Here is a 230,686-nt window from a genome sequence, read left to right as displayed (position 1 = left end):
CAGATCTCTTTGATTTTTCCCTGTTGTCCTCTCATCCCGAAAACACCTTCTGTAATCACAAGAATACCTCCTCCTGTTTCTTCAGCCACCTTGGTTGCTCTTTGAAGGTTTTTCTCAAGACTTGCCATATCATTGTGTTTGTAGGTAAATCTTTTACCGGAATGAAGTCTTACTCCATCCACGATGCAGGCATGAGAATCCATATCATAAACAATAACATCATTTCTGCTTACCAAAGCATCAATGGTAGAAACCATTCCCTGGTAACCGAAATTCAATAGATATGCTGATTCTTTTTTTACGAAGTCTGCCAACTCTCTTTCCAACTGAAGGTGCTGATCTGTTTCTCCAGACATCGCTCTTGCTCCCATTGGGTAGAACATTCCATATTCTGCAGCCGCTTTTGCATCCGCTTCTATTACTTCAGGATGATTACACAATCCTAAATAATCATTGGCACTCCAGAAAATTACTTCTCTCCCCTGAAATTGCATTCTAGGACCGATAGGTCCCTCTAATCTTGGGAAAATAAAATAGCCTTCACCATAATCTGCAAATTGTCCAAGTGGTCCTGGATTTTCTTTTATTCTTTCAAAAATATCCAACATTGTATCGTAATTTTTAAGTAAAAAAGCCTTTTTTGTCTGAACACGCAAAAGGCTTTATTTGTATCGTGATTTTATTCGTTCTTATTTGATAAACTCCGTTTTGAAAACTTCATCGTAATTGTGAACACAGTTGTTGACAAATCCCTGTTCAGCCATCCATTTATCACTGTATACTTTAGTGATGTATCGGGAACCGTGGTCAGGATATATTAAAACAACTATATCATTTTCTGTAAGCTCATGAGACTGGGCATACTGCATCAATCCCTGCGTTACAGCTCCGGTAGTATAACCTCCCATGATAGCTTCTTTCAAAGCAATTTCACGGGTTCTGTACGCAGACATTTCATCATTTACCCTTACAAACTCATCCACCTTGTCGAAAAGCAGGGCAGAAGGGATCAGGTTTTTACCCATTCCTTCGATCTGATAAGGATGTACATCTTCTTTATGAATTTCTCCTGTCTCGTGATAGCTTTTAAGGATAGAACCATCAGCATCTACACCAATGATTTTGATATCAGGATTTTTTTCCTTCAAAAACTTGGCAGAACCAGACAGTGTACCACCAGTTCCTGTACAAGCGAAAAGGTGAGTGATCTTACCTTCTGTCTGTTCCCAGATCTCCGGACCTGTCGTCTGATAGTGTGCATCAATATTAAGTTCGTTAAAATATTGATTGATGTAAATAGAATTAGGGGTTTCCTGAGCGATTCTTTTAGCTACTTCATAATATGATCTGGGATCATCCGCCGGTACATTGGCCGGGCATATATACACCGTGGCACCCAATGCTTTCAGATAAGCAATTTTTTCAGGTTTTGTTTTATCACTTACTGCAAGAATACATTTATATCCCTTAATGATACATACCATCGCAATAGAAAACCCAGTATTACCGGAAGTAGTTTCTACAACTACAGAATCTTCTTTTAAAAGGCCTTTTTTCTCTGCGTTCTCTATAATATGAAGTGCGATTCGGTCTTTGGTGGAATGTCCAGGATTATATGATTCTAACTTGGCGTATACGGTTGCTGGAATATCTTTTGTAACAGTATTTAGCTTCACCATAGGAGTGTGTCCTATTAGGCCAAGAATATTATCGTAAACATTACTCATTATTTGTTATTTTCAATAAAAATCTGACTGCAAAAATACAAAAAAATAAATAATTACTAAACTTTTGTTTGATTTCTAGGGCATAGTTTGTAAAAAAATATTTTAGTATTTTCAGTTTTGACACGAGTATAATCGCAAATACTACGCCAAAATTTTTAAATTTTGTTAAAACCCGCATAAAATAAGATAAAAGCCTTATTTTCGCATAATTGATTTAATACTATGAAAAATTGGACTTTTAGGCAATGGAACACCGTTTCAGGATGGGTGATTTTCGTCATTGCTTTTTTCACGTACTTGTCCACCATAGAACCCAATTTCAGTTTCTGGGATTGTGGCGAGTACATTTCTTCTGCAGTAAAACTTGAAGTAACGCACGCTCCCGGAGCTGCTTTATTCCAGATAGTGGGTGCCGTGGCAGCCATTTTTGCATTAGGGAAAGGCGAAAACTATTCTATCGTGATCAACGCGATGTCTGCATTGTTCAGTGCGCTGACTATTTTATTTTTGTTTTGGACGATCACACATTTTGTGAGAAGACTTTTAAACAAAGATTTTGAAGAAATTACAAAACATCAGGAAATCTCTATTTTATTTGCAGGAGCAGTAGGAGCACTTTGCTTTACGTTCTCAGATACATTCTGGTTTTCTGCAGTAGAAGGAGAGGTTTACTCTATGGCTTCTATGTTTATTGCGCTTTTGGTCTGGTTAATCACCAAATGGGAGAATGAGTATCAAGCAGGAGACAGTGAAAGATGGATTATTCTTATTTTCTTTGTTTTAGGACTTTCTGTGGGAGTACACATGATGTGTATGCTTGCAATTCCTGCAGTATGTCTGGTATACTATGCTAGAAATTATAAGTTTACCTGGAAAAACTTTATCTGGGCAAACCTTATTACTTTAGGGATTTTGATTATCGTTTTCAAAATTATCTTCCCTTTAATTATGACAATGTTCGGAAGACTTGAGATTTTCTTTGTGAATGGTCTTGGACTTCCTTTCCACTCCGGAACAATTGCAGCGTTTATTTTAATGGTAGCGATCTGCTATTTCTTAATTAAGTATGCAAGAAAAGCAAAAAGAAAAATCTACCAGACGGCTGCATTATCTGTAGTTTTTATGATGATCGGGTTCTCTTGCTGGATGGTTATTCCTATCAGAGCAAATGCTAATCCACCGATGAACCTTAATGATCCGGATACAGCAATTGGTATGCTGGATTATTATAACAGAGAGCAGTATGGTGACTGGCCTACGATTTACGGACAAAACTATACAGCATTTCTTGATGCTAACGGAATTGAAAAGAACGAAGACGGAAGTTTCAAAACACAAAAAACCGGAGAAATCTACGAAAAAGACGAAAAAACCGGAACATACAGAAAAACCGGAGACCGTTTCAATTATGTATTCAACAAGTCTCAGGTGAGCTTAATGCCAAGAATGTTTAATGAGGATAAGGATGTAATGGCGAACTATATTTCTATGTATGGTGCTCCTGATTTTACATTCAACTATGCGAATGAAGATGTGGCAGATAATCCACAGGCTAAGCAGATCTTTGATGAGCTGAGAGCTAAATATGAAGACAAATCCATTACCGCTTCAGATTATCTGAAAGTAAAACCTTATAACCTGATCAATGTTCAGAAGCCTTCATTACTTCAGAATATGGATTACTTTATTACTTTCCAGAACGGATACTACTTTGTAAGATACCTGATGTGGAACTTCGTAGGAAGACAAAATGACCTTGAAGGAAACATGGAAAGCACAAAAGGAAACTGGATTTCCGGTATTCCTTTCATTGATAATGCTACTGTAGGAAATCAGGATAAAATGCCTGCTAAATTCAAGAATGAAAGTACAGTAAAATTCTTCTTCCTTCCGTTAATTTTAGGTTTGATCGGATTCTTTTTCCAATTGAACAGAGACTTCGGAAGATTCTATGCGTTGTTATCTTTATTTATTTTAACAAGTGTAGGGATTGTTTTCTATACAGGAGTAAAACCTTTTGAACCGAGAGAAAGAGATTATGCAATGGTAGGTTCATTCTATGCATTTGCCATCTGGATTGGATTAGGAGCCGGAGCTATCTTATGGTTCTTACAGTCTAAAATAAAATCAAACGGAGCTAACATTGCTTTAGGAGTGGTTTTATTAGGAGTTCCTTTCATGATGGGCTTCCAGAACTATAATGTTCATGACAGAAGCGACAGATATACAGCGTACGATTATGCGTATTCAGTATTAAAATCCTTACCGAAAAATGATATCCTTTTCGTTTACGGTGATAACGATACTTATCCGGTTTGGGCGATTCAGGAGACTGAACAGTTCAGAGATGATGTGAAGGTAGTGAACTTTACTCTTGCTTCAACTCCATGGAATCTGGATCAGGTAAAAAGAAGAACGTACAATGCTATGGGAATCCCTAGCCAATTGACACACGAAGATTACAGAGATGGGGTAAATGACCAGATCTATATGATGAAGAAGGAAGATTGGGAAGGTGTTTTCTCTATGCTGAAAGAACAGGGAGCTCCGGAAACAGAATTCCAATCATTCAGAAAATATCTTACTCAGGATTCTTTAACCTTGAAACAAGCGATTGAATTCATTAAATTCAAATCTCCTGAAAAAGACGAATTGTTGAAAATGTATTTTGGAGAAGAGAAATTTGAAAAATATAATATCCTTCCGGTAAACAAATTCATCCTTCCTGTTAATAAAGAAAATGCTTTAAAAGCAGGAATCATCAACAAAGAAGATCTTCCGAACGTAGCCAATCAGATTATGATTACTTACAAAGGAAATACGCTCTATAAGAACAACCTTATTTTGATGGATCTTTTAGCGAACTTCGACTGGAAGCGTCCGATCAACTTCTCATCAGGAGGGATTTATGACAGCGAAAATATTTTCTATCTGAACGATTATCTTCAGTTTGATGGATTCAGCTACAGATTAATTCCTATTCAAACACCTCCAACAGCTGATGGAGATATGGGAAGAGTAGATACTAATTCTCTTTATAATGTAGTGAAAAACTTCAGATGGGGGAACTTCAAGAATTTAAATGCTCACTTTGATGAAACGGCTACTTCCAATATCATCAGCTACAGAATGTCAGCAAGCAGAGCGGCAGCAGCCCTTGCATTAAGCGGACAGAAAGCTAAAGCATTAGAGATTCTTGATCTTGCAGCGAAAGAAATTCCAGCAGAGAAATATAATGATCCTCGTTCATTAAGTTCAATTGTTTCAGGATACATCATTGCAGGCCAGGAGCAGAAAGGTCTTCAGCTTGCTGAGGTACTTAAGAAAGGAATCTTTGAAGAATATGATTATTATTTAAGTTTATCCAAAGCAGATCAAAGTTACCTGAGAAGACAGATGAGAACAAAACCAATGGAATATTCTCTTGTGGTTTCTGCAGTAACGGATGCTTACACCAAGATCGGACAGAAGGAAAAAGCATATGCTTATCTGGTAAAATCCATAGAGCCGATTGATAAGAAGTTCAATGTATTTATCAAAGATCTTCAGGAAATGGGCAGAGATAAGGCGATGAAAGAGTCTGAAAATGTTCAGCAGATCACGCCATTCTATCAGTACTTATTTGATGTCATGGAACCTTATGATTCTACGTATTCAAAAGAAAAGGAAAGTCAGATTACCAACGCAATTATCAAAGCGACAAAATAAAAATACTTTAAAACGGAACTTCGGTTCCGTTTTTTTATTATTGGGAATCCTGAATATTAAGGTTATATTTGTGAAAGTAAAAATACATAATGTCCGAAACACAAAATAGCAAATTCCCCATCTATGCCGTCATTGCTACGGTCCTTTTTAAGCTTCTTTTTTTATTAACGCACTACATTCAGGAAGATGCATTTATCACCTGGAGGGTTGCCCAGAATCTGTTGGATTATGGAGTGATTGGCTTCAATGGAGATACTAAAATTTCTGCATCTACCACACATCTGTATGTATTTGTATCCTATATTTTCAATCTTGTTTTTGGAAAAGAAAACTTTATTGAACCTCTTTTGATCTTTAATTCTCTGCTGTTTACCATAGGAACTTTATTGCTGTCTCATTTAGTTTTAAAAAATCCATGGCATAAAGCAATTTTTATATTTCTGATCGGGATTTTGCCGCCATCCATTAAAATTTCAATCCTTGGAATGGAATACGGAATTCTGTTTTTTCTGGAGATGGCATTATTGTATTACGGTTTCCATAAAGGGAAAAAATGGGTAGTGACACTTCTTCCTGTTTTAATCATGTTTACAAGGATTGATACAGTAATCTTCCTGGGAATTGTATTTCTTGTAGATCTATTCTGGAACAAAAAAATCAGATGGAATTATATTTTTGGCGGAGCTTTGGGAGTTCTATCTACGGTTGCTTTCAACTGGTTCTACTTTGGCGAATTGGTGAATAATACCATTACTGCAAAAAAACTGTTGTACAGTGAAAACTTTACCATTCAGCAGCATATCGGATATTTCTTTAAAAGTTTTGGAAACTTCTGGGGAATGTTGAAAGTTCCGGGAGATTTCAATCCTATGACGATTGTAGTATTGATTTTTGAATTGCTTTGTTTTATTTATCTGATCAGACAAAGAGAAAAGAGAAACTATTTTTTATGGATGATTTTTCTTTTCGGATGGTCAAAACAAATCATTTTTATTTCTCAGAAAAGCTTGTTCGACTGGTATTACTGGGTGCCGCAACTTTTACTTTTCGTTCCTGTTCTTATTTTTGTACTGGAACAGAAAGAGAAGAGAAACTTATGGTTGTCATTGCTTGTGATATTCTATATCTTCCCAATGCTTGTCTTCCAGACGGTTCACTGTATTGCCACCGGAAACGGAGAATGGAACTACCGCAGAACGATTGGTACCTTTTTAAATCAATATGAAAAAGATAAAAACCAGTGGATTTTATTGGAACCAGCGGGTTATGTACCTTATTTCTCAGGGTTAAAAACGATTGATGAGGTTGGATTGGTTGATAAACAGATTCAGGAAGAAATTAAAAAAGATAAGGTGAATTACTGGATCAACACAGTAAAGACCAGAAAACCTAAATATCTTCTTTCTTACCAGAATTTATACGAAGGAAACAATACCAATTCAGAGTACTATAAAACTCATTATAAGCTTCTGAAAGAATTCCGTGTGAAAGATCATCTGAAAAGTGACAATAAGATTTTAGAAAAAATATACAATCTGAAACCTTCCGGTACAGACTATAATTTGTACATTAGGGTTGATTAAAAGATTGAAATATTAAAAGATTGAAAGAATTGAGTAAAAGAGTTTTACCATAGCTCTTTTACTCTAATACTCTCAAACCCTCATACCCAACAATCACTGCAACCTATCATCTTAATCCTAAAACCTAAGAAAAATGAAATACTGTGCTTTTCTCCGTGGCGTCAACGTAAAAGGAACCAATATGAAAATGGCTGATGTATGCCAGGTTTTTAAAGATGCAGGAATGAAAGAGGTAAGTTCAATACTGGCATCCGGAAATATTGTTTTTTCTTCGGATAAAAATACGACAGAATTAAAAACTATTCTCGAAAAAGCAATGTCGGAACATTTTTCTTATGAAGCCTTTTTATTTGTAAAATCCCAGGAAGAAACAGAAGTTTTCTGGAACAGTATTCCTTTTGAAAAAAAAGAAGAACTTCATATTTATGGTTTTGTCGGAATTCCCGGAGTGGAAAAGGTTTTAATGGAAGAGTTTCAAAAAGCGGGTCAGGTAGAAAATGAAAAAGCGGAGATCATCAATGATATATTTTACTGGCAGGTTCCGAAAGGAAATACCTTAGATTCTACCTTTGGAAAAGTGCTGGGCAAAAAAAGTCTTAAGGATCAATTTACCAGCAGGAATGTGAATACATTTGAGAAGATTCTGAAAAAGCTGAATTAAAATATACGAATTACCTTGTGATATAGCTTCTCCAATTATATCATAACATTTATTAGAAATTCAATAGAAACGGGCTTTAGCCCGTTTATTAATAAAAGTAAAAGCCATTGGCTTCAGCCAAAACTTATCTTTGTAGCTATGGTAGAGTTTCCCACGGATTCCTCAGATTTACACAGGTTTTACCTTTGGAAAAGTGCTGGGCAAAAAAAGTCTTAAGGATCAATTTACCAGCAGGAATGTGAATACATTTGAAAAGATTCTGAAGAAATTCTAAATATATTATTGCAGATGCTTCGACAGGCTCAGCATGACGCCGTTATACATTAACTTTTAATTTATTATGAACCCGATGTTTTTTTGATAAATCATCAGCCATTATATTTTTCACATTAATATAACACATAGTTAGAGCTGTCATGCTGAGCTTGTCGAAGCATCTCCCACTTTAATAATCATAGATTCAAGAGCCTTTTGATTACTACATTGGTTATCATAGTCATAGTTTTCACATTAATAAAACACATAGTATTAGAGCTGTCATGCTGAGCCTGTCGAAGCATCTCCCACTTTAATAATCATAGATTCAAGAGTCTTTTGATTACTACATTGGTTATCATAGTCATAGTTTTCACATTAATAAAACATATAGTATTAGAGCTGTCATGCTGAGCCTGTCGAAGCATTTCCCACTTTAAGAATCATAGATTCAAGAGTCTTTTGATTACTACATTGGTTATCATAGTCATAGTTTTCACATTAATAAAACACATAGTATTAGAGCTGTCATGCTGAGCCTGTCGAAGCATCTCCCACTTTAATAATCATAGATTCAAGAGTCTTTTGATTACTACATTGGTTATCATAGTCATAGTTTTCACATTAATAAAACATATAGTATTAGAGCTGTCATGCTGAGCTTGTCGAAGCATCTCCCACTTTAATAATCATAGATTCAAGAGTCTTTTGATTACTACATTGGTTATCATAGTCATAGTTTTCACATTAATAAAACACATAGTATTAGAGCTGTCATGCTGAGCCTGTCGAAGCATCTATCAATTTAATAACCGGAAATTCAAGAATACAAAATACTCAAAGACTATTGCAGCCATAGCCTGTTAAAGCAATCAAATAATTTCCATTTGTGAAACTTTCTCAGTATTTTTACTGAACTTTTTAATTACAACAAAATGATTCAGTATTTAGATAATATTTCGCACAAAGATTCAAAAAACTTTTTCCTTATTGCCGGACCTTGTATTATTGAAGGGGAAGACATGGCATTAAGAATTGCTGAAAAAGTAATCAGCATCACCGATAAATATAATATTCCTTATATTTTCAAAGGAAGTTTCAAAAAAGCGAACAGAAGCCGTGTAGATTCTTTCACAACAATAGGTGAAGAGAAATCTCTTGAAATCCTTAGAAAAGTAGGAGAGACTTTCAATATTCCTACCACAACAGATATTCATGAGAATGAACATGCGGCATTGGCAGCACAATATGTAGATGTTTTACAGATTCCTGCATTTCTTGTTCGTCAGACCGATCTATTGGTGGCAGCAGCACAAACAGGAAAATGTGTGACTTTGAAAAAAGGACAGTTCCTTTCTCCGGAAGCGATGAAGTTTGCCGTTCAGAAAATTACAGATTCCAATAACGAGAAAGTAGCGATTATTGAAAGAGGAAATTCTTTCGGATATACAGATCTGATCGTAGATTACAGAGGAATTCCTACCATGAGAGAATATGCTCCTGTTATTTTGGATGTTACTCACTCTCTACAACAACCTAACCAAAGTTCAGGAGTTACAGGAGGAAGACCGGATCTTATTGAAACCGTTGCCAAAGCAGGAATTGCGGTAGGAGCAGACGGAATTTTCATCGAAACGCATCCTACACCGGAAACCGCATTATCTGATGGTGCCAACATGTTAAGATTAGATTTATTAGAAGATTTGTTACAAAAATTGACAAGAATTAGAGAATCGATTTTGTAATTGTTAAAAAAACATTAATTTTAGAAATTCTAAAACATTTCTTTTGAAAAAACTAGTTTTACCGCTAAGCCTTATGGTCCCTGTACTGTTTTTCTCCCAACAAAGGAAAAAAGATACAGCGACTACTAAAGTAACCGATATAGAGGAAGTTGTCTTCCAGAAAAAAGCAACAGGAAGAACCAATGACCTTACCAACGTAAGAATTTCAGCGAAAGAAGCGAAATCAGTAGCTTCTATTAATGGAGGAATTGAAGGATTGCTTAAAACATTACCTTCCGTAAACTCCAACACCGAGCTGTCTTCACAATATATGGTTCGTGGTGGAAACTATGATGAAAACCTTATCTACATTAATGATATTGAAATCTACAGACCTTTCCTGATCAGAAACTCTCAGCAGGAAGGGATGAGTATCATTAACCCGGATATGGTTTCCGCAGTGAATTTTTCTGCAGGAGGATTTGAAGCCAAATATGGGGATAAAATGTCTTCCGCTTTAAATATCTATTACCGTGAGCCTGAAAAATTTGAAGTTTCAGGAGAGGCAAGTTTAATTGGAGGAAGGCTGACAACAGGTCTGGCTTCCAAAAATAAAAAATTTACAGCCTTATTTTCCGGTAGATACAGAAACACCAATCTTGTTCTTAATACCTTAAAAGAAGATACGGATTTTAACCCGACGTACTGGGATTTTCAGTCTTATCTGAATTATCATGTGAGTGATAAATTCACGATGTCATTTATCGGATATTATTCCAAGAATGATTATCAGATGATTCCTAAAGCGAAAAGTGTTACGTTTGGAAGTCTTCAGCAGCCTATCACTGTAAATATTGGCTATGGAGGACAGGAAAATGACCAGTATAAAAATATGATGGGTACATTTTCCATGAACTATAAGCCTGCAGACAAATGGAAGCTTACCTTGGATGCTTTTGCTTATCAGAACAGAGAAAGAGAGTATTATACCATACAATCAGCTTACGAACTACAGACTTTTGATCCTGTGACCCAGCAGCCTGTAACGTCTTTCGATGTTGGAGGGCAGATAGAACATGCAAGAAACGACTTGTTTGTAAGAACATACGGAACACAGTTCAGAGCAAAATTTTCACCCAATGTCAATACAGACTTTGAGGTTGGATTTAAATATGAAAAAGAAAATCTGAAAGATCTTACCAATGAATGGAAATTGGTAGATTCTGCAGGATACAGCATTCCAAGACCGGAAATCATTGATCCGAGAACCGGAACTACAGGAGATCTTAAGCTTGCTTACTATATTGCCGGACAAAATAATATTGAGCCTACCAGACTTTCTGCCTATGCACAGTATTCTCAGAAATTCTATTGGGGAGCCAGTAAAGTATTTGTGAATGCCGGAGTACGTGTAGCCAACTGGAGTTTCAATAAAGAAACTATTTTTTCTCCAAGAGCTCAGTTTGCGATTAAACCGGATTGGGAAAGCGATATGTTGTTTAAAATTTCCGGAGGTATTTACTATCAGTCTCCTTTCTATAAAGAGATTAAAGATCTTGATGGTAATTTTAACTCCAATATAAAATCTCAGCGCTCTATTCAGGTAATTCTTGCCAATGATTACGAGTTCCAGATGTACGACAGACCATTTAAGCTGACTACGGAACTTTATTATAAGAAAATGGATAACCTGATTCCTTATTACATGGATAATGTAAGAATTCGTTATTCCGGGCAGAATAATTCTAAAGGATATGCTTATGGTATTGATACGAGATTATTCGGAGAATTTGTTCCGGGTGTAGATTCTTGGCTATCTGCAAGTTATGCAAGAGTATATGAGAATATTGATGGAAGAGGAGATATTCCGAGACCTACAGATCAGAGGTTGAGGTTTGCGATGTTCTATCAGGATTATATGCCAAGCTTTCCGTCTATGCGTGTAAACCTTACCTTAGTGTATGCGATGGGATTGCCTACGGGAGCTCCTGTAATGTTTAACAGCAACGGACAACCAGATTTTGGTTCAGCTTATAATTATCAGCAGACGCTGCCTTCTTATAAAAGAGTAGACTTAGGATTGACAAAGGTATTTATTGATCCGAAAGAAAAAAATAAGAGATCCGGCTTCTGGGGTAATTTTGAGGAACTTACATTAGGGGTTCAGGTTTTCAATGCATTTAACATCAACAACACTGTTGCTAACCAATGGATCACAGACTATAACAGCAATTATATGTATCCTGTTCCGGTACGTCTTACAGGGCGTTTCTTTAATGTGAAACTGGAATTCAAACTATAGAATTGAGATCAAAAAATAAAATAAAAGCTTCCGAAAATCCGGAAGCTTTTTTGTTTACCCGAATTTTATAACAACATTACCAAATTCTATAACAACGGTTTCAGAGATATTTTTACCTTTGTCTTACTAATGAAAAAGATTCTTGCCATATTGTTTTCTATTTTCTACTTCGGATTTTCTTCCGGAGCAGCTTTTAGCATTCATTATTGTATGAAAGAATTTGTTTCTGTAAGTCAGAAAGCAGATGACATCTGTGCGAAATGTGGTGTTAAGGAAAAAAAAGGATGCTGTAAAACGGAGATCAAAATCGTAAAAGTAGACGATTCACAGAAATCTGATTACCTGAACGTTGATTTCTTAAGTGCAGTTTCAGAGATTCCGGTGAAACATCAGTTTGCCTTCATTGATAAATCTTTTTCTGCAACCAAATTTACTCAAATTCAGATCAATGCACCGCCTGAAGGCCGTCTGATACCTATCTACATCAATCATTGTAATTTTAGAATCTAGAATTTGTCAGTCGTTCCGGTATAAGCATATACTGCTATGAGCGACATGTTCTGACGCATTTACTGATGCGTAATCCATTATTCTTTATTAAAAATTAATTCTAAAATTTAAAACAATGAAAAAATATATCATCACAGCAGCTTTATCATTATTCTCAATCGTTTCATTATCTGCACAATCTAAAAAGGATGCTCAGGTTTCTAAACTATACCAGAATTATATTGCTATCAAATCAGCGTTAGCTTCAGATGATGTGGATAAAACTTCAAAAGCAGCAACAGAATTCATTAAAACAGCTTCTGTTATTGATTATAAAGTAGTTTCAGAAGGAAACCTTAATGTTCTAAGAAAAGACGCTTCTGCCATTTCCGATGCAAGAACTATTGCCACACAAAGAGAAACTTTTTTAAACCTTTCGGATAATATGATTGCTCTGACCAAGCAGTTCAAGCTTTCTGAAAAACCAGTCTACGTTCAATATTGCCCAATGGCAGACGGAAGCTGGCTAAGCGATGAAAAACAGATCGTTAATCCATATTACGGAAAGTCTATGCTTACATGTGGAAGTGTAAAGTCGGAAATTAAATAATTACCGTACTATTCTTTAAAATAATGAGTTGCATAGCTTGAATTATAATTAACTTTAAGCTATGCTGCTTCTAAAAAAGTTCGAAATATTATGAAAAAGCTGATAATGTTTCTGGTACTTTTGTTCTCTGTATTGACTTTCGCTCAAACTACAAAAAACGTTTATACTTGTCCGATGCACCCTGAAGTGGTGTCTTCTAAACCTGGAGACTGTCCGAAATGCGGAATGACTCTGGAGAAGAAAACTCTTGCCCTAAAGTCAAAAGCAGCGGCAAAACCGGAAACGAAATCTATAACAGAGGTAAAAGTAAAATCCTCAGAAACAAAAATAAATACAACCCATTCTCAAATCACCTATGCATGTCCAATGCATCCGGAAGTTGTTTCAGACAAACCTGGAAAATGTCCTAAATGCGGGATGGAACTTGAGGAAAAAGAAGATCATTCTTCTACAGATAAACCCAAAGAAGAAGGTTCTGTTTTAAAAAGAAACTCTGAAAACGGGAGAATTACTTTTGGAGGGAAAACGGTTCGTTACGACCTCTACGTAAAAGATACTATAGTTAATTTCACAGGAAAAAACAGAAGGGCAATTGCAATCAATGGTAAACTTCAGGCTCCAACACTGTATTTTACGGAAGGAGACACGGCCGAGATCTATCTGCATAATATGCTTAAGGAAAATACAGGACTGCACTGGCACGGTGTGATTCTTCCCAATGAACAGGACGGAGTTCCTTACCTTACCACCAAACCTGTAAAACCTGGAGAAACCCATTTATATAAATTCAGAATCTCTCAAAACGGAACGTACTGGTACCATTCTCATGAAGCACTGCAGGAACAGATAGGAATGAACGGTATTCTGGTTTTCAAAAAAAGAGAAGGAGAGCCCAAAACAGAATACAATGCTGATATTCCTGTATTATTGGGAGATTGGAGTGATGATGATCCTATGCAGATTGCAAGAAGACTTCATATGGCCAATACAGACTGGTATGCAGTAAAGAAAAATGCTGTACAGAGTTACTGGGAAGCCATTAAATCCGGAAACTTTGGAACAAAAGCTCTGAATGAATGGAAAAGAATGGAAGCCATGGATGTAAGTGACGTGTATTACGATAAATTCTTAATCAATGGTACACCGAGTTCAGATTATTCTAACTTAAAAGCGGGTGACAAAGTAAGATTGAGAGTCGCGAATGGAGGTTCATCTACCTATTTCTGGCTGAATTATGGTGGAGGAAAGATAAAAGTAGTGGGAAATGACGGAAATGATGTGGTACCAGTAGAAGTTGATCGACTGATTGTAGGAGTTTCAGAAACGTATGATATTGAAGTTACGATTCCTGAAAATAAAAGCTTTGAGTTCAGAGCGACTTCAGAAGACAGAATAGGACATGCTTCCCTTTGGCTGGGCTCCGGTGAAAAGATAGAAGCTCCCAATCTTCCGAGACTGATGCTTTTTGAAGGAATGAAAATGATGAATGGTATGATGGAAATGAGTGGAAATATGAAGCCGATGAATATGACAATGGGAAATCAAATGATGGATATGAATGAAGTGATGTATCCGGAATTGTCTGAAAACCAAAGAAAAACTACAGCGAAGCATATCAATGAGATGATGGGAGTGAAAACCAAAGAAGATAAGAAAGAAAATCATTCTCAACACTCAGAAATGGAGATGAAAGAAGAGAAAACAATCAAAAGACTTTCTTACAATATTTTAAAATCTCCCGAAAAAACCATACTTCCTACAGACAGTATACGTGAGATGAAGTTTACACTGGAAGGAAATATGAACCATTATCTGTGGACGCTGGATAATAAAACGGTAACAGAGACGGATAAAATTCTGATCAAAAAAGGAGAAGTTCTTAGAATTAAACTCTATAATAATTCCATGATGCGCCACCCGATGCACCTTCATGGTCATGATTTCAGATTAATCAATTCAAAAGGAGAGTATTCTCCATTGAAAAATGTAGTGGATATCATGCCGATGGAAACTGTAACGATAGAATTTGCAGCCAACCAGGACGGAGACTGGTTTTTCCACTGTCATATTCTATACCATATGATGGCAGGAATGGGAAGAATTTTCAGTTATGAAAACTCAAAACCCAATCCACAACTTCCGAATAGAAAACTGGCCTGGAAAAACTTTATCCAAGATAATAAAATGACCAGTTCTATGGCAATGCTGGATTTAGCAAGCAATAAGATCCACGCAGAAACAATGACGATGTTTGGACCAAGATGGGCTAACCTGAGTGAGTTTCATACCAACTGGAATTTTGATCATTTTGAAGGAAGTGCAAAAGTAGGACGTTTCTTAGGAAAATTCCAGTGGGCATTGCCTTATGCAGGAATCAGGGTTCAGAAAAATCATGAGATCATGGAGAGACAGATGGCCGAAGATCTCGGAATGGAATTTCATGGAAAAAAGACCTGGTTTGGACAGCAGAAGGCTTCGAAAAATAGATTTGCATTCATTATTGGTATGCAGTATGTGTTGCCAATGCTGATTACTGCTGACGCAAGTGTTGATCAAAACGGAAAAGTTTTATTGGAGCTTAGCCGTGAAGATATACCGCTTTCCAGAAGGCTGAGAGGAAACTTTAGCATCAATTCAGATGGAGAGTTTTCTACAGGACTTCGATACATTGTTCAGAAATGGTTATCCCTTTCCGGAAACTATGATAAAGAAATAGGCTGGGGTGCAGGTATTACTTTAACTTATTAAAATAAAAAACGTCTCATTTGTGAGGCGTTTTTTTATGGGATAAAAGTTATATCTTTAGCTTTACTTCAGAAATATTATGAAAGAAAAAGTATATAGTGTAGATAATTATTGGGATATGAATGTTCTTGAGGGAATAGCTGATTATAATGGCAAACCTTGTTATTATACAAATATCTTTTCTGAGGCAGAAGATGACTGGACTAATGAATACCTTTTAACACCATTGTCAGAAGATATTTTTACTCTTGGTCTTGAAATCTGGAATTATTGGTTGTACTGGCTGAGAACTTATAATCAGACAAAAGTGCCACATCAGGTAGAATACGCAAAGCAAAGAAAAAATCACTCTTTTGACTTTTTAATGAAAGCAGATGTTGATACTGAGGAATGGTTAAAAGCTGAGCAGAATTATCAAAATCACTTTGTTTTTGATCATTATTTGAAAGCTAATCAACCTACTGTGAAGGCAAAGGGAGTATTTAATGGTAAAATAGACGGGACCGATACATTTGTAGAATGGACCAATCATGAAAACCTTTAAACTATTAAAATAAAAATAAAATCGTCTCCTAACCTATTTTGAGACGATTTATTCTTTAGGGTTATTCCAATTCTATTGGATTATAAGGAATAGGGTTAGATTTAATTGACATTTGACTACCATCTCCATTATAGGCCTTGCCGTGGAAAAAACCAGGATTGTCATAATAGGATTGTTGAATTTTTCTAAATTTATCTCTGGTTACTTTAAATATGCTTTTATCATTACGTAGATAAATATCATTTGGTTTCTGATTCACAGCAATTGCTTCAAAATGGAAATATTTTTTATCATCTTCAATTTCAAGTATTAAACCAGGTAATCCACTAAAAACATAAGGGCCATTATTAACAGGAATTTTATCTGCATACCATGCTGTATAGCTCCTGCCCCTATATTGTGTTGTTGCCTTTCTGCACTCATAACCAAGAATATTTTTCTTCTCTCTATTCATAGCCCATTTAAAAATAGGAGCTTTTTCTTCGTATTGATACTTCTCTTTAGCTTTGTCTTGTATGATTAAACTATCTGTTAATTTGTTTTTAAAGATAATATTTGTCCATATTTCACGAACTTTAAGTAGTTGGTTAATCTCTTTCCCTCCAATTCTTTCCTGATGGCTAAATTTCTCTGCTATAGAATCCTGTTGAATACCTTTATGATCACTAAATTTAGAATAACTATTCCCTAATTGTAAGATACAAAGTGTTTCCTTTTTGCTTTCAGGAGTATTAATATTATCAGAAAATTTGACCTGATAATAAATATTTAAATTACTATTTCCATATATTTTTATCTGGTACTTAGGAGCTTGAAGGGTGAAATTATCAGGAAATTTAGTATCCTGTCCTTTAATAAAGCTAAAAAGAGTAATTGAAAGCAAAATTATAAATTTCATTCTATTCGTATTAAAATTAAAAATATAAGACGGATAAATTATCCGTCTTATTGATAATTCGTTTATGCTAAAGGATAAGATGTTCCACACTTTTGTGCATTAAAGTAAATAACATCATCAGTAAAAGCCTCTACATTATCATAATCACTAGTTTCTAAATAATAAACAGCTCCACAAGGAGATGTTACTCGAATCCAGTTATAGAGAGAAGCCTTAGTATTTTTTAACTTCTTGTTATTACTTATTTTTTTCTCAATAGTTACTGCTTTTTTGATTACTTTTTTTTCAGTAATACCTTTTGCACTCATAAGACTTGCTACACTGAAGGCAGCCATGAAGATAATTTTTTTCATCGTTAAATTTTTAATTTTTTTTATAAATAATTAAGTTTTCTGATTGCAATCTGAAAACAATTTTATAAACTATTTATTTTATTATCAAATAATAATAGACTTAAATGTTGAATTCTAGTTTTATTGCTTTTTTTATTGTTTGTTTTGAAAAAAAATCAATTAAACATAAAGAAAAAAGTAATGTTATTCTTTTAAGCTGTAAACTTATTGTTTTAAAAATAAAAAGCCACCTCATTTTCACGAGATGGCTTTATATAATTAATGCAAATGCTTTTATTTAGAAGCTCCTGCAGCTTTTTCAGTCTTTGCTGGTGTATAAGTAACTTTCGAAATATCAACTGTCATTTCTTTCAGACGTTTTGCCACATTTTCAGGCATTTCTTTCTGATATCTTCCTCCGATTACTTCTGCAAGGAATTTCTCGGTTTCAGCATACATCGCCATGCTGTTTACAGGTTTACGGAATCCATGGCCTTCATCATCAGCAAGGATATAATTAACCTTTTTACCTTTATCACGAAGAGCGATGACAATCTGATCTGCTTCAGCCTGCTTTACTCTTGGATCATTAGCTCCCTGAACAATCAGTAAAGGTTTGTTGATTTTATCTACACTGAATAATGGGCTTGCATCATGCATACGTTTTTTACCTTCCTCAGTTTTAGGATCACCGACCATACCATAAAGGAAAGCACGTGCAGCTTCCCAGTAAGCAGGAACAGAATCCAGTAACGTAAATAAGTTACTTGGCCCTACGATATCTACTCCCGCAGCATATACATCCGGAGTGAAAGCCAGACCTGCCAGCGTTGCATAGCCACCATAGCTTCCTCCCATAATAACCACTTTGCTTTTATCTGCAATTCCCTGATCGATCAGATATTTTACGCCCCAGGTAATATCATCCTGCATCAGTTTTCCCCATTGAAGATCTCCACCATTCTGGAACTTTTTACCATAACCGCCACTTGCTCTGAAGTTAGGCTGAAGCACAGCATATCCTCTGTTGGCTAAAAATTGTACGGTTGAGTTATATCCCCAATAATCTCTTGGGCCTTTCGGACCTCCATGAACCAAAACAACAACAGGAACATTCTTGCCGGAAGAACCTACAGGTAAAGTCAGGTAAGCAGGAATTTCAAGTCCGTCACTGCTTTTATAGCTGATAGGGGTCATTGCAGCCAGATATTTTTCTACTTTTTTCAACTCTGTTCTTGGGGTATACTGGAATATCAGCTGTTTGGTCTTTGCATCGAAGAAATAGGCTTCTGAAGCATATTTATCTCCTCCTACAGAAACCAGAAACTTAGAGTAATCATTGGTAGAACTTGCAAAACCAACTTCTCTTCCCGGGAATTTACTTTGCAGGAATTTATAATTCGCTTCCCACGCTTTATCTTTCCAGTAGTATTCTGTTTTATCTCCGGTGTAAGAAGTGTAGATCATTTTTCTTGTATTTCTGTCTAAAAACAGTCCTCCAAAATCTACTTTATCTTTAGGATCACTTTCTATTTTTGTAATCTGTTTTGTTTTCGGATCCATCAGGAATAGTGCAGATTTATCCAGATCTCCTTTATTGGTTACCAGATAAAACTTAGAATTGTCTTCGTTCCAGTTGGAGATATAAGCACTTTCCGTTACCACTGTTTCGTAAATAGGAGTCAGTTTATCACCTTCTTTATAAAAAAACTGTGTAGTTCCTTTATCATCCGTTTTGGAAAGAACCCTCAATTTTTCATCCCAGTCAAATTCATAGCTTGTAATACGGTCTGTATTTTCGTAAATCTTTTTCAGTTCTCCTGTAGAAATTTTCAGTGAATATAAATCATGCCATGCTTTATCACGGTTATTCAATCCAATCATCAGCAAGTCAGGATCTTTTCTGCTTGCCAGATAAATACTTGCAGTAACGTCTTTAAGCGGTGTGATATTCCTTGATTCCGGAACTCCTTTTGTTACTTTTGCCATGGGATCTACTGCAAAAATATTCATGTTTTCATCTCCGTTATTATCTTTTACATACAGAATGTATTTTCCGTCTTCTGTCCAGAAATATCCATTCAACGGGCGTTTGCTGTTTGTTAAAGGACGTGCTTTCTCAAAAGGCTCATCAATTTTTTTTACCCAGATATTCATAATCCCCTCATATTCTTTTGTAAAGGAAATCCATTTCCCATCCGGACTTAATTGTCCTCCGGCAATTTCCGGGTTACCAAAGAATAAACCTCTGTCCAGTACCGGGACTTCCTGTGCTCGTGCTGTATGTACTCCTATGAGCAGGAGCAATACATAAAAGATTTTTTTCATGTTTTTAAGTTTTAGTTGTTATTAATAAATTGTTTATGATTTTTAAATTTTTATCGATTCTAACAATAATGACCTACATTTCCAGTTCAATAATTTTTTTTGCCATTTTCTGATTCATACTTTCCGGAATTAAACCTATCAGAAAATTCCGGATTGAATTTCCTTTTTCCCATTGAGAAACCTTTCCGATGGTACGGCTTGTATTAACGATATAATCAACTTTTTTTCTTCTGGTACTTTGAAATTTTTTGAAAATAGCATTGAAATCCTGATGCTTATCCAGCAATTTTCCAATGATATAAGCATCTTCAATGGCCTGGCAGGCACCTTGTCCCATATTGGGAGTGGTAGCGTGGGCAGCATCTCCAATCAGACAAAGATTTTCAGAATACCATTGAGGAATAGGAGCGAGGTCAGAAATAGTATTACAGATAATATTCTCGTGTGCTGTAGCTTCGATAATCTGTAAAACTAAGGGCGCAAAATCTTTAAAAATCTCCGCAATTTCCAAATGCCTTCCAAAGCTTTTCTCATTGATACAGGCGTACCAGTACACCTTTTTGTCGGAAATTTTTACAAATCCGAAACGTTTTCCCTTTCCCCATATTTCAAAAGCTTCCTGATGATGTTTTTCCGGCAGATCAAAGTCTACCAGACCACGCCAGCATTTCTGTCCGGAGTTCCGTATCGTACCGGTTTTCAGGATTTGATTTCGGATGGGAGATTTAATACCATCTGCTCCAAAAACGATTTTACTTTCAATCCGGTTTTCATTTTCAAAGTCTAAAAAATAGTTTTCCTCTTTTTTTATTTTTTGTAATGAATGGTTCAGTTGTATAGAATTGGGACTTAAATTTTCGGACAGAATTTTCTGAAGCTCAGCCCGATGAATCGCTACATTGCAGGAATTATACTGAGTTTCCAGTTCCAGGATTTCTGTTTTTGAAATAGGCTGGAAGGATTCGTTAGCGATAACAATTCTGTGAATTTTATTGCCTGCATTTTCAATCTTTTCTTTTAAACCCAAGCGATCAAAAACCTGCATTGCATTTACCGCCATCATAATTCCCGCTCCTACAGGTTTTATTTCAGGAGCAGATTCATAGATCGTGAAATCATACTGATGTTGTTTCAGTACATTTCCGAGGGTAAGTCCTCCGATTCCGGCTCCGATGATTGAAATGGTGTTCATGTATATTAATTTTTTGGCGTTCGCTAGAGTGCGAAAAATGTTTTTGTTTAATCTATAAAGTTAGAATATAACTTTCCGATACCTTTTTGAAACCATATCTGCTAAAAAAGTTGTGCGCTCCATGATTATTGACTCCGCTTTCCAGCAAAATGAAACTGATATTCCAGTTTTTAGATTCATGAATGGCTTTCTCCAAAAGTGTGCTTCCAAGCGACTGACCCCGTACAGACTGATCCAGCAGCATGTCCTCAAGAATCGCATACTTTTTAAAAGGACTGTTGATTACATTGAAAACCATCATTCCGACAATTTCTCCGTTTTCATTTTCTGCAATTAAAATATTCAGTTTAGAACTGCCATCAGAGTTGAAATCAGTGATTAATTGCTCTGTAAGAATCACTTCGAGATCAGGATTCCAGTGGTGTGAGTCGATGGCTCTTCCGGACATCATTTCACCATGAGAAATATAAGAATCTGTTTTATGCGTAATAAAAAAATCTACGAGTTCTTTGATACGGCTTTTATCGGTAAGCCATTTTGTGCTGTATTTCATAAGGTGTAATGATGTTTATTTTAATTTTTTCAGCTCTTCAATTAGTGTATTCTGCTTATTGATAAACTGATTGAGGCTGTCTGTTTTCAGAGGATGAGCAGTTTGGTATTTTTCAATTTCAGGAAGCGTTTTTCTGATTTTGAATACAATATATTGATCATAAAGCGTTGCTTTGTTCGCTTTTATTTTTCCGATGAGGTTTCGGATAGTTTGTGTTTTTAGATCATATTTTTCAGCGCTTGCTTTTATCTCTTTTTCAATTTGTTTCTTTGTAACAGAATCGGTTACCGAATTTGACAGTGCCGTTGCATCATTATAATATGTTTCCGATTTACCGATAATATCATCATATTCCGAAATGGAGGTTTCAGCATCCTTTTGAATATTTTCTATTCTTGTGTCAAGATCCTGTAAAGCTTTATCATTTTTTATCAGCTCCTGATAGATTTCATGAACAAGGTTTCCTTCACGTGAGGAGTATCTGGTGTTTTTTTTAATAGCTCCTGAAACTGAAGATTCAGCATTGTCAACTGCGTTTTCTACCACAGGTGCCTGCTTCGATTTGTTTTCTCTGCAGGAAAGTATAGATAAGACCAGTGCAGAGACGAAAAGTATTTTTTTCATAGTATGTTTTGTTTTGGTTGAAAATCAGCATCAAATCCAAAGAATTTAAAATTAATCATTTCAATTCTAACACAAGTGATTAAAGGATATGATTTTAATTAGTTGAACAAACTTTGAAAAATGTTACAGGAATAAAAAAAACGGAGCCTGAAAACAGACTCCGCCTATAAAATTTTTTACGCTAAAATTATTTACCCAGATAAGATTTAAGAATCTTGCTTCTGGTATTGTGTTTTAGTCTCTTAATTGCTTTTTCTTTGATCTGACGAACTCTCTCTCTTGTAAGATCGAAAGTTTCACCAATTTCCTCTAAAGTCATTGGGTGCTTTCCGTTCAGTCCGAAGTATAATCTTACAAGATCAGCCTCTCTCGGAGTCAAAGTATTCAATGCTCTTTCAATCTCAATTTGTAGAGATTCAAGCATTAAATCTTTATCAGGACTTGGTGATTCTCCTGAACGTAATACATCATAAAGATTAGAATCTTCACCTTCTACTAAAGGTGCATCCATAGACAGGTGTCTTCCGGAGTTTTTCATAGATTCTTTGATATCTTCCTCGCTCATGTCAAGAACTTCGGCCAATTCTTCCGGAGAAGGTGGTCTTTCATTTTCCTGCTCAAGGTGAGCGTATGCTTTATTGATTTTGTTGATAGATCCAATCTTGTTCAACGGTAGTCTTACAATTCTTGACTGTTCAGCCAATGCCTGTAAGATTGATTGACGAATCCACCATACTGCATAAGAGATAAATTTGAAACCTCTAGTTTCATCGTACCTTTTTGCCGCTTTCATTAATCCTAAGTTACCTTCATTGATCAAATCGGGTAAAGAAAGACCTTGATTTTGGTATTGCTTGGATACAGAAACTACGAAACGAAGGTTGGCTTTGATTAATTTCTCTAGTGCGGCTCTGTCGCCTGCACGTATTCTTTGCGCCAATTCTACTTCCTCGTCCGCAGTGATCAGTTCCACTTTACCAATTTCCTGCAAATACTTGTCTAATGAAGCAGTTTCCCTGTTGGTAACCTGCTTAGTGATTTTTAATTGTCTCATTTATTTTTCCTCAAAAAAGAGTTACTATAATATATACGTATGGAAAGGTAAAAAGGTTACACAAGGTTCAATATTTTTTGTATTATGTATACAGTAAAATGCATTATGGTATAATGAAATGGATTTAACTATTTGGTATTAAGTGTTTTATATTTGTTTTTATTAAAAAAATAAAATTTAAATTAATAATTAAAAACCCTGTGTTCATTTGAAAACCCTGTAAATTCCTTAAACCTTAAACCTTAAACCTTAAACCTTAAACCTTAAACCTTAAACCTTAAACCCTGAACTTTGAGCAAAAAAAAAACGAAACCGAAGTCCCGTTTTCATCTCTAAGAGTTATACTTTAAATGGTATTGTTAAATAACCCGCAACTCGTAACCTGTATTTAGAAAAGCTCGTTTAATACTTTCGCCAGTCTTAATCCTCCATATAGAAGCTGTCTTTCCATCGTATCATTAAATTTATACTGATAGTCATAAGATAACTTAGAGTCGTTAGGAGTCTGTGCGTAGATTTTGTTAGCGATTTTATGAGAATCATATAACCAGTCTTCCAGCGTTCCGGATTGAATCTGTGCTACTTCTTCTTTAGATTTGATATCTAAAAGCTTAGAATATTCTGTATAGCTGTATTTTTGAGAATCTACTAATTTCCCATCCCAAACAGAGTGTAAATTGGTTTTTTCCCCGAAATAAGTAACATTGATTTTGTTTCCGCCCAAATCTTCAGCTCTTCCTACGTGTAACGGCTGTGCAAGGTCTCCCATAATGTGGATAAGGAAGATTAAAGCAATTTTTCTGTCTTTTTCAGAAGTGTTTTTGTCTTTGATCTGGCTGGATAATGTATTTACCTGAGTATAAAGGCTTGGTCCTGCCTGTGCTTTTAAGTTTTGCTCAAAAGCTTTAAAATCAGTCATTGGGTCAATGTTTACATAATGCCATGATGAAGCCTGCTTCCATGCCCCTGTGGTATCAGATTTGATAAAATCCGGCCAGTTTGCCCAATAAGCCAGACGTTCTTTCCCCATCATTTTTTTAATCTCTCTTCTTGCTTTGCGCGAAAGGTGGTTTTCAGCAATGTCTGCGATCACTCTGTGTCCCGTTAATCCCCACGCATAAGAATAAAGTGAAGAGGCCATGAATGCTAAAATCAGAATTTTAGAATAAATACTTTTCATTTTAAATAACAATTTTCAGTCTGCAAAGATACGGCCCGCTTTCGGAATGAGCATGCATTATTCTGAATTTATTCCATATGATGATATTAATAAAATTTAATTTAAATAAATACATAATACGATCGTGTTTGAAAAGAGTAGAAAGCAGCAAAGCAATGGCAGAAAACTCTTCATATACTATATAAGAACAATAGTAAAACCTTCATCACAACCTTAAACCCTGAACCTTAAACGTTAAACTTTAAACTTTAAACCTTGAATCTTCAACACTAAAGAACTGATTCTGAATAGTTAATTTTAAATTTTAAAAAGCAAATAAATAGTGTATTTACCGTATTTTCACGGAATTTGTAGAAAATTATTCCGATTAATGTCAATAAATTACTACTTTTAAAATAAAATTATTGTTAAAATATTTTTTCAAACTTATGAGATATATTATCTTTACCAGTCATAATCAGAGGAAACACTATGTATGAGAACAATATTGTAGATATGCATTACAATAAGCTGCAGACAGATTTTAAAGCTGAAGCTGTGGCCGTTAATCTCTTGAAATACCACCGTGCGGTAAGCAATATATTCATTGAACGTGTTGGTGTGAACGACCGTGCTTACCTGAAAGACATTAAAAGTATTTCAAGCAGTTATTTGGGATTTGATGAGGAAGTATTTACCATAGAGAGTTACAGAGAAGGTATTTATGATTACCTTCCGGAAGGTTTGTTCCATCCACCGTCTCTTGGGGCTTCCAGAAAGAATGTAGATACTGTGGTAAGGGAAATCCGGAAACAGAAAAGAATAGAAGATGATGCTCGTAAATTTTTCCGTCCTTTTGAACTGGAAGTATTTTTTACAGAGATCAGTGCTTTGCTTAAGGAATCAGAATTTGATATCACAAGCAATACAGATTCTTTACTGGAAACAGTAAGTGAGCTTTGGCCCATGATAAAAATGCTGGACAAGCAGAGTGCTTATATTTTCATGCATATTTTACCTTTTTTCCATCAGATCAGAGGAGATAAGAGATGGTTTGAAAGATGTATGACCGCTTTTCTGCAGGTACCGGTAAAAGTAACTTTTTCACCTAATATTATTGACGGAATTGAGAAAAACGATGATTCTATGTTATTAGGAAATTCCCGATTGGGAGTCACCTATATTCCAAGCGGACCTCATATGGATGGGCAGCGAAACTGGGTGGTAAACATTGGCCCTATTCCTTATTGGGAAATGAAGAAATATATACCAGGAAGTCCGTTCAGAAATGTGCTTCAGTCACTGTATGATTATTTTCTTCCGGTAACAGTGGATGTGGAAGAGAATTTTGTCACAGAAAAAGAGGAATATTCATTCAGCCTTGAGGATGATGAAAGAAATGCCAGCCGCCTTGGATACTCTACATTCCTCTAAATTATTTTATTATATTTACAGCTACCAACAAAATATAAATTCGAAAAGAAACAAATGGAAATTTCTTCAGTAAAAGGTATTTTTTTAAGGTATATCTTAATGCCTTTAATCGCAATTATTATGATGGTTATACTTGGTGTAATCAGGAGAAATAAGCCTGCGATAAAAATTAAAGTAATTATTATATACGTATTGCTGTGCAGTTTATGTCTGGCTATCCCTGGCTTTTTTGGATTTGCCGGAAACCTTTTTAATCCGTACTGGTATCTTATTGCACAGGTGATCTACCTTATTTTTGGGATTATTCATGTGAATCTGCTGCATAAATATTTCAAAAAGCACATTGAATCTCTTGCAATGAGTATTCTGTTTGAATCTATACTTTCGCTAACATGTATAGCTTTAGGAGGGTACCTTTTTACCCTGATTTTTAACTGGATGAGTAAAGGAACAGGATATGCTGTAATGGCGGCAACAAGTATGGTGATCTTTGTCGTTCCGATGGTATTTTATTACTGCTATATCCAGTTTATCAGTATTCCTTTTGATATTTATAAAACATGGAGATACTCACCGGAGCAGAAACTTCCAGATTTTGAAGGTGCCGATTTTGACAGATTAATGGTGCTGAATGTTGAATTGAGCAAAAAATTAGAAGATACCAACCGTTTCAGAATTAAAGCCAAAACACTTCCTACGGGAGTTACTTTCGGAGATTGGTTCTACAGAGTGGTAGATGATTACAATCATAAAAATCCGGGATCTATCATTCATCTTTCAGACGATGGAAATGAACCGTATTACTGGATTTTCTATACCAAAAAATCGTTTTTCAGCTTTAGAAAATATATAGATTTCGACCACGACATTACAGCAAACAACATTTCTGAAAATGAAGTGGTGATTTGTAAGAGAGTGATACAGCATGAAGAGGAGGGAATCACAAGAAAATCATAAACACAAAAACTAAAAAGTATTACACATGATACAGCCTATTAAACATTTTGCAATCAATTGGGTGGATGGGATGAAGGTTTCCCAGAGACACCTGAATGATCAGGATAATTTCTTAATTGATACCATCAGAGATTCTAATTCCCTTGGAATTACTACATATAACTACGGGCTTTTGCCTATTTCCAATGAATTTACAGACCGTACCATTTTTGATGTTCACAATACAGCAACCAATGATGTACAGTTGGTCATCAAGCGTTGCAGTGCCGTTACAATGGCAGGATACCGTATTGAGCTTACAGACAGAAGAATCAGTGTAAAGTCTTTGGCAAAGTCAATGAACGAAGAGCAGGCAGATGGAGAATATTACATTCTGATTTCTGTAAATCCTTTTGATAAAGTGCCTTTCGGAGATATTGATCCGGAGGAAATTCCACCACGTCATCCAAGTGCACAGCCGAACCATCATATTGAATTGCTTCCTGTAACGTCTTTAAACAGCAGTTATTCAGGAGGAAATTACCTTATTATCGGTAAGGTAGACTTAAAAGGGAATATTGCTCAGGTAGATTCCAATTTTATTCCACCTTGTACTTCCGTACAGAGTCATCCGGCGTTAGTAGAATATTACAACAGCTATGCCAAGTCTATCGGAAATCTTCAGCAGTACGCTTTTAAAATCATTCAGAAAGCATCCCATAAAAACCAGAATACAGCTTTAGCACAAAACGTTAAGTTTTTGTGTACTACAATGGTGAATACTTTTGGAGATATGTATTTCCAGTTCAGAAATATTACGCCTTGGCAGCCACCTGTATTTTTGATTGAGTCTTTTGCGAGACTGGCGCTTCATTTATACAATTCAACCCAGCTTCTTGTTCCTGCAGAATTGGAGGAAATGCTGAACTACAGTTTGGAATGGAGTGAGATTGCCCCTCATACTTTACTCAACCAGTTGTCTATTGTAGCAGAAACGAATTACGATCACCATAATTGTGGTGAACCCCTGCTTTATATTCAACAGATGCTGAGAAGCCTTGAAATTATCTTCTCTAAACTGAGCGAGCTTGATTATATCGGTCAGAGAAAAGAAAATATCATCGTTAATGAGCAGGAAGTTTCCACGAACACAAACCCAAAAAGAGGTTGGAGTGTTTTAGATTAAAATCACTTGTTAAAAATAGAGTCCCGGATGAAAATTCGGGATTTTTTATAGGTTTATATAGAAAAAATTAAAAATAAATTTGTTGTAAGGATTGATAAAATGAATTTAGAGGTTATAAGACAGGATACTCCGGGATGTTCGGATAAGATATTTTTAAACAGTGCAGGGGCTTCATTAATGCCTAAATCTGTTGTGGAGACTACCATTAAGTTTTTATATGAAGAACAGGAACTGGGAGGATATGCAGCGGCGGTTCAAAACCCAGGTATCATCAATCAGTTTTATGAAGAGACTGCAAAATTGATTAATACAAAACCTTCCCATATTGCATTTGTAAGCAGTTCTACAGATGGATATGCAAAAGCTTTATCCAGTATTGATTTTAAAGAAGGAGATTGTATCATTACCACCAATGATGATTATATATCCAATCAGATTGCTTTTATTTCTTTGCAGAAAAGATATCAGATCGAAATCATCCGGGTTGCCAACCTTCCTGACCATGAATTGGATCTTGAAGATTTTGAAAATCTGATCAAAAAGCATAATCCCAAATTAATTGCTGTTACTCACATTCCTACCAATTCCGGGTTAATTCAGAATGTAGAAGGAGTAGGGAAGTTATGCAAACAATATGATGTTTTGTATCTTGTGGATGCTTGTCAGTCTGTAGGACAGATCGTGGTGGATGTAGAAAAAATCCATTGTGATTTTCTGACGGCAACCGGAAGGAAATTTATGCGTGGACCTAGAGGAACTGGATTTTTATACGTTTCAGATAAAGTATTAAACCAGAAAATGTATCCTCTGTTTTTAGATAGTTTTGGTGCTCAATGGACATCATTTGATGATTTTCAGCTCAATGATACTGCTAAAAGATTTGAACTTTTTGAAAGACCTTATTCTGCTTTGGCTGGATTTGCAGAGGCTTTACGCTATGCCAATGCGATTGGAATGGATCAAATTGAGAATTACAACCGGAAATTGACCGATACTTTAAGAATTAATCTGCAGAATAATGGTTTCAGAGTTCTGGATAAAGGAAACAGGTTGAGCAGTATTGTGACTTTTTGCCAGGCAGATGGAAAGGTTGAAAAGATTCATAAAGCTTTGAGTGATCATAACGTGTTTTTTAAGGAAAATCGCAGACAGGATGCCTTAATAGATTTTACCTCTAAAAATGTAGATCATGCGATCCGTTTATCCCCTCATTACTTTAATACGATGGAAGAAATTGGAAAAGTATCACAACTTTTGGAAAATATACACCATTAAAATGATGGTTTAAAATTTGAAGAGCCCTGGCATTCGCCAGGGCTCTTCAAATTTTATTTTTTGTTCAGAAGATCAAGCGTATGTTCTACGTGTCCGCCTCCTTTCCATTCATCGTGTCCAGGAATAATCAGGGTTGCCTGTGAATATTTGTTTTTCAGTTTTGTCATGGTTTGCGGCCATTGGGCAACGTTGGCTTCTCCAGTATAGCCAAGATCAACGGCTGCTTTGCTTTTTACAAGACATCCTCCATCAAGTATTTTATATTTTGGAAACCAAACCACTACGTTATCAGCAGTATGTCCTTCCCCAAGAAAGTCTACTATGAATTCTTCTCCACCAATGCGGTAAGGTTTTCCTGTTTTAATAAGTTCTGTAGAAGTTGCTTTTCCATCTTTCTTCAAAAGTTCATTGGTTTTCGCTGTAGCGTAGGTTTTGATACCTTTCTTATTATAAAAGCTTAAATCTCCGGCTCTGTCTTCATGTGAATGCGTTGCAAATACAGCTATCACAGGAAGATTATGACGTTTTTGAATGGTATCCAAAAGACTTTGATACTGTGTTTTCTGCCAGGGAACATCAAACAAAACAACTCCTTTTTTGGTCACCAGATAAACGGCATTGGTGGAATATTCTTTACCTCCGAATACTCCGAAAGTTTTATAAATATAAAAATTGGGTTGAATCTGTGGTTCAATGACAAAGTCTCTTACCTGAGTGGTTTGAGCATTTGCCAATGGGCTTAGCAACATCGAAATAATAAAAAACGGAATGCTTTTTTTCATAATTTTTTACAGTAATAATTAAAGGTTGGTATTTGTCGGAAAGACAATGCCTGTAGAATGTTTTGCAAACCTAGTTAAAAATATACTTTCGGCTATTTTAAAAAGGGGAGTTTAACCGTTTTTTAACGATTAAGAGGAGTAACCTTTTTGAAATGGAGACAGTATACCCGCTGAAGTAATACTGGAAGACACTCCGATAAAAACTGCGGTCAATAAAAATGGTGCGTATACGACCAGAAATCTGGCTTCAGGATTAAGGTGTTTTTTGTAAGATGACAAACCTAACAGGTTTTTAAAACCTGTTAGGTTTATTTGAAGTAGACCATTAAGAAAAGTTTCGCTATAGTCTTACAATCAGAGTGCTTTATGTTAACTATACTTTTTCTTTTTTGAAAATGAAGACAGTATACCCGCTGAAGTAATACTGGAAGACACTCCGATAAAAACTGCGGTCAATAAAAATGGTGCGTATACGACCAGAAATCTGGCTTCAGGATTAAGGTGTTTTTTGTAAGATGACAAACCTAGCAGGTTTTAAAAACCTGCTAGGTTTATTTAGGATAGAGTATTAAGTAAAGTTTCGCTGTAAGCTTAAAATCAGAATGATTTATCTTAACTATACTTTATTTCTTAAATCTTCCTTAATGGTTTAAATTTTTTGATGAATTAAAGCAAACCTCACAGGTTTTTAAAACCTGTGAGGTTTATTTTCTCAGTTTAATGACTTATTTCTTTACGAGTATTTTCTCAGTCGCTTTTTTGCTTAAAATTTCTGTTTTGCCCTCAATTTCTATCGTCATGGATTTATCAAAACTTTCAATTTTTACAATTTTTACTTTTGTATTGAGCAGCAGTTTTCTGTCATTCAGATACGTCAGGAAAGCATCGTCGGAAAGAGTAACAGAAGCAAAAGTTACATTTTCTCCTGGTTCACAACTGCTTAATTTTTGTAGATCCTGAGCGATTATATTACCATCTTTATCAGGAATAGGTTCTCCATGAGGATCGAATTTAGGATGATCCAGGATTTCGTCCATTTTATCAAAGAAGATTTGAGAATGCACATGCTCCAGCTGTTCTGCTATCTCATGAACGTTTTCCCAGCCGAAATTCATTTTCTTCACCAGGAACATTTCGGTAAGTCGGTGTTTACGAACGACCAGGGCAGCTTCACGTCTTCCACTTTCTGTAACGATTAAGGGTTTGTAGGTTTCATAAATGACCCACTTTTTTTCCGCAAATTTCTTCATCATGTTATTGACACTCGGCATTTTTACATTTAAAAATTTGCTGAGCTCATTAATCGTAACCTTTCCTTCATTGTCAACTAAATGAAACAAAGCTTTCAGGTAATTCTCTTCTGTTAAGGTTGTTTTCAAAATGTTAGATGATTTTCAGTACAAATCTAACAAAATAAAATGAAAAGTTGACTCTTGTTATTTTAACTTTTTTTACTTTTACTCTATGAAATTTTCATTCAAAAACGATTATTCTGAAGGATGTCATCCTAATATTTTGCAGGCACTTTCACAGCATAATCTTGTACAGCAGGCTGGCTATGGAGAAGATGAGTATTCATTAAAAGCGAAAGCATTAATTAAAGAAAAAATCAACAATCCGGATTCGGAAGTTTTTTTAGTTTCTGGAGGAACACAGGCTAACTTAATTGTTATTTCTGCCATTCTAAAACCTTATCAGTGTGTTATCTCTGCTGCTCCCGGGCATATCCTGAATAATGAAACAGGAGCTATCGAAGCAACAGGTCATAAAGTATTAAGCATTGAATCTGCAGATGGTAAATTAAAACCGTCGGATATTATTCCCATTTTAGAAGGACACAGTAATGTACCGCATCAGGTGATGCCTAAACTGGTGTATATTTCCAATTCTACAGAGCTGGGAACAATCTACCAGGAAAAAGAGTTGGAAGAACTTTCAGCATTTTGTAAGCAGAATAAATTATATCTGTTTATGGATGGAGCAAGACTTGGACATGGTCTGACAGCGGAGATCAGTGATCTTACCCTGGAAAAAGTAGCTGCTCTTACCGATATTTTCTATCTTGGAGGAACTAAAAACGGAGCTTTGATAGGAGAGGCAATTGTGATTAATAATCCTGTGCTGCAGGAAGATTTTGCTTTTAATATCAAACAAAAAGGAGCATTACTGGCAAAAGGTAGATTATTGGGAATTCAGTTTTTGGAACTGATGAAGGACAACCTGTATTTTGATCTGGCACAACATGCCAATCAACAGGCCATGAAAATTAAAAAGGCTTTGCAGGAAAAAGGAACAGCTTTTCTTTCAGATACTTATACCAACCAGATTTTCCCTATTCTCAATAACCAACTTATAGAGGTGTTATCAGAGAATTTTGAATTCTATGTCTGGAAAAAAATAGATGAAAATTTTTCAGCCATTCGTCTTATTACTTCATGGAGTACAGGAGATGAAGCTGTAAACCGCTTTATTGAAATGATTGAACAGAATTAGCATAAAAAAACAGCCTTGAAAAAAGGCTGTTTTTGTTTTTATAACAGATTATTTTTTCAACGCTTCATTTACCACCTTACAATCTGCAGGGCTTAGCTTCTGTCCGTCTTTATAGCTTATCTTTTTCTCATCAGCATATTTAGATTGTCCGTCTTCTTCTTTATGATCACCAATACCTTCCGTCAAAACATTATCCTTTTGAAGGAAGTAGATATCTCTCTTGCTTTTTTTACCTTCAGAAGTAAATTCATAAGTTAGTTTCAAGGTATCTCCGGATTTGAAACCCGTTACATCTCCTTTTGAGCTGTCTTTTTCGCTGTTTTTATAAGATAATTTTCCGGTGATTGTTCCTAAATTGTCATCAATAGAAGCAAAAACACTGTCTTTTCCTGTAGCCCCGATATAACAGAACGATTTTGGTCCAAGAGTATCTATTACAGGTTCTTCCACAGCAATGGTATCTGCTTCCACTTTGGGAGCCGGTGCTTCAGTTTTCTTATTACAATTGATTAAAAAAGCTGATACAGCGCCCAATAAGATTAATTTTTTCATATCCTTAATTGTTAAAAATCAAATTTCTATTCTGCTAAAATAATAATAGTATTTGTATATTAAAAATAGGATATGAAGAGATAATGATTTTATGATGAAAATTAATATTTCAGAAAATGAATTTTAAGGAAAAATATTAATTAAAAAAATACATTGAAATTACCAATACTTACGGCATGAATTAACAGGTCGCTCCTCTGGAGCTATAATTTTAAAACAAATACGTCCTATTAACAGTTAGCTCCTATTGGAGCTGAATTTGATCCCATTGGGATCTACTGTTAATAGAAAAAATGAAGTCTCCGTAATAAATAAAGCTCCAGAGGAGCGATCTGTTAATTATCCTTTAATCTAATTGGACACAATGTTTAAAAATATTGTCCATAATGAAATACTATTTTAATGCTCTTAAAAATGTCTAATGTTTTTAGGCACGGAAAATGATTTACTTTTTAAAATTGATTTTAATGAAAAAGATTGCTAAAGTGTTGACCTTAGGATTATTTATTTTAGGTTTATATTTTGTGGAGGGACAGACTCCTCAGAATTATATTTATACTTCCTCGGGAGATCTGCATGGAATTGAAAAGATGATTACCCGTAAAGATATTGGCGGAGTACAGATTGTCTACAACTGGAAGGCTTTGGAAACATCAAAAGATGTATATGATTTTTCTGTTATTGAGAAAGATCTGAATTATCTGACGAGCCTCAACAAAAAACTATTTATCCAGCTTCAGGACAGATTTTTTGAGCCACAGGCAAAATATATCCCTGAGTATATGTTGAAAGATAAAGAGTATACAGGAGGATTGGTTCCTCAGTATGATAATCCGGGTGAAAATAAACCTGTTGGAAATGGTTGGGCTACCCAGCAATGGAATCCAGCAGTCCGAATGAGATTTCAGAAACTGATAAGAGAGCTGGCAAAGCAATTTGATGGAAAAATTCAAGGGATTAATCTTCCGGAAACAGCGATAGATATTGATATAAAAAAAGACAAAACAGGCTTTAGCTGCGACCGTTATTTTCAGGCCGAATTGGAAAATTTAAAATTTGCAAGAACTGCTTTCCACCAGTCTTACGTATTGCAATATGTCAATTTCTTTCCGTGTGAATGGGAAAATGATCACCAGTATATGTCCAGACTGTTCGAGTTTGCTTATAAAAATAATATCGGATTGGGTGGACCCGATATTGTTCCGGATAAAAAAGCACAAATGAAAAATTCTTATCCTTTTTTTAATCAATACAAAGGAAAGCTTTCTCTGGTTGCCATGGCCGTTCAGGAGCCGACGCTGACGTATAAAAACCCGAAAACGAAGAAACCTTTTACCAAAGAAGAATTTACAGAATATGCTGAAAAATATCTTGGCGTTAACATTATTTTCTGGAGTGTGGAATCTCCCTGGTTGGGAGATCCCAGCTAATAATTCTCCTTTATATTTTTAATAAACCTCGAAAGCCTCTTGCTGCATAATAAGAATCGGCACCGTTGTGGTAAGTAAATACAGTATTGTATCGTCTGTCACAGAAAATAGCGCCTCCAAGTTCACGGATATGCGATGGTGTTTTGATCCAGCTTGAAGTCTTCAGATCAAATTTCCCCAATTCCTGAAGATGACGATATTCTTCCTCTGTCAAAAGTTCAATGCCCATTTCAGAAGCGGTATCAATGACATTGCTTTCCGGTTTGTTGGCTTTTCTGGCATCCCAGGCAGGATAATCATAACATAAGCTTCGGCGTTTGGGACTTTCGGGAGAGCAATCAACAAAGGAGTATTCATCCGTTTTTTTATTATAATCTACCACGTCGGGTTCACCTTCTGTGGTTTCCATTTCGTATAAAGACCGTATCTTTTCGGGATTGGCTTCCAGTTTTTGCTGGATTTTTTCCCATTTCAGGTCTTTATGACGGTTCATATTTTTTTCGAAACGGGCTTTTAGTGTTTTCAAAAGTTCGTTGATTTGTTCCTGGGTCAGTTTATTTTTCATGTCAAATTTTATTTTGTTATGTTGATTGGTGTTGTTGGAAATCGCGAAGACGCAAATTTTATTAATAATGGCTTGTTTAAAGACGCAAGGATTTTATCTGCGATAAAATTTCTGACCGTTAATCTATAAAATTATTAATCAGTAATAGTAATTTTTCTTTCTACAGGTCTGAAATACCAGGAAATAAAAACCAGTACTAATAATAATACTGCAGGGAATGTTCTTCCGGGTGTGTCACCAACGATAAGATGGGAAATTACAGCGCCTGACATGACAAAGAAAAATCCTGCATAAGCCCATTCTTTTAAAAGCAGACGCTTAGGAATTAAGATGGCAATAACGCCCAGAATTTTCCAGACTCCGATGATAGTCATCAGATAAGAAGGGTAGCCGAGATTGGTAAAATTAGCCAGTTCATCTTTGTTTTTCATCAGTTGGACAATGGCTGTTGAAACCATTCCCAAAGCCATCCAAAGGGTGAATATCCAATAGATGATTTTTGTTCTTTTTTGTGATGGTTGTGGTGTGTTCATGATTGTTTTTTTTATATAATTAGTCGTTTAAACCTATTCCGTCCATGATTTGTGGAATGCATTTTTCAATGCGTGCTTCACGGGTTTTGGACTGTTTGGCAGAAGAAAAGTGGAGTAGATAGGCTCTTTGTCTTCCGGGAGTTAATGCTTTAAAAGCTTCCTGTAATGCAGGATTCTGATCCAGTTTCTCTTGAAATTCTTCAGCCATTTCAAACTCTTTTGTTTTCTTCATTTCCACTTTAGCACCTGATTCTTCTATTTCAACGGCTTGAAACATATAAGAGCGAAGAACTTCCTCCAAATCATTAATTTGCGCTACCTCAGTAAAACGAATCTGTCTTGCAGCCTGTACATTTTTAGACTGCTGAATCAGGATATTGTCAGGATCTTTCATCAAAGCTCCTTTAAAGAAGAGCAGCGCACAATATTCTTTAAAACCATGAATCAGGAAAATATTTTTCCCTTCATAGGTATAACAGGGACAGCCCCATTTTAGATCTTCTACAAGCTCAGTACTAAGGGCAATAGCTCTTAATTTTTCAAATTCTTCCTGCCATTGTCCGGCATTTTCGAAGAAAAAATTAACTTTTGGATTCATTGTGTGGTATGTTTGAGGGTTATTTAGGTCAGAGGGTTTGAGGGTATTAGAGTGGGAGGGTTTTGGGATGCGGGATTTGAGATGCGGATTATTTAGGTTAGAGGGTTTGAGGGTATTAGAGTGGGAGAGTTTTTGGTTTCGGGATGCGAGATTCGGGTTATGGGGTTTGTGATTCGGGTTATTTAGGTTAGAGGGTTTGAGAGTATTAGAGTGGGAGAGTTTCGGGATGCGAGATTCGGGTTATTCAGGGTAGTATATAAACCTCGAACCTCGTATCTCGTATTTTTGATTTAAATATTTCCTATAACCTATTATCTGCTACCTGCTACCTAATATCTCCTGCAAACGATTATGCGCCATATTAATACCTTGCGCGAATGGCATTTTCAGGTGCTGATCTCTGAAGTCTACAGATTTATAAATGGTTTGGATTGTGATTTTGCTGGTGGTATCCGTTAATTTTTCAAATTCTAAAAACTCGATCTGAGCCGGAAAAGGAGTGTTTTCCATCTGGAAAGTTCTTATGATTTTCTCATTCTGAACAATATCATGAATCGTTCCATTGGCACTGAAAACCACATCGCCCTGAGGATTTGAGGTTTCAAAGCGGTAACTTCCATGTTGTTTATTTTCGAATTGGGTTACTTTCGTTCCCATCCATTGCTCGAACAATTCAGCTTCTGTATACGCTTTGAAAAGAAGTTCTACGGGAAGATCAAATTCTCTGATGATGAAGATTTCCTGTTTTCCGTCTTCTGCGTGGATTTTTGTTTTAAGTTCCATATTTTTGTTTTTTTTAGTTTGAGGGTATTAGAGTTGGAGAGTTTGAGGGTTCGGGATGCGAGATCCGGGTTTTTGTGTTTACGAGGGTCGAGTTATTTTAAATTGCAATTCATTTATCCAATCTATCTCGGAACCTGCCCTGCGAAACCCCAATACCCCGAAATACGTATCTCGCACTTTGCATCACGCTTCTCTATTCTGATACGCTTTCATCACACTTTCCAGCTTGTTGAATTTCTCGTCCCACATTTTGCGGAAAGGTTCTATAAAATCGGCTATTTCTTTCATTTTATTGGGATTTAGGTGATAGATAATTTCTCTGCCGTTTTGTTCGGATCTCAGCAGTTCACATTCTGTAAGGATCTGGAGATGCTTTGAAACAGTGGGTCTTGCCGTATCAAAATTGGAGGCAATGGCTCCCGCTGTCATCGACTGTGTCGCTACCAATATCAATATAGATCGTCTTGTAGGATCTGCTATCGCCTGAAATACATCTCTTCTTAAATTCATTGTGTAGTTATTTGACTACAAATATATATGTAGTTATTCAGCTACGCAAATATTTTGTAATAAATTTTTGATTGTAATGAAAAAAGCTCAACAATATAATGAAATACATTGTTGAGCTTTGAATTTTTAAATGAAAATAGAGAAGTATGCTTAAGATCTTACTTCCAGATCTTCAACTATATTTATGGCTTCCTGCAGATAGAGGTCTTTTTGCAGATTTTTAATCCATACCTCTGATTTATTTTTGAATGCTGCGTCATTTTTTTCTCTTTCAATATCCTTTGGATACATGGTAAATGTAAGACCGCTTTCTAATGTTTTTAAAACTTTGAATTTATCATCCTGAGTTTTTCTCTGCTTCATCAGATCGCTATATTTCTGAATGCTCAAAGGCACTGTTTTTTCCTTACCCAGATTTTCTTTCCATTGGGCATATTCCAGTAATAGCTTATAATTATCGTTTTTAGCAATCCTATCTGCACTTACTTTCTGCAAAGCCTGAATATTGAAAAAGTTTTGTCTGTTAAAGCTTGTTCCCTGTATTTTATCCCAGGCTAAAGCATAGTCATCATATTTTTCACCAATGTCTGCATACGAAAAGACATCTTTCATCTGGATATCTGAACTTACTCCTTTTCTCTGTGTAGACTCTCCGGTGATTCTATAATATTTCTGAATGGTTAGTTTTATGGAACCAAAATCTTCCTCAGTATTTAAAAACCTGTTCAAATCTACAAATACCTGCACCGTTCCTTTTCCATACGAAACAGGAGAGCCCATGATAACTGCTCTTCCGTAATCCTGCATCACACCGGCTAAAATTTCTGCCGCAGAAGCAGACAATTCATTCTGTAGAATCACCAGTGGACCCTTCCAGATAGGAGCTTCATTTTTATTTTTTAAAGTGGTAATCTTTCCATTTCCGTCCTTCACCTGCACATAAGGGCCTGCATCCATGAAAAGCCCCATAATATCACCAACTTCAGATAAAGAACCGCCAGAGTTCCCTCTAAGATCCAAAACAATTCCCTGGATATTTTGTTCTTTAAGCTTGATGATTTCTTTTTTAATATCATCAGAAGCATTTCTGCCGTCTTTATCTTCAAAATCGGCATTGAACTTAGGTAAATTAATAAGTCCGTATTTTTTATCGGATGCATTGATGATAATACTCTTAGCAAAAGTATCTTCAATCGATATTTCTTCACGGATTATGGTCACATCCTGAATCGTTCCATCTTTTTTCTGTACCGTTAAAATAATTGGAGTTCCTTTTTCACCTCTGATTAATTTGATGGCTTCGCTGGAAAGCATATCCACAACATTTACAGGATCAGTATCCGGAGTTGATTTTATTTTTAAGATCTTATCACCTTCAGTCAGCTGCTTGGTCTTCCATGCCGGAGCTCCAATGGATAATGTACCGATATAGAGGTTTCCTTTCTTCTCCTGAATCACAGCGCCTATCCCGATGATCTTTCCTTTGAAATCCATATCAAAATCTTTCTTTCCCTGCGGCGAATAATAATTGGTATGCGGATCGAAAATATGGGTATAAGCATTGATGTATACGGTAAACCAATCCATTTTTTGCCTTTTTCTGAATCTGATAAACTTTTCTTCCAGAAGATCTTTAACATTTTCTGTCGCTTTTTTTATCTTTTCATCCTGGCTCAGGACTTCGGGCTTATTGTTGTTTTCTTTATTATCAGAATCTTTCTTCTTCTTTTCTTCGCTTTTCCTGTTCATGGATTCTATTTCCTGCAGAATATTGTATTTCACATATTTCCTCCATTCATTGTACTGCTGCTGCTTGTTGGCTGGTGCATTTTTCAGTTTAGGCTCCAAAGTCAGTATTTCATCCTCTTCCAGATTGATGGGTTTACTGAAAATGTCTTTGGTCATTTTATCAATTTCATCAATCCTTTGATACAATTTATCGACTGTCAGTTTATAAAAAGTCAAATCTCCGGTGTTCAGATAATCATCCAGTTTGGTTTCATATTTACGAAACTCATCCATATCAGATTGTAGGAAATAGGTTTTTGTAGGGTCTATTGATTCAAAATACTGCTTATACACTTCTTTTGAATACGCATCATTAATAGGTTTGGGGCTGTAATGCAGATAAGACAAAATATTCTTCGTATTGACCATGATGATCTGCATCTTTTCTTCTTCATTGAGTGGAGGACGGAAACCGAACACGAAAAATGTAAGCGGAAGAAGAAGTAATAAACGAACGGTTCTAAAATTTTTCAACATATCTCTGATTGTGCTTTTAATTGAAAACTTTACTTCTTTTGTTGCTATTAATTGATCTTTTTTTTAATTTAATGATTGAAAATAGCAGTAAACAAGAGTTTTCAATGTGCTTTTATAAAAATCATGTGAATGTATGAAAAATATTGATAATAAGTAATTGTGGAGTGGGATTTTAAGATAAGTTTAAGGTTTGGAGAGTTAGATTGTTACCAATGTTTAATCTAGAATGTCTGACATAGATATCTTCCTTAATTTATAATGTAGTTTTACTTAGCTATGCAAATTTTTTTGAGAAAAATTACTGATTTTGAGAGTGAAGTATAAAAAGAAAAGTTAGTGAAGTAATAGCACAATTAGTTATTGCTTTAATCTTTCTTCCCTATGATATTTTAAATATTTTTTATTGTTGTTTTTAATATCTATGATAATATTATTATCAATATTAAGTTTATCAAAATTATTTAACAATTTTGAAATAATTATTTTTCCATTATCATCAAATGAAATATAGCCTAGATCAAACAGTTTATCATAGGTTGGTAAAAGTAATAAGCCATTATACTTATCAATTTTTTCCTGATTTGTTGATTTTTTCCAGGGTTTAATATGTGAAGCAATTAAAAATTTTGAATCTTCAAATTTTGATATAGCACAACCTTTCCAAAGTTCAATTAATTCTTCTCTGAATTTTCCTTGTCCAATACGACTTAAAATAATGGATTCTTTTTCAAGATTACTTAAAGTTTTGTCATTGTGTATCTGATTAATAGTATCATCAATTTTTTCTTCATTAGTTAAAAAAAATTCAATGTAAAGATCCCAGGAACGACTATACATTCTGTTTCCTCTTTTATTTTTTTGAAAAAACTCATCATTACTGAAATATTCATCTTTTAATATAAGTAAATCTTCCAAATTTCTTATTTCATATAAATCAATAGCTTTATTGAAAGATTTTTTGACGTGATTTGAAATAGTAGTTATTGTATTTGAATATTTGTCAGGTCTTGTTACTTGTGGTTTATTTTCTACAAGCCATTTTTGAAATAATATTTTAAAGCTCATTTTTTTATTAAATAAAATATTTTCTAAAAATGTTTTGTAATAAAGAGATATGCAAGTTGATGCTATTCGTATCTTCAGTTATTTTTCGACATCTTTATTTTCCGAATTTACAGCCTTTATAATTGCTTCAAATTCTTGTTCATTGATATTCGTTATCCCTGTTCTTAAAAAATAGTACGCAAATTTTCCAATTATTTCATTAGTTAGATCATCACTTAATGTTATTATGTAATCAAAATTATCTGTAAATGATTTTAAATCAATTGTGTGATGATCTGCTAAATCTATCATACCTCCATCAGAAAAGAATATATTACTTGGTATATACCTTGTAGATTTTCCTTGAAGATTATCTGTTAAGTAATCACGTAGTCGTTTTTCAACTTCTTCAGGTTTCCCATTAAGTTTTATTGGTTTTGGTTTATGAATTTTTGCAACCATTACATTAGCAGCTTTTCTTGTAGCAAAATCACATCTTGGGGTCAATATTAAAAATGTTTCTTCACCATTTTTTTGTTTCCAGATATCACCGGTCCAAACGGGTAATTTACTTTGACGCTTATAAAAATGTTCAATAGGGTGTACTTTATCTTCACTATCTGCTACAGGAGCTAATAAGTCTGATGATAGTGTTTTAATAGCAATTCTTTTAAAAACTTTCTTAACCCTTTCTTTCTGATTTTCCGGTTTTTCAGAAACCATGATACTTTTCAAAACTTCTTCAATCTGGTTGTTTTGAGAAAACTGGTTGGTAAACGATTTATTAAGTTCGGCTTTTATTTCTGATTCTAAAACCCCGCCCGGACAAAAAACATCGATAAAACCAGAGTTAGAAAGAAATTTTATTTTGTCAAAAATATCCTGGATACTATCATCTTTTGAAACTTTAAATACAGTTCCATTCCGGGTGTATTTATCATCGATGCTTTCCAAATGTCCGCTATATATAAAGATAGGCAAATTATATTTTACAAACTTTTCATTTATTACCGTCAAAAATTCAGGATTACCAGCAAGTTCTTCTTTCGTGGCTTTACTACCTATTAGATCAAATATTATAGCTTTAATATTTCTTTCCTGATCATTAATTACAGAATTGAACTCCTCGGTTGTTGAGCATCCAATATACTCAAACTCCATATCAAGTTGTTGATAAAGATTATTATAACGTTCAATTAAAGTTTTGTCATTTTCTAAATGTAAAATAATACCATTACCCATTTTTTTCTTTTTTAATGATGAATGAGGGACCATCTTTTCTGTTTTCTGCTGAAATATTCCAACTATTCCTGCTGAGAATACTTTGTGTAAATGCAAGGCCAAGTCCTGTAGCATTTTTTTCAGATCTTGTAGTAACCCCATAATTAAAGATATGATCAATTAATTCTTCGTTAATAAATGGCCCTGAATTACTTATTATGAAAGAATCTCCTTCAATATAAAATCGTATTTCTCCTGGGTTTTCGGATTTTTTAATCCAATAAACTGCATTATTTATAATATTGAGAAATGCTATCCAGAAAGCATATTCAAGATCAATTATTTCATACTTTTCCAATCTTTGATCTGCAACAATAGAAATTTTATAATCATCGATATCTGATTTATAAAGATTGCACACTTTTAAAAATGTATTATAGGGTGCAAATTTTTTACTTCTTGACCGCCCAATTGCAGGTTGCAATGATTTTCGTAATTCAGACAATACATCTGTAGCATAATTTAGAGTATTAATATCTTCTACGAATTTATCCAAGGCATCTGAATTGATTTTTGACTTCTTTAAATCAAGAGATGATTTAGTAGCTCTTAATCCTGATATTGGTTGCGCCATTTCATGATACACCAGTTCAATTCCGCTTCCTAAAGAAGCCAGACGTTCAGAAAAAGAAAGAGATTCTTCAATATTGTCCATTGAAGTGGTTACTTCTTTCATGAATTTTTCTGAATAGCTTATAATTGCAGATGTAGCATTAAGATGATGTAACCTTGATATATATTCTTCAAAGTCTGGTCGCTCATGTTTACTTGTAGGAACTCTACCTAAACCATGTAATAGTCTGTAATTATATCGTTTTTTTCCGAGAAAGGAAAAAATCTCTTTCATTGTAGCCTTGACCTGTTGGAATGCTTTATTTTCGAGAAAACCTTCTCTGTTTGTTTTTTCTTCCAGATTATCATTTTCAGGAGAATAGAAAAATACATATCCCAGAATCTGGTTTGTATTTACATTTCTTCCAGGGTTTTGTACACGTGCTTTGGAAAGCTCTATCCAGTCTTCAACCTCGTCGCCATACGGTTTTACTCCAAAACCATTTTTAGAGATTCTCATTCCCTGAAAATTTTTAAAAACAGAACGGAACTCTGCAGCACTTTTTAATTTGGATTCTTTAGCAAGTTTTTCCAGATTATCCTTTTCTCCAATATCATATATTCGTACATCGAAGTAATATTCTCCTGTTTCATTTACTTCTGTATCAGCAAAGAGATTTGCTTGACTTTCATTTTTATCTCTAAAATCACTCTGTAATAGCTCAAAAGATTCTTCTTTTATATCATTTTCTAATCTTTTATAGGAAATATAACCTGATACATCTCCATCTTTCGAAACCTTACCATAAATTCTGTAGTCATAAGCAGATTGTATAGGAACAGGCTCAACAGGAAGCCATTCTATCTCATTTTCATCCTGATCAGGTAAAAGATTTGTGCCATAGTCAATCGAAAATTTACTTTTGGAAGTTGCTATCTCTTTCTTATCATTGATAAGCTTTTTTTCCTGTAATTCTTTCTGAATTTCATTATTGAGATTTAATGGAGTAATAAGAGTGGCCAGAGCCTTATAAAAACTTGTGTTTTCATACGGTTCTGATTGCCCCGGTAGTTCCAGTTGATTATGTTCTTCCTTGAGTATTTTCAATACTGAATCATCCAGGGACTCGATTATTATAAGAGTTCCTTTTTTAAATGAATCCAGCCCTGCAATTTTGAGAAAGTTCAATAACCTGCTATTTACATGTGTTTTCCTTTCTTTCAAAATATTTTCCTCTGAAAAAAGGGATGTATAATCGGATATTCTATCTCCCGGAAAATCAATTGCAGACAATAGGACTTCTTCTTTAAATGCTTCACGGTTTACGGTTATCCAGTTGTAATCTGTTGTATTAGTTTCTCTGGTTATGACCGTTACGTTTTCGCCTAACGCCATAGCTGCTAATCTCCCTATTCCTTTACTTCCAAGTTGGTTTCTTTCGTATATAGTACTTTTACTATCAGCTTTTCGTTTAGAGCTAACAGATGGTTTCAACCAATCGCCAAATAGTGTTTTATAACTCATTCCAGAGCCATTATCATAGACTATTACAAATGATTCGCATGAATTTACTGAAGAAGAAAAATACACCTTACAGGAAAGCGCATCTGCATCATATCCGTTTTTAACCAATTCGTTTATTGCAGTACTAGGATGACCAATAAGTTGTTCTCCCATCTGAATTATGGACATTGCACCAGGTTGAAATGAATGTCTTTTTATGGTATTATTTTCAGGCATTATTTAATATCTTATTTATTTGCTCTGCAATTTTTTCTGCCATTAGCGGAGGAACAGCATTTCCTATTTGTCTGAAAGCTGCCGTTCTTGGCTGGTCCTCTTTAATTCCTTCAAAATAATAATCATCAGGAAAAGATTGTATTCTGGCAGCTTCTCTTACAGAAATTGATCTTAATTGTTTTTTGTCAGGGTGGATAAAGTGATGTCCATCCTTGGCGATATGAGCAATCATTGTGTGTGGTTCTTTACCAACCACTTTAAATCTGTCCAGAAAATCAGAAACATTTTTTTGTGTTCTCATTTCAGCTGGTATCTTATCATTTTTTAATCTTTCACCTTGTTCAAGGTAGTTTATTGCAAGTTTATATATCATCAGATCTCTTTCATTGTGGGGTCTGCTAATATGCTGACTTACAAAATCAATCCCGTTTCGGATAGAATTGTTGCTCAAATAATCGTTTGTTTCTTTATAATATTTATGAGTTTTTTTATTTTCACCCGGCGTTATTGGAGGTAAATCCGAAAATATAGTATCTCTATAATATTTGTCATTGATTTTGGGAATATCCGGATATGAAAAGTTAAATTCTTTTTTCCAGCCAATAATAATCACTCTTTGTCTGTGTTGAACAACTCCATAGTGGTATGAGTTAAGCAATTTAGCTTCAACATTGTATCCTAATCTTTTGTAATAGCTTTGAAGATTTTTATAATACTGGCCATCTGCAGCAGATAATATTCCTGGAACATTTTCAAACACAAACATCTTTGGATTATATTTTTTCAGAAATCTACCATATTGAATATATAATCTTGTCCTTTCATCATCTTTCTTGTGTTTCAATGGTGCTCTTCCTACAATAGAATATGCCTGGCAGGGTGGGCCACCAATAATCAAATCTACAGACTCTTTACCTAATAGCCCATCGATAGAATGAAAAATTTTTTCATTGTCCTTTCCAATTTCAGCATGGATTACACTACTTAAAATATTTTCTGGAATAAAAGAATATAGTTTTTCTCTGTTTTTTTCTCCTTTCAAATATTTATAGTATATACTTAAATTTTTTGTTTCACGGAGGAAGTGAAAGGCTACTCTTGTTCTTAGTGTGTAGCAAGCAGCTTTATCATATTCAACATGTGCTACTGGCGTAAATCCGGCTCTTATAAACCCTTCAGACAGGCCTCCAGCGCCAGCAAAAAGATCGATATATGTAAATTTTTCAGACATTTTTAAAAAAATTAGCATTAAAAAAATCAGAAAATGAAATTTCAAGACCTGTGAGTACTTTCTTTAATGTTTCAATTGAAACGTTTCTTCTACCATTTTCAATATGAGTCATAAAAGATCTTTCTATACCTGCATTAAAAGCAACAGCTTCCTGTGAGAGTTTTTTTTCAACCCTTACTTCTTTAATTCTTTCTCCGATTTTTTGTTTAATATTTTCCACTGTGCTAAAATACTTAAATGTGACTTATAAGACAACGTGTTTTAAGTCACATTTATTTGTTGCCCTTTATTATTTTTATTAATTCTGAAAGAGTTTGTTCTTTTTTATTACTTTTTAAATCACATTCCCAGATTGTTAATACTTTCCAGCCTTCGTTTTGTAATGTAATATTTGACTTCTTATCATTTTCAATATTGTGATTAATTTTATTCAACCACCATTCCGTTCTGGTTTTTGGAACTACAAAGTATTTGCATCTTTCATGTCCATGCCAGAAACAACCATGTACAAATATTACTGTTTTATATTTTGGCAGAACAATGTCTGGTTTACCAGGTAATTTTTTATCGTGAAGACGATAGCGAAATCCGTTAGCAAAAAGAAATTTACGTACGAGCATTTCAGGCTTAGTATCTTTGCCTTTTATTTTGCTCATATTGTAGCTTCTGGTTTCTTTACTATGGACGTCAGCCATTTTTTATTTTTTTTCTATCAACCTCTCCAACTTTTCAATCATTTCCTTCTGCTGCTGAAGCATACGCTCATAAAGCTCAACCATCTTATCAAGAGGATTGAAAGTAGGCTGATTATTAAAAAAGGCGGGTTGTTGACAGTTATCAAAAGAAGCAGTATTGGAAATAATATTTATTGCATTCTCCTCATCAAAATTCTCAATCGCTTCTGCAGGAACTTTCAAAATTTGAGCTACCTGCGCCAGAATATCAGATTCTACGGTTTCTTTTTGTTCTAAAAGGGAGATTTTCTTTTGGTTCCAGTCGTCGCCCAGTTCAAAAGCCAATGCTTCCTGTTTGATGCCCAGCATTTCGCGGAAACGCTTTATATTTCTACCTTGGTGTATTTTTTTATTTTGCATATCTGTGTAACTCATAATAACAAATATAAAGCTTTAGATCAAAAAAATAAAGCGCTGTTTTAAAATAAATAATCTTCTAAAATATCCCTGTTTCAGAATAAAATATCCTTTCCTCAGATGGTTTATCCTTCTTATTATACCTTCATTTGTAGAAAAATAACACCTATGAAAAGAAAAAGAAGAATGAACAGCAGCAAATATAATGAACTGAACAATCGTTACCTTACGGTTTTCCTCAAATCGTTTTCAAGAGCGTATGGCAAAATAGTATACTTCCCCGAAATAAGAATAGCAGGGAAGTGGGTACAGCAATGTGGTTTTTAAGGCAGGAGATAAAATACTGGTTACGGTGAGCAGAAACCAGATTATCCTGGAAAGGGAGGTGGATTATGAAGGATCGGTATGATTTTTTTGATGGTCTCTCGCAGATTACACAGATCTTTTTTAGAGTCATAATCTGCGAAATCTGCTTTGATCTGTGGGAGGATATTTTTTAAACCATTAAGTATGACTTAAGGCTTTAAGTAAAGTTAAGATTCAAATCAATTTGAATGAAGGGTTGTGTTTTAAGAATGTCTTTAGATATTCCCTTAATATTCTTAATTACTTATCTATTCTTAATGTTTCAAATTCTTTATTTTAGTTTTGATTTTTTAACGTAAAGTTTTCAAATAAAGTATTTTATACTTTAAGGTGGTTAAGGATGGGCAAGTGAACTTGCCTGATGAAGCGGATGATAGTCTCTCGCAGATTTTGGAGATTATGCAGATCTTTTTTAGAGTTATAATTTGCGATATCAGCTTGATCTGTGGGAGATTATTTCTTTGAACCATTAAGGAGGATTTAAAGCTTTAAGTAAAGTTAAGATTCAAATCAATTTGAATGGAGTGTTGCGCTTTAGAATGTCTTTAGATATTCCCTTAATATTCTTAATTACTTATCTATTCTTAATGGTTTAAGAATTTATCAATGGTTAGTTTCTTATGATATTTATTTTATAAAAATACCGATGTATTTTCCATTGTATTCTACAACAGAAGTGTTAATGTTTTTTTTGATACAAAAATCCTGATACGCAGAATTGTCACCAATATCATCACTAATAAAGACGGCACCAGGCTTCAATCTTTTATAAATTTGGTGATAAGCCCACATTCTTCCGTGGTAACTTTTGTCAGAATCATAGTGGAATACATCAAAAGAGGAAACTTTTTTAAAAATTTTAGGTAATGATTCTCTGTCTGCAAAACGGAATAGCTGCCAATATTTTTTAAGGTTTTCCGGAACAACATATCCCACATACTGGTCACCATCCTGAGCAAGATAAGGCATATCTGAGCTATAGAGTGTACCATTTCTTTTTTGAAGCGAAAGCAATATGGCCAGAGAAGACCATCCATAAGCCACACCTGTTTCCAGAACGTTTTGTGCTTTGGTAAATTCGCAGGCGTAATAAATGAGTTCGAGAGCGCCAGGTCCACCCATTGTAATAGGACATTCTTTTTCTTTTAAGCTGGCTTTTTCCAGGATATCAGCATAGGTAGATCTGAAATGATCTGTATTCATAGAAAAAAGTCTGGAAACTGCTTCTTTTTGGGAAACTGCAATGGAGGCAGCCCAGGAATTTGTTTTTGCTTTTCCTTTGAACGGACTTCTTCTGCTTACCGTATTTTTAATGATTTTTCTGCCCAGTTCAGGATAAAGAGCAGGTCTTTTAAGATAAGCTACAAATGTTTTGAGAACTGTTGACATTTCATTGATTGTATTAAAGTTACAAGACAAATGTATCCTATTAAAAACCATATTGCATTGAGGCAATATTAATTTTAAGAGTAAATCTGTTTAAGATTTTTTAATAAATGGAGTCCGGTAATTAATCAGTGAAAGATCTTATTTTAATGTAAAAATAAAATTTTAAAGCATTGATTTGCTTTAATTTAGAAGATTAGATAAGTCTATGAGTGGGCGAGGTGAAGTGTCGGGAGAGTCGCTCGCAGATTTTGGTGATTAGGCAGATGTTTATGCGATAACTTGCAGGATCTGTTTTATTCGCAAAAGATAATGTTTTTGATTTTCAACTGTTTAAAGGAGAAATCATTTCTTTATATTGGAGGAAGAGTTTTTGCTTTTTTCTTTACAAAAATGTCTGTCCAAAAATATATGGAGTACGGTCATAAAAACGGCTATACTATTCTGCTTTTTCACTAGGGTAGGTATTTTGCTTTTTCGTTAACACACTAAAAAGTGTGTTGTTTGATGGTTGCAAATGTATAAAATAATTGTATAAACAGAAAGAAAAATAAGACGAAATTATCAGGATAATTTTCAATGGTCTATGGCTGTGGAAAGCTATACTCAGGAAATTGCCCTATCTTTGGTGCTTCTATGCCTTCCGGCATTAATCAATAGTATTCGAAAATGAAATTTTTATTAGACCTTTTATTCCGTGTTGTTCAGCTTTTTACAGAACCTTATTTTTTAGTATTTCTTGCAGTAGTTATCATTGCTTTGCTCAAAAGAAAAAACAAGCGTAAGAATCTGAGAATAGGAGTTGGCTTTTTTGCTGTTTTAATGATCATTTTTATAGGAAATGGCTTTCTGGGAAAACTGACTTCCGGATATCTGCAGAAAAATTATGTAAGCACTGTGGTGACTAAAAATAGAGCTCCTCAAAATCCCGTTATTGTTGTATTAGGTGGTGGAGTTGTAGATTTTGAACACACAGAAAAGCTGCATACCATGTCTTATTCCAGAATGGTAACGGCTTATCAGCTGTATCATGAATACAAGACCAATAATCTGCCTTGTAAAATACTGATTTCCGGAAAAGGTAGAGGCCACAAAAGTGAAGCAGAATTATTCAGTGAAAATTTTAAAAGAATGGGCGTATCAGATGCTGATATCATTAAAGAAGATAAAAGCATGAATACGTATCAAAATGCAAAATATTCCAGCAAGATCTTGCAGCAGATGGCTCCTTCTGATGTATACCTTGTTACTTCCGGATTTCATATGAAAAGGTCTATGGCTTTGTTTCAGACATTCGGATTAAACCCTGTTCCACAAGCCTCAGATTTTATAGATACTGAAATTACTGTATTTCCTAACAGCTATAATGCGGCATTTACTTTTGTGATGCTGAAGGAAGTATTGGGAATATGGCAGGTGCAGCTGTATAATAGCCTGGGATTGAATGGATAGTTATTTAAAACTATTATATAAAAACCGGACACTTAGTTAATTTAAGTGTCCGGTTCTGGTTTAAAAAGCTTTGATTTTTATTTTGTTTTCTTAATAGAAATTACCGTCTGCAAAACCACAGAAGCAATAATAAACACCAATCCTATATAAAACGAAAGATTGACTTCTTTGCTTTCTCCGAAAAATAAGAACGCCATAATAATAGCATACACGGGCTCCAGATTGTATGTTAAATTGACGGTAAACGCCGGAATTTTCTTCAAAACCTCTGCAAACATTACGTATAAGCCAACGGTACAAAAAAGCGATAAAACGCCCAAATAAGCCGTGTTTTTTAAGTCGGGAACTATGCTATCTGACTGAAAATAGAGGAGATATACGGGCAAAAACGCTCCCCAGCATAAAGTACCGGCAATCATCTGATAATAGTTGATGACCTTGGTATCAAAATGACTCACCAGACGTTTGTTATAAATCGTATACAAAGCCCCGAATGCCGATGAAAAGACGCCTAATATAATCCCAAGCTGATAGGAAGTATCAAAATGAAATATTAAACTGATTCCTACGATGGTCAGCGTACTGAGAAGTAATTCTGAAAGCTTGAATTTCTCCTTATCAAGAATAGGTTTGAATACGGCAGTGAAAAAACTTGTCAGGCAGTAGCATACCACACCAATGGAGATATTGGCATATTTTATACTGGCATAAAAAAGAAGCCAGTGTAACGTAAGCAGTAAGCCGGCTTTTGAAATCTGAATTTTTCCCCGCAAAGGAATATCCGTTGGGATTTTCAAGAGCTTTATAATAAAGAACAAAATAATAGAGGAGAAGAGGAGTCTGTACCAGACCAGCAAACCTTCGTTAAGAGTGATCAATTTCCCGAATACACCTGTAAATCCGGCCAGAATTACGGCCAGATGTAATAATAAATATGATTTTTTCATTAGAGAATGAACTGTAAAATTGGAATTAATATTTTTGTTAGAATGTGAAGCACAATAAACTGGGTCGTTAATAAGTTAACGACAAGAGTACGCTTCAAATTAAATTGAAAATATTAAGGTGCCGGAGGAGGCAGACAGTTCGAGCGGTTCATATTGATCTGTTGAATGTCAAATATAGGGAAAAATATTTTGAAAGTTTACATAAAAAATACATTGAACTTGTGTCCATCCGGATCTGCAAATACAAAACCGTAGTAATTTTCTCCAAAGCTCTCAGGCTCTGAAACAATGGTTCCTCCGGCATTTTTTACTTCTTCAGCCCATTCATCCACCTGATTTTTGCTTTCTGCAGAAAGGGTAAATATAATTTCGTTAGAACTTTGTGGATCACCAAATTTCATGCTTTTCAGGTTGTTTTCTATGACATTTTTTAAGAAAAAGTGGATAATTAATTCATTTCCAGCCATAAAAAAACTTACCAATTCGTTGGAACTGTGGGGGTTATTGGGTTTGAATCCCAGCTCAGTATAGAATTTCTGTGTGCGCTCAAGGTCGGTTACGGCCAGATTGGCCCAGATCATTTTAGGTTTCATACGATTTTATTTTTTGGTTAGGATAAAGGTAGGCTGTTCCAGGATCATAAAAACTGTCATGTGGCAAGAATTTGTATTTTCAGTGAATATGAATATTCTGGATAAGATGGCTTTTCTATGAGATTTCCCGTTGGATAATTTAACATAATATATGAAGGTAGGATTGTAATTTAAGATTGAATGACCGAAAGACCGAAAGACCCTTGTCAAGGTTCAAAACCTTGACAAGGGTTAAAGGATGGGAATTCATTTTGCTTCTATTTTTTTTATTATGCGGTATTTGTATTTAATCTGATAGTTTATTGTTAATTAAATGCATTTCGTTTTGTTTTATTGAAAATAATTTATATTTTTGGATTGTAATTTAAAAATACAATATTATGAACGCGAAAAAAATTATTAAATTAGAGCAAGAAAAAGAAAAAAATGAACTATTAGAGGAGTTTCAAGTTGAAGAACTTGAGCAGAGATTTGAAATGAGATTAAATTGGTTTGATGGTCAACCGACCAGTACACCTATTAAAATTGGGTAACATCAAAAGTTATTATCTAAACTGACCTTTTCTGAGGTCAGTTTTTGAAAACATAATTTTAAATGAAATTAAAAAATATTTTAACTTTTTTGAGTTTCTTATATTCAATATTCATATCTCCTCAAAAGAAGGTAAATATTATAGACTTCGAAACAAAAAAACCTATCCCTCAAGTAAGAGTTGTTTATAATAATCAAATTTCATACACAAACGATGATGGTTTTATTCTATTACCCAACGAAGAAAAATATATAGAAATATTTTCTCCAGAATATGGTCAAAGTATATTCGCCGTGAATAGTATTATAGAACTAAAAGCTATTTATAAAGAAATAGAAGAAATAAAGATAAGATCAGTAGATGCCAAGAAGATTATTTCCTCCGTATTAAAAGATTACAATAAGAACTACGAGACTAAAGCATCTATCTATAATGGAATTTTAAAATCCAAATCAAAAATAAATAATATGCTCAATCGAATTCTGGTGATAGATATGGATTTGTGGACACTAGCCAATCAGTATATATATCGTAAAAATATTGATGATTTTATTCAAATAAACCTTAGAAATAAAAAATTTGATAAAAATAGAATAGAAGATAAAACTTATATTTTTAATAGAAAAGACAACTTAAATTCTCAAGAATCTCAGGAAAATAATATAAAAATTTTTTTGCAAAAATTTTTCTTATATAATCAGCTTTACTTCATTGATTACTATACTAAAGGATTAAATATAAAAGGAAGTATTATCAACGAAACAGGAGATATACAAACCATAAAATTCAAAACAGATAAAATGCCTCTTAATATTATTTGTTGTGAAGGAATTATGCAGTATAATAAAAAAGAAAATACGATTATTTATATGCAATGTAATCAAATACAACAAAAAGCAATAGATAAATTTTTAAATATTTTTGATAAGGAATATACAGTTTCTACTGACTTATTTACAGTGACTTATGACATGTATAAAAAGGAAGGGAAATATATTCCAGCCAAAATAATAATGAGTTACAAAGCAAATATAATGTTAGAAAATAAAGAGTATCCAGCTACACGTACTGATGAATTTGTATTTAGCACTCATAGCCTTTCTAATCGGTATGGTTTATCTTCTAAAATAGACTTAAATAAAAATTTTCTTGACAGTATTTTTGACAATTCCATAAAAGATAATAAAACCCTTCTTTCTTCGGAGGAGCAAAAGTTTGTAGATGAGCAATAAGGAAAAATCTCCAGAGTTTTACAAATACTATCCTAAACTTTTTCATGACTACTACCCAAAAATTGAAAAAAGTACGGTAAATATCTTGTCAGAAGCGGGCTATAGTTACTATCAGTCTATATTAAAGCTTGACTCTATCATAGATAATATGGAAGTACATAAAATATTTAATGTATTAAACCTACAAGAAGAAACAATTAAAATCCTCTCTTCTGTATATCCAGAAAACCACATATTTTGGAAATATTGGAATATGAGAAAAATAGAATATTTTGAAGCAATATTTTTAGAAAAAAATCTCTGGGAAAATCCAAATTCAGATAATTATTATGAAGTTGCAGACAAAAAATCTGCATTTGGGAAAGTTGCAATTGATTGCTTATATGTACTTTCAGAAAATAAAGATGAAGAAGTTTATAAACTGTTGTTGGAATCTCATAAGTACTTTTCAATTGGCTTTCAGTTATATGATGACGTTATGGATTTCAGTGATGATTTTTATAAAAAACAATTTAACTATGCTGTGCATGAGCTATCAAAATCTGTGGATTTTTCAAAATACAATAATGATGTAATTCTTCTTCATAAACTCCTCTATATTGAAGGAGTGGGAATTGGTGTTTTAAATAAATCTATTTCATACTTAACTAAAGCTCAAGAGACTATTAAAGGGCTATCTGAAAAAAAAGTATGGTTTAATACTATTAACGATTTTAAGCAAACTATTATCGGTTATAGAGATGTTACAGATGGGTATATAAAAACGATACAAGAAAGGGCAAAAATTAAAAAGATACCTATAAAAGATAATTTTTTTGATTTTGAAAAAATAAAAAATGATGAATTTATAAAAGGATTACAATTCATAAAATCTGATTTCCTCAAAAACTATGCAGAGCTAAAGCATATCATGTATTTGGGAAGTAAAGAGGAATTTGAGAATGATATAGATATTCATTCTTCAGATACCTTTCAGAGGGCATTATTAAACGATTGCTTATTGGATATTACCAAATCATTTGATATTAATGCGAAAGATTTTTTTGAAAACGAAAACCAATATCTCCTTGAGCGGAAAAATGAAGATGAAATAGGAGCGTGGTCTTATTTTCCTACTGTGCAGGAAATAGCTGCGGATATTGATGATTTAGGACAGATTATCCAACAATTTATCAGAACTGATAATAAACATTTAATAAGTATTCATTGTCTCAAAGCAATAAATATTGTTATAAATGAAAGAATTCAACCAAGTGGAGGTATAGAAACTTGGATTATTCCTAAAGATAATCTTACTAAAAAACAAATGAAACAGGATTTATTTAATTCTACTAAATGGGGAAGAGGAGCAGATGTAGAAGTTGTGGCTAATTTTATATATGCGTTAACATTATTTGATGCTGAAAAATATAAATTGACAATTAGTAAAGCTATAAATTATATTATTTCAGAACAAAAAGACCATGGTTATTGGGAAGCGAGATGGTATTATGGTAAGTTCTATGGTACTTATGTTTGCTTGAGATTACTTAATGAATTTCCTTCTGAATATAAATCTTCAAAGCAAAAAATAAAGAATTTCTTAATCAACTCACAAAATGAAGATGGAAGTTTTGATGAAGAACAATACAAAAACTTATCAACCTCTTTTGCCATTTTTTGTATAAAATTATTAAAAGCACCAGAGTTAGCAGAAGCAAAAAGGAAAGCTCAAAAATATTTATTGGATAATCAATTAATTGATGGCTGTTGGAATTCTGAAAACTTTATTAAACCTAAATCACATGAGCCATACAAAAGTAAAACTCTCTCGACTGCTTATGTTTTAAAGGCTTTGTTATGAAGGATGAAGATTACCTGTACAAACTATCATCAGACCTTGAGCTATCAAAATTCAATGAAAATGAATATTTATTGTACAACTCAAAATTTAATAAATACACTAAAATTGGTAGAAAATATTATGATTTGTTGGTTTTAGCAGATGGAAGTAGAACAATTCCAGAAATAAATGCTGCTTTTCAGAAAAATCATAGAATATTTCTTTCCGATGTAGAAATCATATCACTTTTTGATAAGCTAAAACAATATGGAATTTTTGATTATCATGATTCTATTAAAGAGCATGAGAAAATACCTGATTATATAAAATTTGGTTTTATTTTTCTTACATCTAATGTTATTTCTAGAATAGTTCCTCTATTAAAGTTCGTATTTAATAAATATTTTTTCTATGCAATTGCTATTATGTATTTTATAATATTAGGTTTGAATCTTTATGAAAATTACCATGAATATGATAAATTAAATATTAAAAAGATATTCCCTTATTTCTTATTGTTGACTTTTATCGCAAGTATTTTACATGAGTTAGGCCATGCTACAGCATCATACTACTATAAAGCTAAACACGGAGGTATTGGTTTTGGATTTTATTTATATTTCATTCCTGCTTTCTTCGCTGATGTTACAGATGTATGGAGACTGATTAGATGGAAGCGTATAGTTGTTAATAGTGCAGGTGTTTATTTTGAGATTATTTTTTGTTTATTATTGACAATGACAGGTTTTTTTACAAAAAATCAATCTGTTGAAGTTTTAGCATTAGTAATTTCGGGTACGGCGTTGTACAATTTATTACCTTTTTTAAGGGCAGATGGATATTGGATATTATCTGATTTATTAGATAAGCCTAATCTTAATTTCCACTCAATGAATAATTTAAAATTAATTTTGATTTCTTTTCTTAATAGGAAAAAATTATCTTTTAGCAGAAAAGATTATCTTATTGCTTTATATGGAGTTTTCAATATTTTAATAATCTGTATTTTCTTTTATTATCAATTATTTTTAAATTGGGGATCAATTGTGAGTTTTCCTGGAACTATTTATTATGTAATTATTTCTATTTTCAAAAGAGACCTTTTAATGAGCTTTTATCAACTAGTTAAAATGATAACCGCATTTTTATTTTACCTTATTGCATTTAAAATTCTCATAAAAGTATTTAAGAATGCATTAAGATAAAAATAATTATTCCTATAATTTATATTATGTTAAATTGTATATTGTTTTGGTTTCAAAGATTCACAGAACATGTTAAATTTCATTATTTTACACTTTCGATTATTGCACCAGATTTTCAAGCATAATAAACTCTCTATCCCACGTTTTAATCTCTTGCATTTTACAGTCTACAAAATAAAATGTCGGATTAAGGAATCTTTATAAGGAATCTTTATATTAAGCCTTAATCCGACATTTTTGAAAGCTGTTGTAAGCAGCTTTTTATTTATTTAATTTTTCTAATTCAGGTAATTCTCTTTTATACTTTTCAACGTCCCAAACTAAATCCCAATTTTTAATATAGTTAGAAATTGGATCTAAGCCAACTTCTGTTCTTCTTTTATCTACATTGTCAGGATCTGTTAAAGGTAAAACATAGTAAGTATTATTGCTTTGATTGATTCCTATTTGACTTCCGTAGATTTGTTTTCTACCTTCCCGAATTTCTATTCTGTCAATTAACAAAGCTAAAGAACCTGGACTTGCATTTCCTTTTTTTACCGCTTCTTTCATCATGGGTAAATATTTTTTTTGCGTTTCCAGATCTGAATGCTGAATGACAAGAAATAATGCACTATTGGCTTGTGCGCCTACTTTGTCTTTACCCACCCAGCCTTTTTCATCTAATATTTTTTTTACTTTTATTAAGTTAATGGAGTCTTTCTGATTGGCTATTTTCCAAAGGTCATTCATTTCTTTAGAATTTTGGCCGAATTTTTTTTGAGTTTCACCCATTTGCATTCTATATTTCTGGTCTTCTTCAAGAATTGCCAATAATTCAGCCTGCAATGGTTTGTCATAATTTGCTTCTATTGACGCTATTTTTTTTTCTAACTTTTCAATGGTTTTCCCCCACTCTTTTTTTGAATGCAAATTTTCTAAATCAGTATCAGAATTTAAGTGCTTTAGATTGGTCCAGCCTTTTTCTATTGATAAGTTCAACCATTGAAATGCTTGTTTTGTATTTCCTGCTAAAGAAGATGAACACGCACCATTATATAAGTGACTTGGATTTTCGCTTTCGATTTTAAAAGCCTTATCATATAAATCTGCAGACATTTTATAATCTTTTGATTCATATAATTTATTAGCTTCATTTATTAATTTTGAATATTCCTGAGCATTCACGTTTACGAATAAAAATAATAATAACAAAGTATAAATAGTGTTTCTCATATTTTCTGTATTTAATTTAGATGGTTATTATTCTACTAATATAAAATTTATTTTGATAATTAGATTGTTAAGAGATCACAAAAAAGAAATTATACTAGGTTTTCATTGGATTGACGAATTTTTTGTTTTTAAATTAAATAATCATATTGAATAACTATTTGTAAGAATTTTCTTTATAAGTAAAACGGCATCTTCAAGTTCTTTCTCATTCTTTGAAGCAAAACCTAATCGAAAAGCATTCTCTTCTTCATCTATTTGCTTGATTTTCAATTGTGAATGGGTTTTCAATGTATTAACACTGTAGGAATCTTTGAGCTGTATCCACACCGACAGGCCTCCGTCTGGTAAAGTAAAAGAGATATAAGGACTCAGATGCTGTTGCAAAAGTATATTCAGGTAATCTCTGCGTTGATGGTAAGATTTTTTGGCTTTCTTCAGGTATCTTCCCAAATCACCACTTTTAATCAATTCTGCTAATGCATTTTGCATATATCCATCCCCTCCTACATCTATTGCTTTTCTCAGAAGAACCGCTTCCTGAATGAAATTTTTAGGAGCTACCATAAAACCAATACGAATGGAAGAACCCAATATTTTTGAAAATGAACCTATATAAATGACATTCCCTTTATGAGCTCCACTTGCCAAAGGTAAATATGGTGAGGAGGAATAATGATAATCATAATCGTAATCATCCTCAATAATAGCAAACGAATATTGATTGGAAAGCTCCAACAGTTTCATTCTTCTTTCAACGCTCAAAGTGACTGTTGTAGGATAATGGTGATGAGGAATGAGGTATACAGCAGTTATTTTTTTCTTTTTACATATTTTTTCTAGAGCATTGATGTCCAGTCCATTTTCGTCTACAGGAACTTCTATCACAGACGCCTTTGTTTTTTCAAAAGCACTGTTTGCCATAGGATATCCTGGTTTTCCGGAAATAATAATATCTTCTGCCTGTAAAAGCAACTGAGCGGCCAGATAAATGCTCATTTGTGCACCATGGGTAATCAATAGGTTATCAGCGGAAATATTCAGACCTCTTGTTGCTGATAGATATCTCGATAACTCTTCTCTTAGTTTTAGTGTACCTTGAGTTGTCCCGACAACTGCTTTTTTAATGCTAAAGCTTCTTGATGTATAGCTACGGTAAATTTTCAATAGCTCATCTATAGGAGAAAGCCGAATATCAGGATGTCCATCATCAATGAAAGTCTCAGGAAGAGCAGTCAGTTCCTGTTGTGACGGATCTTTCTTTGAGATATGAAGCGGAAGATTAAAACTGTTTTCATAGGATACAGATGAATTTTGAGCGTTCCACTTTTGAGGTTTTAAAGTTGGAATATGTTCAGATACTCTAACCTGTTTTCGGGGAATAATCAAGATCCAATCCTGGGCATTGAGTTCTTCATATGCCGCAATTACCGTCTTACGATGTATACCCAGTGTTTTTGCAAGTTCTCTGGTGCCGGGAAGAGCCATTCCAGCCTTTAAATTACCATTTCTTATCGCATTAATAATAGAGATGGCTATCTGTCTGTAAACAGGAAGCTTTTTCTCTTTATCAATATTGATGATATGTTCAAACGGAAACATTCTGGACTACTCTATATGTTTAATCTGGTATACAAATGTAGTCCAAATTACCTATAATTTTGTCCTGTGAATCAAATAAATTTTAATTAAAAGTATGATAGCTGTAATATTTGAAGTCGTACCTGAAGAAGGAAAGAAAGATGAATATCTGGATATAGCGAGATCACTAAAATCTGAGCTGGAAGTGATTCCTGGCTTTATTTCGATTGAAAGATTTCAAAGTCTTGTAGACCCAAAAAAAATCCTCTCCCTGTCCTTTTGGGAAGATGAAAATAGTATAAAAGAATGGCGTAACAGAACCACGCACAGGAAAGCACAACAGGCAGGGCGGAATTCTGTGTTTGAAGATTACAGACTGCGTGTAGCTTCCGTCATACGGGATTATGGAATGTCTGAAAGACAGGAAGCGCCTACAGATAATATCTTTTAAAATAATAGTAAAAAAAATAAAAAATGATTACGTACCAAATTGAAGAAAACATTGGAATAGAAGAATTTACCCAGGTTTTGGTAAACTCTACATTAGGAGAAAGACGTCCCGTCAACGAACCGGAAAGAATAACAGAAATGCTGCAGCATGCCAATCTTATTGCAACAGCCCGGGATAATGGTAAATTGATTGGAATATCAAGATCGTTAACCGATTTTGCCTTCTGCACTTATCTTTCAGACCTAGCTGTTGATGAGAATTATCAAAAGAAAGGCATTGGAAAAGAATTAATCCGATTGACAAAAGAGCACACTCCAAAAGCCACATTGATTTTATTGGCAGCACCAAAAGCTGTAGGCTATTATCCTAAGATCGGGATGAAACAGTGGGAGCAGTGCTATATACTGAATAATGTGGAGGATTTGAAATAATGAAATATCCCGGAAAATAAGAAGACATGTACTAAAATGACATGTCTTCTTTTAAGTATGATAACTTGTTGATATCGTTATTTTTACACTAGCTGAATATTAAGTGGACATAGAAATTTTAACTGAGAATTGTTTGAGTTCGTTATTTTATTCTAGCAGTTATTGTATCAAATTTTTCAAGCAATAGTAAATTATAAAGTTCTGTGACTTCGTTCCAATCTGTAGCCTGATACCTGGTTTGTTTTCCTTCAAAAATTACGAAAAGTGATAAATCTTTATTTACTTCAATTACATTTTCATTATCAGTTATAACTGAAACCCAAAATGCTCCATGCTCTTCATCCATTAATTGAATGTCTGATATAGCTTTTATTATATCCTTTTCATCAATATTGTCTTTTTGATAGCCGTCAGTATATTGAATATAATTTTCTGTCATATTATCGTTTTTTGAAATTTAGGTACTTTATTATTCTAAAAAATCGTATAAATAAATTAGTAGCCAAATTGTTATTCCTGTTTTCACTTTTAAGTTTCTTACTTGATTCTCTGATATCTTCAACAATTATAAAAAATGATTTCATATAATATCTCTTACCTGTTAAACGGATATTCATTGATCCAATGAAAATTCCTTTTGTTTAAAGGATAATCTTCCTTTTTCTTTCTTATTGTTTTTATTTTTACAGAATCACGACCCTTATTTCCAGTAAAAATGATACTATCTTTTTGAATATTGTAATGCAGGTAAGCATATAGTTCTTGTTGATCCACTTTACGCAGCATAAGTATCTTTCTTTCAGTATCTACAACACTCTGAAACGCTTTAGTACTGTCATTGTTCAGGATTACTTTTGTCCGGCTTGGAGAACTTATTAATATTTTTTTCCAGCCAATGGAATCGTTGCATGGTATTTCCTGGTTGTTTATGATAAATTTATCCACAATATAAGCGCCTTCCATCGGAGTAGTCGGAGTTGTATAAAACAGTGCTGATGAAGAACTTAATATGAAAAATGCTACTACAAGCCATTTGAATACAATAACTGTAATACTCTTCCACTTTTTGTCAAATGTTCTTTTTTGAAAACGTAATTGTGATGGCTGATGCAAGATAAAAAAACGATATAAAGCCATTGCATCACCGCTTACAATGAAGAGACAGAGCAAAACAATATGACTGGAAAATATTTTAACCGGCACATCATAGAAAAAGTTCAACAGAGCTACATTAATCATCACTGTCATGGAAAAAAGCGCACCAAAAGTTTTGGTTCTCCTGAAAAGAAGCAAAAGTCCACCCATAACTTCCAACAATCCGGAAACAAATGTATAACCACTGGAAGTTCCCATCATAGTCCATACCATCCCCATTGGTGACATATCTCCAACTTTTTCTTCCAGTCTGCCAATTGAATTTGCAGGAAACTGTCCGTCGTGTAGCTTTGCAAAACCGTACGAAAGCATTATCATGGCTACATAATAGCGTGCTACTACTACCGTAAACCAATGAAGATCTTTAAATGTCCGTTGTTTTTTATCTGCAAGAAGTATAATGAGTGTAGCCATTACCGCTAAGCCAATATTTACAATCACTACCCAATAATCTAATGTAGTATCGCCGCTGCCAGTCATTGTAATATATTCTACCTGTGTTTGCTGAAAAACATTTTTACACAACCACAAGACTCCACTCTTGTGTATTCCTGCTAAAGGTGAAAACTGAGAGGTAAAAATAAAAAGATACCCATAAGAAATAACAAACAAATGCAGGAAACGTAGTACAGCATTGTGCTTTCCTAGATTGGGAAAAGTGACCGGTTTTGTATCCATATTAATAATATTTATTTAAGATAAAAAAGCTCGCATTAATCATATAAATTTTCAGATCGTTTTTGATATATTTTGGGTGAAATTTAAAAGCTCTATCATTTATTTCTCTGTATCAAATCCAAGCTTCTTTCTAAATTCAAGAGTTAGCTTGTAACTTTCTTCAATTGGAACTTCCTTTTTCGATCCTTTACTAATATCCTTACCTTGTTCTGTCCATAAGTAAGGAAAAAAGCTGAATACCTGGTCGCCTTTAAGTTTTGCTACATCTTTTTTCCAATTTGCCCATCTGTATTCTTTGTAAAATTCATCAAGATTTTTATTAAAACAAAAATTCAGAAATTCCGTGTAAGTAATATCAAGAGGTTCATATTCCAAATTATCTGGTGCCAAATAATACACTTTTCCTAAATCGTTTCCAAGTCCTCCGCCATTCAGAATGAAAATACCTCCTATTGCATCGTCAGCAATTAAAAGATATGGAATTGGCTGTCCATAATCCTCAAATGTTTTTCCTCTATTCCATTCCGGCAATGACCTGCTTAGCTTCTCACTACCTGAGCCAAGAATTCTTATCCAGCCATTATCAACAAAAAGTCCCCCTGTCATGTATACAATTGAACCCATTGGAGATTTGGTTGTAACTTGGGTTTTATATAAAGCATCCTTTGCTTTGTTGCTATCTACTGGCAATATTTCCACTTTATTTTTTGCGGTGTCTATCCATTCTTTTACAAGAATCCAGCCTGGATCTTTATCGTTTATTAATTCATCAATAGAGCGCATTTTTGTTTGTCCATAAGTTGTTAATGAGAATAAGGATAATATAATAATTGTCAAACATTTTATCATGCTGTTTAGTTTTCTAAAATGATAGTTAGTTGTATACATTTTTCTGTCATTATTTTATCTCAATTTTATGATAAGCAATCCATCGTTTTAAGTTCCCTACCATTCTTTTTAAATGATCTTCATTCAGGAAAATATTGGTCCAATATTCAAATCTGTCGCACTGAACACTTATATAATAGTTCATAATGGCCAGACATGCGTAATGTAAAAACTTTTTTTCTTCATCATTAATTTTAGTGACAGTTTCATAGCCTCTTATGAAATGATCTGCTTTTGCCTCATATTCTTCTTGGCTCAAATGAGTTGTAAATAACTGAAATAGAAAATAAGAAATATCAAAGCATAAATAACCATTACCACAAAAATCAAAGTCAAAGAATGTGATTTCTTTTTCGTTATCAATGTGTAAATTATCAAACCACACATCAAGATGAACCGCTCCATATCTCATGTTCTGTTGGTCTGCATTTTCCAACTTTAGCGTTAAAAAATTGGAAAGATTTTCTAAAAATTCAATTTCGGTAGTGTTTTTACTATAGAATTTTTTTGTCCTTATAACTGGGTTTTTGAGAAGGTTTTGAGCATTGTAAGACATTCTCATCAGTTCTACATTTTCTGTTGATTGATGAACTTTAGCTAATGCTTGTCCAATCAGAAAGCTGGTTTCGGGTGAGAATTTTGCTGTTTTTATACCTTTAGCATATGAAAATAAAACGCCAAATCTTGTTCCTTCCGGAGCTTCTATTTTCTGGATAAACTTGTTTGATTGATCTGCTATGGGAAAAGCAACTTGTCGGTCTGCTTCTTTCAGGTGATTGAGAAGTCTTAGTTCTTCTTGAATTTCTAATTCAGTTCGCCAATCATGGGTGTACACTCTAAAAACGTATTTGTTTTCGCCATCATGAACGATGTATAAATGGTTCATCGCAAGCCGGAAAATGCTGCATCCCGTTTTGTCGGTTAGTCCATACTTTTCTTGAATAAGTTGACCAAGTCTATCAGGTGAAAGTGTACTGTTTATTGTAGGAAATTTCTCTGTCATGTAATTCTCGTTCGTAGCTGGTTATATAGTTTGTGCAATTTCGTTAACATTTTTCGATTTTACACGTATTACATCCGTTTATTTAGCTATTTCCTGCAATTCGATTTCTAAATCCTTCTTTTCCTTTTCTTTATAAAATTCAGAATTTGCTAATGAAATATTAAATTCTTTGACAGTTGCAGAATAATCCTGTTGCAGTAAGATTTTAGCCTTTATAATATTTAAATAAGCCTCTGAAAAATTTGGATAAGAATCTATAAGGATTTTCCATGCCTGAATAGCTTTGTCATATTGTTTTTCATTATAAAATGCCCATCCTTTTCCATTTAAAATACCCAATGAAAAATTTAGATTAACACCGTAATTGGATCGTATTTCTTTATCCAAAGATGATTTGATGCTCAAGTCTGTTTGCTTATTTGATATATACTTCGACTGAATGGCAGACCAATCTTCAAATATCTCGTAAAGAGCTGTATTAATAAGTAAACCTGGCGTTGCATTATGATCTGCTTTTTTAAACTCATATCCTTTCATATCCAGAAAGGGATTGTTAATTTTCTTAATGATGGAATCCATTTTCACGAAATCTTCGGGATAATCGTTTCCGATTCCATAGCGATAATATTTTTTTGTATGAAAAGAGCGCTTATTGAATTGACTTATAGAATCTGTTAAGTCAACATTTTTCTGAGTAAAAAACGGGCTCATAGAAATAATTCCATTCAAGTCATTTATTCTGGAATTCAATAATGAGGTTGTAAAATATCCATATCTGGAATGACCGATTAACACTCTAAAAGCAGAGGCTTTGTACTCTCTTTCAGCTAATGGGATGAGTTGGTCAAATATAAATTTTCCATTCTCCAGTGCAAGGCCGTTGGGATCAGAAATTTTATACTGTGTTTCAAGATAGCGGTATCTTTGTTCTGATTCAACGCTTATTATGATAGAGGAAGGAACTTGTTCATTACTCGTTAAATAGTCAATTGTATTGAGAATATAATGATTACTTCTTTTATTTTGCCGATCAAATACAATGATTAATGGGAATTTATTCCCGGACTTCTTTTGCCATTCTATGGGCACCATTACAGAAATCTTTTTCTCAAATCCAAGACTTGTTGATTTTAATGTTGTGTCTTTTAGTATTTTATATCTTTCATAATTCTGGGCAAGCAGTGAAGAAGTTGCTGAAGTGAAAATTAAAAGAAAGAGTAAATACTTTTTTATCATGGCAATTGGTGTAAATATCAGTTAAGACTCAAATTTACGGATTGTGTTTATATAAAATTTGCAATGATGGGAATGTTTTTTCGATTTTACCCATAAAAAGCTCCAAAGTACAATTACTTTGGAGCTAAATTTAAATAGCTAACCTTTCGGCTGTTCTACTATTGCTTAGTGATTTTATTGAAAAAAGTATCACCTTTAAAGATATAGTCTCCTGAAGGATATTCAGTAAGATCGATGGTGTTTTTCCCTTTTCTAAATAATATATTTTTAATGAGGTTACCGTTATTATCATATAAATAAACATTTTCGTCTACTGAGGATTCCACGTTGATCACTCCTGTCGTTGGATTAGGATACGCGGAAGTTTTCGTTTTTGGGGAAACTTTTCTTGTTGACAGAAAACAGCCGGAAATATAGGAATCTCCAATAATATTAAACCCTTTGTTGATGAGTTGGGCTCTGGCCAGCATAGCTTGTGGTGTAGAATAAACAAGCCCTGTTGCATCTATAGTTCCGGATGTTATGGTTGAGCTCGTCCATGTAGAATTATTATTCAGAGCGATGAGAAAATTGCTGTAATTCGTACATGATAAGCCGGCATTTTTAAATCCGAAATAAATTGAATTCCAGCTAAAGTTCTGAAGCTTGATATTCCATGAAGAAATATCCTGGTCAAAATGCGAAGCACCTGCAAACATATTAAATCCAGCAAAATAATCAGCCTTACTTACATCCCAGTTTCCGATGGGCTGATTGAATGATACTGCATTTTCAAACATATGCTCAAAATCTGTCACTTTACCTGTATTCCAGTTGTCAAGCGGCTGATTAAATGCTGCTGCATTATAGAATGTATAGCGGAAATTAGTAGCATTTTCTGTGTTCCATGAATTTAATGGCTGGTTGAAAGAAGTGGCATCTGAAAACATAGATGAGAAATCAGTTCCGGATGTGGTGTCCCAGGCAGAAATATCCTGATTGAAAGAAGAGGCAGAGGAAAACATACTGCTGAAATTGGTTACTTTTGAGGTATCCCAGTTTCCAATATTCTGATTAAACAGCGTCGCTCCGCTGAACATACCGCTCATGTCCGTAATGTGGAATGGATTCCAGTAAGAAAATGAAGTATGGCCTGTCAAAGATGAACAGTTAAGGAACATTTGTGATAAACTGGTTATCTGTGTCATATCAGGAGTGTCTGCAGCTGTTACGTTAAGATTGGGACAGTTGGCGAATGCTCTGTCGAATTGCTGAAGCCATGTCGTATTTCCCCACTGACTCAATTCTATAAGTTCCTGATTTCCTCCGGGAGGTATAGTGCCCGTATTGGCCCTGAACCCGTAAAATAATCCGTTACCGCTGAATGCTTTTAATTCGTAAGTGGCCTGCAGAGGATCTGGATGGAATGATGGCCCAAAATAGATGAGCATAGGTTCATTGCTGCTAGAGGTTACATAATCAAACATCCCGTTATGCTCAGGATATCCTACTTCTTCCCAGTGAATGGTGTAATCGGTTCCTGTGCCGCCGAACCTTATGGAATGATCGATAATGCCGTTTGCATTGGGTTTCCAGATGGTAGTAAATTCATTCTGCGCATAGGAAATGCAAAATAAAAGAAGAAAAATGATTATTAGTTGTTTTTTACACATAGATTAAAAGAGGTTTTGTTAGGTTAAAATTGGGTTTAGTAAGACAATTAATTTCCCGGGATTCTTTATCTTATCTCTAATACAAAGGTACTTACGCACAGCGACAGAACTCGTCGTATTAAAAGTTATGACCTCTTTTTTTTAGTTTTTTTTGATTAATTTTTGTATAAACAGACAGGGTGAAAACCATCAGAAATAGAGAAGGATTTTGAATAGATAACCTAAAAAAAATATGCAGCTATTAATGATTAATAACTGCAGAAATGAAAATGCTTCATGCTTTTCATCTATTAATTGAATGTCTGATATATTTTTTTTTATATCCTTCTAATACTTAGGGTAGTAGTCGAATAATAAAGTTTTTTCGGAAATGACATCTTTCATCTGTTTATCTGTTAAAAAGAACCCTTGGCTATAATCATTTGCTAATCTTTTAGAAATGCGAATTCTATTTATCAAATATTTATCTTCGGGATTGTCGCTACAAATTGATGATGGTGGCAGTATTGAACAGCACATATTTTGTTTCATAATTAGTGCTTTCTCGATTTCAATTGACATATCTCCTGTCTCGCTCATAGTTTGTCGACCTGTTGGGATTAAATTAACAGGGTCATTACATTGATTGAGAATTTTCTGAATGTGTTCAATAACTAGTGTGTAGCTCATTGTTTTTAAATTATTTTTATTTAAAAGATGCCAGATTTGACAATTTTAATTTTTATCGTTTTTTGAGATTGATTATATAAATTAAAATATTATTCAATCATCTCCAGGGATTTCGTAAACGTCATAGAATCCCACTTTTCTCTTACCCGATTTATTAGTAATGAAAATTTCTTTTGCTTTTTTATTTTTGATTTCTTCCATGTTTGATATAAAAGGATCAAAAACATATGATCTCATATAACCTAAATTAAATTCTTTATCATGCACATTTACTTTTACTTCAGTATTTCCTCCAAAAAACATTATATGCTCTTCTTGATTAATATTCAAAAATCCTTTATCAAAGCTTTCATCAAGAACAGCTCTTAGTGGTGGCAGTGGCAATTCAACAAAAGTATTTTCCGCCTTCGCTATTATAGATTCAAGTGTATGATAATTATTTTCGTTAATGTCGTCTCTACTTATGTCCTTAAATCTTATCATGTGCAAAGTTTCAACTTTGCATAGCTTTTCAAGATAGTTAATATAGAACTCTAAATCTTCTGGGATTTTATTTGCGATGAGTTTTTTTGTAAATACAGATTCTCCGTTTACCAAAAATGAAAAGCGAATTCCTTCAATAATTTTAGCAAAAGTTCTATAATATTCCAAAAGTACTCTTGGATTTTTAATAACTTTAACTATTTCAGATTCATAATTTATATTAGCTCCCTTAGCTCTTGGCATAAATGCAATTGACCCTTTTGCTACATCTGTTTCAAAGGACAATACAACTTTCTCTTCTATTATATCTTTATATACTTTTACATTAAAATCTATTACAGATATACCATCTTCAAAAATAATATCAATTTTACCTTCATACGAAGGAAGTTTCATAATGTATAGAAATTCCATGTCTGATAAATCTTGAAGTTTGAAATTATCTACATGCATGACAAAATCAGATAATTCAGTTTTAGGAATTTTGAAACTTTTTTCTGTGGTATTCCCTTCCATAAAGCTTTTTAATTTACTAATAAAGTCTTTGTTATTTTTAGTTGTGAAATGTACTTTCTGTTTTAAGACACCATCAACTTTTTCTATTTTTTCAATAAAAAAATTCGAGGCTGTATTGGTGCCTACTGTTACATTATATCCTAGATTTTTAGTAAATTTATATGTACTATCAGTTGAAACTTTATTACTTTTTAGATCTAAAAGTATATTCTCATTTATATGTTCGAGAATTAAAGGAAATAATTCTTCTCCAGTTCCCTCAATAAAATTTATACCATAGCTACTTAGCTTATTCTTTTTAGGTTGTGTTAACGAAGGAGCAATAAAGAATACCTCTTTTTTATTGTCACCAAGTTGTTTTAAAATATCAGTAAAAATAAAATCGATATTGGTATCTTCTAAAGAGTAACCTATAAATAGGATACAGTTTGATGCCATTTTATCCTTTACCGCATTCCAAAAAATGGAATTTTGACTGTTAGGGTTAAAGAAATTCGTATAATCTGTTTTTCTAATGATTATAGAATTACTGTCAGCTAAGTGTCCATGAATTTTATATATATGTGTTTTTTTAGGATCAGATAAACTAATATGACTATTATTATATAAAACTTCACCATTTTCCTTGTAAGCTCCTTCAAAAAGCCCGTCGTAATTTGTTGTTATAATTGTTTTAAAATGAGGAATTGATGAAATTATATCGTGGACAAAAGTAGACTCTGGAAACTTTGTATAATTATCTTTCAATATTTTTATAACCTGATTATTACTTTGATATAAGTGAAAAATATCATCAGTCAAATCTGCTAATGAACGTGTCGGCTCAATATATTCTTTTGCACTAGCTGATAAACTATTGTAAAAAATACTTTGAAGTTGAGTTCCCATAGGATATCCAGCATATTTTGATAAACCTGCTCCAGCAAAAAGAATCACATCTTCTCTGCTAATTAATTCCAATAATCTTTCTAAATGTGGTGTTTTCTGCATTAGTAATTATTTTGTAGTCTTCCATAATTGCATTTTTAGATTGGAGAATGTTTTCTTTTCATTTAAATATTTCTTCAGTTATGGTTGGATTAACCAAAGATAATTATTCTAATCTGCAACAAATTACGGGATACCGTAAGAATCATTTAAATCACCTTTGTTGAGTACTACTATTTCAATTTAGCTTATTATTAATCTCAATCTTGTTATAAGCAATCTACCGTTTGAAATTTCCCGCTTTTCTTTTTAGATGATCTTTATTCAGGAAAATATTGACTCAATATTCAAATCTGTTACACTGAACACTTATCCCAAAAAATCTGCAGCTATTAATGATTAATAACTGCAGAAATGAGATTGATTTATATTGTAATTTTCACGCCGGCTGAAATATTAATTCCGGGAAGCGGGCTGAGAAACTTTAACTGAGAGTTCTGAAGCCTTGCCTCGGTGTTCAACAGATTATTTCCTATAATATAATACTCCAGATCACCTATGCCTAAACTGTTATCCTTATAAGCTAAACGTACATTTAGCAATGAAAATGCCGGCATAGGAAGCTCAGGATTGATATTCTTTCCTAAATATTTTTGTTTTAAATAATGGTCTAAACTTACATTCATGCTGAAGTTCTGTACATTTCCTTCCAGAGAGAATCCGAAACGGCTTGTAGGCATATTAGGCATATAATCACCATCACTCCACTTTCTTATGGAGCTGTCGGCAACGCTTATGTTTCTTACCAGATCATAATATCCGCCTATCTCCCACTTTCCTATTTTTCCAAGATCTGCTTTATAAGCGGCTTCAGCTTCAATTCCATTGATTTCTGTATCATCAGAACGCCATTCTTTTACCAGAAAAATTTCTCTGGAAATTCCGGTATGGGCAAGGTAAATATAATTTTTATAAGAAGTATTGTACCAGTTGGCAGATACTCTTAGGTTTTTCAGATTAAGTCCAGCCCCGATTTCAATGGTGTTGGCTGTTTCCTTATCCAGCTTGTCATCTCCATTTTCTTCTGTCAGGATCGCAAAATGATTGTTCCCTGAGTAAAGCTCATTTACTTCCGGAGCTCTTTCTGAATGGTTATATTGTACTTTCAGATAGCCTTTTTTAAAGATATTCCATTGGGCGGAACTATGAAATTGATGAAGGGTGAAATCTCTGTCGCTGAGTTTTCCACCGGATAGTCCACGGCTTCTGACATATTTATTATCTGCTTCCGCTCTACGTTGTACATGATCATTTCTATACCCAAGATCAAACTGAATGATATTAAAATCAAGATGCTGTATCGTAAAAATTCCTATTTCTCTACTGATATTATTAGGTAAATATCTTTGGCCGCCAGTACCTTCCATATCTCTGTATTGTACTTCAAGACCCGTAGTTCCGGTAAGAAATTTAAATTTCTGCTGTGTGATTTCCAGGCGGCCATTGTGCTGGTTTACGGCAAACTGATTGGCACGGTAACGATCCAGAAGCTCTGCGTTTTTTGAAAATACACCCATATAATTCAGTTTGATACTTGAAATCGGAGAATGGGTAAACTTGTAACCGGATTCAAACATAGCTTTATGAGATAAGCTTCTGATGTTGATGGGACTATATTCTATTTTGGGTTGTGGTTTTCCATGGCTATGTTTGGGTATTTTAGAGATTGCATACCCGGGAACTCCAAAATAGGAATAAGAATTCTGATAAGCTCCTCCTGCATAAAATGATTTTCCGATATAGCTGGTGCCTACATAAAATGAATTGCTTTCCGAATGACTATTGGGTATCACTCCATCTTTTGTTTCCACATAATCCTTGATTCCGTTTACTTCACTTTTATAGCGGTCGTTCACGGCATCCTGACCGGGAATGTACAGGTCATTTTTTGGATTGGGATAATATTTACCATCAGCAGGATTATAATATGTTGAACTGAAGGTATAAAGATCATCTTCAGACAGTTCATATTCTATCATATGATCCTTGGCAAACTGGCTGATGTAGGGAAAAAGACTCTTGTTGAGTACACGTCTCGAATTTACATCGATCTGGCACAACGACTGTAAGATGCTGTTGAAACCAACAAGGTTCGGATCATAGCACCTGCTGTCTTTTGATTTTCCAGGAATTCTGACCATTTCCTGCTTCTGATTGGATGCTCCTACCGTCCAGACCCAATTTTTAGCAATGACTCCTTTCGCTGAAAAAGCCTGTTTTTGTCCACTGTTGCTTCCCCCTTCAAGAAGACCTTTGAAATTGACCTTTTTATCCGGCAATTGTCTGGCGATATAATCTGTTTCAATATCTATGGCTCCTCCAATAGCTTTTCCTCCATACAAAACTGATGCTGAGTTTTTGTAAACGGTGATACTCTGAACATTATTCATTTCTATATCCGTATTAAAATCAGGACTTATCCCGGAAAGATCATTCACTGCTGTTCCGTTTTCCAGAATTTTTACACGGTTTCCGCTTAGACTTCTGATCACGGGAGCTCCGGAATTAGGGCCATATCCTGAATTTTGAATTCCTGGAATTTTACTCAATGTTTCTCCCAGTGTATTGGATTGAATAAAATCCAGCTTTTTTCTTGAAATATTTACAGTGTTATAATTAGATTTTCCCTGTACCTGAACGGATTCTATATCCTTTACAATTTTTTTTTCTGGGGTAATTTTCTGAGCTTTCAAAATGGATGGTGAATACATAAGTGTGCCACCCACCAAAAAATAAACGGTCCTTTTCATGTGCATATACTTTAATGATCCGGCAAAGCTAGAAAATTAAATTCACTAATGCAACATTGTTGCTTTATTGGTTGTTTATTGAAAAGATTCCTGAATGAATATAAGCGACTGAAAATAAATGCTCTATATGAGGTTTCTATGGTCTACAGGATATAAAAAAACCGCTCTAAAAAGAGCGGTCTGATTTTTTACTGTGAATTTGCTTGCTGATTAGCAAGTAGAACCGCACTCAAGTAATTTGATGTGGATTACACCATTAACAACACATTGTGTCTGGCATAAAGCGTTAGTTACAACAGTGCCTACACCGCCTACTACTCCACCTACTGTAGATCCTACGCCAGAAACAACACCTCCAACGATAGTACCTACACCGCCTACTACTCCACCAACTACACCTCCTAGTCCACCTAGAAGACCGCCGATTGGATCTAGTAATCCGTTACCTGAAATAGCTTTTAATTCGTTTCTGTCCAATTTTTTTAAGTTTTTCATAACTATAATTTTATATGATTATTACATCACGAATATATGAATAATAACTTTACAATTGCAAATTATTTTCAATAAATTAATTATATGTTTTTATTGTTTAATATTTCATTAATATAAGTGTATTTTAATAAAAATATGATTTTCACTTATATGTGATTGATTTTCTAAAAGTTAAAAATGATAACTCAATTTGCATAATTTAGAGTTATTATTTTTGCATTAAATACTCTTTATTGGTATTTATTTTTCAACAACTATGAAACCTCTCTAATTTGCCTATAAACAGACTTCTGGCAAGGTGTAAATTGATCATTTGAAGTCTTCAGATGGATTAATTTTTGAAAAAAAGAGAAAAGGAAGATAAAATTTGTGTTCTTCTTGTAGTAAAAACCATTCTGTTCATTGATAACGGAATCAAATTTTGTATTTTTGCTGACATACTTATATCAATGTCAGTTTTTTCAAATAATATACGCTTTTTAAGAGCCAGGAGAAAGCTCTCCCAACAAAATGTAGCCGATGAATTATTGATTTCAAGAGTTCGGTATTCGAAATATGAAAACGGAATTTCTGAACCTCCTATTGAGTTGCTGGTAAAAATCTCAAAATATTTCCATGTAAGTATTGATCTTATGCTGTCTGTAGATATTGAGAAGCATCCGATAGATGAAATGCTGAAGCTTCCGGACAACAGAATTGTTCTTCCGGTTGCGGTAGATACTCATGGAAATGATACGATAGAAATTATTCCTCAGAAAGCTTCCATGGGTTATCTGGAAGGTTATAGCGATATAGATTATATAGAAAGTCTTCAGCGTATTGCTCTTCCTTTTCTTACCAACGGAAAATATAGAGCTTTTCCTGCAGATGGTGATTCTATGCCTCCGTTCAGAAACGGATCTTATATTGTAGGAAAATATGTAGAAGGAATCAATGAATTGAAACCAGGTAAAACTTATGTTTTCGTTACTTTAAATGATGGAATTACCTATAAACGTTTTAAAGAAAGAAAAGAAAATGCAATCTCTGTAAGTGCTGACAATTCTTTTTATGAGCCTTATGATATTCCTTTTGAAGAAGTAGTGGAAATCTGGCAGTACGCCTCAGGAATTTTCCCTGAAGATTTTGAACCGGGCGATTATGAAAGCTACAATTTTAAAGAAATGTTCCGTGAATTGAGACAGGACATCAGGGATCTTGACAAGAAGGTTTCCGGACGTCGCCGTAAGCAATCTTAAGATGTAAAATACTTATATTGTCTACTCCCGGTTATACAGCCGGGAGTATTTGTTGATATGACATCTTTTTCTAACAGCATATGATGTCATATTAAAAAAAACAATTCTTTTCAATTACGGTAATAATTATTTCATCATAAATATCTATTATTTGATGTTTTGTGGAATAATAATCTTAAAAAAATAAGATTTAATGAATAATCTCTGGTTTGAGAGATAAAAGTTCAATATATTTGTGATACCAGATGTAGCTCATTAATAATAAACCTCGATGAAAAGATATCCGACCTTTTTATTAGCATTACTTTTCCCAATTACCCTATATAGCCAGCAGAATCTTACTGCTGATGAATTGTTTGTTAAAGCCCGTACCACTGCTTTTGAGCAGAAAGACTATGCTACATCTATTGCCCTGGCAAAAGAGGCATTGGAAAAAGCACCTAATTATACTGATATTTCCGTTTTTTTGGGAAGATTATATACCTGGAATAAAGATGTAGCGGCAGCAAGAGCTGTGTTTGAAGATCTAGGAAAAAGAGAGGTTCAGGATGAAGATTATTTCCTGGCGTATGCTTCATTGGAATACTGGAATGATCAGAATACAAAAGCTATCGAAATTATAGATAAAGGACTTTCTTATCATTCTAAATCTGAGGCATTACTATTGTTGAAAGCAAAAGTATATTTTGGAATGGATAATTATGAAGAAGCTGACAAAGCGGTAACCACTCTATTATCTATCAATCCAAAAAATACAGAGGCAAGGGCTCTTGCAGTAAGAATCAAGGATCTGTCTTCTAAAAATGCTGTCGGAATTATTTACAACTATTCCCATTTTGACAAACAATTTGATGATGACTGGCATATCGTGGGAGTAAGTTACAAAAGAATTACACCTATCGGTTCTGTGATTCTTCGTGGAAACTATGCGAACAAATTTGCACAGGGCGGTACACAGATTGAGTTGGAAGCCTATCCAAGACTTTCCAAAATGTTCTACCTTTATGTAGGCGGAGGATATTCTGATGATGTAGGTCTGTTTCCGAAATACCGTACCGGAGTTTCCCTGAATGCCAATCTTCCCCACAGTTTTGAGGCAGAACTGGGGTACCGCCAGCTTTATTTCAGCAACAGCATCTGGATGTATACTGCTGCTGTAGGAAAATACTATAAAAATTTCTGGTTCAACCTGCGTACTTATATTACTCCTGACAGCAAAAACATTTCACATTCTTATACAGGAACGGTGCGTTATTATACTAAAGGAGCTCAGGATTATTTTGCTTTTCAGATCGGAACGGGAATAAGCCCGGAAGAATACCGAAATAACCTTCTGGAAAATGAGACCTTTAAGCTTAAAACCTTTAAAGTAGGTGCGGAGTATAATTTTTCTTATCGCTCCGTCAATCTTTTTTCTATAGGAACAATGTATTATAACCAGGAATTCCGTCCGGGTGAAAAAGGCAATCAGTTTGATATTACTTTAGGCTATACCCGAAAGTTTTAAAACTTTGACTTTGTTTTTTTCTTAAAGTTGACCATTACTGAATCCGGCATCAGTTTTTTCGTGGAATAAAACTTAGCATTCATGCTTTTATACTGGTTGAACCTGCCGTTGATTTTACCCATGGCTGCAGCGTCATTGGAAGCATCTTCTTCCATGTCTTTAAGCGTGAAAAGTTGCCCATCATGGATATAATATTTTTCAGAAACAAAATCTATAAGCTGGTTTTTACTTTGCATCATAGGAATTCCGGCCTTGCTGATTTCAGAATCTGCGGAGAATCCTCTTCCAACCCATGTTACTGTAGAAGGGGTATTGATTTTATAATTATTTCTGTAGTAGGCTAAAATGGAAGGTGCAATATCAAAATGACTTACTGTTTTATGAAAACGTTTTGACTCTTTTAATAAAGGTGAATAGATTAATAAAGGCACATGGAATCTGTCAATTTTAGATTCTAAGGTAATTTCAGGCATACTGTGATCTCCTGTAATGACAAAAATTGTGTTATTAAAGTCAGGACGTTTGCTGTAGTTTTCAAAGAAGCCTTTCATAGCATCATCAGCATTCAAAACAGAAATAAGCTGATTTTTGTGAGCGGCTGCCCATTTTTTCTGTTCTTTGGTTAAAATCCCTGAGTTAAGCCTTTGGTTGTACAGCTTTTCATAATAATCCTTATTGTTGATTAAAAAAGGATTATGGGTTGAAAGTGTAAGTATCATATTGAAATACGGCTGATTCTGTGGTTTCTGCTGCTGTTGCATTTTATTTAAAACAGCCTGATCTTCATATCCCCAGCTCTCCCCGTTATTGGCAGGAAGTTTACGGTAAGGACTGCTGAATGAGGCTTCATCCACAATATGATCTACCCCACTGTACTCCAGGAATTCGCGGTAGCGGTCAAATGATACATGACCTCCGTAATAAAATCCTGTTTCAAATCCGTTTGCTTTAAGGATATTATAAAGATTGAAATTCTCCGGTGTTTTTTCTATTTCAAGGAAGCCGTTTTTTCCAAAAGGAAGTGATCCTGTTAATGATGGTAATGCTCCGAATGTTCTTCCTGCTGAACTTAAACTATTCTCCCAATACAACCCTTTATTGGATAAGGAATCAAGATAAGGTGTGAAGTTACCGATATATCCTTTCGGGGATGTGTAAGCATGTCCGAAACCTTCCATAACAAGAAAAACAAGATTAGGGACTTTCTCAGACCTGTTGAAATAAGATCCCAGAAAGTCTGGGGTGTTTTCTTTTCTCCAGAATGGAAAGTTTTTATCAATCATTTCTGCATTGGCAGTAAAATCTTCATTATTGCTCAGCAATTCGGTGAGTTCCGGATGGTCGCTGATGAAATTGTCTTCGTTGGATTTAAAGAAGTAAGCCCATTTACTTTTTGCCGCATTTTGGTTAAACTCACTCTCAGAATTCAAAACCTTTGCTCCTACTAAATTGGAAGGAATAAAGAATGCTGATAATCCGAAAATCAATAATATCATTCCCGGATATATCGATTTTAAAGCTGTTTTACCTGCAATCCATAAAGGAACAAGAGAAGCTGTTATCAAAATTCCCAGTAATGCAAAGTTTTTGAAGTTGAGCATTCCGCTTGCCTGCAAAATCTGCTTCATCTCTTCTTTGCTGTAGTATAAAAGATCTGCACCCAGTACGTTACGGCTTTCAGAAAAATATAGGAATAAGATATACTGTGTAACGGCTACAACAACCAGGGTTAGCACTCCCAGAATTCTTGCCCAGCCTTCTTTGATAAAATTAATAATCAGATATATAACTCCAACACAGAATGTCAGTTGCAGAGCAAATAAGATATTTTCAAAGAAAAGACTGCCAATAATGGCTGAAGTATCAAATTTTGGAAAAGTATATTTGTACCATAGAGATTCTGCGGTTACTCCTATTAAAAACAAAGCAAAGAAAACCAACGCCAGCATTCCCCATTTTTTGAGTCCTACCTGAAGAATAGCATATATTCTTTCTTTCAGCGGTAAATGTTGTGTGCTTTGGTTGAAACCTTGTCTTGTCATTTCGCCCCAGCCATGAGATTTTTTGAAATAATCTATAAATCCGTTAACTCCTGCTTTTACCACAATGGGATGAAAATAAAAAGGTTCGGAAAAAGCGGTGAAAATTAATCTAAAAAAGTCTTTTCTTTTGGTGTAGACCTGATGGCTTACGAGATCCACCAGTATCGCATAGATGGAATAGAGGAATCCCATTGAGATCACTAGGGCAAACAGAACGATAAAGAACGGCCAGTTGATAATTCCCAGCAGTAAAAAGATGATAAAGATAATATATCCTGAAAATTCGATGAGCGGACCGAGAAATTCAAAGAAGAACCAATAAGGAAGACTTACCATTCCCAGTTTTTTATACTTCGGATTGAACATCATTTTTCTGTGTTTCCACAGGGTTTCCATGGTGCCGCGCATCCATCTGTTTCGCTGTTTTCTAAGAATATCTTTGGATTCGGGAACTTCTGTCCAGCATAGAGGATCCGGAATCGTAAGTACTTCGTAAGGTTCATTTTTTTCCTCCATGTACTTCCTCATTCTTACCACCAGCTCCATGTCCTCTCCCACTGTATTTTTATCATAACCACCGCATGCCAGTACAATTTTTCGGTCAAAGACTCCAAAAGCACCGGAGATCAGGATTAATCCTGAAGCTCTGGACCATGCCATACGTCCAAGTACAAAAGCTCGGATATATTCCAATGCCTGTGTTCTTCCCAGAAGAGATTTCGGCATATTGACACTTACTACTTTTCCGTTTTCAATAACACAATTGTTGGCCAGTCGAATCACGCCACCGCAGGCAATGAACTTTTTATCGGTCTGCTCCAGCATTGGCTTAGCAAGTTTTAAAATCGAATCCTGCTCAAGAATACAGTCGACATCAATGCAAACCAGATATTCACCGGAAGAAATATTGACGCCCACATTTAAAGCATCCGCCTTTCCTCCGTTTTCTTTATCAACAACAATCAGTTTTTTAAAGGCCGGATTTTTACTTTTATAAACTCCCCTTACCGCATTGGTTTCTATTTTTCCCTGAATAAAATAAGCTACAGATTCAAGTTCGTAAGCTTCGATCAGCTTTTGAATGGAATCATCCTTACTTCCGTCATTTACAATGATAATTTCCAGATTATGATAGTAAAGAGACAAGAGAGAACGTACATTCTCCACAATGGTCATTCCTTCATTATAGGCCGGAGCAATAACACTGAATACAGGAGCATTGGGATTGGCCGCAATAATGCTGTAGTCTGTAAATGTATTTTCTTTTTTATAACGCAATACAGCACCCAACGCATAAATTCCTATCCAGCCATAGATAAGGGTTACCGCTGTTCCGTAAACCAAAAACAGCCAAATAACAACTTCATAGATGATGTGTGAGAATTCTAACATACTTTTTCCTGTAATGCGTATTTAATAATTTGATTGAGTTCTTCTGAAGAGGTTTCTTTTTGAGATATTTCTGCCAGGTATTCCTGTTGCTCCAAAGCACATAAAGCTTCTGCGGCGTGCACCTTTATTCCAGAGTCTTGGTTATTTAATAATTGATCTTTAAGAAAATCCGTACTGCATTGGTCTTTTGACTTTTTCATGACTTTCAGAATTTCTTTCTGTACTTCAACCGGCTGATTTGGATACATTTCCATAAGATGAGCAATGGTGGAAGAATTTTCCAGTGATAATAAAGTCTGTACGGTCTGTATTCGTACGTCAACAGAAGGATGATCCAGGAGATTAATTACTGTAGAATAGAGTGATAATATCTGAAATTTCCTTAAGAGTTTAAGGGTAAAAATGACTACGGATTCATTAGAACTTTCCATCCAGTTTTTAATACTGTCCCCTGAATTTTCCGGAATGTGGGTGATTGAAATAAGCAAACGAAGCTGCTGCCATTCTGATATTTTGGAGGAAATGCTGTTCAGGAAATGAAGACCTTCAAATCCTTTAAAGTTAACCATCGCATATTGCGCCTCCTGATACACCTGAGCTGAAGGATGGGTTAAAAATGTAGAAATTTTTGGCAATGCTTCTTCCACGTGCATTGCTGTAAGTTCCTGTATTCCTCCTGCAATAATATGTTCTTTCTTTTGATTCAGTTTTTTCAATGCTTCTTCCTGAAGTCCATATTCCTGGAATAAGTCTTTGAGTTTATTTTGTGCTGCTCCGGAAAATTTTTTCTCGGATTCTGCCAGTTTCTGAAGGAATAAATTTCTGAATGAAGGACTGCCGGAAGCCACTGAAAAATTAGTGTCTGGAGACATCTCCTCTTCACCATATACAATCACTTCTGAGATTTTTTTATTGATCACTTCAGACCATCTGAAAGCCTGAACCGATTCTCTGTACTGATAAAAGCTGTAAATCAGTACAACAATAATCAGTAAGAGTACTAAAGATAGCATTCCCAGAAAAACAAGAAAAAGAAAATGCACAGAAGTGGTGAGAAACATGGCTTTAGTTTATTTTAAAGAAAATCTTTTTATTCTTAATATCAATTCATTGGGACTGAATGGTTTCACAATAAAATCGGCAGCTCCGAGGTCAAAAGCATTCAGTACTACTTCTTCCTGCCCCATACTGGAAAGCATGATCACCGGTACCTGCTTGCCCATGGTTTTAATGGCTGAAAGTATTTCAATTCCTGAGGCAAACGGCATCATAATATCTGTGATGGCCAGATCTACATCTCTGGTTTTAAGGGTTTCAATAGCGTCTTTCCCGTTTCGGGTCAGGATCACTTCATGCCCTTCTTTTAATAATTTGTGTTCAATCGTTTTTAGAATCAGTTCGTCGTCTTCGGCGATTAGAATCAGCATAATTTTAGTTTTTTATTGTATTAGATTTTTAATTAATTGTAATCCTGTTGTTATTTCGCGGATAATTTCTTCTTCCATGGACATAAAATCCATGTCCGGTTCTGCTTTTTTCTCCCAGCCGGCAGTACGTTCTGCAAGTTTTACCAATCCTGCTGTTCCTGCCGTTCCTTTGAGTTTGTGAAGGATCAGTTTCAGGTTGGCACTGTCTTTTTCAGCGGTGCTTTTTTTGATATTTTCTTCAGCCTGAGTAAGTTGCTCTATGACAAGATTTAAGAAGATTTTTCTGAAATCTTCATCATCGTCACCTATTTGTTCGTTCAGGAGATTTATATCAAGGTAATTTTCCTGATGGGAAGAATCTTTAGCAGGGCTATTGTCTACAGCAGGGTTATTATTTTCGTTAATGATATACTTTTTAAGCATTTCCAGCAGATCTGCCTGTCTTAAAGGTTTAGGTAGAAAATCATTCATGCCGGAATTCAGACACTTTTCTTTCTCTCCCAGCACATTACCTGCCGTTACCCCAATAATCGGAACATTAGAATATTCCGGGAGTAATCGGATTTGTTTGGTAGCTTCAATACCATCCATTACCGGCATCTGAACGTCCATTAAAATGATAGTGAAAGCCTTTTCTTTACACTGCAAAAGCGCCTGAAGCCCATCTGTGGCTTCTGTAAGTTGTGCATCAGGAATCAGTGATCTCATCATTTTGTGGTTAAGAACCATATTGACAGGGTTGTCATCTACCAATAAAACCTGTGGTGCCTGCATCAGTATGGAGGCTTCTGTTTCCGGTTGTGCAATGCTGATTACCTCCTTTTCAGTATTTTTTACAGCTCGTCTCAATGTTTTATAGAGTTCTTCAGACTTGATAGGCTTCAGCAGGAAGAATGAATTGTTTTCCTGACGGAAAGAATTGATCACATCATGTTCCTCGGAAGACGTGTGGAGAATAATCAGAGGAGAAGATTCATTTTGTTTGCTGAACAGTTCCTTGATTTTTTCTATGGTTTCCAGACCGGAAATGATAGGCATATGGTAATCCATCAGAATGACATCAAAACGCTCTCCTGCAAGCAGTATCTGAAGAGCCTCCATTCCATTGGCTGCAAGCTTTGAATCTATATTTTTATAAGCAAGCATGTGTTGAATGATAATTCTGTTCGCTTCATTATCATCTACAATAAGTACTTTGCTTATTTTCAGATCTTCGTCTTCATGACGATCAGATAGTTCATAAGGAACCTCTAAGTCAAAATAGAAAACAGATCCTTTTTGAACTTCGCTCACCAATGACAGGCTGCTTCCCATATATTTCAGAATATTATTGGAAATGGTCAATCCGAGACCCGTTCCTCCATACGTCTTACTGATAGAGCTGTTTTCCTGCGTAAAGGCATTGAAAATATGGTGTTGCTTTTCTTTAGGAATACCAATTCCGGTATCTCTTACAGAAAATCTAAGTTTGATATTCTTGTTATCAATATTGAGCTTTTCTACTTTAAGTTCTATTTCTCCCTGTTGTGTAAATTTCACGGCATTTCCAAGAAGGTTGACTAAAATTTGTTTCAACCTTGATTCATCCAGCCAGATGGTTTCAGGAAGTCCCTGTTCTATATTGAGGAGTAATTCTATATTTTTTTTCTGAGACTGGTAAAGAATTACATTGATCACCTGACTTACCATGTCATAAATATTGGATTTTTCAATGATAAGATCCATTTTTCCGGATTCTACCTTGGAAAAATCAAGAATATCGTTGATGATATTCAATAGATTCTCTCCTGATTCATTGATATAATTAAGGTATTGAGTCTGTATATCATTCAACGGAGTTTTTAACAGGAGATCCGAAAAGCCAATAACACCGTTCAGCGGAGTCCTGATTTCATGGCTCATGTTGGCTAAGAATTCAGACTTTGCTTTGCTGGCAATATCTGCCATTTTCTTGGCATTTTTCAGTTCTCTATTGATTCTTACGGAAGGGGTGATATTTTGTGCAGAGACAATAATTCCCCCGATAACATTATTGGAAAGGTACCATGGTGTCACTTCTACACTGTAATGCTGAATGATTCCTTTACCCGGAACTTCTATGGCCATATCTTCATTTTTATAGGCCTTTCCTGCCAGTGCATCCTGATATATTTTTAATCTCTCATCCGGTACGTTGGGTGAGATTTTAAACATATTTTCACCAATAAGTCTGATGTCATTCATCTGAAACTCATCTTTCCAGCTTCTGCTTACAGAAACATAATTGAGATCTTTGTCAAACATGGCTACTGTAGAAGGTACATATTTTACAAAAGACTGCAGCATAGCCTCTTTTTTGGCCAGTTCCAGGTAGATATTTTTGAAGGTATCAATATTCTGAATGATTCCGTAGACTCTGGTGCATATTCCATCTTCAAATTCCGGGATACCTTTTACCCTTACCCAGATCATCATGCCGTCATTTTGTACAAGCTGTAATTCTTCATCGTAGGGAATTCCTTCTTTTATAGCTTTTTCGAATAAGAATTCCAGTTTCTCACGGCTTTTTTCACTGTAGAAACCCAGTGCATTGTCAAAATCAGGCTGGAAATTTTTATCTATTTTATGGATTTCCCGGGTAGATTGTGACCAAACTACAGTATTGTTTTTCAGGTTCACTTCCCATCCTCCCACCTGGGCAACAGCACTGGTTTGTTCCAACATCTTTTTGGTATGAACAAGATCTTTTTCCAAAGTTATTCTTTCAGTAACATTCAGTGCGGTACTCACCACGTAAGGTTTCCCTTCCTTATTGATTTCCACAAGATTATGGTACATCCAGATCATGTCTTCACCTCCTTTAGTTCTCAGGATCATGGTTCCGAAATCTTCCTGATTTTTGTTGATTCTTTCGAGGTATTGTTCAAGAAGAGGCCAGTTTTTTTGGGGAACAAGGTCTTTTAAATTCAACCCTTCTACCTCTTCGACAGAATATTGAAGGGTTTCTCTTCCTTTTTCGTTGACAGCAATGATATTTCCTTCCATATCATGCATACTCATTAAGCCTATAGCGTTTTCAAAGAAGCTTCTGAAGCGGCGCTCAGAGCTTTCCAGTTTAAGCTTTTCTTCAATACGTTGGGTGATATTAATTCCAAAACAGAAAATCTCTGAATGATTTTGATTGAGCTTTAAATACCATTCAATAATGATCGTTTGGGTATCATCTATTTTTGTTGAAGTAGTAAATGTTACTTCTTCATCCGTATTGGGAAGATTTTTGGAAAGTAATTGGAGTTGAGAATTATGATTCCCTATCAGGTCCAGGAAATTCTGGCCGAGAATCTGACCTTTATTCATTTGAAAGGTGTTTTCAAAAGCCGGATTAATCTCTTTCAGTGAGAAGTCTTTATCCAGAACACAGATCAGGTTATTGGAAATGGTAAAAGTTTGTTGAAAATACTCAGCCTGGATATTTTTCCTTTTGCCCGTCAGAATTTTTGTGATTGCGTCTCCTATCTTTTTCAGAGCAGATATCTGGTCTTCTGTGATGGTTTTAGGTTTATAGTCGATAACGCAGATGGTTCCCAATACAAAACCTTCATCATCAATCAAAGGAACTCCTGCATAAAACCGGATTCCGCCTGCCAGAATAAGTGGATTTTCTGATGATCTTTCATCCAATAATGTATCATTGATGATCAGAATTTCTCCACTTGCAATGGAATATTGGCATACCGTATTTTTTCTGTCTACAAAATCAAGAGCCATTCCCACGCAACTCTGAATGGTCTGGGTTTCGCTTTCCATCATGGCAATAAGCGCTGCAGGGCAGTCTGTCACCAGACATGCGGTTTCTGCAAAAATGTCTAACTGGGGATCTTTTTCAAGGTTTAAAAGATCAAAATACTCCAGTTTCTTCATTCTCCCTTCTTCATTCGCAGGAATTGGATACTTCTTCATATACTATATCAACAATTAGAGACTTTTCTTTTTTCGATTATTAAAAAATGATAATCAAGGCATTAAAGTTTATATTTTAAATATTTTTAAGTACTTTAAATTATTATTTTAATAAGTAAACCAAATTACGAAATTATTTCGTATTCTGTTACAGGAAATTTGATAATAAAGCTATATGTATGTTTATTTAAAATTAACCAGGAAAAGTTTTAAATAAATAAAGAAGGAATGTCTATTATGGAGATAAAAAGACTTTATCTGATAATAAGCTACTTAGTGTATGAAATTTGTTGTATAATACATCTTAAATGCGAATGTTTTGAGGGCTGGGCATTTGTTAAATCAAAAAAGTCCATTCCCGGAAAATTCGGAAATGGACTCACCACTTATCATCATCCAAATCACAACTAAACTATGAACAATGAAGCAATAGCCTGTGCATCGCTGCCACTTAAAATTTCATCATAAGCTGCAGAACCTGCCGCAGCACCAAATAGAGTTGCTGTGTTGTAGCCTGCCTGATTGGTATTGTCTTCTCCTGCATACACAGGATTGGTGGCTGAAGGCATACTTCCTCCGTTAGCAAGCTCAATCCACCCTTTGTTGGCTCTCATTCTTCTTACCTGTGAGGCATGTCTTGCTTCAACGGAATGAATCTGTAATGCTGCCTGAAGCACCACTTTGTTGGACATCACATTTCCTGCCTGTCCTTTATAAGCCCTTACTCCGGTATCTTCAAAGGCCTGAGCAAGGATAAGAAATTGATTATAATCTGTAAAAGGCATAAAGTTTCCGCCGGCTGTAAAATCAAAGGTTGGTTTATTGCCTGGGGTTGTTCCTAAAGAAGTCAGAGTACTTTTCAGGAAGCTTACATGGGCGGATTCATGTTTTGAAATCTGCATGAAAACAGTTCTGTCTCCATTAGGAATTAATCCTGGTGTTGACAATCCTATACTGTAGTACTCATTTTCCAGATATTCCAGTACCAATGCCAGTTGTAAAGCATCTGTGAGTGTACTTTTTAAAGCCATACCTGTTAATCCCGTTTTTGGAGTTTCTGCTTTGGCAGATGTAGCCATCATCGCTCCTAATCCAAGAGGTACAGCTGCTGTAGCTGCTTTTTTTCCGAATAAAGAAATATTCGTAATGGTTTCCAGTCTTGAAGCTTCTGTAGTGAAAAATTTATCATTAGAAAGCTTGTCCAGTAATCTAAGAATATTCATAATGTGAGTTTTTAAGGTGAATGATTAGTTGATTCCTCTTTCTTTCCAGGTAAAAGGTGTTTTGATAAATGCTCCGGCAGCCATTACAATATCTTTTGGCTCTTTGGCGAGATCAAGCCCATTGGCATCTATTACATCGTCTCCCGAAAAATCTGCAGATCCGGGATTGATTAAATTTCTAATAGCAGAGGCATGTCTGGCTTCCACAGAAACTATTTTACCGGCAATCACAAGATAGGCAGGATTGGAAATGTATTTTCCTGCTCCATTGTAAGCTGCAACACCGGTATCTTCTAACGCTTTTGCTGTAGCCAATACTGAATTTCGATCATTAAAATTCACATTCGGATACTGGAATTCAAGTTTAGGAAGCACGTGATCGGTAGCACCACTAATTGCAACTTTGAAGAAATCACGGTGAATCACCTCGTGATGATAGAGATCTGTAAAAACCTCTTTTTCAATACTGGAAATTCCCGTATAAAAATTGTTGACCACTTTGGTGTAAAAATCGGCTTCAAGCTGTTCTAAAGCATAGGCATAATTGAGTACGCCTACATCTCCTGTTCCAAGATCATACTTGGATTCTTCTATAATCTGGAAGTCATCATCGTCATTACATCCGATGATGGTAAGGCCTGCGATGGCTAATCCTACTCCACCTAATTTTAAAAAGTTTCTTCTGCTGGTATCAAGGGTAGCACCTTGATTAGAAACCTGAATTGGTTTTTTCATACTATTAATTTTTTTAGTGTTAGATATAAAAGAAAGAAAAACAGCATACTGAATATGCTGTTTGAAATCTTAGAATTTATTATGGCATCAATACCGTATCTATTACATGAATCACCCCGTTAGATTGGTTCACATCAGCAATCGTTACTTTGGCGCTGTTTCCTTTTGCGTCTTTTATGTAAAGATCTTTACCTTTTGTCCAGAATGTAAGGTTTTCACCCTGTACAGTTTTCATCATACTTTTTCCGTTCCCTGCTTTTACGGCTGCCCATATTTCTTTAGCACTGTATTTTCCCGGAAGAACATGATAAGTTAAGATAGAAGTAAGCATTGCTTTATTTTCAGGCTTTACAAGATTTTCTACTGTTCCTTTCGGAAGTTTTGCAAAGGCAGCGTCTGTAGGAGCCAATACCGTAAAAGGTCCTGCTCCCTGTAATGTTTCTACCAGACCGGCAGCTTTTACGGCAGCTACAAGGGTTTTATGATCCTTGGAGTTGACTGCATTTTCAATAATATTCTTGGAAGGATACATAGGAGCTCCTCCTACCATTACTGTTTTTTCTTTCATCGTTTGTGCAGTTACCTTCCCGCTGAATGCAAATGATAAAACTACCATTGCTAAAACTGTGATTCTTGAATGTGTGTTCATTACGTTGATTTTTAGTTAATTATATTGAATGTGTTTTTAAAATCATTTACGAGGCTGGTTTTGTTTTAGATTGAAAAAAAACAAAATAAATTATAACCATCTGATTTATAATGAATTATTTTTTTATGAAAAATAAAATCAACTCATGAAATACAATTTTAAAATTGAATATTTTTCAATAATTTTCAGAAAAACATGTACGAAATAAAAGATGTATTGGATTTTGTTGACTATGTCTTTTATTTTATTACATTTGAACAGAAAAATAAACGCTATTAAAACAACCTATTCTGAAGAGGAACTTATCGTTTTATTAAAAGAAAAAAACGAAAACGGTTTTCATTATCTGTATGACCACTATTCCGGTGCGTTGTACGGAATTATTCTTCGAATCGTTCAGTCTAAAGAATATACCGAAGAAATTATTCAGGATGTTTTTGTTAAAATATGGAACTCTATCCACCAGTATGATGCTTCTAAAGGGAGATTTTATACCTGGATGATTAATATTGCCCGGAATACAGCTATTGATTATTTAAAATCTAAAGCTTTCCAGAATGAACTTAAAAACCAATCACTTCCGGATTTCGTATATAATACTGAAGAGCTTTCAACTACCAATAATTCCTCCGATTATATCGGATTTAATAATGTGCTTGAAGGTTTGGAAGCAGACAAGCAGGAACTTATAAATCTTGCTTATTATCAGGGATATACCCAACATGAAATATCCGAAAAACTGAAGATACCGCTGGGAACGGTTAAAACGAAAATGCGGAATGCACTGATGAAATTAAAAGATTTGCTAAAAGATTATCAATAAATTGAACACTAAAGAATACATATCATCCGGAATTATAGAATCTTATATTCTTGGCCATGCTTCTCCTGAGGAAGCGGGGATTTTGGAGTGTGTGATGAAAAATAATGCTGAAGTAAAAGCAGCTTTTGAAGAAGCACAGAAAACTTTGGAACATCTTGCTACAGCTCAGGCTGTAACACCTCCAAGTGATTTGAAATCTAAGATTTGGAATAAAATTCAGCAGGAACAGATTGTTGAAGAAATAGCTCCTGTTCCTTCTACTGATATTTCCGAAGTAAAGAGACAGACAGAACATCATACAGACAGGAAAGATATTCAGAGAAATACACCTTGGAAGACCTATGCAGTAGCAGCTTCGGTATTGTTTCTGATAAGTGTTGGCGGAAATGTATTCTGGATGAATACCCAATCTGTCAATCAGGAGAAAATGGCATTAATGATAGCAGATAAGAAGAATCAGGATCAGGCTATGGAGAAAATGAATCTTAAGATTGATATGTTTTCCAATCCTGATATGCAGATGGTGATGCTGAAGGGTGTAGAAAAGCATACAGAAGCCAAAGCAATGGTTTTCTGGGACAAAAAAACAAAAGAAGTCTATCTGAATGCAGAAAAACTTCCTAAAGCCCCTGAAGGTATGCAATATCAGCTTTGGGCTATAGAAGATGGAAAACCTGTAAATGCAGGAATGTACACCGAAGATAAAGACAGCAGGATTGCTCTGGCCAGTATACCAGAAGCTCAGGCTTTTGCTATTACGCTTGAAAAAGAAGGCGGAAGCAGCGTTCCTACTATGGAAAATATGTTTGTAATGGGTGAAATTTAAGTTTCACCCATTTCATTTTGTTTAATTGGTTTTTCTGTAATTATAGATGGCGAGACCATTAAGTACCACTGCAAAACCTATCAGATAGTAGAATTCGGTTTGTACTTCATAAAATCTACTTCCTTTCAATACAATGAGTCTTACTACTTTAATAAAATGAGTTACGGGAGTAAGGTTAGACATTTTCCGAGCCCAGTCCGGCATACTTTCGGTATTCGTAAAAAAACCACTCATCAGCATAAATACCATCATAAAGAAATAGGCAATAAACATGGCTTGCAGCTGGGTATCTGCAAAGGTGGATATGAGCAGTCCCAACCCTAGTAAAGCAATAAGATAAATTGCGGCAAAAACATACAGGGTGAAAAGACTACCTTCCGGAAAAATGCCGTAAATGACATACATTACGACGAGTCCTATGGTAAAAACGATCATTCCTACAATCCAGAAAGGAATCAGCTTACCTAAGATAAACTGCCATTTTTTTATAGGAGTTACGTTAATTTGTTCAATCGTTCCTATTTCCTTCTCTTTTACGATATTTAAGGCAGTGATAAAACCTCCGATCAAAGTAAGAAGCAGTACTAATATACCCGGAACCATATAGTATTTATATTCTGCTCTTGGGTTATACCAGTTGGTCTCTTTAATAACAATTTTCGCAGGAGAGTTATCTGATTTTCGGGCTGATAATTTAACATTCACATCCAGACTATTGTTGAAATCATTGATCACAGAGAGCAAATAACTTCCTCCCAATGCTGATTTTGTTCCATTAATTGCATCTACAGAGAGATTCACCTTCTGGCTTCCTTCCCGAACAAGATTACGCTCAAATCCGGGTGGAATTTCCAAAACAAGGTCGGCATTTCCCTCTTCAATCATTTTTAATCCATTTTTATAGGAATCAGGATTTCCTGCCAGTTTAAAGTAACCGGAAGACATGATTTTGTGAAGTAATTTTTGAGAATAGCTGCTGTGGTCATGATCTACATAGGCAATATTGACGTTTTTCACTTCAAAATTAGCGGCCAGAGGCATGATGATCAGCTGTACTATAGGCATTACAAACATCATCGCAAGGATTGTTTTATCCCTGAATATCTGCCGAAATTCTTTTCTCAAAATGAATAGCATTATTCTCATGACAGGCGGATTTTAAATTTCTTCAGGGCAAGTGCCAGCAATCCTACCGACATGATCAGTAAAACCAACGTTTCTTTCCACACATATCTGAAATCAAGACCTTTCAGCATCACTGCTTTTACAATATCATAATAATATCTTGAAGGAAGGATTCTGGATATCACCTGAAAAACGACAGGCATATTTTCTACGGGAAACATAAATCCCGTTAATAATAAGGTAGGAAGCATCATTCCCATCATGGAGATCAACATAGCCGTCTGCTGGGAGTTAGTAACATTAGATATCAATAAACCTAATGAAAGACATGTGATAATGAATAAGATACTTTCTGCAAAGAGTAAAACAAGACTTCCGCGGATCTCTACATCTAATAAATAAACAGACAGAAGGAGAATAATGATAAAGTTAACAAGAGACAGGACAAGATAAGGAATTGCTTTTGCTACTAATACCATAACGGGTTTGAAAGGAGATACGAGTAATATTTCCATAGTTCCCATTTCTTTTTCGCGAACAACGGCTACGGATGTCAAAGCAGTACTTACAATCATAAAGATAAGGGCAATAACGCCAGGGATAAAATTAAGGGATCCGTTCTGCTCTTCATTATAAAGCTGTCTCATTTCGGGGATAATTTTATAGGAAGGTTTTATATCGGGATTGAGCTGCTGCTGGTAGTCTGCAATCATTGCATTGAGATAATTGGTAAGAATAGTGGCTGTGTTCGGATCTGAAGCATCGGCAATAATCCGTATCTGCGCTCCGTCTGAGGTATAAAGATCTGATCCGAAATTCGCAGGAAATATTACAGCGCATTTTATCTTCCCTTCCCTGAATTTCTTCTCAATATCCGGATAATTTAGAGAAGATTCCTGCATCTGGAAATAGGAACTTGATTTTATCTTTGAAATCACCTGCCCAGACTGAACATCATGGGCATTATCCAAAACCGTAATCCCGATATTTTTAACCTCACTGCTCAAAGCATACCCAAAAAGGATGATCTGAACAACAGGCATACCGAAAAGAATCAGCAGCGTTCTCCGGTCTCTGAATACATGATAGAATTCTTTTCTGATAAATACGAATAACTGTTTCATTTTTACTCTTTTTTGAACAATTTCCTATCTGTTGAGATTTTTATTTTTAATCGCCTGATCTTTTGGCTCCTCTTGCCAGTTCATAAAATACATCATCCATAGAATGGGTATTGAACTTCTTTTTAAGATTGGAAGGTGTATCCATGGCTTCTACCCTTCCATCTACCATCACAGAGATCCGGTTGCAGTATTCTGCTTCATCCATATAGTGTGTGGTTACAAACACGGTAATTCCATCTGCAGCGGCCTGATAGATCATATCCCAGAACTGTCTTCGGGTAATAGGATCTACACCTCCGGTCGGCTCATCAAGAAATACAATTTTAGGTTTATGAAAAACAGCCACCGAGAATGCCAGTTTTTGTTTCCAGCCTAATGGCAGGGCTCCTACCAGTTTTTTTGCTTCGTTTTCTAAACCTAATGTAGTCATAAGTTCTGCACTTCTTGTCTTTATATCCTTGCGGGAAACACCATATACACCGCCATAAAACTCAATATTCTCCAGAATGGTAAGGTTATCATAGAGCGAGAATTTCTGGCTCATATAGCCAATATTTTTTTTGATCTGTTCCTGTTGTTTGTATACATTGAATCCTGCTACTGATGCTGTTCCTGAAGTAGGATAAGATAATCCGCACAGAATCCGCATGGCGGTAGTTTTTCCGGCTCCGTTAGCTCCCAGGAAACCGAATATCTCGCCTTGATCCACATCAAAAGAAATAGCATCCACAGCTTTAAAGTCTCCAAACTGTTTGGTGAGGTCTCTACAGATTATTGCTTTATTTTCCATGATTTACTTCTTTTTGTTCCCGTATCAGCCGGATAAAACTGTCTTCAATGGTTGGTGTTATTTTCATCACTTCCAGACTTTCCGGATGATATCTTTCGGCTATCTCTATTACAGATTGCATATCTCCATCTTCGTTTAATGTAAGGTGCAGATATTCTCCAAAAGCATAGCAGCTTTCAATATCTTTGTCAGTACGGAGAGCTTCCAGCAATGGATAAATATTTTTACTTTTAGCAGCAAAAAGTGGTTTGGGAAAATTGTTTACAATGTTTTCAGGTTGATCTACAGACATTATTTTTCCATTTTGTATCAGTGCAATCCGGTCACAAAGTTTTGCTTCATCCATATAAGGGGTGGATACCAGAATGGTGATATTCTGCTCTCTCAGTTTAGCCAGCATATCCCAGAATTCCTTTCTGGAAACAACATCTACTCCGGTGGTAGGCTCATCAAGAAATAAGACTTCCGGCTTATGGATCAGAGCACAGCACAATGCGAGTTTTTGTTTCATTCCCCCGGAGAGTTTGCCTGCCCGCCGGTTACCGAATGGTTTGATTTGTTCATAAATATCTTTAATCAGATCATAATTTTCTTCAATTGTAGTTTCAAAAATGGCGGCAAAGAAATTCAGATTTTCATTAACGGTAAGATCCTGATAAAGAGAAAATTTTCCGGGCATATACCCTACTTTATTTCTGATGGTCTGATATTCCTTTACCACATCATGGCCTTCCACTTCTGCCGTTCCGCTGTCTGCCAGTAAAAGAGTGGTCAGGATCCGGAATAGAGAGGTTTTTCCGGCTCCATCAGGACCGATAAGGCTAAAAAGCTCTCCTTTCTTTACATCAAAAGAAATGTCATCTACTGCTTTTACGCCATTGTAGGTTTTGATTATGTTTTTTACGGTAATGGAAAACATTTTCTGATGATCGTATTTAATTTTTAAAATAGTGTTTCTCCGTACATTCCTATCTTCAGGTAGCCATCATTTTTCACCCGTATTTTGATCGCATAGACAAGATTGGCTCTTTCGTCTTTGGTTTGGATGGTTTTTGGAGAAAATTCCGATTTGTCTGAAATCCATGTAATGATTCCAGGATATTCTTTAAATCCTTTTTCTCCCTGATCGATTCTTACTTTTACTTTCTGGCCAAGTTTTACCTGTGGCAATTGCGTTCCGGTAATATAGGCTCTGAGATCCAGAGTACTGATATCTGCTATTTTATACAGAGGTTTTCCAATTGTCTGCATTTCACCTTTCAGCGCATAGTTAACCAATACTATCCCATTGATGGGATTGATAATTGTTCCTTTATTAATCTGTTCCTGAAATTGTGCTGCTGTTTTTTCCAGGGGAGCTTTTTCACTTAAAATGCTTCTGTTTTGAGTGCTGTTGTTGGAATTATTGACGGAAAGCTGCTGTCGGGTAACGGAAATCTGCTTTTTGAGCTGTACAATGGCTGCATCAATATCGTCTAATTGCTTTCGGGTTGCAGCATCTGCTTTTACCAGATTGGCGGTACGGGTACGTTCATGAATCTGATGATCCAGCTGTGCTTCCTGTACTGCAAGTTGTTTTTTCACCAACAAATCCTGTTCATTGGTATTGCTTGTTTTTTGCTGTAAGGCTTGAATGCTGGCTTCTGCCTGTGCTTTTTGAAGTTGGACTATGGTAACGTCAATACGGCCCACCTGAGCTCCTGCTTTAAGCGTGGCTCCTTCCTGTATGGAATAGGAAATTAATTCTCCGTTTTGCTGGGCAGAAACAATAACTTCATCTGCTTCAAAGTTTCCTGAAGCATCAAAATCGTCTTTGGATTTACATGCACTTAACAGAGTAAAAGCACTGAGTATGATGATCATTTTTTTCATAGGATTCAAGGATTATTAATTTCCGGAAATAAATTTCTGATTGTATCTGGCCTGTAACAACTGAATCTGATGAAGAATCATTGTCTGATTAGCCAGGTGTTCTGTATTGAGCTTCTGAATATATTCATGGGTAGTAATCACACCATTTGCCAGCTGGGCTTCTGCTGATCTGGTGACGGATTGTCTAAGGCCGATTACGGTTTTATCCTGCTCCAACAGGTTATTGTATTTTTTAATGTTTTCTTCCTGCTGCGCCATGTCCATTTTGGTATTGAGTAAAAATGTTTCTTTGTCTGTATCGGTTGTTTTTCTGTTCAGCTCCAGAATTTGTTTTTTATTGGAAGAAGTATATAAACTTTCCAGAGACCAGCTGAATCTTACTCCTGTAATAAACCATGGTCCGAATTTATTTTCAATAATATTAAGAGTTGGTCTTCCATATGCTCCCTGAAAAAAAGCACTAACCTTAGGCATAAGATCAGATTTGAGCTGTTCTTCCTGTAATGTGTAAACTGATTTTTGAAGATCAAAACCTTTCAGTTCAGGTCTGTTGATTTCCGGAGACAGAAGTTCAGGTTCCGGGGATTCCAATACTGAAGAATCGATAAGTTCTTTTCCAATAAAGATTCCAAGCATTTTCAGATAAGCGTTGCGACTGGATATATATTCTGTACTGGCCATCTCTGTATTCACTACTTCTGCCTTCAGTTCATCTACATTACTGCGGTAGGCTGTTCCATATTGCAGCGCTGCTTCTGCTTTCTGTACCTGTGTCTGCAGGTTTGCTTTTTTGATTTCATTTTGTTTGAGCTGAGCATTGGTTAAAAGAATAGAGAAAAATAAGGCATTGATTCTCTGTTTTAATGTATATAAGGAAACTTCTATATTCTGGGTCTGCAGTTCAGTATTGGCTTTTGTAAGTTCCTTCTGGTTGTGTATTATACCACCGTCATATAATAACTGATCTACCTCACCCTGAATTTTATATTGATCTTTACTCAATGATGGAAGTGATGCATTGATAGGAAGAGCACCTAAAGCGTCAGAAAAGCTGATGGTTTGGGATTGATAAGTTGCCTGACCGGTAAATGAAATTTTGGGCAGGTAACCTTTATTCGCATTCTCTATCGTGTAATCTGCGGTTTTTGCTATAATTCCCAGCTTTTTGATTGCAGGATAATTTTCTTTTGCAAGGTGGTAACATTCTTCAAGCGTTAATGGTACAGACTGAGCATTCAGTGAGGTAACAGCTGTTACACTTAGAAAAAGGGTAAGAAGAGGTATATGAAATTTTCTACACATAAGAATTGATTATTTAAAGTTAAAATCAATTTTGCATTTATTATTCATTGGATTTAATCATTTGATTAAATTCAGGGCAAAAAAATTACCCTATAGACATAGTGGCTTTTATCCACATAGGAATGAGCTTCTTACGTTCCAGCATCAGCTTTTCAAATTCTTTGTCATTCAATTTACTGCTTCCCAGTAACATGGGTTTGGCAATAAAAGGAAATACCGTAAGCCCGAGGATATTGATCAGAAAATGTAGAGGATTGGGCTCTTTAATGCTTCCGTTCTTTACGGCTTCCTGATGTTGTTTTAAAAATTCGGAGGTTTCTATTACCTCTTTCAGAGGAATTTTTTGTAAAAGCAGATTAGGATTATTGCGAAGTTCACTGATGATGAATGTCGGAATTTCCGGTTCTTTAATGATGAGATCAATATACTTTCCAACAACTTCTACTACTTTTTCATCAATGCTTGTCTTTTTATTGTTCAGTACAATCATTAAATTCTGAAAAAATCCAGCCATTGTTTCTATCATAATCATCTCAAAAAGCTTTGCTTTGCTTCTGAAATAATAGTTGAGTAAGGCTAGATTGATTCCCGCTTCTTCTGCGATATCCCGCGTTCTTGTGGCAGCAAATCCTTTTTTATAAAACACAGTACGGGCTGCTTCTTTGATTTTTTCTTCCGTACTGCTATCTATTTTTTTCATTCCTACTATTTTCTTTTACAAAGATATAAACAAAATTTATTATTTAATCAAATATTTTAATCATTTGATTAAATTTTACATAACGATATTTAAATTATTAATAAATAACATGTTGCATGTTTGATTATAAAGCGTTTCATATGTTTTGAGAACAGAATTTTTGAAAAATTTACTGTTTCATAACCCTATAAAAAAATCATAGAAGCAGAAGATTATTCTCTGTTTCTATGATTGATAAATATGATTTTGACGTATGATTTAATTTGTAACTACTCCGATTCTTGCTTTCAAAGGAATGTTGTAGGTATTCAGGCAAGGTGTCTGTCCATGGAAGTCAAAATCGATATTGACTTCAGGTCTGAAAATCAAACAATGGGTAGATCCACCAAAATGAAAGGTCCCTATAGGATCTCCTTTTTTAACGTGATCCCCTTCTTTTACCGTAATTTCACAGCTGGATACTTCAGCCATTCCAACAGCAACAAAGCACATCAATCCTATTTTATCATTATCCGACTGAATGAAAATCAAGGCACGTGCAGCCAGTTCAGTGATATATCCCTGAGAATCATTTGGGCCGGAAGGGTCATATCCTTCAATAGGAGCTTCGGCGTAATAGGTTCCCGGAACATTCTCAATGGCTACAATAGTGCCATCTACAGGACTGTTCCATCGATGATAGGTTTTAGCACAAAGAAATGCTTGATAAACAGTACTGTTATCACCAAATTTCTGAGCCAGTTCATGATGGTTCATAATATCCAGCAAAGAATAAGGTTGTCCTTTCATCCAGAATTTATCTTTCATCTGAGCATTGGTAACGCAATTATAAGGAGCCGATTCGCAGGCATTAACAATTACTGACGGATCTTTGTCTTCTTCACTTACTTCTCTCACTCCCGGATTGAATTGACGGGTAAAAAAATCGTCCCAGCTTTTGAATCCAAAATAAGGTTCATGAGGTTGGCATTGATAATTGTAAATGAAATTCTGCAAAGGATCTTCAGGATTATTCCCTTTTCCTCTTAATGGATCCATGGCGGCAATTGCTTCCAGGGCTTGTGGAGAAAACCAGCCTAAAGGATTGGTATAATCAGGTTGTGGCTGGTTTACAGGACCATTCACCAAAACATATTGTGATGCCGGAGATTCCAGAAAAGTTTTCCATTCTCCTAAAATAACGCTTAGTTTTTGGTTCACTTCGGGATGGAGAAATGTTAAATATCCTGCCTGTGTTCCCATTGCCCAGTCTACAATCGCATTAATGGGAAATCCTACAAGTCCTATATTATCTTCTATAACACTGTAGCAGGGCGCTTCCTGTAAAACCTGATTGATAATAAGGAGCATGGTTTCGAAGTTTTTTACAGGCTCATTATATCCTTGAGGGATCTCATCATACATGCTGGTAAAGCTCATATATAAAACAGGATCATTGTAAATAGCGTCTCTGAGATCAGCAACAGCAGGATTCATTGGGAGTCTGCTGTTTTGGGCCTGCTTTACTTTTTTTTCCAGCCAGGTATTCAGGAACTTTCTGTCGGAGGGCAGCCATTTCCCCACTCTGTATTTTACATGGTTCATAATAAGGTTTTTAAGGTTACTTTTTTTTAATCGATGATACTATAAAGTTACTTCAATTGACAGAATGCTACAATAGTATTTCTACTTAATGTGAAATAAGTAAAAATACTTACCGGGTAATTTTGGTGGAAGTTTGCTTTTTATGCACAAAAAACAAGGCGGACACAATCAATCCGCCTCGTATCTCCCAAATAATTAAATATGAAAAAATATGAATGTCTATACTAAACAGGCCTTCAGCATCAGATCATGAAGGTCTGTATTTTTAATAAACGGCTGTAAAAGCTCGTTTCCAGGGCCATAAGCGGCTACTTCCACATAATCTCCGGAATGATCCATGCTGATCCATCCTACAGAATTCCTGCTTTTCTGAATTTCTGAATATAATTTAAAAGGCAGTTTCTTATAATTATAAAGTCCTTCTTCTTTTTCAAGTCCGTTGTAAAAGCTTAGCAGATGTTTGGCTTCATCATCGTTCAGTGTAATTTTATTGCCTTCATAAATCCAGTCTTTGATGTCTTTTACCGAATAATCTTTCTGTATCTTGTTCAGGATATATTCATTGGTATATCGATAATCTGAAATACTGTTAAATTGCTTGGTGGCTTCTGCTCCATAAATCGTTCCCGGATTCGCATTTCCATGATCTGTTGTGATGATAACTAAAGTATTTCCGTCTTTTTCAGCAAAATCTATTACAGCCTTTACAGCTTCATCAAATGCCAGCTGATCATGTATCAGAGCTGCTACGTCATTGGCATGGGCAGACCAGTCTACTTTTCCGGCTTCTACCTGAAGTACAAAACCTTCTGGATGGTCTTTCATCTGATGGATCGCAGTACTAACCATTTCAGCAAGAGTCGGAGTATTTTTGTGCTCAGTAAGATGTGTTCTGTCAATAGTATAGGGCAATGCTCCTGTACTGAAGATTCCTAATAGTTTTTCCCCTTTTTTGATTTCTTTCAGATCGCTTTGTGTTTTCAGAATCCGGTATCCTTTTTTACTGTAAACAGAATAGAGGTCTTTTTTGTCTTCTCTTTTGGCAGGGTTGAAAAATTCGTCTCCGCCTCCTAACAATACATCGAATTCCAGCTCTGCATACATTTCTGCAATTTGAGGTTCAGCATTTCTTTTGGAAGAATTTATACAGAATCCGGCAGGAGTTGCATGAGTAATGGTTACCGTCGTCACACAACCGGCTTTCTTTCCTGCTTTTTTATACTTTTGCCATATAGGAAGATGCTTTTCTCCATTAGCCCCCATGTTTAAAACTCCGTTTTTCACTCGGATTCCTCCTCCAAATGCTGAACTGGTAGCAGCAGAATCTGTAACAATAGAACTCGCTGAGGCGGTGTCCATCAAAGCACGGGTTACCTTTTTATCATGATACAGATTAAGCCAGTTACTTCCTTTTCCTAAAATATTCCGTGAATACAAGTCTGCCATTGAAAGTGTTCCCAGGCTCATCCCGTCACTTACCATGAAGATGATATTCTTCGCTTTCCCTTTTCCGTGTTGCTCAGTGTTCTTCCCGAAGCTCCAGAGATCGGATGGTGATAAGGTCAATAACCCTGAAAGCAATGCAGATCCTTTTAGAAATTTTCTTCTGTCCATATTTTTTTTGAAATAATGCTGTAAGTTATCGTATTTAATTTTTTATCGCAACATTGTTGCATTAATTAAAAGTTAATTTTAAATATTCTTCGGAAACGGATCTTCAAAACTGTGATTTTTATCAAACAACTCCTTTTCCCTGTCATTAATAAGACAATGCTGAAGGTCTGATAATATTTGTTCTTTATCCAGATTCTGACCGATAAACACTAATTCATTAATTCTGTCCCCCCAGTTTTTATCCCATCTGCTTTCTATGAACTTTTGGTTTTCTACAAATGAAGAATACTGAACCCTGTGATTCATAGGCATACTACTCCACCAAACGCCTGCTTTTTCAAGCCTGAAAGAACCTCCTGCCTGGGAAAAATTCAATGCATCATTAGGTCTTGAGGCTAACCAGAATAATCCTTTAGCTCTGATGGCCCCTTGCGGATAATGGTGATTCAGATATTCCCACAATCTTATAGGATGGAAGGGTTTTTTATCTCTGAAAACCATTGAACTTATTCCGTATTCTTCCGTTTCCGGAGTGTGATGTTCTGATTGTAATTCTTTTTGCCAGCCTGCGGATGACTGTGCTTTATCAAAATCAAAAAGCTGTGTATTTAAAATCTTTTGAGGATCAATTTTTCCAAACTCTGCATGTAAAAGTGTTGCATCGGGATTCAGTTTTCTGATTGCTGCTTTTAAAAAGCCTAATGTTTCTGCGTCTATAAGATCTGTTTTGTTTAAAATAATCACGTTGGCAAATTCAATCTGGTCGGTCAAAAGATTGACAATAGTTCTGTAATCGCCCTCCATATCGGTAAGATCACGATCCAACAACATTTCATTAGAGCCGAAATCATTCATGAAATTGAAACAATCGACCACCGTTACCATTGTATCAACATAGCTGAAACGGGAAAGGTCTATTCCACTTTCCTCATCAATATAAGTAAAGGTTTGGGCAACAGGAATAGGTTCACTGATTCCCGTACTTTCGATAAGGAGATAATCAAAACGGTTTTCATTTGCCAAACGTTCTACTTCTACCATAAGATCTTCACGAAGTGTACAGCAGATGCATCCGTTACTCATTTCTACCAGTTTTTCTTCAGTTCTTGAAAGGGTATTTTGATTTTCAACAAGGCGTGCATCAATATTAATTTCGCTCATATCATTCACTATGACTGCTACTTTTAATCCTTGTTTATTGTGAAGAATATGATTCAATAGTGTCGTTTTTCCAGCTCCCAGAAAGCCGCTGAGTACCGTTACAGGAAGTTTTTTAACCATGCTCTTAATGTTTATGATTTTTAAAATTGATAATATGACCGGTAATTAATCCGACAGCTCCTGCATAAATCAGAGGAATATGGACTTCAAACAGGAAATCTGCCAGTATAGAAATGAAGATAAGGGCAAGAGATATCCAGAAAAGGAATTTTAACCATCGGTTTTCCATTTTCTTTGTTATTCTGAATACGACAACAGCTCCAATGCAAAGAAAAGCCAGGTCAATATAGGGATTGTGTGATATTCCCAGGGGAACAATCAGTAATAACGGAAAGACAATACAATGAATCAGGCATAAAACAGCAGCGGAGATTCCTACAGCATCAAGAATTTTTGATTTCATAATAGTATGGATTAATTTTCTTATCGTAACTTTGTTGCAAAAGTAGAGATAAAAAATTAAATAACGCAACATTGTTGCATTAAAATATGAAACAGGTCAGAAATACGCACGCCAAAACGGAAATTTTAAACCTTATCAATGGTTCAGATATAGCCCTTACCCACTCTGATATTCAGAAGAAACTGGGAGATCTGTGCAATAGAGTAACCATTTACAGGGTGCTGGAAAGGCTTGAAAATGAGGGCGCTATACACAAGATCGTCAATATTGATGGTGTAGTGAATTTTGCAAAGTGTAGTGGAAAATGTACACATGAACAGCATTTTCACAATCATGTTCATTTCAATTGTAAAGAATGTCATTCTGTGACGTGTATTGAAAACGCTATTCCGGAAATCAGTTTACCGGAACATTTTATCGCACAGGAATATAATTTTATCATCAGCGGGATATGCCCGAAATGTGCTGATGCTTAAAAAATAAAAAGGCAGAAAAGCGAATATGCTGATCTGCCTTTTGTTGTATTGAAATATAAATTCTGTTATAAAGAAGAAATATAGACTTCTATTTTGGTACCATCATAATTGAAGGTTCCGTCAGAATTCTTTTTACCCAATACCCATTTCATATCCACAGGTACTGTCCATGCTGATCCTAATGAAAATCCGTTGACAGATCTGATTTCATTTCCGTTTCCTGTGGTAATCGCTGAATGAAAAAATGTTTTATCAATAAGCCTGTAAAAACCAATGGCTTTTCCTGCAGGAATAGGTGTATATCCATCCCATTTTTCTCCAGCCGGATAATTGAATAACGTTAACCATTTCTGTCCTGCTGATTCTGCAAGCTGAGTAGGACTTATCCTGGCACCACGCATATACAATGCATAGGCCACCACATCATGACATACTCCACTGTTGTATTTCGAAATATTCTCTTCCCCTGAGAGAATGGAATGAGCAACGGGTGCCCTTTCAGATAGGGATAGCTGAGCCTTCCTGGCTCCTTCAGGTGTTATAAATGACATATTGTAATATTTTGTTTGGTATGGTAAAGATACGGCTTTAAAATTTAATCACTGTTGAAGGAAAATATGATGAGGTTTTTTAAGGAAATGTTTTAAGTTTTGGCTAAAGCCTTTTGATATGATGATTAATAAATTAGGTGGGCTAAAGCCCACCTCTATTGATATAAAAACTATCTGAAAATTAATAATTGTAAATATTCAATAGGAACGGGCTTTAGCCCGTTTTAATAAGATCACTAAATCCTATGGCTTCAGCCCAAATTTAAAAAATATAAGGTTTCGGCTAAAGCCTTTTGGTATGATGATTAATAAATTAGGTGGGCTAAAGCCCACCTCTATTGATATAAAAACTATCTGAAAATTAATAATTGTAAATATTCAATAGGAACGGGCTTTAGCCCGTTTTAATAAGATCACTAAATCCTATGGCTTCAGCCCAAATTTAAAAAATATAAGGTTTCGGCTAAAGCCTTTTGGTATGATGATTAATAAATTAGGCGGGCTAAAGCCCACCTCTATTGATATAAAAACTATCTGAAAATTAATAATTGTAAATATTCAATAGGAACGGGCTATTATCCTGAGCGTAGTCGAAGGGAGCCCGTTTTAACAATAAGCAAAAAATCCGATGGCTTTAGTCAAAACTTAATACTTGTAAAGTTTTGGCTGAAGCCTTTAATAAGGAAACAAAAAACAAGCGGGCTGAAGCCCGCTTCTATTGATAATATAATTAAAACTTCTAACAATAAAACATACATTCATAGCTGAAAAGTTTTCCTTCTTTGAATGTAAAAATAAAGACCCCTGCATCTCCATTCTGAATATAATATTCGTGGGGAGAAGCAATCCAGTGTGTTGAGAGCAAATCTCCAAAACGGGTAACAAAATCCCTTTCATTATAATTGAAATCCATGCGTTCATTTCCGAGAATTACAGCTTCATCGTTGTTAAAAGACATTTTGTAAATACTTCCGGAAATTTTTCCTTTATATTCTTCAAAGGCTACAATAATGTTAGGGTTTTTATAAAAATATTGAGGTTCCCAGCCACATTCAGGGGTATTGGGAATGTCTTTTACCTTCTGCATTTCCAACTGTTTCACCTGTGCCTCTGTAATTTTTCCATCAAAAAGTTGGGTTTCTTTCCATAGGAAATGCATATTCAAATCTTTCAGCTTTTTCTCATAGATTTCAGTTTGGGGTTTTTTCGCCAATTGATCTGCCAGAAGAAGTTCAAAATCGATATCTGTTTTTGGATTTTCTATCCCTGAATAAGATTCTTTCCAATAAAGTAATGCTTGTTTAAGATTTTTATCTTCCAGCCATGCTATTTCGCGTAATCTTCCAACCTGAGTCAGTTCTTTTTCCTTGTTCTTTCCTTTTGCAGCCAGATAATCTTTCAGAATTTTGTCGTAGGAAAGTTCTGTTCCCAGGTATTTCATCTGGATATATTCAGGATTTTCGTGGAAATGGTCGCCAATATATACCCATCCATCCTGATATAAAGGAACATAATCAATACAAATCAGTTCATTTAAAGCCGCTTTTCGTGTTGCTGTACTTTCTGTTGTTGGTCCCTTTCGTACACGTAATTCTGATCCCTGCACATAAAAATGAGGACATTGGTATCCCTCTTTTCCCCTATAGAAATACTGTAGGGGTTCACCTGCTGATTTTTTTCCACGCATAGACTTTTGGAGTGGCTGGCGGTCTATAAAACCAATATCACCATTGCTTACCTGTACTTTGTATTGTGTTTGGGTAGAATCCAGAACGTAAACTGGTGCTTCAGTAGAAAAAATTCCCAAAACATCCTTATTGTTTCCATTTTCACGATAAAGGTGACCCCATTCAGAGGTATAAAGCGGATGTACTCCGGCACTCTGAGCCTTCATATTGTAGAAGCAGCACTGAATGATTCCGGCTGCCAATAGTATCTTATTCAACATATTGTAATTTGTATCTGCGAAAGTTTCATGCCTTTTACAGAGGTGTTCATAATGGTTTTTATGGTTATTCATTCAAAAATAATGAAAAATGAGAGTTTATCCTAAAGTTATTGTTATTCAGAATGGGTATAAATTCCATCCTATTCATCTGTTTCCATTGGGTAGCGTAAATAAAAATACTATTTTTATCGCCCAAAAAAGTAAAGACTAAATATGCCGACTGATGCTTCTCTTAAGCTGATTCCTATGACTACTTTCGTGCTGGAGTATTATTCCCACGAAGGATATGCTGATCTTCAGATTTTGAATCTGATGAATAATTATGCCAATTTCTTAAAGAAGCGTCTGACTCTTGGAATGTTTGTTCCCATAGACCGTAAAGGAAATATCCTGAAAGAGCCTAAAAATTATACTGAGTGGAAATCTCTTGACCATAATGATGGAAAAAGAACCGATAATGTCGGTTTTGAAGAATATGCTGAATATCAAAAGGCTGAACAGAACTGTATGTTTGAAGGGTTCAAAGTAGACTACAATGGATATTCAAAAGTAAGAATCATCGCTTCTTATGATCCTTCTATTGAATTGTCTTTTAATAAAAATGATCTGATTCCTTCGGGATTCAATGATGTAGAATCACTGACTGTGTTTGATGATATCTTTTTAACTTCCAGTGCATTAAAAGCAATTGGAATAAAGAGATAAATAGTATTTCCGGTATATATTAAGCTATTACCTTATTATAGTATCTTTTTGAACTCAGAAGGAGACATTTCTTTGTACGCCTTGAATATTTTATTGAAGTGGCTGGCATCATTAAAGCCCAGTTTATCAGCAATTTCACTGATATTATAATGACTCTGTAGTAAAAGCTTTTCAGCAGTTTTTATTTTATGCTGGATAATATGCTGTTGGATGGAGAAACCCGTCTGTTTTTTGATGAGAATGCTGATATAGTTCGGAGACAGCATAAATTCTTTGGCAAGGTTTTCAATTTTCATTTTATCGGCATCCAACGCATTGACATTGATATAATATAAGATCTTCTCAATTCTGCTTACATTTTGAGTGATCCAGTTTTTTGCAGTCGCATTTTGCATCGTATTTCGGATCAGAATCGTAATAATACTGGAAAAGAGATCAGTCGTTATCTCTTTGTTATAGGTGTTTTTATGGCTGAATTCATACAGAAGAATCCGGGCAAGCTGTAACAGATGTACCCTATCAGTTTTACTCTTAATCACTGATTCATAAACGAAAGAATGATCTTCCATCAGGAGCTGTACCACTTTCTGAAGTTCATTCTTTTTATTAGACAGCAAATTTTCCCAGATATACTGTTCCGTAAATTTGATATAAATGAATTTCGTTTTGTTTTTAATCGAAAATTCATGGCCATCGCTCGGCCTTAGAAGAAAAATATCTCCTTTTTTGTATGGGAAAGTAATACTGTTAAGATGATGAAATCCTTTTCCACTTTCTATGATAATCAGCTCATAAAAGTTATGATTATGATACTCAACATCCCAGTTTTCTTTTTCAATACTGAAAACATTGAAAGAATTAAAATTTACAATTCGCTTCATAGAAGAATGGATTTTTACAAATTTACCATTAATTTTTACAATATCTACTGATGGATTATTGATCAAATTTGTACTATCAATACATTCAAAATGAAATATATAAAACAATCCGTATTGCTGCTTGCTTCCACCATTGCTTTGATGTCCTTTTCTGATCGTCATGATGGTGATAAAACTGATAAAAAACAACAGCATAAAACACAGGTTTCAACTAAAAAATACTGGCCCAACGGAGCTCAATTGGTTATTTCTGTTTCCATGCAGTTTGAAACCGGAGGGCAGCCGGAAGGTGCAGAAAGTCCGTTCAGCGGAACACCTCTGCCTAAAGGTCAACCCGATCTTCCGGCAGAAAGCTGGTATCGTTACGGTGGAAATGAAGGAATTTATCGTATGCTTGATCTATGGAAAAAATATAATATTAAAGTAACCTCTCATGTAGTGGGAACCGCTGCTGAAAGATATCCTGAAGTCGCCAAAGCTATTGCCAACGGTGGTCATGAAATTGCAGCCCATGGTATTGCCTGGGACAACCAATGGAATAAAAGTTATACTGATGAACTGAGTTTTGTAAAGGAAGGTGTAGATGTCGTTGAAAAGATTACAGGGCAGAAAGCTGTTGGTTATAATGCGAATTGGCTTAGACGAAGTCCAAATACCCTTAAAGTATTGCAGGATCTTGGTTTTCTGTATCATATTGATGACTTAAGCCATGATGAACCCTTTATTACTAAAGTAAAAGGGAAAAATTTTGTGGTCATTCCTTATACATTACGTAACAATGATATTGTTAATATTGAAGGAAAACATTGGAGTCCTGATCAGTTTTTAGCACAGCTGAAATTTGAATTTGACCGTCTTTATGAAGAAGGTGCATCTAAAAGAAGAATGATGAGTATCAGTTTTCATGACAGAATTGGTGGAACACCCGCAATGGTTCATGCCATGGAAGAGTTTATTAAATACACCAAAGAAAAACAGGGCGTAGTGTTTATGAGAAAAGATGATATTGCCAAAATGGTGATGAATGATCCTGATACCCCTATTGATAACAGTGAAGAAAAGTTTAATAAGTGATAAGTAAGGAAGCTGGAAGCAGGAAGCTATCGAAGTCTGTAAAGTAGTTTTATAACTTGTATAACTTCCATCTTCGCTCTTCCATCCTAAAAATACCTCTATGAATACAAAAACAGCTTATTTCTTACTTCGTGTATCTATGGGAATCAACCTTTTAGGACACGGATTGGTTCGTCTCGTAAAATTACAGGAATTTGCATCAGGAATGATGAAAGGTTTTGAAACCAGCTGGCTTCCGCAGCCGTTGGTGCATCTTTTTGGAGTTATACTCCCCTTTTTAGAATTTATCATCGGATTATTGCTGATGATAGGTTTTAAAACCCGTATTGCCACCATAGCCGGAGCTTCTCTGATTATCCTGTTGCTTTTTGGAAGCAGCACTGTCGAAAACTGGGAGGCAATGGGCATTCAGATGATTTACGCAGGTTTGTTCTACATTCTGATCAGCAGAATTGAGGATAATTTTCTGGCATTGGACAGGAAGTGATAAAGAACAACGAAAGAGATTAAGGTTGGGAAAGAAAAGGAAACGAAGAGAATAAGAATATCATTCAAATTTTGTTAGCTTTTATTTCCCGGCTTTTTACATGATCTGAGATTATGTTACAACTTCCATGGATTCTGCTACTCTATTTTTATATTTATGCCCGAATTTTGCATTAGAAATAAAAGCAATTGAAAGTAATTCGTTTATTTTCAATGTAGTAAAACAACTTTAAAATAGAAAATGATGCAAACCATATTAGGAGCCAATGGACAGATTGGCGAAGAGCTGGCAAGAGAACTGAAACGAAATTATACCTCGGATATCCGTATAGTCAGCCGAAATGCTAAAAAAGTAAATGATACTGACATTGTTTTTTCCGCAGATTTATCAGACAGAGAAAAGGCGATTGAAGCTGTGAAAGGAAGTGAAATTGCTTACTTTACCCTTGGACTTCCTATGGATACAGAGCTGTGGGAAAAGCAATTCGTGGTCATCATGAAAAACGTTATTGAAGCTTGTAAAATCAATGGTACCAAGCTCGTGTTTTTTGATAACACCTATATGTATCCTCAAAATAATAAGGTTTTAACGGAAGAAACCCAATTTGCTCCTGTAGGACGAAAAGGAATGATAAGAAAACAGATGACAGAAATGCTTTTAAAAGAAATGCAGGCAGGAACAATAGAAGCTGTCATTTGCAGGGCTCCTGAATTTTATGGTCCTGGAAAAACGCAGAGTATTACCAATAGTCTTATTTTAAATGCTATTAAAGAAGATAAAAAGCTGAAAGTTCCTTTAAGAGATGACCAATTAAGAAGCCTGATCTGGACTCCGGATGCAAGCCGTGCAACTGCTTTAATAGGAAATACTCCGGACGCTTATGGACAGACGTGGCATTTACCTATAGATGATCATAAACTGACTTATAAAGAATTCATTGCGTTGGCTTCTCAGATCTATGGAAAAGAGTTCAGGTATTCTGTTATTCCGAAACTGGCTTTTACCATAGGATCTTTATTCAACAAAAATGCAAAAGAATTACAGGAATTACTTCCAAGATACCAATATGATAATCTCTTTGATGATTCAAAATTCAGAAAAAGATTCCCAAAATTTCCGGTAACGACCTACAAACAGGGAATTGAACAGATCAGAAAAGAACAGCAAACGACAAAATAATCCCTTTAAAATAAGTAACTTAGAAACACCAATACCACAACCGGAGGACAAAACATTCCCCTCCTGTGGAGGGGTGGCGAAAATTCAAAGAATTTTTGACGGGGTGGTTAAAGATAAATTTAAATAAAGAAGGAAATGAAAGCTCCCGAAAAAGTAACATCCATCACTGCATTACACAAATTCCTGAACTTGAAAAGACCTTCCAACCCGTTGATCAGTGTATTTGATTTTAATGAAGTGAATATAGATCCGGAAACCATTCTGAGTGCCATAACCACAGATTTTTATGTGATTTCCATTAAAAAAGACTGTGCAGGAAGATGTAAATACGGGCAGCATTATTATGATTTTGAGGATGGAATCATGTATTTCATTGCTCCTCATCAGGTACTTCAGTTTGAAGATATTCTGCTTTCTGAAGTGAGAGGAAATGTACTCGTTATTCATCCTGATTTTCTGCAGGGATATCCGTTAGCTTCAGCTATAAAAAATTATGGCTATTTCTCCTATACAGCCAATGAAGCCCTTTATCTTTCTGAGAAAGAAGAAAAATCGGTAACAGATATCATAGACAATATCAACAGAGAAATTGAGGCCAATATGGATGGCTTTACTCAGGATTTGTTGGTGTCTAACATTGATTTATTGTTAAAATACTGTGACAGGTTCTACAACCGTCAGTTTTTAACCCGGAAAAAAGTGAATCACGATCTTTTGACCCAGCTTGAAATGTTGCTCAATGATTATTTTAAAAATGAAAAACTATTGATTAACGGGATTCCTACGGTACAATTCGTGGCAGCACAGATGAATATAAGCCCTAATTATCTGAGTGATATGCTGAGAGTTCATACAGGGCAGACCACGCAGCAGCATATTCAGAACAGAATGATTGAAAAGGCAAAAGAATTGCTTTCTACCACCACAATGTCGGTTTCTGAGATTGCTTATAATTTAGGATTTGAACATCCTCAGTCTTTTCACCGCTTATTTAAAAACCAGACCGCTGTTTCTCCTTTAGAATTCAGAAAATCTTTTAATTAAAGGGCTCATGATGAAAAATATCTTATTAATTGTAACAAACGTAGATCAATATGCCAGTGGCAAATTTAAAACAGGCTTATGGCTGAGCGAGCTTACTCATATTTATCATATGGCAAAGGAAAAAGGATGGCAAATTAGCATATCTTCTCCTAAAGGTGGAAATACTCCTATTGATCCGGAAAGTTTAAAACCGCTGGTACTTGACAATCTTTCAAAAGGCTATTATGAAAATCCGGAATTTATGAATGAATTGGCCCATACGAAGAGCCTTGATGAGATAAAGAATAATTCTTTCGACTGTATTTATCTTGCAGGAGGACATGCAACCATGTATGATTTTCCTGACAATACTACTTTACAGGAAATTCTCAGAGATCAGTATGAAAGTAATAAAATGGTGGCTGCAATCTGTCATGGCGTCGGAGGATTACTGAATGTAAGACTTTCCAATGGAGAGTATATGATTAAAGGTAAAAACATCACCGGATTTGACTGGTTTGAAGAAACATTAGCCAGAAGAAAAAACGAAGTTCCTTTTAATCTTGAAGCGGCCCTTAAAGAACGAAATGTACATTATAAAAAAGCATTTATTCCTATGACATCCAATGTGGTGGTTGATGGCAATTTGATCACAGGACAAAATCCCTTCAGTTCTAAAGAAATGGCCAAAACAATCATTCATGAGCTTGAGGAATAACGATGCATGTAAAAATCAGCTATGAATATTTTACTATATTTGTCTTCATTCTATGCAGTTTATGGGGAAAAGAAACGGATTATGGCAGTATATACAGGTATTTAATATATGTGTAATCTTACTCCATTTGATAATCCTAAAAACTGAAAATTCCCGTTTTTCTTCTATCAATACTAAACAGCATTACAGTCAGGAAGCGACTTCTCATAAAAAATGCAATAAGATTTATCTGGAAGAAAATAACAGAACGCCAATACCATGCAACAGTAATTATTGTTTCAGCTTCTCACCATGTTTTACAGCTTCTTTTTATTCTTTTACATTTGAAAAATTTATGGATCAGGAAATAAACAACCGTTATTTCTTGTATGACGATCCACCCTATTCTTCATTTTTTAATTCTATCTGGATACCTCCGAAAATATAATTCAGAACGTTTTATTTTACTGATTTCTGAAAATTATATAAGAAATCCAATTATCTAATCAAAATCACATGAGCAGCTGTTGTTCATGGTTTTATCATGTGAATCTAATCAATCAATGAATTAAAAAAATAATGAAAACAATACTATCAAACTTCGAAAAAAATACAGTCAATATCTACGTAATATGCAGAATACTCATTGGATTATTCTTTTTTATAGCAGGTTTCAACAAACTTTTCCATCCTATCTTTCAAGGGTATATGTTTAATACAATCAGTACAATTGGATTTCCGTTTCCACAGTTTACAGCCAATTTTACTGCTTTCTGTGAATGTATATTCGGATTATTTTTAATGCTGGGTTTCTGGACGAGAATAAGCTCCGTATTTTTAATTATTATTATACTTGTTGCCTTATTCACACATGATCTGAGTACTATTCCAAAGGAACTTATTCCTATAAAATCTGAAACCGGAGTTTATGAAATGGATCCTTTTACCTGGCTGAGCTATTTTCTTTATCTGCCTCAGACCTTGTATCTTCTGCTTTTGCTCCTCTTCCTGTTTCAGGGATGTTCAGGCTTTGGACTTGATACTTTCTTAAAAACAAAATCTGGAAATAATTAATTTCTTAAAACAGTTCTCTTTTTTGGGAGCTGTTTTTTTGTTGAATAATCGCAAGGGCACAAAGATTTTTTTAATTTTATGTGAAATTTTTAAGTCGCAAGAACATTCCAACTTCGTTCAATATGAGATTTTCAGAAAATGAAGTATTATTAATTTTTCTCGCAGATGATACAGATTATGCAGATTTTTTATTAAGATCTGCATAATCTGTAAAATCAGCGTGAGATAAAAAACGAAGTATGCTGTATTCAATTTTATCGGAGATAAAATCCTTGCGCCTTATAGCAGATCATTTTATGTAATTTTGCGCCTTTGCGTACCTAAAACATACAAAACCATATTGTTTAAAAAATTATTTAAAATAGAAGAACGCAAAGTTTTAATGGTTTCAGATTTTTACTAAAAATGAGTAATAATAGACTGTATCATTGATTTTCCCCTTTGATATCTCAAAATAAAGTAAAACATTAAAAGCTTTGCGTTCAAAAAAACACACTTTTTTCCGAAGGTTTATTATTATCGGTTTCTTATGATACAATTGATTTTGTTATGGTAACAAGGCTCATCAGGATTACCACGATTCCTACCACAACAAACATTTTCTTTGTGGGAAGCTTTGACGTTAGCATGGCAGAGAAAGGAGCGGTAAAAACACCACCCAGCAAAAGTCCCAACACAATATTCCAATGATGAATACCAATCGTGAAAATGAATGTAATGGCACTTGTGATGGTCAGTAGAAACTTGGCAACGGTAGAACTTCCTACTACATAACGGGGAATCCTTCCTTCTTTAATCAATGTTCCGGTAACCAATGGTCCCCAGCCGCCTCCTGCAAAGGAATCGATAAAACCTCCTGCCAATCCTAATATCCTTAGATTGGTTCTTCGTTTGGTTTTGCCTTGTCCTTGCTTTTTATCTTTAAATGCATTTCTTAAGATATTAATCCCAAGATACAGTGTGTAGCAGGCAATAATTGGCTTTACAATGTGAGCATAATGTTCGCCATAATGAGACAAAGTTAAAGCACCGATAATAGAACCTACGATAGCCAATGGGAATAAAACCCATACCATTTTTTTATTGACATTTCCCAGTTTATAATGGCTGAAACTTCCTGCTGCAGTGGTAAATGACTCCGCAGAATGAATACTTGCGCTTACAACGGGAGGCGGAACATTCAACAGTAAAAGAATGGTGGTACATATTACGCCATATCCCATTCCCATGGATCCGGCAACAATCTCTGCCATAAATCCGGCAAACAGCATCCAGTAAAAAATATGACCATCTTTATTCAGAAAATACTGAATATCTTCGGAAAGATTGAACTGGTAGACCACAAGTCCAAACAGTCCGAAAAGAAGTAAAACTCCTATGATGGCCAGGTAAATATTGGCTTTTCTCTGAGCTGTTTTGGTTATATTGATCAGTTTTTCAATTTCCATGTCTGGTTTTGCAGCAACTTTTCCGTCTGACAGATATTCCGTAGTAATTTTATTGAGTTCTTTTACCTTATAATTGAAATCTCCTGTCAGTTGATTTCGGATATGCTGCATATTATCCAATACATGATCCATTTCATCAGGAATAACTTCAGTAAAGGTTTCTCTTAATCTTTTAGCAATGGTTGGAGATTTACCGTTGGTGGAAATAGCAATTTTGAGACTTCCTTTTTTGACAATGGAACCTAAATAAAAATCACATAGATCAGGCTTGTCAGCAATATTGACCAGTACATTTTTTTTCTGCGCTTTTTCCCTGATCTCTCCTGCCAGTTCAATATCATTTACCGCAATAATGGCCAGATCAGTATCATTAAAATCATGATCATCATAGGCTCTTTCGTGCAGTATTATATTGGAAAACTGGTTTTGTAATGTTCTTACCTCAGGAATGATTTCTTTGGCTACCAGTTTGATAGATGTTTCCGGTGAATTGCCCAGTACAGATTCCAGTTTTTCCAGAGCTACCTTGCCACCACCGATGATCAGTAGTGAAAGGTTTTCAAGTTTTAAAAATATGGGGTATAATGAATTGCTCATCCTGATTACAGTTTTAAATCATAAGTAAATGCCAGATAATACAGTCCTCCGATTTCAGGACCTGCCGCATATTGGAAATAACGGCGGTTCAGCAGATTGGTTGCTCCAATTTTAATATTCGCACGGATTTCAGGCAGCTTCCATGTTGCTTGCGCATCAATGGTGTAATAAGCAGGAATTTGGCCTGAGGCTAAAGGACTTTCCCACATAAAACCGCTCTGCCATCTTGCCACAAGGGTAAATCCTATATTTTTAACAATCTCTCTGTTTCCTACACTTACATTCACCATCCATTTCGGCGTATTGAAAGCTGTGATAAACAGATCTGAATTATTATTGGATGCAAGATCATTATAAGAAACATTGGTATTCACATTATAATTTCCTGTGATATTATAACGAATTCCTAAAGACGTCCCATAGCTTTTATACGTATTGTTGCTGTTGGTATAAACTCTATATCGGTCCTGTTTGCTTCGGTCCAGCATGGCAAGAACAGCAGCATTGCTTCCTACCTGACTGTTTTTTGGGACAGCTACTTCTACCTGTCCAAGAAACCCTTCGTAAATGTTATAATAAAAATCCCAGTCCAGCACAAGCTTATTATTGAAAAAAGTAGACTTATACCCTACTTCAAATGAATTGATTTTTTCCGGCTGTAATTTTTGCAGATTGGCTACGGTTAAAAGTTGTTTGTTATCCTGAGCCGCCTGACCCTGGGTTTTTCCGGCATCTACATCTGCATTTACTGCTGAGGTGAATTTATCAATGGAAGCCAATGTGTAAGAATTTTCCAGATAGCCCAATCCATCATTCACTTTTGAAAGTCCGCCTACTCTTCTTACATTTCCGTTGTTCACAAAAGAAAGGGCTTCAAATAATGATGGAAAACGATATCCGTTCTGGAAAGAAGCTCTGAAATTATGTTCTTTCACCGGAGAATAGACAACACTTATCCTTGGATTCAATTTGGCTTCAAATTCAGGGTTTCTGTCGATACGTAATGCGGCATTGATTTTTAATTTATCATCAAAGAAAAGCTTGGTAATCTGTGCAAATGCGCCATATTTCTGATAAATAACATCTTTTCCAAAAGTACCGTTGGCTAAAGGAATATTTCTTTCATTGACAGGACGGTTGAAATCAACAAAATTGTTTCCATCCGGAGTAATGCTGTACAAACGGTAATCTACACCCGCAAGAAGATTGAATATCTTCACAAACCTGCTGAAATCATAGGTAAGTTCACCCTGATAAAAGCGGGATTTCTGTTCAAGCTTGGCACCTCCCGTTGCCGGAGCTCCTGCTACTCCTCCATTGGCTGAATCCCAATTATTGATTCCGATGATGGTATTTTTTAACTGTTCAAAGGCTGCCGTTCCCGGTACAACTCTGTTTTTATCTGCTTGCTGCCGGGCCAGGATAAATGCTTCATTGAGATTAACCCCTGAATTAAGACTATTCTGAAGAGTCGTTTGAAATATGTTTTTCCAGTTGGTATTGGAAAGATTGGTCAGATCAAGATTGTCTGCCAAAGGTTTCAGATTATAAGAATCTCCTGTATTTTCTATAGAGACGTAAGCTCTGAAGGTCAGTTCTTTTCCTGTGAGTTCTATTTTATGGTTCTGAACGGTAGCATTCTGCAAACGGATTTTATTTCCTCTCTGGAAAGTTCCGTCCAGTAAGCCATAGCGATAAACATATGATGTTCTCCACTGATCTCCAAAACGGTAGTACAATCCTGCATCGAACTTGATATTTTTCACATCCGGACTCACAAGATCTTTTTCCAGATATCCTGTCCTTGAAACATTGAATGTGGTTGGTTTTCCATTATAATCTACTTTTACGGCTACACGGTTGTTTCTTTCATCGCCATATTTATTCCAAAGGTCTTCTGCCGGATTATTAGCCAGCGCAAAATTAGGATTGGCGGTGACCAATGATCCCGGATTCTGATCGGTCAGATTGTTCGAAATCCAGTCGGTTCCACTGAAATAAGAGGCATTGACTTTTACAGCAAAGTTTTTATTGATCACCTTTGCAAAACGGATGGCACTTTCTCCTAATGAACTTATTTTATGGTTAACATTGTCTACATGATTCACTCCACCACGGAAATAAACACTTATTCCTTCAGAGGTAAACGGATCTTTGGTCTGTAAACTTGCCAGTCCGTTGATGGCATTCATTCCATACAATGCAGAAGCTGCTCCCGGCGTAACTTCCATAGACTGAATATCCAGCTCTGTAGGTCCTATAGCATTTCCCAGTGGTACTCCCAACGTTGCCGACTGTACATCTACCCCGTCTACCAACTGCATGAAACGGAAATTATTAGGAGAATTGAAACCTCTTGAATTAGGAATTTTCAACGTAAGACTGGATGTTAAAAGCTGTAGCCCTTTTACATTTTCCAAAGTTTCATAGAACGAAGCTGCGGGACTTTCCCTGATGGTTTTGATATCAATTTTCTCAATGGCAATCGGAGATCTTAATATTTTTTCCGGAACTCTGGATGCGGAAATCACGACATCATCAATGATGGTATTTTGTGGATTAAGACCTATCGTTATTTTATTGGAGGGAGAAAGAATTTCAACAGTTTGTCCTGTAAATCCATCTTTCTGAATAACCACTCTGAATGGAATGGTGACTCTTGTTCTGATTTTGAAGTTACCCAACTGATCCGTGAATGCGTTATCCTGTGTATTTTCGATCTGTACTTTTACGGAGTCAAGACCTTTTCGTGTATCTGTATTTTTGATACTTCCGCTAAGCTCTATAAGCTGCTGCTGTGCTTCTGCGAAATTAAAGAATAGAAATGTGAATGCAATAATACCTGCTTTTGGTAGAAAATTTCCCTGTTTTTTGTTTTTCATTTTTGCTTCATTTTTTAGATTGAGAATGAAGCTGTCTGAAATTTTTATTTCTATGATGAAAGTCTTCTATATTGGTTAATATTACAATTGAAGGGCTTAGAATTCCCCTCTTTTGGAGGGGTGGCGAAAATTCAAAGAATTTTTGACGGGGTGGTTTAAGCCATTCATATTATTGCTGAGATTGCTTCACCTTCGGTTCGCAATGACAGTTTGTTAGACTTCCATGATTCAAAAACTTCAAACAGCTTTGTTTGTATTGTTATTTGAGAATCAACAACACATACACATTCGTCCGCCTAAATGAAGAGGTTTAGTTTTTTTGTTTTTTTTCAGATCATAATGAAAATTAGCCATATAATTAATTTAAGGTATGTAAGTAACGGTATGAAAAATCACCAAATGTTTCTTCTGCAAGTCTTTTCTGTACATAAATTCCGAAAAGTTCATCCAGAGTGGCCAGAATTTCTTCTTCACCAATATTTTCTTTAAATTTTGTATTCAGTCGCATTCCTAAGCGGTCTCCTCCGATGTGGAGATTATATTTCCCATAAGCTGTACCTACAAATCCGATTTCAGCATTGGGAGACCTTCCGCAGCCATTAGGACAGCCGGTCATACGGATGGTAATATCTTCTTCCAGCAGACCATATTTTTCAAGGATAGGTTCTATTTTCGTGACCAGAGAAGGCAGATAACGCTGTGCCTCCGCTAATGCCAGTGAACAGGTATTCAGGGCAACACACGCAACAGAGTTTTTACGTAAGGCACTTGCTCCATCGGTATATTTTGAAATTCCGTGTTCTTTTAAAATGTGTTCAATTTCAGGCTTATCTTTTTCATCAATATCGGCCAGAATAAGGTTCTGATTACAGGTAAAACGGAAATTAGCTTTACCAGTCTGTGCTATTTTTAATAACCCTGATTTTAAAGGATATTCCGCTGTGTTAAGAATTCTCCCATGCTCTACAAATACGGTATAAAACCATTTTCCTTCATGATTCTGAATCCAGCCGTAACGGTCTTTTCTTTGTTCAAATTTGAATTCTCTTGCCGGTTCAAAGCTGAATCCTGTTCTCTTTTCTACTTCAGTCCTGTACTGATCGATACCCAATTTATCAATCGTATATTTTAATCTTGATAATTTTCGGTCGCTTCTGTTTCCGAAATCCCTTTGTACTGTGATGATTTCGTAGACTGCTTTCAATACTTTTTCTTCGGTATCTACAAATCCAAGGATGGATGCAAGACGTGCATAGGTAGCTTCATTTCCGTGGGTCGCTCCTAATCCTCCTCCTGCAGCAATATTGTAGCCTACAATTTTATCATTTTCGATAATCGCAATTAAGGCGATATCATTGATGAATACATCCACATCATTATTAGGCGGAACAGCAATTCCTATTTTAAGTTTTCTCGGAAGATATCTGTCCTGATATAAAGGATCTTCCTCTGCTTTACGGTCTACCAGAAGTTCATCATCAATCCAGATATCATAATAAGATTGGGTTTTTGGAAGACACATTTCACTGATTTTTCCTGCCAGTTCATAAGCTTCCTTGTGCAAAGGTGATTCAGAAGGATTAGCAGTACAGGTTACATTTCTGTTGACATCTCCACAAGCCGCAATCGAATCCAGATGCTGCAGATTGAAGCTCTGAATGGTAGGTCTTAAATGAGATTTTAAGATCCCATGCAGTTGAATGGTTTGTCTTGTGGTTACTTTTATCGTTCCTGTAGAATGATCTTCAGCAGTTTCATTCAATCCTACCCATTGTTGAGGAGTTAAAAAACCTCCTGGAAGTCTTAAGCGGATCATATAAGAATACAGCCATTCCAGTTTTTTGGAGACACGTTCTTCTCTTCTGTCTCTGTCGTCCTGTTGGTACATTCCGTGGAATTTGATGACAGTCTGATCATCTTCTCTGATGGCTCCGGTGAAGTTGTCTGCAAGGCTTTCCTTTAAAGTTCCTCTGAGTCCGTTACTGCCGGTTTTAATTTTTTCTACCGGTGAAAGGTTCTCTTTATTGTTGTTCATAATTGTTTCCTTTAATTTTTTACGGATACTTCTTTTTTAATACACATCTTTCGCATATCTGCCGCTCAGTTCCATTTCTTCGAGGTAAACAACAGCGTCTTCTTTGCTGCGTTTTCCTTCATTCTGGATGATGCTGAGAAGCGTTTGTTCTACATCGTAGGCCATGGGTTCTTTCGCTCCGCATACATACACAGAAGCACCACCTTCCAGCCAGTAAAATACTTCCTGAGCATTTTGTTCTAATCTGTGCTGAACATATACTTTTTCATCTGTATCTCTTGAAAAGGCAAGGTCTAAATGCGTCAGGCTGCCTGTTTTAAGAAAATCCTGAAGTTCTGCCTGATAAAGGAAGTCTGATACAAAATTTCTGTCTCCGAAAAATAGCCAGTTTCTCCCTTCTGCTCCTGTAGCATCACGCTCCCAAAGGAATGATCTGAAAGGTGCAATACCCGTTCCCGGACCAATCATGATGATATCTTTATCGGCTTCCGGCAGTTTGAAATGTCCTGCATCCTGAATATAAAATTCAACGTCTTCACCTTCTTTGAATTCGCTCAGAAAACCACTGCATAATCCGTTATGTTTCTGGTGGTCAATAAAGAACTCCGATTTGGCAACGGTAATATGAATTTCCGTATCACCATGAGCTTCCACAGAGGAAGAGATGGAATACAAACGAGGTGACTGAGCGGTTAATATCTGAATGATTTCTTCAAACTCATCTGCATTTTTTACCGGATAAATTCTAAGCAGATCAAGAAGGCTTAATCTGACTTCAGGAATGGAGTGTCCCGTTATTTTTGCATATTGAGCAACCACAGATTTAAGCAGATAACTGATATTAAGATGCTTGGACAAAAGTTCTTCTACAGAATCCGTAATTTTTGTTGTTTCAACTTGTTTCTGAGGATCAATTCCCGTGAGAGTAATGATTTCGTATACTACTTCTTTCGAATTGAACGGAATCACTCCCAAAGCAGCACCTGGTTGATAGGCAAGGCTTTCTTCGGTTTCAATTTCGATATGATAAGTTTCTTTTTCAGACGTAATATCATTCAGATTGATGATGGCGGAAACTTTTCCCTGAAATTTCTTTCTTCCACTAGAAGCTTTTGGAGCTGAAACATTTTTTGTACTCTGACCAGCATTTTTATTAACGGTTTCAAATACATGTTCTATCCAGTGGGAAGCTTCCTGTTCGTAATCAATATCACATTTTTTTAATGGAATAATACGCTGAGCACCTAATATTTCAAAACGTGAATCTACATCTTCACCGGTTTGGCAGAACAGAGGATAACTGCTGTCTCCCAACGCCAGAACTCCATATTTTAGTCCGCTGAGATTGATTTCATTTTCATAAATATAATCGTAGAACTTTTTGGCCAAAGCTGGAGGCTCACCTTCTCCCTGAGTGCTGATGACTACAAAAAAGAATTCTTCTTTCGCCAAATCTTTAGGCTTGTATTGGGAAATGTCTGCCAGTTTTACCTGAAGTCCTTTTTTCTTAACAATAGTTGCCAGAGCAGTAGCCAGTTTTTTACTGTTTCCGGTTTCTGTGCCATAAGCCAGTGTTATTTTCTTTACAGCATTCTGTATAATACTATTCGTTTCCTGTGGTGGCAGAACAGCTGTCAGTGATGATCCTCCGGCGATACCTGCAAGATATCCGCTTGCCCAGATGGCTTCGTCTCTGGAGAGGTCTCCCGAGATTTGTTTTAATACGTTTAATTTAGTTTCAGACAGCATATTCAAAGAAATTTTGAGTGGTAGGGATGAGACTTCCGTTTTCCACTGATTTAAAATAAAGACCTTCCTGCTCGGCATTTTCAAGCCATGAAAACTCTTCGTGGAGATTCACAATTTTACCCACTACCACCAATGAAGGTGAAGCAAAGTTTTTGTCCCCGAATTTTTCATTAAAATCATCAAATGATGATGTGTACACTTTTTGGAAAGGAGTCGTAGCCTGTTCAATGACTGCAATTTTTTTATCACCAGAAATCTGAAGTGCTTTCAGTTTTTCCACAAGAGGAGTAAGATTTCCTTTAGACATGTAGAAAACAAGAGTATCATTGGTTGAAGCAAGCTCTTTCCAGTATTCTTCGCTCACGATTTCCGATTTATAGTATGTCAGAAAACGGACGGATGTAGAATATCCTCTGGCAGTTAAAGGCATTCCCGCAAATGCTGCAGCTCCTAAAGCGGCTGTAATTCCCGGAATGATTTCGTAAGAAATATGATGTTGTTTTAAAGCCTGCAGCTCATCCAGAATATTAGAGAAAATAGAAACATCTCCTCCTTTCAATCTTACAATAGTTTTATTCTGAAGGGCATATTCCACCATCAAAGTATTGATATGAGACTGAGGAGTAGATGCATTTTTACTGCATTCTTTGCCTACATAGATGATTTCTGTGTTTTCATTGACGTAGGTTTCCAGAATTTCCGGACTTACAAGGCGGTCACATAAAATGACGTCTGCTTCTGCGATAGCTTTTACTGCTTTTACAGTGATCAGTTCAGGGTTGCCGGGCCCTGCACCGATAAGGAAGACCTTTGGTGATTTTATATTTGTTTTCATTGAAGTAGGTGTTAATTAAGGATTTAGAAGAGTCCTTCTACAGAGAGATACCTTTCTCCGGTATCGTAGTTGATGGTAAGAATTTTAGCGTTAGGTTGTATTTCCGGTAAATGTTTGGCGATGGCTGCTAAAGCGGCTCCTGTGGAAACTCCTACAAAAAGGCCTTCTTTTTTAGCGGCATTAAGGGCATATTCATAAGCTTCTTCCTTGCCTACGGTGATTACTCCGTCTAAAAGGGTAATATCCAGAATGGAAGGTACAAAGCCTGCTCCTAATCCCTGTAACGGGTGTGGTGCCGGGCTTCCTCCGCTTAGTACGGGAGATAATTCCGGCTCTACGGCAATTACTTTTACGTTAGGATATTTTTCTTTTACTGTTTTTGCGATTCCGGTGATGTGTCCTCCGGTTCCTACTCCTGTAATGATATAATCAAGTCCATCCGGGAAGTCTTTTAAGATTTCCTGAGCGGTGGTTTCTACGTGTACTTTTACATTGGCAGGATTGTCAAACTGTCTTGGAATCCATGAATTTGGAGTTTCTTCAGCCAGTTCATTAGCTTTTTCAATAGCCCCTTTCATACCTTTTTCTCTTGGAGTAAGCACGAATTCTGCTCCGTAAGCTTCCATGATTTTACGGCGTTCTATACTCATGCTTTCCGGCATGACAAGAATAAGTTTATATCCTTTTACAGCAGCTACCAAAGCAAGTCCTATTCCTGTATTTCCACTGGTAGGTTCTATAATGATGCTGTCTTTATTTAATAATCCTTTGGCTTCTGCATCTTCAATCATTGCTAATCCAATTCTGTCTTTAATGCTTCCGCCAGGGTTGCTTTTTTCAAGTTTGATCCAGATTTCGTGATCTGAACTGAAGAGTTTATTAATTTTCACGACGGGTGTATTTCCAATCGTTTCTAATGCATTCTGAAACTTCATATCAATTACTTTTTATTTTTGTTTTTTTAAATTACAAAGGTTAATAATTCCGGTAATGAACTGTTATCCTTTATTTTTATTTCACTTTTGTGGTAGACCAGAGAATTGGCGGGAACATCCTGTGTTACCCAGACATTTCCTCCGATAATACTTTCTCTGCCGATGGTGGTTTTACCTCCCAGAATGGTTGCCCCCGAATAGATAATCACATCATCTTCAATATTGGGATGCCTTTTCTGATGGGCTTTCTCTTTGGAAACGTTCAATGCTCCGAGGGTTACTCCCTGATAGATTTTGACATTGTTTCCGATAATGGTAGTTTCTCCGATCACAATTCCTGTTCCGTGGTCAATGAAAAAAGACTTTCCAATGGCCGCTCCCGGATGGATATCAATTCCTGTTTTACTGTGGGCATATTCTGAAATGACACGAGGTAAAATTTTCACTTCCTGAATCCAGAGCTGGTGCGAAATACGGTAGACATACGTGGCAAAAAAGCCGGGATATGCCAGGTATACTTCTTCCAGGGAATCGGCGGCAGGATCAAATTCCAAAATGGATTTTGCATCCAACACCAACTGATTATATAATTCCGGTAATGCTTCAAAAAACTGACTGACCTGTTTTTCAGTAAGGGTTTTATCACCTGTTACTGTATTGATAAGTTCTGAAAGTGTTTCCTGCAGTGCTTCAAAATTCCTTTTCAGCTGATCTTCAGTATTGTCATTCTGAGGAAGGAAGAGTGTTTCATACAAATCCTTCACCCATCTTTTGGTCTTTATTTTATCAAAGAATCCATGAATACTGTTCTGTTTGGTCTGATGAATTCTTTTTATTAATTGATCGGAAATTGCCATTTTTTCTATTGAATTATACAGGCTGCTACCGTTGAGTTGGACGTTTCATCTACCAAAATGGCAGAGCCCGTTGTTTTATTATTGGTAAAGCTGTCATAGACCAAAGGCTGTGCCGTTCGTAGGGTAACTTTCACAATTTCATTGAGTTTAATGTCACCATCTGCCTGCTCCCGGATAAGAGTATTGACATTGATTTTGTAATCAATCTCTTTTACCACGGCTTTAATAAGTCTGCTGTTCTGCTGCAGAAGGTATTTATTCCCCGGCTGCAAAGGTTTCTGATCGAGCCAGCATAAAAGGATTTCAAGATCTTTTTCAACGGTAGGAACATGTTCTTCCGTAGCAAAAATATCTCCTCTGCTGATATCTACATCGTGAGCCAAATGAATAACGGCTGGCTGCCCTTCAAAAGCTTCTTCTTTTTCAATGCCATTGATCTCAATTTTCGTGATTTCAGTGGTTAAATCTGCAGGAAGAATGTTGATTTTGTCACCTTTTGTGAACTTTCCGCTTAATATTTGTCCGGCATATCCTCTGTAATCGTGTAATTCTTCTGTTTGAGGCCGAATCACATACTGAACCTGGAAACGGCTTCCATTATTTTTTTCTTCATTGATCGTTACTTCCTCAAGGTATTCCAGAAGAGCATTTCCTTCGTACCAGTCTGTTCTCGAAGATGTTGAAACAATATTATCTCCTTTCAATGCTGAGATAGGGAAATAACTGACATCATTTAAACCCAGATTTTCTGCAATTTTTGCATATTCTGATTTTATATTTTCAAAAACTTCTTCGGAATAATCTACCATATCCATTTTGTTGATGGCTACAGCTACTTTTTTCAACTGTAATAAAGAAGCGATGATGGAATGTCTTCTGGTCTGTTCAATCACGCCTTTTCGGGCATCAATCAGAATAACCATCAGATCAGAGTTGGAAGCTCCGGTGATCATATTACGGGTATACTGCACATGGCCCGGAGCATCGGCAATGATAAATTTTCTTTTTGCGGTTGAAAAATAGCGGTAGGCAACATCAATGGTGATTCCCTGCTCTCTTTCTGCACGCAGACCGTCCGTTAAAAGGGCAAGGTCTACTCCGTCTTCATTTTTGTTTTTAGAGTGTTTTTCAAGGACTTCCAACTGGTCCTGTAAAATACTTTTGCTATCGTAAAGCAGTCTGCCGATAAGGGTACTTTTACCGTCATCTACACTTCCTGCTGTTATAAATCTTAATATATCCATCCGATTTTTGTTATAAATAATGAGTAATGGGCAATGAGTAATATTTTGTTGTTTAAGAAGTAAAAGTTGTTTTCCTATTACTTATTACTCATCGCTGATTGCTTATCTAAAAATAGCCTCCTTTTTTTCGGTCTTCCATTGCGGCTTCTGTTACCCTGTCGTCTATTCTGGTCTCACCACGTTCTGAGATTCTGGTGGCTACTATTTCTTCTATGACAGCATCTATTGTTACAGCATTAGACTCTACAGCTGCTGTGCATGTCATATCTCCTACGGTTCGGTAACGGATTTTCTTAGTAGTGATAATATCTTCCGGTTCTAACACAACATGTGAAGAATTGGCCAGCCATTGACCGTTGAAATCGATCACTTCTCTTTCATGCGAAAAATAGATGGAAGGGAGTGCAATTTTTTCTCTTCGGATATAATTCCAGATGTCAAGCTCTGTCCAGTTGCTGATAGGGAAAACTCTTACATTTTCACCTTTGTGGATTTTTCCGTTGAATATATTCCAAAGCTCCGGACGTTGCAGTTTAGGATCCCACTGTCCGAATTCATCACGAACGGAGAAGATTCTTTCTTTGGCTCTTGCTTTTTCTTCATCTCTTCTTGCTCCTCCGATGCAGGCATCAAATTCAAATTCTTCAATGGTATCAAGAAGTGTATAGGTTTGCAGCCAGTTTCTGCTTGGGAACTTCCCTTTAGCCTCAGTCAGTTTTTTACTTTTTATCGTGTCTTCCACTTTTCTGACTACCAGATTCACGTCTAACTGTTTTACCAGCTGATCACGAAAATCCAACACTTCCTGAAAGTTGTGCCCGGTATCTACATGAACAAACGTAAACGGTATTTTCCCATGGAAGAATGCTTTTTTAGCCAGATGAGCCAGCACAATACTGTCTTTTCCTCCACTGAATAATAAAGCCGGACGTTCAAACTGACCTGCTACTTCTCTTAATATATAAATAGATTCGGCTTCTAACTGATCTAAATAGTTTAACTGATGTATTGACATTTTTTTCTTTTTTTATTGATGAATATGCAGACCACATTCTTTTTTGTTGGCATCTTCCCACCACCAACGGCCTGCTCTGAAATCTTCCCCTTCTTTGATTGCTCTGGTACAGGGTTCGCATCCTATGCTTACAAATCCTTTTTTATGAAGGTGATTGTAAGGTAAATGATGATCTTTTACATACGTTGTCACCTGTTCTGTCGTCCAGTGAAGGATGGGATGAAATTTTATGATTTTGTTATCCGGATCCCATTCCAGCTGAGGCATATTCTGTCTGTTGGCAGAATGTTCGGATCTCAAACCGGTGACCCACACTTTATACCCTTCCAGTGCTTTTTTTAAAGGATGAACTTTTCGGATGGTACAGCATGCTTTCCTCTTTTCTACAGATTGATAGAATGAATCAGGACCATTTTCTGTAACAAATTCTCTGAGCTCTTCCATATCCGGATAATAGGCTTTGATCTTCTTTTTAAAGAAAGCCTTTGTGGAAGTCCATGTTTCGTAGGTCTGCTCGAAAAGTCTTCCCGTATCCAGGGTGAATATTTCAATATTTAAATCTTTTATCAGATGAGTGATGACCTGATCTTCGTAACTGAAACTGGTTGAAAAGATCACTTTACCCGGAAATCTTTCAGTCAGTATTTGCAGCCCATCCGTTTGAAAAGAAGCTCCACTAGCCTCTTTTATAAGATTTTCGTATTCATTTTTCAGACTGTTATTCATTTTGAATTGAGATTTAAGTCTTGCAAATATATACAAAATTCTATAACTCCTATCAAAATAGTAGAATTTAAATAAAAAATTTTTTATCCCTTGGTAATAAACTTAGTAAGAGTGGCTTCCATCATACTTGTTCTGGTCTTTTCACGAACGATCATTAATTCTTTTCTCAGATAGCAGACTGCTTCGTCTACACAGTCGTCACATGCTTCGTAAAAGTTTAAAGAAACACATGGGGTAAGCGCAATGGGGCCATCGAAAATACGGTAAATATCTGCTAATGAGACATCATCAGGTGATTTCAGGAGATAATATCCACCTACTTTACCCTGCTTGCTGTTGACCAATTTGGCTCTTTTAAGTTCGAGAAGAATTTGTTCCAGAAATTTCTTGGGAATGTTTTCGTCCTGTGCAATAACGGAAGTTGGCAGAAAGCCCTGGTTATAATTCCTTGCTAATCTGACCATTGCTTTAAGCGCATATTTGCAACGTTTCGACATCATAATTCCTGCAAGTTATGATAAATTATCTGATAAATGAAATGTTTTATGGCGAAGAAGTTGGAAGTGGGTGTATGTAAAACCACCCCCTCAAAAATTCCTTGAATTTTCGCCACCCCTCCACAGGAGGGGAATTCCCTGTCCTTCGTTTGTAATATGAGACACAAGTTTATTCCTTCTCTAAAATAAAATAAGCCAGTTCTCTGTCTTCTCGTGCAAGATTTTCAATTCTGTTGAAGCCGCTTTTCAGAAGCACTTTTTGAGACCCGATATTATCAAGATCGGTTACTGCAACGATGTCCTTTTTAGGATGTAATGAATAGCAATAGTCAACAAGAGCTTTACATACTTCTGTTCCGAGCCCTTTTCCCCAGTAATTTTCTCCTAAGGTATAGCCTATTTCTACCTGTTCCGGATTGTCCAGAAAGACTCTGGCAAGGCACATTCCCACAAAATCATCAGTTTGGGTGTTGAATATCCCCCATCTGCTGAATGGTCCTGCTTCATAATCTGCCAGTGCTTTGTCAAACATTTCTTTATACTCTTCAGGAGTTTTGTAAGGCAGATACCGGGTAACATTCTCATTTTCAAAAAGAGTAGAGAATAAAGTAAATTCTTCGGGCGTAAATTCACGAATAATGATCATGTCATTTTTATATTTCATAGAAATAAATAGAATGTAAATGTTTAATAAACGAATAAAATTAAGTAAATAAATCTGAAATGATTACTGAATACCCATTTAATATAAAAAATGGGCTTAAAATTAAACCCATCATTGCTGAAAATAGGAAGGTGAAATAAAAGAAGATGAGCTCAATGAGCCCATCTTAATCCTTTACCACCTCAAAAATACAGGCAGTTAAAATCAAACCTTTTACTAATAATCATATTGTAGCAATATGCCGTTTGATCCTATTTTTTAATGAATTTCTGAGAGGATTTCCCTAAAGAAGTTTCAATATCAATTAAATAAGTTCCGTTCTGGCAGTTTTTAAGATCAACTTTATGGCCAGTAACCGGGGCATTAATCTTTCTTCCGGACAAATCATAAACAGTAACTGATTTAATTTCTCCTTTTGTTTTAATATTCAAAACATCAGAAGCCGGATTGGGATAAACAGAAGTTTCCGGGCCTGTTGCCGCCTGAATATCTTTATTGGACAGTATATTACAAGGTGTTGTGATGCTGCCAAATGGTTGTGTATTGTATGCATACTCAGTTACAGAATAATTTGAACCATTTGCCCCCACAATCACTTTTAAATAACCATTAATGCTGTAGCCATCGAATTGATTTCTAAAACCAACATAAGCTGTTTTTCCGGACCAGGTAGTATAGGTAGGAGTATACACATCCAGTTGTCCGGGAGTCCAGGTTGGATACCCTATATTATTTGCATTAGTGATGGTGGTACAGGCTGGAATTAAGCTGATATTTCTTGTTCCTGTTTCGCATACTAATCCTTTCCAGTAGGTTTCCAACTTTAACTGATTGGCAGCATAGTACCAGGCCCCATATCCTGCATCATCGCTAAGTTCCGGGTTAATGATAAAATATTTCCAAGTTGCTCCGGAGTTGGTGGTTACGGTTGTTGCTGTTGGGTTGGCATAGCTTTCTAATGGAGTTCCGGTCACTATTTTATACGGATCTTTATAAGAGAAAGTTAGTGCTAAAGCTGTTGTTGACCCTAGTGAAGCTGCTCCTCCTGTTATAGCTGGATTCAGGAACGTAATTGATGAATTCAGGACCTGGCTTTTTGGGTGACTGGTTGCCGCACCATTTATGGTAAGTGCAGCAGTTGTAGGGCTTGTAACTACTATACTTGCAGCTAGTCCTGCTGGTAATGAAGAGGTGAAATGTGTTCCCGAAACAAGAGTTGTTCCATTTGGTACGGCAAATGTTGCTGAATTTAACGTAACTGTTGATGTAGGAGCAGAGGCTACTGTCCCATCTAATGACACTGCTCCATTATTGTTTAAGTTTTCTGTAAATGTACTGTTGCTAAGTGTTAACCTGGGTGGAGTATTGGCAACTCCGGTTGCTGCTAAGTTGGCAGGCTGCCATAAATTTGTTCTTGAAGGATGATTCAATGCGGCTAGCATTCTGTTGACCTGCCCAGCGGTAAACATTTTATAACAACCGGAAGAACCGTTGTATCCCATATAGTTTTCAACGTTCACTTTCTGTCCAAGACAATTAGTGCCAGTTGCACATCCTAATCCGGAAGACATATTTTCTACAGGAGTGTCTGCAACTCCATCACCATCATTACCAGGGTTTGCAGTTGAACAAAGAACATTGAAAGTATGCTGAAGATTGAGCCAGTGCCCAAATTCGTGAGTGAATGTATCAGAAAACTCGTTTGAAGCCACTGTTCCAGCAGCATTGAATATATAACGTCCATTATAAACAACTCTGGCTGTATTTACTGAAGTCATGTATGAATCCGGATACCAGGCAACTCCTGATTGATAAAAATCCTTATTAGCATAAAGATCATTTTGGATATACACATTCATATACTTTGAATTATCCCAGGCATCTGCACCAATTTGTGCATCATATCCGCCACCATTGCCATATCCGCCTTTGAAAGGATGAAATACCACTCCGCTGGTTGCTTTTCCGGTGGGATCAATTTTAGCTAAACGGAATTCAATGCTTAATGAACTTCTAATGGATTGGAAGTCAGGGTCAACCGTGTTTGAGTCAGTATTGATTCCATTGAAATTTAAGTTGATCTGTTCCAGTAAGTCAACTACTTTTTGATAATTTACTTTTACATCACTTTGAGATTCTCCGTATACATGGAAAACCACAGGGATGATGTAGGTTGGATTTTTGATACTGTTACTCAATGATCTTTTGCCTGAACCCATTTTTTTTACGAAATCTTGAGTATATTTTTCAAAATTTTCATATTCAGCCTTAGATTCAGGATGCAGCTCAAAATGTTTTTTCATCATTTCATCTGCTTTACACTCATGAGGTCTTCTTTCTTGTGCAAAACCTATTATTGGAAATAGGGAAACAAGTGCTAGTAATTTAAATTTTTTCATAAAATTTTGGATTTGGTTGTTAATAAATTATTTAATTAATCAAATTGTTTTGTGCTTAACTTGGTGTGGTGTGTGGTGTTTTTTAACTAAATCTTTCAGGGTTGAATATCTTGATCTCAACCGTTGGCTTTTCGTCATTGGCAAGTTCTGAAACTGTTTTTCCAAAAATGGGTCCTAAACTTAGTCCCATCATTCCGCCGCCGCCTGCAATAATGAGATTCTTTAATCGGGAAGATCTGCCTAAATACGGAAGTCCGTCCGGAGCGCAGGGTCTGTATCCAAACCAAATTTCAGATTCTTTGGGTGTTTCAACCTGAAAGTCGGGTAAATATTTGGGGATGGATTGAATGATTCCTTCCACCCTTTTCATATTAATTTTATCCTGATGGGAAGCCAGTTCCATCGTTCCGCCAAAACGGATCTGCCCGTTCATAGGAGTGACTGCTACTCTAGCCTCAAGCAATAAGGCAGCATGTTCTAATGTATTGAGAGGATTTTCCGGTTGGTGCATCAAGGAATATCCTTTCCCGGGCATTAATTGAATTTTAATACCTGCTTTTTGGGCAAGCTCAGGTAAGAATGAACCTCCCGTCATGATAAATTGGTCTGCCGTAAATTCTTTACCATTGGCAATGACTGTTTTAATAGTATTTCCAGAAGTTTCAAACTGTGTTACTTGATGATGAGTATGAAAAATGACACCCTTATTTTTAAGATAAGAGATCATTTGTTTCATCAGTTTCATTGGATTCATGTGGCCGTCACATTTATAATTGACCCCACCGATTACATCCAGTTGAACATTGGGCTCGAGTTCCTGAATTTCTTTTTTATCCAGAATATCAACTGACAATCCCATATTGATGGCTTTGTAAGCCAGTTCTGTCTCCTCCTCTGCAACTTTCTCTGTTTTATAGAGCATTAGGATGCCATTCTGATTAAGCTCAAAATCAAATCCGTCTTTTTGGGCAATTTCATTATAAAGCCTGCTGCTTGCAAGATTAAGATCCCGGATTGCAGATGCAGAGTAATCAACATGTTTCTGGTTGGAATGTTTCAAAAACTTCAATCCCCAGGAAACCAGCCTGGAATTGAGGGAAGGCCTTACATAAAACGGACTTTTACTATCAAACATCCATCGTATTCCCTGGGCAACAACTCCTGGTGCTGCCAATGGGGTAAAATGGCTGGGTACAATCATTCCTGCATTTCCATAAGAACAATTGTTGGTAAGATCATTCTGTTCAAGAATTTCCACCTGCCAGCCTTTCTGTAAAAGATAATACGCTGAGCTTAATCCTGCTATTCCTGCACCGATGATCAGTGCTTTTCCTTTATTCTGTGTCATCTTGTTTGTTTACATCACCTGAAATCCCTGCCAATAAGGATCTTCGTCATCAATAATAATATGATTATAGCCGGTAATTCTGGCCCAGCCTTCTACTGAAGGGATAATGGCTGGCCTTCCATCAACAGTAGTGGTTCCTTCAATTCTCCCGATAAACTGAGAACCGATATAGCTTTCATGAATGAATTCTTCCCCTTCTTTTAATTTTCCTTTAGCATACCATTGAGCCATTCTTGCAGAAGTTCCTGTGCCGCATGGAGAACGATCCAGAGCATTTTCTCCTACTAACACTGCATTTCTTCCACTGGCTTTAGGATCTGTAGGATTGCCTGTCCACTGAATATGACTTAATCCGCTAATATGTTCAATTTCAGGATGGAAGAATTCATATTTTTCATTGAGTAATTTTCGGATAATCTTCCCATAATGGATGAGCTGGCTGGCCGTAAAATCAGAAATATCTCTGAAATTTTCCTGAGGATCGATAATGGCATAAAAGTTTCCGCCATAAGCTACGTCAGCCCTTATTAATCCAAGATCCGGACATTCAACTTCCAGATTTTCAGCATACAGAAAAGATTTTACATTTGTCAGCTTTACAGACTTTACTTTTTTTCCTTCCTGTACGTAATCAATAAGAATGAGTCCTGCAGGTGTTTCAAGACGTAATTTTCCAGGAATTTTAGGAACAACAAGTCCTTCTTCAATAGCTATGGTAACCGTTCCGATTGTTCCGTGTCCGCACATGGGAAGACATCCGCTGGTTTCAATATATAAAACTCCGATATCATTATTTTCATCTACAGGAGGATACAGCATACTTCCGCTCATCATATCATGACCACGGGGTTCAAACATCAGTCCTTTTCTTATCCAGTCGTATTCTTTCATGAAGTGAAGCCTACGCTCCATCATGGAATTTCCTTTTAAAATAGGAGCTCCTCCTGCAACAAGACGTACAGGACATCCACAGGTATGAGAATCTATACAAAAAAATGTTCTGTTCATGTTGTCTGTAGTTTTAATGATCCTGAACTGACTGCTCCATCTACTATTCTGCTGATTTGTAATGGATTGTCGTTCTTTAGCTCTTCAGGTAAAAATTCATCCGGCCAGTTCTGGAAAGAAATAGGACGGACAAAGCGTTTAACAGCATCCGGTCCCACAGAAGTAAAACGGGAGTCTGTAGTGGAAGGAAACGGCCCTCCATGCTGCATGGCATACACAACTTCTACTCCTGTAGGCATTCCGTTGAATAATAATCTTCCGCATTTATCTCTCAGAAGATTGATCAGCATCGTATTATCCCTTACCTCTTCATGGGTAGCGGCAATGGTGATGGTTAACTGCCCTTTTAGCTGCTGGGCGATTTTCGTTATCTCTTCTTCTGTTTCACACGCTACAAGAATACCAAACGGGCCAAAGACTTCTTCACTCAGTACAGGATTATTCAGGAAGGTCTGAGCATTGGTTTTTATCACCGAAGCACTTCCCTGATAATCATCTGCTTCTGATGAAGCAATTATTTCAACATCTGTCTGTTGTGTTGCTATATTTCTGTTTTTTTCAAAACTTTCAAATATCCCTTTGTGAAGCATTTTAGCCGGAGCCACGTTTTGAATTTCTTCTTTTAATGTCTTGATAAAACGGTCAAGCGGTTTCCCTTTCAAAGCAATAAACACTCCCGGATTGGTACAAAATTGTCCAACTCCTAAGGTTAAAGAAGCAATATATTCTTTAGCTAATGTTTCAGCTTTGTTTTCAAGCAAGTTTTGAAAGGCAAATACAGGATTGATACTTCCCATTTCTGCAAATACAGGAATAGGATTTTCACGGCTGTTGGCAATATCAAACAGAGCTTTTCCGCCCTGGAAAGAACCGGTAAACGCAACTGCTCTGATGTCTTTATGCTGAGTTAAATAAGCTCCGATTTCATAGGATGTTCCGGTAATATGGCTAAAAACTCCTTCAGGCCACCCAAATGCTTTAACAACAGCGATGATAGCATCAGCCATGATTTGTGAAGTCTTAGGATGTGCCGGATGTGCTTTTATAATGACAGAACAACCTGCACCAATAGCACTGGCAGTATCTCCTCCCGCAGTAGAAAATGCAAAAGGAAAATTACTGGCTCCGAAAATGACAACCGGTCCAATGCCTACATTGTATTTTCTGAGATCTCCTTTTTGTTTTTCAGGCTGGGCAAGATCTATTCTGGGTTCTGTATAGGTTCCGGCAGCAACAGCTTTGGCATAGCTTCTCCATTGTCCTACAGTTCTGGCTTTTTCACCAATAAGTCTGGCCAATGGCAATGACGTTTCCTGATGAGTAACTTCCAGAAGCTCTACTCCCAATACTTCAATCTGATCAGCGACAGCATTCATAAATTCTGCCCGTTCAGTAACTGTTGTGTTTTTTAAGAATTGGAAGGCTTCTGAAGCCTTCCGAATTCTTTCATCAATATATTGTCTTGACGCTTCTTCCATCATATTTGTTGTTCTGGAATTAATAATACAGGACGATTAGCTCTGCCTTCTTCAATGATTTTTTGAACTTGTTCAGCTTCCTTTCCATGAAGTTCAAGACGTGGAGCTCTGACATACGGATTGCTTATCCCTTCTGCTGTTGCAGCCAGTTTGATATACTGAATAAGTTTAGGGTGAATATCCAGTTCCAGCAATGGCATAAACCATCTGTAGATCTCTACAGCTTTATCATATTCATTGGCCTTCACATGGTTGTACATCGCCATGGTTTCATTAGGAAACGCATCTACAAGACCTGCCACAAGACCGTCTGCTCCAAGCATAAGGGTTTCCAGACAGATAGTATCTACTCCACCAAGAATTTTGATCCTTTTTCCGAAACGGTTGATCATTCTGGTTACATTCGCGAGATCTCTTGTTGATTCTTTTACAGCCTGAATGGTCGGATATTCAATAAGCTCCTCAAACATTTCAAGGGAAACATATATTCCATAATCTACGGGATTGTTATAAATAAGAATAGGAAGATCTGTAGCGGAAGCTACTGCTTTGAAATACTCAACAACTTCATGGTTGTCTGCTTTGTAACGCATCGGTGGAAGCAACATGAGACCGTCTGCCCCTAATTCTTTTGCTTTTTGGGCAAAGTTGACTGCATTTCGGGTAGTATTTTCAGAAAGATTGAGAATGACAGGAATTCTTCCCTGTGTTATTTTTTTTGCATATTTCAGCAGTTCAAATTTTTCCTCTGTTTCTAAAGCACTGGCCTCTCCTAATGTTCCTGCAAGGATAATCCCGTGAACTCCTGCTTTAATCTGGGCTTCTGTATTGATAGCAAACATTTCAAAGTCTATCTCACCTTCTTTTGTAAAAGGAGTTAATACAGCGGGATAAATACCTTCCCAGTTTAGTTTTGTACTCATATCAAATAATATTTATCCAAAACTAGCAGAATTTCAAAACGGTAAATGTTAATATTTTAATAGGTTCTAACCGTATTTTAACATGTTGTTTTTTTATTGCTCTATGGTAGCCTCTTTGTAGTGCTTCAGGTATTCTTTAGGAGAATATTTCATAATGGATTTGAACACCCTGTTAAAATTGGTAAGGCTATTGAACCCACTGTTAAAGGCAACAGAAGAAATACTGTACATATTACTGGCAGTTAATAGTCTGCAGGCCCTTTGTACACGAAGTTCATTGAGGTATTCAATATACGTAATGCGGGTACGTTTTTTAAAAGACCGGCAGAAAGCCTGAGGTGTCATACAGGCTTCTTTGGCAATAAGATCTAGAGTCAGTTTACTTTGTGCGAAATTTTTCTTGATAAAATTCTGGGCATCTATAATTCTTTGATCCGTATCAGAAATAGGATTAGGTAAATTCTTTTCTGAAGATAATGGAATATGCAGATGTCTGTTTTGCATAAGATGATTTAAAATCCTGATAAAATCGATAATCTGATCTACTCCCTTTGTTTTTTGCAGCGCAGCAATATCTTCTGCGATACTTTTTTTAAGCTTGGCTGCTACCTGGAAACCTACTTCCGAATGACCGATGAAATTTTTAAGTTCCTCAAATTCAGGTAAGTCGAAAAATGCAGCGATCTTTTTGTGAGGATCGAAAAAAATAGAGATGGCATGAACCTTCTGCTTTTCGTTTTTCTCAAAATTACCCCTGAAAACATGGGATTGATTAGCTCCGAGATAGAAAATGTCGCCGGCTTCAAAATTAAAGAGATTCTGTTCTATGGCCAGTGTGCCATGTCCTTTAAGAATCCACATGATTTGCGTTTCTGTATGGCGATGGAAATAAGGATAGAAATTAGGCATTATATCTTCCTGAATACGAATACTTTTGTTGGTGTCGGCAGGAACAGAAAACTGGAGACTCTTCATCATAATATGAATGCTTTACTGGGTTATTAGATTAGCAAGGTTAAAATATTGCTGAAGTTAAGCAAAATATGAACATTAAATATCATATTAAAATCCAAATTTTACATATTCTTATTTTTAATGAATAAAGTACTATAAATAGTACAAAATCGTAACTTTAAACTTTTAAAATAAAAAGTATTCATAATATATGTTTTCAGCACAAACTTATCAGGACAGAAGGTCAGTATTACAAAGAAGTGTGTCTAACGGAATCTTATTATTTCTGGGAAATATAGAGAATCCTGTAAACTTTGAACACAATCCTTATTATTTCCGCCAGGATAGTACTTATTTATACTATTTTGGAATTCAGGAACCCCGAATTGCAGCCATTATCGATATCGATGAAAATAAGACCATTGTTTTCGGAGATGAATTAAGTATTGATGATATTGTGTGGATGGGCAGGCAGGAAACTTTGAAAGAAAAAAGTCTGAAATCCGGCGTACAGGAAACTTTACCTTATGCAGAGCTTTCTCAATATATTTTAAAAGCAAAAGCTTCAGGAAGAAAAGTACATTACCTTCCTCCCTATCAGTCTTCCAATAAAATTGTACTCGGAGATCTTCTTGGGATTAAAATTGCTGAATTGCAACCATCTGTGGAAATGATTAAAGCTATTGTAAAACAGCGTTCCATCAAAGAATCTCAGGAAATTGTACAGATCGAACAGGCTGTGAATGTATCCAATGAAATGCATTTGCTGGCCATGCGTGCAACGAAGCCGGGAATGAAAGAATATGAAATTGCCAACGCGATCCAGTATCTTGCAGCCAACAAAGAGTGTCAGATGTCTTATCCTCCTATTGTGACTATCAACGGAGGAATTCTGCATAACCATTACCGTCTCAATACCATGAAAGAAGGCGATCTTTTCCTGAATGATTCCGGAGCAGAAACTGCGATGGGATATGCGGGTGATCTTACCAGAACCTTTCCTGTAGGGAAGACTTTTACAACAAAACAAAAGGAAATGTACGAAATCGTTCTGAATGCTTTTAATCAAGCTCAAAACCTTTTGAAACCTGGAATACGATTTAAAGATATTCACCTCAAAGCAGCACAACATCTGGTAGAAGGGCTTATTGATCTTGGATTGATGAAAGGAAACCCTGAAGATGCCGTAAAGAATCATGCTCATACCCTATTCTTTCAGTGTGGACTTGGGCATATGATGGGACTTGATGTACATGATATGGAAGACCTTGGAGAACAGTATATTGGCTATACTGAAGACGAACCAAAAGACACCAAAACTTTCGGATTGAAATCTTTACGTTTAGGAAAAGCTTTGGAATCCGGTTTTGTCGTAACGGTTGAACCCGGTATTTATATGATTCCGGAACTGATTGACATATGGCAGGCTGAAAATAAAAACGCAGACTTTATTAATTATGATAAAGTAAATGAATACCGAAATTTCGGAGGAATCCGTGTGGAAGATGATTTCCTGATCACAGATAACGGATACAGACTTTTAGGGAACGGATTGATCAAAACCGTTGAAGAAATTGAAAATTACAGAGCTGAACATTTAGCTTAATTCAAATACGATCTATGAAGAATATAAAAAAACTAACAGCTATTGCATTGTATTTCCTGTGCCTGTCACCATTGGCGGCACAGAAGACACAATGGACTCCGGATGGCAACGCTTATTATTCATTTACTAAAAAAGGGGTTGAAATTGTTGATATACTACATCCCGGGAAAGATCAGCTCCTTTTAAACAGCAGCGAACTGGTTCCTGCAGGAAGTTCTGAAGCCTTACAGGTACAGAGTTTTCAGGTATCTCCTGATGATAAAAGTTTATTACTTTTTGCCAATACAAAGAAAGTATGGAGAGATAATACCCGCGGAGATTACTGGATTTACGACAAAAATACTAAAAAGCTTACCCAACTGGGAAAAGGATTACCCGCTTCCTCACTGATGTTTGCAAAGTATTCCCCGGATGGCAAAAAAGTAGCTTATGTGTCTAAGCATAATATTTATGTTGAAGATCTTTCCAGTAGTCAGCAGACTAAAATCACTACCGATGGTACAGACGGAATGATCAACGGAACTTTTGACTGGGTATATGAAGAGGAGTTCGGAACTCAGGATGGTTTCAGATGGTCTCCGGACGGTAGCAAAATCGCTTACTGGAAGCTGGATGCACGTGGTACGAAAAATTTTCTGATGATTAATAATACGGATAGTCTGTATTCTTTTACTGTTCCCGTAGAATATCCAAAGGTGGGAGAAAATCCTTCCGGATGCAGTATCTGGTTTTATGATCTGGCTTCCAAATCTTCAAAGAAAGCTGATATTGCAGGAGATGAAATGCAAAACTATATCCCAAGAATGGAATGGGTGCTGGATTCTAAATCCGTTATTCTACAGCAACTGAACAGAAAACAGAATCAAAGTAAAATTATCGTAGCAGATGCCAATTCCGGAAGCAGTAAGACGATTCATACAGAAACTGATACGGCATGGATTGATATAAAATCCCGATGGAATGACAACGATCCAAAGGGTTGGGACTGGATTGATAATGGAAAAGAATTTTTATGGCTTTCTGAAAAAGACGGATGGAGACATATTTATAAAATAGATATGAACGGTAAGGAAACATTAATTACAAAAGATGCTTACGATGTTATAAAACCGGAATTCTTTGATGTTAAGAACAATCAGATTTACTTTTTAGCTTCCCCGAATAATGCCACTCAGAAATACCTGTATAAAGTAAGTATGAAAGGAGGAAAAGCCCAAAAAGTAACTCCTGAATCCTATACGGGTTCTAATACTTATACGATATCACCTAATGGAAAAATTGCCATGTTTACCAATAACAGTGTCAATGCATTTTCTGCAGATGCAGTGATATCACTTCCGGAACATAAAGAATTGGTTGCTGCCAACAGGTCTGCAAAAGCAGATCCTGCAAAATCTAAAGCTGAATTTTTCCAGATTACTACACAGGACGGTATTACATTAGATGGCTGGGTAGTAAAGCCTAAAAATTTTGATCCTAATAAAAAATATCCGATTGTCTTTACAGTTTATGGAGAACCTGCTATGCAAACAGTAACAGATGATTTTTATACCGGCTGGAACTGGTTATATGCCGGAAATATGGCTGAAGATGGTTATTTATATGTTTCTCTTGAAAATCGTGGAACGCCTTCTCCGAGAGGACGTGAATGGAGAAAATCAGTCTATCGTAAAATAGGTCAGATGAATATCCGTGATCAGGCAATGGGAGCAAAAGCTTTATTTGCAAAATGGCCTTATATCGATACTTCAAGAGTTGCCGTATGGGGCTGGAGCGGTGGAGGTTCTTCTACCCTGAACCTTTTAGGACAGTATCCTGATATTTATCAAACAGGAATTGCCATTGCACCGGTTGCCAATCAGTTATTCTATGACAATATCTATCAGGAACGTTATATGGGGCTTCCACAGGAAAACAGAGAAGATTTTGTGAAGGGTTCACCATTAGCTTATGCTAAAAACTTAAAAGGAAACCTTCTGTTGGTTCATGGAACAGGTGATGATAATGTACATTATCAGAATACAGAAGTATACATCAATGAACTCGTAAAATACAACAAACAGTTTCAGCTGATGTCTTATCCTAACCGTACTCATGCTATTAATGAAGGAGAAGGAACATCGCTGCATCTGACAACTATGTTTACGAAGTACTTAAAAGAACACTGCCCTCCGGGAGCAAGATAAATAATGAAAGTCTCACAGTGATGTGGGACTTTTTTATTTCTTAATAATTAAAAATTAGTTTCTGCGGTAAACAAAAATTCCCCGGATTGCTCCAGGGAAAAAATAAGTGTCAAAACCTATAATTTTTTTATAGTGGTGTGGAATGATGTTATAAAAGAAGCAACAATGGATGTGCCAAAATACTCACTATTTTATGAAATGTGACTTTTTGTGGTATCTTTTCTTACCTCCTTCTCTGCCGCTTCTATTTTTACAGGATTATCACTAAATTTGAATTGATAATTCTAACATCATTCATGAAACTACCACCCTCCTATTATTCCAATCACGATGTTCTTTTTCTGGCTCAGGACCTTTTGGGAAAAGTACTTTTTACAAAAATCAATGGTGAAACAACAGCCGGAATTATTGTAGAAACAGAAGCCTATTTTGGCGTTAAGGATAAAGCTTCCCATGCCTATGGAGGCAGACGTACAGACCGTACAGAAACATTATACAGTCATGGCGGTGTATCTTATGTGTATCTATGCTATGGAATTCATCATCTTTTCAATGTGGTGACTTCAGTGCAGGATGATCCTCATGCTGTTCTTGTGAGAGCTATAGAACCTTTAATTGGAACAGAAATTATGGAGCTCAGAAGGAATATGTCAGTTTCTAAACCTTCTATTTCTGCAGGTCCGGGATCGGCAGCGAAAGCATTAGGAATTGACCGGACATTCAATAAAAAAGATCTGGCCGGACATGAGATCTGGATTGAAGACCATGGAATTTCATATGCTCAGGATGAAATCATTACAGGTCCTCGTATAGGTGTTGCCTATGCACAGGAAGATGCGCTTTTGCCCTGGCGTTTTTTTGTGAAAGGAAATAAATATGTGAGCAAACCCAATAAAGTATAAATATCAGGATCCCTGGACGGAATGATAAAACTCTTTATAGTGCATCACCAGACTGTCAAGAGAGAAACCCCGGTTCAGACCACTCGTATTGGGTAGAACCCATACTTTTGCCCCACAAAAATCTTCTGGCTGCTCTCCCCAAAGAATTTCTTTTTTCTTAGAAAATGCTTTGTAAGCTGCTTTGCCTAGAAAAGCAACATATTTCGGTTGGTATTTTGTTATTTTCAGTTTAAAACTTTCAAGAGATTCATCAAATTCTTCCTTTGAAAGTTCATCTGCACGGGAGGTTGCTCTGGCCACAGCTGTCGTCAGCCCATATCCAAAATCCAGAAGAGAAGTATCATTCACCGCTTCTATTTCATAGGATGTAAATCCTGCCTGATGCAGTACTTTCCAAAAACGATTGCTCCTTCCTGAAAAATGGTGGCCGTCATTTGAGGATTTTAAACCTGGGTTGATTCCACAAAAAATAACGTTAAGATGTGTTGAAATAATGTCTGTCAGCATAATGATATTAAGTTACTTCGTGGTATAAAGGTATCACTATTTGTGTTATTCAAATTCCATTATATTATATGAAACGTTTCATCTTCGGTAAAATACATTCTATCTCTGCTTTTTGCCGGATCACATAGTTTATAGGGTTGAATATAAATTGATAATGATAATTTTGTATTGTAAAAGCAATGAATTTTCTTTAATAGATTTTCATTCTCAATATCATTAAAACAAGAATAGTATGAACTGGATTGCATTAATTATCGCAGGAATTTTTGAGATTGGATGGCCTTTGGGGCTTAAATTATCCCAACAACCGGAAAATAATAAATGGAGCTGGATCATGTTTTCGATCTTATGCATGACCATCAGTGGTGGATTTCTCTGGTTTGCTCAGAAAAGTATCCCTATAGGAACAGCATATGCAGTATGGACAGGAATTGGGGCGGTAGGAACTTTATTGGTGGGAATTCTCTTTTTTCAGGACTCTGCAAGTATTTTAAGATTGCTTTCTGCTTTATTGATTGTAGTGGGAATCATTGGTCTTAAGGTATTTTAAACAAAAATTGGCTCAGGATAATGATAAGTCTTAAGCCAAAATATTATTCAACATTCAAATAATAAACGATCTTCATATATTTCCCACCCTTTGCATTGAAGGACTTAAAAATTCCCTTCCTCTGAGGGGTGACGAAAATTCAAAGAATTTTTGACGGGGTGGTTTTAAACAAGGCTTCAATCTTACTCTTAAAGCTCTATCAATGGCTTATAAGTTCTCCCCACGGGAAGTTGTTTTCCATTGATCTGAATAATATTGGCAGATTTCACCTCTATTTTTGATCGTGATATGATATAGGATTTATGAATGCGGGTAAACATTTTGGGATTTAGAATTTGCTCTATTTTACTGATGGGCATTTTAAAAGTGAAAGTCTCTGTCTTTGTATGAATATGAATGTATTCTCTTAAACTTTCAATATAAAAAATATCCTGGAGAATAACTTTAACCTTCTTTTTACCACTGTTCATGAAAATAAAATCACGTTCAGAAACTTCGAGTAAAGCATCTTCTGCTTCCATCAAATGCTTGAATTTTTCAATAGCAACAAGAAAACGGTCGTACGGGATGGGTTTCATCAGATAATCTGCAATATCTAGCTCATAGCCTTCTACCGCATACTGATGATAAGCGGTTGTAACAATTACAAACGGCGGATTTTTTACATTTCTGAGAAAATCAAAGCCTTTTATTACCGGAAGATGAAGATCAAGAAACATTAAATCTACAGCATGAATACTTAAAAGACTGCTGGCATATACTGCATCGGCACATTTTCCCAAAAGATTCAGTTCCTGATCTCTGGAGATAAAGTTTTCCAGAATCTCAGCAGCAATAGGTTCATCTTCTACAATAATACAGTTGTATCTTTTAATGGCTGGTTGTATCATGGAAATCAATGGTTAGAGTTATAATATAGCGGTTATTCTTATCTTCTACAGAAAGCGTATGATTGGGATAAAGCAATTCGAGCTGCCTGCGGATATTTTTCAGCCCTATTTTCGTGGAATGTTCATGAGGCTTTTCCTGTTTGGAGTTTTCTATGGAATAAGTAAGTATTCCGTTTTGTAACCGGATATCAACAGTGATGAAAGCTTCTCCCAGACTTTCGGAAACACCATGTTTAAAGGCATTTTCTACGAACTGTATCAAAATCAGCGGTGAAATTTCCTGAGAAGGATTATCAATGCTTTCCAAAAAATTCACCGCCAGCTGACGGTGGCGGATTTTCTGAATCTGAATGAAATCTTTAATATTTTCAAGATCCTTGGCTATAGAAATACTTTTTTCTGCTGCTTCATAAATATTATACCGCATTACTTTGGAAAGCTGAAGGATCACATCCGGTGTTTCATCGGCTTTTTTCAGAGCCATTCCGTAGATATTATTGAGGGTATTGAAAAGAAAATGCGGGTTGATCTGAGCCTTCAGCATGCTTAGTTCCTGATCCAGTTTTTCAGCCTTTAACTGAGCGATCTGATTTTTCAGCAGATTCTTCTGTCTTGTAATTTCAACCCCGAAAATAAGACCTACCATAAAAATAAGATCCATAAAAGAATTGAAAACCACATAACCATTGATCAGTCCGGAAGGCTGTTGACCATCCACTGTTTCACTAACGCCGTAGATAGAAGGATAAATGATATAATGGGTTACAAAACGGTGGGCAAAAACAGCCGTAATTATAGTGGAAATATAAAGAATGTATTTAAAAATCTCTTTAAAATAAATTTTCTCATATACATACAGTAAAGAATAAGCCAATGGAATTTTAACCAAAAGATAGCCAAGCTCCAGCATAAGTGTATTCTGAAGTCTTATTGTCCATTTCAAATCCGGAAACTGATATCTGGACCAGTAAAAATCAAGGTAAACTTCCAGAATATAATACAATATCCAAAAAAGCAAATGAATACGCCATTTAGATTGACTGTCTGATTTCAAGTTGATTAGGATTTAAAAGTACAAAGTACCATTTGTTTACTCAAATATAAAAATATAAGTCTATCAAATGAACGTAAGAATCTACAAATGATCAGTTTTGATTACAATAGATAATAAACTTTAGTGGAAAACAGATCGTTTTTGAAAGTCTAGCTCTTCTTTTTACTCATAAAATGCAAAGAAACTTTAGGGTACATAAGATTCAAAAAGCAGAAGATCAGTAACACATTGAATTCAATACCATTCGTTCCTCCACCTACCACAAACCATCCATTTTGCCAGTGGACGTAATAGATTCCAAAAATGAAAATCAAAATATTACTAACAGCCACTGGCTTGATCCATCTGTCAATCCAGATTAATGGTACCGATAAAAGATGGGTTAGTTTTACCAGCCAGGCCATATAAATTCCTACTGGGTTGAAACCTAATCCATTCAGATAGATCTGTCCAAAGTCATTTACATCCCCACTGAAAATAGAAATCACACTATGCATCAGCAAGATCACTGAAAGCGCAAAACGGAGGTAGAAACTCTTTTTCATAGAAACAAAATTAGTATAGAAAAACAAAGGCTCAATATTCTGTATATCAACAACTCTGAAATCAATATAAAAGTTTTAGCTTCGTGGTAATTATAACTTTTATTGGTGAACAGTATTTTAATGAGATATTAATTTTATAACATATTTCAATACAAAGTGATTTAATTGGTAAAATTTATTATCTTTACGCTCGGATACAATGATGAGTTCCCTCATAATCATTAACCTGTCTTCAACAGATATTTCAAATGATTATGGCAAGATTCTAATACACAAATACTTCTATCTTTTTTAATTAAAAAAGAGTGGCAAAATAATTGACCACTCTTTTATATTATATCCAGAAAGAATCTTTCTTAATTCTGTGTCAGACTTTTTTTAATGAAATCTTCCAGTTCTTTGCCATGAAGGTTTTTAGCTAAAATAGTTCCCTGCCCGTCAATAATGACATTAAAAGGCAGTTCATCTACTTCATAAAGCTTTGCTACAGGGCTTTTCCAGAATTTTAAATCACTGATCTGTATCCAGTTGATCTGAAATCTGTCAATCGCTTTCTGCCAGCTTTCTTTATTCTTATCCAAAGATACACCCAGGATTTCAAACTGATTATTTTTTATCTGTTCTGAGTAGGTACTATACATCATTTTCAACTGAGGCTGTTCCTCTACACAAGGAGCACACCATGTTGCCCAGAAATCAATCAGAACCAATTTCCCTTTCAATTCGGAAAGAGAAAATGAAGTTCCATCCGCTTTGGTCATTGTAATTTCAGGGGCTTTCTTCCCTATTTCTATTTTGTTTTGAGCATTCATATAGCTTGAAAACAGTATTAAAAATAGTAGTTTAAAACCATTCTTCATATTAATCATTTGTAGGATAATCTTTATCAAGCCAGTCTGTTTTGATATTTTTCGGAAGATTTAAAAGCTTCGCATTTTTGAAGCCCATTTCCATCAGCAAAGCAAATGCAGGACGAATATTAGGACATTTTACAAAAGGACAACATCCGCAGTAAATCACAATTTCTCTGTTCTTTGGAATATCTTTAAGATAATTTCTCAGTTTTTCCAGATTTTCTGGTTCATGAGTTGGTCCAATGTCTACAGAGCCTTTCACAATAGCTTCTGGACCTACTGAAATAATTACCAGATCTTTTGTTTTATTCTTTTCAATTCTGGAAGCCAGTAACGCCGGATCCATCAGCTGGCTGTCTTTCCATGGATCCTGTTTTTGCTGTGCCTGACTGAAAACCGAACAGACCAAGCAAGCAATGATAAACAAATACTTCATTCTTCTATTTTTCACAAAGATAAGTTGAAAAGTTCAGAGTACAGGACTGTATGGTTTCCAATAGACTTATTAAAATTTTTAATTTTAAAACCTTTAGCAAATAATTTTATACATTTATGTGAAGTATTGTTGAATAAAAACACTCTTAACAATGGAAGAAAGATTCCAGCCTGATGCAATCATCATCGGAACAGGGCTTGCAGGGCTTACTGCAGCCATGGAAATTACCAATACCGGAAAGAAAGTTCTGCTTTTGGATCAGGAAACTGAACAGAATATTGGCGGACAGGCATTCTGGTCATTCGGAGGATTATTTCTTATCAATTCACCCCAACAAAGAAGAATGGGAATCAAAGATTCTTATGAATTGGCTTTACAGGACTGGAAAGGAACTGCTGGTTTTGACCGTCCGGAAGACTACTGGCCTCGTCAATGGGCTGAAGCTTACCTGAAATTTGCTGCTGGTGAAAAATACGAATACATTTCCAAACTGGGAATCAAGCTGATGTTTATGGTAGGTTGGGCAGAGCGTGGTGATGGTTCTGCAACAGGTCACGGAAATTCCGTTCCCCGCTTCCATGTGAGCTGGGGAACAGGCACAGGTGTGGTAAAACCTTTTGTTGAAAAAGCTTACAAAGCTCAGGAAAAAGGGTTGCTTCAGATGAAATTCAGACATCGGGTGACTGAAATTATTACTGAAAACGGGAAGATCAAAGGTGTTAAAGGTGATATTCTTGAAAATGACATTCAGGAAAGAGGTGCTGAGACCAATAGAAATGTAATCTCTTCCTTTGAATATACAGCCCCGAATATCATCATCGCTTCTGGAGGAATTGGTGCTAATCATGAGCTGGTAAGGAAAAACTGGCCTGATAGATTAGGAAAAGCACCTGAGAATATGGTGTGTGGTGTTCCTGCTTATGTGGACGGAAAAATGATTGGTATTGCAGAAAATGCAGGCGCTCATATCATTAATCCGGACAGAATGTGGCACTACACGGAAGGCTTACAAAACTGGAATCCTATCTGGCCAAAGCACGGAATCCGCATTTTGCCGGGACCATCATCGCTATGGTTTGATGCGAAAGGTGAACGTCTCCCCGCTCCTTTTCTTCCGGGATTTGATACACTGGGGACTTTACAGTATATCCAGGAAACAGGATTTTCCTATTCATGGTTTATCCTTACACAGAAAATTATCAAAAAGGAATTTGCCCTTTCTGGTTCAGAACAAAATCCGGATATTACGAATAAAGATTATGCTCTTTTTCTGAAAAGAATTTTTGGTAAAAAAGCGCCCGGACCTGTAGAAGCTTTTAAAGAACACGGAAAAGACTTTATTGTTTCAGATAATCTGGAAGACCTGGTTAAAAGAATGAATGAGCTGGCAGGAAATAGTCTCCTGAACTATGAAAATATAAAGTCACAGATTGAAGCCAGAGACAGAGAGTTAGACAATAAGTTTTCAAAAGACACTCAGGTTAATTATATCAGAAATACCCGAAATTATTTAGGCGATAAATTGGGAAGAGTTGCTGCTCTGCATAAGATCTTAGATCCGGAAAACGGACCTTTGATTGCTGTACGTCTTAATATTTTAACCCGAAAAACGTTGGGCGGAATAAAAACCAATCTGGATGGTCAGGTATTGAGAGAGGATGACAGTGTTATTGAAGGATTGTACGCTGCCGGAGAAGCAGCTGGCTTTGGCGGTGGCGGAATGCACGGTTACAGAGCTCTGGAAGGAACATTTCTAGGCGGATGTATCTTTTCAGGAATGAAAGCCGGACAATATATTGCCGGACTTTAAAATTAAAGACTTTTTGAATATGAGCAGTTATTTTGATCATAAAGTTATCTGGATCACAGGAGCATCATCAGGGATTGGAGAAGCTTTGGTAAAAAATCTGGCCCAGAACAGCAATGCCAGAATCATTCTTTCCTCCAGAAAAGAAGAACAGCTTCATAAGGTTGCTGAACAGGCAGGTTTGAATACAGACCGATTTGCAGTCATTCCTTTGGATCTTAAAAACTATAAGGAAATGCCTGGCCTGGCAGCAAAAGCATCAGAACAGTTTGGAAAGATTGATATTCTGATTAATAATGCCGGCCTGTCCCAACGCTCATTAGCCATGGAAACTGATATTGAAGTGGATAAACAGCTTATTGATATTGATTATATCGGAACAGTGGCTCTTACAAAAGCAGTTTTACCCTATATGATCAGAAATAAAGGAGGACAGATTGCTGTTGTGTCCAGTTTAATGGGAATTTTCGGTGCTCCTATGCGAAGTGGATATGCCGGTGCAAAACATGCATTACATGGTTTTTTTGATGCCTTGAGGGCAGAATTATTCACCAAGAATATTAAAATCACGATCATTTGTCCTGGTTTTATTCAGACTGATATTTCTATTAATGCAGTTACCGGAGACGGATCATTACAGGGTACAATGGATGATGCCACACAGAATGGAATGCCCGTAGATATTTTTGCGAAAAAAATGCTTTCTGCCATTGAAAAACAGAAAAATCAAAAAGCTATAGGTGGTAAAGAAGTAATGGCAGTTTATCTTAAGAGATTCTTTCCCGGTTTATTGGCAAAAATAGTCCGTAAGGCAAAAGTCGTATAATGAAAAGAGGCTGTTTCAAAAGTCAAACAATTGGCTTTTGTCATTCTGACGAAGGAAGAATCTTATTGATGAACAACTATATGAGATTCTTCACTGCATTGATGAACTACGTTCGCAGACTTTAGTCTGTGTTCAAAATGATACTTTTGAAACAACCTTTTTTATATCAGAAGGTTTTTACCAAACCAATTCCCACAATTTTATTCTGATAAAATGGCATTACCATGGTGGATGAAAGCGAAGTTTTAACTTTATTTTTTCCTCGTAATAAATTATCAATTTTTGGAAACAGCCAATAAGCCAGCTCTGTAGAAAGAATTCCGAATCCGGCTCCCGCTACAACATCTCCCAGCCAGTGCTTATCATTCAGCATTCTGTAAACTCCGGTGAAAATTGCAAACGGATATCCGGAGATACTGAGCCAGAAATTGGTGTCTTTATATTCCCGGAACATAAACTGTGCAGAAGAAAACGCTGTGGCAGCATGTCCTGAAGGAAAAGATAATGTATTCGATCTGTCCGGTCTTTCTTCTTTTACCAGATACTTTAATGGCATTGTAAAAGCAGCTGCAATCAATTGTGAAGATGCGTAAATGATGGTGCGGTCTCTCAGATTATGTTTTCCTTTTATCCCCATTGCATTAAGCCCGTATACCATTACTGCCGGAGCATATTGGGTATAATTATCCAGCTGTATCTGTTTAGGCTGATGTTCGTTGATTTCAACCTTAGTAGATACATTAAGCTGCTTTAGATTCTTAATGGAAAGACCTGCTACTCCGTAGGTAATAAATGCTGCAGGAATGATCAAACTCTTATAATTCAGAGTACTTTTTGTAACCTCCGTCGTCCTAATGCTATCCTGTACAGGCTTTTGAAACTTAATTGTATCATTGACACTCTGTGCATTGATTCTGCTTAAAAGTGAACTCAAAATCATTACATACATCCATGTTTTTTGAAACTGTTTTTTCATTTTAAACCATATTTAAAATTATCCGATTCTGTATTAAAATTTATAGCTGTATCCCAAACGAACCACCTGGGTTTCGTAGTAATCATTGCTGGTATAGGCAAATCCTTTACCCTGTACAGACTTCTTGATTACCATTGTATTAAGTAAATCTGAGGCGTTAAAAAAAAGTTCTCCCTTTCCTTTCTGAATGGCTTTTTTCACTCCTGCATCCATCGAAAATCTTGATTGTATTTTTCCCTGAGGAATAATATCCGGAGCCAGATACACCAATGTAAACTGCATATCTAACCCTTTGGAGAAACGAAAAACATTGTTCATCTTAACATTCCCTGAGATAGCCGTTTGCAGATCTGCAGAGAAAGTATTGGGTTGAGGATACAGATTTTGTACAGTAAATGCATCGATCTGATTACGATATATATTTCCATTGATATTCAGGGAATAAACATCCGATACTTTTTGGTTCAAAATTGTTTCAAGCCCTGTATTATAGCTCTTTCCTGCATTTTGGAAGATGGCATAAATTAAAGTGCTGCCGGGAACAATACTGGAAATTCTGGTGATTGTTCCATTGGCAAAACGGTGGTATAATGCAGAATATAAATATCCGCTATCCCAATTGTGTTTATATCCAAGTTCGATAGAATTAGTAAACTGAGGACGTAATGCAGGATTTCCAACCTTAATGATCTCTGCATCATCATATTTTGGAAATATTCTGATATCCACTTCATTGGGACGGTCTACCCTTCTGTTATAGAAAACAGAGAACTTATTACGATCATCAAGCTTATACGCCAGCCTGAAATTCGGGAATGGCTGGGTGTAATTGTATCCGTCACTTTTATAGGTAGGATGGTTTGGATTTACATCATACTGAATTCCCACATATTCCAGTCTAAGCCCCAATTCTGCCTCCCATTTTTCATTTTCAAAAACATAATTTCCATACACGGCAGGAATAAATTCTTTATAATCTGCCTTTCCACCGGCAGAAACATCCAACACAGAGTTCGCTCCCGGAATAAAATTCATATTGGTAGGAATGCTTCTGTTTCTCAGCTTAATTCCGGTTTCTATTCGTCCATATTTCAATGGTTTTACATAATCTACATTAAAATCGTATACCTGTTCATCCGATAATAGCTTAAAAGCATCAGTTCCGGTAGAAGACGGCAGATAATTGTCATAGAAATATTTTTCATCTTCTCTATGAAAAGTATAATTGAATCCCACATTCAATACATGTCCTGCTTCTTTGAATTTATGCTGATAGGAAGCTGTTCCCATCACAGTTGTTTTCAGCTCATCCTCCAGAAACTGCCAAAGACGCAGCCGTCGAGACATATCCCCATTGAAAAAAGGCTGGTCTCCCCTGTCGATAATCTTTTCACTTCCGTACATTCCTGAAATGGTTAAGGTATTCTGAGCATCAATATTCCAGTCTATTCCGGCTTTGGTCGTAAAGAAATTGGTATTTCTGTTTCTTTTCAGCTGGGAATTGATCACTGTTCCGTCATCATAAGTACGGGTTACAAATTCATTCTTATTAAGTGTCTCCGTGTACAGATTATCTGCCTGTAAAAATATATTGACTTTGTTTTTTCTATAATTGACAGACAATGATGGATTAATTTTAGGCGTAAGGGTGTACTGTGGTCTTATCGTAGGAAGATTTTCCTTTCTTACCCAAAGTGAACCTAATCCTGTGGTGAATCCTGCTTTTCCGTTCCATCCGTTCTGTTTATTTTTTTTCATGATGATATTGATGATTCCGGCATTTCCGTTCGCATCGTACTTTGAGGAAGGATTGTTGATGATCTCAATTTTATCAATCGCAGAAGCAGGAATATTATCCAATCCGGTCTGACTTCCAAAACCTGTAAGAGCAGTCTGTTTGCCATCAATTAATACAGTTACTTTATCATTTCCCCTAAGCTGTACTTTACCATCCTGTACAGTAATTCCGGGAAGATTCTGCATACTTTGTAATACTGAACCACCACTTTGACTGATATTATCTGCCACAGAGTATATTTTCTTATCCAAACGGCTGTCTATTTCATTTTTTTTAGAAGCTGTAATGGTAATCGCTTCTATTTTGGTTTCCGTTTCCTGCTGCGCAGTCAGTTCAATGGTAGGAATTTCCAGAAACTCAGAAAGACTTCCTATAAAAACAGGTTGTATCTGTGTACGATATCCTGTGAGTGAGGTTTCCAGAAGATAATGGTCTGGTTTTATTCCGGTAAGAGAAAATCTTCCTTCTTCATTGGTAATTGTTCCTGCTGTAAAAGTGCTGTCTTTTTCTTTCTTTAAAATAATATGAGCATATGGTAATGCTGTCTTGTCTTGACCGGTAATTCTTCCTGAAGCTGTCACAGAAGCTGTCTGTGCAGAAACAAGGGAAGAAGCCACTATGCAGGCTGGAAAAAATATCAGAGCTGTCTTATTCATTCTTCTAGTTTTATTTTCTTTAAAATATTTTTTATTATATGAGGTGTTGGATTATTCGTTTTGAAGGGGGAATTCCCGGCTGTGTTTTCTTTGTGAAATGACGATCATCAATACCATCAGAGCAAGGGATATCAGAGAAGCATTGAGAGTTCCCAGATCCAGTCCTCCTTTCGCTAAAGGCTTGGTTAAAAGATCTCCGAAAGTAGCGCCAAACGGTCTGGTAAAAACAAAAGCAATCCAGAACAGCAACACATGATTGATCTTTGTGGCATAATGAAGTACGACCACAATAAGGATAATGAGTCCGGTAATCAAAGCTCCTGTCATGTAGCCGAGTCCTAAATTATCACTCAGAAAATCCCCAAAAGCAGTTCCCAGGCTGTTGGAAAATAAGATAGCAGTCCAGTAATACAGTTCTTTATTCTTTTCAAAAATGGGATACACCTCAAGGTTGCCATACTTTTTGTACCATAAAAACAAAGAAATTAAAAGGCCGGAAAGCAAAATTAAACTGCCTGTAAGGTAGCCTGTTTTCAGGGTTCTGTCGATGAAGTCAGAGATTTCCGTCCCTAAAGTGGTTGTTCCTACAATTACCATCCAGTATACGGCTGGTATATATTTTTTTACACCTAGCTGCACGGATAAAATGATGACAAAGAACAACAGGGTAATCAGAATACCAACTACATAGCCCAGATGAAGCGTCATAGAAATAAAATCACCTAAAGTCTCTCCTAATGTAGTGGCTACAATTTTCATCAGCCAGAACAGAAGAGTAACGGCCGCAACTTTGTTTACTGTTTTCATTTCTAAATAAAATTTATACCTCAGTATGTTTTCAATACAAAGGTGCAACCCGATTTAGAAGAAATTTAGAATTGTGGGAAAAGGGAATATTTTTAACTATAATTTAACAGAGAAAATATGGTGTTGATTCTCAAACCTGTAGTTGATAGTCCACTGATGAAACCTACAGATTTCCTGAATAATAGACAACCCCAGCCCGCTTCCACTATTATCCGTTGAAAGCTTTGAAAATCTTTTGAATAAGAAATCCGTATTCAGCTTCTCAGTCCCTGAATTGGAAACCTCAAAAACAGAATGGGTAAGCTGTACGGAAATACTGCCTCCTACAGCTGTATGACGAATGGCGTTGATGATAAGATTGTTGATTAATATTTCTGCCAGAATATTGTTTCCACTTACCTGTACCTCATTTGAAATGTGTTCTGTAACTGAAATATTTTTTTGCTCAAAATGTTCTCTGAGAATATCAATGCTTTGATGAAGCAAAAGATCAAACGAAATAATTTCCGAGCTGTCGAACTGGTTATTATCAATTTTAGCAAGCAACAAAAGGTTTTTATTGATGCGGGAGCTTCTTGTAAGCGCCCTGTTCATATCTTCTGCAATGCTGTATTGTTTTTCGGTAAGATTCTGATCCTGAAGCAAAAGATCCAGTTTATTTTTAATGATGGCCAGCGGAGTCTGCAATTCGTGGGAGGCATTTTCAGTGAACTCTTTCTGGGTTTTGTAAGCCGTTACATTACGTTCAATAAGCTTGTAAAGAGACTGATTGAGTTCTTCAAATTCAGCAGTGTCAGAAGTCGGAAATTCTATAGCATTCTGACTGTTAAGGTTAAAAGTTTTCAGCTGATCCAATGTACTTCTGAACGGTTTCCAGACAGATGAAGAAAGCCTTCTGTTAAGATATAAAAGCCCAAGAACAATCACCACGAAAAAAAAGATGGTAATCATGGCAATGACAGCTATGGTTTCATGAGATTCCTCAATATTGGTCTGTATAGTAAAAAGATAAGGTTTATTGTGAAGATAAATTACTTTTTCAAGACATCTGTAACGCTCTTTTTTCTGTTCCGAAATGAATGGCAGATGTTTTTCATAAGTATAAACACTGTCCTGCTTTACCTGGCTGGGAGAAATTCTTTCAATATTGGTTTCAGGCTGAATATGATTCCATAATTCAAGGCTTTTGTCCAGTGCTTCTTCAGAAAGTTGCAGCTGATTGAATTCATAAGCCGTTTTCTCTACAATAATCTGATTATGCTCATCCAGCTCACTTTTCCAGATGGTATCCACCACAAAATAATACACAGGAATACTGATCATCAGTACAATAAGTACGTAGATAAGAAAGGGTTTGGTGGTTTTGGTGAGTAGAGGCTTCACAATAGTTATGAATTATAAATTATGAGTTATGAATTCTTGTTTCTGTTATTTATTCTTTGCTGTAATGATGATACTTCGGATTATTTTTAATATTTCAGTGGCTTCATTATTGATGCTTTCATATTCAGTGAATGTTAAATAATCAGTGTGAAATAAAAGCTCTATCCAATAAATAGATTCATCACATTTTTTTTGAGCAACAGCCAGTTTATGAACAAAATCTGCTTTACTTTCAGCGTTTTGTGATTCTCTTACTAAAGCTCCAACTGCTGTTCCGCTTCTTAACAACTGTTTACTCAGAACATATTCACTTTTAGCAGTAAGATATTTATAAAGATTAATAATCCTTATTGCAAAACTAAAACTTTTATCTTTCAGCACATTTTTCTTTTCACTCATAACAATTCATCATTTATAACTCATCATTCATAATTATTAAAGCTTTCCCACTTATACCCCGTTCCGTACACTGTTTTAAGGTAATGTCCGCATCCTGCATCATAGAGTTTTTTCTTAAGATTTTTTACATGAGCATATACAAAATCATGATTGTCAAGCATATCAGCGAAATCTCCGGAAAGATGTTCTGCCAGAGTACTTTTGGAAATAACTTTATTTTTGTTTCCAATAAAATAAATGAGGAGATCAAATTCTTTCTTGGTCAGAGAAATCACTTCATCATTTACGGCCACCGTTTTTGCCAATAAATCGATTTGAAGTTCATTTTGTTTTACCACATTAGAACTACTGAACTGTTTCCGCCGGATAATAGAATATACTCTGGCCATAAGCTCAGAAAGATGAAAAGGCTTAGTAAGATAATCGTCAGCGCCCAGCTTTAGTCCTTCAATTTTATCATCAAGAGCATTTTTGGCGGAAATAATGATTACTCCGTCCTGTTTCTGTTGTTTTTTTAATTCTTCCAAAATGGTAAGCCCATTTCCGTCCGGCAGCATAATGTCCAATAAAATACAATCATAGTCGAATGTTTCAATTTTACTCATCGCTTCACCGAAGGTACTGGCCGTTTCACAGAGGTAATTTTCTCCGGAAAGATATTCGGAAATACTTTGAGCTAGAGCTACTTCGTCTTCAATGATAAGAATTTTCATGCGATAAATCTATAACCAAATTTAGAAGAAATTTCGAATTTTAAATTAAATTATAAATTACAAAAATAGAATCTATAGAACAAGTGTAAAGGCTCAAAAGGAGGTTTTTTGTGATATATTTCATAAATTTACGGTGCTGTATCAATCTGATGATAGTATAAAATATTTCCAAGGTGAAAATTCACAACAAAAAAAAGTACCTGAGCTTCCTTAAATTTAAAAGAGATTTCCAAAAATACGGACTAGAAAAAGCACGCAGTTATGAACTTATTCTGCATTGGCTGAACAACAGACTGAGCAGAAACCAGTTCCTTGTTCTTTCCGGAATTCTGGTAGGCTGTACGGCTGGTCTTGCGGGAGTTATCCTGAAAACTCTGGTGCACAATATTCATTATTTCATTACCAATAAAGTTCATTTTGAATACCAGATATTATTTTATATCGTTTTTCCTTTTTTAGGAATTGTTCTCACTACGATGATCGTTCTTACTTTATTCAAAGGTCAGGATCGTAAAGGAATCGGTGCTATTTTATACGAAATTGCACAGAATTCCAGTATTGTAGCTTCCGTTAAAATGTATTCCCAGGTGATACAAAGTGCTGTTACCGTAGGATTGGGAGGTTCAGCAGGATTGGAAAGTCCTATTGCCGTTACCGGAGCTGCTATTGGTTCCAATTATGCCCAAACGTACAGACTTAGTTATAAAGAACGTACTTTATTACTTGCTGCAGGAGCTACTGCGGGGATTGCATCTGCTTTCAATGCTCCTATTGCCGGGATTATGTTTGCCTTTGAAATTCTTTTGACAGGAGTGGTTTTCACCGATTTTATTCCTTTGGTGGTTGCCGCGGTCTGTGGAAGTCTTTTGTCAAGAATTTTACTTCAGGAAGATGTTCTTTTCAGGTTTTATACCCGAGACCCGTTCAACTATAAAAATGTTCCGTATTACCTTATTTTAGGGATTGTTACAGGGTTGTATGCCCGTTATTTTGTCATTATTTCTCAAAAAGTAGAACACTTTATAAAAAAACTTCAGCTTTCGAGAATGCGTAAGGCAATGTTCGGAGGAGCTGTACTTTCCCTGTTATGCGTACTTTTTCCACCTTTGTTTGGGGAAGGATACGAAACGGTAAAAGCTTTTACCAATGGAAATACCTACTCTATTATTGAAAACAGTTTTTTCAGATATTTTGAAATCGGAGACTGGACCATTATTATATTTTTAGTTCTGGTATTGCTTCTAAAAGCATTTGCCACTTCATTTACCATATTCAGCGGTGGAAATGGTGGGAATTTTGCACCTTCTCTTTTTGCCGGAGGAACTTTAGGGTATTTATTTGCACTGGTTTGCCAGCATTTAGGCTTTACGGATGTTCCTGTCACCAATCTTGTACTGGTAGGAATGGCTGGTGCCATGAGTGGAGTTCTGTATGCTCCGCTTACCGCTATTTTTCTGATCGCAGAGTCAAGTTTCGGATATGATTTGTTTATTCCCTTGATGATAGCCTCTATCATATCTTATCTTATTGCCAAATGGTTCTCTCCTATTTCTCCGGAATTAAAATCATTAGCTGACGAAGGAAAAATTTTCACAAACAAGCATGACAAAAACCTGCTTTTCGCCCTGAGAACTGAAGACTTTATTGACAAATATTCACAAACAATCAGTCAGAATGCCTCAGTTACAGAACTGTTTGAAATGGTAAAGAATGGAGACAAAAATATTTTCGCTGTGGTAGATGAGAACAGAAAACTGAAAGGAGTTCTTACTTTGGATGATATAAGACCTTATTTATTCAACAAAGAAATGGAAAACTCTCAGACGGTTACTCAGATCATGAAAGCGCCCCCAGCTATTCTTCATAGGGAAAATAGACCATTGGATATTCTCCAGACTTTTGACGATACAGGAGTATGGAATTTACCTGTAGTGAGTGATAATAATGATTTCATAGGCTTTATTTCAAAATCTTCAATACTGATGAGCTACAGACAGCTTCTGAAGGAATATTCCGATTAATATTGATAGCAGAATATAACAACTGAAGAACTCCATTCCACTTCTCTGGAGGGTTGGCGAAAATTCAAAGAATTTTTGACGGGGGTGGTTAGCATCGTCACATCATAAAAAAATCCGTTCATTGCTGAACGGATTTAATTTTAGTCTATAATGAAATTTGAAAAAATTAGTTGCTTGCGTTATTCAGCAGATCTATATCTTCCTGATCCAAAACAAGTTTGGGTGCATTGAAGACTGTTTCAAGCTGTGATGCACTGGTCGCACTTACAATAGGTGCAGTGATCAAAGGATTGGATAATAACCATGCTAAAGAAACAGTTCCCTGAGTGGTATTATGCTTTGTACTTACCTGATCCAGCGCTTTTAAAACTTCCAGCCCTTTAGGATTTAAATACTTTCTCACCCCTTCACCTCTTGCGCTTTTTGCAAGATCTGCTTCATCACGGTATTTACCCGTTAAGAAACCTGCTGCCAGCGACCAGTACGGAAATATACTTAAATCAAACTGCTCTGCCAGAGGAGCATAATTTTGCTCAAAACCTTCTCTTTCCATGAGATTATAATGAGGCTGCAGAGCGACATATTTAGGAAGATTATTCTTTTCTGCTGCGTCAAATGATGCTTTCAAACGTTCCGGTGATAAGTTGGAAGCCGCAATATATCGTACTTTTCCGGCTTTAATGATCTCATCATATGCTGCAAGGGTTTCTTCTACCGGAGTGATATTATCGTCAAAATGAGTATAATAGAGATCAATATGATCGGTTTGAAGCCTTTGCAAAGACTCATCTACAGATTTAAGAATATGTTTTTTGCTGATATCATAACCGTGTTCTTTCGTTTCTGAACCTACTTTGGTTGCCAAAACAATATCATTACGGTTAGCTCTGCTTTTCATCCACTTTCCGATGATTTCTTCAGACTGTCCACCTTTCCCGTTCACCCACCATGAATAGGTATCTGCAGTGTCTATAAAATTGAATCCGGCTTCAGTAAAGCGGTCCAGTATATCAAAAGACTGTTTTTCGTCCAGTGTCCATCCAAAAACATTCCCTCCGAAATTGATTGGCGCAATCGCTAAATCGGTGTTTTTGATTTTTCTTTTTTCCATAAAAATAATTTTACTAAGTGAGATCTAAGGTAAGGAATATTAAGCCCTGAGAATATTTAAAATGACCATTCGCTTCATAGTTATTATAAATGGAAATGCTGATGTTTACTGAGTTTTTTTGATTAATATCTTTGTTGGAAAATCGCAAAGACGCAAATAAATTAAACGCTAAGTGCTTTAAGACACAAAGATTTTATCTCCGATAAAATTAGATACAACATAGTGTATTTTTATCTCACGCTGATTTTGCAGAATACGCAGATTTAAATATCAATATCTGTGTAATCTGTTTTATCTGCAAGAAAAACTTATATCATATTGTTTTTTACAATCTTATATTGATCGAAATTGAAGTGTTTTTACGCCTTTGCATTTCTCTAACAAAATACATGTGATTTCATTAGTAACTAAAAAAAATAAAAACAGCCCATGTAAAAGCTGTTTTTATTATCTATCAATTAAAAATACGGTTATTTTTCAACCTGTGGAATATCAATAGCAATAAGCTGAAGTTTGTATTCCTGTAATTGAAGATGGATGGTTGATAAACCGTTGCTGAAAAATGATGATGCTGTAAAAAGCTCATGATAATATGTGATCCCTTCAAGAACATTTTTCCTGAAAGCATTCCATTTTTTGGTCTGAGAATGAGTAATCTGTACAGTGGATCCGGTGATTTCTTTTCTCAGGTAATCCACATACATTTTCAATTCATTAATGAACATATTCGGACGCCGATTATCGGAAAGGATATTGGTATTTCCGTAGATATGCTTTACCATTTCCGAAAGAGAAACTTCTTTATCAAAAAAGGCAATATTGGGTCCGGGACATATCACAACGCCTTGTTTTTCACCTTTAATTTCTAGGTTCTGTTCCATGTATGCTGCATTCACGAGTCCTACACAAAGACAGGCTTTATCGGTAATTTCGGATTTTCGTTTATTGAATTCTTTTTCAGTGAATGCATCTTTATTTTCGTAAAGTTCTTTCAGTTTGATATCCTGATATTTTCTGGAGGCGGTACATGTTCCTTCCTGGGAAAATTCTTTGCTTAGTGCGAGAAGTTTTTTGGGACACGAACTTCCATATTTCCCTTTTGCTTCTTTCTCATACTTCAATACTTCGTTAGATGTCCCTTTTACGGTATTGAAAGGCACTCCCAATGGCGAAATATTACTCAGATAGAAATCCTGCTCTTTTGATTGTACAAGTAGATTTCTGGTTTCAGTGTCTACCGATGTTGCTTCAGGTACAAGTAAAAATGGTGAGCCCCATCCAACACTGTCTACACTATAATTAGCCAATAAAAATTCATGCTCTTCAGAAGTTCCTACTCCACCCTGAACGGTAATCTTCATTTCCAAAGGCTCGGAAACTACATGTTTTCCTTTTTGTTCCAAAGCAGCCGTCATTAAGGCGTGAGCTGATTGTATCAGATCGTTTTTTTTCTGCTTGAATTCTTCCATGATGGGCCCGAGAAGCATTCCTTCAGTGGCAAAAGCATGACCACCGCAATTCAGTCCGGATTCTATTCTGTATTCTGAAACCCATAATCCTTTTTTAGCCAGGAAATTTCCCTGAATCATGGCAGAACGGAAATCGCTTACTTTAAGGATAATTTTCTTTTTAATGTTGCCGTTTTCATCCGGGAAAAAATCGTCAAACTCTTCCATATAGCTGTACAAACGGGGATTCATCCCTGCAGAAAGAACCATTGATGATGATAGTTTACTTTGGGCAAATCCACGCAGAGAGGCATGTGCATCGTTGTACATCGCAGGAAGCTGCTCATTATTCTGATAATTGTCTTTATCTACTTTCGTCATGATATTGACATCAATACTTCCCGGTTTTAAATTGGATTCTATGAAATTTTTAATATTAGAACTCCAGTTCTCCTTTTGGTTGATTAAATTTTGAAGACTGTTTTTGAGATCTGATGTATTGGGAAGCATAGCCATGAAATCCTTCAAAGCTTCCTTGTTTTTGCTGATTTCCTGTTTGAAAGATTCAAATTTTTCATTCACAATATCATCCACCATATCCAGATAAGCCGTAACTCTTCTGGCTCTGTAATCTTCAGTTTTTGTTGAGATCCCGAAATAGTCAAGATTGAACTTTTTGTTGTAAAAGTTCTTCATTTTTTCCAGAATTTCATCATCAATAATGGAGATGACGGAAGAAATTCCATACTGGGCAACACGAATCGGGCTGTCTATGGTATAAGCCAGTCCCATTACCGGAATATGGAAATTGTGCAAAGGTTTTTGTGTCATAAAGTTTTTGATAAAAGTTTTTTGTTATTCCTCTAAAAATCCTTTACAACTATTCACTTCTTAAAAATATTATTTTAAAATGAATTATGCATCAAATAGTATTTTTATTATCGAAAACATGTCAAATGTCATTTTTTTTACATTGTTTGAAATAAAAAAGATCAGCTGAATAACTGATCTTTTCTTCTTGAAAGCTTTATAGTTTCACCTAATTATTCAGCTTTGTTTTTAAGCATCATCAGAAGACTGTAAGCTCCTTTCTGTACAATTTTCTTATCCTTTAAAAAATCGGCTTTTATAATCTCTGTAAACTGGTCATCAGCAATTCCGGTCACTACAGGAATCATTTTGTAACTGGAATTTCCAAGGTCTTCAAAAACATAATTCCTGTTTTCAAAAGAAACTACGGCTTCGTTAGGAAGTCCCATGGTATAACGGCTGCTGATATTTACTTCGGCATTCACGTACATTCCCTTTACAAAGTCAGTATTCACAGAAGATAACTTGGCTATAGCAGTGGCAGAACCTCCGTTTTCAATACTGGGAACTACGCTTACAATTTTTGCACTGGATTTCACATCTGGATTCTGATTGTTGTACACCAAAATTTCCTGCCCTGCTTTTATATCATTCACATCATTTTCAAAAATCTTCAGCTCTAAAAGCAATCCGGCTGGATTGATGAGTTCAAATAAAGTATCAGCCGGGTTGATATACTGCCCGTTATTCACAAGAATTTTACTTACAAAACCTGTAAACGGTGCATAAATATTGATTTTACTTCTGATATTTCCGGTACTCAGACCTTTGGCACTGATTCCTATGATTCTCAGTTTTTCTTCCAGCCCTTTTAAAGTGGCATTCAAGGTAGAATAATCTGCCTGAGCGTTCTGCATGGTTTTGTCACTGCTGGCTTTGCTTGTATTCAGATCTTTCTGACGGTTATAGTTCAGTCTGGCAGCCTCAAGCTGAGCTTTGGTCACCAGATAATCCTGCTGCAATTGTATAAACTGCGGATCTTCTACTACAGCAAGCACCTGTGCTTTGCTGAAGTGGCTTCCGCTAATGACGTTGATAGCTTTGATATGCCCGCCCATAATGCTGGACACCGAACTGATGTGAGATGGTGCGATTTCTGCTTTGCCGTTCAGTCTCACCAGCTTTTCCATATTCCTGTTCTGGATAGTGGTTGTTGTTAATCCTACAGACTGAATCTGTTTTTCCGTAAGATGAACGGAGTTTTTGTCGTTCTTAGAAAACCTGGTGTTTTCATACACTGTTTTTTCCTCTTGCTTTTTTCCGGAACATGAAGATAAAGCAAGGATGAGAGCAAGGCTGTATAGAGATATATTCTTGAAATGCATGATGGTATTATTTTGAAATTAAGAATTGAAGTTCAGCTCCGATCTGATTGAGCTTTTCCAGCTGATCTATATAATCTGCCTTGGCTTTTACGGCCTGGTTCACCAGTATTACCCAATCCAGGTAGTCTATTTCTCCTGCTTCCATCTGTTTCTGAGCGGTTTTTAGAATGGTTTCGGATTTTGGAAGCTGTTTTTGTTCATAATTTTCAATGATTTTCTGTTGGTTCATATAATTGTTCAATTGCTGACTCAATCTGTTTTTAAGCTCAATTTCTTTTCTCTGATACTGATTTTCGGAAATGGCAATTTTAGCCTGTGCTGCCTTTGCCAAAGCTCTCTGTCCTTTGGTAAACAAGGGAATTCCCACGCCAACCTGAACAGAATTGAAGCGGTTATTGTTGATGTTTTTCATACTTTGATTGGTGTACCCAACAATAAGATCCGGAAGCAGTCTGCTTCTTTCAAGCTGCACTTCTGCCTCTCCTACTTTGATCTGTTGCTGCAGGTACTGAAGCTCAGGATGTTGTTTTACCATTTCCTCAGAAATCTGAAGACCAATATTCATTGTCGGTTTATCCGCAACAGGCTGATAAGAAGTTTCGGACTGAAGTAAAACCTGAAGCTGAAGTTTTGCCATATTCAGGTCATTTTCAAGACTGTTCAACTGTACTTTTACCTGTTCTTTCTGAATTTCAGCGGTGGATTCTTCCAGAATATTGGCTTCTCCTTTTTTTAATCTTAATCCTGCTTTTTCTGCAAAATGATCATACAGCCGGCTGATGTATTCCAGGACTTTTTTCTTCTCCTGAAGCACCAGTATCCTGTAGAAAACATCTGTTACTTCTTTGGTAAGCTGTGTTTTGGTCAGATTCTGATTGATGACACTGGCAGACCATTCCGCATCCAGCATTTGTTTTCTTTTTGAATACACGGTCGGAAAACTGAACCTTTGAGAGATTCCGAATGAATTATCCGTTTCCTCGCCCTGAATCTGTCCGAATCCACCGGTAATTTCCGTCTGGGGAATATCCAGATAACCGGCTTTCAGCTTTTCCTGATAATCTGATACTAATTTTGAGTTTTTAAGGGTTCCGTTTTGCTGATAAGCCTTTTCCAAAGCCTGGTCATAAGTAATGTTTTCCTGAGCCTGAAAACTTCCGAAAGAGATCAGCAGTAAGAAAACAGACCGTTTTTTATAATTGGTTTTTTTAGAGAATTTCATTTTATCTTTATTAATATGTTCAAAAAGGACGTATAAGATGGGAAGGACAAACAAGGTTAAAAGGGTCGCAAGCATTAACCCTCCAATCACCACCGTTGCCAGAGGCCTCTGTACTTCAGCTCCGGCACCATTACTGATCGCCATGGGAAGAAACCCCAGAGAAGCTACAAATGCCGTCATTAAAACCGGACGAAGCCTGATTTTTGTGCCTATGAGTACAATTCTGCTGGTATTGGTTATCCCATTCTTTTTCAGCCGGTTGAATTCTGATATCAAAACAATTCCATTAAGTACGGCCACTCCAAATAATGCAATGAATCCTACCCCTGCACTGATGCTGAAAGGCATTCCTCTCAACGCCAGAAAATACACACCTCCTATCGCAGATAAAGGAATGGCGGTATAGATCAGAAGGCTGTGTTTTACAGAACCGAAAGCAAAGAATAAGAGCAGGAAAATCATCACTAACGAAATAGGAACTGCAATTCCCAGTCTGGCTTTGGCTTCATTTAAATTTTCAAAAGCACCGCCGTAAGAAACAGTGTATCCGGGAGATAATTTCAGGCTTTTATCTGCTTTTTGCTGAAGTTCTTCCACGATACTCTGGACATCTCTTCCTCTCACATTAAAGCCTACAATAATCCTTCTTTTGGTATCTTCCCTCTGAATCTGGTTCGGACTGTTTTTAAGCTCTACTTTAGCAAGCTGTGACAAGGGAATCTGTTCTCCTGAAGCGGTAGGAACCAAAAGATTTTGGATGCTCGTGATATCTTTTTTATGCTCATTATCCATTCTCACTACGATGTCAAACTTTTTTTCACCTTCATATAAAGCTCCCGCAGTCTGACCGGCAAAAGCCATATTAATTACCCTGTTGATATCTGCCACAGAAATATTGTATCGGGAAAGCTCTGAGCGGTTATAATCAATCACAACCTGCGGAGCGCCTACTACCGGCTCAATATAAAGGTCCTGCGCTCCTTTTACCGTATTAATAATAGTTCCGATCTTTTTTGCGTAGGTAGCAAGGCTGTCCAGATCCTCACCATAAATTTTACAGACCACATCCTGTCTTGCTCCGGTCATCAGTTCATTGAAACGCATCTGTACAGGAAACTGAAAGCTGGTGGTAAGGCCTGGGATAACGCTTAATGCTTTGCTCATTTTGTCAGAAAGTTCAGGAAATGTTGCTGCAGAGGTCCATTCCTTTTTAGGCTTCAGTACTACGATCATATCTCCGGAGTCCATCGGCATAGGTTCTGTAGGGATTTCTGCGCTACCGATCTTCATCACTGCTTTTTCTACTTCAGGAAACTGGGTTAAAAGGATATGCGCAGCCTGAGTGGTAGCTTTCTTGGTTTCATTGATATTACTTCCCTGAAGAATCCTCATTTCAACAGCAAAATCACCTTCCTCCAGAGACGGAATAAACTCTCCACCCATTCTGGAAAGGGTAAAAACAGCACCTGCAAACAGGACTAAAACCCCAACAATAATGGTTTTTCTGAATTTAAGAGCTTTCATCAATAATTTCTGATGCCCGGTTTCCACTTTACCCATCACACGGTCTGAGATATTCTCCTTTTCTTTTTTCTTTCTGCTTAATACCAGAGAACTCATCATCGGAATATACGTCAGGGAAAGAATAAATGCCCCTATCAGGGCAAAAGCCACCGTCTGTGCCATAGGCTTGAACATCTTTCCTTCAATGCCCTGAAGGGTAAAAATCGGAAGATAGACGATTAAGATAATGATCTGCCCGAAAACCGCACTGTTAACCATTTTGGCCGCAGAACCTGAAACCTGATCATCCATTTCTTTTTTGCTGAGCATATTGTCTTTTCCAAAATGCTTTTTATGAGCAAGCTGATGCAGCACGGCTTCCACAATAATGACGGCTCCATCTACGATAAGACCGAAATCCAGTGCCCCAAGGCTCATCAGATTTCCTCCCACACCGAAAATATTCATCATGATAATCGCGAATAGCATCGCCAAAGGAATGACGGACGCCACCAATAATCCTGCTCTGAAATTTCCAAGGAATAAAACCAGAATGAAAACCACAATCAATGCTCCTTCCATCAGGTTGGTTTTTACCGTACTGATGGTATTATTCACCATTTTAGCACGATCAAGAAAAGGCTCAATCACCACTCCTTCCGGTAAAGATTCCTGGATTTTTTCAAGTCTCTGCTTGATATTTCCAATCACGACATTGGCATTTTCACCTTTCAGCATCAGAACAATTGCTCCGGAAACCTCTCCGGTATCATTATAAGTCATAGCGCCATACCTTGTCGCATAACCGATCTTCACAGATGCTACATCTTTGATATGCACAGGAATGCCTTCTTTTGTTTCCGCTACCTGAATGCTTCCAATATCTTCCGTACTTCCCAGAAGCCCTTCGCTGCGGATAAACAGAACGGTTTCTTTCTTTTCAATATAAGCCCCTCCGGTATTCTGGTTATTCTTTTCCAGCGCTGCAAATACATCATTGATATTGATGTTAAAGGCCTGTAGTTTATTTGGATTAATGGCAATTTCATACTGCTTTAACTTTCCTCCGAAGCTGCTTACATCTGCCACTCCTTTCGTTCCAAGGAGCTGTCTTCTGACCACCCAGTCCTGGATGGTTCTGAGTTCTGTTTCATCATACACATTTTCATATCCTTTTTTGGCCCTTACCACATACTGGAAAATCTCTCCCAATCCGGTTGAAATAGGCCCTAGTTCCGGTTTACCGATTCCCGCCGGGATATTGTCCTGAACGAGCTGTAAACGCTCCTGAACCTGCTGGCGTGCCCAATACACATCCGTTTTGTCATCAAAAACAACAGTTACTAAAGACAGTCCGAAACGTGAGAAGCTCCTCAGCTCCGTAATTCCGCTGATATTGCTGGTCGCCTGTTCGATTGGAAATGTTACAAGGCGTTCTATATCTGCAGCCCCATAAGAAGGAGCTGTGGTAATGATCTGAACCTGGTTGTTGGTGATATCCGGCTGGGCATCAATAGGAAGTCTGGTGGTTTCATAAATTCCAAAAAGGATGAGCGCCACTGTAAACAGAGCAATGATGAGTTTATTCTTTACAGAAAACTCAATAATTTTATTTAACATGGAAAAAACTATTAATTATAACCCGGAATGCCTTATGAAAACTGATGTCATTAAAAAAGTATGATTAAAATGATCCTGCAAAACCACGGATCTTCATTCAAAAGAATAAGTCTTTTGGATCTGATCGGGGATTTCCTACAGCAGAAAGATTCAAAACAAAGCTTTTGTAACTCCTGTAATGAATGGTGAAGCATCATGATAATGCATTGCGGATTAATTGATATATAACAAGAATTGACTGCTTTAAGTAAAAAACATAAAGCATTAATTTTCAATATAAAGTCAATTAAGAAAGCCGTGGAGGCTGGAAAATCTGAGAAAGATACTGTTGGAAGAAATCTTTTTCCTTGTAGATACTGGTTTTTTTTGAAACAGTAATTTCTTTAGGTTTTTTTATTTCAAATGAAAGTTCCGGAAGCTGGGCATGCACTGTCAATACAATCGGTGGATTGATAAACGGCAGTTTCTGATCAGTATCCCAGTCTGAATCCTGCTTGTGATTATCATAATGCTCCATGACAAACTCTGAAAGGCTTCCGTGGTATTCCATGAAATGTTCCACAAACATAGGCACTTTCAGTACTTCCCCCGCATTGGTGGTAGCCAGCACATACATCATTGAACATAATATGGAGAACCATTTTAACATGGGTGCAAATATAGGGCTTAAATTTTTCCTGAATGGGCTTTAATATTAATTTTTTGAGAATTTTAGCCAGTTTAAAAGCAGTTTAAATAAATAATAACTCTTCGTAAAAATGTTAGGTTTGTCAAACAAAAATTAAAGCCTTGACTTCAGTCTGCTCAATGTCTCCTGTGAGATATTAAGATAAGAAGCCACCATTTTATTGGAAAGCCTTCTTACCACCACAGGGTTTTCATCCAGAAGCTGACGGTATTTTTCAAGTGCATCCTGAACAAGGAAAGACATCAGCCTTTTGGTATTATTTACATAAGCAGTTTCAAGATATATTCTGTAAAACTTTTCCCATTGAGGAATAATTTCCAGAAGATGATAAAAATCTTTATGAGTAATATAATATACTTCTGAATCCTCTACGGCTTCTATGAATTCCTCAGAGGGTTCAGAAGTAATAAAACTGGTGAGTGCAGTTGCAAACTGATTTTCAAAAGCAAAATACCGGGTAGAATCCTGCCCTTCTTCATTAATAAAAAATATACGGAGACAGCCATTTACAACAAAAAATGTTCTCTGGCTGTTTTGCCCGTTGGAAAGTAATAACTCATTTTTTTTCAGGGAAATAACTTTAAAATAAGAAAGTATAGTTTCCAATTCATGATCTGTTATTGATATTCTATTTTTGATATATGACGTTAAAAGTTCCTGCATGTAAGCAAAAATAGTGATAAATGGCTTTGCTTACACCTTTTATTCTTTACTGTTTAGAGGTTTTCTGCCTGTCCGGCTTTCCAGTATGAACAAATGTACATGCCATGCGGATCCCATTCCAGTGTTGTTTTGAAGTAAGTACGAAGCTCATGTACAGTGGAATATTCTGCAGCGATATAAACATATTCTTTTAAAATCCCAGGTGGAAAATGAACAGATTTTACAGCTTCTGCAAGCTTGCTTCCCTGCTCAGGATGAGGATTATGCAGCCATTCTACAGATAAATCTGCTGCAGAACACAAGATCAGTTCGTCCTCTTTATCTGCCACCTCCAATATTATTTTTGCTCTTACATAGGAAGGAAACTGTTCTGCGATAGCACAAATCACAGGCAGTGCCGTTGCGTCTCCTGCAAGCAGGTAAAAATCAGCATTCGGAACTAATGGTTTTGAACTTTCTTTCATTCCTATTTCCAATAGATCTCCTGGTTTGGCCTTTAATGCCCATGCAGAAGCTGGTCCGTTGTCACCATGAGCTACAAAATCAACACTCAGTTCTTTTTCTTCCATGTCAATTTTTCTATTGGTATAGGTTCTGATCAGAGTGATGTTTTCCTCAGTGGGGATAAAGATTTTATTATTAGATCCGGGCTTAACATTCGCCAATAGTTCAGCCTGTTTTTCATCAATATTAAATATAACACGGATTAAATGTGGTGTAATAAAGAGTTTCTTTTTAACGGTAAATACAGAACGTATTTTTTTCGTTTCTTTTACTTGAGATGTTAGTGAATGTTCCATTTTTATTTTTTGTTAAATAGTAAAATAATCATTGCAATGATACAGCTGATGCCTCCAAACAGGTATACAGTCTGATAATCAAACCAACCGGCAATTAATCCTGCAATGGGACCTGCCAATCCTAATGAAAGATCAACAAATGCGACATAGGCTCCTAGCGCTGTTCCTCTCATCTGCGGTTTTACTTTTTGAATGGCAAGAACTCCCAAAGCCGGAAATACCAATGAAAATCCAACCCCTGTTAATCCACATCCGATAATAGCCAATGTTTTGGAAGCAGAAGTCCAGATCAGCATTTGTCCCGCCACTTCGATAATCAGAGAGATCAAGGCTATTGTAAAACCTCCGTATTTATCTGGAAAAGAAGCAAAGAAAATTCTGGTCAGTACATAGCATGCTCCGAAGATCATAAAGGCAAGTGAAGCATCACCCCAATTTTTTTGTGAGAAAAATAATGCAATAAAAGAAGCAATACATCCAAAAGCCATTGATGAAAAAGCAAGACTTAAACCCTGACCTGATATGGCACCAATTACCTTATAGAAAGGCGTTCGCACATGATCTTTATCCACGGGAACAGAAGGAAGTTTTGCTGTGGAAAGCCAGCTCACCAGCGGAAGTAAGGCAATAAGAAGAAAAGCAGGCAGAATATTGTATTCTTTACTTAACCAGATACTGATGGGAGCTCCGATTGCAATTCCTGCATACATGGCAATACCATTCCAGGTCATTACTTTTCCTGAGCTGGAATGTCCTACAAGACCTATTCCCCACGTTAATGCTCCGGTAACCAGAAAACTTTCACCAACCCCGTGAATAATTCTTGCCAATAAGAGAAAAGCAAGAGCAAGGATAGGATTAGCTTGGAATACTACTGCCAGTACATAAATAATCCCAGCAATAACAGCCAGTATTACACCCGACATTTTACTTTTCTTTGCCCCTTTGGTATCTGTAATTTTTCCGGAATAGGCACGGGTTAAAAGTGTTGACAATGATTGCAGCCCAATCACAAGCCCTACAATAATGCTGTCAAAGCCTAATGTGTTCTGAACAAACCTGGGAAGTACTCCCAAAGCAATTCCTATGGTAAGGTAGACCGCAAATACCGAAATGATAATAGGAGCGGTTGCCTGATAGAAATTAATAGTCTGTCCTTTTTCTAATGTTGTACTCATAAATTTTGTTTAAAATATTCGGGTGCAAAGGTCCCGGTACAACAGATAAAAAACTTTGACTTAGATCAAAAAAGGAAGAACAGTCTTAATCAAGATTCAAAAAACCGTCTGTAAGACCTTTCCATTGTATTTTAGCAATCCCCATCATTCCACCTATAGCAGTAGCAAGATTTCTAAAAACATCCAGGAACTGAGCATTCAAGTTGGGTCTTTCATTTCGTCCGTATACAGCTGCTTTTAAATAAGCTATATTTCTGGATATCATAAAGGTTGAGCTTGCTGCAGAACTATAAAAATGGGCAATATGACGACTTTTTTTATTTTGTGGATTTATCGAAGGTTTGCATGTGATTGATATACTTTCGGAAAAACTGTCCTGATAGAAACAGATATCTGTTATTTCTACCCAATCGTATCCTTTAGCCTCAGGTTCTCCCGGACCCGGAATATCAATCCGGATAAAATCTCCTTTTTGAGGTTCTCGGTTTGCAGGATTCCCATCAAAATCATACAATTTAAATGTAGCAAATGCTTTTCCACTATAACTTCCCCAATTATTAACTGAAAAAAATCTTTCTTTTAATATGGTAAACTTTTCCGGAATCAAATCCTGTTCAAATACTTTTCTGCTTTCTGTATCATGGAAACCTCCGAATTTTTGTGCAGGAACTCCCTTAAATATCTTTGGACTCATATGACAGGTTTTTAAGCAAAATAGAATAAAAAACCTATAAAATTTTATGAGCAGGGTCACAAAAGAGTTAAACAATTGTTTGAATACAGTCTCATCAAGGTCTTATTTTGATAATAATTCACTTTTTACGACTTTCTTATTTTGGATAAAAAACAGGCATACAATTCTTCAGGTGGCGAATTATATTTAAATAGATATATTTTTACGCTAGTAATTTCGGAATCCCAAAGAAAACCAACAACATTTAAGGAATAATTATTTTCACTTAAAATAAATATTTTTTAAAAAAAATAAGCTTATGATGTTTTGCATACCATGATTTTTGTTTATATTTGTGAATCGAAATAATTTTTTTTCATCATTTGTGTTTTTTTAAGGTCTTCACTCGTGGAGACCTTTTTATTTTCAATAATCTCATAATTGAATATTGGCTATTGAAGTGAAAAAATGAACGAAATGTGAAATATTATCTTTTTCAATCTCCCCAATCGCTTTTACACAAAGGAATATATAAAGTTTTGAGATGTTAATAACTCTTCTTTTCAATAAATCCCGACCCGCTTTGTATGTATTTTAAAGCCTATTGAATGGTTTTAATAAAATCAGTTGGCCTGAACTGCATCACAGACTGAAAACTTCTGGTATAGGCCTGAACACTCTTGTACCCTACTTCATAAGCTGTTTCTGAAATAGTAAGATTTCCCGAGCTCAAATATTCCAGACTCTTGATGATACGGAGCATTTGCTGATATTTGCTTAAGGTAAGACCGGTTTCTTTTTTGAAAATACGTTCCAGGGTACGGAAAGATAAAAGTGCTGTATCACTGAGGTCTTCCATTTTGATCTCATCCCGGTAATGATTGTGGAGATGTTCTATAACTTTTGCAAGGCGTTTATCTTTAGGAAGACTGATATGAAGAGTAAGAGAATGTTCTACAAACTGTGGAAGTTCGTTGAACAATGCTTTCAGAAATAGACTCTCATCATGATCTAGGGTCATCAGCTTAGACCATTTCTCTGCATATTTTATCATTTCCTTCAAAACAGGAGGAACAGAAAATACGTTCACTTCATGATAAAAAGGTTCTTGGGTGCTGATCTCCGCAAACATGATCATCAGCTTGATCTTTTCAGAATGGGAATTGGTTTTATGGACAGCATTTGGAGGAATCCATACGGCATGATTTTGAGGAAGGAGATAGATTTTTTCTTCGATAGTAATATACTGAAAACCACTTTCCACATACACGAGCTGCCCTTTCTGATGGTGATGAAGCACATCATCATGTATCCAGTTTTCTTCAAACCATACAAAATAAGGCTTTTTCAGTTCATCTATTTTTATACTGTCGTTAGCGTTCATGTCGTTTCAGGTTAAAACTTTGGCAAAATTAAACAAAATTACTGTACTAATTTTGTACAAAAGTTTTTATTATGATGAAGAATGAAGTAAAAAAGAATGCTTCGTATGTTTTATTAATCATTAATGTTCTGGTTGTTATATTAATTTCCAGTAACCTCCGTTCACCTATTGTAGCGGTTGCCCCTGTACTGGGAGAAGTAAGAGATGCATTGAAACTGGATAATTTTCAGGTGAGTCTGCTTACGTCTATTCCACTGTTTATGTTTGCTGCCTGTTCTGTTCTGGTGAGTAGATTTTCCAATAAGTTCGGGATCAGTAAACTTCTGATGTACTCTCTGATTATTTTAAGCTTCGGGTTATTTTTACGAATCAGTGGATCTCTATGGCTTTTGTTTTTAGGTTCTCTATTCATTGGTTTAGGAATATGCATCGGAAATGTGGTCACTCCGGGATATGTTAAGAATAATTTTCCGAAGCAGATAGGTCTTATGACGGGAATTTTTGCTGTATCTATGAATCTCACTGCAGCTTTAGCTTCAGGCTTCAGTGTAAAAATAGGAGAACTGACAGGTTTTGGATGGAAAGGATCTCTGGGAATCTGGTTGGTAATTGCTGCATTAGGTTTCCTTGTTCTATCATTGGAATTTATATTTAACAAAAGAAATCCGGCTCCACCTAAAACAGCGCTCAGTACTTCAGACTTTAATATGTTCAAATCTGCCCAGGCATGGAATATCAGTATCTTCATGGGACTGCAGTCTTTATTTTATTATTGTCTGGTGGCATGGCTGCCTTCCTTTCTTGCCGATTTTAATATGCAGGGAGAAAGCTCGGGATGGGTATTTTTTGTGATTCAGATCACGATGATTCCTGTGACGTTTTGCTGCCCTATTATTGCCAGTAAAATGAAAGACCAAAGACTGATGATCCTTTTCATATGTACCCTAATGTTCGGAAGTACCATGATGTTTGTATTCCTGAAATCTCAGTGGATTTATGTAAATGCCGTGATTATTGGTATTTCTAATGGATTGTCTTTCAGTTTGTCAATTCTGTTCTTTTCTACGAGAACAAAAAGCAGTATCAATGCTGTTAAAATATCAGGAATGGCACAGTCTGTGGGATATCTGATCGCTGCATTTGGGCCTCCGTTGTTTGGAAAGCTGCATGATTGGGATATTTCCTGGAACAGTTCATTCTATTTATTAAGCTGTGCTGTATTGCTGATGCTGTATTTTGGATTGAAAGCGGCAAGAAATAAGTATGTGGAAGATTAAAGCTTAACCTTCAGCATAACTAAAAAAGGATAGAAATAAGTTCTATCCTTTTTTTATTTTGTTTCTATGTTAATTCTTTTTTAATGCCTTTAATTTCGAGGCCAGCAGACTGCTTAGTTCTACAGCTACACTTCTTTTGCCTGCTTCTACAGAAGCTGAAGAAATACTTGCATTAAGCTCGGGGATATAAATAGCATCCGTACCCAATCCGCCTCCGTGATTATAGGCTGTCATTCCTCCACTTTTAATTTTCCTGATTCCAAGGCAGTAATTGATTTCCAGATTTGGCGGAACATCTGTATACATGAGCTGTAAAATTTTTGGATCTTCAATTACTTTTCCATTAAATAATAACTGGAAAAACAAGGCCATATCTTTCACATTGGAAGCAATTCCACCACCACCATAGAGATCCCATGAAGGATTAAGTTCTTTTATTTCCCAATTAAACTCTTTCCAATATTGATTCACCAATGGAAGCGATTTTTTTGGCTGTTTTTCAAGCTGAATAAACCATGTATGATCAAGTCCCAGCTTTTTATAATCTAAAAGACTGCGCAAAGCCTGATAAAAAGGCTTTCCTGTTTTCTGTTCTATGATTTCAGAAATTAATACATAATTGATATCAGCATATTTGAAAACTGTACCCGGCTCTCCTATTTTATGTTCTTTTCCTGCCAATGCAATCTGCTCATCCCTTGTCCACTGATGGGTTTTATTACTGTTGATAAAACTCAAGTAATTTTCCGTCACATAATCATGAATTCCGGATGTGTGGGATAACAAATGACGAACATTGACTTTATTCAGATCATATCCGGCACTGGAAAGGACTTTTGCTGTTTTGGGAGTTAAAAGATTTCTCAAAGGATCATCAATGCTTATTTTACCATTTTCTACCAATCTTAGAATAGCGGCTGCCATAAAAGTCTTTGTAGTGCTGGCGATCAGAAGCGGTTGTGAAGGATTAATGGGTGTATTGCTTTTGTTTCCATTGTATCCTGCTGCATAGCTCCAGGAAATATGCTGATCCGGAGACTCTACATCTACAATCAATCCGATCATTTCAGGATGAGCATTGTACGTAGAGTCAACTATTTTTTTTAACAAAGCTTCAGTATTTTGAGCAAAAACAGAGGTACTTATTGCTAAAGAAGCTGTGATAGAGAGTAGTAAACGCATAACGCAAAAGTATTAAATCTCCTTGTAATTAAAGATCACGAAGAGATTTATTATTTCTATTGTATTGAATTTAAAAAGGAAGTTCAACTTCTTCTCCGTCGTCAAGGACAAAGCATCTCTCACTTAATCCATTTTCATTAATTTTTCCCTGAATAAATTTTCTGTCTTCTCTGCAATGGCTTACGGCCTCCAGATGAGTCACCCATACAGTAGCTTTTGGAGCGTATTCACAGATTTTTACAATATCTTCACTGGTCATAATAATAGGATCTCCCACAGAGAAAGTGGCAGCACCTCCTGCTACAATGATATTTTGTGGCTGATGTCTGTCAATTTCTTCTGCAATATCATCATACCAAATCGTGTCTCCTGCAATATAAACTGATTGATTTTCTTTTTTAAAAACAAAACCATTCACAATTCCCATCTTCTCTCCTATTTTTCCCGTTCCGTGCTGGCCTTTGGTGGCTGATATTGTAATGTTTTTCCATTGAAGCTGATCTTTTACGGTCATAATATTGGTAAAGCCCTGTTCCGCAATATGATCTGAAATAACATCTGAGCAGATGATCGGAATATTTTTACCAAGAAGTCTGACAGCCTCAGAATCCCAATGATCAGGGTGAAGATGGGTGACTGCAATTACATCTATCCCTTCCAATCTTTTATTTAATTCTTCTTTATTAAAAGGCAGATCTGTGAGAGGGTTCAGTAATTCACTGTCTGTCATCGGCATTTTTCCCATAGAGCCTTTTTCACCCAGCATAGGGTCTACGAGGATGGAAATTCCATCAATATTCAATAGCAATGTAGCATTGCGCCATAATTGTAATTTCATTTTGAGTATGTTTGCAGAACAAAGCTATTGCCCGAAGAGGGTAAAACAATCGAAGGTTACCAAAAGGTTAACCATATATATTCAATTGACTTATGAATTTTGAAGAATTTAAAAACTGTGGATTAAGACGAAGTCTGGATATTCTTTCAGGGAAATGGAAACCTTTGATTTTACACAATCTTTTTGAAGAAGATCAGGTGCGTTTTGTGGAACTTTGGCGAAATATGCCACGGGTTTCCAAAAAAGTACTTGCAGAACAGTTGAAACAGCTGGAAGATGATCTTATTATTGAACGGATTGAAGTTTATAATTTTCCCCCTGAAGTACACTATAAATTAACAGATAAAGGACAAAAGCTTGGGCCTATTCTTTCCGAACTTCATTCATGGGGAAATGGACTGAAATAAGGGTATTTTATTAAATATTTTTATATATTGGTAAAAATTACAGCGTAATTTTAAGGGTATAAAAACTAATAACAATTTTTACAAATGAAAAGAATCATTATTTTGATTTCCTGTGCATTAGGTGCATGGGTAACGGCACAGATAGCGCCACCACCAACGATTCAAAGATCTAGCACCACATCCCGTGGACTTACTGTCAACTCAAGAAAAGGAACATTAATTGAGAAGAAAATCACCAATCAGGGCAAGTTTAAAAACCTGAATATTCAAAAAATTGTAACGAAAGATATTTCTGACAATTCTTCGGATACTCTTTTAGGAATCATGTATGAATATGAAACCTTTGATGAAATCTCCAAAAAGACACTCACTATTGACAAAAATGAATTGGGAAAACTGCTTCAGGCTCTTCAGACTGTAGAACAGAAAGAAAACGAAAAAACAAATCAGGAAACCAAGTATAAGTTTGTAACAATGAGTAATATTGAATTCGGAAGTGTTTATCGGGAAAAACTTTCTTTGTGGGTTAATTATATAAAAATCCCATCCAATCATTTTAATCATAACTTACTGGAATTCAATAAAGATGAATTAAAAGAATTGATTGCTATTTTGAGGAAAGCAGAACAGGAGATTTAAAAAATACAGGTGTTTACATTCAACATAAAAACCTTATAGGTCATGGAAACCTATAAGGTATATTAAAAAAATTAAAAATAATTATTACCGGAACAGATCGTTTATCCTCTAAACTGATCCAGAACCTCCGTAATATTCTGATAGACAAAATCCAATTCTTCTGATGTAATACAATATGGAGGAACCAGGTAGATTACATTTCCCAAAGGCCTCATGATAATCCCTCTCTGTAAGAATTCATTGTAAAGCTTCTTCCCTATTTCATTGAAATAAGAAGTATCATTCCCGGTTTTAAAATCGAACGCTAAAATAGTTCCGATCTGACGAACCTTTTCTACATGAGGATGTAAAGCAAGAGCTTTCACAAACTCTGAATGTTGATGGGTGATGCGGTTGATATTCATTTGAGTTTCATTTGTAAGTAGCAATTCCATACTGGCAAGAGCCGCTGTACATGCTAAAGGATTAGCTGTAAACGAATGCCCGTGAAATAAGGTTTTATAACGGTCTTCCGAAAGGAAAGCATCATAAATTTCATTGGAGCAGGTGGTGATTCCCATAGGCATGGTTCCTCCTGTCAATCCTTTTGAAAAACACATAATATCCGGCTTTTCCGTAAGATAATCTGCTGCGAAAAGCTTACCCGTTCTTCCAAATCCTGTAAAAACTTCATCCTGGATCATAAGAACACCTTCTTCCCTACAGAATTTCATCAGCTGGCTAAGGTCTTCTGCTTTGTACATCAACATTCCGGCAGCTCCCTGAACTAATGGCTCATAGATAAAACAAGCCACTTCATCAGCTAATTCTTTAATCTGTTTCTGCAGGCTTTCCAGATTTTCTGCATTGGGTGTATCTATGAAAACAACTTCAAACAGCATGCTTTCAAAAGGCCTTGTCCAGAAGCTTTTTCCACTTACAGACATAGCCCCGAAAGTATCTCCGTGATAAGCATTTTTAAAAGCTAAAATCTTTGTCTTCTTTTTCTCTTGATTGTATGCATATTGAATACACATTTTTAAAGCCACTTCCACTGCGGTAGAACCATTATCCGAATAAAAGACCTTTTCCTGACCAGCCGGAAGAAGTTTCAGTAAATTTTCTGAAAGCTGTACCGCAGGTTCATGGGTAAATCCTGCGAAAATCACCTGTTCCAGTGTATTTAACTGTTCAAAAACACGTTGTGCAATATAAGGATGAGAATGTCCGTGCAAAGTTACCCACCATGACGAGACAACATCCAGATATTTTTTTCCTTCGTTATCATACAGATAAATTCCTTTTCCTTTAACAATAGGAATTGCGTCATCAGCTGTTTTCATCTGCGTGTACGGATGCCAGTTTACCGCTTTATCTCTCTCCTGCAGGCTGATTTCTTTTGTTATTGTATTCATATATTGATGTAAAGAATAGAAATGAGTGATGGAGTTGGATTAAACAATAATTTAGTTGAATATGTTGTCGTAAATGTTGGATTAATCGCAAAGGCGCAAAATTTATCCTCGATTACTATTATTTTAAGGGCGCAAGAACATTTCGACTTCGCTCAATATTAGATTTTCAGTAAGTGAGGCTTCATTTCCTTGTAGTTTTTTTTAAATTTCATCTGCTTAATTTGCATAATCTGCGAGAGAATGAAAATTTGCAATGTCAAATTTTATCGGAGATAAAATCTTTGTGCTTTAAAATATTACTTACTACAAAAACTTTTGCGCCTTCACGTTTTCCAACTTATAGAGCAGTTTATAAAAGATCAAAAACCAATTTTATAATAAGCGCTATAATACCAATAATCCAACTCATCACTCATAATTCATAATTCATAATTATCTAGCAGCATGTTTCTTTTTTCATCATAGGTTTCAGTCCTAATGTCTGGAGCATCTGCATATCTTCAGAAACTCCCGGATTTGGCGTTACCAGTAATGTCTCTCTTTCTCCCGTGAAAATGGAGTTAGCTCCTGCCATAAAGCACCATGCCTGTTCTGTTTCAGACATTTCTATACGGCCCGCACTTAGTCTTACCATAGAAGAAGGCATTACGATTCTTGCGGTGGCAATCATTCTTACCATTTCCCAGGTATCAACTTTTTCATTGTCTTCTAATGGAGTTCCTGCTACCCTTGCTAATGCATTAATTGGAACGGATTCCGGATGTTTTGGCATTGTTGCCAACGTTAAAAGCATTGAAATTCTATCTCTGTGCGTTTCACCAAGCCCGATGATTCCTCCGGAACACACTGTAATTCCCGCTTTTCTTACGTTATTTATCGTATTGATTCTGTTGTCAAAAGTTCTGGTAGAAATGATTTCTTCGTAATATTGCTCAGAAGTATCAAGGTTGTGATTGTAAGCATATAATCCGGCTTCCTGAAGTCTGATCGCCTGTTCTTCAGTAAGCATCCCCAGCGTACAACAAACTTCCAGGCCAAGATCATTTACTCCTTTTACCATATCAATTACCCTGTCAAAATCACGGTTATTACGAACTTCACGCCATGCTGCTGCCATGCAGAACCTTGAAGATCCGGAATCTTTTGCTTTCTGAGCATGAGCAATTACGGTTTCTGTAGGTAATAAAGCCTGTACTTTGATATCTGTGTGGTAACGGGCTGCCTGTCCACAGTATGAACAGTCTTCAGGGCATCCGCCTGTTTTGATGGATAATAATGTGGAGATCTGCACTTCAGAAGGATCATGCCATTCGCGGTGTACGGAGGCTGCTTTATAGATCAGCTCCATCAGAGGAAGATGATAAATTTCTTCGATTTCTTCTTTAGTCCAGTTGTTTCTCAATGTTGTTTTTGTATCCATTATCCTATTTTTGTTATTGTTAATTGCTTTGCAGCATGTTGTATAGATTCCTTATCCGTACTGTTGATTTCGGGAATCTTTATAATTTTTGTTTCTTTTTCGATAAAACTGCAGATCACTCTTTCTGTATCTTCCGGAAAATCTCCGTTAAGAATTAAATATTCCAGCTGAATTCCCCTCTGTTGTAAAGCCAGGATTGAGAGCAGGCTATGATTAATGCAGCCTAAATAATTTCTAACCACCAATGCTGTCGGAAGGTTTAATTCTTCAATAAGATCTATCATGAAAGTAGTGTCTGATATAGGAACCATAAGCCCTCCTGCTCCTTCTACAATCAGAGGATTTTCTGTCTCTGGTAATTGAAAATCACTCAGGTGTATGGTGATATTTTCTTCTCTTGCGGACTGGTGTGGTGATGCAGCCAGCTGTAAACGGTAAGTTTCCGGATGACATACATTAGTATCGGTCCATTTTTCAATTTTATGACTGTCTGTATGGTGCAGATCTCCAGACTGTATGGGTTTCCAGTATTCTGTTTTAAAATGCTGAACCAAAATGGCTGAGCAGACTGTTTTTCCTATTTCGGTTCCTATTCCTGTTATAAATAATTTCATGTTTTCGTAATTCGGGATTCGTGTTCAGGTTTTTGAATCTTTTGACTTTAAATAAATTCTTTAATAATTCCTGTCAGTTTTACAATTTCTTCTTCCTTATTAAAGCTGTGGAGGCAGATTCGTAGCCGCTCACTTCCTTCTTTTACTGTAGGGCTGTATATGGCATAGGTTAAAAATCCTTCTTCAGATAAAATATCCTGTAATTCTTTCAGTCTTTGGTTGTCCGGGATCACAATAGCCTGAACCGGGCTGGTTTCTGCTGATGGAGACTGTAAATTTCTGCTTCGGAAAACTTTGATGTTATCCTGAAGTTTTTTAGCCAAGTCATGATTTTGATCTAAAAATTCATATCCGGTTTTGATACTCATCCACTGAAAATCCTGTGCTGATGTGGTATAAATAAACGGACTTGCAAAATTAATCAGGTAAGATTTCACTGTTTCATTGCAAAGGATGGCCGCTCCATGAGCTCCCAGAGCTTTTCCGTAGGTCACCACTATTGCTGAAACCTGATTCTGTAATTGGAATTTTTCAATCAACCCATATCCAAAAACGCCAAATGCATGAGCTTCATCTACAATCAGAGAGGCCTTATATTTACTGGCTATTGCAGCGATGTCCTGAAGAGGAGCAAAATCTCCCTCCATGGAGTAAAGACTTTCTATCGCGATATAACAGTGCCCTTTCTGTCTTTTTAAAATATTTTCAAGATCTTCAGGGTCATTATGCTTGAATTTCAACTTCTTAGCATTTGAAAGTTTACAAGCATCATGTACTGACCGATGGATATGTTCGTCCACAATAACAGTATCATGACGGCTTGGAAGTGTAGAGAATAAAGCCAGATTCGCATTATATCCGGATGGAAAAAGCAATGCAGACTCAAACTGATGTTTTTGAGCGATATCCTTTTCCACAGAAACTGCCATATCACTGTTTCCGCTAATCAATCTTGAACCTGTACTTCCGGAAAGCAGCTGAGGGTTATCTGTAACCTTTTGCAGCAGTAATTGTTGAAGCTCTTTACTTTTTGCCAATCCCAAATAATCATTGGAGTAAAAATCAATTCCATCAGACTGAATTCGCAAACGCCTTAACGTCCCTTCCTCCTTTCTTTTGTCAAGAGATTCCTGAAAACGAGAGCTATTGTTAAGCATAATTTAACTGAACCACTTCCTGAGTAATTGCATTGATCCACTCTTCGTGCAGTTCTTTTTCTATCGTCAGAATATGATCCGCGTGATGTTTCCAATCTGGCGAAAATTCATTAAGCTGGTTAATCATTTCTTCCAAATGTCCTTCTTCTTCCAGAATAATAGATTTTACCATAATTTTAGAAGAAGCTTCAGTAAGCGCCTGCTGATATACGGGATAAAGCTCATCTGCACGAACTTCAATAGCGTAGGTTACAAAAAGATAAGCGGCATATTTAATATCTGTTTTGTCAAGATTGAAAGCCTTCTGTAGATAACGACAGGCTTTAATATCCAATGAGTGAAGATATTGGCTTGTGGCTATAGGCGCCAGAAGCTCTGTACTTTCATAGGTTTTGCAAAGTTCGGGGTTTATTTTGCCAATTTGTTTTTTTAAATAATAGGCGTGACGGTGTTCTTCAGCAGCATGTTTCAGCTGGATCTGAGAAACCAGGGTTGGATGTTCACATTTTGATATTTTTCTTGCACCGGCATTTTCCATAAAAGAAAGCGTATTCAGCCATTTGGCGTGGGTACTTCCTTCCTGTACAATTTTTTTTAACAGATGATGAAATTCCATAGATTTTTATTTTGATGTCAAAAGTAGTATATTGCCGGATGGTTACATTGTGCCAGTTTTGATATTATGGATAGTCCGGTTAGAATTCCCTACGAAAGTTTTATTAAAATAGATAGAAAATCAGAAACTTCTATCTATCTGCAGATTGCCAATCAGCTGATCAATGCCATTCAGAGAGGCTTTCTTCCTTTTGGCACAAAGCTTCCAGGTACAAGAACTTTCAGTGAAATGCTTGAAATCCATAGAAACACAGCAGTTGCGGTTTACGATGAACTGTCGGCCCAGGGCTGGACAGAGAGTTTTCCAAACAAAGGAACTTTTGTGATTGGAAAGGATCAGGAAAAACCTGTTAAATTGAACGATTTTAAGCAGAATAACCTTCAAAATTATCCTGTTTCCACTGGTTTTTCATTCAAAACATCCAATATTCTCGATAATCCTTTTGAACACTCGAATTGTGAATATGTCTTTAATGATGGAGTGCCGGATATCCGCTTAACCCAAATCGGGCAGCATTCCCGCTTTTACAGTTCTATTCTGAAGCGAAAATCCAATCAAAAAGCTTTGGGACATTATAATCATGACGGAAGTGAGTTTTTTAAAGAACATTTATCCCAATACCTGAATCTTTCCCGTGGACTTCCTATTTCCAAAAACAATCTGCTCATCACCCGAAGTACGGAAATGAGTATTTATATTGTTTCCGAGATTCTTCTCTCAGCTGGTGATACTGTATTGGTAGGAGCATTGAGCTACTTCTCCGTCAATATGATCTTTATGAAAGCTGGTGTAGACATTGTTTCAATTCCCATTGATGAGGAGGGAATTATCGTAGAAAGCGTACGAGAAGCCTGTAAAAAGCAAAAAATACGGATGCTTTACCTGACACCTCATCACCACTATCCTACTACTGTTGCATTGAGTGCTCAGAGAAGATTTGAGCTATTGGAATTAGCGAATGAATATGGATTTATTATCCTGGAAGACGATTATGATTATGAATTTCATTATGATAAAAGTCCAATCCTTCCTTTGGCCAGTGCTGATACAAACGGAATGGTAATTTACATTGGTTCTTTCGGAAAATCCTTGGCTCCGGGATTCAGGACAGGTTTTATTGTTGCTCCGGAGAATCTGATGACAGAAATGCGTAAATATCTGGGAATTATTGACCGTCAGGGAGATATTCTGATGGAAAGAGCGCTTGGAGAAATGATTGCAGAAGGGGAAATCAACCGTTATCTGAAAAAGTCATTAAAAGTTTATCAGGAAAGACGCGATTATTTTTCTTTGTTGTTGGAAGAGAATCTGGGTGATTATATTACTTTTCAGAAACCTTCCGGAGGGCTTGCCATATGGCTGGAATGGAATATTCCACTGAATCTGATGCAACTGAGCAGGAACTGTGCAAAGGAAAATCTTTTTATTCCTAAAACATTGTTGTATCAGAATAAAGGGCTTACGGCGATGCGCTTAGGATTCGGAGATCTTAATTTTGATGAGATGAATAAAGGGATTGAAGTGTTTTCAAAAAATGTGAAGGGATTGATTGGGTGATTAAATCTCTCGCAGATTTAGGAGATTCTGCAGATTTTTCATAGATACCAATAAAGTTTGTGAAAAATTATATCATATTTCCTGCTGAAAATCTAATATTGAGCGAAGTCGAAATGTTCTGGCGTCTTAAAAATGCATTAGGATTAAAAAACTTGCGCCTTTGCGATTTTCCAAAAAAGAGATTATTTAATTTTTTGAACGCAAAGACGCAAGTTAGATTATAACGTTTTGTTTTTAAGGCGCGAGGATTTTATCTGCGATAAAATTTGATACTGGATATTTTAAAATAAGCTTTTAACCTGAACCTGTTACATGGATTATTTTTTAACCATAAAAGACACAAAAGTTTTAAACACTCAAGTTTTTTTAAGCCAAACTTTATAAATAATAAAGTACACCTAAGTTTTTTAAAAATCTTTGATTTTCATCTTATGTGATCTTTTCTACATTATTATTTTAACCTTACTTAAGTGACTAAAGTGTTTAAATAAAATCGTTGATGCCTTTTTCGTTTTCTAAAAGGTAAAAGCCCCTTTCCAGAGGCTTTTATTAATGATGAGTAGGAAAAACTACTTTGTTTTTCTTATGTTTTGGTTTCTTCTTTTTCTTGTTTAAGTAGATAATAAAACCGGTAATGGGGAGTGACAGTGCGATGATGGCTGCCAGAAAATAAATAATTCTGGTGGCCAGTCCCAGGATACTTCCGGTGTGAAGATCATAGTTTCTTTCTCTTAATGCGGTTCCATATCCGATATTTTTGTTTTTGTAAGATTGAGATTTTAAAATATCTCCTGAATATTGATCAAAATTAAAATGTTCGTTTCTGTATTGCCTTCCGTCATAAGTCAGCTCAGCATAATAGGTTCCTTCTTCCGATCTTGGAAAATTAACAAGTGCTGATTTTTTGTCTTTCAATCCTTTTTCCATGGTATTTCCAATGAGATTGAGGATATTTTCACGGTTTGAAAATTCTTCGGAAGGGATTGTACTTTTGGCTTTCTTTTCTGTGGGCGTATTTCCGTTCAGCGTGCTCTTTACCCATTTATCTACATCTTCAAAGCTCCATATCAATGCAGAATAAGAGATTAAAAGTAAAGGAATGATGGCATAGAATCCCAGCACATTATGAGCATCATAGTTAATCCTTTTCCAATTGGCTGATATTTTAATGAAAAACATTCCTTTCAGCATGGCTTTACTCATTTTTCGGGGATACCATATCACAAGCCCCGATAAAAGAATGACAGCAAATATCAATGTGGAATAACCGGTAATCGCTTTTCCGATTTTCTCCCCCAGCAGAAGTCTTCTGTGAAGATCCAGTACAATTTCAAAAAAGTCTTTTTTGGCGTCTTCTACTTCCTGCACTTTTCCGGTGTAAGGATCTACATAAATTCGATAATAATAAAGATAAGTTCCCCAATACGTCCATGCTTCGTTATCCATTTTTAAGGTACGGAATATATACGTTCGTGAGGGATCAGAAGGCATAACAACTCTTTTGACTTTTAACCCTTCCGGAAGTGCTTTTTCTGCTTTTTCCGTAAGTTCAGCCAATGAAAGTTTGTTTCTTCCGATATTTTCAACGTAATATCTATTGGGGTGAACAATATGTTTTAATTCTTCTTCAAAAGCCAGGATACATCCCGTAGCAGCCATGATAACAACTATAAGCCCGGACGTTAGTCCGAGCCATAGATGTAACTGATATGCAATTTTTCTAAACTTTAACTTCATTCTTAAAATTTAAAGCTTACCTCAGCAACAAAATTACGAGGCATCTGAGCGACAACCACTCCCTGCCCTGCAAAATATTGTACATTACCCAGGTTATTCATTTTAAATCCTAATCTGTATCTTTCTTTTTCAAGGGAGATAGAAGCATTGATCAATCTGTAGGCAGGAAATATAAACTGTCCGGTTCTCACTTTATTTCCGGTAATCTGTTTTCCTACACGGTTTACCCCAAAACCTACTCCAAGTCCCTGAAGTCCTTTGATAGGAAGGATATAACTGATCCAGGAATTGAATACATTCGCAGGACCTGCAGATTCCGGACGACGTCCTTCTACATCTGCGTCTGCTTTTTCAAATCTGCTGTGGTTATAGGAATATCCGGCCATAATGTTTAATCCCTGAATAGGATTCATGATGGTTTCAATCTCAATTCCTTTACTTCTCTGTGTTCCATCCTGAACAACAATATTATATTCTTTTCCGTCACGGATTACGCCACTTCCTCTCTGGATGTTATCCACAAGAATATCGTAGTATCCAACGGTGAAATTAATTTTGTTTCTCCAAAGATTTCCTTTTAATCCTACTTCCCACTGATTGGCCATCTGAGGTTTCATTTCTCCGCTATAATCTGGCAACTGCTGTGTAACAGGTGCTATATAACTAAAGCCATTCATATAGTTTCCATAAGCAGATAACTGGTCTTTAAGAATCTGGTATACGATTCCCACTTTTGGAGACCATGCAGTCTGCTTGAAATCACCAACACGTTTGTTATCACTCATATTAAGCTGTCCTTTACTTTCGTAATGATCCATACGTAAGCTTAAAAGGGTAATCAAACGGTCTGTAATATAAGTTACATTAGATATATAGGCTCCATAAAGGTTTGATGAAGAAGTATTTCGTACCAAAGATGCTGGAGAAGCTTGAATCTTTTTTAATGCCAAATCTTTGGAAATGTTACCATATACCCCTGTTACCGGGAGTACCACTGGTCCTGTAGGATTTGTCCCATCAATGTAATCATACACTACAATCGGAGAATGATTATTGTTGATAGATTGATTTAAATAATCTAATCCGATCAATACTTTATTTTTAATTTTTCCGATATTAAACTCTCCGTTGAAGTTCTGTTGAACACTTGTAGAAGAAGCTTCCGAGTTCTGCCACTGTACGTTACGTTCCAGCAGAGCATCACTGGTTGTCCCTCTGATAAACTGATATTGATATAATCCTTCCGTTTTTCTGAAGTTTCTTGAAAGCAATGTCTGTGAAGTCCATTGATCTGAAATTTTGTAATTTGCTTCAGCTTTCACATTGATAGATGGCGCTTTTAAAGTCATATCATTGTTGGAATATGATCTTTTCCAGTCGAAGCCTAGTTCATCCGGATTGTGAGCAAAATAGGCTCTTGTTCTCGGAAGGAAAATAATGGGAGTATTTGTTCCTTCATAATTGTAAATCTGAGCTCCTAAGTTAAATTTCAATCTTTCATTAACCTGATAACTTACTGTAGGAGCTACAAAGAATGACTTCCTGAATTCAGAATCTCTGAATCCGTTCTGATACTGATAAGCAGCATTCAAACGGAATAACATATTTCTGGATTCTGTAATCGGTCCATAAACATCAGCGGTTACACGGTTCAGATTATAGCTTCCCATCAGATAAGAAGCCTCTCCTCCAAAATAATCTTTTGGTTTTTTAGTTACAGCATTAATCAAACCTCCAAAAGAAGTTACTGCACCTCCATACAATGTTCCTGAAGGACCTTTGATCACTTCAAGACGCTCTAGATCAGCAGGATCTATCTCTCCGTTGGTAGTTGCAGGAACTCCGTCTACCATGGATACTTTGGTAGGAAAACCTCTAAGGCTGTAATAGAAACTTCCGTCTCCTGAACCTCTTCCCGGACTTCCCTGCATTTTTACCATACCCGGAACGTTTTTCAATACTTCCGAAATATCGTAAGTAAGCTGTTCCTTCATGATCTGCTGGTTGATGCTGGTGTAAGCCTGTGGATTTTCAAGAACTTTCAAAGGCATTTTAGCCACTGAAGTACTGTCTTTATCCAAAAATTTATTTCTGCTCACTGCATATACTGTAATTCCTTCAATCACATTATTGTGTAAAGGAGCGTAGATCGCAGGAATTTCGTAGACATCTTTCTGAATGTGGATAGGTTCCCTCATCAGTTCGATATCATTTAAAACCACCTGAAGCGTATATTCTCCAGGTGGTACATTTTCAAAGTAATATTCTCCTAAATTATTGGTTTTTGCCTGATAAGACGTGTTGACAAGTCTTAAAATAGCGTTTTTTACCGGTGCTTTTTCAGACAGCATGATTTTGCCATGAATTCTGTCGCCCTGTTGTGCAGAAAGCGAGTTTGAAGATAAAGCAAGACCAAGAAGTAATATAAGGGTTTTAGATGTTTTCATGCTGTAAGTTTTGTAACAGGGGATAGTTTATTTTACCGTTTTGTGATAATGGGAATGATTCTATAAGTTCTGTGCGTACATATTGTGGGTTGATACGCAGTTTATTTTTAATGGTTTCGGTGATGATCTGAGGATCTATTTCCGGATTGTCATACAATACCACGATTTTTTTATCATTGGCATTCAGACATACGAAAGTATTGCCCTGCATTTCATTTTTAAGGATAAATTCTACCTCATCGAGATTAAGACGTATTCCGAAAAGCTTCATGATACGCTTTATTCTTCCGGTGATGTAATAAATTCCGTTTTCACCTTTTCTGGCAGTATCTCCGGTATGCAGTACGGAAGGCTGTTCATATGTGGCAAGATCCTCCAGTTTATTGGCATAACCTCCGAAAATACTGACATGAGAAAAAAGCAATTCATCCGTTTCAGGATCAATTTTGAAGCTTCCTCTTTCTACTACATTTCCGATTGATGTTTCTTCTTCCAGCAATCCTTCTGTGGTAAGATAAGCCATTCTTCCTCCTGCTTCCGTCTGACCATATTGCGCAAAGAAATCTTTTTTAAATTCATGACAATAAGAGAAAATCGTTTTTCTCAGCTCAGCGTTGATTACTCCTCCGGTATGGGTAAAATACCTCAGACTTGGAGAATCTTTTCTGAAAAATCCTATTCTGTTCAGATTTTCATAAAGGAAAGGAACTCCACCCAACGTACTGTAGCCGTACTCCTCCATTTCATCCCAGAATGCTTTCTGCATAATGTCTTTATCTGTACACACGATTCTTCCGGCACGCATACAGTTGGTGGTGAAAATAGAGAATCCATATACGAAGTTGATCGGAACATTTAAAGGAACTACATCCGTTCCCTGAATAGGCATGTACTGAAGAATGCTCAATGCGTTCTGATAAAGGCTTTCATCAGATAATTTAACAAGCTTTGGAACACCTGTTGTCCCTGAAGTACTCAAAAGGATTTTGATGTCAGGGTGAATTGTAACTTCACTCTTATAATCATCCTTTGCAAAGATGCTGATGTTGTGTGAGAATGCTTTCAGAGTATATCCTTCAATGGCTTCTCTTTGTGGATCAAAGATGTATTTCGGACGGTATTCTGCCTCAATACGTTCTTTGAATTCCTCATGCAGTTTCTGCCCTAATACAGCAATCGTGTGTGCTGTTCCGTAAAAATTGAGAAGCACCTCAATACTGGACAGCTGATTGTCATTGTACAAAAAGAGCAATCCTTTTTCTACCGGGTTTAAACCTAAAGACCGGTACAGTGTTCCCACCGGTATTGTTGTACCGGTGGAAGCATCTGTAAACCCCAAGTTCTTATTGGCAATTACATTTTCTAAAATTTTCATATGCTTAGTTTTCTACGAATACTTCGTATTTTTTCATTTTTTCGCGAATCTTCCCTACGGTTCCCATCTCCAGAATATCGTTAAAATCAAACTTGATCTGATAAAACTGTTCAAGCGCTTCTACGATAAGAAGGTGAGACATAGAATCCCATTCCGGGATTTCCTGATACGTTAGTTTTTCATCTACCAATTCTTTCTTTATTGCGATGGCAGAGGCGATAATTTCATAAAATTCTTCTGTAGTGTTCATTTTAAATTTTTATAGTTTTCCATTTTCCATTTTTAAAAATCATGAGGAATAGCACAGCCAAAACAATTTCCGAAGAAACGATAGCAGTAAATATTCCTCTCAGTTCCCACTGAAACCTTACTCCTAAGAGATAAGCCAGCGGAAGCTGAATCACATAAAACATGACGAGGTACAGCAGTGTAACCTGCAGAATGTTTCCCGCCGCATTCAAAGCGCGGCTGATCACCATGGTGAAACCTAACAGCAGATAAGCCATAGAAACCACATGGATGTATTGAACCGCATATCTGGCAACTTCCGGTTCTGTCGTGAAAAATTCCACTACATATTCCGCTGCAATCTGCCAGAATAAGGCTACAAGTACCAGGTACGTCATGTTGATGGTTCCGGCTCTCCAGACAGTTTTTTCAGCCCGTTCAGGTTCTCCGGCACCCAGATTCTGGCCTGTAAGAACTCCTGCAGCATTTCCTATTCCCCAGGCAGGCATCGTTGCTACGGAAGCTATACGCTGGGCAATGATATATCCTGCAAGCGCAGTGGTTCCGAAAGTGGAGATAATCTTCACCATAATCAGCCAGCTGGAGGTTGGGATGATATACTGGACCAATCCGCCAAAGGCTATTTTCAGAATCTTTTGCAGCAATGGAATATCAAGCTGTAAAGGAACTCGGATGATGATACTGGTTTTTCCGGACATCAACACGAAGGCTTGATATAAAACCCCTAATAGCCTTGATAAAACCGTAGCATAAGCCAATCCCATCAATCCAAAAGCAGGTATAAATCCTAATCCGAAAACAAGGATCACTGCGAAAATGATATTGGAAATATGGCAGATCCAAAGTGATTTCATGGCAATATCAGCATCACCAGCTCCTCTGAAAAGTCCATTCACAGAGAGACGGAGAATCACAAGTCCGATACTCAGGAAGACCAGTCTTGAGAAAGAAACACCTTCAGTCACTGTACTGGCATTGATTCCCAGAAAACCAACGATTTCTGATGCGAAAAAGCAAGAAACTCCACCAATAAGCACTGCAAAAAACAGAGCCAGCAAGATGATGTATTGGGCTGTTCTGCCCATTCCCTCTTTATCTTTCTCGCCTGCTCTTCTGGCAGTAAGGGTTGCTGCTGCAATTCCCAAACCTACTGCAATGGCATAAGCAAAATTGATATAGTTATCTGTAATTCCCACAAGACCAAGAACCTTGTCTCCTAATTTTGCGATAATCAATAGATTGACACTCACAAAAACAGATTCCATGACAAGTTCCATCACCATGGGAATGGCAAGACTAAAGATGGAACGGTTGATACTTCCGGAAGTCAGTTCAACTTTTTTTCCGGCTATGGCTCCATACGTAAAAACCGCTCCTTCTTTTAGTATATGCAGGAATTTCCTCATACTGCTGCTACTGAATTTTTATTGGCAATCTGATACAGCGGATTAGGCAGTGCTCCGTCTTTTCTTGGAATAGCAAATGCTTTGTTTTCACTGTAACCGTTATTTTTCAGACGCAGACTGTTGATATAGAATCTTTTGAATGCCGGCACGTACAGGTCATACTTTTCGTATCTTTCCTGAAGATGGGTATTCTCAGCTTTATAATTTTCTACACAGTTGTGAACCAGTTCCCAGAATGTCTCTTCATTAAAGTTGGAATAGGTATGCAGCGCATTCGACAGATATCTGAAGAAAGCATCAAAAACGCCAAGCAAAATAAACAACGGGATATTTTCTTTGTTGGAAGACTGAATCAAACCATCTGCAAGATGTGCAGGAAGCTTTTCTCTTGCCTCAGTGGTTAAAACAATATCATCCACAAAGTCTTTGATTACGATTCTCTTCGGAACTCCGTTTTTCAGAACCACCATAATGTTTTCTCCATGCGGTGTTACACATAGCGAATGCGTGTAATAGATATGCAGTAAAGGTGTAAGATAAGCATCAAGATAGCTTTCAATCCATTCTTTGATACTTACACCTGCTTTTTCCGCAAATGCCTGAACCAATGGAACTCCACTTTCGTCTACATAAAGTAAAGAAGCCATGGTTACCATTTGCTCATCTTCTTTCAGATAATTTTCAGCACTTTCTCTCCATAATGCTCCAAGGAATTCATTGTATTGATATGGTACGCTGGCAATAGCTCCATATTGTGGATGCAAATAAGTGATGGCAGCTTCTTCTCCTAAGAAAATAGTCTCTTTGTTCTCAAGGTAAGCATCATCTTTAATTAAGCCTTTTACCCAGTCTGTAATGGCTGGAGCAATTTTCATCTGTTTAGGTGATAATCCTCTGATATTTCCTGTGCTCAGAATAGAAACTGCCGTTTTCAGGTATCTCTTTTTAGGATGATCTACATTGAATAACGTTCGGATACTCTGCTGCGGGCTGTAGGTATCGCTACCTTCGCCCAATTGTATTAAAAGTCCTGAAGCAATATCTCCGGCAAAATGAATCTGAAGCTTATGCTCCCACTGCCATGGATGTACTGGGATAAAGTGATAATCTTCAACAACTTTTCTTTTGCTCAATAGCTGCTGTTGAAAATCATTATATAATTCCTCTCCTATTTCAGAACGGTAAAACTCATCTCTGTTGATATGTTCCAAAGACTGGAATGATGATCTGCTTTTATGAGAAGCCAGCCAGATTACTTTTAAATTTTCATCGGCTTCAGGAGCAAATGTTTTAAGATCTCTTGGAGAAAAACCTAATCGGCTTTTGTTCACAATTACCCATGGATGTCCGGTCATATTATGTTCTACTGTTTGATAATCCGCATCCGCAAGCTCTTTTGAAGACATCACTCCTCTTGATAAGATTAAAGCATCACAATACAGCGTATGCAGTAATTCTTCCGTGTATCTTGCAATGGTATAAGGATCTAAATCGAATACAGACTGCATTTCCAGGAAGAAAGCTGCTACATCCACAGAAGACAAATCTTCACCGTTTTCTGTTTTTGTAATGCTGTCTTTATCAATATGCCAGTAATCCATCATTCTTTCCTGTCCGCGGAAGCTGTAGACAATATTTTCAACTCCGGTTTCAAGGGTAAAAACAGTATATCCGTTTTTATTCTCAAAGGTTACCACAGGCTTTAGAAGCTCTTCGTGCATCAGTTCTGCGATGGTTTTGGCCATTAGGTTTCTGTTGGCCTGATTCCAGTTTTCCTGGCTTACTGTATTTTTTAAGTTGGTGTTCATTTTTTGATTAAATTTTGGCAGTTGGTAAATCAGCATATTTTTCCACATCGAAATCCTGGAAAGCAATTTTCTTTTCAATTTTATAATGCTCTCTTCCCAGAATATCATTGATGATGTAGGAATTACGGTACGCAGCCATTCCAAGATCAGTAGAAATATAGCTGTGAGTATGAACTTCGGCGTGAAGTACATAGATTTCTCCTCCGTTGTGGTCTATTGAATAATTTCTGTTGACATCAAACAATCCGCTGGAATCTCTTTTGATTCTATCCTGAATATTCTTTAAGAATGCAGGTTCATGATAACGGTATCCGGTTCCTAAAATCAGATAATCCGCTTCCTGATCATAAGGAACTTCCTGTTCCAGTTGGGTAAACTCAAGGTTGATGAAATCCGGATTGCTGTTGTCTACTCTATTCAGCTGACTGTTAGGGATAATTTTAAGATTAGGATCAGCATTATCGATATTCAGATCGTAAATAAAATCGTAGATATCATTGATCAGATCGTAGTTGATTCCTTTAAACTGTGCTTGCTGTTTGCTTAAAATGGTTTTCCTTGCAGATTCACTTCTGTTATAGAAATACTCTACATAATCAGGTGAAGTAAGCTCCAGTGTCAACTTAGAATATTCCATAGGGAAAAATCTGTCCGGACGGGAATACCATCCCAATTGTGTTTCTTCATTTCTGTTTTGAAGAAGATCATAAAAAACTTCTGCGGAACTCTGACCAGAACCGATAATCGCTATTTTTTTACCCTGAGACAAAAGCTCTTCTTTTCTGTACAGATAAGAACTTGTATGAATAACACGGGAATCATCCTTCGGAATGAAAGAAGGAATATGAGGCTGTGTTCCTGTTCCTAAAATCAGTCTTTCTGTTTTGAAAACCGTAGTTTCTTTGGTTTTGGTGTGAATAGTCGTTACATGATATAAACCATCTTCATAAGTAATATCCACTACCTGAGTAGAAAAACGGCATTGTGGAAGCTGTTCAATTACCCATTGGCAGTAACGGTTGTATTCTTTTCTCGGAATGAAAAAATCTTCTCTGATAAAAAACTTATAGAGTCTTCCTGTTTCTTTCAGATAATTCAAAAGACTTAAAGGATTCGTAGGATCAGCCATGGATACGCAATCGCATAAAAATGGAGTCTGCAGGGTTACATGGTCAATCATCAGTCCCGGATGCCAGTCGAAACCATCTCTCTGGTCCAGGAAAAGGGTTTTCAGTTCCGAAATCGGATTGGATAATGCGGCAAGTCCCAGATTGAAAGGGCCTATACCTATGCCTATTACATTGTATACGGCTTCGTTAGTCATTTTTTGTGATGTTTGTGGTGATTTGTACCTCTTTATTCTGTGGGAATTTTTCCCAGTACCATTCTCTGTAACAGAAGTTCAGATTGGCTTTTTTATGAGGCATTTCTATTACTTTATCTACTTTGAAGCCTACATGGGCTTTGTTCATCATAGAAGCAAGCGAGTCTACAGATCCTTCGCCTACCATTTTACCTACTTGTGGTTGTGCAAAAACATAGTCGACCATAGATTGAGTAGACGGAGATACAAATTTCTTTTTAGGATCAATAGGTGCAATAAACTGGTGCGTTCCGTAATCGGTAGGCAGTACTTCATAATAATCGCCTACAATATCTCTGCAAGCCCAATACACCTCGATATTACATGAAGGTTCATCGTTTCCTGCAATGATATAGCTGTGTGCTTCATCACTTGGAAGCATCAGTCTGTAATAGGTTTCCAGCTCGTCAATAGGCCAGTTCATTTGCCAGATTTTTACGGCATGTTCACGGTTGAACCATTCATGAAGCATTTCAAGGTCGTTTTCAAGATCTATAGGACGCATGCTCATCGTCACATCCTCTTTCTGGAAATACCTTTTAAAGAAAACTTCTGTTCCCTGCGGATTGATTAGCTGATCCGAGAAGAAATGTTTGTGAAGAAGATTCGGAACTTTAGCATAAGAAATTGAGGAAGCATTCACGCCTCCGTCTACATCAGCAACTGCCGACTGAAGGTTTGATTTTACTGCCCAATATCTTTGATTCAATGCATAATCTGTTAACGATGAAGGTTCAGTTTCATGAAGATTTTCAAACTCTCTGTACAGAATATGGATTAATCTTCTTTCTTTAACCAATCCTGTTTTACCTATTGAAGCAATCAGTGCGCTCAGATTACTTACCAGAAGATGGTGAGAAATAATGTCAAGAAGACGCTCATCTCTGATGAAAAGATCTTCCACTTCAGGATAATCTTTAATTAGTGATTCATATTTTTCTTTAAAGCTTTCTTTGATCAGATATCCTTGCCCGTCTCTTACATAAATAGACTCAGGAAGGAGCTGATTATCCAGCTGTACAAGAAGATTCTGCTGATGAACTTCAGGAGCCATCCCTAATTGATTGTACAATCTGTTTAAAGGAGAAAGCAGTAGGTTTACATACTTTTCAAACCAGATAATAGCTGCTTTTTCTGCATCTACACCCAATTGATTTGCAACATTTTTAAAGAAATGCGTTGTAAAATTGAAACCATCTGTAGATTCATCCTGACAAAGCCTTGCCAATAGAATCACTTTATCTTCATTGGAAAAAGGATTTTCGCGAAGCAGTATATTCAGACTGTCCATATTCTTCCCTTCATAATGAACGCTTAACGTGGATGGTTCCAGTAATAATTTAAAATTCGGGAAGTTTTGTTCAAATGAAGTTTTTTGATGCTGCCACCAGATTGCGGAAGCATATCCTCTGTTGAGATCTTTTAAGCTGTTTGTCCTTACAGAGCCTGTCATTAAAACATGCAGAGAGAATTTCAACATCCAGCTGAAATCCGGATTGTATACCGTTCTTATGGAAGATGTTGCATAAAAATCCTCACCCAATGGCCCGATGTGAATAATTTTCCCGGAACCCAACATTTCAGGGTATTCTGCTGTTGATAAAAGATATTGTGCCTCCCATGGATGGCATGGAACTATATAAAAATCATTGATGTTTTCAAAATCGTAGCTTTCCGGAAGTGAAGTCCATTTTTCGAAGATTTCCTTTGCTGAAATTCCTGGAAGGGATTTTTCTGTGATGCAGTCTTTATGAATCAGGAAATAATCCAGCTGAAATCCTTTTCCGAATTCAGGGCCGTATAAAAACTGTTCTTCCTCAGAGAATCCCATTCTTGATTTGGTGAAAGGATGCAGATTGTGCCCGGCAGGAAGCATTTGCTCAGATTCAAGAAAAGAATACGTTAAAAGCTGATCATCCTGAAGACAAGCTTCTGTTGTCAGTTCCAGATTTCTTAAGCTGCTTTGAATTCTTTCCACAAAGTTTCTGAAACCCGTTTCGTTTGTAGTCTCAGAAAGCTCTTTGTAAACCAGCTCAGTAAGCTTTTGATCATTCACTTCAAAAACTTCCTGATTTTGGTGATCTACTGCCCACAAAACAGGTCCGTATTCATGAAAAAGAGTTTCGGAACGATAAGAAACCGGAGCAAATAAAAACAGTCCGCTTTTCTTCATTTCAAATCTCATAAACAATGAATAATCACTGTTCTGAAGAGCTTTTGCTGTCAGAAGATCATATTTTGGAACGCCCTGATAGAATTTTCCGTTTCCCAGTTCTCTCAACATTCCGTTCAACAGAATTCTGAAAGTAATTTCCCGGGCTTTTTCTCCTGTTCTATTTTTCTGAATTAAAGTCTTTTCCATGATTTTTGATTGTGGTGAGAATTTGATGAATGTCTTCTGTAGTCGTAATCGGGTTCAGGAATGTAAACTTCAGATAGAAGTTTCCATCCACTTTTGTACTTGCTACAAGGATTTCTCCGCTGTAGAACAGTTTCATCTTGATGTATTGATTCAGGGCATTCAGATCACTGATTTCCGGATTGATATATCTGAAAACAAGAACACTTAAATCAGAATCTGAAAGAAGTTCAAAATCTGCATCTTCCGTAATCATTGCAGCTGCATCTTTGGTAAGATCAATCACAGTATCTGTATATTCTGCCAACTGTTCTTTCCCCATCATTCTTATCGTAAACCAAAGTTTTAAAGCATCAAATCTTCGGGTACTTTGCGTAATGGATTTATTGATCTGTGCCGGAATTTCCTCTTCGTCCATTTCTTTCGGATTCAGATAATCGGCGTGATGTTTAAGAATCAATAGTTCTTTTTTATTTTTAACAATGAAAGCACTACTGCTGATAGGTTGGAAGAATGATTTGTGGTAGTCAATCGTTACAGAATCTGCTCTTTCGATACCATTGATCAGATCACGGTATTTCTCGCTTAATAATAAAGCACAACCGTAAGCAGCGTCTACGTGCATCCAGATGTTATATTGTTCTGCAATATTCGCGATATCATCCAGTGGATCAATATTTCCAAAGTCTGTGGTTCCAGCTGTAGCCACAATACCAATAGGAATATTTCCCAGCTGTTCTTCTCTCTTGATATATTTTTTCAAAAGAGAAATATCCATACGGAAACGGTCATCTGTAGGAACTTTAACAATACTTTTCTCACCCAGTCCCATAATGGACGCGTTTTTCAGATTGCTGAAGTGAGATTTATCTGAAACAAATATTCTGAAACGGCTTGCCTCCGCTGGCAGACCATCCATTTTAATATTGTGGTTGTATCTTTTCTGAGAAAAACAGTCACGCATCATGACCAATCCCATTAAATTACTCTGTGAGCCTCCCGCAGTGAAAACACCGTCGCTTTCATTTGTATTATATCCGATCTGACCGGCAGTCCAGTCGATCAGTTTTCTTTCCATAAAAGTTCCTCCAGCACTCTGATCATAAGTATCCTGTGAAGAATTGATGGCACTTACAAGAATTTCTCCTGCCAATGCCGGAATTACTACAGGACAATTAAGGTGAGCTACATATTGTGGAAGGTGAAAAGCTGTGGCATGTTTTACATAAATATCATCTACTTCTGCCAGAAGCTCATTATAATTAGAAAGTTTTTGATTAAGGTCGATCTGTTGTACCATTCCTTTCATTGTTTTGGCTTCTATACCACTGAAAGGCTTGTTGTTTCTGTGAAGAAATTCCTGAACCAGGTCTAAAGTACTGTTGACAGCATTACGATAATGATCATAATTGTCAGGATGAAAAATATTCCCAAAATTCCCCGAAATGTGAGGTGAAGTTGTGCTTGCGAGCTCTTCTAGGGATATTAAATTGTTGTTCATAAAAGTTTTGTAATGTGATTTTTTAAATCTGTGAGTTGTTGTGGTTTTTTCGATATACGATTGTATATATCTGATAGTCAGGTTTTTAAATTTTACATTTTTTATTATAATTTATTTGGTGATTACGTAATTATTACTAAATTTGAACCGGCTATTGTTATTTAGAATAATTAAAAACAAAGATAAAAATTATTACTTAACACCAAATTTTTTTTAATGAATTCTACAGAAATTTTAGATAAAGACTGTTTAACAGCGGTAAAACTGCTTCCTACGGTCATAGAAGTCACCTCTCAGGAAAGAAGAATGATAAAAGATGCGGCGCTGCATCTTCAGAAAAAGTATGACAATTATGAAAACCGTGATTTTATAAAGCATGTACATCAGCTGGCGTCTTATTTCTTACCGGAGAGAATTTTAAACATAGCGGCTGATTTTGCGAGTGACTTTTCAAAAAATCAGTATGGTGCCCTGATCTTTACAGGATTAATGGATATCGATCAGGAGGATATAGGATCTACCCCTCCCAATTGGCAGGCGGCAGATTATTCGAAATTTAATTTATATGGTTTTGCATGTGCACTTATTCATGGGGCACTTCCTTCCAAACCTGTACAATATTATTCACAGCGTAAAGGAGGTGGATTGATCCATGCCATCATTCCTGATGAGAAAATGAAGGAGACACAAACCGGATCAGGATCTTCAACAGATTTATATGTACACACAGAAGATGCTTTTCTGAAACATCAGGCTGACTATTTAAGCTTTATGTATGTAAGAAATGAGGAACAGGTTCCTTCTACGCTTTACTCTATCCGTTCTCATGAATCTATCGGGGACAATTACAGACCTCTTTTTGATCGTATTTATAAAATCCCGAAAGATGCCAATCTGGAAACGGCAGAAAATGAAGAAGAAACATTAGATTCTGTATTATATGGTAATTATAGTCTTCCGTTTATGAGATTTGATGCTGCCGAGCAGCTTTTCAATTCCAGTATAAGGCAATCGGATGAAGCACAGAATACATTGCATGAGTTCTGGGAAGAAGCCAGACATTTGATCTACTCCGGATTTACACCTCAGGCAGGAGATGTTATTCTGGTAAATAATCATTTATGTGCTCACGGAAGATCTGCTTTCCGTGCGGGAGTACGAAATATTGACGGTATAGAACAGCCGTGTGAGAGAAGAATCATGCTTCGTATGATGAGTAAAGTGAGTCTTATTGATATGAGAGCACACACGCTTACGGAAGATCCGTTCTTTGTGATAGAAGAACATTTAGGTAAAAACTTTCAACACTTTTAATATGCTGACTTGTTAGCAATTTTTAACATCAATCAATCGAAATCCTTTTTGGGCATAGCTCAAAAGGGATTTTTTTATTTGATTTTAAGTTTTGGCTAAAGCCGTTGGAATTTATATTTAATTATTAAAACGGGCTAAAGCCCGTTCCTATTGAATATTTAAAACATTCAATGTTTTATGATCCTATTATTATTTCAAAAAATTTCATACAGGTTTTATATCAATAGAAGTGGGCTTTAGCCAATTAAAAGTCATTTTGCTTTCTTTTATCTTCTACTCATTCCCTGATCCATGTTAAGGTTTGAAACCTTGACTTGGATAATAATTTAAAGGAATTTTCATAAAATTGAATAAATTATTCTTTTTCATGAAACATATACTGTTACCATACGACAGATATTAATGGAAATTAACAAATAAATATTTTCTTTAAAAACTATTCATCATGATACAATCAACAAAATTATTTACAAAAAAAATAATCAGTCTTCCGCTGGTATTATTTGCCATGGGAACTTATGCCCAGAATGAAGCGAAAACACTGGATAGCCTCTTTACAGCTCTTCATAGCCAGAATAAATTCAACGGAAATGTCCTGGTTGCTGAAAAAGGTAAACCTATTTTTGAGAAAAGCTATGGACTTGCTGATGAAGGAAATAAACGTAAACTTGATGTACAGAGCACTTTTGAACTGGCCTCTGTATCCAAACAGTTTACAGCAATGGGAATTGTTCTTTTACAGAAGGCAGGAAAGCTAAACTATGACGACAAAATATCAAAATATCTTCCTGAACTGGCCTTTTATGATAAAATTACAGTGAGAAATCTTTTGAATCACACCGGTGGACTTCCCGATTATATGGATTTGTTCGAAAAAAACTGGGATAAAAGTAAATTTGCAGTAAATGATGATATCATCAAAGAATTTGCAAAATATAAACCTGCATTGGAATTTGAACCCAATCAACAGTTTGAATATAGTAATACGGGATATGCTTTTTTAGCAAGCATTATTGAAAGGATTTCTAAAAAATCTTTTGGAGAATTTTTAAGCCAGAATATTTTCAAGCCACTGGATATGAAACATACATTGGTATACAGGAGTCGTTATCAGCCACAGTCTGTTTCCAATTATGCTTTAGGGTATGAAACTGCTGAGTCAGGTAAAAAAGTCCTGCCGGACAGTCATGGAAAAGAATATTACACCTATTATCTTGACGGAATTGTAGGTGATGGGATGGTAAATTCTACCCTGGAAGATCTTCTTAAATGGGACAGAGCCCTTTATACAAACAAGTTGGTGAATGAAGATGATAAAAAACTGATATTTAATGATATTACTACAGCCAATGGGAAAGCAAGTAATTATGGATTCGGATGGTTTGTTAAGAAGACTTCCAAATATGGAAAAATAGCCAATCATTCCGGAGGCTGGGCAGGGTATGCAACCTTCATAGAAAGGCATCTGGATAATGACAAAACTTTTATTTTACTTCAAAATAACAGAACTCCACTCACTAAAATTCCATCAGATGATATTCGGAAAATACTTTATCATGAAAAACTTGGATCTGAAAATCTGAAAAAAGCCAGCCTTTCTGCAGATCAGCTTCAAGCTTATTCTGGAGTATATGCTGCTCCCAATTTCCCGATGAAAATAAAAATATTTGTTCAGAACGGAGCTCTTTACGGACAGGCAGAGGGTCAAAACGCATTTGAGCTCACTGCTTACGAAAATCATATTTTTAAATTTGACAGTGCAGATATAAGAATGGCCTTTGATCCTTCAAAAAAGACAATGGATTTCACGCAGGGAGGCGCTTCAAAATTCACGTTTTCCAAAGAAAAGTAATACGAATAACAGGTTTTGGCTAAAGCCAATATTATCATAAAAAATAGATAAAGCGGGCTAAAGCCCGCTTCTATTGATAGAAAAACTAATCAATATTCAATAGGAACGGGCTATTATCCTGAGCATAGTCGAAGGGAGCCCGTTTAATAATTAAATATAAATTCCAATGGCTTTAGCCAAAACTTAAAAGGTTATAATTTACTGTTTAAAGAACCTGTCAAACAAAGACAATTGCTCAGACAATGATCTGCTCCAGTATTCGGTAACATGTCCACCCAAAGATTCGGTGTAAAGATGCTGGATTTTCATTTCTGTCAGTTTTTTATGAAAATTCCGGTTCATCGTAATCATTTGGGTATCTTCGGTTCCACAATCGAAAATATATTGCTGTCCTGCTCCTGCCATTACCTTTATTTTACTGTCCGTAAGATAATTGGGATTAATAGACTCCAGTGGTCCAAGAACTTTATTCACCATATATTTTTGATAGCCTTCTCCGAAAGAATTGAAATCCAACGCTCCGCAAGAACTGCCTACGATACCAAATGTCTTATTATAAGTAACTCCGATATTGGTTGCCCCATAACCTCCCATACTCCATCCCAGAATTCCACGGAATTTTTTCTCTGCTTTCACCGGATAATTTTTATCAATAAACTCTACCAATTCTTTTCCTATAAAGGTTTGATATTGAGAGTCTTTAATTATCGGACTATCTACATACCAAGAGCTGTAATTTCCATCCGGAAGTACATAGATCGTTTTCAGTTCTTGTGCTTTTTTTACCAGATCCGGTAGGTCCTGCTTAATGATTCTGTCCGGATTTCCACTGAAACCATGAAGGATATAAACAGACGGATATGTTGTATTGGGTTGAAGATTGGGAGTAATAATTACTGTTTTGATTTTCTTATTCATTTTCGGACTGAAAATTTCCTGATGAATAATTTTTTGTGCTGATAACTGAATACAGGCGGTCAGTACAAATACAATGTTGATAAACTTCTTCATGTTGCAAAATGTTTAATTAATGATCATCACTGGTCTCTAAATGACAAAACACATAGCGTACCAATGACCTTTTGACACAACAAAATTGCAGTAGAAAAAAGAGAAAAGCCTCAACATATGTTGAAGCTTTTGTTAATTTATCTTCCACTAAAACTCAGGAATATCAGTTGATTCCTTTTTTTATCCGGCTTAGTTGTGTAGGCGTAATTCCCAGATAAGAAGCAATATGATGCTGTTTCAGTCTGTTATATAAAGATGAGTTTTCCAGTAACTGTAAATATCGTTTTTTTGCAGTTTCATATTTCAGGGAGACTTCCAATGGTTCTTTTTTTACCACCCAGTTTTTCTCCAGATAATAGAGATGAAAAAGAGCCAGGTCATGGTGCTTTTCCAACAATTCACGGTAGGCTTTTGCAGGATATTGTATCACTGAGCAGTCTTCCAGGGCTATGATATTGAAATCACTTGGCTCATTTTTAATAATGGCCGCTGTGGAAGCTACAAAACTGTTTTCTTCGAAGAAAATTTTATAAATATTATTTCCCAGCTCGTCTACTGTATAATACCCTATCAGTCCGGATTTGATGAAATAATAATATCTCGCCATGGATCCGGATTCCAAGAGAAGATCATTTTTGTGATAATATTCTTCCGTACAGATATCCAATACATCTTTAACCGTTTCTTCGGATAAAGGATAATATTGATTAATATGCTTTAGAAATTCTGAATTGCTCATTTTGGTAGACATCATTATCTGTGAAAATCTGTGGGCAAAAAGTTAGTCCAACATTTTTTTCATCATCAGATCTGTCTGTTCTTCTTCTCCCAATCTGAAAATATGTTTGTCAAACTCAACAAATCCATTCTTTCTGTAAAATTGTAAAGCTCTCTGATTTTCCTCCCAGACTCCCAGCCACAGATAGGATTTCTTGAGTTGCTGAGTCGTTTCCAAAGCCTGATCATACAGCAGCTGTCCTACTTTTTTACCATGATGGCTTTTCTTCACGTAGATTCTCTCAATTTCAAGACTGGTAGCATCCTGAAGTTCTGTCTGAGCATTTCCTGCATTTACCTTCAGATATCCTACCGGATTGTCTTCTTCCCAGGCAATATAGAAATGAGAATCAGGATTATTGAGCTCAGATTTTATTTTTTCAGTATTGAAGCTTTCCTCCAGATACTTTTTCATGGCCTCCTCTGTATTATCTTCTGCAAAAGTTTCAGAAAATGTCTGTATTCCTAAACTTTGTACAATTTCTACGTCTTCAGCCGAGGCTTTATTAATAATGATTGAGCTCATGATGGTAAGATTAAATGTTATGAAAAGAGTATTTTCTTAAAAGCTTCAGAAGCCAGATGAACCTGTACACTCCAGTCGTCTGCCGCATCACTTCCGGCATCATCGGAGATATATTTTAAACACAGGAACGGAATGTTTTCCTTTTGGGCAATTAATGCCAACGGATAGGCTTCCATGTCTACGATATTATAAACGGTTTCAGAGTGGTTCATTTCAAAACTGTCACCACTTCCGCAAACACCTTCTTTCAGGGTATCCATTTTAAGACCGTATTCCAATACAGGTGGTACTCCGGATAACGGGGTTTCATACAATTGAAATCCTAATCCTCTTACATCCATATCTCTCTGGATGAATTTTGTACAGCATACTACTTCTCCTTTGTGAAATCCTTTACTTCCCGCAGAACCTAAATTCACAATCAGTTTAGGTTTTCTTGTATGAATTTCTTTGGTTAATTCGATCGCTGCATTTACTTTTCCGATGCCGGTAATTAATTTGTTTTTATCGTCGAAAACGGTTCCTGCTTCGGAATCTAATGCAAAAACAAAAAGGGTATCATCAATTGAATAATGACTTTCGTTGTTAATTTTTATCATTGAAAAATCAGATTTATACAGATGTTGTCACTGTGTAACAAAGATACGAGACTCTATTCAATTAAAAACCCCAAAATAAAACTATTTTGGGGTTCTCATATCTTAGATGCTGCATCCATCTGCATCACAGGAAGCTCCGTTTTCACCGGAAATATCCTTAAACGGGCTCACTGTTTCTTTATACGTCTGCTGAAGGGCATTTTCAAATACTTCTGCAGGCTGCGCTCCGGAAACGGCATATTTTCCATTCAAAACGAAGAAAGGAACTCCGGAAATTCCGTTGTTTCTCGCCTCCTGAATATCCTGGTTGACTTCATAATCCAGTTGATCTGTTGTAACGGCCTGTCTTGCTTCTTCTTTATCAATTCCTAAACTTTCAGCAAGATCAATCAGAACTTCTGTATCTCCCACATTTTTACCATCAATAAAATGGGCAATAAATAATGCTTCTTCCATTTCATTGGATTTGTTATGCTTTTTAGCTAAATGAAGCAGTTTGTGGGCACTGAAGGTATTGGTGATCAAAGTTTTCCCAAAATTAAAATCAATTCCGGCTCCTTTTCCCATTTGAGTTACCTGTCCAAGCATTTGGGTAGCCTGAGCTTCAGGGAAACCTTTCTTTTCTCTGAAATATTGCAGGGTATCCTGAGTTTCTTTCGGATCTAAGCCTGGATCCAGTTGAAAACTCTTCCACTCTACTTCTACTTCATCTTTGAAAGGAAGTTTATTCAAAGCCTGTTCAAAATTGTTTTTTCCGATATAACAAAACGGACACATCACGTCCGACCAGATTTCTATTTTCATTGTATTTAATTTTACATCAAGAAACTGTTTAAACTTATCAAAAAATATTCAATATCTATTAAAATCATTAAGAGATAAAGTATAATTAAGATGAATCATTCTGATTTTTAAGCTTAAAGCAAAGCTCATCTTAATACTCTTAAACTCTCATTAAATCTTAATGGTTCAAAAATAAAAGCTTAAAACAATTTCAAATTAATAGTACAAAGATACTGTATTTTATTTAATGTAACAAAAATCGTTACAGTTTAATTCTGACAGGTGGAAAGTACCTGACTACGCTTCTCTACGATCCCTTTTAGAATCATCATTGCAAAGGCAAGAAGTCCAAAAACAAGACCTATCCAGGGAGTATACTCTACTCCTTTTGTAACGATAACCCATCCTCCGATTGTAGTACCCACCGTTACTCCAAGATTTCCGAAAGATGTAGCAAGACTATTAGCAAATTCCAGTGATTCCGGTGCTGAAGAGATCATGTAAGTGGATGCATTCAAAAAGCTTGGTGAATACAGAAATCCCCAGATTCCGATAACAGCAATCGTTGCCCATGCATTTCCGTCAGAAAAATAGAGAAGAACTGGTACTACAATAGTTCCGGAAAGGAAAATAGCGGTTGTACCTGCGACATTTCTATTCAGCATTTTTCCGGCTACTCCATTGGCGAATACTCCGATAATTCCAAATAATAAGAGCATATAGCTTACCATTGAAGTATCCATTCCTTTGGCTTTGTTCAGATAATCTGCAAAATAACTGTAAGTAGAAAACCAAGCCGTAATCATGAAAAAATTAGTCAGTGTACTGAGTATAAAAGGAGGTTGCTTCAATATTCTGATCTGATTTCCATAAGACTTTTTCTCTTTCACAGGCATTGAGGGAAGCATAAAATAAATGACTACCAGGGCAATCAGACTCACCACAGTTTGTATCATAAATGAATATTCCCAGGACCAAAGCCCCGCTATCCAAGTAGCGAAAGGAACTGTAGTTACCATGGCAATGGCTACTCCATTAAAAACGATTCCCATAAGCTCATTCTTTTTCCGTTCATCTGCCTGAGATATCGCCACAGATAATGCGGTCGCAATATAAACAGGCTGAAGAAATGCAGGTAAAATTCTCACCAGCATCAACAGCCAGAAAGGAGGTGAAAAAGAAGATACAAATCCTGTAATCAGAAACATGAAAATAGCAGTGAGCATTATTTTCTTACGGTCAAAACCTGAGGTAAGCAAGGTCATAAAAGGTCCTGTAAGAGCAATGATTAAAGCAAAAGCACTCAAGAGATATCCAGCTTTGTCTATACTGATTTTATAATGCTCAGCAATTTGCGGGAGAATTCCGATGACACCAAATTCTGTTGTAATAACGGCTATAAATCCAAGACATCCAATGTATGCATATTTCTTCATGATCCTCTTATTCATCAGATTTTAAGTTTTGATGGGCAAAATCAGTCATTTCATCCACCGCCGACTGTACTTCTTCCAACAGTTCTCCCATATGCATAAATCCGTGAACCATATCTTTGTAGAGGCTTGTTTTAAGCTTAACACCTGCATTTTTCATGTTTTCAGAAAGCTGTTTCCCATCATCCAGCAAAGGATCATGTTCTGCCAGAATGATTAAGGTAGGTGGTGTTTCTTTAAAATCTCTTATCAAGACAGGAATTGCCAGAGGATTTTCTTTCTCTTCTTCCGGAAGATATCCTGCCCAGGCTTCTATGCCTCCTTGTTTATTAAGAACCGGGCCGTTTTCATAAGTTTCCCAGGTCTTTGAGTTCAATTGATTGTCTACAGCAGGGTAAATCAAGGCCTGAAATTTCAATTGTTTTCCAAGCTGAGTAGAAACTGCCGTTGATAAAGCTGCTCCGGCACTGTCACCTATGATTCCAACCTTATCAGGATCGATTCCTAAAGATTCTGCATTTTCAAATACCCATTTTACACCATCAATACAATCATTTAAACCAGCCGGAAAAGGATGTTCGGGAGCAAGACGGTAATCTATAAAAATAACGACTGATCCGGTTTTATTGGCCAGTTTACGGACTACAGCATCATGAGTCTCATACCCACCAGCAATAAACCATCCTCCATGAATATAAATAATAGCTGACGAATGTTGAGCTTCTCTTCCTTTGGGACGGTAAATTCTGATAGGAATCTGATGATTTTCCTGTGGAATATGCAGTTCTTCAATCATCGCTACTGATTCTTTTTTCCCGCTAAGCTGAAGAGACATGGTTTCAAGAAATTTGCGTGCTCCGTCTAAAGAATCCTGAGGATTGAAGGGTTGTATGGTTTCTAAATGATTTAAAATCTGCGTTATCTTAGGTGTTAATTGCATTGTATTTTGATTTAAATTGTTATTGTTTCTGCTGAGAACATGAGCGCTATAGTTCTTCTATTACAGTATATTTTCTGTTTTGTTGAACAAAATTAAATCTCAAACCTTACATTTGCATTGTATACAGCTAAATGTATGGTACTAACAAATTTGTAAGTAATGGGCAAAATAAAAGAAAACTCAACGAATAATATCAACAAACAGTATATCCAGGGATGTGATCTGAGCTATGCAGTATGCAAAATCGGAGGGCGTTGGAAGCTTATCATTTTAAACAAGTTAAAAGACGGAAAATTACGTTTCAGTGAGCTTAGAAACTCCATTTCAGGAATAACGGAAAGAATGCTAACCCTTCAGCTGAGAGAACTTGAAAAAGAAAGCCTGGTAAAAAGAACTGTTCATGCTGAAGTTCCGCCAAGAGTAGACTATGAACTTACAGATATTGCCAGAGAGCTGATCCCTATTTGGAAGCAGCTTGATGAATGGGGTGGAAAACACAGAGAAATGATGCAGGCACAGGAAAATGTAGAAGAATTATCATAAAAAGTTTCGGGGGATTTTATCGCAGATAAAATCCCCCGAAACCATAAATAAGGTTAAGTATAAAACAAATATACTTCTTCCTCTATGCTTTATTCACTCTTTTACAAAACAAAATGTGCGCTATTAAAGCCAACACTCCAAAGACTGTTCCCACAAAACATACACCCGTCCATTGAGCCTTTTGCCAGGCAATAGATGCCAGCCAGGTTCCCAATGATCCACCAATGAAATAAGATACCATATACACGGTATTCAGCCTGTTGACAGCATTTGATTTGATAAGGAAATAATTGGTCTGGTTCATAATGTGACTTGACTGTACTCCCAGATCAACAAGAATTACTCCGACAATCAGTCCCCAATAGGTTTCTCCAGCAAAATAGGTAAAGCCCCAGCTTCCTATCACAATCAATAAAGAGTACAATATAATCCTGTTAATATCCAGATACTTTTGAAGTTTTCCCACCTTAGCCGCGGCTAAAGCTCCTACAGCACCTGCTAATCCAAAGCTCCCCACTACAGAAGATCCTGCATTAAAAGGTGGCTTTTCCATATGAAAAACCAATGTGGTAAACAAAGCACACATAGATCCAAATGCCATTGCTCCACGGAATGATGCCAGCTGAAGAATCGGTTGTGTTTTGGCAAGTTGGGCTACAGAACGCATCAGCTCTTTATAAGTTCCTTTAAAATTAGGAGACAGCTCCGGAAGCATTTTATAAACAGCTAACCAAACAAGGATCATCAGTCCTGCTGCAATTCCAAACATGGCTCTCCATCCCCAGACTTCCCCTACAATTCCACCCACAAAACGGGACAGAAGAATTCCCAATAACAATCCGGACATGACCAATCCAATGTTAGAGGATTTTTCTTTATCCGATGAAAGCTCAGCTGCAATAGGGACAAACAATTGAGGAATAACTGATGTAGCTCCAATCAGTAAACTGGCTGCATACAGCATCCACAACTGAGTAGCAAAAGTCATCCATAAAAGTGAACCGAAAACCAGACACAAATCAATTAAAATTAATTTCTTGCGGAAAAATTTATCTCCCAACGGAACTATCAGCAGCAATCCTAATGCATAGCCAATCTGTGTAAGGACAGATATTTTACTTGCAGCACTTTCAGAAACCTGAAGTTCTTCAGAGATGAGAGCCAATAAAGGCTGATTATAATAATTGTTGGCCACTACAAGCCCGGAAATAACAGCCATAAGCCAGATGACCGTCCGGGAAATACCATGGGAAGAACTCTCCTGCATTACGTATAAAGTTTTTATTTGAATTGAAAGTCATCTGACAGCAGATCGTCAGATTTTTAAGAGATCAAATATAATCATTAAAAAAAGAAAATTTCCGGTCTTATCTTTTACATCCTTATGAATAATCCGTAATGTTCCGATAAGTAGAATGATTTCAGCATTCTGCCTTTATGATTGTTTTTATTGATCATATATATCGATGAAAAACCTTTTGAATATTAGAAATATTAAGGAAATTTGCAGCATGAAAATTATTCCACTTAAAGAAGGCAATTTTTCGGCAAGCAAAACCAAAGATTTTACGCTTTTAACAGAAGAAAATTTTGATACCATCGGAGGAATCAAAATGTCTGTTCAACCGTTTCTTATCATTACGGAAAATGATTATATCCTTTTGGATGCAGGGATTGGCTGGAAAAATGAGTCCGGAACAACGGTGGTTTCAGAAATTCTTAAAAAGGAAAATATTCGCCCTGAACAGATCACAAAGTTATTGCTTTCCCATCTTCATAAAGATCATATTGAAGGCGCTGTAAAGCTTACAGAAAATGGTTTTGAAGCTGCTTTTCCAAATGCTCAGATCTATATCCAGAAACGCGAACTGGATTTTGCAATGGAAAAGAAAGGTAATCCTTCTTTTGACTTTGATATGCTGGATAAACTGATTCAGCTTCCGAATATCACATGGATGAATGAAGATCAGGGGCAGATCACAGACGAAATTTCATATGAAGTAGTTGGAGGACACACTCCTTTTATGCAGGTGTTCTGGATCAGGGAAAATGATGAAACGGCTTTCTACGGAGCTGATGATCTTCCTCAGGCTTCTTATTTAAAATACCATTTGGCTTATAAAAGTGATTTTGACGGCAGAAAAGCAATGGAGTTAAGGCTTCAGTGGGAAAAAGAAGCAAGAGAGAACAACTGGAAAATTCTTTTGTATCATGATTTGGATAATGCCATCGTAGAAGTGTAGATGCAGAAAAAATGGTTTAAAATTCATTAAACCATTTATAGATATCAAATTCAGAAGGAATATTCAGTTTTTTTCTGATTCTGTTTTTCCTGTTCTGTATTGCTTTTGGAGTGACAAAAATACAGGTTGCAATTTCCTTGGTGGTCATATTGAGCTTAAGGTAAATACAAAAGATCAGTTCAGAATTTTTAAGGGAAGGCTGTATATCAGATAACTTTTTAAAAAAATCGGGATAAACCAATCTGAATTTATTCAAGAGACGAGGAGAATTTGCTTTGGCCAATGCCATTATTTCGTCTTGTACAAGAATCTTTTGGGTTAAATCCTCTAAGTTAGTTTCAGGTGTTCTATTTTTCATAATACTTTTTCATCTCTTATTTCAGATACCACATCTCTTGTGTATCTGTACAAAGTCTTTTTTTCACTGTTCAATTTGTGTTTTACAGAATCAATACCGGGAACAAAATAATTTTTATGTATTCAAAATTCCATAAGTTTTAATAATATTACTAATATTACGTAACGATTTACGTTGTATAACTTGCATTTATTGAAGGATTTTGTTAAAAAAACAACACCTATGAATTTCTTTACATTTTACAAAGGCAAAGAAAGAAAAAATGATTAAAATTTTATTAAATACGTGTACCACATAGATACCACGTTATATTTTGAGCCAAAATATCATAAATGCTTTTATCAGCCCGTTCCCTACTATTTGCGTTCTTATTTTGATAGGAAGTAAATGTAGTGGGTTATTGCATTAACTTTTTATGATCTCGATCAATGTTTTCTGCGTATTTACTACAGAAATGAATAAGGATGATTCATAAAAAAAGCCGGATTTATTGTAAATCCGGCTTTCTGATAAATTATGTACTATTTTACTCTTGATCCAACTCTTTCTGAAACTCTTCCAGATATTTGGAAAGGTGAATTCCATCTGCCAATCCGTGATGGGCTTCAATAGACACCGGAAGATATTTTCTCCCTTCTCGGATGTTGAATCTTCCAAAAGCAATTTTAGGCACCGATTCTGTTGTGTTAAAATCTGTTGGATGCAATATCGCACTGAACGAATTCCATGGAATGGTAGTGTGTCTGATGTGGTCCTTCCCCAGCCTTTCATTGCTAAGTCTCAATCCTGTACTTTCATGTACTCCTTTTATCTCCTCCTGCAGAGCTGCATTGAACGTTTCGAAATCTTCTGAGAAAGGTGTGAAAGAAAAACCGAAAGTACCATCCGGTCTGCCAATCGTACTACCAGCATGAACGGTATCAAACTGTATCACCTGCCCATCAATAATTCTCAGCTTTAGTTCGTCTACTCTATTGATCGCCACCATAGATTTGTGAAAATAATAGGCAAAAAATGAATACCCTTTTTCTTTTGCTGTACTGTAGGCGTGTGTACAGTCTACTTCTGTTGTAAATCCAAAATAAGGGCTTGCCATGTTAGAAAAAAATTCAAAATGTTCTTTTCTGTTCCAGTTCTCTATATCTACGATCTTCATTGATTCTTATTTGCTGCAAATTTCTGAAAGTTTATCCGGTTTTAAAAGTTTATGTTTAAAAATATAATTAAAACTTAATTTTGTAAAATACCCATTTGGTCGATATTTTGCTGCAAAACAATCATATTTTATACTTTCATTGATTTACTTTTCAACTAACTCCTTTTCATCCAGGAGATTGAAAACATACAAACTTAATTAATAACAAAATAAAAGATAGGACAATGGAAAAAGTAGGATTCATCGGATTAGGAAATATGGGACATCCTATGGCAAAAAACATTGAAAAAGCAGGAGTTTCCCTTTCAGTGTATAACAGATCATCAGAAAAAGCCAAAGATTTTGAAGAAAAATCTACAGTATATACCGGAGTTAAAGACCTTGTACAAAACAGCGATATTATATTCACCATGCTGACCAACGATAGTGCTGTAAAAGCAGTATATAAAGAAATTCTTCCTTTAAACATTCAGGGAAAACTCTTTGTGGATATGAGTACTATTTCTCCGGAAACTTCCACAGAAACCGCTGCGGCTCTCAAAATAAAAGAAGCTTCGTTTATTGATGCTCCGGTAGCAGGAAGTACTTTACCGGCAAAAGAAGGAACACTGATCATTATGGCTGGAGGTGAAGAAAAAGACATCCAGCGCGCCATGTCTTATCTTTTGAAAATGGGAAAATCTGTAAAACATTTGGGTGAAAACGGAAAAGGAATCGCAGGAAAACTGTCTATCAATTATTTTCTGTCCACTATTTATCAGGGACTGGCGGAAACTGTTTTACTTTCAGAAAAATTAGGAATTGAACGATCAGATATGCTGGAAATCATCAATGAAAGTGCCAGCGGAAGCGGTGCTACCAAAGTAAAAACACCTCTGCTGATTACAGATCAGTATGCTCCGGCATTTGCCCTTGATCTGATGCTGAAAGACATTCTTCTTGCTAAAAATGCAGGTGCAGATTATCCTCTTTCTGAAGCTTTGATTCAAACCTATCAAAATGCCCATGATAAAGGCTTTGGTCAGGATGACGTTATTGGAATTATCAATTATTTGAAAACAATAGAATAAATATTGCAATCATGAATTACAAAGGAAACCATTGGTCTGCCAGAAAAACAGATCAGATTTACATCGTGAGCCTTGATAATCATTCCAATATTGTAGAAGGTTTAACAGACTTTATTCAAAACCAAAATATCCAGGCAGGAGAAGTAACCGGTATAGGAGCTGTGAGTGAAGCTACTCTCCGATTCTTTAATCCAACAACAAAAAAATATGTAGATAAGACTTTCAAAGAACAGATGGAAGTCACTAATATTTCCGGAAATGTTTCTGAAATAGAAGGAAAACTAGCTCTTCACCTTCATATTACACTCGGAAGAGAAGATTACACCGCTTTGGCAGGACATCTTCTGGAAGCGAAAATTCAGGGAGCCGCAGAATTTATTTTCTATCCATTGAATACAAGGACTTTCAAAATTAAAAATGAGGAAATAGGAATCAATCTCTATGATTTTGAAAAATAATGTTTTGATGCGTTTGAAAATAGTAATTTTGATGAAATATTTATTGGATGTTTGAAGTGCTGCTTTCCCATATCGAAAATAAGGTTGATATCACGGAAGAACAAAAGAATCAGATTAAGTCTTTTTTTACCCTTAAAAAACTTCGCAGAAAACAGTATCTTCTTCAGGAAGGAGATATCTGCAAATCGTTGTCTTTTGTAAGCAAAGGACTGCTGAAGTCTTATTTTCTGGATGAAAAAGGAAATGAGCACATCAATATGTTTGCCTTTGAAGGCTGGTGGATTTCAGATTTCAACAGCTTTATCAATCAGGAAAAATCGGTACTCAATATTGATGCGATTGAAGAAACCGAAATACTGACAATCACTTTGGAAGACTATGAAAAAATGATGCTGGAAATTCCTGTAATGGATCGCTATTTCAGAATTTTATACCAAAACAGCCTCGTAACGAAAGATTACAGACTCATTGTGTCCAATAGCTACACGGCTGAAGAAAAATATCTTCAACTGGCACAAAAGAATCCTGAAATGATCAAAAGAGTGCCACACAACCTTATTGCTTCCTATCTTGGCCTTGCTCCTGAAACGGTAAGCAGAATCCGTAAAAAGAATTCTCTGAATAATACTTGATCCAGATCAACTCAAACCCATGATCCAAATCAAGCATAAAAGCTTCTATCCAACCATAATTTTGTACAAGAAATTTTACAATACTTATGGAAAATATTGCATTGGTAGTAGGTGCTACCGGAATTACAGGAAGTAACCTTGCTGAAGAATTAATTGCACAAGGCTGGACAACATACGGATTATCAAGAAATCCCACCACCAATATTGATGGTCTTCTTCCCATTAAAGCAGACCTGCTAAATGAGCAAAACCTTGCAGAAGCGCTGGAAGGAATCTCTCCTACTCATATTTACTTTACCACATGGATGCGCAACGACACTGAAGAAGAAAATATCCGTGTCAACAGCCTATTGGTGAGAAATCTGCTAAACATTTTATCTCCTAAAAAGTCGGTTCAGCATGTGGCTTTGGTTACAGGGCTTAAACATTATCTGGGACCATTTGAGGCTTATGCTAAAGAAGGAGTTTTACCGGAAACACCTGTCAGAGAAGAACATCCAAGACTTCCTCTACCCAACTTTTATTATGCACAGGAAGACGAAGTATACAAAGCTTCTGAAAGAGACGGCTTTACATGGAGTATTCACAGGCCTCACACTGTAGTTGGATATGCCGTAGGAAATCTTATGAATATCGGAACTACATTGGCTGTATATGCCAGCATCTGCAAAGAAACCGGAAGAAAATTCATCTGGCCGGGTTCAGAGGCACAGTGGAATGGTGTTTCAGATGTAACTGATGCAAGAATACTGGCCAAACAATTGGTATGGGCTTCATCTACAGAATCTGCAAAAAACCAGGCTTTTAATATTGCTAACGGAGATGTTTTCCGATGGAAATGGCTTTGGAAAAGACTTGCCAATTGGTTCGGTGTACAAGCTGAAGGTTTCAACGGAACGATAAGACCTCTCGAAAAAGAACTGGAAAACGACAACGATGTATGGACAACCATTGCAGAAAAGTATAATCTCAAAGAGAAGAACCTTAACCGTTTGTCGTCTGCATGGCACACTGATCTGGATCTGGGAAGACCACTGGAAGTGATGTGTGATATGTCTAAAAGCAGAAAACTGGGCTTTACTGCATATACAAGTACAGAAGACTCTTTTATTAATGTCTTTGAAAGACTGAGATCAGAAAATATGATCCCTTAATAATATGTAGGATAACGCAAAGAGGCAGGAAAATTACAAATGATTGATAAATTCTCGCAGATCTTGGAGGTTATACAAATTTTGTGATTAATCAACAAGTATTTTGAAATATTCAGTATTAAATTTTATCAAAGATAAAATCCTTGCGACTTAAAATCAAAATATTGTAAAACCTTTCTTGCGTCTTTGCGTTTTTCCAACAAAAGCAGATAATGCTTATAATATAATTTGTGTTTTTTTATGGTTAAAGCTATATTTCTGTAGTTTTCACCCCAAATTTCTTTTTGAAAGAAGAATAAAAGTGAGATAAATTCTCAAAACCCAGATCAAGATAAATATCTGAAGGCTTTTTATCTCTGTTCTTAATTAAATAATACGCTTCTTTTAATCTTTTCTCTTTCAGCCACTGTTTGGGTGTCATCTCAAAGGTTTTACTGAAATCTCTTTTAAATCCCGAAAGACTACGCCCTGTGAGCCTTGCAAAAGCATCTACAGAAACATTGAACATAAAGTTTTTATTCATAAAATCCTTAAGATCAATCTTATGAGGTTCAGAAAAATCAAAAAGAAGATTTTTAAAATCCGGATTGCTCAGCAACAGTAATTCTATGGCTTCCTTCACCTTTAATGCGGCTAACTTTGGAGGAATTTCCTTTGTCTTATTAATGTAAGGAATAAGAGAAGCGAAATAGCTTTTAAAAAAATCATCAGGCTCGAAAAATAACCGTTCATTACCAGAAAATTTGGTACTTACATTGATTTTGTTTTCAGTAGCATACTGTCTCAGCGTTTCATCATCCAATGTCATAGAAACAAACTGATACTTTTCGTGAGCCGAAGGATATTTTATCGTTCTGATCAGTTGATTTTTCCTCACCAGAACCACTGTATTCTCTTTGATTACCGTTTTACCATGTTCATGAAAAGCATGAGTTTCTCCTGAGATCTGAAATCCCAGAAAATGATCCGGAATAAATTCCTCATGGCCTCTGTAAGATTCAAAGGCGCACGAGTAAACAAGTTGATCAAATATGATTTCAGAAGTGTTTTCCATGATACAAATATCTGAAATTTAAGCAATAGCATGAGCTCCCGCCTCCGCAATTTCTTTATCCTGTTCGGGAGTTCCTCCTGAAGAACCAATTGCCCCAATCATCTTTCCCTCCGTATTCCTCAGAACAACACCTCCTGCAATAGTCAGAAGCCCTTCATTTGAATTCAGCATTCCATACCCATGAACACCGGTTTCAGAAATAATGCTTCCCATCACCTCACTGTTTACTCCAAACATCACTGCTGTCTTTGCCTTTTTAACAGCAAAATCAATTACTCCATATACACTATCCAGTCTGGCCAATGCGATAAGGTGTCCGCCCATATCTACCACAGCAATAGTCACAGGAATATTCATTGATAATGCTTTTTCCTGGGCTGCCTGTAAAGCTTTTTCTGCCGTTTTATAATTCAACTCCATGATATTAGCTTTTTGCGGTCCATGCATCTGCCTGAAGCTGTTTTACAAACTCTTCGGTTTCCTTCGGATGCACATTTCTAAAATTACTGTTGTCATCTAAAGCAACATTTACAATAACATCTGCCATAGATTGCGGATCGAGCTGATGTGCTAAAGATTCTGCTGCTCCGTCAAACGCTGATTCCGGAGTAAAGTTGGTTTTAGGATCATACCAATGGAAAATAGAATCTACTCCTCTATCATTGAAACCTGTTCCAAATACACCAGGATTACAGGTTGCAATCTTAATATTAAAGGGAACCAATTCAGTCCTCAACCCTTCTGCAATAGATTCCAACGCATGTTTGGAAGCACAGTAAGCAGCTACGTAAGGAACGGTCCATAAACCACCCATTGAAGACGTGAAAACAATCTTACCATTCTTCTTTTCAACAAACTTTTTGATATAACCCTGTGCAAGATGTAAAGCACCAAATACATTCACTTCAAACATAGAGCGGATAATATCTACTGGCTGCTCTGCAATCGGACCGCCTTCCATAATTCCGGCATTGCTGATGAGAACATCAATATCATTATATTTCTTTAAAATATAATCTACATCTCTCTGGCTCGTTACATCCAGTTTGTCCACTGTAAGATTCACATCCTGTTCTTTAGCTTCACGGATTAAATCACTCATCTGAGGATAGACCTGCGTAGTGGCGATTACTTTGTGTCCTTTTTTAGCAAGATCAAAAGCAGCTATTTTTCCGAATCCGCTTGCTGCACCTGTAATTAAAATTGTTTTACTCATTGTATTCTTTTTTAATGATGGTACAAATTTCAAAGATTTTAAGAAGGTCAATATTGCCTGGAAGTTCATTTTTATATTGCTGAAAAGTTCAGAAAGTGTATCAGAAAAGAATGTTTTCTCAAATAACTCTCCTTTTTACATCATAAAAAAATAGAATTATCGTTAGATTTGTAACCTTTACAATACAACTAATAACGAACATATGCTTAAAATTAAAACACTCTTTTTAATTCTTCTCACCTCCTCTTCTTTTAGCTTAGCTCAAAACTGCAATTGTGAAAGTAACTATCTGTGGGTGAAAAAGACCTTCGAGGAAAATGATGCCGGATATCAGTATATTATTGATAAAAAGGGCGTTTTGGCTTATCAGGCTCATAACAATGACTTTCTGAACAGAATCAAAAATATAAAATCAGATACGGAATGTACCCAGACGATCTATGAATGGCTTAAGTTCTTCAGATCCGGGCATTTTTCAATTTCAAAAATTGGAAATAAAATCCAGGAAACTCCGCCTGTGGTAATGAATGAAAATACCAAAACAGAACTGATAAAAGTAGATATAGAAAAGTTCAAAAAAGAAGTGTTATCTAAAAAAGAATCAGACATTGAAGGAATTTGGGAAACTGAGCCTTACACTATAGGAATTAAAAAGTTTGGAGAAGTCTACAAAGGCTTTATCATCACATCCGGAGCTGAGAACTGGAAACCAAACGAGTTAAAACTAACTTTCAATGCTGACAAAACCAAAGGAACTTACTATTTAAGAAACAAATCGGGTCAGGAAATAAATAACATACGGTTAGTAGGAAAAAATTATCTTGAAATCAATGACTTTACCCTGAAAAGAGTTTCTCCAAAATTTGAAAAAGAAGAAGGTATTGAAACCCATTATCAAGCGATCACAGCTCAAAAACCTTTTCTGAAGGAACTCAACAAAACGACTCTACTTTTGAGAATTCCTTCCTTCAATGGTGCTTTGAGAAAAGATATCGACAGTGTCATTACAGCCAATCAATCTAAAATTGAAAACACAGAAAATCTTATCATTGATATCAGAAATAATGGAGGTGGCAGTGATAACAGCTTTGCTAAAATTATTCCTTATCTCTACACGAACCCTATCAGAAGTGTCAGAACACAATTTTATTCTACAAAACTGAATAATCAGAGAATGCTAGATCTTTATGAGAATTACCAGAAATATGGGATCCCTGCAGAGGAAAGAGAATATCTAAAGAAAGCCTATGATAAACTCACCCAAAACATGGGTAAATTTGTAAGCCTTCAGGACGATGGGAATTTAGTGGGAATTAATAAAATGGATAAAATTTCACCCTATCCAAAAAACGTTGGAATTATTATCAATAAAGGAAACGGAAGTACCGCAGAGGAGTTTTTACTGGCAGCAAAACAAAGTAAAAAAGTAAAGCTCTTCGGAACAACTACTGCCGGAGTTCTGGATATCTCCAATATGTATTTCGTAAATTCTCCCTGTAACGAGTTTAAGATGGGATATGCTCTTTCCAAAAGCTTCCGTATTCCCGACATGGCCATTGACGAAAAAGGCATCCAACCAGACTATTTCATTGATAAAACTATCCCCGATTATCAATGGATTGACTTCGTAAACGATGTGTTGAATGAAAAATAAACTATCCAAGCTGTTTCTATTCGAAACAGCTTTTTTTATGCTTTAAAATCCTATTGCAATCCTTCTTTTCATTATTTAACACTACAGAATATCAATAGAAATGGGCTTTAGCCAAAACCTATTATGAATAATCATTCCTACAGTATGGAATGATTCATAAGATCTCATACCACAATAATAAAAAAATAAACACTTTATTGTAAATTGGTTAACTTTTTGAAGCTTATTTTCTAAACCAGTCACACCATTGAAATTAATCACATTTACCAAAAAAGGCATTTACTGTCCTCAGGGAAAATTTTATATAGATCCCTGGAGACCTGTAGACATGGCAGTTATTACCCATGGCCACGCCGATCATGCCCGCTGGGGAATGAAAAAATACCTTTGCCACCATTTTACCAAACCTATTCTGCATCAGAGAATCGGAACCGATATCGAATGTCAGAGCGTAGAATATGGTGAAGTGATTACCATCAATGGAGTAAAACTTTCACTTCATCCGGCCGGACATATCATTGGCTCTGCTCAGATAAAGCTTGAATATAAAGGATATGTGACGGTCATCTCAGGAGATTATAAAGTTCAGGATGACGGATTGAGCACTCCTTTTGAGCTGGTAAGATGTAATGAATTTGTCACAGAAAGTACCTTTGGACTGCCTATTTACAACTGGCTGGAAGTTCCGGATTTAAATAAAAAACTTCAGAACTGGGTACTGAAAAATAAAGAAAACAACAAAACCTCTATTTTTATAGGGTATTCTTTAGGGAAAGCCCAACGTATTATGAAAGCAGTGGAAGAATTAGGAAAAATATACGTTCATTATTCTATCGGAAAGCTTAATGAAGCCTTTGAAACAGTAGGAATTGAACTTCCAGAATATACCATTGCAGATTTCAGAGAACGCCCGAAAGAGATGGAACACGAAATTGTGATTGTACCACCTGCTTTGCTCGATAGTAATATCATTAAGAAAATTCCAGATCCGGCCACCGCGATATGTTCCGGCTGGATGCAGGTGCGCGGTGCCAGAAGATGGAGAAGTGCAGACGCAGGATTTGCGATGAGTGACCATGCAGACTGGAAAGGATTGTTACAAACGGTAAAAGCAACTGAAGCAGAGTTGGTTCATGTTACTCACGGGCAGACGGAAGTCTTTTCCAAATATCTGAATGAAACAGGAATTAAAGCAGATGTTGTAGAAACACTTTACGGTGAGGATGAAGAAGAATCTGAAAAAGAAATCTCACAAAATCCGGAATCATGAGACATTTTGCAGACCTTATCAACGCATTGGAAACAACCAATAAAACCAATGCTAAAATTGATGCCATCATGGATTATCTCGAGCGTGCTCCTGATGAGGATAAAGTATGGTTTATCGCTTTATTTACCGGCAAAAGACCTAAGAGAAATGTCAATACCAATTACATGAAAGAATGGGCTCTGGAAATCACAAAACTTCCTTATTGGCTGTTTCAGGAATCCTATTCTGCAGTAGGTGATCTTGGAGAAACGTTATCATTAATTCTCCCGCCTCCACAGGAAAAAATAGAACGTTCATTATCAGAATGGATGAATGATATTGTTAGTCTGAAGGGCAAAACAGATACAGAAAAGAAAGAATTTGTACTGCAATCATGGAATGGTCTGGATTATACCGAACGTTTGATTTTCAATAAATTAATTGGCGGAAGCTTCCGGATTGGAGTATCAGATAAAACATTAATCAATGCATTAACCAAATTTTCAGGGCAGGAATCGAGTGCTTTGATGCACAGCTTAATGGGTAAATGGTTACCCGATGAAGTTACTTTCAAAGAACTTATTGATGCAGAAAATGTAAATCCTGACAACTCAAAACCATACCCTTTCTGCCTTGCCTATCCTTTGGAAAAAGAAACTAAAGAATTGGGAAATCCTGATGAATGGCTGGTAGAATACAAATGGGACGGAATACGTGGCCAGATCATCAGAAGAAACGATGAAGTCTTCATCTGGTCAAGAGGGGAAGAACTCGTGACCGAACAATTTCCGGAAATTACAGATGCCATAAAATCCATGAAAGGCAACTTTGTACTGGATGGAGAAATACTTGCGGTAAACGATGGTAAAGTTTTAAATTTTAACGAATTACAGAAAAGATTAAACAGGAAAACTTTAACTAAAAAAATGCTCTCAGAAATCCCCATAGAAGTCTTTGTCTACGACTTACTGGAACTGGAAAACAACGACCTGAGAGAAAAACCAATCTCCGCAAGAAGAGCTTTACTTGAAGAATTATTATTGAATGAAAATCCTGAACGCATCAGTATTTCCAAAAGTCTGGATTTTGAAAAATGGGAAGAACTGAATTCGCTTCGTGAAAATTCAAGAGCAGTAAACAGCGAAGGATTGATGTTAAAACAAAAAAATTCACCTTATCATTCCGGAAGAAAAAAAGGCGACTGGTGGAAGTGGAAAATCAATCCTTTTACCATTGATGTAGTTCTGATCTACGCCCAGAAAGGCAGCGGCCGACGAAGTGCTTATTACACAGATTATAGTTTTGCAGTGAAGAACGGAGATAGTTTGGTGACCATTGCCAAAGCCTACTCAGGATTGACAGATAAAGAAATCATGGAGGTGAGCAGATTTGTCACCAAAAATGCCATTGAAAAATTTGGTCCTGTAAGAACGGTAAAAGCAGAACTCGTTTTCGAAATTGCTTTTGAAGGCATAGGTTTCAGTAACCGTCATAAAAGCGGTGTAGCCCTACGATTTCCAAGAATTGTAAGATGGAGGAAAGACAAAACTGTAGACGAAATTGATGATTTGGAAGAAATTAAAAAATTAATACAATAATATTTTAATGCAATGAATGCAAAGGTTTTTAAAATTATTCCTAATATTCGTTCGCAAAGGCACTATGTTCATGAATAGTAAGATATTGTCTTCGCTGAGTGAAACGCCCTTGCGATCGAAAAATAAATAATATCCTATAAAATCTTAGCGCCTTAGCGTTAGAAATTAAAATCAAATATAAATTGGCAGCTTTCGAACATACCAACGGATTAAAGATCATTCAGCAATGGATGACCGATAAAGGTATTGCCCCTTTCAAATTTCAGCTGGAAACCTGGAAGAAATTTGGAACCGGATACAGCGGAATGGTCGTTGCTCCTACAGGTTTCGGAAAAACATTTTCTGTTTTTTTAGCCTTAATTTCAGATTTCCTGAATCATCCCGAACAATATAAAAAAGGATTAAAAATGCTCTGGATAACGCCGCTTCGGTCTCTATCCAAAGATATTGCAAAAGCGATGCAGGAGGCTATTGATGAAATCGGACTTGATTGGGTTGTGGGCGTGAGAAATGGAGATACTGATCCAAAAGTAAGACAACAGCAAGTCAAGAAAATGCCTGAAATTCTTGTTGTAACTCCTGAAAGCCTTCACCTGCTTCTGGCACAGAAAAATAATGAAACATTTTTCAAGGATATGAAATGTGTAGCAGTGGATGAATGGCATGAATTACTAGGTTCAAAGCGCGGAGTTATGGTAGAACTCGGGATTTCACAGCTTATAAAATATGTTCCGAAGATCAAAATCTGGGGGATCACAGCTACCATTGGAAATCTGGATGAAGCCATGGAAGTGCTTATTCCGTATGATATTAAAAAGACAAAAATTACAGCTAAAGAGCACAAAAAGATAGATATTCTCCCTGTTTTTCCGGATGAAATTGAGATATTGCCCTGGGCAGGACATCTTGGGAACAAACTTGCAGATAAAGTGGTTCCTATTATTCTGGAATCAAAATCTACCATTGTATTTACGAATACCAGAAGTCAGAGCGAAATGTGGTATCAGCTTTTACTCGATGCTTATCCTGATTTTGCAGGTCAGATTGCCATCCATCACAGCTCTATTGATGCTCATTTAAGAATCTGGATTGAGGAAAATTTGAGTTCCGGAAAATTAAAAGCTGTGGTTTCTACATCATCTCTCGATCTTGGAATTGATTTTAAACCTGTAGATACTGTCATTCAAATTGGTTCAGCCAAAGGAGTTGCCCGTTTTCTTCAAAGAGCCGGACGTAGTGGCCACTCTCCTTTTGAAACCTCCAAAATCTATTGTGTTCCCACCCATTCTTTGGAACTGATTGAAGTTTCAGCTCTAAAAGAAGCCGTAAAACAGAAAGTCGTTGAACCCAGAGAGCCACAGGTTTTATGTTTCGATGTGCTGGTTCAGTTTCTGATGACACTGGCGGTTGGAGACGGATTTTATCCTGATGAGCTATATCAGAGAATTAAAAAAGTATATGCCTTTCAGGAAATGCTGGATGAAGAGTGGAAAAGTATCCTCGAATTCCTCACCATTGGCGGCAGTGTGTTGAAAAGCTATGAAGAGTTTCATAAAATCGTCATCATGGAAGATGGTCTTTATAAGGTAACTTCAAGAAAAATAGCTATGCTCCACCGAATGAATATGGGCGTGATTGTGAGTGATGCCATGCTGAAGGTAAAATTTATTTCCGGCGGCTATATCGGAATGATTGAAGAATATTTTATTTCAAAATTAAAAAAAGAAGAAAAATTTATTCTGGCCGGGCGTACACTGGAAGTTGTCATCATTAAAGATATGACGGTATACGTGAGGGCAGCTAAAGGAAGAGCCCTGGTTCCGAGCTATCTTGGCGGAAGACTTCCTTTGAGTTCCAATCTGGGGCATTTTCTGAGAGAAAAACTTTCTCATGCCTTAAATCCTAAAGCTTCGGAAAAAGAGCTTAAATTTTTACACCCGCTTTTAATTAACCAGGAAAAAAACTCCCATATTCCCAAAGAAGATGAATTTTTGGTGGAATTGATTAAAAACCGTGAAGGATATCACTTGTTTATGTATCCTTTTGAAGGACGTCTGGTTCATGAAGTAATGGCTGCTCTGATTGCCTATCGGATCTCAAAACTTGCTCCAATCTCCTTTTCTATGGCGATGAATGATTATGGATTTGAACTCTTCAGTGATAAAGAAATTCCTTTAAATGAAGACAATCTTCAACAGATTTTAAGCAGAGAGAATCTGATGAATGATGTGATCACAAGTATCAATTCTGCGGAAATGGCAAGGAGAAAATTTCGTGATATTGCAGTGATTTCTGGAATGGTAATTCAAAATTATGCAGGGCAACAACGTTCTAACAAATCATTACAAAGTTCTGCCGGATTGATTTTTAAAGTATTGGAAGACCATGATCCTAATCACTTTTTAATAAAACAGGCGTATACAGAAGTTTTTAATATGCAGCTCCAGGAACAGCGGCTTGTAGAAGCTTTTAAAAGAATTGAAAAATCCGAAATTATTTTAAAACATTCCCGATCATTTACTCCGTTGAGTTTTCCAATTAAAGTGGACAGTTTACGACAAACGCTTTCAAGTGAAGGGCTGGATGCGAGAATTAAAAGAATGCTGAAACTGTCTGATATAAGTGATCTTTGATAATCAATTAATGTATTATTTGTAAGAACAGATATGGCAATGAATATTTTTTTATGGCAAAGGCGCAAAAAATTGATAATAATAACGTTTTAAGGCGCAAAGATTTTATCTCCTAAAAAATTTAGTTCTTTTAATCTTGCTGAAAATCTCACATTGAGCAAAGTCGAAATGTTCTTGCCCTTTAAATAAAATTTGATAATATAAAATTTGCGCCTTTGCGAGATTCTAAAATTTATAAAATCAAATAAAAAACCTATCGTTTTAATCTTATTCATAGCCTAATATTATGAGTTAATATTCTTGATAATTTTAAATAATCATCGTAACTTAGGGTATACCTTCTTAGAAGTTTAAATAAAATTTAAAAATGGAAAAATTGTTCTTAGTCCGCCACGGACAGTCACTCTGGAATCTGGAAAACAGATTTACAGGGTGGAAAGATATTGATATAACAGAGGTTGGTATTGAAGAAGCAAAAAAAGCAGGTCTTGCTTTAAAAGGAGAAAGAATAGATATCGCATTCACTTCTGCATTGATCAGAGCACAGCATACCTTATCTATTATCCTTAATGAAATTGGAAATCCCAACATCCCGGTCATCAAAGACAAAGCATTAAACGAACGTTCTTACGGAAATCTGGAAGGACTCAACAAAGCAGAAACGGCTCTTAAGTATGGTGACGAACAGGTTCATACCTGGCGCAGATCATTTGATGTTGTTCCACCAGGTGGAGAAAGCCTTAAAGATACTTACAACAGAGTGATTCCTTATTTTGAAAGCCAGATAAGACCATTATTAAAACAGGGTGAAAATGTATTAATTGTGGCTCACGGAAATAGTCTTCGTGCCTTAATTATGTATCTGGAGCATCTTTCTCCTGAAGAAATTTTAGAAAGAGAAATTGCTACCGGCTTTCCACTGACTTATGTTTTTGATGAAAAATTTCATGTAAGCCGTAAAGTTGGCTAAATATGAGCTAAATAGTTTAATTTTAAACATTCATTTTTCAATTCATCAAGTGTTGATAGCAACTAAAAATATTTCCATCCAAAACGAAACTTTCACTCTGACCAATCAGCGGGCAGTATTCTGGCAAAAAGAAAGGGCATTGATTCTTTCTGATCTGCACATCGGAAAAACAGCTCATTTTCGTAAAAATGGAATTGCACTGGCCAATCACATTATGAAAAGCGATCTGGAAAGATTATCAGCACTGATTGAATATTTTCAGCCTGAAAAATTTATTGTAGTTGGAGATTTGCTTCATGCCGGAGACAATTCTGATGTGGATGAATTCTGTACCTGGAAAAGCCAATATTCTGATCTACAGTTTTATCTTATTGAAGGAAACCACGATCGTATTTCAAAAGCTTTGGAGGAAAAATTATGCTTTAATCACAAAGCTGAATATTTTGAAGTGAATGGAATTACTTTTATTCATGATTTTGATGCCGCCAGATCCGGATTTCAGATTACGGGACATATTCACCCTGGAATTGTGCTGAATTCTGCAGTGAAAAATATCAGGCTGCCCTGCTTTGCGCTCAGCAGCAATCAGTTATTATTGCCAGCTTTCAGTAAATTTACAGGACTGGACACGAAAAACCTTCCTAAGAAAAGTACATTCTTTGTATTTACAGATGAGGAAATTTATGAAATCTGATCACTTAAGGTGTTAACTCCAGTGGATTTTCATATTTCTTATTTTCTTCTCTTTCTTTTTCTCTTTTTTTCAGCATTTCCTGTCCTTTTACAATAGTAGTTCCGTAACTTGCAAGTACACCAGCTACATTCGTTTCAGCATTCCTTTGTGCTTGTTTTAATTTTGCCTGTGTGGTTTCTGCAGCTCCGGTGTATCTGCTTTTCTTCATATTGATTAGTTTATTCTTTAATTGAGAGTTTGAGATAGACTTTACTAATTCAAAATCAAAATCTCCTTTTTCATCTGTAATTTTTATGATCACTTCCATCCGGATTATATGTACTTGTTCCAGAATTAGTCATTACTGAATCTCCTTTAAGTGAGACCGCATTTGCAAAAAATGCACGATTATCACCTATTTGTAACAAAAATTGGTCTTTATATTTGTTATCTGTTCGCGTATCAAATTTAGCAGTTAATATATTAATTACTTCAACCCTTTCACGCCATTCTGTTGCTTGTTGTGGTGTCCAATCCTGAGTAGTTATAGCGGTTATACCACAAGAAGTTTCTGCAAACCAGGTTTTTGATTGTAACCCTCCTTCTACCGTTTTAAATTCATTTCGGGATAATTTTTTTTAATTTTTCATTATTTTGTGTTTTTAAAATTAAAGTATAAATACACACCATAATTCACCTCACAAATGAATCATTATCCTGTGTTAAATTATTGATTTTCAATATATTTTATTCAAAATTATTTAAATGAAAAAGACATACTATAATCAAATAGTTGTAATTTAACACATACTAAAATAATTAGAATTAAATAGATTTCTTTAACCTGAAAATATTTTAAAAACAAAATAAAAGGCAGATAAAAACCTGCCTTTATAAAACCACCATCTGCATTATCAATATTTTGATTTCCTCTTCATTAAAATGCCTCTAACATCCTGGTTTGTAGTTTTCGCTATGAAACATAGCTTAGAAATTATTATAAAAACAGTAATGAAATCCTAATTTTTATTGCTTAAACGGATACTGTAGACTGTAATCAATACGGTTACCAACAGGAATAAAGCACCTATCCATGGCGTACTTGCCAAACCTAAGGATGAGGTAACAATCATTCCTCCGGCATAAGATCCGATCGCAATACCGATATTAAAAGCAGCAATATTGATCCCAGAAGCTACATCCTCAGTTCCCGGGAGCTCTTTTTCAGCAATCTGTACCACCAATAACTGAAGTCCGGGAACAGAAGCAAATGATAAAGCTCCTAAAAAGAAAAGTGTAATGATGCTTAAAACCGGACTGCTTACTGTAAAATAAAACGCAAGCAATACCAACCCCTGTGCTGCAAACATCCATAAAAGAGCTTTCAGCGGATTTTTATTCGCCACTTTCCCACCAATCAGGTTTCCTAAAGCAATGGCAATTCCATAAATCAAAAGGATAAAAGTGACCGTAGACTCCTGAAATCCTGTAATTTTCTGTAAAATAGGTGACAGGTAAGTAAATACTACAAACGTACCTCCATATCCCATCGCAGTCATTAAAAAAGCAAAAATCAGACGTCTGTTTCCTAATACTTTAAACTGACTCTTTAAAGATGCGGTTTTCCCATTTTTAAGGTTATTGGGAACTAATAGTAAACTGGCTACCAGCCCTATAATTCCAAGGATTGAAACTCCTATGAAAGTAGCTCTCCATCCGAAATGCTGTCCTATAAATGTTCCCAGAGGAACTCCTGTTACAATCGCAAGAGTAAGTCCGGCAAACATAATAGAAATGGCTGTGGCTCTCTTCTCTTCAGGGACCAGCGAAGCTGCAATGGTAGAACCTATGGAAAAATAAACTCCATGGGCCAATCCCGTAAGTATTCTTGCCAGAACTAATGTTATAAAGCTGGGAGCTATAGACGCCAGTCCGTTTCCAATAACAAATAGCATCATAATGGAAACCAAAAGCATTTTGCGTGGTACTTTTCCTGTTAATGCCGTTAATATCGGTGCTCCGATAGCTACTCCTATCGCATAAAGACTTACCAGCAGCCCTGCAGAAGGAATAGTAATTCCAAGGTCAGAAGCTACTGTGGGAAGAAGTCCTACAATAACAAATTCTGTAGTTCCAATTCCAAAGGCACTTATCGTTAATGCCCAGAGCGCTGCAGGAAGACCTTTTTTGACAGTCTTTGATGCAGTATTGATCTGTATTTCTTTTTGAAAGTTCATTGTCTTGTAATTTGTTGATATTGACAAGGCAAAGTTCCGACGAATATTTACATTATAAAAATTATTTAAATTGTATCAAAGTATCAGAATAATGATAGTTTTATTTTACATTTAAAATGTGTTCCTTTGTAAAATAATCATCAGTTTTAATGAAGAAATCAGAAGCAACCCGTCTTACTATTCTCCAGAAAGCGTTCGAATTGATCTATGTAAAAGGTTTTCAGACTACAAGCATTGATGAAATTATCGCAACGACTCAGGTGACGAAGGGTGCTTTTTATTATCATTTTAAAACCAAGGATGATATGGGACTCGCTATTATTACGGATCTGATGAAGCCCAATTTCAGGAAAATTTTTATAGACTCTCTTCAAAACAATCAGAATCCTTTAGACAGTATTTATGATATCATGCATTATCTCCTGATTGAAAACGATTTTTTAAAAGTTGAATATGGCTGCCCTACTTCTAATTTTGTACAGCAAATGGCACCATGGCATCACGCTTTTACTCAGGCTTTACATGAACTTTCAAAAGAATGGGAACAGGCTCTTGCAGAAAGTATTGAAAAAGGGAAAGAAGCAGGATTAATCAGGAAAGAAGTCAATGCAAAAGAAGTGAGCGTTTTTGTTATTTCAGGCTATTGGGGAGTAAGAAATCTGGGCAAATTAGAAAACTCAAAAGAAGTATATCTTATTTATTTAAAAGGACTTAAGTCTTATTTCAATACCCTTCAATAATTTTTTTATCAAAAAACATACTAATTAGTATGTTTTTGTTTTACCTTTGCTGTGTTCAAAAAAATAAACAATGTATCAAACCCTTACTTTTTTACATTCCCTCACCCGATGGCTGGTCTTAATAAGCCTGATTTATGCAATTTACCGTTCTTTCAAAGGATATTTTTCTGACAGAGAATTTACAGGAAGAGATAATGCGGTAAGACATTGGACCGCTACAATAGCCCATATTCAATTGGTCATAGGAATGGTATTTTATTTTAAAAGCCCGGTAATCCAATACTTCTGGAAAAATTTCAACCAAGCCAAAGAATCTTTTGAGCATCTGTTTTTCGGAATGATTCATATTTTGCTGATGATTACAGCCATTATTCTCATTACAATAGGCTCTGCTTTAGCCAAAAGAAGACCTTCGGATAAAGAAAAATTCAAGACTGTGGGGATCTGGTTTTCAATAGCACTGATTATTATTTTCATTGCTATTCCGTGGCCTTTTTCTCCTTTTGCAAACAGACCTTATTTCAGATAATTATGATAGATTTATTTAAAACAAAGATTGGCCGGCTGAGAATTCTGGCTATTTTGGAAGGAATTTCACTTTTGAGTTTGGTATTTATTGCCGTTCCTGTAAAATACTGGCTGGGAAACCCCTTGTTTGTAAGGCTTATCGGACCTGTTCACGGGACATTATTTCTGCTTTTCCTGTTCAATACACTGAGCGTAGGCATAGAACAGAACTGGAAGTTTAAAGAAATAACCTGGAAAGTAATTTTGGCCTGCTTTATTCCGTTTGGAACCTTTTATGTTGACAAAAAAATTCTGAGCAAGCTATGAAAAGTCTTTTTATATTCTGTGGAATAGCTCTTATTCTGTATGTAGTCTACAGAGTTTACCGATTCCAGACTTTAGATAACGGTTTACCGGAACTGCTCAAAAAAGGAGCTGTCATTTTGGATGTAAGAACTGAAAAGGAATATGAAACAGGGCATATAGAAGGTTCTGTGAACATTTCTTTAGGAACAATAAGAGAGCGTTATATAGAATTAGATCCGAAAAAAACATACATCACAGTGTGTTCTCACGGACTCAGAAGCGTAAAAGCCGAGAATCTCCTGAAAGAAAGAGGCTTTAAACATATCTATAACGGAGGTGCCTGGACCGACCTGCAGACCACTATCCATCCATAAAACAATGAATCTCTCCTGCTATTATTACAGAAGAGATTCAATTTTTTAAAGTGTTTTATCAGTAAGCCAAACTACTTTTTGCTCTGATGAATGATCTTGCCCAATGATATTCCTGTATAATTCAGGTCTTCTGGCTTTAATATAGCGAGATCCTCCTGCCTGAGTTAGTTTTTCAGGAGTAATGACAACTGACTCAAAACTGTTTTCCCACGAGTGGCATTCTGCAATCACATCTCCAAAGGGATCTATAATCATGGAACACCCGTTTTTAAGCTGGTCATCATCCATACCAATTGGGTTTGAAAAAACAATATATGCTCCGTTATCATAAGCTCTGGATGGAAGCCACTTCATCAGCCAGTCCCGGCCTTTCATTCCATTAAATTCCAGACGTAAAGATGTAGGATCCACTACCCTGTTTTCCCAAAGCTGAGGGTCTACAAAACCTGCTCCCGGCCTTGTAGAAGGCGTACACATTGTAACATGAGGCATGAAAATAATTTCTGCACCCAAAAGTCTTGTAGCTCTTACATTTTCAATAATATTGTTATCATAACAGATAAGAATTCCACATTTCCAGCCCATGATATCAAACACACAGTATTCATTACCAGGGGTAAGGTGTGGATTAATAAAAGGATGCAGTTTTCTGTACTTTGCTTTTAATCCAGTTTTATCTACACAAACATAAGCCTTGAAGAGGTTATCATGTTTATCTTTTTCAAACAATCCGGCCAGTATGGTGATATTATGTTTTGTAGAAATCTCTTGTAGTCTTTTAATGCTCTCACCTTCCGGAATAAGTTCTGCAATATCAAGAAGCTGTTCTCTGGAAAGTTTTCGGGCAAAAGTATAGCCTGTAATGGAACATTCATGGAAGGCAATTACATGAGAACCTTTGGATGCTGCCTCTCCAGCTAATTTTTCTATAACGGATAGGTTATAAACTTTATCACCACTTTTATTTTCAAATTGTGCTGTCGCAATTTTAACGTTCATACTTTTTTTAAGCAAAACTAGGCTGTGTCGCTTCTTAAAAATTGTATAAAACCGCCATACCGAGTTACAGCTCAATAAAATTAACCGCCATTTTATTTTCTGTATGTAAATATTGTTTAGGAGTAAGCCCGATATTATTTTTAAATTCCCTGATCAGATGAGACTGATCAGAATATCCCGCTTCGTAAGAAAGTGTGGTCATTTTTTTATCTTTAATTCCATTATTCATCAGGCTTAAAAAGTAATGAAGACGGATAATATTTCCATATTTTTTGGGAGACATTCCCATATGATATTCAAATTTTCGTTCTAAATGACGCTCAGAATATCCGGTGAAATGCTGCAAATCTTTGGAGGGTACAGAACCTTTACTTTGAAGAAGATATTGTTGTATAGCTGTTATTAAATGATAATCTGTACTCATTCTTTCGGATAAAAAATGGGTAAAAAAGATATTCAGATCATTGATTATGACTAAAGGATTCTCTTTATTAAACAATTTCTCCTGAAACACTTCCAGCGTATTTTTCAAAACATCTTCCACGGAAATAATCTGATTGCGAATTTCTTTGGCAGAAGTTTTCAAAAGAATATTCAAAAAATAAGGTTGGAATACAATGGCCATAAGAGAAAATCTGCCTTTTGAAAAGAAATCCCTGTAACCGTTTAATGTACCGTAGAAAAAGGAAAGGGGCATTCGATCCTCAGAAATACCGGAATACAGATTCATGTCTCCGGATAGTATCAATCCGGAACTTCCATCCGTAAAGAGCCTTAAACTTTTTATATCCTCTTTGGAATTTTCCAAAAATATATAATGTCTGATATAAGGAGCCAGATGTTTGGGAGGTGAAATCTGCATCCATCAAATTTACAGAAAACTTATTGACAGAAAAAGACAATATCCAAATTTAAGACATGCTAAATCACATATTAATTCTCTCGCAAATTCTGCCAATTACGCAAATCTTTCATCAATTATTTGTAGGAAGTAAGTGAATATTATCAAATTTTATCGGGGATAAAATCCTTGCGCCCTAAAAAACATCAATCTTATAAAATCTTTAGCGCCTTTGCATTTTTCCAAAAAAAAATATAATAAATCAAACCAGGTACCACACTTTATTCCCTTTTGGTCAGGTATTTGAATAATTTAATACATACCAATCACTTAAAATAGTATACTATGTCAACACAAAATCTTACCCACCTCGAAGCGATCAAAAAGATCAAAGAGCTGTCAGAAAAAGCAAGAATATGTATGTTTTGTACAGAACTGGAAACCACTCCCATCAATTCAAGGCCAATGACCCTTCAGGAAACAGACGACAGCGGAAATCTATGGTTTATCAGTAGCGGTACCAGCAACAAAAATTTTGAGATAAAAGAAGACCGAAGAGTACAACTGTTTTTCATGAACAACAGCGATTCCCAATATCTTTCAATTTACGGAAAAGCCTCTGTTTATAAAGATAAAGCAACGATAGAAGATAAATGGTCTCCTCTGGCTAAAGCATGGTTTGACGGAAAAGATGACCCTAATGTTACCATTATCCGTGTAGAACCTAAAGAAACCTATTATTGGGACACCAAAGCAGGAAAACTGGTTAGTCTTTTCAGTTTTGTAGCTTCTGCCATAACAGGGCATAAAACCAATAATGCTGACGGTATTGAAGGAAATGCAATCATTTAAAAAGTTCGGAATAAGCAATAAATTCTCTCGCAGATCTTGCAAATTAAGCAGATTTAAACCCAATTATCTGCGTAATCTGCGGGAGATAAAAAAACGGCTCAAGAATTTGAGCCGTTTATACAAGATTAATGATATTCTAACCTTTCACATCCTCCATAGACGCTCCAAAATTAATATGGAGTACATTCCCATTGGGTGTTACTAATGCTGGTACAGATTTTACACCTGCATTTTCCGCGTCTTCAATTTTGCTTTTATCATTACCCAAATGGATAATCTCAACATTTTCTAAACCTATAAGGTTAACGATATCATGTTCTGCACTGATACATACAGGACATCCTGCATGATAAAAAATGGACTTTTTCATACGATTTACTAATTAATAAGGGTTTTAATAATATTTTTTAATTCTTCGGTTTCTTTTTCGTGTAAAGGTTTTAAAGGGCTTCTTAAGTTCCCGCCATCTTCGCCCAGAATATTAAGACCGGATTTCACGGCTCTTGGCAATCCTTTGTTCACAATAAATTTTAAAAGATCAAACTGTTGATAGAAAATCGTTTTTGCTTTCTCAAGATCACCTTCCTCCACAGCATTATAAAGACTGATATTCAGTTCAGGAATAAGATTGGGGGCTGCCGTACACCATCCTCTTGCTCCCGCAGAAAATGCAGCCAGAGCCAAAGGATTGGAACCATTATAGAACGCTACCTCTTCCCCCAGTTCTCTCCTTAGATAATGCATTCTCTGGATGTCTCCCGTACTTTCTTTGATCATTGTTACATTGGGAATTTCAAGCAGCCTTTTCAGCAAAGCCGGAGACATATCTACTCCACTTGTTGCCGGATTATTGTACGCCATAATCGGAATGGAAATCTTACGGGCTACGGCGTCATAATGCGCTACAATTTCATCATCGGTTAGCTTCCAGTAACTCATCGGAATAATCATCACCGCATCTGCCCCGGCTTTTTCTGCGAACTGAGCATGATGAATGGTTTTCTCTGTCGTAAGGTTAGAAACCCCCACCAACGTAGGAATTCTGCCTTTTACCTGCTGTAAAGTAGCTTCAGTAACCTCTTCTTTTTCTTCGTCAGACAGATAAGGCATTACTCCTGTACTCCCCAATGGAGCAATACCATGGCTTCCGGAAGTGATCAGTCTTTCTACCAAATGTTTGAAAAGCGGAATATCTACTTTTTCATTTTTATCAAAAGGAGTTATGGGATAAGCTATAATCCCTTTGAATGGTACATTTTTCATGTTTTTTCTGTTTAAAAGTTTAAGATTATTTTTAAACCATTAAGAGAGAATAAGCTTTTAAGAATAGTAAGACTAGCTTCGCTTAAAAAATCATATCCGATATCAAATACAACAGAAAAACGGTTTCCCTTAATGGTTTAAAATATTCATATTAAAGGTCTCTTCCTTCTTCCTCTCTTAAAGCAACTCCCAGGTTCTGCAACTGA

204 protein-coding genes (2 of these 204 running past the window's edge) are annotated in these 230,686 nt (G+C 36.1%); 66 read left to right on the top strand and 138 right to left on the bottom strand.

Features of this window, described 5'->3' with window-relative positions:
- Together ACKTTZ_RS21280 and ACKTTZ_RS21275 are read right to left on the bottom strand one after the other, a co-directional pair.
- Positions 1-605, bottom strand: the 5' portion of a protein-coding gene (locus tag ACKTTZ_RS21280) for a pyridoxal phosphate-dependent aminotransferase family protein (protein WP_185103739.1). It extends 667 nt beyond the left edge of the window; only the first 605 of its 1,272 coding nucleotides appear in the window; the start codon lies at positions 603-605; its stop codon lies off the left edge, out of view.
- 84 nt (positions 606-689) lie between these two features.
- Positions 690-1,727 (bottom strand): PLP-dependent cysteine synthase family protein, encoded by a 1,038-nt coding sequence (locus ACKTTZ_RS21275; RefSeq protein WP_034697765.1) that lies wholly within the window; start codon positions 1,725-1,727, stop codon positions 690-692.
- Between the two features lie 222 nt (positions 1,728-1,949).
- Between ACKTTZ_RS21275 and ACKTTZ_RS21270 the strand changes: the two genes are divergently transcribed.
- The 9 genes from ACKTTZ_RS21270 (at position 1,950) to ACKTTZ_RS21230 (ending at position 16,348) form a co-directional block, all read left to right on the top strand.
- Positions 1,950-5,435 carry a DUF2723 domain-containing protein gene (locus tag ACKTTZ_RS21270; protein WP_407846567.1) on the top strand — a complete coding sequence of 1,162 codons (3,486 nt, stop codon included), beginning with the start codon at positions 1,950-1,952 and terminating at the stop codon, positions 5,433-5,435.
- 89 nt (positions 5,436-5,524) lie between these two features.
- Positions 5,525-7,018 (top strand): hypothetical protein, encoded by a 1,494-nt coding sequence (locus tag ACKTTZ_RS21265; protein ID WP_034697774.1) that lies wholly within the window; start codon positions 5,525-5,527, stop codon positions 7,016-7,018.
- 133 nt (positions 7,019-7,151) lie between these two features.
- Positions 7,152-7,679 (top strand): DUF1697 domain-containing protein, encoded by a 528-nt coding sequence (locus ACKTTZ_RS21260; RefSeq protein ID WP_407846566.1) that lies wholly within the window; start codon positions 7,152-7,154, stop codon positions 7,677-7,679.
- 1,190 nt (positions 7,680-8,869) lie between these two features.
- Positions 8,870-9,679: a 3-deoxy-8-phosphooctulonate synthase gene (gene kdsA / locus ACKTTZ_RS21255; RefSeq protein WP_034697782.1), complete on the top strand. Its 810-nt coding sequence runs from the start codon at positions 8,870-8,872 to the stop codon at positions 9,677-9,679.
- A gap of 43 nt (positions 9,680-9,722) precedes the next feature.
- The gene (locus ACKTTZ_RS21250) at positions 9,723-11,960 is read left to right on the top strand and encodes a TonB-dependent receptor plug domain-containing protein (RefSeq protein ID WP_407846565.1); all 2,238 of its coding nucleotides are present in this window, start codon (positions 9,723-9,725) and stop codon (positions 11,958-11,960) included.
- Positions 11,961-12,089: 129 nt separating this feature from the next.
- Positions 12,090-12,470, top strand: coding sequence for an HYC_CC_PP family protein (locus ACKTTZ_RS21245; protein WP_253317674.1), 381 nt, complete (start codon positions 12,090-12,092; stop codon positions 12,468-12,470).
- Positions 12,471-12,585: 115 nt separating this feature from the next.
- Positions 12,586-13,059 carry a DUF3347 domain-containing protein gene (locus ACKTTZ_RS21240; RefSeq protein WP_407846564.1) on the top strand — a complete coding sequence of 158 codons (474 nt, stop codon included), beginning with the start codon at positions 12,586-12,588 and terminating at the stop codon, positions 13,057-13,059.
- Positions 13,060-13,149: 90 nt separating this feature from the next.
- Positions 13,150-15,807, top strand: coding sequence for a multicopper oxidase domain-containing protein (locus ACKTTZ_RS21235; RefSeq protein WP_407846563.1), 2,658 nt, complete (start codon positions 13,150-13,152; stop codon positions 15,805-15,807).
- Between the two features lie 76 nt (positions 15,808-15,883).
- On the top strand, positions 15,884-16,348 hold the full coding sequence (locus ACKTTZ_RS21230) for a hypothetical protein (protein ID WP_407846562.1): 465 nt from the start codon (positions 15,884-15,886) through the stop codon (positions 16,346-16,348).
- A gap of 61 nt (positions 16,349-16,409) precedes the next feature.
- Here the strand turns inward: ACKTTZ_RS21230 and ACKTTZ_RS21225 are convergent, their stop codons facing one another.
- The 8 genes from ACKTTZ_RS21225 to ACKTTZ_RS21190 form a co-directional block, all read right to left on the bottom strand.
- Positions 16,410-17,246 carry a GLPGLI family protein gene (locus tag ACKTTZ_RS21225; RefSeq protein WP_407846561.1) on the bottom strand — a complete coding sequence of 279 codons (837 nt, stop codon included), beginning with the start codon at positions 17,244-17,246 and terminating at the stop codon, positions 16,410-16,412.
- A gap of 62 nt (positions 17,247-17,308) precedes the next feature.
- The gene (locus ACKTTZ_RS21220) at positions 17,309-17,599 is read right to left on the bottom strand and encodes a hypothetical protein (protein ID WP_034697798.1); all 291 of its coding nucleotides are present in this window, start codon (positions 17,597-17,599) and stop codon (positions 17,309-17,311) included.
- A 273-nt stretch (positions 17,600-17,872) separates the two neighbouring features.
- Positions 17,873-19,906, bottom strand: a complete 2,034-nt coding sequence (locus tag ACKTTZ_RS21215; protein ID WP_407846560.1) for a S9 family peptidase — start codon at positions 19,904-19,906, stop codon at positions 17,873-17,875.
- A 73-nt stretch (positions 19,907-19,979) separates the two neighbouring features.
- Positions 19,980-21,098 carry an FAD-dependent monooxygenase gene (locus tag ACKTTZ_RS21210; protein WP_407846559.1) on the bottom strand — a complete coding sequence of 373 codons (1,119 nt, stop codon included), beginning with the start codon at positions 21,096-21,098 and terminating at the stop codon, positions 19,980-19,982.
- 52 nt (positions 21,099-21,150) lie between these two features.
- Complete coding sequence (locus tag ACKTTZ_RS21205; protein WP_407846558.1) at positions 21,151-21,651, bottom strand: GNAT family N-acetyltransferase; 501 nt, start codon at positions 21,649-21,651, stop codon at positions 21,151-21,153.
- A 15-nt stretch (positions 21,652-21,666) separates the two neighbouring features.
- Entirely contained in the window at positions 21,667-22,275 is a 609-nt protein-coding gene (locus ACKTTZ_RS21200; RefSeq protein ID WP_407846557.1) for a hypothetical protein, read from the bottom strand.
- A gap of 187 nt (positions 22,276-22,462) precedes the next feature.
- Positions 22,463-23,329: an RNA polymerase sigma factor RpoD/SigA gene (locus ACKTTZ_RS21195; protein ID WP_002979276.1), complete on the bottom strand. Its 867-nt coding sequence runs from the start codon at positions 23,327-23,329 to the stop codon at positions 22,463-22,465.
- Between the two features lie 388 nt (positions 23,330-23,717).
- Complete coding sequence (locus tag ACKTTZ_RS21190; protein ID WP_407846556.1) at positions 23,718-24,509, bottom strand: S1/P1 nuclease; 792 nt, start codon at positions 24,507-24,509, stop codon at positions 23,718-23,720.
- Positions 24,510-24,980: 471 nt separating this feature from the next.
- On the opposite strand from ACKTTZ_RS21190, the gene ACKTTZ_RS21185 reads away from it, so the two are divergent.
- The 4 genes from ACKTTZ_RS21185 to ACKTTZ_RS21170 all read left to right on the top strand — a co-directional run bounded on the left by ACKTTZ_RS21185 (position 24,981) and on the right by ACKTTZ_RS21170 (position 29,319).
- Positions 24,981-25,922 carry a type VI secretion system baseplate subunit TssG gene (locus tag ACKTTZ_RS21185; protein ID WP_407846555.1) on the top strand — a complete coding sequence of 314 codons (942 nt, stop codon included), beginning with the start codon at positions 24,981-24,983 and terminating at the stop codon, positions 25,920-25,922.
- Positions 25,923-26,042: 120 nt separating this feature from the next.
- Complete coding sequence (locus ACKTTZ_RS21180) at positions 26,043-26,879, top strand: TssN family type VI secretion system protein (RefSeq protein ID WP_407846554.1); 837 nt, start codon at positions 26,043-26,045, stop codon at positions 26,877-26,879.
- Between the two features lie 25 nt (positions 26,880-26,904).
- Complete coding sequence (locus tag ACKTTZ_RS21175; protein WP_407846553.1) at positions 26,905-28,044, top strand: hypothetical protein; 1,140 nt, start codon at positions 26,905-26,907, stop codon at positions 28,042-28,044.
- Between the two features lie 99 nt (positions 28,045-28,143).
- Positions 28,144-29,319, top strand: coding sequence for an aminotransferase class V-fold PLP-dependent enzyme (locus ACKTTZ_RS21170; RefSeq protein WP_407846552.1), 1,176 nt, complete (start codon positions 28,144-28,146; stop codon positions 29,317-29,319).
- Between the two features lie 53 nt (positions 29,320-29,372).
- On the opposite strand, the gene blaIND is transcribed toward ACKTTZ_RS21170, so the two are convergent.
- Positions 29,373-30,101 (bottom strand): IND family subclass B1 metallo-beta-lactamase, encoded by a 729-nt coding sequence (blaIND, locus tag ACKTTZ_RS21165; RefSeq protein WP_034697826.1) that lies wholly within the window; start codon positions 30,099-30,101, stop codon positions 29,373-29,375.
- Between the two features lie 725 nt (positions 30,102-30,826).
- Entirely contained in the window at positions 30,827-31,480 is a 654-nt protein-coding gene (locus ACKTTZ_RS21160) for a metal-dependent transcriptional regulator (protein WP_034697829.1), read from the bottom strand.
- An 85-nt stretch (positions 31,481-31,565) separates the two neighbouring features.
- Here ACKTTZ_RS21160 and ACKTTZ_RS21155 point away from each other — a divergent pair, with 85 nt between their 5' ends.
- Positions 31,566-32,594, top strand: coding sequence for a threonine aldolase family protein (locus ACKTTZ_RS21155; RefSeq protein ID WP_407846551.1), 1,029 nt, complete (start codon positions 31,566-31,568; stop codon positions 32,592-32,594).
- A 48-nt stretch (positions 32,595-32,642) separates the two neighbouring features.
- On the opposite strand, the gene ACKTTZ_RS21150 is transcribed toward ACKTTZ_RS21155, so the two are convergent.
- Entirely contained in the window at positions 32,643-33,146 is a 504-nt protein-coding gene (locus tag ACKTTZ_RS21150; RefSeq protein WP_253316063.1) for a hypothetical protein, read from the bottom strand.
- A gap of 467 nt (positions 33,147-33,613) precedes the next feature.
- On the opposite strand from ACKTTZ_RS21150, the gene ACKTTZ_RS21145 reads away from it, so the two are divergent.
- Positions 33,614-34,576, top strand: coding sequence for a hypothetical protein (locus tag ACKTTZ_RS21145; RefSeq protein WP_407846550.1), 963 nt, complete (start codon positions 33,614-33,616; stop codon positions 34,574-34,576).
- Between the two features lie 10 nt (positions 34,577-34,586).
- Here ACKTTZ_RS21145 and ACKTTZ_RS21140 read toward each other — a convergent pair whose 3' ends face one another.
- From ACKTTZ_RS21140 to ACKTTZ_RS21080, 13 genes are all read right to left on the bottom strand, one after another.
- Positions 34,587-35,141: a DUF4256 domain-containing protein gene (locus ACKTTZ_RS21140; protein ID WP_407846549.1), complete on the bottom strand. Its 555-nt coding sequence runs from the start codon at positions 35,139-35,141 to the stop codon at positions 34,587-34,589.
- A 134-nt stretch (positions 35,142-35,275) separates the two neighbouring features.
- Positions 35,276-35,674 carry a DoxX family protein gene (locus ACKTTZ_RS21135; protein WP_034697841.1) on the bottom strand — a complete coding sequence of 133 codons (399 nt, stop codon included), beginning with the start codon at positions 35,672-35,674 and terminating at the stop codon, positions 35,276-35,278.
- 19 nt (positions 35,675-35,693) lie between these two features.
- Positions 35,694-36,272, bottom strand: a complete 579-nt coding sequence (locus tag ACKTTZ_RS21130) for a YdeI family protein (RefSeq protein ID WP_034697843.1) — start codon at positions 36,270-36,272, stop codon at positions 35,694-35,696.
- 318 nt (positions 36,273-36,590) lie between these two features.
- Complete coding sequence (locus tag ACKTTZ_RS21125) at positions 36,591-37,055, bottom strand: SRPBCC domain-containing protein (protein ID WP_034697850.1); 465 nt, start codon at positions 37,053-37,055, stop codon at positions 36,591-36,593.
- 183 nt (positions 37,056-37,238) lie between these two features.
- On the bottom strand, positions 37,239-37,565 hold the full coding sequence (locus ACKTTZ_RS21120; RefSeq protein ID WP_034697852.1) for a helix-turn-helix transcriptional regulator: 327 nt from the start codon (positions 37,563-37,565) through the stop codon (positions 37,239-37,241).
- 150 nt (positions 37,566-37,715) lie between these two features.
- On the bottom strand, positions 37,716-39,830 hold the full coding sequence (locus tag ACKTTZ_RS21115; protein ID WP_407846548.1) for a carboxy terminal-processing peptidase: 2,115 nt from the start codon (positions 39,828-39,830) through the stop codon (positions 37,716-37,718).
- A 357-nt stretch (positions 39,831-40,187) separates the two neighbouring features.
- The gene (locus ACKTTZ_RS21110; protein WP_407846547.1) at positions 40,188-40,895 is read right to left on the bottom strand and encodes an HNH endonuclease; all 708 of its coding nucleotides are present in this window, start codon (positions 40,893-40,895) and stop codon (positions 40,188-40,190) included.
- Between the two features lie 78 nt (positions 40,896-40,973).
- Positions 40,974-42,149: a hypothetical protein gene (locus tag ACKTTZ_RS21105; protein WP_407846546.1), complete on the bottom strand. Its 1,176-nt coding sequence runs from the start codon at positions 42,147-42,149 to the stop codon at positions 40,974-40,976.
- The gene (locus tag ACKTTZ_RS21100) at positions 42,109-44,448 is read right to left on the bottom strand and encodes an ATP-binding protein (protein ID WP_407846545.1); all 2,340 of its coding nucleotides are present in this window, start codon (positions 44,446-44,448) and stop codon (positions 42,109-42,111) included. The genes ACKTTZ_RS21105 and ACKTTZ_RS21100 overlap by 41 nt, the downstream gene beginning before the upstream one ends.
- Positions 44,441-45,679 carry a DNA cytosine methyltransferase gene (locus ACKTTZ_RS21095; RefSeq protein ID WP_407846544.1) on the bottom strand — a complete coding sequence of 413 codons (1,239 nt, stop codon included), beginning with the start codon at positions 45,677-45,679 and terminating at the stop codon, positions 44,441-44,443. Before ACKTTZ_RS21095 ends, ACKTTZ_RS21100 begins: the two co-directional genes overlap by 8 nt.
- The gene (locus tag ACKTTZ_RS21090) at positions 45,672-45,899 is read right to left on the bottom strand and encodes a helix-turn-helix domain-containing protein (RefSeq protein WP_407846543.1); all 228 of its coding nucleotides are present in this window, start codon (positions 45,897-45,899) and stop codon (positions 45,672-45,674) included. The genes ACKTTZ_RS21095 and ACKTTZ_RS21090 overlap by 8 nt, the downstream gene beginning before the upstream one ends.
- Positions 45,900-45,951: 52 nt before the next feature.
- A complete protein-coding gene (locus tag ACKTTZ_RS21085; RefSeq protein WP_407846542.1) occupies positions 45,952-46,374 on the bottom strand; it encodes a very short patch repair endonuclease in 423 nt (140 codons plus the stop codon).
- 3 nt (positions 46,375-46,377) lie between these two features.
- A complete protein-coding gene (locus tag ACKTTZ_RS21080; protein WP_407846541.1) occupies positions 46,378-46,788 on the bottom strand; it encodes a helix-turn-helix transcriptional regulator in 411 nt (136 codons plus the stop codon).
- A gap of 150 nt (positions 46,789-46,938) precedes the next feature.
- Here ACKTTZ_RS21080 and ACKTTZ_RS21075 point away from each other — a divergent pair, with 150 nt between their 5' ends.
- On the top strand, positions 46,939-47,097 hold the full coding sequence (locus ACKTTZ_RS21075; protein WP_407846540.1) for a hypothetical protein: 159 nt from the start codon (positions 46,939-46,941) through the stop codon (positions 47,095-47,097).
- A gap of 666 nt (positions 47,098-47,763) precedes the next feature.
- On the opposite strand, the gene ACKTTZ_RS21070 is transcribed toward ACKTTZ_RS21075, so the two are convergent.
- Entirely contained in the window at positions 47,764-48,525 is a 762-nt protein-coding gene (locus ACKTTZ_RS21070; protein ID WP_407846539.1) for an O-methyltransferase, read from the bottom strand.
- Between the two features lie 666 nt (positions 48,526-49,191).
- Between ACKTTZ_RS21070 and ACKTTZ_RS21065 the strand changes: the two genes are divergently transcribed.
- Positions 49,192-49,974, top strand: coding sequence for a YdcF family protein (locus tag ACKTTZ_RS21065; RefSeq protein ID WP_407846538.1), 783 nt, complete (start codon positions 49,192-49,194; stop codon positions 49,972-49,974).
- A gap of 77 nt (positions 49,975-50,051) precedes the next feature.
- On the opposite strand, the gene ACKTTZ_RS21060 is transcribed toward ACKTTZ_RS21065, so the two are convergent.
- Both ACKTTZ_RS21060 and ACKTTZ_RS21055 read right to left on the bottom strand, forming a co-directional pair.
- On the bottom strand, positions 50,052-50,921 hold the full coding sequence (locus ACKTTZ_RS21060) for a DMT family transporter (protein WP_034697871.1): 870 nt from the start codon (positions 50,919-50,921) through the stop codon (positions 50,052-50,054).
- A gap of 197 nt (positions 50,922-51,118) precedes the next feature.
- Positions 51,119-51,514, bottom strand: a complete 396-nt coding sequence (locus tag ACKTTZ_RS21055) for a VOC family protein (protein ID WP_264517856.1) — start codon at positions 51,512-51,514, stop codon at positions 51,119-51,121.
- Between the two features lie 380 nt (positions 51,515-51,894).
- On the opposite strand from ACKTTZ_RS21055, the gene ACKTTZ_RS21050 reads away from it, so the two are divergent.
- The 4 genes from ACKTTZ_RS21050 to ACKTTZ_RS21035 all read left to right on the top strand — a co-directional run bounded on the left by ACKTTZ_RS21050 (position 51,895) and on the right by ACKTTZ_RS21035 (position 56,306).
- On the top strand, positions 51,895-52,047 hold the full coding sequence (locus ACKTTZ_RS21050) for a hypothetical protein (protein ID WP_407846537.1): 153 nt from the start codon (positions 51,895-51,897) through the stop codon (positions 52,045-52,047).
- 62 nt (positions 52,048-52,109) lie between these two features.
- Positions 52,110-53,279 (top strand): hypothetical protein, encoded by a 1,170-nt coding sequence (locus ACKTTZ_RS21045; protein WP_407846536.1) that lies wholly within the window; start codon positions 52,110-52,112, stop codon positions 53,277-53,279.
- Positions 53,269-55,122 (top strand): prenyltransferase/squalene oxidase repeat-containing protein, encoded by a 1,854-nt coding sequence (locus ACKTTZ_RS21040; RefSeq protein WP_407846535.1) that lies wholly within the window; start codon positions 53,269-53,271, stop codon positions 55,120-55,122. The genes ACKTTZ_RS21045 and ACKTTZ_RS21040 overlap by 11 nt, the downstream gene beginning before the upstream one ends.
- Entirely contained in the window at positions 55,119-56,306 is a 1,188-nt protein-coding gene (locus ACKTTZ_RS21035; RefSeq protein ID WP_407846534.1) for a hypothetical protein, read from the top strand. Before ACKTTZ_RS21040 ends, ACKTTZ_RS21035 begins: the two co-directional genes overlap by 4 nt.
- 261 nt (positions 56,307-56,567) lie before the next feature.
- Here ACKTTZ_RS21035 and ACKTTZ_RS21030 read toward each other — a convergent pair whose 3' ends face one another.
- Both ACKTTZ_RS21030 and ACKTTZ_RS21025 read right to left on the bottom strand, forming a co-directional pair.
- Positions 56,568-57,521: a DUF6624 domain-containing protein gene (locus ACKTTZ_RS21030; RefSeq protein ID WP_034697883.1), complete on the bottom strand. Its 954-nt coding sequence runs from the start codon at positions 57,519-57,521 to the stop codon at positions 56,568-56,570.
- 141 nt (positions 57,522-57,662) lie between these two features.
- Positions 57,663-59,120, bottom strand: coding sequence for a PLP-dependent aminotransferase family protein (locus tag ACKTTZ_RS21025; protein ID WP_407846533.1), 1,458 nt, complete (start codon positions 59,118-59,120; stop codon positions 57,663-57,665).
- A 94-nt stretch (positions 59,121-59,214) separates the two neighbouring features.
- Here ACKTTZ_RS21025 and ACKTTZ_RS21020 point away from each other — a divergent pair, with 94 nt between their 5' ends.
- Together ACKTTZ_RS21020 and ACKTTZ_RS21015 are read left to right on the top strand one after the other, a co-directional pair.
- A complete protein-coding gene (locus ACKTTZ_RS21020) occupies positions 59,215-59,550 on the top strand; it encodes an antibiotic biosynthesis monooxygenase family protein (RefSeq protein WP_407846532.1) in 336 nt (111 codons plus the stop codon).
- Positions 59,551-59,573: 23 nt separating this feature from the next.
- Positions 59,574-59,981, top strand: coding sequence for a GNAT family N-acetyltransferase (locus ACKTTZ_RS21015; protein WP_034697894.1), 408 nt, complete (start codon positions 59,574-59,576; stop codon positions 59,979-59,981).
- 142 nt (positions 59,982-60,123) lie between these two features.
- Here the strand turns inward: ACKTTZ_RS21015 and ACKTTZ_RS21010 are convergent, their stop codons facing one another.
- The 10 genes from ACKTTZ_RS21010 to ACKTTZ_RS20965 all read right to left on the bottom strand — a co-directional run bounded on the left by ACKTTZ_RS21010 (position 60,124) and on the right by ACKTTZ_RS20965 (position 72,475).
- Positions 60,124-60,420 (bottom strand): hypothetical protein, encoded by a 297-nt coding sequence (locus ACKTTZ_RS21010; protein WP_253316163.1) that lies wholly within the window; start codon positions 60,418-60,420, stop codon positions 60,124-60,126.
- A 155-nt stretch (positions 60,421-60,575) separates the two neighbouring features.
- A complete protein-coding gene (locus tag ACKTTZ_RS21005) occupies positions 60,576-61,814 on the bottom strand; it encodes a hypothetical protein (RefSeq protein ID WP_407846531.1) in 1,239 nt (412 codons plus the stop codon).
- A 99-nt stretch (positions 61,815-61,913) separates the two neighbouring features.
- Entirely contained in the window at positions 61,914-62,702 is a 789-nt protein-coding gene (locus ACKTTZ_RS21000; protein WP_253316165.1) for a DUF2625 domain-containing protein, read from the bottom strand.
- Positions 62,703-62,712: 10 nt separating this feature from the next.
- Positions 62,713-63,705, bottom strand: coding sequence for a phosphotransferase (locus ACKTTZ_RS20995; protein ID WP_407846530.1), 993 nt, complete (start codon positions 63,703-63,705; stop codon positions 62,713-62,715).
- A 78-nt stretch (positions 63,706-63,783) separates the two neighbouring features.
- Complete coding sequence (locus tag ACKTTZ_RS20990; RefSeq protein WP_407846529.1) at positions 63,784-64,941, bottom strand: alpha/beta hydrolase-fold protein; 1,158 nt, start codon at positions 64,939-64,941, stop codon at positions 63,784-63,786.
- A 158-nt stretch (positions 64,942-65,099) separates the two neighbouring features.
- Positions 65,100-66,593: a BspA family leucine-rich repeat surface protein gene (locus ACKTTZ_RS20985; protein WP_407846528.1), complete on the bottom strand. Its 1,494-nt coding sequence runs from the start codon at positions 66,591-66,593 to the stop codon at positions 65,100-65,102.
- 327 nt (positions 66,594-66,920) lie between these two features.
- On the bottom strand, positions 66,921-67,262 hold the full coding sequence (locus ACKTTZ_RS20980) for a hypothetical protein (RefSeq protein ID WP_407846527.1): 342 nt from the start codon (positions 67,260-67,262) through the stop codon (positions 66,921-66,923).
- A gap of 93 nt (positions 67,263-67,355) precedes the next feature.
- Positions 67,356-69,251, bottom strand: a complete 1,896-nt coding sequence (locus ACKTTZ_RS20975) for an SIR2 family NAD-dependent protein deacylase (protein WP_407846526.1) — start codon at positions 69,249-69,251, stop codon at positions 67,356-67,358.
- Positions 69,252-69,613: 362 nt separating this feature from the next.
- On the bottom strand, positions 69,614-71,998 hold the full coding sequence (locus tag ACKTTZ_RS20970; protein ID WP_407846525.1) for a TonB-dependent receptor: 2,385 nt from the start codon (positions 71,996-71,998) through the stop codon (positions 69,614-69,616).
- A gap of 210 nt (positions 71,999-72,208) precedes the next feature.
- Positions 72,209-72,475 (bottom strand): hypothetical protein, encoded by a 267-nt coding sequence (locus tag ACKTTZ_RS20965; protein WP_156106519.1) that lies wholly within the window; start codon positions 72,473-72,475, stop codon positions 72,209-72,211.
- Between the two features lie 467 nt (positions 72,476-72,942).
- On the opposite strand from ACKTTZ_RS20965, the gene ACKTTZ_RS20960 reads away from it, so the two are divergent.
- Positions 72,943-73,731 carry a LexA family transcriptional regulator gene (locus ACKTTZ_RS20960; protein WP_034698337.1) on the top strand — a complete coding sequence of 263 codons (789 nt, stop codon included), beginning with the start codon at positions 72,943-72,945 and terminating at the stop codon, positions 73,729-73,731.
- Positions 73,732-74,002: 271 nt separating this feature from the next.
- Positions 74,003-75,238, top strand: coding sequence for a YaiO family outer membrane beta-barrel protein (locus tag ACKTTZ_RS20955; RefSeq protein ID WP_407846524.1), 1,236 nt, complete (start codon positions 74,003-74,005; stop codon positions 75,236-75,238).
- Here the strand turns inward: ACKTTZ_RS20955 and ACKTTZ_RS20950 are convergent.
- From ACKTTZ_RS20950 to ACKTTZ_RS20920, 7 genes are all read right to left on the bottom strand, one after another.
- Positions 75,235-78,672 carry a sulfatase-like hydrolase/transferase gene (locus tag ACKTTZ_RS20950; protein WP_407846523.1) on the bottom strand — a complete coding sequence of 1,146 codons (3,438 nt, stop codon included), beginning with the start codon at positions 78,670-78,672 and terminating at the stop codon, positions 75,235-75,237. The two genes, ACKTTZ_RS20955 and ACKTTZ_RS20950, sit on opposite strands and share 4 nt — an antisense overlap.
- Entirely contained in the window at positions 78,666-79,733 is a 1,068-nt protein-coding gene (locus tag ACKTTZ_RS20945; RefSeq protein ID WP_407846522.1) for a HEAT repeat domain-containing protein, read from the bottom strand. The genes ACKTTZ_RS20950 and ACKTTZ_RS20945 overlap by 7 nt, the downstream gene beginning before the upstream one ends.
- A 9-nt stretch (positions 79,734-79,742) precedes the next feature.
- A complete protein-coding gene (locus ACKTTZ_RS20940) occupies positions 79,743-80,099 on the bottom strand; it encodes a response regulator transcription factor (protein ID WP_034697917.1) in 357 nt (118 codons plus the stop codon).
- Between the two features lie 12 nt (positions 80,100-80,111).
- Positions 80,112-84,038 carry a response regulator gene (locus tag ACKTTZ_RS20935; RefSeq protein ID WP_034697919.1) on the bottom strand — a complete coding sequence of 1,309 codons (3,927 nt, stop codon included), beginning with the start codon at positions 84,036-84,038 and terminating at the stop codon, positions 80,112-80,114.
- A gap of 407 nt (positions 84,039-84,445) precedes the next feature.
- Entirely contained in the window at positions 84,446-85,261 is an 816-nt protein-coding gene (locus tag ACKTTZ_RS20930; RefSeq protein ID WP_034697921.1) for a ferritin-like domain-containing protein, read from the bottom strand.
- A 24-nt stretch (positions 85,262-85,285) separates the two neighbouring features.
- Positions 85,286-85,996 (bottom strand): ferritin-like domain-containing protein, encoded by a 711-nt coding sequence (locus ACKTTZ_RS20925; protein ID WP_034697923.1) that lies wholly within the window; start codon positions 85,994-85,996, stop codon positions 85,286-85,288.
- Between the two features lie 79 nt (positions 85,997-86,075).
- Positions 86,076-86,645 (bottom strand): fasciclin domain-containing protein, encoded by a 570-nt coding sequence (locus tag ACKTTZ_RS20920; protein ID WP_407846521.1) that lies wholly within the window; start codon positions 86,643-86,645, stop codon positions 86,076-86,078.
- Between the two features lie 253 nt (positions 86,646-86,898).
- Between ACKTTZ_RS20920 and ACKTTZ_RS20915 the strand changes: the two genes are divergently transcribed.
- Both ACKTTZ_RS20915 and ACKTTZ_RS20910 read left to right on the top strand, forming a co-directional pair.
- Positions 86,899-87,468, top strand: a complete 570-nt coding sequence (locus ACKTTZ_RS20915; protein ID WP_253316175.1) for an RNA polymerase sigma factor — start codon at positions 86,899-86,901, stop codon at positions 87,466-87,468.
- Between the two features lies 1 nt (position 87,469).
- Complete coding sequence (locus tag ACKTTZ_RS20910; protein WP_034697927.1) at positions 87,470-88,294, top strand: anti-sigma factor; 825 nt, start codon at positions 87,470-87,472, stop codon at positions 88,292-88,294.
- 21 nt (positions 88,295-88,315) lie between these two features.
- On the opposite strand, the gene ACKTTZ_RS20905 is transcribed toward ACKTTZ_RS20910, so the two are convergent.
- The 11 genes from ACKTTZ_RS20905 to ACKTTZ_RS20855 all read right to left on the bottom strand — a co-directional run bounded on the left by ACKTTZ_RS20905 (position 88,316) and on the right by ACKTTZ_RS20855 (position 100,029).
- Positions 88,316-89,440 carry an ABC transporter permease gene (locus ACKTTZ_RS20905; RefSeq protein WP_034697929.1) on the bottom strand — a complete coding sequence of 375 codons (1,125 nt, stop codon included), beginning with the start codon at positions 89,438-89,440 and terminating at the stop codon, positions 88,316-88,318.
- On the bottom strand, positions 89,437-90,543 hold the full coding sequence (locus ACKTTZ_RS20900) for an ABC transporter permease (protein ID WP_407846520.1): 1,107 nt from the start codon (positions 90,541-90,543) through the stop codon (positions 89,437-89,439). The genes ACKTTZ_RS20905 and ACKTTZ_RS20900 overlap by 4 nt, the downstream gene beginning before the upstream one ends.
- 46 nt (positions 90,544-90,589) lie before the next feature.
- Positions 90,590-91,333 (bottom strand): ABC transporter ATP-binding protein, encoded by a 744-nt coding sequence (locus ACKTTZ_RS20895; protein WP_253316178.1) that lies wholly within the window; start codon positions 91,331-91,333, stop codon positions 90,590-90,592.
- Positions 91,323-92,252: an ABC transporter ATP-binding protein gene (locus ACKTTZ_RS20890; protein ID WP_407846519.1), complete on the bottom strand. Its 930-nt coding sequence runs from the start codon at positions 92,250-92,252 to the stop codon at positions 91,323-91,325. The genes ACKTTZ_RS20895 and ACKTTZ_RS20890 overlap by 11 nt, the downstream gene beginning before the upstream one ends.
- 23 nt (positions 92,253-92,275) lie before the next feature.
- Positions 92,276-93,205 carry an efflux RND transporter periplasmic adaptor subunit gene (locus ACKTTZ_RS20885; RefSeq protein WP_034697935.1) on the bottom strand — a complete coding sequence of 310 codons (930 nt, stop codon included), beginning with the start codon at positions 93,203-93,205 and terminating at the stop codon, positions 92,276-92,278.
- 15 nt (positions 93,206-93,220) lie between these two features.
- The gene (locus ACKTTZ_RS20880; RefSeq protein WP_407846518.1) at positions 93,221-94,507 is read right to left on the bottom strand and encodes a TolC family protein; all 1,287 of its coding nucleotides are present in this window, start codon (positions 94,505-94,507) and stop codon (positions 93,221-93,223) included.
- Positions 94,508-94,592: 85 nt separating this feature from the next.
- Positions 94,593-95,207, bottom strand: a complete 615-nt coding sequence (locus tag ACKTTZ_RS20875) for a TetR/AcrR family transcriptional regulator (RefSeq protein WP_034697940.1) — start codon at positions 95,205-95,207, stop codon at positions 94,593-94,595.
- 258 nt (positions 95,208-95,465) lie between these two features.
- Positions 95,466-96,791 (bottom strand): phosphatidylserine decarboxylase family protein, encoded by a 1,326-nt coding sequence (locus ACKTTZ_RS20870; protein WP_407846517.1) that lies wholly within the window; start codon positions 96,789-96,791, stop codon positions 95,466-95,468.
- A 219-nt stretch (positions 96,792-97,010) separates the two neighbouring features.
- The gene (locus ACKTTZ_RS20865) at positions 97,011-98,405 is read right to left on the bottom strand and encodes an alkaline phosphatase (RefSeq protein WP_407846516.1); all 1,395 of its coding nucleotides are present in this window, start codon (positions 98,403-98,405) and stop codon (positions 97,011-97,013) included.
- A 78-nt stretch (positions 98,406-98,483) separates the two neighbouring features.
- The gene (locus ACKTTZ_RS20860) at positions 98,484-99,686 is read right to left on the bottom strand and encodes a GTP-binding protein (RefSeq protein WP_034697945.1); all 1,203 of its coding nucleotides are present in this window, start codon (positions 99,684-99,686) and stop codon (positions 98,484-98,486) included.
- Positions 99,687-99,690: 4 nt separating this feature from the next.
- Positions 99,691-100,029, bottom strand: a complete 339-nt coding sequence (locus ACKTTZ_RS20855; RefSeq protein ID WP_034697948.1) for a MerC domain-containing protein — start codon at positions 100,027-100,029, stop codon at positions 99,691-99,693.
- A gap of 86 nt (positions 100,030-100,115) precedes the next feature.
- Here ACKTTZ_RS20855 and ACKTTZ_RS20850 point away from each other — a divergent pair, with 86 nt between their 5' ends.
- On the top strand, positions 100,116-100,505 hold the full coding sequence (locus ACKTTZ_RS20850; protein ID WP_034697950.1) for a Fur family transcriptional regulator: 390 nt from the start codon (positions 100,116-100,118) through the stop codon (positions 100,503-100,505).
- Between the two features lie 65 nt (positions 100,506-100,570).
- On the opposite strand, the gene ACKTTZ_RS20845 is transcribed toward ACKTTZ_RS20850, so the two are convergent.
- Positions 100,571-101,056, bottom strand: a complete 486-nt coding sequence (locus ACKTTZ_RS20845) for a hypothetical protein (protein WP_034697952.1) — start codon at positions 101,054-101,056, stop codon at positions 100,571-100,573.
- Between the two features lie 739 nt (positions 101,057-101,795).
- Entirely contained in the window at positions 101,796-103,004 is a 1,209-nt protein-coding gene (locus ACKTTZ_RS20840) for a hypothetical protein (RefSeq protein WP_407846515.1), read from the bottom strand.
- A gap of 88 nt (positions 103,005-103,092) precedes the next feature.
- Here ACKTTZ_RS20840 and ACKTTZ_RS20835 point away from each other — a divergent pair, with 88 nt between their 5' ends.
- Entirely contained in the window at positions 103,093-103,215 is a 123-nt protein-coding gene (locus ACKTTZ_RS20835; RefSeq protein WP_301287903.1) for a hypothetical protein, read from the top strand.
- Positions 103,216-103,217: 2 nt separating this feature from the next.
- Complete coding sequence (locus ACKTTZ_RS20830; protein ID WP_034697956.1) at positions 103,218-103,709, top strand: hypothetical protein; 492 nt, start codon at positions 103,218-103,220, stop codon at positions 103,707-103,709.
- Positions 103,710-103,744: 35 nt separating this feature from the next.
- Here ACKTTZ_RS20830 and ACKTTZ_RS20825 read toward each other — a convergent pair whose 3' ends face one another.
- Positions 103,745-104,590 (bottom strand): AraC family transcriptional regulator, encoded by an 846-nt coding sequence (locus ACKTTZ_RS20825; RefSeq protein ID WP_407846514.1) that lies wholly within the window; start codon positions 104,588-104,590, stop codon positions 103,745-103,747.
- A gap of 90 nt (positions 104,591-104,680) precedes the next feature.
- Here ACKTTZ_RS20825 and ACKTTZ_RS20820 point away from each other — a divergent pair, with 90 nt between their 5' ends.
- From ACKTTZ_RS20820 to ACKTTZ_RS20795, 6 genes are all read left to right on the top strand, one after another.
- Positions 104,681-105,664: a polysaccharide deacetylase family protein gene (locus ACKTTZ_RS20820; protein ID WP_407846513.1), complete on the top strand. Its 984-nt coding sequence runs from the start codon at positions 104,681-104,683 to the stop codon at positions 105,662-105,664.
- 100 nt (positions 105,665-105,764) lie between these two features.
- Positions 105,765-106,151, top strand: a complete 387-nt coding sequence (locus tag ACKTTZ_RS20815; RefSeq protein WP_407846512.1) for a MauE/DoxX family redox-associated membrane protein — start codon at positions 105,765-105,767, stop codon at positions 106,149-106,151.
- A gap of 243 nt (positions 106,152-106,394) precedes the next feature.
- Entirely contained in the window at positions 106,395-107,330 is a 936-nt protein-coding gene (locus ACKTTZ_RS20810; protein ID WP_407849196.1) for an NAD-dependent epimerase/dehydratase family protein, read from the top strand.
- A gap of 135 nt (positions 107,331-107,465) precedes the next feature.
- Entirely contained in the window at positions 107,466-108,374 is a 909-nt protein-coding gene (locus tag ACKTTZ_RS20805; protein ID WP_407846511.1) for a helix-turn-helix domain-containing protein, read from the top strand.
- A gap of 7 nt (positions 108,375-108,381) precedes the next feature.
- Positions 108,382-109,071 carry a type 1 glutamine amidotransferase domain-containing protein gene (locus ACKTTZ_RS20800; protein WP_407846510.1) on the top strand — a complete coding sequence of 230 codons (690 nt, stop codon included), beginning with the start codon at positions 108,382-108,384 and terminating at the stop codon, positions 109,069-109,071.
- A 558-nt stretch (positions 109,072-109,629) separates the two neighbouring features.
- A complete protein-coding gene (locus ACKTTZ_RS20795; RefSeq protein WP_051934514.1) occupies positions 109,630-110,124 on the top strand; it encodes a DoxX family protein in 495 nt (164 codons plus the stop codon).
- A gap of 527 nt (positions 110,125-110,651) precedes the next feature.
- Here ACKTTZ_RS20795 and ACKTTZ_RS20790 read toward each other — a convergent pair.
- The 18 genes from ACKTTZ_RS20790 to ACKTTZ_RS20705 all read right to left on the bottom strand — a co-directional run bounded on the left by ACKTTZ_RS20790 (position 110,652) and on the right by ACKTTZ_RS20705 (position 133,742).
- Positions 110,652-112,169 (bottom strand): TSUP family transporter, encoded by a 1,518-nt coding sequence (locus ACKTTZ_RS20790; protein ID WP_407846509.1) that lies wholly within the window; start codon positions 112,167-112,169, stop codon positions 110,652-110,654.
- Between the two features lie 5 nt (positions 112,170-112,174).
- Positions 112,175-115,051, bottom strand: coding sequence for a TonB-dependent receptor (locus ACKTTZ_RS20785; RefSeq protein ID WP_407846508.1), 2,877 nt, complete (start codon positions 115,049-115,051; stop codon positions 112,175-112,177).
- A 358-nt stretch (positions 115,052-115,409) separates the two neighbouring features.
- A complete protein-coding gene (locus ACKTTZ_RS20780; RefSeq protein ID WP_407846507.1) occupies positions 115,410-117,086 on the bottom strand; it encodes an NADPH-dependent assimilatory sulfite reductase hemoprotein subunit in 1,677 nt (558 codons plus the stop codon).
- Positions 117,087-117,122: 36 nt separating this feature from the next.
- Positions 117,123-118,835, bottom strand: coding sequence for a sulfite reductase flavoprotein subunit alpha (locus ACKTTZ_RS20775; RefSeq protein ID WP_407846506.1), 1,713 nt, complete (start codon positions 118,833-118,835; stop codon positions 117,123-117,125).
- The gene (gene cobA, locus ACKTTZ_RS20770) at positions 118,825-119,670 is read right to left on the bottom strand and encodes a uroporphyrinogen-III C-methyltransferase (protein WP_407846505.1); all 846 of its coding nucleotides are present in this window, start codon (positions 119,668-119,670) and stop codon (positions 118,825-118,827) included. Before cobA ends, ACKTTZ_RS20775 begins: the two co-directional genes overlap by 11 nt.
- A gap of 23 nt (positions 119,671-119,693) precedes the next feature.
- Entirely contained in the window at positions 119,694-120,605 is a 912-nt protein-coding gene (gene cysK / locus ACKTTZ_RS20765; RefSeq protein ID WP_407846504.1) for a cysteine synthase A, read from the bottom strand.
- 26 nt (positions 120,606-120,631) lie between these two features.
- On the bottom strand, positions 120,632-121,462 hold the full coding sequence (gene epsC / locus ACKTTZ_RS20760) for a serine O-acetyltransferase EpsC (RefSeq protein WP_407846503.1): 831 nt from the start codon (positions 121,460-121,462) through the stop codon (positions 120,632-120,634).
- 5 nt (positions 121,463-121,467) lie between these two features.
- Complete coding sequence (locus ACKTTZ_RS20755) at positions 121,468-122,706, bottom strand: sulfate adenylyltransferase subunit 1 (RefSeq protein WP_407846502.1); 1,239 nt, start codon at positions 122,704-122,706, stop codon at positions 121,468-121,470.
- 106 nt (positions 122,707-122,812) lie between these two features.
- Positions 122,813-123,721: a sulfate adenylyltransferase subunit CysD gene (cysD, locus tag ACKTTZ_RS20750; RefSeq protein WP_407846501.1), complete on the bottom strand. Its 909-nt coding sequence runs from the start codon at positions 123,719-123,721 to the stop codon at positions 122,813-122,815.
- A gap of 12 nt (positions 123,722-123,733) precedes the next feature.
- Entirely contained in the window at positions 123,734-124,447 is a 714-nt protein-coding gene (locus ACKTTZ_RS20745; RefSeq protein WP_034697999.1) for a phosphoadenylyl-sulfate reductase, read from the bottom strand.
- Positions 124,448-124,530: 83 nt separating this feature from the next.
- Positions 124,531-124,947, bottom strand: a complete 417-nt coding sequence (locus tag ACKTTZ_RS20740) for an Rrf2 family transcriptional regulator (protein WP_079241731.1) — start codon at positions 124,945-124,947, stop codon at positions 124,531-124,533.
- Positions 124,948-125,113: 166 nt separating this feature from the next.
- On the bottom strand, positions 125,114-125,608 hold the full coding sequence (locus ACKTTZ_RS20735) for a GNAT family N-acetyltransferase (RefSeq protein WP_034698005.1): 495 nt from the start codon (positions 125,606-125,608) through the stop codon (positions 125,114-125,116).
- Positions 125,609-125,859: 251 nt separating this feature from the next.
- Positions 125,860-128,007: a M43 family zinc metalloprotease gene (locus ACKTTZ_RS20730; protein ID WP_407846500.1), complete on the bottom strand. Its 2,148-nt coding sequence runs from the start codon at positions 128,005-128,007 to the stop codon at positions 125,860-125,862.
- A gap of 82 nt (positions 128,008-128,089) precedes the next feature.
- Positions 128,090-129,355: an FAD-dependent oxidoreductase gene (locus tag ACKTTZ_RS20725; RefSeq protein WP_034698008.1), complete on the bottom strand. Its 1,266-nt coding sequence runs from the start codon at positions 129,353-129,355 to the stop codon at positions 128,090-128,092.
- A gap of 9 nt (positions 129,356-129,364) precedes the next feature.
- Entirely contained in the window at positions 129,365-130,363 is a 999-nt protein-coding gene (locus ACKTTZ_RS20720) for a 4-hydroxyproline epimerase (RefSeq protein WP_407846499.1), read from the bottom strand.
- On the bottom strand, positions 130,360-131,844 hold the full coding sequence (locus tag ACKTTZ_RS20715; protein ID WP_407846498.1) for an aldehyde dehydrogenase (NADP(+)): 1,485 nt from the start codon (positions 131,842-131,844) through the stop codon (positions 130,360-130,362). The genes ACKTTZ_RS20720 and ACKTTZ_RS20715 overlap by 4 nt, the downstream gene beginning before the upstream one ends.
- A complete protein-coding gene (locus ACKTTZ_RS20710; RefSeq protein WP_034698018.1) occupies positions 131,841-132,764 on the bottom strand; it encodes a dihydrodipicolinate synthase family protein in 924 nt (307 codons plus the stop codon). The genes ACKTTZ_RS20715 and ACKTTZ_RS20710 overlap by 4 nt, the downstream gene beginning before the upstream one ends.
- A 93-nt stretch (positions 132,765-132,857) precedes the next feature.
- The gene (locus tag ACKTTZ_RS20705; protein WP_407846497.1) at positions 132,858-133,742 is read right to left on the bottom strand and encodes an AraC family transcriptional regulator; all 885 of its coding nucleotides are present in this window, start codon (positions 133,740-133,742) and stop codon (positions 132,858-132,860) included.
- A 187-nt stretch (positions 133,743-133,929) separates the two neighbouring features.
- Between ACKTTZ_RS20705 and ACKTTZ_RS20700 the strand changes: the two genes are divergently transcribed.
- The 3 genes from ACKTTZ_RS20700 to ACKTTZ_RS20690 all read left to right on the top strand — a co-directional run bounded on the left by ACKTTZ_RS20700 (position 133,930) and on the right by ACKTTZ_RS20690 (position 138,412).
- Positions 133,930-135,324 carry an aminopeptidase P family protein gene (locus ACKTTZ_RS20700; RefSeq protein WP_407846496.1) on the top strand — a complete coding sequence of 465 codons (1,395 nt, stop codon included), beginning with the start codon at positions 133,930-133,932 and terminating at the stop codon, positions 135,322-135,324.
- A 14-nt stretch (positions 135,325-135,338) separates the two neighbouring features.
- Positions 135,339-137,510 carry a S9 family peptidase gene (locus tag ACKTTZ_RS20695; RefSeq protein WP_407846495.1) on the top strand — a complete coding sequence of 724 codons (2,172 nt, stop codon included), beginning with the start codon at positions 135,339-135,341 and terminating at the stop codon, positions 137,508-137,510.
- 296 nt (positions 137,511-137,806) lie between these two features.
- Positions 137,807-138,412 (top strand): DNA-3-methyladenine glycosylase, encoded by a 606-nt coding sequence (locus tag ACKTTZ_RS20690; RefSeq protein WP_034698023.1) that lies wholly within the window; start codon positions 137,807-137,809, stop codon positions 138,410-138,412.
- 3 nt (positions 138,413-138,415) lie between these two features.
- Here the strand turns inward: ACKTTZ_RS20690 and mug are convergent, their stop codons facing one another.
- Positions 138,416-138,919: a G/U mismatch-specific DNA glycosylase gene (mug, locus tag ACKTTZ_RS20685; RefSeq protein WP_034698026.1), complete on the bottom strand. Its 504-nt coding sequence runs from the start codon at positions 138,917-138,919 to the stop codon at positions 138,416-138,418.
- Positions 138,920-139,151: 232 nt separating this feature from the next.
- Here mug and ACKTTZ_RS20680 point away from each other — a divergent pair, with 232 nt between their 5' ends.
- Positions 139,152-139,469 (top strand): multidrug efflux SMR transporter, encoded by a 318-nt coding sequence (locus tag ACKTTZ_RS20680; RefSeq protein WP_034698029.1) that lies wholly within the window; start codon positions 139,152-139,154, stop codon positions 139,467-139,469.
- 188 nt (positions 139,470-139,657) lie between these two features.
- Here ACKTTZ_RS20680 and ACKTTZ_RS20675 read toward each other — a convergent pair whose 3' ends face one another.
- The 5 genes from ACKTTZ_RS20675 to ACKTTZ_RS20655 all read right to left on the bottom strand — a co-directional run bounded on the left by ACKTTZ_RS20675 (position 139,658) and on the right by ACKTTZ_RS20655 (position 143,248).
- Positions 139,658-140,359, bottom strand: coding sequence for a LytR/AlgR family response regulator transcription factor (locus ACKTTZ_RS20675; RefSeq protein WP_407846494.1), 702 nt, complete (start codon positions 140,357-140,359; stop codon positions 139,658-139,660).
- On the bottom strand, positions 140,340-141,413 hold the full coding sequence (locus ACKTTZ_RS20670; protein ID WP_407846493.1) for a sensor histidine kinase: 1,074 nt from the start codon (positions 141,411-141,413) through the stop codon (positions 140,340-140,342). The genes ACKTTZ_RS20675 and ACKTTZ_RS20670 overlap by 20 nt, the downstream gene beginning before the upstream one ends.
- A 149-nt stretch (positions 141,414-141,562) precedes the next feature.
- Positions 141,563-141,958, bottom strand: coding sequence for a DoxX family protein (locus ACKTTZ_RS20665; protein WP_407846492.1), 396 nt, complete (start codon positions 141,956-141,958; stop codon positions 141,563-141,565).
- A gap of 356 nt (positions 141,959-142,314) precedes the next feature.
- Complete coding sequence (locus tag ACKTTZ_RS20660; protein WP_407846491.1) at positions 142,315-142,818, bottom strand: TlpA family protein disulfide reductase; 504 nt, start codon at positions 142,816-142,818, stop codon at positions 142,315-142,317.
- Between the two features lies 1 nt (position 142,819).
- Positions 142,820-143,248, bottom strand: coding sequence for a hypothetical protein (locus tag ACKTTZ_RS20655; protein ID WP_034698043.1), 429 nt, complete (start codon positions 143,246-143,248; stop codon positions 142,820-142,822).
- A gap of 151 nt (positions 143,249-143,399) precedes the next feature.
- Between ACKTTZ_RS20655 and ACKTTZ_RS20650 the strand changes: the two genes are divergently transcribed.
- Both ACKTTZ_RS20650 and ACKTTZ_RS20645 read left to right on the top strand, forming a co-directional pair.
- A complete protein-coding gene (locus tag ACKTTZ_RS20650; RefSeq protein WP_407846490.1) occupies positions 143,400-145,058 on the top strand; it encodes an FAD-binding dehydrogenase in 1,659 nt (552 codons plus the stop codon).
- Positions 145,059-145,077: 19 nt separating this feature from the next.
- Positions 145,078-145,881, top strand: coding sequence for an SDR family oxidoreductase (locus ACKTTZ_RS20645; RefSeq protein WP_407846489.1), 804 nt, complete (start codon positions 145,078-145,080; stop codon positions 145,879-145,881).
- Positions 145,882-146,047: 166 nt separating this feature from the next.
- On the opposite strand, the gene ACKTTZ_RS20640 is transcribed toward ACKTTZ_RS20645, so the two are convergent.
- From ACKTTZ_RS20640 to ACKTTZ_RS20615, 6 genes are all read right to left on the bottom strand, one after another.
- Positions 146,048-146,857, bottom strand: coding sequence for a phosphatase PAP2 family protein (locus ACKTTZ_RS20640; protein WP_253315989.1), 810 nt, complete (start codon positions 146,855-146,857; stop codon positions 146,048-146,050).
- A gap of 33 nt (positions 146,858-146,890) precedes the next feature.
- Positions 146,891-149,311: a TonB-dependent receptor domain-containing protein gene (locus ACKTTZ_RS20635; protein WP_407846488.1), complete on the bottom strand. Its 2,421-nt coding sequence runs from the start codon at positions 149,309-149,311 to the stop codon at positions 146,891-146,893.
- A gap of 51 nt (positions 149,312-149,362) precedes the next feature.
- On the bottom strand, positions 149,363-150,118 hold the full coding sequence (locus tag ACKTTZ_RS20630) for a hypothetical protein (RefSeq protein ID WP_407846487.1): 756 nt from the start codon (positions 150,116-150,118) through the stop codon (positions 149,363-149,365).
- A 96-nt stretch (positions 150,119-150,214) separates the two neighbouring features.
- Entirely contained in the window at positions 150,215-151,501 is a 1,287-nt protein-coding gene (locus ACKTTZ_RS20625; protein WP_407846486.1) for a sensor histidine kinase, read from the bottom strand.
- A 45-nt stretch (positions 151,502-151,546) separates the two neighbouring features.
- Positions 151,547-151,900: a four helix bundle protein gene (locus ACKTTZ_RS20620; RefSeq protein WP_407846485.1), complete on the bottom strand. Its 354-nt coding sequence runs from the start codon at positions 151,898-151,900 to the stop codon at positions 151,547-151,549.
- A 23-nt stretch (positions 151,901-151,923) separates the two neighbouring features.
- Positions 151,924-152,613, bottom strand: a complete 690-nt coding sequence (locus ACKTTZ_RS20615; protein ID WP_034698061.1) for a response regulator transcription factor — start codon at positions 152,611-152,613, stop codon at positions 151,924-151,926.
- Positions 152,614-152,786: 173 nt separating this feature from the next.
- Between ACKTTZ_RS20615 and ACKTTZ_RS20610 the strand changes: the two genes are divergently transcribed.
- Entirely contained in the window at positions 152,787-154,634 is a 1,848-nt protein-coding gene (locus ACKTTZ_RS20610) for a chloride channel protein (RefSeq protein ID WP_407846484.1), read from the top strand.
- A 166-nt stretch (positions 154,635-154,800) separates the two neighbouring features.
- On the opposite strand, the gene ACKTTZ_RS20605 is transcribed toward ACKTTZ_RS20610, so the two are convergent.
- The 10 genes from ACKTTZ_RS20605 to ACKTTZ_RS20560 form a co-directional block, all read right to left on the bottom strand.
- A complete protein-coding gene (locus ACKTTZ_RS20605) occupies positions 154,801-155,745 on the bottom strand; it encodes an aldo/keto reductase (RefSeq protein ID WP_034698075.1) in 945 nt (314 codons plus the stop codon).
- Between the two features lie 470 nt (positions 155,746-156,215).
- Positions 156,216-158,024, bottom strand: coding sequence for a hypothetical protein (locus ACKTTZ_RS20600; protein ID WP_407846483.1), 1,809 nt, complete (start codon positions 158,022-158,024; stop codon positions 156,216-156,218).
- 212 nt (positions 158,025-158,236) lie between these two features.
- Positions 158,237-159,388: an efflux RND transporter periplasmic adaptor subunit gene (locus ACKTTZ_RS20595; protein ID WP_034698081.1), complete on the bottom strand. Its 1,152-nt coding sequence runs from the start codon at positions 159,386-159,388 to the stop codon at positions 158,237-158,239.
- A gap of 7 nt (positions 159,389-159,395) precedes the next feature.
- Positions 159,396-163,733, bottom strand: coding sequence for a CusA/CzcA family heavy metal efflux RND transporter (locus tag ACKTTZ_RS20590; protein ID WP_407846482.1), 4,338 nt, complete (start codon positions 163,731-163,733; stop codon positions 159,396-159,398).
- A gap of 286 nt (positions 163,734-164,019) precedes the next feature.
- Complete coding sequence (locus ACKTTZ_RS20585) at positions 164,020-164,382, bottom strand: hypothetical protein (RefSeq protein WP_156106525.1); 363 nt, start codon at positions 164,380-164,382, stop codon at positions 164,020-164,022.
- A gap of 132 nt (positions 164,383-164,514) precedes the next feature.
- Positions 164,515-165,084, bottom strand: coding sequence for a Crp/Fnr family transcriptional regulator (locus tag ACKTTZ_RS20580; RefSeq protein WP_034698089.1), 570 nt, complete (start codon positions 165,082-165,084; stop codon positions 164,515-164,517).
- A gap of 53 nt (positions 165,085-165,137) precedes the next feature.
- On the bottom strand, positions 165,138-165,884 hold the full coding sequence (locus ACKTTZ_RS20575) for a siderophore-interacting protein (RefSeq protein ID WP_407846481.1): 747 nt from the start codon (positions 165,882-165,884) through the stop codon (positions 165,138-165,140).
- 2 nt (positions 165,885-165,886) lie between these two features.
- Positions 165,887-167,062: an MFS transporter gene (locus ACKTTZ_RS20570; protein WP_253316000.1), complete on the bottom strand. Its 1,176-nt coding sequence runs from the start codon at positions 167,060-167,062 to the stop codon at positions 165,887-165,889.
- An 85-nt stretch (positions 167,063-167,147) separates the two neighbouring features.
- A complete protein-coding gene (locus ACKTTZ_RS20565) occupies positions 167,148-167,756 on the bottom strand; it encodes a hypothetical protein (protein WP_051934521.1) in 609 nt (202 codons plus the stop codon).
- A gap of 580 nt (positions 167,757-168,336) precedes the next feature.
- On the bottom strand, positions 168,337-169,119 hold the full coding sequence (locus ACKTTZ_RS20560; protein ID WP_407846480.1) for a helix-turn-helix domain-containing protein: 783 nt from the start codon (positions 169,117-169,119) through the stop codon (positions 168,337-168,339).
- Between the two features lie 71 nt (positions 169,120-169,190).
- Here ACKTTZ_RS20560 and ACKTTZ_RS20555 point away from each other — a divergent pair, with 71 nt between their 5' ends.
- Positions 169,191-170,396 (top strand): CynX/NimT family MFS transporter, encoded by a 1,206-nt coding sequence (locus ACKTTZ_RS20555; protein WP_407846479.1) that lies wholly within the window; start codon positions 169,191-169,193, stop codon positions 170,394-170,396.
- 69 nt (positions 170,397-170,465) lie between these two features.
- Here ACKTTZ_RS20555 and ACKTTZ_RS20550 read toward each other — a convergent pair whose 3' ends face one another.
- Positions 170,466-171,578, bottom strand: a complete 1,113-nt coding sequence (locus ACKTTZ_RS20550) for a serine hydrolase domain-containing protein (RefSeq protein WP_407846478.1) — start codon at positions 171,576-171,578, stop codon at positions 170,466-170,468.
- 70 nt (positions 171,579-171,648) lie between these two features.
- The gene (locus ACKTTZ_RS20545) at positions 171,649-172,416 is read right to left on the bottom strand and encodes an MBL fold metallo-hydrolase (protein ID WP_407846477.1); all 768 of its coding nucleotides are present in this window, start codon (positions 172,414-172,416) and stop codon (positions 171,649-171,651) included.
- 92 nt (positions 172,417-172,508) lie between these two features.
- Here ACKTTZ_RS20545 and ACKTTZ_RS20540 point away from each other — a divergent pair, with 92 nt between their 5' ends.
- Both ACKTTZ_RS20540 and ACKTTZ_RS20535 read left to right on the top strand, forming a co-directional pair.
- Positions 172,509-172,823, top strand: coding sequence for a winged helix-turn-helix transcriptional regulator (locus ACKTTZ_RS20540; RefSeq protein WP_407846476.1), 315 nt, complete (start codon positions 172,509-172,511; stop codon positions 172,821-172,823).
- An 84-nt stretch (positions 172,824-172,907) separates the two neighbouring features.
- Complete coding sequence (locus ACKTTZ_RS20535) at positions 172,908-173,462, top strand: hypothetical protein (RefSeq protein ID WP_407846475.1); 555 nt, start codon at positions 172,908-172,910, stop codon at positions 173,460-173,462.
- Between the two features lie 101 nt (positions 173,463-173,563).
- Here ACKTTZ_RS20535 and bioA read toward each other — a convergent pair whose 3' ends face one another.
- The 5 genes from bioA to ACKTTZ_RS20510 form a co-directional block, all read right to left on the bottom strand.
- The gene (bioA, locus tag ACKTTZ_RS20530) at positions 173,564-174,856 is read right to left on the bottom strand and encodes an adenosylmethionine--8-amino-7-oxononanoate transaminase (protein WP_407846474.1); all 1,293 of its coding nucleotides are present in this window, start codon (positions 174,854-174,856) and stop codon (positions 173,564-173,566) included.
- Positions 174,857-175,292: 436 nt separating this feature from the next.
- Positions 175,293-176,276: a biotin synthase BioB gene (gene bioB, locus ACKTTZ_RS20525; RefSeq protein ID WP_034698110.1), complete on the bottom strand. Its 984-nt coding sequence runs from the start codon at positions 176,274-176,276 to the stop codon at positions 175,293-175,295.
- A complete protein-coding gene (gene bioD, locus ACKTTZ_RS20520; protein WP_407846473.1) occupies positions 176,276-176,890 on the bottom strand; it encodes a dethiobiotin synthase in 615 nt (204 codons plus the stop codon). The genes bioB and bioD overlap by 1 nt, the downstream gene beginning before the upstream one ends.
- A 47-nt stretch (positions 176,891-176,937) precedes the next feature.
- Positions 176,938-178,047 (bottom strand): aminotransferase class I/II-fold pyridoxal phosphate-dependent enzyme, encoded by a 1,110-nt coding sequence (locus ACKTTZ_RS20515; protein ID WP_407846472.1) that lies wholly within the window; start codon positions 178,045-178,047, stop codon positions 176,938-176,940.
- The gene (locus ACKTTZ_RS20510) at positions 178,040-178,663 is read right to left on the bottom strand and encodes a hypothetical protein (RefSeq protein ID WP_407846471.1); all 624 of its coding nucleotides are present in this window, start codon (positions 178,661-178,663) and stop codon (positions 178,040-178,042) included. Before ACKTTZ_RS20510 ends, ACKTTZ_RS20515 begins: the two co-directional genes overlap by 8 nt.
- Before the next feature lie 66 nt (positions 178,664-178,729).
- Here ACKTTZ_RS20510 and ACKTTZ_RS20505 point away from each other — a divergent pair, with 66 nt between their 5' ends.
- A complete protein-coding gene (locus tag ACKTTZ_RS20505; protein WP_253316009.1) occupies positions 178,730-180,220 on the top strand; it encodes a PLP-dependent aminotransferase family protein in 1,491 nt (496 codons plus the stop codon).
- A 549-nt stretch (positions 180,221-180,769) separates the two neighbouring features.
- Here the strand turns inward: ACKTTZ_RS20505 and ACKTTZ_RS20500 are convergent.
- Genes ACKTTZ_RS20500 through ACKTTZ_RS20460 form a run of 9 tightly spaced genes read right to left on the bottom strand, consistent with a single transcriptional unit; the run spans position 180,770 to position 194,465 of the window.
- A complete protein-coding gene (locus ACKTTZ_RS20500) occupies positions 180,770-181,957 on the bottom strand; it encodes a PepSY-associated TM helix domain-containing protein (RefSeq protein ID WP_407846470.1) in 1,188 nt (395 codons plus the stop codon).
- A gap of 2 nt (positions 181,958-181,959) precedes the next feature.
- Positions 181,960-184,404: a TonB-dependent siderophore receptor gene (locus ACKTTZ_RS20495; protein WP_407846469.1), complete on the bottom strand. Its 2,445-nt coding sequence runs from the start codon at positions 184,402-184,404 to the stop codon at positions 181,960-181,962.
- Complete coding sequence (locus tag ACKTTZ_RS20490) at positions 184,391-185,779, bottom strand: AMP-binding protein (RefSeq protein ID WP_407846468.1); 1,389 nt, start codon at positions 185,777-185,779, stop codon at positions 184,391-184,393. Before ACKTTZ_RS20490 ends, ACKTTZ_RS20495 begins: the two co-directional genes overlap by 14 nt.
- 4 nt (positions 185,780-185,783) lie before the next feature.
- The gene (locus tag ACKTTZ_RS20485) at positions 185,784-186,029 is read right to left on the bottom strand and encodes an acyl carrier protein (protein WP_047374822.1); all 246 of its coding nucleotides are present in this window, start codon (positions 186,027-186,029) and stop codon (positions 185,784-185,786) included.
- Between the two features lies 1 nt (position 186,030).
- Positions 186,031-187,434 (bottom strand): MATE family efflux transporter, encoded by a 1,404-nt coding sequence (locus ACKTTZ_RS20480; protein WP_253316012.1) that lies wholly within the window; start codon positions 187,432-187,434, stop codon positions 186,031-186,033.
- Positions 187,431-189,242: an IucA/IucC family protein gene (locus ACKTTZ_RS20475; RefSeq protein ID WP_407846467.1), complete on the bottom strand. Its 1,812-nt coding sequence runs from the start codon at positions 189,240-189,242 to the stop codon at positions 187,431-187,433. The genes ACKTTZ_RS20480 and ACKTTZ_RS20475 overlap by 4 nt, the downstream gene beginning before the upstream one ends.
- A 7-nt stretch (positions 189,243-189,249) precedes the next feature.
- A complete protein-coding gene (locus ACKTTZ_RS20470; RefSeq protein ID WP_264517945.1) occupies positions 189,250-190,566 on the bottom strand; it encodes a lysine N(6)-hydroxylase/L-ornithine N(5)-oxygenase family protein in 1,317 nt (438 codons plus the stop codon).
- Positions 190,559-192,967: a GNAT family N-acetyltransferase gene (locus tag ACKTTZ_RS20465; protein ID WP_407846466.1), complete on the bottom strand. Its 2,409-nt coding sequence runs from the start codon at positions 192,965-192,967 to the stop codon at positions 190,559-190,561. The genes ACKTTZ_RS20470 and ACKTTZ_RS20465 overlap by 8 nt, the downstream gene beginning before the upstream one ends.
- Positions 192,939-194,465: an aspartate aminotransferase family protein gene (locus ACKTTZ_RS20460; protein ID WP_047374830.1), complete on the bottom strand. Its 1,527-nt coding sequence runs from the start codon at positions 194,463-194,465 to the stop codon at positions 192,939-192,941. Before ACKTTZ_RS20460 ends, ACKTTZ_RS20465 begins: the two co-directional genes overlap by 29 nt.
- A 216-nt stretch (positions 194,466-194,681) precedes the next feature.
- Between ACKTTZ_RS20460 and ACKTTZ_RS20455 the strand changes: the two genes are divergently transcribed.
- Together ACKTTZ_RS20455 and ACKTTZ_RS20450 are read left to right on the top strand one after the other, a co-directional pair.
- Positions 194,682-195,779: a TauD/TfdA family dioxygenase gene (locus ACKTTZ_RS20455; protein ID WP_034698140.1), complete on the top strand. Its 1,098-nt coding sequence runs from the start codon at positions 194,682-194,684 to the stop codon at positions 195,777-195,779.
- A 445-nt stretch (positions 195,780-196,224) separates the two neighbouring features.
- Complete coding sequence (locus ACKTTZ_RS20450) at positions 196,225-197,631, top strand: serine hydrolase domain-containing protein (RefSeq protein ID WP_407846465.1); 1,407 nt, start codon at positions 196,225-196,227, stop codon at positions 197,629-197,631.
- 198 nt (positions 197,632-197,829) lie between these two features.
- Here the strand turns inward: ACKTTZ_RS20450 and ACKTTZ_RS20445 are convergent, their stop codons facing one another.
- The 7 genes from ACKTTZ_RS20445 to ACKTTZ_RS20415 all read right to left on the bottom strand — a co-directional run bounded on the left by ACKTTZ_RS20445 (position 197,830) and on the right by ACKTTZ_RS20415 (position 203,700).
- On the bottom strand, positions 197,830-198,642 hold the full coding sequence (locus tag ACKTTZ_RS20445; RefSeq protein ID WP_407846464.1) for an alpha/beta hydrolase: 813 nt from the start codon (positions 198,640-198,642) through the stop codon (positions 197,830-197,832).
- Positions 198,643-198,805: 163 nt separating this feature from the next.
- Positions 198,806-199,381: a Crp/Fnr family transcriptional regulator gene (locus ACKTTZ_RS20440; protein WP_407846463.1), complete on the bottom strand. Its 576-nt coding sequence runs from the start codon at positions 199,379-199,381 to the stop codon at positions 198,806-198,808.
- A gap of 42 nt (positions 199,382-199,423) precedes the next feature.
- Positions 199,424-199,945, bottom strand: coding sequence for an N-acetyltransferase family protein (locus ACKTTZ_RS20435; protein WP_407846462.1), 522 nt, complete (start codon positions 199,943-199,945; stop codon positions 199,424-199,426).
- A gap of 17 nt (positions 199,946-199,962) precedes the next feature.
- A complete protein-coding gene (locus tag ACKTTZ_RS20430; RefSeq protein WP_034698153.1) occupies positions 199,963-200,544 on the bottom strand; it encodes a nucleosidase in 582 nt (193 codons plus the stop codon).
- Positions 200,545-200,646: 102 nt separating this feature from the next.
- Positions 200,647-201,348, bottom strand: coding sequence for a DsbA family oxidoreductase (locus tag ACKTTZ_RS20425; protein WP_034698156.1), 702 nt, complete (start codon positions 201,346-201,348; stop codon positions 200,647-200,649).
- Positions 201,349-201,596: 248 nt separating this feature from the next.
- Positions 201,597-202,763, bottom strand: coding sequence for an MFS transporter (locus tag ACKTTZ_RS20420; RefSeq protein ID WP_407846461.1), 1,167 nt, complete (start codon positions 202,761-202,763; stop codon positions 201,597-201,599).
- Positions 202,764-202,770: 7 nt separating this feature from the next.
- On the bottom strand, positions 202,771-203,700 hold the full coding sequence (locus tag ACKTTZ_RS20415; protein ID WP_407846460.1) for an alpha/beta hydrolase: 930 nt from the start codon (positions 203,698-203,700) through the stop codon (positions 202,771-202,773).
- Between the two features lie 159 nt (positions 203,701-203,859).
- On the opposite strand from ACKTTZ_RS20415, the gene ACKTTZ_RS20410 reads away from it, so the two are divergent.
- The gene (locus tag ACKTTZ_RS20410; protein WP_034698162.1) at positions 203,860-204,243 is read left to right on the top strand and encodes a helix-turn-helix domain-containing protein; all 384 of its coding nucleotides are present in this window, start codon (positions 203,860-203,862) and stop codon (positions 204,241-204,243) included.
- 82 nt (positions 204,244-204,325) lie between these two features.
- On the opposite strand, the gene ACKTTZ_RS20405 is transcribed toward ACKTTZ_RS20410, so the two are convergent.
- Positions 204,326-205,510, bottom strand: coding sequence for an MFS transporter (locus tag ACKTTZ_RS20405; protein ID WP_253316022.1), 1,185 nt, complete (start codon positions 205,508-205,510; stop codon positions 204,326-204,328).
- Positions 205,511-205,754: 244 nt separating this feature from the next.
- On the opposite strand from ACKTTZ_RS20405, the gene ACKTTZ_RS20400 reads away from it, so the two are divergent.
- Positions 205,755-206,486: an MBL fold metallo-hydrolase gene (locus ACKTTZ_RS20400; protein ID WP_034698381.1), complete on the top strand. Its 732-nt coding sequence runs from the start codon at positions 205,755-205,757 to the stop codon at positions 206,484-206,486.
- Between the two features lie 16 nt (positions 206,487-206,502).
- Here the strand turns inward: ACKTTZ_RS20400 and ACKTTZ_RS20395 are convergent, their stop codons facing one another.
- Together ACKTTZ_RS20395 and ACKTTZ_RS20390 are read right to left on the bottom strand one after the other, a co-directional pair.
- Positions 206,503-206,844 carry a hypothetical protein gene (locus ACKTTZ_RS20395; RefSeq protein WP_051934527.1) on the bottom strand — a complete coding sequence of 114 codons (342 nt, stop codon included), beginning with the start codon at positions 206,842-206,844 and terminating at the stop codon, positions 206,503-206,505.
- 526 nt (positions 206,845-207,370) lie between these two features.
- Entirely contained in the window at positions 207,371-208,000 is a 630-nt protein-coding gene (locus ACKTTZ_RS20390; RefSeq protein WP_407846459.1) for a CatA-like O-acetyltransferase, read from the bottom strand.
- Positions 208,001-208,224: 224 nt separating this feature from the next.
- Here ACKTTZ_RS20390 and ACKTTZ_RS20385 point away from each other — a divergent pair, with 224 nt between their 5' ends.
- The 4 genes from ACKTTZ_RS20385 to ACKTTZ_RS20370 all read left to right on the top strand — a co-directional run bounded on the left by ACKTTZ_RS20385 (position 208,225) and on the right by ACKTTZ_RS20370 (position 211,314).
- Positions 208,225-209,070: an NAD(P)-dependent oxidoreductase gene (locus tag ACKTTZ_RS20385; RefSeq protein WP_407846458.1), complete on the top strand. Its 846-nt coding sequence runs from the start codon at positions 208,225-208,227 to the stop codon at positions 209,068-209,070.
- Positions 209,071-209,081: 11 nt separating this feature from the next.
- Complete coding sequence (locus ACKTTZ_RS20380) at positions 209,082-209,528, top strand: PPC domain-containing DNA-binding protein (RefSeq protein WP_034698173.1); 447 nt, start codon at positions 209,082-209,084, stop codon at positions 209,526-209,528.
- Positions 209,529-209,575: 47 nt separating this feature from the next.
- The gene (locus tag ACKTTZ_RS20375) at positions 209,576-210,160 is read left to right on the top strand and encodes a Crp/Fnr family transcriptional regulator (RefSeq protein WP_253316025.1); all 585 of its coding nucleotides are present in this window, start codon (positions 209,576-209,578) and stop codon (positions 210,158-210,160) included.
- A gap of 86 nt (positions 210,161-210,246) precedes the next feature.
- Positions 210,247-211,314, top strand: coding sequence for an SDR family oxidoreductase (locus tag ACKTTZ_RS20370; RefSeq protein WP_407846457.1), 1,068 nt, complete (start codon positions 210,247-210,249; stop codon positions 211,312-211,314).
- 250 nt (positions 211,315-211,564) lie between these two features.
- Here ACKTTZ_RS20370 and ACKTTZ_RS20365 read toward each other — a convergent pair whose 3' ends face one another.
- The 3 genes from ACKTTZ_RS20365 to ACKTTZ_RS20355 are packed head-to-tail and all read right to left on the bottom strand — an operon-like array spanning position 211,565 to position 213,584.
- Complete coding sequence (locus ACKTTZ_RS20365) at positions 211,565-212,368, bottom strand: AraC family transcriptional regulator (protein ID WP_034698180.1); 804 nt, start codon at positions 212,366-212,368, stop codon at positions 211,565-211,567.
- A gap of 18 nt (positions 212,369-212,386) precedes the next feature.
- Positions 212,387-212,788 carry a heme-binding protein gene (locus tag ACKTTZ_RS20360; protein WP_034698386.1) on the bottom strand — a complete coding sequence of 134 codons (402 nt, stop codon included), beginning with the start codon at positions 212,786-212,788 and terminating at the stop codon, positions 212,387-212,389.
- Between the two features lie 4 nt (positions 212,789-212,792).
- On the bottom strand, positions 212,793-213,584 hold the full coding sequence (locus ACKTTZ_RS20355) for an SDR family oxidoreductase (RefSeq protein ID WP_034698182.1): 792 nt from the start codon (positions 213,582-213,584) through the stop codon (positions 212,793-212,795).
- Positions 213,585-213,879: 295 nt separating this feature from the next.
- Between ACKTTZ_RS20355 and ACKTTZ_RS20350 the strand changes: the two genes are divergently transcribed.
- The 6 genes from ACKTTZ_RS20350 to pdeM all read left to right on the top strand — a co-directional run bounded on the left by ACKTTZ_RS20350 (position 213,880) and on the right by pdeM (position 222,382).
- A complete protein-coding gene (locus ACKTTZ_RS20350; RefSeq protein WP_407846456.1) occupies positions 213,880-215,238 on the top strand; it encodes a S41 family peptidase in 1,359 nt (452 codons plus the stop codon).
- 247 nt (positions 215,239-215,485) lie between these two features.
- On the top strand, positions 215,486-216,508 hold the full coding sequence (locus ACKTTZ_RS20345; RefSeq protein ID WP_034698186.1) for a ligase-associated DNA damage response exonuclease: 1,023 nt from the start codon (positions 215,486-215,488) through the stop codon (positions 216,506-216,508).
- Positions 216,505-218,085 (top strand): ATP-dependent DNA ligase, encoded by a 1,581-nt coding sequence (locus tag ACKTTZ_RS20340; protein ID WP_407846455.1) that lies wholly within the window; start codon positions 216,505-216,507, stop codon positions 218,083-218,085. The genes ACKTTZ_RS20345 and ACKTTZ_RS20340 overlap by 4 nt, the downstream gene beginning before the upstream one ends.
- Before the next feature lie 230 nt (positions 218,086-218,315).
- A complete protein-coding gene (locus ACKTTZ_RS20335) occupies positions 218,316-220,718 on the top strand; it encodes a ligase-associated DNA damage response DEXH box helicase (protein ID WP_407849194.1) in 2,403 nt (800 codons plus the stop codon).
- Positions 220,719-221,085: 367 nt separating this feature from the next.
- The gene (locus tag ACKTTZ_RS20330) at positions 221,086-221,688 is read left to right on the top strand and encodes a 2,3-diphosphoglycerate-dependent phosphoglycerate mutase (RefSeq protein ID WP_253316029.1); all 603 of its coding nucleotides are present in this window, start codon (positions 221,086-221,088) and stop codon (positions 221,686-221,688) included.
- Positions 221,689-221,740: 52 nt separating this feature from the next.
- The gene (gene pdeM / locus ACKTTZ_RS20325) at positions 221,741-222,382 is read left to right on the top strand and encodes a ligase-associated DNA damage response endonuclease PdeM (RefSeq protein ID WP_253316030.1); all 642 of its coding nucleotides are present in this window, start codon (positions 221,741-221,743) and stop codon (positions 222,380-222,382) included.
- Between the two features lie 4 nt (positions 222,383-222,386).
- Here the strand turns inward: pdeM and ACKTTZ_RS20320 are convergent, their stop codons facing one another.
- A complete protein-coding gene (locus ACKTTZ_RS20320) occupies positions 222,387-222,689 on the bottom strand; it encodes a hypothetical protein (protein WP_407846454.1) in 303 nt (100 codons plus the stop codon).
- A 691-nt stretch (positions 222,690-223,380) separates the two neighbouring features.
- On the bottom strand, positions 223,381-224,598 hold the full coding sequence (locus ACKTTZ_RS20315) for an MFS transporter (RefSeq protein WP_051934531.1): 1,218 nt from the start codon (positions 224,596-224,598) through the stop codon (positions 223,381-223,383).
- A gap of 149 nt (positions 224,599-224,747) precedes the next feature.
- On the opposite strand from ACKTTZ_RS20315, the gene ACKTTZ_RS20310 reads away from it, so the two are divergent.
- From ACKTTZ_RS20310 to ACKTTZ_RS20295, 4 genes are all read left to right on the top strand, one after another.
- Positions 224,748-225,338, top strand: a complete 591-nt coding sequence (locus ACKTTZ_RS20310) for a TetR/AcrR family transcriptional regulator (protein ID WP_034698201.1) — start codon at positions 224,748-224,750, stop codon at positions 225,336-225,338.
- A 70-nt stretch (positions 225,339-225,408) separates the two neighbouring features.
- Complete coding sequence (locus ACKTTZ_RS20305; RefSeq protein WP_407846453.1) at positions 225,409-225,867, top strand: hypothetical protein; 459 nt, start codon at positions 225,409-225,411, stop codon at positions 225,865-225,867.
- A 2-nt stretch (positions 225,868-225,869) separates the two neighbouring features.
- Positions 225,870-226,172, top strand: a complete 303-nt coding sequence (locus ACKTTZ_RS20300; protein WP_034698207.1) for a DUF3817 domain-containing protein — start codon at positions 225,870-225,872, stop codon at positions 226,170-226,172.
- Positions 226,169-226,525 (top strand): rhodanese-like domain-containing protein, encoded by a 357-nt coding sequence (locus tag ACKTTZ_RS20295; protein WP_253316036.1) that lies wholly within the window; start codon positions 226,169-226,171, stop codon positions 226,523-226,525. The genes ACKTTZ_RS20300 and ACKTTZ_RS20295 overlap by 4 nt, the downstream gene beginning before the upstream one ends.
- A 45-nt stretch (positions 226,526-226,570) precedes the next feature.
- On the opposite strand, the gene ACKTTZ_RS20290 is transcribed toward ACKTTZ_RS20295, so the two are convergent.
- Both ACKTTZ_RS20290 and ACKTTZ_RS20285 read right to left on the bottom strand, forming a co-directional pair.
- Entirely contained in the window at positions 226,571-227,524 is a 954-nt protein-coding gene (locus tag ACKTTZ_RS20290) for a nitrilase family protein (protein WP_407846452.1), read from the bottom strand.
- Positions 227,525-227,588: 64 nt separating this feature from the next.
- Complete coding sequence (locus tag ACKTTZ_RS20285; protein ID WP_034698212.1) at positions 227,589-228,386, bottom strand: AraC family transcriptional regulator; 798 nt, start codon at positions 228,384-228,386, stop codon at positions 227,589-227,591.
- A 324-nt stretch (positions 228,387-228,710) separates the two neighbouring features.
- On the opposite strand from ACKTTZ_RS20285, the gene ACKTTZ_RS20280 reads away from it, so the two are divergent.
- A complete protein-coding gene (locus ACKTTZ_RS20280) occupies positions 228,711-229,217 on the top strand; it encodes a pyridoxamine 5'-phosphate oxidase family protein (protein ID WP_034698213.1) in 507 nt (168 codons plus the stop codon).
- Positions 229,218-229,353: 136 nt separating this feature from the next.
- Here ACKTTZ_RS20280 and ACKTTZ_RS20275 read toward each other — a convergent pair whose 3' ends face one another.
- The 3 genes from ACKTTZ_RS20275 to ACKTTZ_RS20265 all read right to left on the bottom strand — a co-directional run.
- Positions 229,354-229,587: a hypothetical protein gene (locus ACKTTZ_RS20275; RefSeq protein WP_034698216.1), complete on the bottom strand. Its 234-nt coding sequence runs from the start codon at positions 229,585-229,587 to the stop codon at positions 229,354-229,356.
- 8 nt (positions 229,588-229,595) lie between these two features.
- Positions 229,596-230,480, bottom strand: a complete 885-nt coding sequence (locus ACKTTZ_RS20270; protein WP_034698219.1) for a dihydrodipicolinate synthase family protein — start codon at positions 230,478-230,480, stop codon at positions 229,596-229,598.
- A 151-nt stretch (positions 230,481-230,631) separates the two neighbouring features.
- Positions 230,632-230,686, bottom strand: partial view of a cupin domain-containing protein gene (locus ACKTTZ_RS20265; RefSeq protein ID WP_034698222.1) — the final stretch only. It continues 401 nt past the right edge of the window; 55 of the gene's 456 nt are visible here — the last part of the coding sequence; the start codon falls outside the window, past its right edge; its stop codon occupies positions 230,632-230,634.

The sequence above is a fragment of the Chryseobacterium sp. KCF3-3 genome, assembly GCF_045865955.1.
Lineage (GTDB): Bacteria > Bacteroidota > Bacteroidia > Flavobacteriales > Weeksellaceae > Chryseobacterium.
The sequence above is the reverse complement of the archived record's forward strand: the minus strand, read 5'-3'. Positions and strand labels throughout refer to the sequence as shown.

Excerpts from the sequence above, each read along its gene's own strand:
- ACKTTZ_RS20940 (WP_034697917.1), bottom strand. The coding sequence starts at position 80,099 with ATGCTGATTCTAATCGCCGAAGACGACGAACTGATTCTAAAAACGATT.
- ACKTTZ_RS20890 (WP_407846519.1), bottom strand. The coding sequence starts at position 92,252 with ATGTTTTCCATTACCGTAAAAAACATAATCAAAACCTACAATGGCGTA.
- ACKTTZ_RS20995 (WP_407846530.1), bottom strand. The coding sequence starts at position 63,705 with ATGACAGAGAAATTTCCTACAATAAACAGTACACTTTCACCTGATAGA.
- ACKTTZ_RS20960 (WP_034698337.1), top strand. The coding sequence starts at position 72,943 with ATGTCAGTTTTTTCAAATAATATACGCTTTTTAAGAGCCAGGAGAAAG.
- ACKTTZ_RS21080 (WP_407846541.1), bottom strand. The coding sequence starts at position 46,788 with ATGAGTTACACAGATATGCAAAATAAAAAAATACACCAAGGTAGAAAT.
- ACKTTZ_RS21240 (WP_407846564.1), top strand. The coding sequence starts at position 12,586 with ATGAAAAAATATATCATCACAGCAGCTTTATCATTATTCTCAATCGTT.
- ACKTTZ_RS21050 (WP_407846537.1), top strand. The coding sequence starts at position 51,895 with ATGAACGCGAAAAAAATTATTAAATTAGAGCAAGAAAAAGAAAAAAAT.
- ACKTTZ_RS20840 (WP_407846515.1), bottom strand. The coding sequence starts at position 103,004 with ATGTTGAATAAGATACTATTGGCAGCCGGAATCATTCAGTGCTGCTTC.
- ACKTTZ_RS20935 (WP_034697919.1), bottom strand. The coding sequence starts at position 84,038 with ATGAAGAAGTATCCAATTCCTGCGAATGAAGAAGGGAGAATGAAGAAA.
- ACKTTZ_RS20815 (WP_407846512.1), top strand. The coding sequence starts at position 105,765 with ATGAATACAAAAACAGCTTATTTCTTACTTCGTGTATCTATGGGAATC.
- ACKTTZ_RS20925 (WP_034697923.1), bottom strand. The coding sequence starts at position 85,996 with ATGAAAAAACCAATTCAGGTTTCTAATCAAGGTGCTACCCTTGATACC.
- ACKTTZ_RS20510 (WP_407846471.1), bottom strand. The coding sequence starts at position 178,663 with ATGGAATTTCATCATCTGTTAAAAAAAATTGTACAGGAAGGAAGTACC.
- ACKTTZ_RS20455 (WP_034698140.1), top strand. The coding sequence starts at position 194,682 with ATGAATTCTACAGAAATTTTAGATAAAGACTGTTTAACAGCGGTAAAA.
- ACKTTZ_RS20620 (WP_407846485.1), bottom strand. The coding sequence starts at position 151,900 with ATGAGTGAAAAGAAAAATGTGCTGAAAGATAAAAGTTTTAGTTTTGCA.
- ACKTTZ_RS20820 (WP_407846513.1), top strand. The coding sequence starts at position 104,681 with ATGAAATATATAAAACAATCCGTATTGCTGCTTGCTTCCACCATTGCT.
- ACKTTZ_RS21180 (WP_407846554.1), top strand. The coding sequence starts at position 26,043 with ATGATGGTTATACTTGGTGTAATCAGGAGAAATAAGCCTGCGATAAAA.
- ACKTTZ_RS20950 (WP_407846523.1), bottom strand. The coding sequence starts at position 78,672 with ATGTTAGAATTCTCACACATCATCTATGAAGTTGTTATTTGGCTGTTT.
- ACKTTZ_RS20980 (WP_407846527.1), bottom strand. The coding sequence starts at position 67,262 with ATGAGCTACACACTAGTTATTGAACACATTCAGAAAATTCTCAATCAA.
- ACKTTZ_RS20575 (WP_407846481.1), bottom strand. The coding sequence starts at position 165,884 with ATGGAACATTCACTAACATCTCAAGTAAAAGAAACGAAAAAAATACGT.
- ACKTTZ_RS20365 (WP_034698180.1), bottom strand. The coding sequence starts at position 212,368 with ATGGAAAACACTTCTGAAATCATATTTGATCAACTTGTTTACTCGTGC.
- ACKTTZ_RS20410 (WP_034698162.1), top strand. The coding sequence starts at position 203,860 with ATGGGCAAAATAAAAGAAAACTCAACGAATAATATCAACAAACAGTAT.
- ACKTTZ_RS20590 (WP_407846482.1), bottom strand. The coding sequence starts at position 163,733 with ATGTTAAATAAAATTATTGAGTTTTCTGTAAAGAATAAACTCATCATT.
- ACKTTZ_RS20850 (WP_034697950.1), top strand. The coding sequence starts at position 100,116 with ATGAAACAGGTCAGAAATACGCACGCCAAAACGGAAATTTTAAACCTT.
- ACKTTZ_RS20560 (WP_407846480.1), bottom strand. The coding sequence starts at position 169,119 with ATGAACGCTAACGACAGTATAAAAATAGATGAACTGAAAAAGCCTTAT.
- ACKTTZ_RS20955 (WP_407846524.1), top strand. The coding sequence starts at position 74,003 with ATGAAAAGATATCCGACCTTTTTATTAGCATTACTTTTCCCAATTACC.
- ACKTTZ_RS20515 (WP_407846472.1), bottom strand. The coding sequence starts at position 178,047 with ATGCTTAACAATAGCTCTCGTTTTCAGGAATCTCTTGACAAAAGAAAG.
- ACKTTZ_RS20320 (WP_407846454.1), bottom strand. The coding sequence starts at position 222,689 with ATGGAAGTGATCATAAAAATTACAGATGAAAAAGGAGATTTTGATTTT.
- ACKTTZ_RS20945 (WP_407846522.1), bottom strand. The coding sequence starts at position 79,733 with ATGTTTCTCACCACTTCTGTGCATTTTCTTTTTCTTGTTTTTCTGGGA.
- ACKTTZ_RS20565 (WP_051934521.1), bottom strand. The coding sequence starts at position 167,756 with ATGAGTCCAAAGATATTTAAGGGAGTTCCTGCACAAAAATTCGGAGGT.
- blaIND (WP_034697826.1), bottom strand. The coding sequence starts at position 30,101 with ATGAAAAAAAGCATTCCGTTTTTTATTATTTCGATGTTGCTAAGCCCA.
- ACKTTZ_RS21020 (WP_407846532.1), top strand. The coding sequence starts at position 59,215 with ATGATAGCTGTAATATTTGAAGTCGTACCTGAAGAAGGAAAGAAAGAT.
- ACKTTZ_RS20905 (WP_034697929.1), bottom strand. The coding sequence starts at position 89,440 with ATGAGAATAATGCTATTCATTTTGAGAAAAGAATTTCGGCAGATATTC.
- ACKTTZ_RS21210 (WP_407846559.1), bottom strand. The coding sequence starts at position 21,098 with ATGAACACCATTTCAATCATCGGAGCCGGAATCGGAGGACTTACCCTC.
- bioD (WP_407846473.1), bottom strand. The coding sequence starts at position 176,890 with ATGAAATTATTTATAACAGGAATAGGAACCGAAATAGGAAAAACAGTC.
- ACKTTZ_RS20415 (WP_407846460.1), bottom strand. The coding sequence starts at position 203,700 with ATGCAATTAACACCTAAGATAACGCAGATTTTAAATCATTTAGAAACC.
- ACKTTZ_RS21135 (WP_034697841.1), bottom strand. The coding sequence starts at position 35,674 with ATGAACACACCACAACCATCACAAAAAAGAACAAAAATCATCTATTGG.
- ACKTTZ_RS21235 (WP_407846563.1), top strand. The coding sequence starts at position 13,150 with ATGAAAAAGCTGATAATGTTTCTGGTACTTTTGTTCTCTGTATTGACT.
- ACKTTZ_RS21195 (WP_002979276.1), bottom strand. The coding sequence starts at position 23,329 with ATGAGACAATTAAAAATCACTAAGCAGGTTACCAACAGGGAAACTGCT.
- ACKTTZ_RS20810 (WP_407849196.1), top strand. The coding sequence starts at position 106,395 with ATGCAAACCATATTAGGAGCCAATGGACAGATTGGCGAAGAGCTGGCA.
- ACKTTZ_RS20275 (WP_034698216.1), bottom strand. The coding sequence starts at position 229,587 with ATGAAAAAGTCCATTTTTTATCATGCAGGATGTCCTGTATGTATCAGT.
- ACKTTZ_RS21130 (WP_034697843.1), bottom strand. The coding sequence starts at position 36,272 with ATGAATCCAAAAGTTAATTTTTTCTTCGAAAATGCCGGACAATGGCAG.
- ACKTTZ_RS20650 (WP_407846490.1), top strand. The coding sequence starts at position 143,400 with ATGGAAGAAAGATTCCAGCCTGATGCAATCATCATCGGAACAGGGCTT.
- ACKTTZ_RS21005 (WP_407846531.1), bottom strand. The coding sequence starts at position 61,814 with ATGGATACAAAACCGGTCACTTTTCCCAATCTAGGAAAGCACAATGCT.
- ACKTTZ_RS20885 (WP_034697935.1), bottom strand. The coding sequence starts at position 93,205 with ATGAAAAAAATGATCATCATACTCAGTGCTTTTACTCTGTTAAGTGCA.
- ACKTTZ_RS20645 (WP_407846489.1), top strand. The coding sequence starts at position 145,078 with ATGAGCAGTTATTTTGATCATAAAGTTATCTGGATCACAGGAGCATCA.
- ACKTTZ_RS21265 (WP_034697774.1), top strand. The coding sequence starts at position 5,525 with ATGTCCGAAACACAAAATAGCAAATTCCCCATCTATGCCGTCATTGCT.
- ACKTTZ_RS20715 (WP_407846498.1), bottom strand. The coding sequence starts at position 131,844 with ATGATGGAAGAAGCGTCAAGACAATATATTGATGAAAGAATTCGGAAG.
- ACKTTZ_RS20730 (WP_407846500.1), bottom strand. The coding sequence starts at position 128,007 with ATGAAAAAATTTAAATTACTAGCACTTGTTTCCCTATTTCCAATAATA.
- ACKTTZ_RS21170 (WP_407846552.1), top strand. The coding sequence starts at position 28,144 with ATGAATTTAGAGGTTATAAGACAGGATACTCCGGGATGTTCGGATAAG.
- ACKTTZ_RS21150 (WP_253316063.1), bottom strand. The coding sequence starts at position 33,146 with ATGAAAAAATTAATCTTATTGGGCGCTGTATCAGCTTTTTTAATCAAT.
- ACKTTZ_RS20695 (WP_407846495.1), top strand. The coding sequence starts at position 135,339 with ATGAAGAATATAAAAAAACTAACAGCTATTGCATTGTATTTCCTGTGC.
- ACKTTZ_RS20920 (WP_407846521.1), bottom strand. The coding sequence starts at position 86,645 with ATGAACACACATTCAAGAATCACAGTTTTAGCAATGGTAGTTTTATCA.
- ACKTTZ_RS20340 (WP_407846455.1), top strand. The coding sequence starts at position 216,505 with ATGAGACATTTTGCAGACCTTATCAACGCATTGGAAACAACCAATAAA.
- ACKTTZ_RS20280 (WP_034698213.1), top strand. The coding sequence starts at position 228,711 with ATGTCAACACAAAATCTTACCCACCTCGAAGCGATCAAAAAGATCAAA.
- ACKTTZ_RS20500 (WP_407846470.1), bottom strand. The coding sequence starts at position 181,957 with ATGAAGTTAAAGTTTAGAAAAATTGCATATCAGTTACATCTATGGCTC.
- ACKTTZ_RS20825 (WP_407846514.1), bottom strand. The coding sequence starts at position 104,590 with ATGAAGCGAATTGTAAATTTTAATTCTTTCAATGTTTTCAGTATTGAA.
- epsC (WP_407846503.1), bottom strand. The coding sequence starts at position 121,462 with ATGGCAATTTCCGATCAATTAATAAAAAGAATTCATCAGACCAAACAG.
- ACKTTZ_RS20395 (WP_051934527.1), bottom strand. The coding sequence starts at position 206,844 with ATGAAAAATAGAACACCTGAAACTAACTTAGAGGATTTAACCCAAAAG.
- ACKTTZ_RS21190 (WP_407846556.1), bottom strand. The coding sequence starts at position 24,509 with ATGAAAAGTATTTATTCTAAAATTCTGATTTTAGCATTCATGGCCTCT.
- ACKTTZ_RS20540 (WP_407846476.1), top strand. The coding sequence starts at position 172,509 with ATGAATTTTGAAGAATTTAAAAACTGTGGATTAAGACGAAGTCTGGAT.
- ACKTTZ_RS21010 (WP_253316163.1), bottom strand. The coding sequence starts at position 60,420 with ATGACAGAAAATTATATTCAATATACTGACGGCTATCAAAAAGACAAT.
- ACKTTZ_RS20335 (WP_407849194.1), top strand. The coding sequence starts at position 218,316 with ATGACCGATAAAGGTATTGCCCCTTTCAAATTTCAGCTGGAAACCTGG.
- cysD (WP_407846501.1), bottom strand. The coding sequence starts at position 123,721 with ATGTCAATACATCAGTTAAACTATTTAGATCAGTTAGAAGCCGAATCT.
- ACKTTZ_RS20870 (WP_407846517.1), bottom strand. The coding sequence starts at position 96,791 with ATGAACCATGTAAAATACAGAGTGGGGAAATGGCTGCCCTCCGACAGA.
- ACKTTZ_RS20855 (WP_034697948.1), bottom strand. The coding sequence starts at position 100,029 with ATGAAATCAAAAATTCTTGATGCTGTAGGAATCTCCGCTGCTGTTTTA.
- ACKTTZ_RS21105 (WP_407846546.1), bottom strand. The coding sequence starts at position 42,149 with ATGGTCCCTCATTCATCATTAAAAAAGAAAAAAATGGGTAATGGTATT.
- ACKTTZ_RS20285 (WP_034698212.1), bottom strand. The coding sequence starts at position 228,386 with ATGCAGATTTCACCTCCCAAACATCTGGCTCCTTATATCAGACATTAT.
- ACKTTZ_RS21065 (WP_407846538.1), top strand. The coding sequence starts at position 49,192 with ATGAAATTTTTATTAGACCTTTTATTCCGTGTTGTTCAGCTTTTTACA.
- ACKTTZ_RS21095 (WP_407846544.1), bottom strand. The coding sequence starts at position 45,679 with ATGTCTGAAAAATTTACATATATCGATCTTTTTGCTGGCGCTGGAGGC.
- ACKTTZ_RS20665 (WP_407846492.1), bottom strand. The coding sequence starts at position 141,958 with ATGAAAAAGAGTTTCTACCTCCGTTTTGCGCTTTCAGTGATCTTGCTG.
- ACKTTZ_RS21000 (WP_253316165.1), bottom strand. The coding sequence starts at position 62,702 with ATGTATACAACTAACTATCATTTTAGAAAACTAAACAGCATGATAAAA.
- ACKTTZ_RS21175 (WP_407846553.1), top strand. The coding sequence starts at position 26,905 with ATGATACAGCCTATTAAACATTTTGCAATCAATTGGGTGGATGGGATG.
- ACKTTZ_RS20430 (WP_034698153.1), bottom strand. The coding sequence starts at position 200,544 with ATGATAAAAATTAACAACGAAAGTCATTATTCAATTGATGATACCCTT.
- ACKTTZ_RS21185 (WP_407846555.1), top strand. The coding sequence starts at position 24,981 with ATGTATGAGAACAATATTGTAGATATGCATTACAATAAGCTGCAGACA.
- ACKTTZ_RS21040 (WP_407846535.1), top strand. The coding sequence starts at position 53,269 with ATGAGCAATAAGGAAAAATCTCCAGAGTTTTACAAATACTATCCTAAA.
- ACKTTZ_RS20310 (WP_034698201.1), top strand. The coding sequence starts at position 224,748 with ATGAAGAAATCAGAAGCAACCCGTCTTACTATTCTCCAGAAAGCGTTC.
- ACKTTZ_RS20845 (WP_034697952.1), bottom strand. The coding sequence starts at position 101,056 with ATGTCATTTATAACACCTGAAGGAGCCAGGAAGGCTCAGCTATCCCTA.
- ACKTTZ_RS20445 (WP_407846464.1), bottom strand. The coding sequence starts at position 198,642 with ATGAAGAAGTTTATCAACATTGTATTTGTACTGACCGCCTGTATTCAG.
- ACKTTZ_RS20405 (WP_253316022.1), bottom strand. The coding sequence starts at position 205,510 with ATGCAGGAGAGTTCTTCCCATGGTATTTCCCGGACGGTCATCTGGCTT.
- ACKTTZ_RS21230 (WP_407846562.1), top strand. The coding sequence starts at position 15,884 with ATGAAAGAAAAAGTATATAGTGTAGATAATTATTGGGATATGAATGTT.
- ACKTTZ_RS20270 (WP_034698219.1), bottom strand. The coding sequence starts at position 230,480 with ATGAAAAATGTACCATTCAAAGGGATTATAGCTTATCCCATAACTCCT.
- ACKTTZ_RS20600 (WP_407846483.1), bottom strand. The coding sequence starts at position 158,024 with ATGACACAAAAACCTTTGCACAATTTCCATATTCCGGTAATGGGACTG.
- ACKTTZ_RS20360 (WP_034698386.1), bottom strand. The coding sequence starts at position 212,788 with ATGGAGTTGAATTATAAAACGGCAGAAAAAGCTTTACAGGCAGCCCAG.
- ACKTTZ_RS20690 (WP_034698023.1), top strand. The coding sequence starts at position 137,807 with ATGAAACTACCACCCTCCTATTATTCCAATCACGATGTTCTTTTTCTG.
- ACKTTZ_RS20300 (WP_034698207.1), top strand. The coding sequence starts at position 225,870 with ATGATAGATTTATTTAAAACAAAGATTGGCCGGCTGAGAATTCTGGCT.
- bioB (WP_034698110.1), bottom strand. The coding sequence starts at position 176,276 with ATGGATACAAAAACAACATTGAGAAACAACTGGACTAAAGAAGAAATC.
- ACKTTZ_RS21205 (WP_407846558.1), bottom strand. The coding sequence starts at position 21,651 with ATGAAATACAGCACAAAATGGCTTACCGATAAAAGCCGTATCAAAGAA.
- ACKTTZ_RS20545 (WP_407846477.1), bottom strand. The coding sequence starts at position 172,416 with ATGAAATTACAATTATGGCGCAATGCTACATTGCTATTGAATATTGAT.
- ACKTTZ_RS20490 (WP_407846468.1), bottom strand. The coding sequence starts at position 185,779 with ATGAAAATTTTAGAAAATGTAATTGCCAATAAGAACTTGGGGTTTACA.
- ACKTTZ_RS20720 (WP_407846499.1), bottom strand. The coding sequence starts at position 130,363 with ATGAACAGAACATTTTTTTGTATAGATTCTCATACCTGTGGATGTCCT.
- ACKTTZ_RS21070 (WP_407846539.1), bottom strand. The coding sequence starts at position 48,525 with ATGTCAACAGTTCTCAAAACATTTGTAGCTTATCTTAAAAGACCTGCT.
- ACKTTZ_RS20485 (WP_047374822.1), bottom strand. The coding sequence starts at position 186,029 with ATGAACACTACAGAAGAATTTTATGAAATTATCGCCTCTGCCATCGCA.
- ACKTTZ_RS20505 (WP_253316009.1), top strand. The coding sequence starts at position 178,730 with ATGGATAGTCCGGTTAGAATTCCCTACGAAAGTTTTATTAAAATAGAT.
- ACKTTZ_RS21115 (WP_407846548.1), bottom strand. The coding sequence starts at position 39,830 with ATGTTGAAAAATTTTAGAACCGTTCGTTTATTACTTCTTCTTCCGCTT.
- ACKTTZ_RS20595 (WP_034698081.1), bottom strand. The coding sequence starts at position 159,388 with ATGCATTTCAAGAATATATCTCTATACAGCCTTGCTCTCATCCTTGCT.
- ACKTTZ_RS20795 (WP_051934514.1), top strand. The coding sequence starts at position 109,630 with ATGAAAACAATACTATCAAACTTCGAAAAAAATACAGTCAATATCTAC.
- ACKTTZ_RS20860 (WP_034697945.1), bottom strand. The coding sequence starts at position 99,686 with ATGGTTAAAAAACTTCCTGTAACGGTACTCAGCGGCTTTCTGGGAGCT.
- ACKTTZ_RS20900 (WP_407846520.1), bottom strand. The coding sequence starts at position 90,543 with ATGAAACAGTTATTCGTATTTATCAGAAAAGAATTCTATCATGTATTC.
- ACKTTZ_RS20375 (WP_253316025.1), top strand. The coding sequence starts at position 209,576 with ATGTTTGAAGTGCTGCTTTCCCATATCGAAAATAAGGTTGATATCACG.
- ACKTTZ_RS20735 (WP_034698005.1), bottom strand. The coding sequence starts at position 125,608 with ATGAAATATAAAAATGACATGATCATTATTCGTGAATTTACGCCCGAA.
- ACKTTZ_RS20755 (WP_407846502.1), bottom strand. The coding sequence starts at position 122,706 with ATGGATATATTAAGATTTATAACAGCAGGAAGTGTAGATGACGGTAAA.
- ACKTTZ_RS20580 (WP_034698089.1), bottom strand. The coding sequence starts at position 165,084 with ATGCAGGAACTTTTAACGTCATATATCAAAAATAGAATATCAATAACA.
- ACKTTZ_RS21100 (WP_407846545.1), bottom strand. The coding sequence starts at position 44,448 with ATGCCTGAAAATAATACCATAAAAAGACATTCATTTCAACCTGGTGCA.
- ACKTTZ_RS21260 (WP_407846566.1), top strand. The coding sequence starts at position 7,152 with ATGAAATACTGTGCTTTTCTCCGTGGCGTCAACGTAAAAGGAACCAAT.
- ACKTTZ_RS20570 (WP_253316000.1), bottom strand. The coding sequence starts at position 167,062 with ATGAGTACAACATTAGAAAAAGGACAGACTATTAATTTCTATCAGGCA.
- ACKTTZ_RS21270 (WP_407846567.1), top strand. The coding sequence starts at position 1,950 with ATGAAAAATTGGACTTTTAGGCAATGGAACACCGTTTCAGGATGGGTG.
- ACKTTZ_RS20640 (WP_253315989.1), bottom strand. The coding sequence starts at position 146,857 with ATGAAAAAACAGTTTCAAAAAACATGGATGTATGTAATGATTTTGAGT.
- ACKTTZ_RS20585 (WP_156106525.1), bottom strand. The coding sequence starts at position 164,382 with ATGTTAAAATGGTTCTCCATATTATGTTCAATGATGTATGTGCTGGCT.
- ACKTTZ_RS20830 (WP_034697956.1), top strand. The coding sequence starts at position 103,218 with ATGCCGACTGATGCTTCTCTTAAGCTGATTCCTATGACTACTTTCGTG.
- ACKTTZ_RS20660 (WP_407846491.1), bottom strand. The coding sequence starts at position 142,818 with ATGAAGAATGGTTTTAAACTACTATTTTTAATACTGTTTTCAAGCTAT.
- cysK (WP_407846504.1), bottom strand. The coding sequence starts at position 120,605 with ATGAAGTTTCAGAATGCATTAGAAACGATTGGAAATACACCCGTCGTG.
- ACKTTZ_RS21275 (WP_034697765.1), bottom strand. The coding sequence starts at position 1,727 with ATGAGTAATGTTTACGATAATATTCTTGGCCTAATAGGACACACTCCT.
- ACKTTZ_RS20470 (WP_264517945.1), bottom strand. The coding sequence starts at position 190,566 with ATGACTAACGAAGCCGTATACAATGTAATAGGCATAGGTATAGGCCCT.
- ACKTTZ_RS20550 (WP_407846478.1), bottom strand. The coding sequence starts at position 171,578 with ATGCGTTTACTACTCTCTATCACAGCTTCTTTAGCAATAAGTACCTCT.
- ACKTTZ_RS20290 (WP_407846452.1), bottom strand. The coding sequence starts at position 227,524 with ATGAACGTTAAAATTGCGACAGCACAATTTGAAAATAAAAGTGGTGAT.
- ACKTTZ_RS20605 (WP_034698075.1), bottom strand. The coding sequence starts at position 155,745 with ATGGAAAAAAGAAAAATCAAAAACACCGATTTAGCGATTGCGCCAATC.
- bioA (WP_407846474.1), bottom strand. The coding sequence starts at position 174,856 with ATGAATACAATAACAAAAGAAATCAGCCTGCAGGAGAGAGATAAAGCG.
- ACKTTZ_RS20475 (WP_407846467.1), bottom strand. The coding sequence starts at position 189,242 with ATGAACACCAACTTAAAAAATACAGTAAGCCAGGAAAACTGGAATCAG.
- ACKTTZ_RS20305 (WP_407846453.1), top strand. The coding sequence starts at position 225,409 with ATGTATCAAACCCTTACTTTTTTACATTCCCTCACCCGATGGCTGGTC.
- ACKTTZ_RS21145 (WP_407846550.1), top strand. The coding sequence starts at position 33,614 with ATGAAAAAGATTGCTAAAGTGTTGACCTTAGGATTATTTATTTTAGGT.
- ACKTTZ_RS20725 (WP_034698008.1), bottom strand. The coding sequence starts at position 129,355 with ATGACACAGAATAAAGGAAAAGCACTGATCATCGGTGCAGGAATAGCA.
- cobA (WP_407846505.1), bottom strand. The coding sequence starts at position 119,670 with ATGAAAACAAATATAAAATCACCAAAGGTCTTCCTTATCGGTGCAGGG.
- ACKTTZ_RS21245 (WP_253317674.1), top strand. The coding sequence starts at position 12,090 with ATGAAAAAGATTCTTGCCATATTGTTTTCTATTTTCTACTTCGGATTT.
- ACKTTZ_RS20740 (WP_079241731.1), bottom strand. The coding sequence starts at position 124,947 with ATGATGTCGAAACGTTGCAAATATGCGCTTAAAGCAATGGTCAGATTA.
- ACKTTZ_RS20435 (WP_407846462.1), bottom strand. The coding sequence starts at position 199,945 with ATGAGCTCAATCATTATTAATAAAGCCTCGGCTGAAGACGTAGAAATT.
- ACKTTZ_RS20355 (WP_034698182.1), bottom strand. The coding sequence starts at position 213,584 with ATGAGTAAAACAATTTTAATTACAGGTGCAGCAAGCGGATTCGGAAAA.
- ACKTTZ_RS20700 (WP_407846496.1), top strand. The coding sequence starts at position 133,930 with ATGTTTTCAGCACAAACTTATCAGGACAGAAGGTCAGTATTACAAAGA.
- ACKTTZ_RS20975 (WP_407846526.1), bottom strand. The coding sequence starts at position 69,251 with ATGCAGAAAACACCACATTTAGAAAGATTATTGGAATTAATTAGCAGA.
- ACKTTZ_RS20370 (WP_407846457.1), top strand. The coding sequence starts at position 210,247 with ATGGAAAATATTGCATTGGTAGTAGGTGCTACCGGAATTACAGGAAGT.
- ACKTTZ_RS20390 (WP_407846459.1), bottom strand. The coding sequence starts at position 208,000 with ATGAAGATCGTAGATATAGAGAACTGGAACAGAAAAGAACATTTTGAA.
- ACKTTZ_RS20465 (WP_407846466.1), bottom strand. The coding sequence starts at position 192,967 with ATGGAAAAGACTTTAATTCAGAAAAATAGAACAGGAGAAAAAGCCCGG.
- ACKTTZ_RS20880 (WP_407846518.1), bottom strand. The coding sequence starts at position 94,507 with ATGTGTAGAAAATTTCATATACCTCTTCTTACCCTTTTTCTAAGTGTA.
- ACKTTZ_RS20330 (WP_253316029.1), top strand. The coding sequence starts at position 221,086 with ATGGAAAAATTGTTCTTAGTCCGCCACGGACAGTCACTCTGGAATCTG.
- ACKTTZ_RS21035 (WP_407846534.1), top strand. The coding sequence starts at position 55,119 with ATGAAGGATGAAGATTACCTGTACAAACTATCATCAGACCTTGAGCTA.
- ACKTTZ_RS20400 (WP_034698381.1), top strand. The coding sequence starts at position 205,755 with ATGAAAATTATTCCACTTAAAGAAGGCAATTTTTCGGCAAGCAAAACC.
- ACKTTZ_RS21025 (WP_407846533.1), bottom strand. The coding sequence starts at position 59,120 with ATGTTTCCGTTTGAACATATCATCAATATTGATAAAGAGAAAAAGCTT.
- ACKTTZ_RS21215 (WP_407846560.1), bottom strand. The coding sequence starts at position 19,906 with ATGAAAAAAATCTTTTATGTATTGCTCCTGCTCATAGGAGTACATACA.
- ACKTTZ_RS21220 (WP_034697798.1), bottom strand. The coding sequence starts at position 17,599 with ATGAAAAAAATTATCTTCATGGCTGCCTTCAGTGTAGCAAGTCTTATG.
- ACKTTZ_RS21045 (WP_407846536.1), top strand. The coding sequence starts at position 52,110 with ATGAAATTAAAAAATATTTTAACTTTTTTGAGTTTCTTATATTCAATA.
- ACKTTZ_RS20790 (WP_407846509.1), bottom strand. The coding sequence starts at position 112,169 with ATGAGCAATTCATTATACCCCATATTTTTAAAACTTGAAAACCTTTCA.
- ACKTTZ_RS20385 (WP_407846458.1), top strand. The coding sequence starts at position 208,225 with ATGGAAAAAGTAGGATTCATCGGATTAGGAAATATGGGACATCCTATG.
- ACKTTZ_RS20450 (WP_407846465.1), top strand. The coding sequence starts at position 196,225 with ATGATACAATCAACAAAATTATTTACAAAAAAAATAATCAGTCTTCCG.
- ACKTTZ_RS21075 (WP_407846540.1), top strand. The coding sequence starts at position 46,939 with ATGAAAAGAAAAAGAAGAATGAACAGCAGCAAATATAATGAACTGAAC.
- ACKTTZ_RS20460 (WP_047374830.1), bottom strand. The coding sequence starts at position 194,465 with ATGAACAACAATTTAATATCCCTAGAAGAGCTCGCAAGCACAACTTCA.
- ACKTTZ_RS20440 (WP_407846463.1), bottom strand. The coding sequence starts at position 199,381 with ATGAGCAATTCAGAATTTCTAAAGCATATTAATCAATATTATCCTTTA.
- ACKTTZ_RS20780 (WP_407846507.1), bottom strand. The coding sequence starts at position 117,086 with ATGAACAACAATAAAGAGAACCTTTCACCGGTAGAAAAAATTAAAACC.
- ACKTTZ_RS20805 (WP_407846511.1), top strand. The coding sequence starts at position 107,466 with ATGAAAGCTCCCGAAAAAGTAACATCCATCACTGCATTACACAAATTC.
- ACKTTZ_RS20990 (WP_407846529.1), bottom strand. The coding sequence starts at position 64,941 with ATGATAAAAAAGTATTTACTCTTTCTTTTAATTTTCACTTCAGCAACT.
- ACKTTZ_RS20985 (WP_407846528.1), bottom strand. The coding sequence starts at position 66,593 with ATGTGTAAAAAACAACTAATAATCATTTTTCTTCTTTTATTTTGCATT.
- ACKTTZ_RS20745 (WP_034697999.1), bottom strand. The coding sequence starts at position 124,447 with ATGAATAACAGTCTGAAAAATGAATACGAAAATCTTATAAAAGAGGCT.
- ACKTTZ_RS20555 (WP_407846479.1), top strand. The coding sequence starts at position 169,191 with ATGATGAAGAATGAAGTAAAAAAGAATGCTTCGTATGTTTTATTAATC.
- ACKTTZ_RS20480 (WP_253316012.1), bottom strand. The coding sequence starts at position 187,434 with ATGAGGAAATTCCTGCATATACTAAAAGAAGGAGCGGTTTTTACGTAT.
- ACKTTZ_RS21085 (WP_407846542.1), bottom strand. The coding sequence starts at position 46,374 with ATGGCTGACGTCCATAGTAAAGAAACCAGAAGCTACAATATGAGCAAA.
- ACKTTZ_RS20630 (WP_407846487.1), bottom strand. The coding sequence starts at position 150,118 with ATGAAAACAGTAAACAAAGTTGCGGCCGTTACTCTTCTGTTCTGGCTG.
- ACKTTZ_RS21125 (WP_034697850.1), bottom strand. The coding sequence starts at position 37,055 with ATGGAACTTAAAACAAAAATCCACGCAGAAGACGGAAAACAGGAAATC.
- ACKTTZ_RS20675 (WP_407846494.1), bottom strand. The coding sequence starts at position 140,359 with ATGATACAACCAGCCATTAAAAGATACAACTGTATTATTGTAGAAGAT.
- ACKTTZ_RS21110 (WP_407846547.1), bottom strand. The coding sequence starts at position 40,895 with ATGAGCTTTAAAATATTATTTCAAAAATGGCTTGTAGAAAATAAACCA.
- ACKTTZ_RS20835 (WP_301287903.1), top strand. The coding sequence starts at position 103,093 with ATGAGAGTTTATCCTAAAGTTATTGTTATTCAGAATGGGTATAAATTC.
- ACKTTZ_RS20800 (WP_407846510.1), top strand. The coding sequence starts at position 108,382 with ATGATGAAAAATATCTTATTAATTGTAACAAACGTAGATCAATATGCC.
- ACKTTZ_RS20785 (WP_407846508.1), bottom strand. The coding sequence starts at position 115,051 with ATGAAAAACAAAAAACAGGGAAATTTTCTACCAAAAGCAGGTATTATT.
- mug (WP_034698026.1), bottom strand. The coding sequence starts at position 138,919 with ATGCTGACAGACATTATTTCAACACATCTTAACGTTATTTTTTGTGGA.
- ACKTTZ_RS20930 (WP_034697921.1), bottom strand. The coding sequence starts at position 85,261 with ATGAATATTCTTAGATTACTGGACAAGCTTTCTAATGATAAATTTTTC.
- ACKTTZ_RS21140 (WP_407846549.1), bottom strand. The coding sequence starts at position 35,141 with ATGAAAAATAAACTGACCCAGGAACAAATCAACGAACTTTTGAAAACA.
- ACKTTZ_RS20705 (WP_407846497.1), bottom strand. The coding sequence starts at position 133,742 with ATGATGAAGAGTCTCCAGTTTTCTGTTCCTGCCGACACCAACAAAAGT.
- ACKTTZ_RS21060 (WP_034697871.1), bottom strand. The coding sequence starts at position 50,921 with ATGAAAAAATCATATTTATTATTACATCTGGCCGTAATTCTGGCCGGA.
- ACKTTZ_RS20420 (WP_407846461.1), bottom strand. The coding sequence starts at position 202,763 with ATGAAGAAATATGCATACATTGGATGTCTTGGATTTATAGCCGTTATT.
- ACKTTZ_RS20875 (WP_034697940.1), bottom strand. The coding sequence starts at position 95,207 with ATGAAAAAAATAGATAGCAGTACGGAAGAAAAAATCAAAGAAGCAGCC.
- ACKTTZ_RS20710 (WP_034698018.1), bottom strand. The coding sequence starts at position 132,764 with ATGAGTACAAAACTAAACTGGGAAGGTATTTATCCCGCTGTATTAACT.
- ACKTTZ_RS20315 (WP_051934531.1), bottom strand. The coding sequence starts at position 224,598 with ATGAACTTTCAAAAAGAAATACAGATCAATACTGCATCAAAGACTGTC.
- ACKTTZ_RS21055 (WP_264517856.1), bottom strand. The coding sequence starts at position 51,514 with ATGAAACCTAAAATGATCTGGGCCAATCTGGCCGTAACCGACCTTGAG.
- ACKTTZ_RS20380 (WP_034698173.1), top strand. The coding sequence starts at position 209,082 with ATGAATTACAAAGGAAACCATTGGTCTGCCAGAAAAACAGATCAGATT.
- kdsA (WP_034697782.1), top strand. The coding sequence starts at position 8,870 with ATGATTCAGTATTTAGATAATATTTCGCACAAAGATTCAAAAAACTTT.
- ACKTTZ_RS20655 (WP_034698043.1), bottom strand. The coding sequence starts at position 143,248 with ATGAAGTATTTGTTTATCATTGCTTGCTTGGTCTGTTCGGTTTTCAGT.
- ACKTTZ_RS21200 (WP_407846557.1), bottom strand. The coding sequence starts at position 22,275 with ATGAAAAAAATACTTTTCGTCTCTGCACTGGTCTTATCTATACTTTCC.
- ACKTTZ_RS20680 (WP_034698029.1), top strand. The coding sequence starts at position 139,152 with ATGAACTGGATTGCATTAATTATCGCAGGAATTTTTGAGATTGGATGG.
- ACKTTZ_RS20615 (WP_034698061.1), bottom strand. The coding sequence starts at position 152,613 with ATGAAAATTCTTATCATTGAAGACGAAGTAGCTCTAGCTCAAAGTATT.
- ACKTTZ_RS20865 (WP_407846516.1), bottom strand. The coding sequence starts at position 98,405 with ATGGACAGAAGAAAATTTCTAAAAGGATCTGCATTGCTTTCAGGGTTA.
- ACKTTZ_RS21155 (WP_407846551.1), top strand. The coding sequence starts at position 31,566 with ATGAAATTTTCATTCAAAAACGATTATTCTGAAGGATGTCATCCTAAT.
- ACKTTZ_RS21225 (WP_407846561.1), bottom strand. The coding sequence starts at position 17,246 with ATGAAATTTATAATTTTGCTTTCAATTACTCTTTTTAGCTTTATTAAA.
- ACKTTZ_RS20895 (WP_253316178.1), bottom strand. The coding sequence starts at position 91,333 with ATGGAAAATAAAGCAATAATCTGTAGAGACCTCACCAAACAGTTTGGA.
- ACKTTZ_RS20970 (WP_407846525.1), bottom strand. The coding sequence starts at position 71,998 with ATGAAAAGGACCGTTTATTTTTTGGTGGGTGGCACACTTATGTATTCA.
- ACKTTZ_RS20295 (WP_253316036.1), top strand. The coding sequence starts at position 226,169 with ATGAAAAGTCTTTTTATATTCTGTGGAATAGCTCTTATTCTGTATGTA.
- ACKTTZ_RS21120 (WP_034697852.1), bottom strand. The coding sequence starts at position 37,565 with ATGAATTTAAGAAGAGATGTATTTCAGGCGATAGCAGATCCTACAAGA.
- ACKTTZ_RS20495 (WP_407846469.1), bottom strand. The coding sequence starts at position 184,404 with ATGAAAACATCTAAAACCCTTATATTACTTCTTGGTCTTGCTTTATCT.
- ACKTTZ_RS20425 (WP_034698156.1), bottom strand. The coding sequence starts at position 201,348 with ATGAAAATAGAAATCTGGTCGGACGTGATGTGTCCGTTTTGTTATATC.
- ACKTTZ_RS21015 (WP_034697894.1), top strand. The coding sequence starts at position 59,574 with ATGATTACGTACCAAATTGAAGAAAACATTGGAATAGAAGAATTTACC.
- ACKTTZ_RS21030 (WP_034697883.1), bottom strand. The coding sequence starts at position 57,521 with ATGAGAAACACTATTTATACTTTGTTATTATTATTTTTATTCGTAAAC.
- ACKTTZ_RS20535 (WP_407846475.1), top strand. The coding sequence starts at position 172,908 with ATGAAAAGAATCATTATTTTGATTTCCTGTGCATTAGGTGCATGGGTA.
- ACKTTZ_RS20775 (WP_407846506.1), bottom strand. The coding sequence starts at position 118,835 with ATGCTGTCTGAAACTAAATTAAACGTATTAAAACAAATCTCGGGAGAC.
- ACKTTZ_RS20635 (WP_407846488.1), bottom strand. The coding sequence starts at position 149,311 with ATGAATAAGACAGCTCTGATATTTTTTCCAGCCTGCATAGTGGCTTCT.